The organism is Tenacibaculum sp. TB-56 (assembly GCF_059716275.2).
In genome coordinates, this window is sequence record NZ_CM201367.1 from 1,958,186 (window position 1) to 2,188,871 (window position 230,686).

A 230,686-nucleotide genomic window follows, 5' to 3' on the forward strand; every position below is an offset into this window, starting at 1 on the left:
GTATAAAAAACAAAACCTAAAGAAATCATTAAAATACCAAAAACGATTGCATCGTTTGTAAAAAGAGGTGCTTCCATCTAAAAAAAAATTTGCCGCTAAAGTATGAAATAATAGTTAGTTCTATTTTCTGTGATCTGTGGTAATTGCAATTCCTAGTTGAATTCTATTAAAATTACCAACATTGTTAACATTGATTAGCTGATATCCTGCTTGAAGTTTTATAATATCAGAAACTTTGTACTTAAAACCTGTTCCGAACCAATTTTGGTTGTATGCTTCACCTTCAAAATCTAAAAAAGTTTCATTGTATATGTAAGTAGACCATTTTTGATCTATAGGATGACTCAAAGCTAGTTGATATCGAAAGAAATTATCAGTAGTTGATTTTAAAAAACGTTGTTCACCTCTAAAGCGATGTGCTATATTTAAACTAGCTATTTTATGATAAACATTCAAATCTTCATAAATGCGATGTTCGCTAAAGTCACCAGCAGTAATATTAAAAGTTTCATCAGTGTTTAAGAAAGCATACCCTACGGTAGCATTTATATTTTTATTGAATTTATAATTAGCTCCTAAACGCCCGATGAATTGTTGCATGTCGTCTCCAACTTCAAAGAAACGAAAATGTGCCATAGATTTTAACCCGAACTTATCTGAGATTTGGTGAGATCCGTTGTACATATACCATACACCTAGTTCTTTGGTTGGGTCAGGTTGAATTTGAGAAAAACTGTTTAATGAAAATAAGGTGATAATTAACAAGAATAATTTTCGCATAGTAGTAATTGTGGTTCTTTGTGATATTAAAAATCTCCCACATAAATAGATATGTGGGAGATTTTATGTTATACTGACAAAAATATAAACTCGATAATTTTTTGGAAAAGTTATACTGTTAAAGTTCTTTGAATTTGTTTATAAATCATCGTTTTTAATTGGCTCTTCCTTCTTTAAATAGGTGTCTAAGAACTGTAAGATTTTACTATTTGCTTCTATTTGATTTTCTTTTTTCACAAAACCGTGCCCTTCATCGTCAAAAAGAACATATTCCACAGGAACTCCGTTTTTCTTAACTCCAGCCACAATTTCATCAGACTCTACTTGTAAAACTCTTGGGTCTTTAGCTCCTTGTAAAACCATTAAAGGTTTGGTTACTTTATCGGTGTGGAATAAAGGAGAAATTCTTTTAAGTCTAACTGAATCGGCAGAATAAGGATTTCCTAACTCTTTGTATAGGGCTTCTCTAAACGATTCCCACCACGACGGAATACTTTTTAAAGTTCGCATCCAGTTGGTTACTCCGTAAATATTTACCCCAACAGCAAATTCTTCAGGGGTATAGGTTAATGCAGCCATGGTCATATAACCACCATAAGACCCTCCAATAATTCCTATTTTTTCAGCGTCAATTTCTGGTTGGTTAGCTAACCAATTCTTACCTTCTACACAATCTTGTAAATCTTTTTCACCGTGATTTAAGTCATCCATAGTAAAAAAGGTTTTACCATAACCACTACTTCCACGATTATTTACAGCTAAAACAGCATATCCGTGGTTTACTAAGTATTGGATTCTGGAATTGAAATTTTGACGTGATTGTCCTCCTGGTCCTCCATGTACCCAAACTAAAGCAGGAACTTTATTGTCTTCTGAAGCTTGATGAGGTAAGTAATAAATTGCAGGAATCGTAACTCCATCAAAAGAAGGGTAACGTATTACTTTCGCTTTTACTAAATCATCAGGATTAATTTCTTTGTTTAATACGTCAGTTAGTTGTGTTTGTTTTTGAGTTGCTAAATCGTAAACGTATAAGTTAGATGGTGCATCAGAACCTCCAGCATAAAAACGCATCATGTTTTCATCTCTAGAAAAACCAACGCTAGTTATACTTTTTCCGTTAACATTAGGTAAGGTTATATTTCTACCTTCGGCAACATCAAAAACTTCAATTACATTTTTTGCATCCTCGTTAATATAAGTGACTCTATATTTTCCATTGTTGGTAAAATAGCTTCCAGAAATATCCCAATCTTTTGCTAACACTTTTTCTGTTTCATTAGTGCTAATGGTATATTTCATTAAGGTAGCGAACTCACCTTCTGCATCTGTTGTGTAGTAGAAATCAGTATCATCAATAGAAAAATCAGCGGCTGAATTACCACTCAGCGTAAGATTAATTTTTGTGATTACTTTGGTGGTTCTATCAAACAAAAACAAATCGCTGTCATTTGTATTAACCGTTTTGCTTAGCGCTAGAATGTTTTTATTATTTGATATTGCTGCTACGTTATAACTGTCTTTATTTTCATAAATCATGGTAGGTGTAAAAGTTTCAAGATCCATTTCATAAAGGTCCATAAAGCGCTTGTCTCTTTTATTAGAAGTAAAAAAGAAACTTTTCTCATCTTTTGCCCAACCAAAAAATCCAGCTCTAGCACCTTTAGTTGGTGTTAAATCTTTAATATTGCCATCAAGTTCTCTTAAAAATATATGATAAATTTCATCTCCATTATTATCCATTCTGAATAACATTCTCTCATCTTTTGGAAAATATGAGGTAGCAAAAACAGAAGAGCTGTCTGATTTTGTTATTTGTTCAAATTCTCCGTTAGTTGTAGAAACTGTGTACATGTTATAAATTCCCGAACGATTACTGGTTACGAGTAATTTTGAGTTGTCTGGAGAAAAACTTCCTCCTGAAACACTCTCGTTATCCATCATTTGTTCGATAGAGTATTCTTTAAGTGTTTCAGCAACTTCTGTTGGCTTTTTTTGCTCTTTTTTACAAGCACTAGCTATAATAGTAATAGCGAGTAGTACGATTATTCTTTTCATTATGTAAGGTTTTTTAATTTAAAATTATTCTACAGAAAATTTTTCGGTTTCTTTAAACGGAGATAAATCTATTTTTTCTACCTCAACTTTATATTCTTTCCAGTCTTTATCGAAAAAAGCATTGGTTTTTTCAATAGCTTCTTTAAAAGCTCCTTTAAATTGATTGATTAATTGTTTTTCAGTAGCGGTTTGCTCACCAAATCTACTGTTTACGTACCAATTTGCTGTACCTAATCTTTGTGTAACTGTCGGATCTGGATTACGGATAATTCCTTGGCGTTTATCAACTTTACCAAAGTAAATATCAAGTAAGCTATCAATTTTTTTAATAGTTTCGGTTGAATTTTTTATTTGCTCTTTGTAGGCCTTTTTATCCTTTTTTGTGAGTTCGGTTTTGTAATTATTAGCGATGTCTTTGCTTTCAACTAACTGTTTAACTGCATCTGCAATAATATTTTGATACTTTTCAAGTTCTTTGCTTGTATCATATTTTTGATTGATAGCCGTTTGAGAAATAGTTAATCTAGGGTCGAATTTTACCGTGATGTTTTGTTCAGAAGTTTGATCTCCAAACGTAGTTTTAATTCTGTAAGTACCTGGTTTTACTCTTACACCACTAGGTTCACTTTTTTGTTTTCTAATGGTTCTTGAAGGTCTAGAAACTCCTTTTTCATCCATAAACCAAACACCTTTGTGAATTCCATTTTCTTTTGGAGTTTTTTGTTTGATGGTTCTTATCAATCGATTTCCATCAAAAATTTCAAACTTGATGGAATCCCATTTTATCTTGTTTTCAGTTTCTTTTGAGTTCTCGACTGTGCTCGAACTGACATCATCGGTTTTTTTATCTTTTGGTTTTTCGTCAGTTTTTGGTTTATTAATATAGAATTGTACCAAAGCACCGCGACTTCTATTTTCTCCGTTATACAAAGCATCAGCACCAAATCGGCTGCCTGTTGGTTGTTGGTAGGCAGCTTGATAAGCCACAGGAGGTTCAAACAATTCGATTTTTTTTGTAAGGATGTTTTTGTTTGTAGCCAAAGCTCTTAATGGACGAATATCATCTAAAACCCAAGCAGATCTTCCAAAAGTTCCGATAACCAAATCATGCTCTCTTGGATGAATTACTAAATCTTTTACAGGAACAGTAGGAAAACCTTCTGTCCATTTTGTCCATTTTTCACCAGCATTTAATGAAATGTATAGTCCATCATCTGTCCCTAAAAAAAGTAAATTAGGTTCGATAGGGTCTTCAATAATACTTAACGCAAAACTTTCTACATCATTTTCATCAACAATACGTTGCCATGTTTTTCCGTAATCTTTTGTTCTGTAAGCATAAGGTTTATAGTTAAAACGACGATAATCGTTAGCAACTAGTAAAGCTTCTCCTTTATTTTTGTTAGATGCTTTTATTTGTGTAATCCAACTATTTTCTGGTAACCCTTTTAGGTTTTTAGCAACATTTGTCCAAGTTGCACCACCATTTTGAGTGACATGTACCTGACCATCATCCGTAGCTGCCCATAACATGTCTTTTTCTATAGGAGAAGGTTCGATAACTAAAACAGTACAATGGTTTTCTGCTCCTGTAGCATCCATAGTTAAGCCTCCACTTTCTTGTTGATTGAGTTTGGTTTTGTCATTGGTGCTTAAGTCTGGAGAAATAACTTTCCATGTTAATCCTTTATCGGTTGATTTATGCACGAATTGACTTCCGAAGTATAAAGTTGAATTATCAAATGGATCAATATTAATAGCAGAGTTCCAGTTAAAACGTAACTTTACATCAGGGTCTGGATGCGTAGGACGAACTGTGTAATTGTTCCCTGTTTCGTAGTCATAACGAGATACAAAACCTTGTTGACTCATTGTCCAACCATAACGAGCATCGTCTTTATCTGGTACTACGTCAAAACCATCACCAAAACTAATTTCTTGCCAATACGAATTTCGGATACCTTGTGATTTCCAAACATAGGCAGGTTCGTCGCCAAGAACCGTTGTCTTGCATTCCTCCGTATACATTATAAGGAAATTCATTGTCAACATTAATATGGTAATACTGGGCGATAGGAAGGTTGGCAATAAAACGCCATGTTTTACCACCATCTCTAGTTATATTTAATCCTCCGTCATTACCATCAATCATAAAGCTTCCATCTTTAGGATGTATCCACCATGCATGGTGATCTGGGTGAATTCCGTTGTCAACTCCATAAGCAGGCATTAGTTGATTGAAACTTTTTCCACCATCAATAGAAACATTTACATAGGTGAAAATAGAATACAACTTGTGCTCGTTTTGAGGATCGACATAAATTTCTGAATAATAGAATGGGCGGTCACCAATTCCTTTTTTATCGTTGATTTTCGTCCATTTCTCACCACCATCTTCACTTTTATATAGTGCATTCTTTTTTGCTTCAACTAAGGCGTACACAATATTTGGGTTTGATGGAGCAATGGCAACACCAATTCTACCCAATTCTCCCTTAGGAAAACCTTCTTTATCGGTAATTTTTTTCCAGTTCTCACCTCCATCATGTGTTATGTATAAACCACTTCCTTCACCACCAGATTTAAAAAACCAAGGATCACGTTTGTGTTCCCACATAGCAGCGATTAATTTATTTGGATTTGATGGATCCATAATTAAATCGGCAGCACCCGTTTTTATATTGTTGAATAAGATTTGTTTCCAAGTTTTACCTCCATCAGTAGTTTTGTATACACCACGTTCTTTGTGTTCACCCCATGGAGAACCTATAGCACCTACATATACAATATCAGGATTATCAGGATGAATAACTACACGATGTATGTGTCGTGTTTTTTCTAATCCCATGGATTTCCATGATTTTCCGGCATCTAAGGATTTAAAAATTCCGTAACCACCATTTAAGCTGTTACGCGGATTTCCTTCACCAGTTCCTACCCAAATAACACTTGGATTTGATTGTTGAATAGCTACCGCTCCGATAGAGGCAGTTACCTCTTTATCGAAAATAGGTTGCCATTTAATACCACCGGAAGTAGATTTCCAAACCCCACCAGAAGCAGTACCAACGTACATAATATCAGGATTTGACTCAACTACATCGATAGCGGTTACACGACCACTCATACCACCCGGACCGATGTTTCGTGGTTTCATGTTTTTAACCAGATCCATTGAGAATTCTTGTGAAAACAATATAGATGTTGCGAGCAATAAAATGAAAGAAAAAAGCTTGTTCATAATTGTTAGTTGATTGAAGTTTAGTTGTGTACAATTTACAAAATAGAAAACGCCTAATTAAAAATTAGGCGTTTTTTTTACAAGGAGTTAAGATTTTGAGGTTAATCTTCTTTCTTTTTGGGTTCTCTTTTTGCTTCTTTAAGTGCTTGCATAAGCATCCATTCAATCTGCCCATTAGTAGATCGAAACTCGTCAGAAGCCCATTTTTCAATAGCTTTTAACATGTCTTCGTTTATGCGGAGTGCAAATGCTTTCTTTTTTGCCATGTTTGTTATTATGTAAGAAACAGTTGTGTTTAAGAGTTAAATTACGGGTCAAAAATACGACTTCCTCATATTTAGTTATATCAAAGAGAGAATGAAACTAAAAAGATATATGATGGTAAATAATATTATACGTATCATAATTGTTGTACTTTATGTTCATAGGTTTCTAAAACACGTTTTGCTTCTTGTTCTTTTTTGGTTCCTATAAGTAATTTTTTACCATTTTTTAGTTCTAGTTGAATACCTATATCTCCTGAAATATTTAAAGCAGTTCCTCTTTTTTTATTCCAAAGTAATCCGCCTTTTAAGCCCCATCCTCCATATTCACCAATTGGGTCATAATTTCTGACATAGGCTTTTTTAATTTCAGACCAAGCTATTTTTCTTAAGGATAGATGAAAAGGAAAGAACTGATAATGAATTCCATATTCATCAATTCTTGTGGTTAACTTGAAAATGAAAATAAAAGCAAATGAAGCTAAAACCCCAAGAAGAGTAAGTGTTAACTCTGTAGAACTCATTGTAGAGTTTTCTTGTGCGTATTCTTTAATGATAAGAGTAAGAGGTACAATTAAACTTACAGCTAATATTACTAATAACCAAAGTTGTGTAAATCGTTGCTCTTCTTTAAAAATTTTCATTTTATCGGTTTTTATCCTTTTCAAGTACAGCTAATAAAATACTATTTCTTTCTAGAACGTTAATAACACGCCATCCTTGTTTGGCAAAATTATTTAATTGGTCCTCAAAGTTTTGTTGGGAGTTTGTCCAGCTAAACTCTTGTTTAATTATTTTATATTCCTTCATCTTTTCATCTTTTAATTCTTTAATCTTTCAATTTATTAATGATTTAACGTTCCTGCATTAACTACTGGCGATGCTTCTTTATCTCCACATAAAATCACTAATAAATTACTTACCATTGCAGCCTTACGTTCTTCGTCTAACTGAACAATTTCTTTTTTATTCAGTTCTTCTAAAGCCATATCAACCATATCAACAGCTCCTTGTACTATTTTATGACGAGCTGCAACAATAGCTGTAGCTTGTTGACGCTTTAACATGGCACTTGCTATTTCTTGTGCATAGGCCAAATAACCAATACGTGCTTCTAAAACTTTAATACCAGCAATAGCTAAACGCTCTTCTAATTCTTTTTCTAAAGCTTCACTTACTTCATTAACACTAGAACGTAACGTAATGTCTTCTTCATGACCTTCATCAGCAAAATTATCATACGGATACATGCTAGCTAGTTTGCGTACAGCAGCATCTGTTTGCACACGAACAAAATTTTCATAATTGTCTACATCAAAAGCAGCTTTATAAGTTTCGGTAACGCGCCATACCAAAATGGTGCTAATCATTACTGGATTTCCAAGTTTGTCATTCACTTTTAAACGCTCACTATCAAAATTACTCGCTCTTAAAGAAATAGTTTTCTTTTTGTATAAAGGGTTAGCCCAATACAATCCATTTTGCTTTACGGTACCAACATATTTTCCAAAGAATAATAAAACTTTAGAAGAATTAGGATTCACTAAAATGAAACCTAATGCTAAAATAAATGCTAATACAGACATTATTATGAATATTGGGTTTTCTGTTTTAATAGCTAATGTAATTCCACTTATAAAAAGTGCAAGAACAATAAAGAACATTAAATATCCATTAGCTGGTTTGATGATTTTTTCTGCTTTCATTTTTTGTTTTTAGTTAAAGTGGTATTAAAATGATATCATAAAGATATAATTTAATTTTTGTTAAATCCAAATTTTTGAGGAATTATTTTTATAATTTAGCTTCCGATTATAATTTAAACTATACATGAAGACAAAATTTTTAATAGTATTCGCTGCGTTTTTGGTAAGTGTTTCGTCAATAGCTAATAATGAAGATGTATGGGGACCAACTGGTCATAGAGCTACGGGAAAGATCGCAGAAAAACACCTGACAAAAAAAGCTAAAAAGAAAATAGAAAAGCTATTACAAGGAGAAAGTTTAGCGTTTGTATCTACGTATGCAGATGAAATAAAATCTGATAGAAAGAAATATGGTAAATTTTATACTTGGCATTATGTAAATATGCCATTAGATGCTCGTTATGAAGATACCGAAAAGAACCCAGAAGGAGATATGGTTACAGGTATTGAGAAATGTATGAAAGTACTAAAGAATGAAAATAGCTCTACAGAAGATAAACGTTTTTACTTAAAGATGTTAGTGCATTTAGTAGGAGATTTACATCAACCTATGCACATAGGTCTAAAAGAGGATTTAGGAGGAAATAAGATACAAGTTCAGTGGCATGGTAAAGGATCAAATTTACATAGGGTTTGGGATGATGATTTACTAGATAAGTGGGATATGAGTTATATTGAATTAGCAAGTAATGCTAAAGATTTATCGAAAGAACAAATAAAAGTAATTCAACAAGGAACTGTGGTAGATTGGTTACACGATACACATAAAATTACTAAAGAGGTATATAAATCTGTTGAGGTAGGAGAGAATTTACGCTACCGCTATTCATATATTTATTTTCCTGTAGTAAGAGAACAATTACAAAAAGGAGGTTTACGATTAGCTAAATTATTGAATGAAATTTATAGCTAAGCAATAAAAGTATTACTGATAGTAAAAGCCCGAAAAAGTATTTTTTCGGGCTTTTTTCTTGTTAATGTTTCGTTAATTCTACTGTTTAACTAACACAATCAGTTAATTTTGAGAGGAAACAAATATCAAATGCATAAAATTCTAATACTTTTTTTAGGGAGTTTCATGTTGTTTTCTTGTAAAGAAAAACCAAGAGAAACAGATGAGGTTACAGAGTCTTCTATTAAAATAGCTACGCTAAATTACGAAGCGTTAAAACCGCTGCTGCATAAAAATGATGATAAGACTTATGTTGTCAATTTTTGGGCAACTTGGTGTATGCCTTGTGTAAAAGAACTACCTGCTTTTGAAAAGTTAAACGCAGCGTATAAAGATAAAAATGTAGAGGTGGTTTTGGTGAGTTTAGATTTTCCTAAACAGAAGGAAAGTAACTTAATTCCATTTGTTAAAAATAGAAAATTAGAATCTAAAGTACTTCATTTTGATGATGCAAATGAACAGTTTTGGATACCAGATATTGCTGAAAACTGGTCGGGTTCTATACCAGCAACGTTAATTTACAATAAAGAAAAAAGAAAGTTTTACGAGCAATCATTTAGCTATGAAGAGTTACAAAATGAATTACAAACCTTTTTAAACTAAATAATTATGAAAACATTTAAAGTAACATTGTTATTGTTAGTAGTTGCAACTATATCTGCATTTACGATTAATCCATCAAAAGGATATAAGGTAGGAGATGAAGCGGCTGATTTTTCACTAAAAAATATAGACGACACCATGGTTTCTTTAGCTGATTATTCAGAGGCAAAAGGATTTATTGTAGTGTTTACGTGTAATATGTGTCCGTATTCAGTAGCAAATGAAGACAGAATTATTGCGTTGGATAAAAAATACAAAAAGAAAGGATTTCCTGTAATTGCTATTAATCCAAATGATCCAGAGGTTTCAAAAGGAGATAGTTTTGAAGCGATGAAAGTACGTGCAAAAGAAAAAGGTTTTACGTTTCCTTATTTGTTTGACGAAGGTCAAGAGGTGTATCCAAAATACGGAGCAACTAAAACACCACATGTTTACATATTGAATAAAAAGAAAGGTAAATTAATTGTTGAATATATTGGTGCTATTGATGATAGCTCTCGCAACGAGAATAATGTGAAAGAACGTTTTGTTGAAAATGCGGTTGATGCTTTGTTGAAAGGAAAAAAGCCAGCAAAAACAGATATTAGAGCAATAGGATGTTCTATAAAAGATAAAAGAAACAGTTAATAAATACCAATAGGATATAAGAATCCCACTTTTATGTGGGATTTTTATTGTTTAAACAGAATTAATACACAATTTCAAACGTAGTTATAACAATCAACTTAAAATTAAATAATGAAGAAACTATTACTATCACTACTATTTGTTAGTACAGCATTAACAGCACAAACAGTCGATTTAAATTATTACTTACCACAAGATGTATCCTATAATCAAAACATACCAACACCAAAATCAGTTTTAGGACACGAAGTAGGAGAGTGGCATGTAACTCATGATAAATTGGTAGAGTACATGAAAACATTGGCAACATCTTCAGATAGGGTAACGTTTGAAAACAGAGGAAAAACTTATGAAGGAAGACCGTTAGTATTGTTAACAATTACTTCTCCAAAAAATCATCAGAATTTAGAAGCAATACGAGAAAACCATATCAAAGCAACAAATGATGCTTCTGTAGATGTGTCTAAAAATCCAATTGTGGTATACCAAGGATTTTCAATTCATGGAAATGAGGCGAGTGGAACGAATGCAGCGTTAGCAGCTGCTTATTATTTAGCAGCGGGAGAAGGGCAAAAAATTGAAGAATTATTAGATAATTCGGTAATTCTTTTTGATCCAGCGATGAATCCAGATGGTTTACAGCGTTTTGCGTATTGGGCAAATACAAATAAGGCAAATAATATAAATCCAGATCCAAATGATAGAGAATATCATGAGGTTTGGCCAGGTGGAAGAACGAATCATTATTGGTTTGATATGAATCGTGATTGGTTACCAGTTCAGTTGCCTGAGAGTAGAGCAAGAATTCAAACTTTTCACAAATGGTTGCCGAATATTTTAACCGATCATCATGAAATGGGAACAAATTCTACCTTCTTTTTCCAACCAGGAATTCCGAGTAGAACAAATCCGTTGACTCCAAAAATGAATCAGGAATTAACCAAAGAAATTGCTACGTATCATGCAAAAGCATTCGATAAAATAGGTTCAACCTATTATTCAGAGGAAAGTTTTGATGATTTTTACTACGGAAAAGGGTCAACTTTTCCAGATATTAATGGAAGTATCGGAATTTTATTTGAACAAGGAAGTTCTCGCGGGCATGCGCAAGAAAGTGAAAACGGAATATTAACGTTTCCATTTACAATTCGTAACCAGTTTACAGCAGCATTATCAACGTTAGAGGCTGCAAAAAGTATGCGAACTAAAATCTTACAATACCAACAAAACTTTTATAAAAACTCAAGAAGTTCAGAAAAGAACAATGCTATTGTATTTGGAGATGAAAAGGATGCAACGAAAACAAATCATTTAGCAGAAGTTTTACAACGTCATCAGGTAAAATTCCATGAGTTAAAAGAAGATTTTACATCCAACGGAAAAGATTTTAAGAAAGGATACAGCTACGTAATTCCTATGAACCAAAAAAATCATAGGTTGGTAAAAGCGATGTTTGCTGTACAAACGAAATTTAAAGATAGTTTGTTTTATGATGTGTCTGCATGGACATTTAATCATGCTTTTGGAGTTGATTTTGCTGATAATGTTTCGTTGTCAAAAGCAGGAGCTGAGGTAACTAAATTACAACCAAAACAAGGGAGAATTCAACAAAAAAGTAGTGTAGGATATTTATTTCCATGGAACGAATACAATACACCAAAAGCGTTGAATACAATTTTAGAAAAAGGATTACGAGCTAAAGTAGCGATGAAAAAATTTACAAATGATGGTAATTCGTATGATTATGGAACCATTTTTATCCCTGCTCAAAATCAAAAATTAAATGGAAGCGAGTTGTTTAATTTCTTAGGTACAATAGCCAACGATAATCATATAGAAATCAAAGGAGTTTCTACAGGATTGAATGAGGGAATTGATTTAGGAAGTAGAAATTTTGAAACCGTAAAACAGCAGAAAGTAGCGATGCTAGTTGGTAATGGAATTACAAGTTACGATGCAGGTGAAATTTGGCATTTGTTAGATCAGCGTTACGATATAAAATTAACGAAGTTAGATACTGATTATGCTACGAGGGTTAACCTTGATAGGTACACAACGATTATTGTTCCTAATAGTCGTTCACTTGACAAGAACTTAGAAGAAAAATTGAAGGTTTGGGTACGTAATGGAGGTGTGTTAATTGGATACCGAAACGCAGTAAACTGGTTATCGAATAAAGGATTTATTGATGTAAAGTTTAATAAAACTAAAATAGACTCTGTGAATGATGTATCGTTTGAAAATCGTTCGTTACAATCAGGAGCACAAGTAATTGGAGGTGCTATTTTTGAAGCAAAGGTTGACCGCTCACATCCAATCAATTTTGGATATAAGAATGATAAAATAGCATTATTTAGAAATACAAAACAGTTTATTCAACCTGATGCAAAGAGTTATAACAATCCAATTCAGTACACAAATAACCCGTTATTGAGTGGTTATATTTCAAAAGAGAACTTAAAAGAGTTGAAAAACACCGTTCCGTTTAAAGTTCAACGATTAGGGAGTGGTAGAGTAATCGTTTTTACAGACAATACCAATTTTAGAGCGTTTTGGTTTGGAACTAATAAACTATTGATGAACGCTATTTTCTTTGGAAAGTTGATGTAACAGAATTAGAGGTGTAACAAAATTCTAAATAACTCGTCTTTTAAGTACTTTAATCAATAAAGAACTATGAGTTTATTTAGAGTTTTATTAGCAATTTTTTTCCCACCATTAGCAGTGATAGGTAAAGGCTGCGGATCTATTATTATAGTGTTTTTACTAACACTTTGTGGATGGGTTCCTGGAGTTATTGCAGCACTAATCATATTAAATAATCCAAATTAGTTTTGTGTAATGTAACAATTTGGTAATTTGAAAATGTATCAATGAAAAAACTCCAATTTGAAGAAATCAAATTGGAGTTTTTTTTTACGGTCTATTCTCTAGTCTCTCTTTTCTCATTTCTAAGTTTCCTATTCAAGAACTTCTTCTATAATTTTTCCAGAACATCCGTTAGGGAATTCTATTTGTAATAAATTAGAAATGGTTGGAGCGATATCTACAATTTCATATTTCTTTTTAGAAACACCTTGTTTAATTCCGTTTCCGTAGAAAATCATAGGAATGTGAGTGTCGTACGAGTAACCTGAACCGTGTGTAGTTCCTTTTCTTGAACTACTAGCAATAGTTGACGGATTTGGAATTAAAATAACATCACCCGAAAATTTTTGGTTATAACCGTTTTGTAACACATGTAAAATACCGTTAGTGAACGTAGTAGTTTGCATGGTTCTAGCAGTTACAGCTTTGTAAATTCTGTCATGGTTAATAGATTCATCAACAATAGTTTGTGCTACCGTTTCATAATCTAATTTTAACTCTTTGATTTTATCTTTGTTCAAGAAAACTTGAAAATTAGAAACATTTTCAATGATTTCATCCGATTTAAAATGCTTTACAGTAATCTCATTTAAAAAGTTTTTAAAAGCTACAGGTTTTACATATCCCGCAGGTATTTTTAACGATTCTAAGTATGAAGGAACTTGCACAGCAGCATGATCAGCAGTTAAGAATAAAGTATAATTGTCTTTTCCAACTTGTGTATCTAAAAATCGAAATAAATCCGCTAAATCTTGATCTAAACGTAAATACGTATCTTCAATTTCTTTAGAAGCAACTCCAAATTGATGTCCAACATAATCAGGAGAAGAATAACTGATTGTTATAAAATCAACAAATTCAGATTTTCCTAAGTTTTCACCTATAATAGTAGCTTTGGCAAAATCGGTAGTAATAGAATTACCAGCAGGAATTCCTTTTATAATACTGTAATTGTTGTTACTTTTTCTTAGAGTAGGAATATCATGAGGGAATACAGGTCTCTCTTGTCCTTTAAAAGTAACTTCAAAATCGTTATCGTCTTCAATACTTTGAGTGTACGTACTGATGTCATATAAAGTTTCCCAAGGCTTACATAAATATTCATCAGCTTTTCCTGAAGCGTTAAATTCTTTTACCCAAGTTGGTAGTTCATCTAAGTAAAAAGAAGAAGAAATCCATTGTCCTTTATCACCACCATCAAACCAATAAGCAGCATCAGCAGTATGACCTGCAGGTAAAATAGCTGATCGGTCTTTAATAGCAATTCCAATAGTTTTTCCTCTCATATTTTGAGCCAGTTTTAACTGGTCGGTTACGGTAGTCGTTAACATTCTGTAAGGAGATTTTTTTCCTCCTTCACCGTCATTACCAATTGTATTGTAGTTGTCATCATCTACACAATAAATAGTCTTCTTTAAGTATTTATCATACCAATGGTTACTTATAATACCGTGATTTGTAGGGGTAGTTCCTGTATAAATAGAAGTGTGTCCTACAGCAGTATAGGTAGGGATGTAGTTGTAATGAGCGTTTTCTAAAGAAAACCCTTCTCTTTGTAAACGTTTAAAACCATCATTTCCATATCGACTAGCGAAACGAGTAAGATAATCATATCGCATCTGATCAATAACAACCCCTACAACCAGTTTAGGTTTTTGGGTACTTTTTTGAGGAGCGGTAGCACAACCTGTAATACATACAACGGCTAGTAAAAAAGCTAATTTTTTCATTTTATTCTTTAAAAATTAAAACTCAAAGGTACATAAAAAGAAAGCTAAAACTCTTAAATAAGGCGAGGAGTTAATGGTTTTTTAATACTTTAGCAGAAAGAAAAAATAGATTTCGTTTAATGAATTACATTGAGCATATAGGCAAATACGTTGTAATGCTAAAGCAGGTTTTTACAAAGCCACAAAAAGCAAGAGTGTTTCGTGAAGCTTTATTTAGAGAAATAGATGAACTAGGGCATAAATCGATAGGGATTATAGCTTTTATATCCTTTTTTATTGGGGGAGTTATTGCCTTACAAACAGCGTTGAACTTAGAAAGTCCGTTTATACCAAAATCATTAATTGGTTTTGCAGCGAAACGATCAGTAATTTTAGAGTTTGCACCTACATTTTGTTCTATTATTTTAGCAGGAAAAGTAGGGTCTTATATTACTTCAAGTATAGGAACGATGCGTGTAACCGAGCAAATTGATGCGCTAGAAGTAATGGGGATTAACTCACTTAACTATTTGGTTTTACCTAAAATAATAGCTACAGTTTTCTTTTATCCTTTTTTAATTGTTTTAGGAATGTTCTTAGGAATTTTTGGAGGATGGGTAGCAGGAGTTTTATCAGGATTGTTTTCTGGGGCAGATTACATAGCAGGAGTTCAAATGGATTTTGATCCGTTTTTAATTACGTATGCATTGATAAAAACGGTGGTTTTTGCTTTTTTAATAGCTACCGTACCTTCGTATCACGGATATTATGTAAAAGGAGGATCGTTAGAGGTTGGTAAAGCAAGTACCCAATCGGTAGTGTGGACAACTGTACTTATCGTAATCGCAAACTATTTCTTAACTCAAATGTTATTAACCTAATGATAGAAGTAAATAATTTACATAAAGGATTTAATGGTGTTGAGATTTTAAAAGGTATATCAACATCTTTTAAACCAGGAGAAACAAGTTTAATAATTGGTCAGAGTGGTTCGGGTAAAACAGTTTTTTTAAAATCCTTAATTGGGTTGCACACACCAGAACAAGGAACAATCGTGTATGACGGTTTAGCAAATATTGATATGACGTTAGAAGATAAACGTCAATTTCGACAAGAATTAGGAATGGTATTTCAAGGAAGTGCATTGTTTGATTCGCAAACAGTAGAAGAAAATGTGATGTTTCCTTTAAAGATGTTTACGAATAAACCTGAAGATGAAATGTTAGATAGGGTAAACTTCGTATTGAAACGTGTAAACCTTGAAAATTCAAATAAAAAGTTTCCAGCACAATTATCGGGAGGAATGCAAAAACGTGTAGCAATTGCCCGTGCTATTGTAATGAATCCTAAATACCTATTTTGTGATGAGCCTAATTCAGGGTTAGATCCGCAAACATCTATTGTAATAGACAACCTAATTCAAGAAATTACTGACGAATATCAAATCACTACAGTAATAAATACACACGACATGAATTCGGTGATGGAAATTGGAGATAAGATTGTTTTTCTAAAAAATGGAGTTAAAGCATGGGAAGGATCACACAAAGAAATCTTCAAAACAGATAATGAAGCAGTGGTAGATTTTGTGTATTCATCAAATTTATTTAAAAAAGTAAGAAAAGCATACTTAAATGACCTTTAGGTAACTTTCTGTTAATTAATAGGTAACAAAAAACATTAAAAATTTTTCAAAAAAACTTCTAAAAAATGTTTGCGGGAACAATAAAAGCTTCTATATTTGCACCCGCAAACGCAGAAAAGCAAAAGCAAAAAATGACCGGGTAGCTCAGTTGGTAGAGCATCTCCCTTTTAAGGAGAGGGCCTGGGTTCGAGCCCCAGCCCGGTCACTAGTAAAGCTTCTCGATTTTACGGAGAAGCTTTTTTTTAAAGCTTTGGGGAGATTCCAGAGCGGCCAAATGGGACGGACTGTAACTCCGTTGTCTTACGACTTCGCAGGTTCGAATCCTGCTCTCCCCACAAAAAACCTCAATCAGAAATGATTGAGGTTTTTTTGTTATTACAATAATTTTGTTTAATGTTTTTTGTTTTTAATTAAACAAAATATGTATTTTTGTTAGATACTAAATATTTTAATATGAGAAAAGTGTTGATACTCTTGGTTTTACTTCAGTCGTTTACTGGAATGTCTCAAAATGAAGGAGTAATTTCAGGAAAAGTTGTTGATTCTAAAACAAGAGAAGTGCTTCCTTTTGTTAATGTTTTGGTATATGGAACAAAAATAGGAGCAGTTTCAAATGAAAAAGGAGAGTTTGTATTGAAAAATGTTCCTTTGGGGTATAATAAAATACAGGCTTCGTTTATAGGCTATAAGACGTTAATTTCTGATGAGTATTTAGTTACTAAAGATAATTCGCCATATATAACCTTAGAGTTGATTGAAGATGCAACACAGTTAAAAGAAGTTCAAATACAAGCACCATTATTTAAAGAATCTGTAGATAGCCCATTATCGCTTCAAAGTTTAGGAATAGCTGAAATAGAAAAGAATCCAGGAGGGAATAGAGATGTCTTAAAGGTTATTCAATCTTTTCCTGGAGTAGCCTCCAATCCTGGATTTAGAAATGATATTATTATTAGAGGAGGAGCAACTTCTGAGAATAAGTTTTACTTAGATGGAATTGAAGTTCCTGTAATAAATCACTTTCAAACCCAAGGGGCAACTGGTGGGCCAGTAGGAATTATGAATGCAGATTTAATTCGTAAGGTAGATTTTTATTCAAGTGCATTTCCAGCAAACAGAGGTAACTCTTTGAGTTCTGTTATAGAGTTTACTCAAAAAAGAGGAAATCCAAATTCACTAAACACAAGAGCAACTATTGGAACTTCAGACGCAGGAATAACCTTAGATGGTCCATTAGGAAAGAATACGACTTTTATGTTTTCTGCACGTCAATCGTATTTACAGTTTTTATTTAAGTTGATAAAACTTCCTTTTTTACCAACATACAGCGATTTTCAAGTAAATGTTAAATCGCAATTATCAAAAAATAGTGAATTATCAATAGTTGCTTTGGGAGCCATTGATGATTTTGAAATTAATAAAGAGGTAAACGATGGAGAAACAGATTTTGAAACGATAAAGAGAAATAAAGTTATTTTAAATTCTGTTCCCGTAAACAGTCAATGGAATTATACAGTAGGAACCAGTTATAAGTATTTTGCACCAAACTCAACACATTTAGTTGTGCTTAGTCGAAATGAGTGGAAAAACAAGGCGGTAAAATATTTTTTAAATGAAGAAATACCAGCAAACTTATTGTTAGATTATTCATCAAAAGAAATAGAGAATAAATTGCGATATGAAAACAGCTTTGAAAGTGACAATAAGATTGATTTTAACTTAGGTTTTAACTTAGAAACAGCAAGATATACGAATAACAATTATCAGAAAAATGCTAATTCAGATGGAGTAATTATCTACGATTTTAATTCAGTAATAGATTTTGTTAAGTATGGAGTTTTCGGACAAGTATCAAAAAGATATTTAGATGAAAAATTAGGAGTTTCTTTTGGTTTTAGAATCGATGGAATTGATTACAATTCAACAATGAAAAATCCATTCAATCAATTTTCACCACGATTGTCGTTGAGTTATAATCTGTCTGAAAAATGGATGATAAGTTCTTCCGTAGGACGCTATTATCAATTACCTTCTTATACAGTATTAGGCTATAAAAATGATGTAGGTGAATTTGAGAATAAAAAAGGATTGAAGTATATACAATCAGATCATTTTGTAAGTGGATTAAGTTATAAGCCTAATACAAGCTCAAAAGTAACTTTTGAAGGGTTCTATAAAGGACATAAAAACTATCCATTTTCGCTAAGAAATCAAATAAGCTTAGCAAACCTAGGAGCTGATTTAGGTATTATAGGTAATGAAGCTGTTAGTTCTACATCTGAAGGTCGAGCGTATGGATTTGAGTTATTGACACAGAAAAAGTCGTATAGCGGACTGTACGGAATAGCATCGTATACTTTTGTAAGAAGTGAATTTAAAAACACATTAGGAGAGTATATTCCTTCTACATGGGATAATAAACACTTACTAACGGTTACCGCAGGAAAAAAGTTTAATAAGAATTGGGAGGTAGGTTCTAAGTTCCGATTGGTAGGAGGTAAGCCTTACACTCCTTATGATTTAGCAGCGTCATCTTTAAAAGATAATTATGATGTTCAAAACGGTGGAATTTTAGACTATAGCAAATTAAATACTCAAAGGCTTGATACGTATACACAACTAGATATTCGTGTAGATAAAACGTGGTTTTTAAAGAAAGCGGCCATAAACTTATATTTAGATGTTCAAAATATATATGCTAGTAGCTCTAAACAGCAACCATTTTTATTGCCTATTGAAGACGAAAACGGAAGAGTAACTGATCCAAATGATAATTCTAGATATGTATTAGAAGAAATAGAAAGTACTTCTGGTAGGGCGTTACCACGTATAGGAGTTATAGTAGATTTTTAACAGTATCAAGCTTTAGAAGTTTTATTGAAAACAGTAAATTGCTCGTTTAAAAAATTATAATACGATTTTTCAAGTATAGAATCTTCTATGATTATTTTAATTGTTGAGTTGTATTTGAATACTAAAACCAATAATATACAAACAGATGAAAAAAATTTTATTTGGAGCAGCATTTACTTTTTTGAGTATAACATCAGTTTCAGCACAAAAATATCAGTTCACAACAGTAAAAGATATTGAAGATACAGAAGTAAAAAGTCAAGGTAGAACAGGAACTTGCTGGAGCTTTTCTACTACTTCATTTTTAGAGTCAGAAATTATCAGACTAACAGGAAAAAAAATTGATTTATCTGAAATGTACACAGTACGTAATACATATTCTGATAAAGCAAATAATTACTTATATCGCCAAGGAAAAGCACAGTTTAGTGAAGGCGGTTTAGCACACGATGTAATGAATTCTGTAGCAAAATATGGATTAGTGCCTGAACAAGTTTTTACAGGGTTAGATTTGGGACAAGACAAGCACAACCATGCAGAAATGATTGCGGTGTTAAAAGCAATGTTAGATGCGTACATTAAAAATCCTGCTGGTGAATTAAGTCCTAAATGGAAGCAATCTGTAGAAAGTGTGTTGGATGTTTATTTAGGAAAAAATGAAGACAAGTTTACTTTTGAAGGAAAAGAGTACACTCCTAAAACTTTTGCAGAACATGTTAAAATAAACCCTTCAAATTATGTGACGATTAGTTCGTTTGAACACGCGAACAAATACGATCAATTTATTTTAAACATTCCAGATAACTTTTCTAACGGAGCATTTTATAATGTTTCTTTAGATGAATTAGTTGCAGTAACAGAAAACGCAATAAAAAAAGGATATACAGTAGAGTTAGATTGTGATGTTTCAGAAAAAACATTTTCATCAAAAAACGGAGTTGCTGTAATACCTGCAAGTAGTACAGAAAATAAAAAATCATTAACAGAAATAGTTGAAGAAAGAACTATTACACCAAGTTTACGTCAAGCAGAATTTGAAAATTTTAATACTACTGACGATCATTTAATGCATATTGTAGGTTTAGTAAAAGACCAAAAAGGAAACACCTATTTTAAAGTAAAAAATTCTTGGGGGACAAAACAAGGGAATGATGGATATGTGTATATGTCAGTTCCTTATTTTAAACTAAAAACTATTTCAGTTTTAGTGCACAAAGATGCAGTTTCAACAAACTTGAAAAATATATTACGTATAAACTAAACAACGGTTTTTAACCAAAATTCATAAACGCTTGTAGGTTCTATGCTTGCAAGCGTTTTTTTAGATCTTTTCTAATTCGGAATTTTGTATCTTTCCCGAAGTTAACAAAAATGAAAATTATGGAAGAAAATAAGCAAGAGGAAGCTGTAGAGCAATCATCAAAGCAAGCAATACAGCAAGATGCAAAAGGCTTATGGGAAAAGATAAAGAAGTTTATATTAGAACTTCTAGATTTTAGAGATGACACCGATCAAGAAGCTACAATTGAAGCGATAAAAAGTGATATTTCTTTTAAAGGAGCAACTGCATGGATTTTAATTTGCTCAATCTTTGTCGCATCTATAGGGTTGAATGCAAACTCAACAGCTGTGGTAATTGGTGCCATGTTAATTTCTCCACTAATGGGGCCAATCTTAGGAGTGGGAATGTCGATTGCAATCAATGATATTGATACGTTACGAAAATCGTTGACCAACTTAGCAACGATGATTGTATTGAGTTTGTTAACCGCTTTTTTATTCTTCTTTTTATTTCCACTTCGTGAAGAAACTTCAGAGTTATTAGGTAGGGTTCGTCCAGATATTCGAGATGTATTAATTGCATTTTTTGGTGGTTTAGCCTTGATTATTGCTCGAACTAAAAAAGGAACCATTGCTTCAGTAATTTTTGGAGTGGCAATTGCAACTGCTTTAATGCCTCCATTGTGTACTGCTGGATATGGTTTAGCAATAGGAAATTTCGATTATTTCTTAGGGGCCATGTATTTATTTACCATTAATACAATCTTTATTGCGTTGGCAACTTTCTTAGTATTAAAGTTGTTAGGGTTTACAATGATTCGTTATGTAAACTCAGCAAAACGTAAAAGAATAGCTCAAATGGCATCTTTCGTTGCTTTTTTAGTAATGGTTCCAGCGGTGTTTACTTTCGTAGGTGTATATAACGAAAGTGTAGTTGATGCGAGTTATAAAAAGTTTCTAAAAGCAAAGGTATACGAGAATCCGAACTTATGGTTGCAGCGTGAAAAGTTAGAGGTTAAAGAGAAAACCATAAAATTATTTTTTAACGGTGATGTAAGTGATGCAACGGAGTCTTTTTTACGAAATGAGTTGAAAACCTTCCCTAAAATAGATGCTTACTCTTTAATTATTAATGAAAATAAAGCTAAAAGTGTTGACAGGGTAGTAGATGCTTATGATAGAGCGGTAAAAGAGTTAGATGAAAAAGACAATATCATCACAGGTTTACACATGGAAATTGATGACTTGAAAAAAACAATTTCTAGTTTAAACCAAAGAATAGAGCAAGATGCTTTGTATAGAGATAAAAACTCAATTCCGTTTAGCAAAATTAGTACAGAGGCAAAAATCAGGTTTAATGATATAAAAGAAATGAGTTTGGCTAAAGTATTATCGTCAAGCGATTTTATAAAGGTAGATACTACTACAGTTGTATCAATAAAATGGAATGATAAACTGAAAGATTCTATTAAAGTAAAAAATGAACTAGAGTTAAGAACTTGGATACAAAAAGAATTGAAAACTGATAAAATTCAAATAAGAAGAAACTAAATTTGAAAATGAAAAAACCTCGCAATAGCGAGGTTTTTGTTTTTTGATTTTTTGTTAAGCAATACACAAAGTGTGATTTTTTAACTCATTAGTAAGACACTATATTTTTTAATTAGTCACATTTGTTTAATAATAAATGGTATTATTTTTGTTAATTTGAACCATATGATATTATATATGAGGAATTTATTTTTATTTGTAGCGGTATTATTTTTTGGAATCACATCTTGGTCTCAGGAAATAGAGAAGGATACTATAGTTGATGAAATCTGGTCAGATTCTTATAAAGAAGCTTTAAAACAAGCAAAAAAAGAAAAGAAACCTTTGTTGGTTTATTTTAAGGGGTCAGATTGGTGTAGTCCTTGTAAAAAATTAGATAGAGAGCTTTTCAGTACAGAAAAGTTTAAGAATATATCAAAAGAAAACTTCGTTTTGTATGAAGCGGATATTCCTTTTAATCAAGATTTAGTTGAAAAGGAAAAATTAAAATTAAATAAGGAATTGGCGGAGAAATATAAAGTATCATCTTATCCAACAATACTTTTTTTGAACCACAAACAAAAAGTCATAGCATATAAAAAAGGATTGATATTAACGGAATATTATTACCCGTTTTTCGATTCTGTTATAAAGAAAAAAGAGGGTAATTAACCCTCTTTTTTATTTATTCTTAGTAGAATTATTTTTGATTGATAACTCTAAATTCAGTTCTTCTGTTTGCTCTGTGTTCAGCTTCAGTACAAGCTACACCATCAGAACATCTATTCTTTAATCTAGACTCTCCGTAACCTTTAGCTACTAACTGACTTGGGTTAACTCCTTTTGAAATTAAGTAGTTAGCAACAGCTTGAGCTCTTCTGTCTGATAAATCTTGATTAGATTCTCTTGAACCTCTTGAATCTGTGTGAGAAGCTAATTCAACTTGTACACCGTCTTTTAAAACAGGTAATAATCTAGAATCGATAAGTTGTTTAGCAGATGAAGTTAATGTAGCACTACCTAAGTTCCAGTTAATTGGTAATGGATTGTAAGTTAATAATTCGCACTCAACTTCTTTCCAAGTAGTTAGCCCTCCTTTGCTTACTAAAACTTCTTTAGTAACTGTTTTGTATTTAGCAGGAACTGTTACTTCTTCTTGCCAAGCATCTTTTGCTAAAACAGTTTTAGTAATTTCTTTATAAACAGCAGGGATTTCGATAGTTCTTGTGGTTGGTGGTGTAACCATTACCTTCTTAGTATATGTTTTGTTAAAACCTGGTACAGAAGTTTTTTGTGTTGAAGCATCGTTATCTAACTTTGTTAAAGGTATAGTAACAAACTGAGCAGGAATTGGTTTGTAACACCAATATCTACAGTCGTTAGGGTCACTTGATTCACAATCTGGAGCTTTTTCGCTCATTTCCCAAACTGCAGAAGCAGCTTTCGTTTCAATAACTTGTTCGTCAGATTTAAATGTAGCTTTAATAACGCTTAGTTTACTTGCGTCTTCTTTTGCTGTATAGGTAACAACTTTGTCTTCCCAAACAGCAGGTACAATTTCTAAACGCTGTCCTGCTTCTTTAACAATAACTCTTTCTGTTACTGTTTTGTATTCAGCTGGATGTGTGACAATTCTTTTATAAGCTGGGGCAACTTCGATAGTTACATCTTCGTTTTTCCAAACTTCTGGCGTTTTACAACGAACGTAACATTTTCCTGGTTCAGGGTTTTGTGGTAAGTCTTGAGAGTAACTAGCAAAACTAGTTGAGGCTATTACCCCTAATAACAATAGTTTTTTCATAATTGATAAATTTACTTGTGTTTATTTAGCTTTTTTTATGTGACACATTTAGGGGGAGAAAGTCACATATAACAAATATAGTAAATTTTATTTTATGTTAAAGACTGTTAAAAATAAGTTATAACTTATTGAAGTATAAACTTCTAATTATTCCGTCTGAAAGTCCAATTTTAGGGACATAAATTTTTCTAGCCCCGCTCCATTTCATGGCAGAAAGGTATATTTTTGTAGCAGGAACAATTACATCGGCTCTATCAGGGTTTAAACTTAATTCAGAAATACGCTCTTGGTAGCTCATTTTTTTTAAGAATTGGTATTGAGCATTCAGGTAAATGTATGAGATAGGTTTACCAATATCTCTTCCAGACATTTTAAATATTTTGTTGATGTTCCCTCCCGATCCAATTAAAGAAATTCGTCTGTAATCACGGGTGTTTTCTTCAATCCAACTTTGTACTTTGCCAAAAAGAACCTTGTTTTCAGATTTTTTATTGTTCAGTAAACGTACGGTACCTATTTTAAAAGATTTCGATCGAATAATTTTTCCTTTAGAAAATAAGGTGAATTCAGTACTACCACCACCTACATCTACATATAAATAGGTAGAATCAGACTCTATTAGTTGGTTTAAATCGGTAGAAGATATAATAGCGGCTTCTTTTTTACCGTCGATAATATCAATTTTAACTTCAGTATTTTTTAAAATTGAATTAGCAACTTCTTCACCATTTTCTGCTTCTCTCATTGCTGAGGTAGCACAAGCTTTATAGCGTTCAACTCCATGAATTTTCATGATGAGTTTAAAGGCTTGCATTGCATCAATCATGCGTTGCGTGTTTGCTTCAGAAATTCGTCCAGAAACAAAAGCATCAGCACCTAAACGAATAGGTACACGGACTAACGATGATTTTTTAAATTGGGGTTCTCTATCTCTTTCTTCAATAACGTTAGCTACTAATAACCTTACTGCATTAGATCCAATATCAATAGCGCCGTACTTCTTTATTTTCAAAATATATAGATTTATCTATGGTTTTTAGGAAACTCTACTAATATAGTGTTTCCTTTCTTAATGTCTTTCCAATGTTTGGTGTCAAACTGAATTCCTACAACACCACAAGTAGTTACATGGGCAATAGGTTTGTTACCAAATTTGTTTACAAAACTATTAATACCGTGGTCATGGCTAAATACAATGGCACTATCAAAACTGTCATCAAGTGCTTTCACTGTTTTTACTAAATAACCATCGCTAAAATTATATAACTGACGTTTTATTTTAAGATTTGACAACGGGTATCCAAAGTTTTCACAAAAAATAACCGCTGTATGCAGTGCTCTATTGGCGCTACTAGAAAGAAAAACATCAGGTTTGTTAATTTTCTTAGCTAGGTATTTTGACAAAAGATGGGCATCATTAATACCACGCTCTTTTAAAGGTCTATCAATATCTTTAACGCTATCATACTCCCATGATGATTTTGCGTGACGAACGATATATAGTGTTTTCATTCAAATATAAATACTATGTAAATATAAAACTAAGGAGCCAAACGTTCAAGTTTCCAAGAAAAATCTTTTTGTAACGTGTATCGAATGCGATCGTGCATACGATTTGGGCGCCCTTGCCAAAACTCAATAGAAACAGGTTTTACTAAAAAGCCTCCCCAGTGTTTAGGTCTTGAAATTTCTTGATTTTCAAATTGTTTTTCAAAAGAAACTAACCTTTGGTCTAGTTCTTCACGTGAGGTAACTACGTTACTTTGTTCAGAAGCCCAAGCTCCTAATTTGCTTCCATCGGGTCTCGATTCAAAATAACCATCAGATAGGTTTTCTGCCAATTTTTCGGCAGTACCTTTAATAATGATTTGTTGCTCTAAACCAGACCAAAAGAACGATAAACACACGTGATTGTTGTTTAAAATAGCTCTCCCTTTTTCTGAATTGTAATTGGTGTAAAAAATAAACCCTTCCCAAGTATATTTTTTTAATAAAACAATTCTACTTTTCGGAAAACCATCTAGCCCTATAGATGCTATAGTCATGGCATTGGCTTCGTCTACCAACTCAGATTCGTCGGCAACAAAAAACCAATCTCTAAATAACTCAATTGGATTTTCAGGACAGTTGCTTTCTAACAACTCTTTTTTCTCGTAAGATTTTCTGTAGTCACTTAAATCGTGTGCCATTACTGTTAATTTATACTATGTAAAAGTACAATTTTATCAGATGTTTTGCTGTTTTTACGTTTTAATATTTAACAAAATTAGCATTAAGAGGGGTTAGAAAGGCGTAGGAAGCAGAGCAAGTTATAAGGTGTTGAAGTATTGATAACTCTTCGGAAACATCAACAATTCAACACCCTAAAATTATTATTATGTAAGAATTAAAAATAAATATAGTAACTTTAAAAAACTGAACTAGTGCTTTTCATAGGAGCCATTCTTGTAAACAGTTTTTTATTCGGTTATATGTTTTGCAATGTCTTCTGGCCAAATAATAAATTGTCCATATTGTCCACCTTTTTCAACTCCGCCTAATTCCTTTCCGCGTTTGGTTGTAATCCAATCATCTTCTTTTTTATACATTAATTTATTGTCGGTTAACCAACTATTAACTTTCCGGCTACTAATTCCAGTCAGTTTAGAAAGCTCTTTTGTTGTCAATAATTTTGATTTGGAAAAGTCAGTGTTGTTTTGAACGTTTTTAATAGTTTGCTCCGACTTTTTTTCAACTTCTTTGTCAATTTTTTTGACTGTAATTCTAATTTCTTCGCTAATTGTCAAAAGTCTTTGAACTTCATTAAAAATATCGTTGTATAAATCAGGGTCTTTTTCTTTAGTTACGTGAATTCCCATTTCGTCATTATTTTGCTGCGAAAAAGAATATAAATTCATTGAAGTTACAATAGCTTCATTTTCATTTAAATAGCATTTTGCGTGAAGCGAATTGCAAAGGCTTGTTCTAATTCCGATTTGACTTTCTAACCAGTTGCTTTCCTCAACTTGTAGTTTATTTTCTCTGTAAATAATTCGGATGTCCCTTTTTTGAATGTTTAAGTTTTCTAAATGGTCTTTTACTCGCTTATGAAATTGAAGATAAGGACTTATTAATATCAGTCGGTCATTTGTGCTTTTTATAAGTTCTTCTAAATGATATGAAACACCTGTAGTGTTTAAAAATTTTGCCATTTTATATTAAATTTCTCAGTTTTTTGTCAAATTGTTTTACAACTTGTTATATGTCAACAAAAAGTTTGTTTGGTTTATATTTCGGGATAAAAGAAGTTTTAGCAATTTTATTCCTTTTCATTCTACGAACTAAATATAGTGAAAAAAAGAAATATAGCTTTTTGTAAAATAAAAAAGCCCTCTAAAAAGAGGGCTTGAAATATATGGTAGAAAAAATATTAAGCGAATAAACTGTCAATCTTTTCTTTTTCTTCTTGTGCTAAAGCGGCATCAACTAAGATACGTCCACTGTGCTCGTCAATTGTAATTTTCTTACGGTTAGCAATTTCTAACTGCACCTGCGGTGGAATGGTAAAGAAAGAACCTCCAGCAGCACCACGCTCAATAGCTACAACAGCTAATCCGTTACGAACTTTAGTTCTAATTCTTTTATAAGCAGATAATAAGTGATCGTCGATAGATTGAGCGAACTCTTCTGATTTTTCTTTTAATAACTGCTCTTCTTTTTCAGTTTCTTTTAAGATAGCATCTAATTCGCCTTTTTTGTGAGTTAAATGGTTTTCTTGTTGTGCTAATTTCTCTTTAGTATTGTCGATAACCTCGTTCTTTTGAGCGATTTTAGCTTTGAATTCTTTAATTCTTTTTTCTGATAATTGAATTTCTAATTCTTGATATTCAATTTCTTTTGTTAAAGAATCAAACTCACGGTTATTACGAACGTTTTTTTGCTGTTCTTCGTACTTCTTAATTAATGTTTTAGACTCATCAATAGCTAATTTTTTATTGCTAATATCAGTTTCTAAATTTTTAACATCTTCAGCTAAATTAGAAAGTCTCTTGTTTAATCCGGCAACTTCATCTTCTAAATCTTCAACTTCTAAAGGTAATTCACCGCGAACGTTTCTAATTTCGTCAATTCTAGAATCGATTAACTGTAAATCATATAACGCTCTTAATTTTTCTTCTACCGTTACTTCTTTTTTTGCCATCTGTTAAATATAGTATATTGGATTTGTACTCTTTTCGCTTAAAATAATTGCAAAAGTACTAAATTTTTTGTTAAGATAATCAACTAAAAGATTTTTTGTAAATTGTTCGCTTTCATAATGTCCAACATCGGTAAGTAAGATGTTTTTTTCAGCTTTAAAAAAATCATGGTACTTAAAATCAGAACTAATGTATGCATCGGCGCCAGCTCGTAAGGCATTTTTAATAGCAAAACTCCCTGAGCCTCCTAGTAAAGCTACTTTTTTAATAGGCTTGTCAAGCAATTCTGAATGTCGTACACAGCCAGTTTTAAAGGTTTCTTTTACAAATAGTAAAAAATCTTTTTCATTCATTTTTGATGAAAGTTCTCCAATAATTCCCATACCTACGTTTTGGTTTTGGTTATCTAAGGTAATGACTTCGTAAGCAACTTCTTCATACGGATGATTTTTAAAGAGAGCCGAAAGTATTTTTCCTTCTAAAAAAGCATCAAAAGTAACCGTAATACAGGTTTCTTCTTCAAACATCAATTCTCCTTTTTTACCAACAGTCGGATTTGAGTTTTCGTTACCTCTATAACTTCCTTTTCCATCTATATTGAAAGAACAGTTGTCATAATTACCAATATTTCCTGCGCCCGCTTCAAATAGTTTTTCGCGTAAATTAGTAGCTTCGGCAAACGGAACATAAGTGGTTAACTTTTTGATAATCCCTTTTTTAGGAATGAGCGTTTTCATGTTTTCTAATCCTAAAACTTCTCCCATTTTAGCTGAAACTCCATTATTAACATTATCTAATGCTGTATGTGTAGCATAAATAGCAATGTTATGTTGAATAGCCTTCAATACAACGCGTTCTACATAATTGTTACCATTGATTTTTTTCAATCCGCTGAACACAATAGGGTGAAAGCTTACGATAAGATTACAGTTGTTAGCAATTGCTTCATCTACAGTTTCTTCAAGCGTGTCTAATGTGACTAAAACTCCAGTAACTTCAGTAGTATAGTTCCCTATTAATAAGCCAACATTGTCAAAATCTTCAGCATATGAAAGCGGTGCTAATTGTTCAATATAGTTGGTAACGTCTTTTATTTGCATTTTTTTGAGTTTGAAAGTTGTAAAGTTACAAAGTTTAAAAGTTTTTGTGTTGTAAGTGTAAAAACTAATTTAGTACTTTTGAAGTAATGAAACTACTACGATTTTTATTATTTCCGTTTGCTATTTTGTATGATGTGATTACGAGAGTTCGTAATTGGTTTTTTAATATAGGTATTTTAAAAGCTACTTCTTTTGATATTCCTATAATTGCTGTTGGAAATTTGAGTGTTGGCGGAACAGGAAAATCTCCACAAATTGAATATTTGATACGATTATTGAAGGATAATTACAGAATTGCTGTTTTAAGTCGTGGATATAAGCGTAAAACAGAAGGGTTTCAATTAGTAAACGATACACATGTTGCAGAAGATGTAGGTGATGAACCACTACAGTTTTATAAGAAGTTTAAAACATATGTTACTGTAGCTGTGGATGCAGATAGAACGAACGGAATTCAGCAGTTGTTGCAGCTTAAAAACCCACCAGAAGTAGTGTTATTGGATGATGCTTATCAGCATAGAAAAGTAACAGCAAGTAGTTATATTTTACTTACAAAATACAATGATTTATTTGTAGATGATTTTTTATTGCCTACAGGGAATTTGCGAGAAAGTAGGAGAGGAGCTAAACGAGCAAAGATGATTGTGGTTACGAAATGTCCTGAGAATTTATCGAAGGCAGCGCAAGAAAAGATAGTAAGAAAGCTTAATCCGAAATCGTATCAAAAAGTATTTTTTACAACGATTGCTTACGACGAAAACTTAAAAGGAGCTGAGGAATTGACAATTGCTGATTTGCTGGATAAAGAAGTTTTGTTAGTGACGGGAATTGCGAATCCGACTCCTTTATTGAGTTTTTTAAAAGAAAAGAAAGTAAACTTCAAGCATCTAAACTTTCCTGATCATCATAATTTTACTCAACAGGATATTGAGAGCATTAAAAAATATTATGAAGCATTAGCTTCTCAACAAAAAATCATATTAACTACCGAAAAAGATTATATGCGTTTAGAAGGAAAGGTCGATTCTCTTAATTATATTTCTATAAAAAACGATTTTCTTAATGGAGGTGAGCAGTTTGATAAAGCTATTTTAGAAAGCTTAAAAAACTTTAAAAGGAATTAATTTTACACATACTTTTCTCCAAAAGTATCTTTAGCCTCTTCTCTAAGTTGTTTAATGTCTTGCTCGTCTTTACGTGGACAAATAACTAACACATCGTCTTTTTCTACAATAATAAAATCTTGTAACCCTTTAACTACTAATTTTTTACCATTTTGAGTACTAACCATGTTTCCATTAGTATCTTGAAAGATAGTTGTGGCTCCAACTGTTGCGTTTTGATGAGTGTCTTTACCTAGTTTGTTATATAAAGAACCCCAAGTGCCCAAATCATCCCAACCAAAATCTACAGGGAGTACATGTACTTTTTCAGAGCGTTCCATAATCCCGAAGTCGATAGAAATGTTTTCACACTTTTCATAATTACTTTTAATAAAATCGTCTTCAAAATCGGTATTATAAACATTCGTTCCATCATCTAAAATAGCAACCATTTCAGGAAGATGTTTTTTTAAGGAATCTAAAATACTAGCAACAGACCAAACAAAAATACCAGCATTCCATAAATAATCACCACTCGCTAAAAATTGAGTAGCTTTTTCAAGGTTTGGTTTTTCGGTAAAGGTTTTTACTTTTTTTATTTCAGAAGAGCTTTCTTCAAATTGAATATAACCATAACCTGTGTTAGGGTGGTTTGGTTGTATTCCTAAAGTCATTAATATGTCTTCCTTTGCGCAAGCGTTAAAAGAAGTCTCTATGTTTTTAATGAATTCGGTTTCGTTCTCTATCCAGTGATCAGATGGTGCTACCAACATCACAGCATTTTCATTTTGCTGACGAATTTTTAATGCAGTATACAAAATACAAGGAGCAGTATTACGCATTGTGGGTTCAAGTAGCACTTGTTTACTGCTGATTTTAGGAAGTTGCTCTAATACCAACTCTTCATAACGTTGATTCGTAGCAATTAAAATATTTTCAGAAGGAATTAACTGATTAATTCTACTAAAAGTTCTTTGCAGCAAAGATTCACCGGTTCCTAATAAATCGTGAAACTGTTTTGGGTACTTTTCGGTACTTACTGGCCAAAGACGTGAACCTACACCTCCCGCCATAATTACTGCATAATAATTACTGCTCATACTGTTTTATTTATTTTGAAACGACTAGTTCCACTTCTGCATTTTGATTGAATAAATACACGCGTTTGTTACTCAAATTTAAGCATTCATAGCGTGTTCTTCGTTTGCTTCCTCTTTTGTATAGCGTCTCTTTAAATTGAAAAATGCTTCCGTTAGGAATTTCAAAGATAAAATTCTTTCCGTCTTCAGATTTTCCTCTTCGTAAAGCTAGCGATAAATTCACATCAGTATCGGTACTTGCCTTTGGGTTTTTTAGGTAATTAGCTAAATAAGGTAATATATCTTTCGGATAAATTGCTGGTTGTAAAAAAGGCAGCATTAAATGTTGAAAAACCGTTTTCCACTCTTTACCATGAGGTTGTACCCTTCCAAATTTTTGATAAGTAACATGGTGTGCAATTTCATGAACTAAAGTCAACAAAAACTGATAAGGATTCAAGTTGTTATTCACTGTAATTTGCATGTGACCATTTGGTAAGCGACGAAAATCACCATGTTTGGTTTGACGTTCGCTTACTATTTTTAAGTTGATTTTATGCTCAATAATTAAATATTCAACTAAGGGAATAGCTTCTTCAGGTATGTATTTAATCAGTGTTTTTTTCAAAAGTCAGTTCGAGTGGTTTTTATTTTGAAATAAAATGGAAAAATAAAAATTGTATCGAGAACTAGCTACTACTTCACGATACAATTTTCTTTTCAGCTATGTTGAACGAAAATCACTCGAAGTGACAGTCGTTATTTTTCTATGGAGTAGAACTAGAAACTTGTAATACTTTTCCGTTATAGTATTTGTTGCCTGTTAAAGCGAAATCAAAAATATAATTTGCCATTTCTTTAGCTGATAAAGGAGCTTCATATCCAGGGAAAGCCTCTTCTAACATTTCTGTTTGTACAGCTCCTAAGGCTAATACATTAAAAGCTATTTGCTGTTCTTTATATTCTTCGGCTAATAATTCTGATAAAGTAATTACTGCACCTTTGGCAGAGCTATAAGCAGCTAGTCCAGGGAATTTCATGCTTCCTTGTATTCCGCCCATACTACTCACTGTTACTACATGACTCCCTTTTTGCATAAATGGTAAAAGGTTTTTAGTCAATTCAGCAACAGCAAAAACATTTACTTTATAAACTTCTTCAAAATCTTGTGTAGTTAATTGTTCAAAAGGTTTATTAATCAATTTCCCTGCATTATTGATAAGAATATCTACCTTTTTCCATTCCGTAGAAACAAATTCAGTCGCTTTTTTTACATCGTTTTCGTCAGATAAATCAACTGAAATAGTTGTAATATGAGGATGATTTATTTGTTCTAAAGGTTTTGTGTTTCTAGATAAAGCTAATACTTTATGCCCTTGATTAGCAAACTGCTGAGCTAATTCAAATCCAATACCTCTACTAGTTCCTGTGATAACAATATTCTTCATGTAATTGTCAAAATTTAAAAGGGCAAGCTACATAAAAATCACTACATTTAGTGTCTAATCATTCTTAAATTATCATGAAAAATGAAGTAGTTTATAAAAAATAAGAATGAATAAAAAATCCCGTTTCTTAATTATTTAGGAAACGGGATTTTTTTATTTTTAACGAAGAGGTTATTGTTTGATCAACTCAATTTCAAACAACTTTCCCCAATGTTTTCCGGTAACAAACAAACGATTATTTTCAGCATCGTAAGCAATTCCGTTTAAAACCTCGTCTTGATCTAAAGTTTGTTCTTTTAAAATAACATCACGTAAATCATCTAAACCTATTAAACCTTCAACCGCACCACTGTTAGGATCTATGATGGCAATGGTAGCTTTACCTTTTCCGTCAGTTTTCCAGTAATTAGAAAAGATTTTACCGTCTATATACTCTATTTCATTCAGCTTGTCTAATGCTCTATCGTGAGTGTACACCTGAATACTTCTTTTTTCTTGTAGGTTTTCAGGGTTTAAAAACCAAATTTTGTTAGTTCCGTCAGTTTTTATTAATTCAGAATCGTTGTGTGTTAATCCCCAACCTTCATTACTGTTGTTATAATCGAAAGAACCAAGTTGTTTAAAAGTTTCTAAATCATAGATGAAACCTTTGCGAGATTGCCATGTTAACCAATAGATTTTATTATTGAAAATGGTCATTCCTTCCCCAAAGTATTTCGCATCTAAATCAATTTTTTGTAAAACTTTTCCAGTTTTAATCTCCACTTTACGTAAAGTAGATTGACCTCTGCGTCCTGTACTTTCATATAAATATCCGTTTTTATACTCTAATCCTTGAGTATAAGCTTCTTTGTCGTGCGGATAGGTGTTAAGAAGTTTGTAAGAATAGACTTTTGGAGCTTTTTTTGCTAAAACTTCAATAGAATTGTTTAGTTTTTTAGATTTATTCGGATAAAAAGCCAAGGCTGTAACCGCATGTTTACCTACACCAAAATCGGCTGTGTTAATGATAACACTAGGTTCGTTTTTATTAACACGTTTGTTGTTTACATATAACTGAACAGAATCTATTTGATTACCTTCTAATTGTTCAAATTTTATCGCTGCTTTTTCACCTAAAGTAGTTTTCTTTGTTGTATCAAGTTTGAATTTGTAATTAGTATCACTACAAGAAGTTATCAATAAAGTAGTTAGTCCTAAAGTTAAAAATGTATAAAAACGCATATATTAAAAGTTGTTTTCTGTGATTTAAAATCTTGTTGTACAAATTAAAGCAAATTATTTGTTTGCAAATTAAAAAAAAGGGTTAAATTTGCACCCTCAAAGAGCCATTGCAGGTTTTTGAATTATGAAATGATTATAAAGATTTACCAACTTTATATTTTTCAACAAAAATAAAAGATTTAAATTTACAAGAGATGAAAAAAGGTATACATCCAGAAAATTATAGAATGGTAGCGTTTAAAGATATGTCTAACGGAGATGTTTTCTTAACGCGTTCAACTGCTAATACAAAAGAAACTTTAGAAGTAGATGGTGTTGAATATCCATTAATCAAATTAGAAATTTCAAGAACTTCACATCCTTTCTACACTGGTAAGTCTAAGTTAGTAGATACAGCAGGACGTATTGATAAGTTCAAAAATAAGTACGCAAAATTCAAAAAGTAATTTTACGTATTTAATATATACGAGAAGCTCTGGCTATGTGTCAGGGCTTTTTTTATAGTTTAAAATCGTATTTTTGTCTCTAAAAAAAATAAAGAAATGAGAGATACTATCTTATCTGTAGTTTTAGCCATTAATATTCTGTGCGGAGTATTAGTATACTTTATGCCAGATATGGGAAATGTAATATTGTTAACAATAGCAACAGCTGTTACTTCATTAGCAATATATGATGCTTTTATTCAGAAGAAACACTCGCTTATGAGAGCGTTTCCTGTCATTGCTCGTATGCGATGGGTCTTTGAAGAAGAACGTGAAAAAATTCAACAATACTTTATTGAAGATGATTTAAACGGAAAACCAATTAACCGTGAAAAGAGAAGTATTGTTTATCAACGTTCAAAGGAAGAGATAGAAACCGTGCCTTTTGGTACGCAACATAACGTATACGCAAAAGGGTATGAGTTTGTAAAACATTCATTATTTCCTAAAGATCACCACAATGTTGGTGGAGATCGAGTTTTAATAGGTTCTGATAAGTGTACACAAAAATACGATGCTTCTATAGTTAATATTTCTGCGATGTCTTTTGGTTCGTTAAGTAAAAATGCTATTATGGCATTGAATCAAGGAGCGAAAATGGGGAATTTTGCACACAATACAGGTGAAGGAGGAATCTCTCCGTATCACTTACAAGGAGGAGATCTTATTTTCCAAGTAGGAACAGGGTATTTCGGAGCAGGAAAAAGTGTAGACGGAAGACGTGTTTTTGATCCTGAAGTTTTTAAGCAGAATGCAGAAAGACCAGAAGTGAAAATGGTTGAAATAAAGCTTTCTCAAGGAGCGAAACCTGGTCATGGAGGAATTTTACCTGCAAAGAAAAACACGAAAGAAATTGCTGAAATTCGTTCTGTAGAGCCTTTTACACGAGTAGATTCGCCTCCAGGTCATGATGCGTTTTCTAGTTTTGAAGAAATGATTGAATTTATTCAACAAGTTAGAGAGCTATCGGGAGGAAAACCGGTAGGAATTAAGTTTTGTGTAGGAGATAATGAAGAGATAGAAGCCATGATTAAAGCATTCGCTGATGCTAATAATTACCCTGACTTTATAGCTGTTGATGGAGGAGAAGGTGGTACTGGTTCTGCACCATTAGAGTTTTCAAACTACATAGGAACTCCGTTGTTAGAAGGACTTTCTTTTGTGAACAAAACATTAAAAAAATACGGATTAAAAGGGCAAATAAAAATTATAGCAAGTGGAAAAGCTATTGATGCTTTTGATATTATTAAATACTTGGCTTTAGGTGCTGATGCTATTGGAATGGCGCGTAGTTTTATGTTAAGTTTAGGATGTATTCAAGCTCGTGAATGTAACATGGATACATGTCCGGTAGGAGTAGCAACTCAAGAGAAAGATTTGGTAAAAGCTTTGGTTGTTGAGTATAAGAATGTACGTGTAAGAAATTACCATAATAAAACCATTAAAGCCGTTAAAGAAATGACAGCGGCAATGGGTAAAGAGTCTATCACAGAAATTGAATCTAAACACATTTTTAGGAGAGATAGAGGAGGAGAAATTACGTCGTTAGATAAGATTTATTTCCCAGAAGAAGAAGATGTGTTAATGTATTAAAAACAGTTTGTTGGAGTTTAATTCTCAAACATATCAGTTAGAACGTTACCCAAAAACGTTCGATAAAAGTTTGCGAGCTTGGAGTAATGCTGAACTGTTGGTGTTAGATTATATTGCTGATAGAAGCCTCGAAACGGTACATGTTTTTAATGATCGTTTCGGAGTGTGGAATTGTGCTTTGCACTATAAAAAAGTCACTACAGTTTGGACCTATGCAAGCCAACAGAAAGCAATTCGTCAAAATCTAGAATTGAATAAATTAGCTGTTGAAGTTGATTATAAAACTCCGTTAGACGATTTACAAAGTGTTGAATTGGCGCTGATTAAAATTCCGAAGTCGATAGAATTGTTTGAGTTGTTCTTACAACAAATTCACAAAGCTTCACATGAAAATACTGAAGTAGTTTGCGGGTTTATGACCAAATATTTTTCAACTTCTTTTATAAAGGTTGCTGAGCAGTATTTTGAAGAGGTAACTCAGTCAAAAGCGTGGAAAAAAGCACGATTATTAGTGTTGAAATCGCCTAAAAAATCACTTCCGAAGAAAGAATTTATCAATACAATTTCATGGAAAGATAAAACTCTTCAACAATATTACGGAGTATTTTCTTCAGGAAGTATTGATATTGGTACCCAATTTTTTTTAGAGAATTTAGAGTTAAAATCTGACGAGTTAAAAGTACTAGATGTTGCTTCAGGGAATGGTATCATCGCTTATGAAGTAACGAATCAAAATTCTGATGTAGAAGTAACTTTAGTAGACGATTTTAACTTGGCTATTGAATCATCTAAAATAAACTTAGAAGGAAAAAAAGCACAGTTTGTATGTGATGATACTTTAGAAAAATTAGATAAAAACTCGTTCGATTTAGTGGTGTCAAATCCGCCTTTTCATTTTGAACATGAAAATAATATAGAAGTAGCACTCAATCTTTTTAGAGGTGTAGAAAATTGTTTAAAAGCAAACGGAAGATTTTTATTAGTTGCTAATTCGCATCTAAATTATAGTACACATCTAAGTTTATTATTTGAATCTGTAAGTATTGTAAAACAAAATAAAAAGTTTCAAATTATAGAATGTATAAAAAAACGCTAAGAGGAATTCTTAGCGTTTTTTGTTTTGTTAGGGCTCTAACTTAATGAAAAATCATAGGAAAACTCTTCTTCAATAATTTGTTCGGTGCAATTTTTTAAATCGCTTACAAATTCATCAATCTGTGCTTTTGTTACATTGGGCATACAAATTACATGAGAAATAGCTCCTTCGGTAGCTAATTGCCATTTGTCTTTTATACTTTTCGGAGTTTTTGGTAACACCACAGTAATCGCATTTGGGTTTCTCCAAGCATTTACTCCAATTTTTTGTAATTCAGCTTCGCAATATTCAGCAACAGCTAAACTACGCTCGTAACGTTGCTGTAAACCTTCAATTCCTAATTGCTTTAAGGCATACCATAAGAATAAAGGAGAATGGCCATTACGAGAACCTGTAATGGTAGTATCAAACGAACCGATATAAGAAATACCCTTGGCAATTCTATCTCTGTTAGATCGTTTAGCCATTAATACTCCAGTAGGAATAGGGGAGCCTATAAATTTATGTCCACTGATAGAAATACTATCTGCACCATCCATAAAGTCAAAAGGTAAACGAGGCTGCATAAACGGACCAAATGATCCAGCCAAAGCAGCATCACAGTGAATATAATGGTCTTGAATAGCGAGGTTGCTTAAAATTCCTTTAATTTTAGCTATATCGTCTTTTGCTTCTTTCATAGTTGTCCCAAAAGTTGCCAACACGATTACTGGCTTATGACGATTCATACGAACAGTATTTTCAAAATCTTCATAATCCATTTCACCATTTTCTTGCGATTTAATTACAATACTTGGGATGTTTAATAAATGGATATTCTTTCGAACACTGTAATGCGTAGACTCAGAATAGTATACCATGGCTTTAGGAAACAATTCGCGAGCGATATACAATCCGTATAAATTACTTTCAGAACCACCGTTGGTTACATATCCCCAAAAATCTTTCGGATTTGCTCTGAATAACTTAGCGAAAAAGGCGATAACCTCACGTTCCATTTCATGAGTTTGTACGCGGTAAGTACCTTGCTCAAAAGGATCACCAAGGTTGTTAATTGGATATTGAAAGAATTTATTTAGTTCAGAATAGTCAAAATCTTTAGATACAGGATACCCTAAAAAAGTATCACGAGCAGTACTTAGTTCTTGCTCTAGTTTATGTAATTTCTCTTGATTTTCTACTGATAATTTTTGCTCGTTTGCCATGAGTGAAATTTTAAGCGCGCAAAAGTATATTAAACAATAGTATTTGTCATTTAAAATATTAAAAGTTAGATTATTTTTCTAATAAAAATATTTTAACCGTTAAATAATCGGTTTTGAGCTCTTGATGCTAGTTTTTAATGAAGGATTTTAATCTGAGTTAATAGTTAAGTATAAAAAAAGCTCATCAATTTGATGAGCTTTTATAACTTGTAATTTAAATTTGGATAGACCTTAGTTTGCTGCTTTATCAACAACAAGTCGATTTTCACGGTTGGCAACTTCCCAAGCAGTATGAAAAACTAAACGAGTTCTTTTTTCTAACATTTCGTAGTTAATCTTGTCAGGAGTGTCGGTTGGTCTGTGATAGTCGTCATGTGTTCCGTTAAAGTAAAAAATAACAGGAATATTATGCTTTGCAAAGTTATAATGGTCTGAACGATAGTAAAAACGGTTAGGGTCATTATCATCGTTATATTTATAGTCTAAGTTAATATTAGTGTACTTTTTATTCATTGCTTCAGAAACGTTATGCAATTCAGTACTTAGCTTGTCTGCTCCAATTAAATATATATAGTTCGGATTTCCTTTATGGTGATCGTCAACTCTACCAATCATATCCATATTTAGGTTGGTAACTGTATTCGCTAATGGAAAAATTGGGTTTTCAGAATAGTATTTAGATCCTAATAATCCTTTTTCTTCTCCAGTAACGTGTAAAAATAAGATAGAACGTTTTGGGCAGCTTTACCAGCATCAGCAGCTTGTTTAAAAGCTTCAGCAATTTCTAAAATAGCGACTGTTCCAGAACCGTCGTCATCAGCACCGTTGTAGATTTCACCATTTTTAACTCCTTCATGGTCTAAGTGCGCTGAAATAACAATTATTTCTTCTGGTTTTTCAGAGCCTTTGATGTAAGCAAGAACGTTTTCAGAATCTTTTAAAATGATTCCTCTACGGTTATTACTTAAGTATTCAGAAGGTACTTCTTGATAATAATCATCGCCACCTAGCGGAGAAGCAATTCCTTGACTTACGTAGAAATCTTTTAAATATTTTACTGCTTTTTTTTGCCCAGGTTCACCAGTATTTCTTCCTTCAAATTCATCCGAAGCATAAATAAACAAGTGCTTACCTAAGTCTTTAGCAGTAATGGTTTTGGCGTATTTAGCAGCAAAATCAGTGGTAGTATCATTGTCAGTGCTAGCTGTGTCTTTGCTAGAACCACATGCTACCAATGCAATTGCACCTGCCATGTAAAGTAATTTTTTCATCAATAATTAAGGTTTGTTTAGTTTGATTAGTTTCCAAATGTAACAAATTGTTACAGGGATTCAAATTTAATTTTTCTTAATAACGAATTGTTCTAACGTTTTGTTAAAACTTATAAGTTCTTTCGGAAAAAGTTTTTCAAAAGCATTTTGCTCAATCAATTCCTGAGAAGTTCCAGTATATAATTGATCTTCCAAAAGTAAGATAAACTCATCAGCTAACTGAATAGCTAGGTTTATTTCGTGTGTAGAAATGATGATAGTTTTACCAGTGTTTTTTACTAGTTTTTTCAGCAATGAAAACACTTTAAAAGTATGGTGTATGTCTAGGTGAGCAGTAGGTTCGTCTAAGATAATAATTTCGGTGTCTTGAGCTAAAGCTCGAGCAATTAATACACGTTGCAGTTGACCGTCACTTAACTCATAAAATCGTTTGTCTTTTATATGGGTGATTTCAGTTTGCTCAATAGCCCAAAGTATTTTTTTTAGGTGCTCTTGAGTAAGTTTGTCAATCCAGTTAGTATAAGGTTGTCGTCCCAATGCAACCAATTCAAAAACGGTAAGTTGACTTAAAGGTAAACGCTCGGTAAGTACTAAGCTTAAACAAGTTGAAAGTTCTTGATTTGAATAAGAAGAAAGTTCTTTTTGGTTAATTTTTACGATGCCTTTCAGTGGTTTTTGAACTTTAGAAAGCGTACGTAGTAAAGTAGATTTTCCAATTCCGTTTTTACCCAATAATGCAACAAATTTTCCTTTTTCAATTGCAATATTTATGTCTGATGCAATAACTGTTTGTTGCTTTTTTGATTGATAACCAATGGTTAATTGTTCAGTTTGTAGTACGGTATGTTTTTCAGTATTTATCAAAACGACTTATACGTATATTTTCTTTTTTCTAACGAGTAACCAAATTACAATAGGAGCTCCAAATAATGAGGTTATAGCATTAATAGGTAAAGTGTACTCACTCGTTGGTAACTGTGCTATGCAGTCGCAAATTAGTAAAACAATTGCTCCAATCAAAGCAGCGGAAGGGAGTAGTATTTTGTGGTTAGAGGTTGAAAATAACATTTTAGCTATATGTGGAACTGCTAACCCAACAAAGGCTATAGGACCAGAAAAAGCGGTGATAACCCCAGTAAGAATACTTGTAATTAGTAAAATGATGTTTCTGCTTCTTTTAATGTTTATTCCCAGACTTTGTGCGTAATTTTCACCTAAAAGAAAACTGTTTAAAGGTTTTATAACCGAAAAAGTCCCAAGGATACCTACAAGATAAATAAGGCCAAAAATAGAAAGTTCTTCCCAAGTTAGGTTCCCTAAACTTCCAAAGCTCCAAAACAGGTATTGTTGTATTTGTTCAGCTTGACTAAAAAAGGCCAGTACACTAATTACTGCTGATGTTAAAGAGCCAAACATTAATCCAATAATAAGTATAGACATGGTGTTTCTAACCCTATTAGCAGCAATAATCACCGCAGAGAGTACAAAAAATGACCCGATACTAGCAGCAATTGCCAAAGCCCAATTAGAAAACATTGATGTTAAAAAGAAACCTCCAAAAAAGCTGGCTCCTAAAATAAGTAATGCAACACCTAAACTAGCACCAGAAGAAATACCTAAAACAAAAGGACCTGCTAGTGGGTTTCTAAATAAAGTTTGCATTAATAAACCACTTATAGATAAGCCAGATCCTACTAAAATTGCAGTAATAGCTTTTGGTAAGCGATAGCTTATAATAATGGTTTCCCAACTACTTTTTGATGCAACACCTCCTGATAATAAGTTGAAAATTTCTTTTATGGGGATAGAAACAGAACCTAAACTAATATTGGTAATAAATAAAATAACCAGTAGTACAAACAGGAGTGTAAAATGTGTTGTGTATGTTTTTGATACGTCCAACTAGCTCATCGATTTTAGAAATGAAACTAATTGCTGAATAGCTAATCCTCTATGGCTAATTTTGTTTTTTTCTTCTGCGGTCATTTCAGCAAAAGACTTCTTATAACTTTCAGGTTGAAAAATAGGGTCGTAGCCAAAACCTTGTTCACCTTGTTTTTCAGATAGAATTTTTCCCTTACATACGCCGTCAAATAAAAATTGTTCTCCGTTTAAGTTTAAACAAATCGAGGTTCTAAACTGAGCGTCTCTATTAGTTTGGTTGTGTAATTCGTTTAAGAGTTTTTGCATGTTGCTCTCTGCATTGGTAGGTTCACCTGCATATCGTGCAGAATATACTCCAGGAGCCCCGTTTAAAGCAGAAACTTCTAAACCTGTGTCATCAGCAAAACAGTTGTAACCGTATTTTTCGCTAATGTGATTGGCTTTAATTTGAGCATTTCCTTCTAAGGTTGTCGCTGTTTCTTCAATATCATCAAAACAGTTGATATCTTTTAAAGAAAGTAACTCGATAGTAGTAGGAAGCATTTTTTGTACTTCAGCAAGCTTATTTAGGTTGTTAGTAGCAAAAACTAATTTCATGTATTGGTAATTAACTAAAGCAAATGTATTCAATTTTTATCATCTTTACTGTTGTTTTTCTTATTTGTAGAAGGAATACAGTTGCATAAAGCGTTCACATAGAAAAAATAAAAAAGAGGCTTTAAAGCCTCTTTTTTTTATCCTTTAATTTTTGACAATTCAAGTTTTTTAGCGTCTATTTCGTTTTCTGTTTTAAGTAAACGAGTTTCGATTTGGCTGATGATAGCTTCTTTTCGTTCGATACTTTCTTTAGAAGTAGAAGCGTCTTTTTTAGCTTCTTCTAGTTTAGATTTCATTTTTGCTAAACCTTCTTTTCCACTAATCAAAATTTCTTCATTAATACTAATATCATCTTCAAGATCACTTATTAATGTGTTTTTCTCTTTGCTAATGTTTTGCTCCTTAGCCTTAATTTGATTGCTTAATTGTTTTAATTTCTCTTCTTCTAAACGTAAAGCTTCTTGTTCTTTTAAGTAAGCAAGTTCTCTAGCTTTTCTTTCTTCGTCTAATTTTTTACGAGCATCTTCTAATTGTTGCTTTTGTATAAGAATTTCTTTTTGCTCACTACTAATGTTGTCTTCGTATACAATACTTGTGTTTTGAGCAGGAGTTTCAGTCTTTTCTGTTGTAGGTTGCTCTTTTTTTAGTTTTCTAGCTAGTTTTTTTTCAAGAGAGGCTAAATCTTGTTTGTGTAAATCAATTTGAGAATTTAATTTGGTAAGTCTTCGTTGCATATTTGCAACAATTTTTTCTTTTCTCTCTACTTCTTCTTTTGTGGCTTTTTTACTTTTCTTAAAGTTTTCTAAGTTTGCTTTTACACGTTTTAAAGCGCTAACGCCACTCATTAAAATTTCTTCATTAGCACTAATTTGATTTTTCTTGTGTTTAACCTGAGTCTTTAACGTTTTAACGTCACTTTGCGCATAAATTTGTTGTGAGCAAATAAAGGTTATAAAGAAGATAGATGCTAATATTCTTAATGTTTTCATATTTAATAAGTTTAATTTTTTGGGGCGCAAAAGTACAGCTTATTACTAAAAGAACATTGCTTTATATGGCTTTTTTGAAAAAGGAAATAATTTACTCGTGATGATACGGTTCGTTACGAAGAATGGTAAATCCGCGATAAATTTGTTCCACAATAAATAAGCGGATCATTTGATGAGAAAAGGTCATTTTTGATAACGATAATTTTCCTTGTGCTTTAGTATACACAGCATCAGAAAAACCATAAGGACCGCCAATAACTAATACTAATTGTTTAATGCCAGAATTCATTTTCTTTTGTAGATATTCGGAAAACTCCATAGAAGTATGTTGTTTTCCTTTGTCGTCTAATAAAACTAGTTGGTCGGTAGCTTGTAGTTTAGATAGAATTAATTTTCCTTCTTTTTCTTTTTGCTGAGGCTCGCTTAAGTTTTTAACATTTTTAATATCAGGAATAATTTCCAACTCAAACTTTACATAATGTTTTAATCGGTTTTGATATTCGTCAATTAATTGCTGTAACTGCTTATTGTCAGTTTTACCTATGGCGAGTAGTTTTATTTTCATAATGTCACTTCGAGTGATTTTCGATTTTAAGAGAAAATTATATCGAGAAGTTTTGATATCGCAATGTTCTCGATACAAATTTATTCGTTTTTAACTCATAAATTCACTCGAACCGACAGAAAGTTTAAAATCATTAGTATTTTTACGTCAATAATTCAATACTATGATTTCACAAGAACAATTTAATAAAGAGCTAGATTTAATTATAGCAAATGCTATTAGAGAAGATATAGGCGATGGTGATCATACCTCATTATCATGCATACCTTCCGATGCAACAGGAAAAGCAAAATTATTAGTAAAAGACGAAGGTATAATAGCCGGAGTAGAATTTGCTAAAATGGTGTTTGCTTATGTGGATCCTGAGTTAGAAGTTGAAACATTAATAAATGATGGTGAAAAAGTGAAGTATGGAGATATTGTTTTTTATGTATCAGGAAAATCGCAGTCTATTTTAATGGCAGAACGTTTGGTGTTAAATGCAATGCAACGTATGAGTGCTATTGCAACCAAAACTAAGTTTTTTGCTGATTTGTTAGAAGGAACCAAAACCAAAGTGTTAGACACTCGTAAAACCACACCAGGAATCCGTGCTTTAGAAAAATGGGCGGTAAAAATAGGTGGTGGTGAAAACCATCGATTTGCTTTATACGATATGGTAATGATTAAAGACAATCACATCGATTTTGCTGGAGGCATTACTCAAGCAATTACGAAAACTAAGAAGTATTTAGCTGAAAAAGGGCTGGATATTAAAATAATTGTAGAAGCACGTAGCCTAGAAGAAATTGAAGAGATTTTACAAAACGAAGGTGTGTACAGAATTTTGATAGACAACTTTAACTATGAAGATACCCGTAAAGCAGTTGAGTTGATTGGTGATACATGTTTAACAGAATCTTCAGGAGGAATTAACGAAAAAACCATTCGTAAGTATGCAGAATGCGGAGTTGATTTTATCTCATCAGGAGCCTTAACACATTCGGTTTACAATATGGATTTAAGCTTAAAAGCAGTCGAATAATATAACTTAATTTATCATGAAAAAACAACTATTACTCATAGCAACGCTAGTAGTAGCTATGTCGTGTAAAACAGAAGGAACAAAAAAAGAAACCACTTCGAATATGGTAGAAAATCCATTATTAGTAAAAAGTTCTTTAGATTTTGGAGCACCAGATTTTACTAAAATAAAGAACGAACACTTTATGCCTGCAATTTTAAAAGGTATGGAAGTTCAAAATGAAGAGATTGCTAAAATTGTAGCAAACACTGAAGCGCCAACTTTTGAAAATACAATTGTAGCGTTAGAGGAAAGTAGTAAAACATTAGACAATGCTACATCGGTTTTTTATGCATTAGCAGGAGCTCATACAAACGACACGATTAAAGAAAATCAAAAAGAATTAGCGCCTAAGTTTTCTAAACACAACGATGAAATTTTATTAAACACTAAGTTGTTTGAAAAAATTAAAGCGATTCACGAAAATGTAGAAAATTTAGAGTTGGATGCTGAGTCTAAACACTTGGTAAAAGAGTATTACAAAAACTTTGTAAAAGCAGGAGCTAACTTATCTGAAGAAAAGAAAAACGAGTTAAAAAAAATCAATGCTGAGTTAGCAAGTTTATCTAACGACTTCGGAAAAAAGTTATTAGATGCTAGTAAAAAAGGAGGTTTAACAGTTACCGATAAAGAGCAGTTAAAAGGACTTTCAGAAGAAACAATTAAAGGTTTAGAAAAAGACGGAAAGTATGAAATCCAACTGATTAATACTACACAACAACCGTTATTACAAACTTTAGAAAATAGAGAAGTTCGTAAAGAATTGTTTGAAAAATCTATTCACAGAACTGACGCAGGTGAGTACAACACAAGCGACTTGGTAAAGAAAATGGCTTTGTTACGTGCTAAAAAGGCGCAAATTTTAGGTTTTGACAACTTTGCAAGTTGGAGTTTACAAGGAACAATGGCATCTACACCAGATAAAGTTTTTGAAATGTTCAACGGATTAATTCCGGGGTCGTTAGCAAAAGTAGCAGCTGAAACGAAAGAAATTCAAGCAGAAATCAACAAAGAAGGAAACGATTTTACTTTAGCACCATACGATTGGAATCATTTTGCTGAAAAAGTACGTAAGTCTAAATACAACTTAAACGAAGATGAGGTAAAACCATACTTTGAGTTAACCAACGTATTAGAAAAAGGAGTGTTTTATGCGGCTACAAAATTATACGGAATCACCTTTAAAAAACGTACCGATATTCCTACCTATCACCCAGATGTAGTAGTGTATGAAATCTTTGAAGAAGACGGAAGCAAGTTAGGATTATTCTACGGAGATTTCTTTGCAAGAGACAGTAAGCGCGGTGGCGCGTGGATGGGAGCTTTTGTAAAACAATCGAAATTAAGAGGACAAAAACCAGTAATTTACAATGTTTGTAACTACCCTAAACCAGCAGAAGGAGAACCAGCATTAATCAGCTTTGATAATGTAGAAACTACCTTCCATGAGTTCGGACACGCGTTACACGGTTTATTCGGAAATCAAAAATATGCATCAATTTCAGGAACAAGTACGGCAAGAGATTTTGTTGAGTTTCCATCGCAATTCAATGAAAACTGGTCAACACATCCAGAGGTGTTAAATAACTATGCTTTACATTATAAAACAGGAGAAGTGATTCCAGATGCGTTATTACAAAAAATTAAGAATGCAGGAACGTTCAATCAAGGGTATTCAATTATTGAAAACTTAGCATCTTCTAATTTAGATATGCAATGGCACACCATATCAGCAGATACGAACATTGAAGATGTAGCTAAATTTGAAGAAGAAGCATTAGCTAAAATGAAGTTGAAGATTGATGAGGTGCCACCAAGATATCGATCAACATATTTCGCGCATATTTTTAGCGGAGGATACGGTGCAGGGTACTACTCGTATTTATGGACAGAAATGTTAAGTCACGATGCGTACGATTGGTTTAAAAACAACGGATTGTTAACCAGAGAAAACGGTCAGAAGTTTAGAGAACAAATCTTATCGAAAGGAAATACGATGGACTATGCAGAAATGTATAAAGTTTTTGCAGGAAGAGATCCACAAGCTGAACCAATGTTAAAAGCGAGAGGATTACAATAAATGAATGATTTCTTTGACAACGAAACATTTACAAAAGTTGATTTCACACTAACAAAAATCAACAAAGGAGAATATGACAGCTGTACGTTCGAGAATTGCAATTTTGAGAACGTACATGCTTCAAATATTGAATTTTTAGAGTGTGAGTTTATCAACTGTAATTTTAGCAATACAGTGGTAGACCACACTTCTTTTAAAGATTGCACTTTTGAAAATTGTAAAATGGTTGGGGTAAAGTTTAATGAATGCAACAACTTTTTGCTAGAAATGAATTTTCATAACTGCCAACTAAACTTATCTTCTTTTTACCAATTAAAAATTCCCGCTACAAAATTTGTAAATTGTAATCTGCAAGAAGTAGATTTTACGGAAACTGATGTAAACAAAAGTCTTTTTGAAGAGTGTGATTTAAAAGGAGCAATTTTTGAGCAAACGAATTTAGAAAAAGCAGACTTTACAACTGCCACTAATTTTGCTATCGATCCTGAAAGCAATAGGGTTAAAAAAGCGAAATTTTCTAATGAGAATATTGCAGGATTATTGTATAAGTATGATATTGTGGTGGAGTAAAGTTTGAAAGTGAAAAAGAAAAATTAAAAGCTAATAGCATAGAGCCAAAAGCCAACAGCTAACGAAAATGACAAAACCAATAGAAGATAACCTTGAAAAGATTCCAGTAATAAACAGGTTGGTAGCCTTTGGAAAGAAAATTAAAATTCCGGGGTTAGAAGGAATGTCTTTGTATGATGTACTCGAAATGTATGTTATTGGTATTGTAAAAGGAGCGCTAACTACTAGAGCAGGAGGAATTGCTTTTAGTTTCTTTATGGCAATTTTTCCGTTTTTACTATTCATTTTAACACTCATTCCATACATCCCGATTGAAGGTTTTCAAGAAGGGCTACTTTCATTAATGCAAGAAGCATTGCCACCTAAAACCTTTGAAGCGGTAGATTTTGTGATTAAAGATATTATTAACAATCAATATGGCGGATTATTATCGTTTGGTTTCTTTGCTTCTATTTTTTTAATGACAAATGGTGTAAACGCCATTTTTGGCGGATTTGAATATTCGTACCATGTCAAAGAAATGAGAAGTGTTTTTAAAGCCTATTTTATTTCTTTAGGCGTATCGTTACTTATGTCTTTTTTCTTAATCGTTACCGTAACGTTGATTATTTTTTATCAAATAGCGTTGACAAGAATCCATAAGTTTGGGTGGTTAAATACAGGAGATTTAGATTTGTTTTACTACGGAAGAGGTTTCTTGTTTCTTGTAATGATTTTTACCATTGTATCGCTACTCTTTAGATACGGAACCAAACAGGGTAAAGATGTAAAATTCTTTTCTCCAGGAGCTATTTTAACGACTGTTGTTTCGATGTTTACATTCTACTTATTCGGAATTTATGTGGTGAAATTTGCTCAGTATAACCAATTATATGGTTCAATAGGAACCTTATTAATTTTGATGCTTTTTGTATGGTTAAACGCAATTATTCTGCTTCTAGGTTTTGAGTTAAATGCTACGATTTACCGTTTAAAGCGTAAAAATAAAGCGAGAGCTAAATAATATTTTTCTTCATATTTTTTCGGATATTTGCAGGCTAAAACGCAAATCAAATTAGGAATTAACAATTACAAATTGTCAATTAATTCATAATTATAAATATACTTTAGTACTTAGTGTAACTAACGACTAAGAGCTAACGACTAAAAACTAATAAAATGAAACCAGGAATCCCAAAAGGAACAAGAGATTTTTCATCAACAGAAGTAGCAAAAAGAAATTACATTTTTAATACGATTAAACATTCGTTTGAAAATTTCGGATTTCAACCTATTGAAACGCCAAGTTTTGAAAATTCTGAAACTTTAATGGGGAAATATGGTGAAGAAGGAGATCGTTTAATTTTTAAAATTTTAAATTCTGGTGATTATTTAAAGAAAGTAGATGAAAACTTATTGGCAGATAAAAACAGTCAAAAAGTTACTTCAAAAATTTCTGAAAAAGCATTACGTTACGATTTAACAGTACCGTTTGCACGTTACGTAGTTCAACACCAAAACGAAATTACATTCCCGTTTAAACGTTACCAAATTCAACCAGTTTGGAGGGCAGATAGACCACAAAAAGGGCGTTTCCGTGAGTTTTATCAATGTGATGCCGATGTGGTAGGAAGTACTTCATTATGGCAAGAAGTTGAATTTGTTCAATTATATGATACTGTTTTTAGTAAGTTAGGATTAAAAGGTACGACTATCAAAATCAATAACCGAAAAATCTTATCAGGAATTGCTGAGGTAATTGGTGCATCAGACAAATTAATAGATTTTACAGTAGCTTTAGATAAGTTAGATAAAATAGGAAAAGACGGTGTGGTTAAGGAGATGTTGGAGAAAGGAATTTCTGCTGAAGCCATTGAAAAAGTTGATCCGTTATTTAACTTTTCAGGAAGTAATCAAGATAAGTTAGCTTCTTTAGAGGCTATGTTACAAGGATCGGAAGAAGGTTTACAAGGAGTGGCTGATTTAAGAACTGTGGTTGATAGTGTTGAAAGCATTGGGTTAGATTCTGCAAGTTTAGAATTAGATGTAACCTTAGCTCGCGGATTGAACTATTACACAGGTGCTATTTACGAAGTAGCAGCGCCAGAAGGTGTAAAAATGGGATCTATCGGAGGTGGAGGTCGTTATGATGACTTAACAGGAATCTTCGGGTTAAAAGACGTTTCTGGAGTAGGAATTTCTTTCGGATTAGACAGAATCTACTTAGTAATGGAAGAATTAGGTCTGTTTGAAGCTGTAGAATTGCCAAAACCTAAAGTATTGTTTTTAAATTTTGATAAAAACGAGAGTTTAGAAAAGGTAAAAATCATAAAAACATTACGTAGTAATGACATAAAGGCAGAGATGTATCCTGATATTGCAACTAGTAATAATCAACAAAAAAAGCAGTGGAAATACGCTATAAATAGAGAAATTGAGTTTGTAGTAACAACTGTTGAAAACGGTACACTTGTTGTTAAAGATATGGTGGTTGGAGAGCAAACTACTTGTTCTTTAGACGAATTGATAAATAAAGTGCAGTAAATTACCAACAATGTTGTAAATTTGCGCCCTATTAATTTTTAGATAGAAATGTTTGAAGTGAACAGCAACAAAATGAATGACGATAGAATAGACGAAATAGGAGAGAACCACATCGGTACATCGGCAAAAACACCTTTACGTGCAGATGCTTTCGATATTTCTGACAAAGAAAAAATTGAAAAAATTCAAGAGAGTGTTAGAGAAATTCTTGAAACTTTAGGAATGGATTTAACAGACGATAGTATGAAAGGTACTCCTAAAAGAGTAGCTAAAGCTTTCGTGAATGAGTTGTTTATGGGATTAAATCCTGAAAACAAACCAGAGCCTTCTACATTTGACAATACCTATAAGTATGGTGAAATGTTAGTTGAAAAAAATATCATCGTGTACTCAACTTGTGAGCATCACTTATTGCCAATTATTGGTAGAGCTCACGTGGCGTACATTTCAAATGGTAAAGTAATCGGTTTATCTAAAATGAATCGTATTGTAGAGTATTATGCTAAGCGTCCGCAAGTACAAGAGCGTTTAACGATGCAAGTAGTACAAGCAATGCAAGAAGCATTAGGAACGCAAGATGTTGCTTGTGTTATTGATGCTAAACATTTATGTGTTAACTCACGTGGTATTAAAGATATTGAAAGTAGTACAGTAACTGCTGAGTTTGGTGGAGCATTTAAAAACAAAGAAACCAAACGTGAATTTTTAGATTACATAAAATTAAACACTGATTTTCAATAGAAAATAAGTTGTAAATAAACAACAAAGCGCATTCGAAAGAATGCGCTTTGTTGTTTTATGCTTTTGCTTTAAACCTCTTATATCCAGTAAAAAAGAAGAATAAACTAAAGATAATTTTTATACCTAAGTAAAAATATTTATCCGTCGTTGTCCAAGAGAAAAGCAACTTGTATATCTCTTTGTTTTCTAAAAATTGAGTAACACCATCAAATAGTATTACCAAACCAAAAACAAGATAAAAATAGGGCATTACTTTACTCATTATTGGACAGGGATTTTAATTTCGTATAATTTTCTACTCTTATTATTTAATTTGTTTTCTCTTAACCAAGAGTTGTGTAGTTTTAAATCTTTGTAAGTAGTACCAAACTTTTTAGCAAACAAAGCAATATCAGTAATCGCTGTGTCTACTTTTACAGTGTAGGTTTCAGGTAATGTGTATAAATCTTCTTTATCGAATGTGAAACCGTATTTTTCTGGATTTGAGATGATTTCTTTTAAGGCTAAAATTCTGAATACATATCGTTCAGTTTCGTCAGGTAATAAAGCATCGTAATAACTAGTTACTCCTTGCTCATCTAATCTTCTAGAAACACCGTAATTTCCTGCATTATAAGCTGCAGCAGCAAGTGTCCAAGAACCAAAACGTTCTTTTGATTTTTTTAAATACTCAGCCGCTACTTCTGTAGACTTTTCAATATGATAACGTTCGTCTACATTGTTGTTAATTTCTAATCCATATTCTCTACCTGTTTGCTTCATAAAGTGCCACATACCAGCAGCGCCCGCATGAGAAGTTTCATCGATAAAACCGCTTTCAGCTAAGGCTAAAAATTTAAAATCATCAGGTAAGCCATGTTTTTTTAACAATGGTTCTAAGATAGGAAAGTACTTATTGGCGCGTTTTATTAATAGTAATCCGTTTGATTGCCAATAGGTGTTTACTAATAATTCACGATCCATTCGTTCTTTAATGTCTGGTTTCTCTAACGGAACACGCTCACCTGCTAAATTTAAATTCTCAGGTAATTTTAAAGCTTTTACTTCGTAGGTTTCAGCTACACTTTTAATAGTTGGTTCGTTAGATTTACTAATAGTATTGGTAAATAAAATTCCTACGAATACTATAGTTATGATTGATAAAAAGCGGATTGACTTATTCATTTTTTTCTTTATTTTTTGTTGAAATTGGGTGTGGTATTTAATCTATCAAAAAACATTCCTTTTCTAAGATTTTAGAAATAGTTTTTGCTTTGTTCAGTATCATTACATGCGTACCATTCTCAATTTCAATAGAATTCTTAATATGTTTAATAGGAAAAACTTCGTCTTTTTTTCCGTGAATATGAGTTATATCTTTTAGTGGTTCTTTTTGCTGCCAATGTAACACGTTGTATATAGCCCATTGCAAATAATCTTTATCTCTTATCGATAAATATATTTTATAAAGCTCTGCTCGTTTTTTTAAATAATCATTGAAAAAATAGTGTTCGTAATTTTCAATATTAGCAATAACTTTTGAAGGGAAAAGTTTATAGGCTTTTGTTAGTTGAGCTAGTTTTAAACGTTTTGGAAGTTCTTTATTGCTTTTAATGCTAGAAATAATAATTACCTTTTTACAATCGATAATTTTACTCATTTCTTGCACCATAACTCCACCAAAAGAAACTCCCACTAAAATAGGGTTTTTATGTTGAATTTTAGCACACAAACGTTGCGCATATTCTTGAATAGTTTCATTAATAGAAGTTGGCATCAACCAATCTAAAAAATGCAATTCAAACTGTTCTTCTGGTAAAGAAATACGCTCAAATATTTTGGTGTTGGCAGCTAAACCAGGAACAAAATATAGGTGAGTTTTTGGCATTATTCTATGAATTTTTTGTCGAATAAAATGTCAGCTACGTATTCATTAATATCAATTAATTCGTCAGGAATGTTGTTCCATAAACGAATTTGAACTTGCTTTCCGTTATGAATAATATAAGTGCTGCCTAAATCTAAAACTTTAGGGTTATCGTACACTTCATTAAAACTTGCAAAATCTTTTTTATTGAGTTTTTCAGTAAGCTCTTGTAATTGATTATCGGTAAGAGTAAAACTTTGAGTTCCTTTTACGAGTACATAATCAATACCGTTATATACTACGTTTCCATCTTTATCAATCGAAACGCTATATGTAGGACACTCGCCAAAACACGGTGTTTTTCTAATTCTTAGTAATGAGTTTTTTTCTTCGGAAATGATCTTCGCTAACTTTTCTTCAGTATTGATGTCAACAGTTCTAAACTCTCCGCTCTCTTGTAATTTCCCTACCCAAAACTCACGTTTTCCTTCAGGAACTTTAACAATCCCAACTTTAGAAGCATCAGTTTCAAAAGCCATTTTGTTCCAAGTTAAACCGCTATTTTTCACAAGAGATTTAACATCGTCAATGCTTTTAGCATTGTTAAGAACAATGATTAGTTCGTTTTGAGGCGCAACAGGTTTTGTAGCTTTTTTTTCTTCTACGATTATTTCTTTTTCTGTTGGTTCTGTTAAGTTGGTTTCAGAACTTTTTTTAGGCATCCCACAAGAGATTCCTAAGGCTAAAAAAGAGTATAATACGTGTTTCATAGGTTGTTTTTGCTGATTTTGTAAACTAGTTGACAAGTTAAGCAATAACTTCAGCATCTACAAAATCAAAACGCACTAAACCATCTTCATCAATCTTAGTTAAAGTAACCTTATGTAGTGTGTTCACCAAGTCTGGATTCCAAGCGGCTTTTACTTTAACGTAGTTTTCGGTAAATCCGTGAATGTAGCCTTCTTTATTTTCACCTTCAAATAAAACAGTAAGTGTGTTTCCTATTTGACTTTCGTAGAAAGCTCTACGTTTTTTAACAGACAACCCGCGTAACATTTTACTACGTTTTGTACGTATATTTTTAGGTACGACACCATCCATTTCAACCGCTTCTGTATTCGGTCTTTCAGAATAGGTGAAAACGTGTAAATAAGAAATGTCCATTTCACTTAGGTAGTTGTAAGTTTCTAAGAAAAGTTCATCTGTTTCTCCTGGAAAACCAACAATAACATCAACACCAATACAAGCATTAGGCATTACTTCTTTAATTTTTGATACTCTATCTGTATAGACTTTGCGTAAATAACGACGCTTCATTTTCTTTAAAAGCGTGTCGCTTCCTGATTGTAATGGAATGTGAAAATGCGGAACAAAAGTATCTGAGTTAGAAACAAAATCAATCGTTTCATCTTTCAATAAGTTAGGTTCTATTGAAGAGATTCGTAAACGGTGAATTCCTTCAACTTTATCTAATGCTTGTACCAACTCTAAAAAGGTGTGCTCGTGTTTTTTATTTCCAAATTCACCTTTTCCATAGTCACCTATATTAACTCCAGTTAATACAATTTCTTTGATTCCTTTTTCTGAAATTTCTTTGGCATTTTTTAGTACATTTTCCAACGTATCACTACGAGAGATTCCACGAGCTAGAGGAATAGTACAATAGGTACATTTGTAATCGCAACCATCTTGTACTTTTAAAAAGGCACGGGTACGATCGCCAATAGAATACGAACCTACATAAAAATCAGCTTCTTCAATTTCACAAGAATGCACTTCACCAATTTCATTTTTGGTTAAGTCGTTAATGTAACTAGTTACATTAAATTTTTCAGTAGCTCCTAATACTAAATCAACACCATCAACCGCAGCTAACTCTTCTGGTTTCAATTGTGCATAACATCCAACGCCAATTACAAAAGCGTTTTCGTTTTGTTTTAAGGCAGACTTTACTATGGATTTAAAACGTTTATCAGCATTGTCAGTTACCGAGCACGTATTAATCACATATACATCTGCTTTTTCTTCAAATTCAACACGTTCAAAACCTTCGTTAACAAAGTTTCTAGCAATAGTTGAGGTTTCAGAAAAATTTAATTTACAACCTAACGTATAAAAAGCTACTTTTTTATCTGCATTCATCTTTTCTCTATCCTAAATAAAAAATAAAAGTCTTGTACAAGTCTTCAATTTTTTAGAAGTTCGTATAGTTTATTTAATCTGCTACTGTTTTTAACAGTTTAAGGTTTGCAAAAGTACGATAATATTCATGATTTTTGAAACTAAAAGACTATTAGTTAGAAAATTAAAACATTCTGATTTAGAGGCGTTTTATGAGTTGGAAAGCAATCCGAAAGTATTGCAATACGCTACAGGTGAGCCTAAAAATTTAGAAGAAAGTAAGGAAGATTTAGAACAGTTGATAAAAAGTTATGACGATCCAACGAATGATTTTTGGATTTATGCAATAGAAAGAAAAACAGATAATGAATTTGTAGGTACTGTTGCTTTGGTAAAAGATGAAGAAGGAAATGATGAAATAGGTTATCGATTTATTGAACGTTTTTGGGGTAACGGTTTCGCAACTGAACTTTGTGAAGGATTAATACAATATTGTAAATCCATAGGAATGAAGAAATTGATTGGATGCGTGGTAGATGAAAATGTAGCATCGGCAAAAATTTTACAGCGATTTAATTTTGTGGTAATAGAGAAATTTATCAGTGAAGATATTGGTTTGCCAGAAACAAAATATGAATTGATTTTATGATAGTAGACACAACAATTTTCATATTATACAGTAATTATTACCACAAAACGGAAAGAGACTATGGTTTTAAACAATAAATAGGTATGTACGCGACAATTTCTAATTTTTTAAAGAAGTACCTAAAACAGAGTACTATTTTTAAGTACGGATTCAATATTTCTCCCATGTATAGAAGATCTACTGGGAAAATAAATTATGTTTCTGAAGACTTGTTGAAAGCACAAGTGAAAATTCCCATTACATACAAGAATAAGAATTATGTAGGGTCTATTTTTGGAGGGAGTTTATTTTCTGCTACAGATCCTGTTTTTATGATTCAATTAATGAATATTCTTGGAAATGACTATGTAGTTTGGGATAAAGAAGCGAGCATAAAATTTAAAATACCTGTAAAACAAGATGCTTATGTTGATTTTATTTTTTCTGAAAATGAAATAAAGCAAATAAAAGAACAGGTTAAAAACGAACAAGAAATCGATCTGATTAAAGAGATTAAAATAACCAACAAAGACGAATCTGTTGTTTTTGCTGAAGTATCTAAAACCATTTACATTGCAGATAAAACCTACTATAAAAATAAACGTAAGAAGAAATAAAGTTGTCGTATTATTAAGTTTATTGATTCTTTTTTCATGTGCTAAAAGGAAATCAAAATATACAGACAAACAAGTTTTCCGTTACAACGAACATTCTAATATTACTTCTCTTGATCCTGCTTTTGCAAAAGACCAGCGAAATATATGGGGGGTAAATCAGCTGTATAATGGATTGGTGGAATTAGATGATAGTTTGCAAGTAAAACCGTCTATAGCTAAAAGTTGGACAATTTCTGAAGATGGAAAAATCTATCAGTTTAAATTAAGAAATGATGTGCAATTTCACAAGCATATATTATTTGGAAAAGACTCTACAAGAAACGTTGTAGCAAAGGATTTTGAATATTCTTTTAATCGATTACTTGATAAAAATGTAGCATCTCCGGGAGGTTGGGTATTACAAAATGTTGCCAATTTTAAAGCTGAAAATGATTCAACTTTTACGATTAATTTAAAGCAACCTTTTCCACCTTTTTTAGGGCTGCTGGCTATGAAATATTGCTCGGTTGTACCAAGAGAAGCTATTGATTATTTTGGGAATGAGTTTAGAGCAAATCCGATAGGTACAGGACCTTTTCATTTTAAACTTTGGGTTGAAAATACAAAGTTGGTATTGAGGAAAAATCCACTCTATTTTGAAAAGGATGAAAATGGAAAACAGCTCCCGTATTTAGAAGCAGTAGCAGTTACTTTTTTACCAGATAAACAAAGTGAGTTTTTACAGTTTATTCAAGGAAATATAGATTTTATGAAGAGTTTAGACGCTTCGTATAAAGATGATATTTTAAATACTGACGGAACCTTAAAAGAGAAATATGCGGATAAGGTACGCATGCAAACAGGAGCATATTTAAATACAGAATATTTAGGAATTTATCTGGATGGAGAAGAGGAACATCCAACAAAATCAAAACTGATACGACAAGCCATGAATTATGGCTTTGATAAGGAGAAGATGATCAAGTTTTTGCGAAATGGAATTGGTACACCTGCTACAAGTGGATTTATTCCGAAGGGATTACCGTCTTTTAATAATCAACAAGGATATTCATATCAACCAGAAAAGGCGAAGAGGTTAGTATCACAATACAAAGAAGAGACAGGAGATGAGAATCCACAAATTACAATTACCACCAATAGTAATTATTTGGATTTATGTGAGTTTATTCAGCGAGAACTGCAAAAAATAGGTTTGCAAACCAACGTAGATGTAATACCACCATCAACTTTACGTCAAGGTAAGGCGAGTGGTAAGCTTCCTGTTTTTAGAGCGAGTTGGATTGCCGATTATCCAGATGCAGAAAATTATGTATCCTTATTTTACAGTAAAAACTTTACTCCAAACGGACCTAATTATACACACTTTAAAAATGAATTTTTTGATGCTTTGTACGAACAATCTATCAAAGAAGTTGATGTGTTAAAGCGTCGAAAGCTCTATCAACAAATGGATAGCATCATTATTGAAGAAGCTCCTGTAGTTCCGTTATATTACGATGAGGTGATTCGATTTACGCAAAAAAATGTACACGGTTTAGGTATCAATCCTATTGATTTGTTGGATTTAAGGAGAGTAAAAAAGGGCTAAATATCACTTTTCTCTTCGTTCCAGTAATAGCTGTCAGGATACACTCGTTCTCCAAATACAGCTGTTCCAACTCGTACGATAGTAGCACCTTCTTCAATAACAATTTCTAAATCGCCACTCATTCCCATAGAAAGTTCATTCATTTCTACATTGGGGATTTGAAGCGCTTTAATTTCTTCTTGAAGTTGTTTTAACTCCTGAACCTTATTTTCCCCGATAAGAGTTTCTCCTTGAGTAAGAGCGAAGTTAATTCTCTCAGGGGTTACGGTTTTGGTCGCTAATAATAAACGAACATCTTTAGGATTTCTGTTAGCTTTTTCACAGGCAAATTGTATTCGCTGATGAATAATGGGTAGTTATTTTTGAATATTATCCATTTACTAGTTGGCTTTTTAATTCTTCTTTTTCTATAATTTTATTTTTCAAAGTTCTGTAGGTGATATCTTTGGCTTCAGCATAAGAAATTCCGTATACAGGATTTATATCTCTAAATTCTTCTGGAAATTCTTGTAACAAAGCTTGATAATAAATATCTAAATCAGCATCACTAGGAGCCTCAAATTGTAATCTTAATTGAAAACGTCTTAACAAAGCAGTGTCAATAACACCAGAGTGATTGGTAGCAGCAACCAATAAAACATCGTTAGGTAATTGATCTATTAATTGAATAACAGTGTTGACCAATCGTTTCATTTCAGAAGAATCTTTACTGTCGTAATCACGAGCTTTACCTATGTAGTCAAATTCATCTAAAAATAATACAGCACTTTCTCGCGTCGCTTTTTTAAAAACATCAAAAATATTTTTAGCAGTTTCACCAAGTTTAGAAGAAACAATACTACCTAAATTTAAGGTGATTATTTTCTTATTTAGCGTTTTAGCAATGGCTTTTGCAGTTGTTGTTTTTCCACATCCGGTATGTCCAAATAACAATAATTTGTTGTCTACAGGTAATTTGTATTGGTTTAAAACAGCAACATGTTTAAACTCTTTTAAAAGTTGATTTAAAGAACTTCTGTTTTCCTTACTTAAATGAATTTTATGTAAGTCAATAGTTGTTTCATTCGAATGAAGAATAAAGTCGTGTATAGCCATTTTTGTTGTTTGTTTTTTGGATCAACAAATATACTAAGAGCTATCAAGAACAAGAAAGAGAACGATAGATTTAAGACAATCTTAAGATGAAATAAAAAAAGAAAGTAGGTGTTTTTTGAAGGGAAATCTCAACAAGAAATTTATATCTTAATCAATGAGTTTGAAGCTAAAATTTTTCAAGAGTTTAAAGAGAAAAACCTTAAACTAGATGAAGCGGCTAAAATTTATGCTGAGAAGAAAGGGGTAAAGTTGAAGTTTGTTTAAAAAAAGCAACCCTTTTAAGGCTGCTTTTCATTTTTAAGAAACTAAATTTTTAATTCGTTTCGCAATAGTTTTTTTAATGTCTTTAGGATAACTTCTATCTCCGTGAAAAACATCAGCCATAGCTTCGCTAAACTGCTGGCCGTATTTTTTTAATACAATATTTCGAATACTTTTTTGTTCATAAAACCATTTAGAAAGCCATAAACCAGTTTTTATTTCAGGAAGTAAGTTTTCTGATATTTTTTCCAAGTATAACTTTTCAGCTAATTCAGACTTTTTATTACTCTCAATTATAGCTTCAGCAGCCAATTTACCACTGTAAATAGCGTTAGAAATTCCTTCAGCTGTAATAGGATCAGCAAAACCAGCAGCATCACCAATTAAAAACACATTGTTTTTAACAAATCCGTCTGTACGAGGAGCAACAGGGATTTGAAAACCATGTTGTGATTCGCTAACAATATTTGTAATCCCTAATGTTTTTAAATATTCTTGGTAATATTCTTTTAAATTAATTTTTGTTCTTCTTGCGGAAGCAACTCCGATAGATAAATGTTTTTTCTTCGGAAAATTCCAAGCATAACCATAAGGAATAGCATCAATGTCTAAACGAACTTCTTTAGATAAACGTTCAAAATCTTCATCAGAAACTTCTACTTCATATTCTAGAGCAGGAATTAATTTACGGGTATCTTCTTTCCATCCTGCCATTTTAGCTGTAGGACTCAACGCACCATCTGCAGCGATAACAAAATTAGCAGTAAAATTGCCTTGAGAAGTTTCTAGAGTAATAATATCATCAGAAAAAGTTAATCCTTTTAATTTGTGGTTTTCTAGTAAAGTAGCTCCAAATTCTTTTGCCTTTTGAGTAATTAGATTGTCAAAAGAATCACGCATAATCATTGAGATAGTAGGCTCTTCTCTATGCGTCTTAAAGTGAAGTTTTTCTCCTAAATAAATATCAACAGTATGGAACTCTTTTTCAACGACCTCTTTAATATCAAAAGGTAAGTTTTTACGACCTCTAAAAACAAAACCTCCACCGCACGTTTTATAACGGGGTAAAGTTTCTTTTTCAATAATAACTGTTGAAATTCCTTTTTGAGCTAAGTAAAAAGCTGTTGAAGCTCCTGATGGTCCGCTACCAATAACAGCAACATCGTAGTGTTCTTTCATAGATTTATTTTTAATTCGGATAAAAATACATTTTTATTCCGTACAAAATAATAAATCTACCAGTGTAAACGAGTCATAATAGGATGATGATCAGATAATTCTAAATCGGTATACGTTTTAAAATGGTTGATAGTCGTGTTTTTGTCAGCCAAAATAAAGTCGATACGCATAGGGTAGATATATCGAAAAGATTTACCCATACCCATACCAGCTTCAATAAAAGCATCTTTTTTATCGGTAGCCAGTTGGTTGTATGCCCATGAATAGGCAGTGTTGTTAAAATCTCCGCAAATTACTTTTTTACCTTTCCAAGTGGCTTCGTGTTGAGTTATCAAATCAACCTGATCAACTTGTTTCACAAAACCATTTTCTAAGCGTTTAAATAAACGTTCAGAACTTTTTTCGCCAAAATTCTCTTTTTTCGGATTAAGTTTTAACGATTCTAAATGTACATTGTATACACGAACGGTGTCTTTTTTTACAACAATATCAACAAAAATAGTGTTGTTAGCACTGCTTTTAAAATTAAGAGAACCAGAGTTTATGATAGGGTATTTTGAGTAAATAGCTAATCCAAACTTATTTGTTTTTGTCTTAGTTTTTATGTACTTGTAAGGAAGTTTTATGTCTAAAAGCTTTGAGTTGTAAAACTCTTGAAAAGCAATTACATCTGGAGTTTTGTCATTAATGAACTTGTATATTTTTTGTTCGGTAGTTGCATCATTTTCATGTTTGTAATGATTAAACAAACGAACATTATAACTCATGATTTTTAAATCATTATTAAGTATAATTTCCTTATTCGTAAACTTAATTAGGGGAGTAGAAATAAACCATCCTATAATTAAAACAAGAAATGATAATAAAGCATTTTTATGAATTTTAATTAACCAATAAATAAAAAAGCAAATATTAGTAACAACTAGTAATGGAACAGTTAAACTAAAAACGGAAAGAAAAGGAATTGTTTTAGGAGAAATATATGGAAGCGCATACGAAAGCAATAAAACAGTTGCAAAAACTGAATTAATGAAAAATAAAAATTTATGAGCTATCGAATACTTTCTCATTTAGTTTTTTCCTTGTTTGAATAAAAATTCTTTTTCACTTTTACTAAGTGTATCGTAACCAGACTTGCTAATTTTATCTAAAATAGCATCAATATCTTGTTGATTTTGTGTTTTATTAGCGCTTTTTTTAGGAGTTTTGTTACCCGATTTATATATTGTTTTAAGTTTTGGTTCTTTTTTAGCAAAGAATTTTTTAATCGATTCAAAAATATCCAACTCTTTATTGCTGGCACTACGAACGTAGAAAAAACCAAATAAAGCACCGCCAATGTGTGCTAAGTGTCCACCCGCATTTCCCGCAGGAATTTGAATAATATCAATAGCTACCCATATACATGCCAATACCCACAATTTTACAAAACCAATTAAAGGAAACTTTAATTCATAATTAGGCATGTAGGTAGCAATACCTATAAAAATAGCTGAGATACCAGCAGAGGCTCCTAACAAAACACTATTACGAGCAACATTTTGTAAAGCAGGGAAAAAGTTATAGCTAGCTATAAAAATAATCCCTCCAAATACAGTTCCTAACAAGTAAAAACTAAGTAGTTGTTTGGGCGTAAAATACTGTTGAAATAAATACCCAACATAAAACAAAGCAATTAAGTTTAATAAAATGTGTAAAAAGCTCGTGTGTAAAAAACCATAGGTAATAAGAGTCCATGGTTTGGTGATAAAATCGTTAAAATTGGCAGGCAAAGCAAACCATTCAACAATAAAGTTAGTTTTAGATTGGAATAAAAACCCAAAGGTATTAGTGATAAAAACCAATAAAAATACAGCAAGGTTTACATAAATAAGCTTTTCAACTACCCCTGCGTGTTTAAATCTATATTTTAAGTTATCTAGTATGTTCATTACACATAGCTTCTTTATAAAAATACTAAATTAATGAAATCTGAATTGATTTTTCTTCCAGTACCACGCTATAATAAAACCAATAATAGCTCCACCAACATGGGCAAAATGCGCAATATTACCAATCGAATAACTCGTCATTCCGAAGAATAAATCACTCAAAATAATTAACGGAATAAAGTATTTTGCTGCTATTGGAACAGGGAAGAAGATCAAAGCTAGTTTAGCGTTAGGATAGGTTAATCCGAAAGCTACCAAGACACCGTAAACTGCACCTGAGGCACCAACAGCTGGAGAATTGTATAAGCTGTAAAATTCACTCATTTCTTTGTTAGAAAGTGTGATTAAGCTATCGTTATACCTTCCCATATCTAAAATTTGTTGTATTTCAGCAGGCGATACTCCCATACCGATTAATTGCTCATAAATTCCGTTAAACTGATAGTAATTGGCAAGTGTATAAATTAATCCAGCTCCAATTCCTGCAGAAAAATAAAAGAATAAAAACTTATTTCTACCCCACATTTGTTCTAACGGAGTACCAAAAGCCCATAAACCATACATGTTAAAAAGTAAATGTGCAGGACCTCCATGCATAAACATATGCGTAATATATTGCCAAAAACCAAAATGCTCATTTGCAGGATAATGCAAAGCAAACAAATTGGTTAAATCCATATTTAATAACTGCGGAGCAAAAAATAGAATCACGTTAATGATTATTAAATGCTTTATGGCTTGTGTTAATCTAGGCATACAATTTTTTATTTATTGAAAATGGCATCAATTTCATTTAAAGACAAGGTCTTAAAAGTTGGTTTGCCAAATGGTGAAATAGTCGGTTCTTTACAAGAAAACAGATTGTTAACTAAATTTTCTTGCTCTTTCATATTTAAAGAAGTACCAGTTTTTATAGCTAATGATTTAGCAAAAGATTTAGCCATTACATCAAAGTGGCTAAAGCTAGTATCGGGCACTTCTAATTTTATATCGTCTAATAACTGTTCTAAAATTAGCGTTATTTGACTTTCAGTTATTGAAGTTGGAATTCCTGCAATAACCACACTTTCTTTTGTGAATTCATCAAACATAAAACCAGCACTTTCTAAATCAGATTTTATACTGTAAATCATTTCAATATCTGATGAAGAAAATGAAATATTTACAGGAAATAGTAATTGCTGACTGCTAGCTTCTTTAACGGTAATATTCTCTAAAAATTCTTCATACAAAACACGTTGATGTGCTAAAGATTGATGAATTAATACCACTCCTGATTTTATAGAGCTCAACAAATATTTCTTTTGAATTTGAAAAGTTTTTCCTGTCTCAGTTTCTTGTTGAGTTTCAAAAAGTTGTTCTTGTTGAATAGGTTCAACAGTATCTATATTTGTATATAAAGCTTCCCAACTACCTGTATCTTTTTTAAAGTTTGATTGATAGCTGTGTGTACTAACGCTTTTAGAAGAACCATTGGTAGGAGGTTCTTTGTAGCTAGTTTCCGTTTTAAACGGGTTAAAAGTAGGATCTACTGTTATCGGTGGAATAGAAGAACCGCTTTTTTTGCTATAGTCATATGGAGTATCTAAAGTAGCATCTCTATCGAAATCCAATACAGGAGCAACATTGTATTGCCCTAAACTATGTTTTACCGTAGCGCGTAAAATAGCATATAGAGCCTTTTCGTTGTCAAATTTAATCTCCGTTTTTGTTGGATGAATATTGATATCAATCGTATTTGGTGGTACTTCTAAATACAAGAAATACGACGGATGTGCTCCTCCTTCCAACAAACCTTCAAACGCATTCACAACTGCGTGATTCAAATACGAACTTTTGATAAAACGATTGTTGACAAAAAAGAATTGTTCACCACGTTTTTTCTTAGCGAATTCAGGTTTAGCTACAAATCCGTTTACGGTAATAATATCAGTTTGTTCATTAATTGGAACTAACTTTTCATTCATTTTAGTTCCAAAAATAGCTACGATACGTTGACGAAGATTACTCTTTTTTAAGTGGTAAACTTCGTTATTGTTATGGTGTAGTAAAAAAGTAATATTCGGATGTGCTAAAGCAACACGTTGAAATTCATCAATAATATGACGAGTTTCAATAGTATCTGACTTTAAAAAATTTCGACGGGCAGGAATGTTAAAAAATAAATTTTTAACAGCAATGCTTGTTCCTTTTGCTGTCGAAACTACTTCTTGAGAAACGATTTCACTACCTTCAATTTTTATTTGTGTACCTAATTCATCTTCTTCCTGTTTGGTTTTTAGCTCAACATGAGCAATAGCAGCTATTGAGGCTAAAGCTTCACCACGGAATCCTTTAGTGTTTAGGTTGAATAAATCTTGCGCATCTTTAATTTTAGAAGTTGCGTGACGTTCAAAACTCAAACGAGCATCAGTAGGACTCATTCCTTTACCATCATCAATTACCTGAATTAAAGTTTTTCCAGCATCTTTTAATAATAAAGTGATTGAAGTAGCGCCTGCATCAATAGCGTTTTCAATCAATTCTTTTACTACAGAAGCGGGGCGTTGTACCACTTCACCGGCAGCAATTTGATTTGCAACATGATCAGGAAGTAACTGTATGATATCTGACATTTAGTTATTTTTTAGGGAAAAAGATTGAAAGATCAAAATCGATAATGAACAAGAAAATAAGCGTTAAAATCAATGCGATAATTACGATTGTTTTATTAAATCGGTATCCTGACTCTTTAAGATCGTCTAAAGCAGCATTGAATTTTCCTTTTAAATTCTTCTTCTTTCCAATAGTAGTTCTATACTGATCAAACTTTTGTTTTATCTCATAAGGATTCCCTTCTCCTTGATAATAACGAGGTTTGTAATCGAACTTTTTATTTTCTCTTTTGATAAATCCCATAAAAATGTTGCTTCATTAATAGCTTATGTGTAACAAAAATCACACCAAATAAGTCCAAATTCAAAGTTACTGAATTATAGAGAGGTGGTCAAAAATTGTGGATAAATTAAAGTTAAAAAAGAAGCGAGAAACCTTTTTAAGATTTCTCGCTTTTTTATGCTGTTCTTTTTTAAGAAATTAAAATCCTAATGAGTTAGATGTGCGCTCTTGGTTTTTAATAGCAGCCATTTTAATAGCAGCTACAGCGCATTCAATTCCTTTGTTCCCTAATTTTCCGCCAGAACGATCAAGTGATTGTTGTTTAGTATTATCAGTCAACACACAGAAAATTACAGGAACATCGTACTTAATGTTTAAATCTACAATTCCTTGTGTTACCCCTTCGCATACAAAATCGAAATGCTTTGTTTCACCTTGAATAACGTTTCCAATTGCGATAATAGCATCTAATTTTTGAGTTTCAATCATTTTTTTGCATCCGTACACCAATTCAAAACTACCAGGAACGTCCCAAGAAATAATATTTTCTTGTTCAGCACCACAGTCTACTAAAGTTTCAATAGCACCTTTATGAAGGTTTTGAGTGATTTCAGGATTCCATTCTGAAACAACAATCCCAAATCGAAAAGATTTCGCATTTGGGATTGAAGCTTTATCGTAATAAGATAAATTTGTTGTTGCCATTACTGAGCGTATTTTGCGCTGTTGATATATTTTTCAATATCTCTTCCTTGATCAGAATCAGCGTATTTTTCTTTAATGGTTGTGTATAATTTTTCAGCTTTACTGTACTCTTTTAAATCCATAGCGATTTGAGCCGCTTTGAATAAGAATAAAGGAGTTGTAAATTGATTGTCTTTTTTGTTGGCTGCTTGTTGGTAGTAATCGAAAGCTTCTTTTGGTTGGTTGATGTCTGCAAAAGCATCACCAATAGCACCTAAAGCAGTAGGACCTAATAATTCGTCGTCAGATTTAAAGCTGCTTAAATAGTTGATAGCTTCTTCATACTTTTTCATTTTTAAGTAAGAAATACCAGCATAATAGTTTGCTAAGTTACCTGCATTTGTACCGCTAAATTGATCAGCAATATCAATAAAACCGTATTTTCCATCACCACCTTCTAAACCTAATGTGTATAAAGAATCTGCAATAGCACCTGCAGATGTATTTGCTTTATCGAAGAATGTACGAGGGTACGCTAATTCATTTGAAGCTTCTTGTTGTGTGGGTTCAGCAATAAATTTATTATAAGCTAAGTACACTAAAATTAAAGCTGCAATAGCTACCAATCCGTAAAATAATGGCTTGCTGTTTTTCTCAATCCATTCTTCTGATTTGTTTGCAGTTTCGTCTAAAGTATTAAATACTTCAGCGGTAGTACTTTGCGTTTCATCAAATGTTTCTTCTACTTCTTGTGTAACCTTTTCTTTCTTAGGTTTATAACCTCTTTTCTTGTATGTAGCCATAGTTGCTTAAAAAATTAGTGGCGACAAAAATAGTTTTTTTAATTGGATTTTAAAAGTCGTTTTTTCGTAAATTTTCGATAATTTGCGCATTCTTTTTTGAAACAACGCTTATTCATGTATTTGCAAAAAATATCATTGGTTAACTTTAAGAATATCGAATCGCAAACTTTTGATTTTCAAAAGAAAATAAATTGTTTTGTGGGGAATAATGGTATTGGTAAAACCAATATATTGGATGCAATTTATTACCTGTCTTTTGCTAAAAGTTACTTCAATTCTATAGCTGGACAGAATATTCGTCATGGTCAAGAATTTTTTATGATTGAAGGCGATTATTTACTGCATGATAGACAAGAGAAGATTATTTGTTCTTTAAAAAGAGGGCAAAAAAAGGTGTTGAAGCGTAACGGTAAAGCCTACGAAAAGTTTTCTGAACATATTGGGCAATTACCACTTGTAATTATTTCTCCTGCGGATAGAGATTTAATTGTTGAAGGAAGCGAAACGCGTCGTAAGTTTATTGATGGCGTAATTTCGCAACAAGACAAACAGTATTTACAAGCTTTAATCTCGTACACAAAGATTGTAAGTCAACGAAATGCCTTGTTAAAGTATTTCGCAGCAAACAGAACGTTTGATGCGTTGAACCTTAAAGTGTACGATGAACAGTTGATTGAATACGGAACGATTATTTATAATAAACGAAAAGTATTTTTAGAAGCATTTGTTCCTATTTTTAATGCAAAGCATCAAATTATTTCTGGAGCGAATGAAGAGGTGAATTTGCGTTATAAAAGTCAGTTGCATGATATGTCTTTAGAGTTGTTGTTGCAACAAAATTTAGAGAAAGATAAAATTTTGCAGTATACATCGGCAGGGATTCATAAAGATGATTTAAGTTTTGAAATAGGAGAGCATCCGATTAAGAAATTTGGATCCCAAGGACAGCAAAAATCATATTTAATAGCGTTAAAGTTAGCGCAATTTGAGTTTATTAAACAGCAATCTAACGTAACACCAATTTTGTTGTTAGATGATATTTTTGATAAGTTAGATGAAAATAGGGTAGCTCAAATTGTAGATTTGGTAAATAGTGATGAGTTTGGACAAATTTTTATTACTGACACCCATGCAGAACGCACAGAGGATGTGATTAAGCAGAGTAACCAAGAATATCAGATTTTTAAATTATAATGGCGTTGCTAGGAGCAAGGCGCAAAGTAAAGTAAATGGCTAAAAGAGAAAATGATAGTTTTTCGTTAAAAGACTTAATGGGAAGTTTTATTGAGGAGAATAATTTAAAAAAAGGGTTTCAAAAAATTCAAATAGATGAGGCTTGGGCGAAATTAATGGGTGCAGGAGTTGCTTCATATACAAGTGAGGTAAAGCTACAAAACGGAACCTTAATTGTTCGTTTGTCTTCTTCTGTGTTGCGTGAAGAGTTAAGTTATGGAAAAGACAAGATTGTTCGTATGATTAACGAAGAAATGGGAGAAGATCTTGTTAAAAAGTTGATGTTGGTGTAGATTTACTTTTTTAAGAGTTAAGTTGCTTGTGAGAGCCATCGCAGTTAGGCATTCTTTTAGAAAGTCCGCAAACGCAATCATTCAACCCTTTACCATTTAAAATTCTATTAGTACAGCTTTTAATTCTTGCTGTTCGTGTTTTAGCTTGCTTAGGTTTAGAGAAATGTAAGAGGTAACCTCTTTGTCTTCCCGGAGTTAAATTGTTAAAAGCATTTTTTAAAGTTACATCTTCAAAGGCCTCTGTTAGTTCTTTAGGAACCTCAAAGTCAGTAGTTTTTTTCATGGCAACTTCTAAGCCAGCTTTTTCAATTTCTATTGCTTCAAAAATATATTGTTTTATAATGGGTTTTTGATTTGCAATTTCTGTAAGGTTTGTAAATCTTATTTGACGAGCAGCTTGAACATTTTCTGTTATTTTCACCAGTACTTTATGAGAGTCTGATAATAAAGCGCCTTTAACAAAACCTAAAGCACAATAATTTTTAAAATCTTGTAGTAACACAATATTCTTTTTTTGAAAAGTATAGCAAGGGTGCATCCATTTATAATCTTCTATAAGGTTACATTCAAGAGCTATTTTTCTTAATAGTTTTATTTCTTTCTGCCATTTTTCAAGATTTTTTATATAATCATCAACTTTTGAATTCATCTTTTTCGGTTTTCTTTTTAAGAAACTATTGAAGACTAAGGTATAGCATTTTGAAGGAATTGTGTTGGGAATTAAGCGTAAAAAAAACTCGCTACATAAAAATGTAACGAGTTTTTAATATCTATAATTCTAAGAATCTAGCGATCTGAAAATCTAGTAATCTAAATAGATTAAAACATTTCTCTTCCTGAAAAATGGAAAGCACCTTCGATAGCTGCGTTCTCATCAGAATCAGAACCGTGTACTGCATTTTCACCGATAGAAGTAGCGTATAACTGACGGATAGTTCCTTCAGCAGCTTCAGCTGGGTTAGTAGCACCGATTAAAGTTCTAAAATCTTCAACAGCGTTATCTTTTTCTAAAATAGCAGCGATGATTGGTTCACGAGTCATAAACTCAACTAATTCACCAAAGAAAGGACGCTCGCTGTGTACTCCGTAAAAAGTTTCAGCATCACGCTTAGTCATTTGAGTTTTCTTCATAGCTACGATTCTAAATCCTGCAGCATTAATTTTTTCTAAAATTGCACCAGTGTGTCCGTTTTCAACAGCATCTGGTTTAATCATTGTAAAAGTTCTATTTGTTGCCATTATTAAATGTAATAATTATCAATAAAATGATAAATTCCTTAATTGTTGTTGTTTACACAAACTTTGTGTAAATCGGCGCAAAAATACACTTTTTAATGTTATCTACAAGTTAAGGGTATATTTCGTTGATTTCTTGTAAGATAGCTCCATCTTTACCGCGCATTTGTAAGGTAGCTTTTTTAGTTTTTAAGTCTAAAATTAACGTACCATAGCTTAAAGAGTTTACAACTCTTCCAATTCGGTAGCCATTTTTTTCAGAAGTAAAAGAAGAATACGCATGTGTTAAACCGCTTGAAGTGAAATCAATAACTGGGTATTTTAATCCTTCGACAGTTGTTTTAGAAAACTCTGAAATATGTCTATCTCCTGAAAGAAGAATAACATTTGTCTTTGTTGATTTTTTGATTAGGCCGAACAATTTATCCACTTCGTGTGGAAAGTTGCCCCATTTTTCAAAACCATGTTCTTTTGATAATATTTGAATACTGCTTACAACTACAGTGAAAGTAGCAGTAGAGTTGGTAAGCTCGTCTGTAAGCCATTTCCATTGTGTGTCCCCTAAAATAGTACCTTCGTTATAGTTGTTTGGTTGAAAACGTTGTCCGTTAGTTCCCTTAGTTAAAGCGGTTCTGAAGTAGCGTGTGTCAAGTACAATTACTTTAACATCTCCATTTTTGGTATTAAATGTTTTTGAGTGGTAAACACCTTTTTGTTTTCTTCTTGGAGAGTCATTCGGAACATCTAAAAAATCTAAAAATAACTGCTGACTTTCATCTTTCATCACAAATTCTACTCCAGCATCGTTTTTACCATAATCATGATCATCCCAGGTAGCAAGTATAGGAGTTGTAGAACTTAATTCTTTGTAACCTTTTATGTTTTTTTGAGTTTTATACATGCGTTTCATTTTACGCATATTGTTGGTGTCGGCATAAATATTGTCACCTCCCCAAATCCATACATCGGGTTGTAATGAAACGATATTTTGCCAAAAAGGATTGTCAAGTTTTTGGTTATTGCACGATCCAAAAGCAATGGTGAAATTTTCTTGTCCAAATGAAGTGATAGAAAAAGTAAGTAATAGTATAAATGAAATTACAGATTTCATAAATGTCATGATGTTTTAATTTTTATGCGAAGAAACAAAAAGAAAAGCTTAAAAAGGTTAATAAAGCATTAATTTGTATCTTCGCCACTTATGATTTTAAAGCACTTTACAGAACTAAAGCAATTTTTATCACAACCTAGAAATATTGTGATTATAGGACATAGAAATCCTGATGGAGATGCAATAGGCTCAACCTTAGGGTTAAAACATTATTTGGATAAAAAAGGGCATACTACTCAAGTGTTGATGCCAAATGAATATCCTGATTTTTTACATTGGGTTCCGGGTTCAGAAACAGTAAAGCGTTTTGATAGGCAAAACAAGCAATCTGTTAAAGCTTTAGCAAAATCAGAGATCGTTTTTTTATTAGATTTTAATGCTTTGCATAGGGTTGGAGATGATATGCAAAATACCTTAGAGCAATATGAAAATGAATTTGCATTGATAGATCATCATCAACAACCAGATGAATTTATGTACATGTATTCAGATACTTCAATGTCTTCTACTTGTCAAATGGTCTATAATTTCATAGAAATGATGGGTGATGTTGAGTTGATAGATAAAAATATTGCTACTTGTTTGTATACGGGTATTATGACGGATACTGGTTCTTTCCGTTTTCGTTCTACAACGAGTACAACCCACAGAATCATAGCTCATTTAATAGATAAAGGAGCTGAAAATGATAGAATTCACAGTAATGTGCATGATTCGAACTCGTACAATAGGTTGTTGTTGTTAGGGCAAGCTTTGAGTAATATGAAGGTGTTGCCAGAATATAAAACAGCATTTATAACACTAACGGAGGAGGAAAAGAGAAGGTTTAATTACGAAAAAGGAGATACAGAGGGAGTTGTTAATTATGCACTATCTTTGAAAGGAATTGTATTTGCTGCTATTTTTATTGAAGATGAAGAGCAAGGAATTATAAAAATATCTTTTAGGTCTAAAGGGAATTTTTCAGTAAATCAGTTTGCTCGTAACTATTTTAATGGAGGAGGGCATGACAATGCTGCAGGTGGAAGAAGTGATGAAAGTATGGAAGATACGATAGCAAGATTTAAAACGTTATTAACTTCGTATCAACAAGAACTACAAAATTCGTATGAAGCATAAAACAATACTTTTTATTCTTATAACTTTAGTGGTGGTGGTTGCGTGTGAAAAACCTGAAGCAAGAAGACCTAAGCAACACGGTACAACAAATTTTTATGATGAAGTTCTGAAAGAGAATAAAAAATTAAACGCTTTAGAAAAAGAGCGTTTAGAAAAATGGATTTCTCAAGATACAATTGCAGAGTATAAAACTTCACCTCATGGTTTTTGGTATACTTATGTTACAAAAGATACTTTAGGGTTAAGTAGTCCTGAACCAGAAGATGTAGTTTTGTTATCATATAGTATTTCAGATATGAGCAACGGACTTATTTATGAAAGAAGAGAAAAAACTTATAAAGTAGATAAAGAAGATTTTATTCCTGCATTACAAGAAGGAGTAAAGTTGATGAAAAAAGGAGAAACTATTACATTTGTAATTCCATCATATAGAGCTTTTGGAGTTACAGGTGATGGAAATAAAATCGCTGTTAATCAGCCAATACAAAGCACAGTAACACTAATCGATATTAAATCAAAAAAAGACAATGAAATTAACTAATATTTTAGCAGCTACGGTAGTAGGTTTATCAGTTGTATCTTGTAGCAACGGCCAATTCCAACAAAAAAGTTCATTAGCAACAGAGGTAGATTCTGTAAGCTATGCTTTAGGGTTAGATATGGCAAATAAAATTAAAGAAAACTTTGACGATATGGATCAAGGTTTATTCGTTCAAGGTTTTAAAAACGGAATGGATTCTACCAACTTATTAATAGAGTCAAAAGACATCAATAATATTTTAAGAATATTCTTTCAAAAGAAACAACATGAAAGAATGAAAGAAATGCAAGAAGAGCAAGCTAAAAAAGCAGAAGTTGAGTTTGGTGATAACAAAAAAGCAGGAGAAGAGTTTTTAGCAGAAAACAAAACTAAAGACGGAGTACAAACTACTGAAAGTGGTTTGCAATACATCGTTTTAAAAGAAGGTGAAGGAGAGGCTCCTACTGCAAGCTCTAGAGTTAAGGTTCATTATCACGGTACTTTAACTGACGGAACTGTTTTTGATAGTTCAGTTGAAAGAGGAGAGCCAAGTGAGTTTGGAGTAGGTCAGGTAATTAAAGGGTGGACAGAAGGTTTACAGTTAATGAAACCAGGAGCAAAATATAAGTTTTTTATTCCTCAAGAGTTAGCTTACGGAGCACAACAAAGAGGACAACATATCAAGCCTTTTTCAGCTTTAGTTTTTGAAGTTGAGTTATTAGAGTTAAAATAAAATAAAACTCAAAAGGTTGATAATTAATTAGGTTAGCACTAGTTGTTAACCTAATTAATTGTTTATAAAAGTAATTTTTTTAAAAACAAATTAATGAAACTATTTAAAATTCTACTATTAGCATCAGTATTGTTTACGTCATGTAAAACAACAAAATATTCTGATTTAGAAAATGGATTATATGCTGATATTCAAACCAATAAAGGTGATATTTTAGTGAAGTTATTTGATAAAGATGTGCCTATGACGGTGGCTAATTTTGTAGCTTTAAGTGAAGGAACGCACCCTAAAATGACCGATTCTTTAAAAGGAACTCCTTTTTATGATGGGGTTGTATTTCATAGGGTGATTAAAGATTTCATGATACAAGGAGGAGATAGAACTGGTAAAGGAAGTGGAGATGCAGGGTATACTTTTCCTGATGAATTTACTACAGATGAAGAAGGGGAGCTATTACATAAGCATGATGGACCAGGTGTTTTATCTATGGCTAACTACTCAAGGCCAGTAACAAACTCTAGTCAGTTTTTTATTACACATAAAGCGACTCCTTGGTTAGATAATGGACATTCTGTTTTCGGACGTGTTTTAAAAGGTCAAATGGTGGTAGATACTATCCAAAAAGGGGATGTTATTAATAAAGTAGAGATTCTAAGAATAGGAGAGAATGCAAAAAAATTCGATGCACCCTTAGTGTTTGAGCAAGAGTTAGCAAATGCAGAGAAGATGGAGGTAGAGCGTAAACAAAAATTAGAAGAGCTAAAAAAGAAATACCAAGAAGAGCAAGGAATTAACGATGCAATTACTACTAATTCAGGATTAAAAATTTTATCGTTACAAAAAGGAAATGGGAAAAAAGTAAATCCAGCTTTGCCTACCACTGCACATTATACATTATATTTAACAGACGGAAGAAAAATAGATTCTAGTTTAGATAAAGGTGAAGCTTTTGTTTTTACAGTTGACGATGAAAATTTTCCGTTAATAGCTGGTTGGAAAGAAGGAGTGAAAACGATGAGAGAAGGAGATAAAGTACGTTTGTTTATTCCTCATTATTTAGGATATGGAGACCAAAGAATGGGGCCAATTCCTCCTAAATCAGATTTAATTTTTGAAATAGAAGTTTTAAAAGTAGGAAAGTAGTTTTGATAGAAAATATTATACAAAAAGATAAAGAGCTTTTAATTTATCTTAATAATTTAGGAAGTGAGCAATGGGATGGTTTTTGGATAACAATAACCAATCAGTTTACTTGGACTCCTTTATTTGTTTTTGTGCTTTTTTTAGTGTTTAAGCAATTTGGATGGAAAAAAGGTTTGTTTACAGTCTTGTTTATAGCTGTTATCGTAGCTTTTTCTGATCAGTTTACGAACTTAATAAAAAACACTACCGAAAGAGTAAGGCCTTGCAATGCAGAGGGTATAAAAGAGTATTTACGCCAAATAAAATACAGATCTGGCGGGTATAGCTTTTGGTCAGGACACGCGTCATTGTCAACCACAGTAACAACGTTTATGATTTTATTGTTAAGAAAGCATTTTAAGATGATTTACTTAATGATTTTATTCCCTTTAATATTCGGTTATAGCCGTATTTATTTAGGAGTGCATTTCCCTGTAGATGTAACAACAGGGTATGTTACAGGAATCATATTAGGAACATTGTTTTACTTCGGGTATTCTGCCCTAGAAAAGAAATTAAGTTTAGTAAAAGAACAAGAGTAGTATAAGAATTTAAATACTTATTAAAATCAAAAAAAGCTTACGTAATTGTAAGCTTTTTTTCTTTAATCCCCTAAAAAAAAACCGAAGCTTTCACTTCGGTTTTGCGGAGAAAGAGGGATTCGAACCCCCGGACCTGTTACAGTCAACGGTTTTCAAGACCGCCGCATTCGACCACTCTGCCATTTCTCCTGAGCGTCTCATCAGATATTCCCTGATTGCGGGTGCAAATATATGACCTTTTTTCAATTCTAAAAAAGTTTTTACCTACTTTTTTTAAGTTTTTTTCAATCAAAAAGTAAAGGTAATTATAACGCTTTTGCAATCAGTAAGTTTGCTTTAATTTGAAGAAAGAAAAAATATAGTTTTTTTATTGAAGCTTATGATGAGCTACATAAAACAGTAGGTTTATTGAGAAATAATAGATTTTTAAATGTAGTTTTTCTTGTAAAATAACTCTACCTTCGTTCTTAAATTTATTAAGTATGTTTAATTCGTTTGGAAATATTTTAAAACTGACTACTTACGGAGAATCTCACGGAGTGGCAATAGGAGGTGTTATTGATGGATTCCCTGCGGGAATGAAAGTAGATTTTGAAGCAATTCAATATGAATTAGACCGTCGTAAACCAGGTCAGTCTAAAATTGTAACACAACGAAAAGAGCCAGATACAGTTGAGTTTTTATCGGGAATTTTTGAAGGTGTTACTACAGGAGCTTCTATTGGTTTTGTAATTAAGAATACAAACCAGAAGAGTAAAGATTACAATCATAATACTGACGTTTATCGTCCTTCACATGCTGATTATACCTACGACAAAAAATATGGTATTAGAGATCATAGAGGTGGAGGAAGAACCTCTGCGCGTGAAACTGCCAATTGGGTAGTAGCTGGAGCGTTGGCAAAACAGTTAATCAATCACATAAATATTAATGCATTTACCTCGTCTGTAGGTGATGTATTTATGATGAAACCGTACCAAGATTTAGATTTTTCAAAAACAGAAAGTAATATAGTTCGTTGTCCTGATGAACAATCTGCTGAAATCATGATTGATAAAATCAATGAAATACGTAAAGCTGGTGATACTATTGGAGGAACTATTACCTGTGTGGCACAAAATGTACCTGCGGGGTTAGGAGAGCCTATTTTTCATAAACTCCATGCTGAGTTAGGAAAGGCAATGTTATCTATAAATGCAGTAAAAGGATTTGAGTTTGGAAGTGGTTTCTGCGGAGCGAAAATGAAAGGTTCTGAACATAACGATATTTTTAATCCAGACGGAACAACTCAATCTAATTTGTCAGGAGGTATTCAGGGAGGAATTTCTAATGGAATGGATATTTACTTCCGTGTAGCATTCAAACCGGTGGCTACCATCATGCAAAATCAAGCAACAATAAACTCAAAAGGAGAAGCTACCGATATTCATGGAAAAGGACGCCACGATCCTTGTGTGGTGCCAAGAGCAGTGCCTATTGTAGAGGCGTTGACAGCTTTGGTACTAGCGGATTTTTGGTTGTTAGACAGAACTAGGAGAATATAAATTAAAGATGGGCATTGTTCAGTTTTTTTGTTTATCAAACCTTTTCTTTAATTACGATTAAATGTTTATGGATAATTTTAAGCTGAACTTCTAAAGTTGACAAATATCAAATCAATCTAACAAGCTTGTTTTAATAAAAAAGCTCACCATTAGGTGAGCTTTTTCTATATCTGTTTATTGAAAAACTATGCTAACATCGTAACAGGGTTTTCAATATACGTTTTTAAAGTTTGTAAAAACTGAGCCCCAACAGCACCGTCAACCGTTCTGTGGTCACATGCTAAGGTTAATTTCATTGTGTTACCTACAACGATTTCTCCGTTTTTAACTACTGGTTTTTGTACAATAGCACCTACCGACAAAATAGCAGAGTTAGGTTGGTTAATAATTGAAGTAAAACTTTCAATACCAAACATTCCTAAGTTAGAAACCGTAAATGTACTTCCTTGCATTTCTGCAGGAGTAATTTTCTTAGTTCTAGCTTTACCAGCTAAATCACGTACTGCAGCACCAATTTGTGTTAAACTTAAAGCGTCTGTATGTTTAACTACTGGTACTACTAGGCCTTCATCTACAGCGACTGCAACACCTACGTTAATATGACTGTGGAATAACGTATCGTTATCTGTCCAGCTAGTATTTACTTGTGGGTGCTTTTTTAATGCCATTGCACATGCCTTTACTACCATATCGTTGAAAGATATTTTAGTATCAGGAATTGCATTAATGGTTTTACGAGAAGCCATTGCGTTGTCCATATCTACTTCAATATTTAAGTAGAAGTGAGGAGCAGAGAATTTAGAATTACTTAATGCCTTCGCAATCGCTTTACGCATTTGAGAATTCTTAACTTCTGAAGTATTTTCTTCTTCAGCAATAGCAAAATTAGTTACAGCTGATGGAGTAGAAGCAGTACTTGTAGCTACAGGAGCTTCAACTTTTGCTGCTGGCGTGTAATTTTCTACATCTTTTTTAACGATACGACCGTTTTCTCCAGAACCTTTAACCTCTGCTAAATTGATTCCTTTGTCTTTTGCTATTTTCTTAGCTAAAGGAGATGCAAAAATTCTTCCTCCACTAGTATTTGATGCAGTTGCTACAGGAGTAGTTACTGTTTCTGTTTTATTTTCTGCTACGGCTTTAGGAGCTTCCTCTTGTGTTTCAGTAGAAGCAGCGCTTGTTAAAGTACCAGCTTTGTGTGCATCAACCAATGAAGAAACATCAGTTCCAGCTTCACCAATAATAGCTAATAAACTGTCTACAGGAGCGCTTTCACCTTCTTGAACACCGATATGTAATAAAGTTCCTTCGTTGAAAGACTCGAATTCCATGGTAGCTTTATCCGTTTCGATTTCAGCTAGAATATCACCTTCTTCAACTTTGTCTCCTACTTTTTTCAACCAAGAAGCAACAGTACCTTCAGTCATCGTATCACTTAAACGAGGCATCGTAACAACTTTTACTCCTTCAGGAATAGTTGTGTTTGAACTTGCTGCTTTAGGCTCTTCAACTTTAGGAGCTTCTTCTGTTTTTGCTTCTGCAGGAGCCGAAGTATTTCCTCCGTTTAATAATCCAGAAATATCTTCACCTTCTTCGCCAATAATAGCTAATAGGCTATCAACAGGGGCTGTTTCACCTTCTTGAACTCCGATATGTAATAAGGTACCTTCGTGAAAAGATTCAAACTCCATCGTAGCTTTATCGGTTTCGATTTCAGCTAAAATATCACCTTCTTCAACTTTGTCACCTACTTTTTTCAACCAAGAAGCTACCACTCCTTCTTCCATCGTATCGCTTAAGCGAGGCATGTTTATAATTGTAGCCATAGTTTACTTAGATTTTATAAATGGATAATCTTCTTGTTCGTATACCATATCGTATAATTGATTTAATTCTGGATATGGAGATTCTTCAGCGAATTTTTCACATTCCTTTACTAAATCTTTTACTTCTTTATCAATCGCTTTGATTTCATCTTCAGTAGCATAATTGTTTTCTTTGATGATATCTAAAACTTGAGTGATAGGATCTATTTTTTTGTACTCTTCAACTTCTTCTTTAGTACGGTAATGTTGCGCATCAGACATAGAGTGACCTCTATAACGATACGTTTTCATTTCTAAGAAAGTCTGGACCGTCACCACGACGAGCTCTTTGAATAGCTTCGTCAACTGCTTCAGCAACTTTGATAGGATTCATTCCGTCAACAGGTCCACAAGGCATTTCGTATCCTAAACCTAATTTCCAAATATCAGTGTGATTTGCAGTTCTTTCAACTGAAGTACCCATAGCGTATCCGTTGTTTTCAACAATAAATATTACAGGTAATTTCCAGTTCATTGCCATGTTAAAAGTTTCATGTAAAGAACCTTGACGAGCAGCTCCATCACCAAAATAACATAAAGTAACAGCATCGCTACCTTTGTATTTATCTCCAAAAGCAATACCAGCACCTAAAGGAATTTGTCCACCTACAATTCCGTGACCACCATAAAAACGGTACTCCTTAGAGAAAATATGCATTGAACCACCCATACCGTGTGAAGTACCAGTAGCTTTACCATATAACTCTGCCATAACACGTTTTGGATCTTCACCCATACCGATTGGTTGTACGTGGTTACGGTATGCAGTAATCATTTTATCCTTAGTCAAATCCATTGCATGTAATGAACCTGCTAAAACAGCCTCTTGACCGTTATATAAGTGTAAAAAACCTCTTACTTTTTGTTGAATGTAAACAGCTGCTAGTTTATCTTCAAACTTTCTCCAAAATAGCATATCTCTATACCAGTTGATATAGGTTTCTTTGGTGATTTTCTTCATTATATATTAGTTGTTTATTTTAAAGTTTGTTTATTAAAAAACGTAGCTACAAAAGTAAGTAGTTTTTAGTAATTTAAAAAAGGGTTATTCATAAAAGTTATGATAAGTTTTTTTGAACTTTTACGATTTATTTTTCTTTTGCAACAATGATTGTAGCTTTTGCTCCTGTAGCTAAGTTCCATTCATTTGATGAAATTAGCATACCTGAATCATTGTAAATTTTAAAAGCAGCAGTATTAGGACCGGAAGTTCCTTGGTTTAGGGCAACAATTTTTATGGTGTTAATACCTTCATCTAAAGGAAGGTTGAAAGACTGATAACGTTGTTGAAGTGTTAGGTTACTTACAACAGGTACGTCATTTATATAGATGGTTACTCTGTCTCCATCAGGATATTGGTAATCTCTACAAATAATATTTACACTACCACTTTTTGTTCTGAAACTTCCTAAATCTTGATCAATAACAGGGTATTGATACATTCCGTTTACTTGTTTAAAAGCTTTTAGGTGTCGTTCTTCGGCAATTTTAGCTCTTGTTAAAATTCCTTTATTCTCAAACTCACTTTTAGCTCGTTGTTTTTCAAGTTCTTTTTGTAGGTCGTTATGTGCAGTTTTAAAACCACTATCATTATTAAAATCTAAGCTCTTAGGTTTAGTAACTTCTTTTGCAGGCGCAGTAATAATTCCGAAGGAAGTATTTCCTTTTTCTTTACCGCCTATTGTACCATCCATTTGAGCAACAACATTAGATGTTATGCTGAATAAAAAAATGATAGCGAGTGTTGGTATAATTTTCATCATTGCAAAAAAACTAAACAAATATAATGCCGATTTTTAAGAGATTCTTTTAATAAAGAGTTAAAACTAATTATTTTACAGGGAAATCAAAAAAAGTTTTAGGGAAAGGTTCACCTCTAAGAGTAAAATGCCACCATTCTTTACTGTAAGACCTGAATCCATGTTTATTCATAACTTTTTGTAGTAATTGTCTGTTCTTTTTTTGTTGATCAGAAAGGTTTTCGTAGGTAATATGAGATGAAATTCCAAAGAAATCATACGGACTTCCCATGTCTAATTCTTCTCCAGTTTCTAAATTGATGATGGTAAGGTCAACAGTACTACCTCTAGAATGTCCTGATTTAGAAGAAATATATCCTTTTTTAAACAGATGACGCTTGTTTATTTTTGGGTAGTATTGTTGTTTCATTAAAGTATCGTTAACTACTCGAGCCCATCTTACAAAATGATTAACGGCTGTTTGTGGGCGATACGCATCGTAAATTTTTAATCCTAAGTTTTTGCTAGCTAACTCATCTTGTACTTTTTTCAAGGCTTCAGCAGTAGGAGTGGTAGCAATCAATATATTTTCTTCGTATCCATTAACTGGAACCCCCATAAAGTTGTTGTTGTAGCAATACCTTAATTCAGCTTGTATTGTGGGAGAAATATCATTAATATATGAAAAACCTTTAGGTAAATTTTGAGAGTGAACTCCTAAAGAAGTTAGTAGTACTAAAGTTAAAATCCATTTCATAGAGTGAGGGTAAAAGGGGAGTTATTCTGTGACTTTTAAACGTGCTTGAGCGGTTACTGAAATATCAGAATAATCATTGTTTAAGTATTTTAAATATCCAGCAATAGCAATCATAGCTGCATTGTCTGTGGTGTATTCGAATTTAGGGATATAGGTTGTCCATCCCCAATGTTTTTGAGCTGTAGTTAATCGTTTTCTAATTTCAGAATTAGCAGAAACACCACCAGCTATAGCTATGTGTTTTATGCCTGTTTGTTTTACAGTATTTTTTAGTTTATCTATTAAAATTTCAATAATGGTATGTTGAATAGACGCACAAACATCGTGTAGATTTTCTTTAATGAAATCAGGATTTTCTTTTGTGTTTTTTTGAATGAAGTATAAGATTCCTGTTTTCAATCCACTAAAACTAAATTCTAAATTCCCAACTTTCGGTTTGGTAAATTTGAAAGCTTTCGGGTTTCCTAATTGCGCGTATTTATCAATTAAAGGGCCACCAGGGTAAGGTAAGCCTAATATTTTTGCAGACTTATCAAAAGCTTCACCAACAGCATCATCAATCGTTTCTCCTAAAATTTCCATTTCAAAATGATTGGTGATTTTTACGATTTGAGTGTGGCCACCGCTAATAGTTAAGCAAACAAAAGGAAAAGGAGGAATTTGACTACCTTCTTCTTCAATAAAATGTGCTAAAATATGCGCTTGCATATGGTTTACATCTATTAAAGGAATGTTTAATCCTAAAGCTAAAGATTTAGCAAAAGAAGTTCCGACAAGTAATGAACCCATAAGCCCAGGGCCACGAGTAAAAGCAATAGCATTTAAGTCATGTTTTGTAATGCCTGCTTGCTCAATAGCCTGTTGAACTACAGGAACGATATTTTGTTGATGTGCTCTTGAAGCTAATTCAGGAACTACACCGCCGTATTTAGCGTGTACTTCTTGGTTAGCAACAACATTACTTAGTACTTTTCCGTTGCAAATTACTGAGGCGCTTGTATCGTCACAAGAGCTTTCAATTCCTAAAATATAAACAGTTTTGTTACTCAAATCATTTCGGATTTAGACTACAAAAATATTGATATTACGTTAGATTTTCGTTAAAATCAATATTTCTTTAAAATAAGGCAACATTTTTGCAGTTTGCTGATTACTTTTGTTTATTAAGATTATAAAAAGGGAAATCATTAAAAGAGTAGGTAACATAATAGGTAGAATACTAAAGTACACGCTGCTTTTTCTACTCTTGCTTTTTATTTTGTTATCGCTTCCTTTTGTGCAAAGTAAAATAGCCAAGCAAGCTACAAATTGGGTAAACAAAGAGTTTAATACGAATATTGTAGTAAAACGAATAGATTTATCTTGGTTAGGTAAAGTTCAATTAAAAGAAATTGAAATTAGAGACCATCATAAAGATACCCTCATTTTTGTTAATAAACTAAGTACTTCTCTGTCGAATGTAAAGCGGATATTAGATAATAAAGTAGACTTAGGTGAAGCGTCTTTAATGGGAGTTCATTTTTATATGAAAACCTATAAAGGAGAGGAAAATGATAACATGTCTATTTTTATTGAAAGCTTTGAAGATGGTAAGCCGAGAGACAGTTTAGCAACTCCTTTTATTCTTAAAAGTGAAAAAATCGCTTTAGAAGATTTGACTTTTAAACTGATGGATGAGAATAAAAGTGAATTACTTCAATTTGCAGCGTATGATGGAGGGGGAGAACTACAAGATTTTTCTATTATAGGACCAGATGTTTCTGCAAAAATTAGAAATCTACATTTTACAGAGAATAGAGGAATAAATATATCTAATCTATCCACGGATTTTACGTACACAAAATCATCAATGGATTTTGCAGAAACAGTACTTGAAACAGATAATAACACTAAGCTACAAGCAGGTATAAAATTCACTTATGACAGAAAAGACTTCGTGAACTTTAACGACAAGGTAAAAATTAAAGCGAAGTTTCAAGAAAGTACGATATCGGTTAAAGACTTGAATAAACTCTATAATGAAATTGGCGGGAATGATTTCTTATATGTAAGTGGAAGTATTAATGGAGTTCTAAATAATTTCAGTGCACATAATGTTCGAATACATTCTAAAGGAGGTATGAGAATTATTGGAGATATGGGTTTTGTTAATGCCTTTAATACTGATAGAGGTTTTGTTTTTGATGCAGATTTAGAAAACCTTACAGCAAATTATCATCAATTAAGAAATGTACTTCCGAATTTATTAGGTAAGACATTACCAACAGAATTTCAGCGATTAGGTACTTTTACAATGAATGGTTTGGTAAAAGTAACTCCAGATCAAATGGATGCTACTTTGTCGGTAAAATCTGAAATAGGAACTGCTATCTCAGACCTTCAATTAACCAATATAGATAATATAGACAATGCTGAATACACCGGTGAAATTGAGTTTAAGAACTTTGATTTAGGAGTTTTTGCAAACGATCCTGTACTAGGAACCGTATCATTAAAAGCAGATGTAAATGGAAGTGGATTTAATGTAGAGAATGTAAATACTATTATCATAGGAAAAGTAACTAGTTTGTATTTTAATAACTATGAATACAAGAATTTACTGGTGAACGGACAATTTCAAAATAAAAAGTTTGATGGATTATTAAATGCTGAAGACGATAATTTTAAATTGAATTTTGAAGGATTGGCAGATTTTTCATCAGAAATAAATAAGTTTGATTTTATAGCGAATGTCGATAGGGTTGACTTGAAAAAAACAAATCTGTTTACAAGGGATAGTATTGCTGTGTTAAAAGGAAATATCAATTTGAATATTTCAGGAAATACTTTTGATGATATTGTTGGTAAAGCAACGTTTAAAAACTTGGTGTATACAAATCAAAAGCAGAGTTATCCTTTTAAGAGTTTTGAAGTAAATTCATCCGTAAAAGATAGTATTAAAACGATAGAAGTAAATTCTGAAGATATTGTAAAAGGAGAATTAAGAGGTAAATTTTCTTTTGAAGAATTATTACCGATAACTCAAAATGCATTGGGTAGTGTGTATACGAACTATCGTCCGCACGAAGTAGCTCCAAATCAATTTTTAGATTTTGATTTTACTATTTACAATCAAATTATCGATATCTTTTTACCTAATATTTCAATAGGTAGTAATACGCGATTAAAAGGAAGAATCAATTCTGATAAAAACTCCTTAAAACTTACATTTGAATCGCCTGAAATTAACGCTTACAAGAATATAATTGAAGGAGTTGTTTTAAGGTTAGATAATAAAAATCCTTTATATAATACTCACCTAACAGCCAATAAAATTAATACAAAGTATTATAATATTGAAAAGCTCAACTTGTTAAACCGTACTCAAAACGATACACTGTTTTTTAAATCGGTTTTTAAAGGAGGTAAAGATTATGCAGAGAGTTTTAATTTAGATTTCTTTTACACGATTAATGAACTTCAAAAATCGGTTGTAGGAATTCAAAAATCGACCTTACACTACAGAGGGTTTGATTGGGTTGTGAATCCTAATGATGATAAAAATAACAAAGTAGCTTTTGATTTACGAAAAGACGATTTTAACATCAGTCCGTTTGTATTTAAATCAGGAGAACAACGAATAGATTTCAAAGGAGTAGTAAAGGATAGTACTTATAAAGATTTACATGCCAACTTTGATAAAGTAAAATTGGGGAGTTTTTTACAACCTATAGATAGTTTGAAGTTAAATGGAAAGTTAAACGGAAAACTAGAGTACAAACAAGATCAAGAAACGATAGCACCTAAAGGAAATCTATATATAGAAGACTTTTTTATCAATGATTACTCCCAAGGAAATCTAGCTTTAAATGTTTCAGGAAACAATTCGTATGAAAAATATAATGTTGATCTTACTTTAGAAAATGACAAGGCTAAAAGTATTTCAGCAACAGGTGGAGTAGATTTTTCTGAAGAAAGACCTACAATAGATTTAGAAATATATCTAAAAGAATATGATATAGCTGCTTTCAGTCCTTTAGGAGAAGATGTTTTGTCTAAATTAAGAGGAAAAGTAACAGGAGATTTTACAGCAAGAGGTTATTTAGGTAGTCCAGATTTACAAGGAGAACTTAATTTTGAAAATGCAGGATTGGCATTTCCTTATTTAAACGTAGATTTTGACTTAAAAGGAAATTCTAATGTTGTACTAGAAGGACAAGAATTTGTTTTCAAAGATATTATTCTTGAAGATACTAAATATCTAACACAAGGAGATTTATCAGGAAGTATAGCGCATCAAAATTTTAAAGAATGGTATTTGAATTTTGACATCAATACCAGAAATTTATTAGTGCTAGACACACAAGAAAAAGAAGAATCTCAATACTACGGAACAGGTTTTTTAGATGGAGAAGCTAAAATTAGAGGACTTACAAGCAATTTAAATATTGACGTAAATGGTAGAACCAACAAAGGAACCTTATTCGTAATACCTTTAAGTGATGTTAAAACGATAGATAATTATAAGCTAATTCGATTTAAAACAGGAGAAGAAGGAGAAGAAACCAAAGGAAGAATAATTAAAGATATTAAAGGGTTAGATTTAAACTTAAATTTAGCGGTAACGAAAGATGCTGTTGCGCAAGTAGTAATAGATAAAGTTTCTGGAAGTGAATTAAAAGGTAGTGGAGAAGGGAATTTATTTATAGATATAGATACCAGAGGTAAGTTTAATATGTTTGGAGATTTTACGGTAGATAATGGTTTTTATAACTTTAAGTATGCAGGAATTACCAAACCATTTATAGTACAAAAAGGAGGAACGATTTCATGGAATGGAGATCCTTACGATGCAGAATTAGATATTACTGCAGTATATCGAACTAAGGCGAATCCAGCACAATTGTTAGATAATATCAATTCCAACCGTAAAATTCCTATCGATTTATACACAAAAATTACTGGAGGTTTATTTAGCTCAACACAAGAGTTCGATATTAAAATACCTAATGCGAATTCAACGGTAACTTCAGAGTTAGAGTTTATTCTAAATGAAAATGACTTGAACACTAAAATGCAGCATTTTTCATTCTTACTAGCTTTTGGAACGTTCTATAATGCAGATGCAATTGGAAATAGTGCAAGTGCAGGAATAGCAGGAACAGCATCAGGAATTGCCTCGAGTATATTAACAAATATGTTAAATAGTGATGGGAATAAGTTCCAATTAGGAGTAGGGTATACACAAGGAGATAGAAGTGAGGTAGATAATCTTAACTCAGATGACCAAGTAGATGTTTCTGTTTCTACACAATTAAGCGATAGAGTGTTAGTGAATGGTAAGGTTGGTGTGCCTGTAGGAACAAATACACAAACCAGTGTTGTAGGTGAGGTAAAAGTAGAGGTGTTGTTAAATGAAGAAGGAAATTTAAGAGGTACGGTGTTTAACCGTCAAAATGAAGTGCAATATTCTACCGAAGAAGAAGGATATACACAAGGAGTAGGTATTTCTTATCAAGTTAATTTTAATAACTTGCGCCAGTTAGGAAGAAAACTAGGACTGAACAAAAAAAGAGAAAAGAAAGATACTTTAAAATTAAAAGACAGTATTCAACCAAAAAAGAAAAAAGGATTGATCAACTTTAAGTCTAAAGAAGAAAAATAACCAAACAATTTTATGAGTAGAACAGTAAAAGATTACATGGTAATCATGTTGAAAGGAATTGCCATGGGAGCTGCTGATGTTGTTCCTGGAGTTTCAGGAGGTACAATTGCGTTTATTTCGGGTATTTATGAAGAACTGCTGGGAACTATCAGTAACATCAATCTAAAATTATTAAAAACACTAAAAGGAGAAGGTGTAAAAGCGGCATGGAAACAAGCTAATGGAAATTTTTTAGCAGCACTTTTAACAGGGGTTTTTATTAGTATTGTTTCATTAGCGAAAGTATTATCTTGGTTATTAACGAACCATCCAATTTTAGTGTGGTCTTTTTTCTTCGGATTGGTATTAGCAAGTGTTATTTATATTGCAAAACAAGTAACACAATGGAACATTTTATCGGTGGGGTTGCTAATTATAGGAGCAATTGTGGCTTACTACATCACTACATTAAATCCATTAATTTCTGAACATTCTTCTATGCCGTTTATGTTCTTAGCAGGAGCAATAGCAATTTGTGCGATGATTTTACCAGGCATTTCAGGAGCCTTTATTTTAGTGCTTTTAGGAGCGTATAAACCTCTTTTAGCGGCAGTAAATAACCGTGATTTAATAACAATAGCAGTTGTAGGAGTAGGAGCAATTATTGGGTTGCTATCTTTTTCAAGAGTTTTAAAATACTTATTTGCAAACTACAAAAACTATACGTTAGTGGTGTTAACAGGCTTTATTATAGGATCACTAAATAAAATTTGGCCATGGAAAGAAGTTTTAACATATCGTACAAACTCACACGGAGAGCAAGTTCCGCTTAATGAATTGTCAATTTCGCCATTTTCTTTTGAAGGAGATCCGCAATTAATGTATTCAGTTTTATTAGCGATTATAGGTTTCGGATTGATTTTATTACTTGAAAAATTAGCAGTAGAAAAGCAATAGAAAATAAGTAACTTAGCGTTCTAATCAAACAATATGTATAAAGAGCGTACGCTACTACAAAAAATCCATCTTTTTTTAAAAGGCTTAATCATGGGAGGTGCCAACAAAGTACCGGGGGTTTCTGGTGGTATGGTAGCCTTTGTTATGGGGTTTTATGAAGAGCTTATTTATACATTTCAAAGAATAAACGGTAAAGCTTTTAAACTGCTTTTTAATGGTAGGTTTAAAAGTTTTTCAAATTATACCAACCTACAGTTTTTAGTCTGGGTAATGGCTGGAAGTATGTTTAGTTACTTTAGCGTTTCCTTGGTATTAGATTATTTTCTAAAAAATTACGAGTTATATGTTTGGTCATGGTTCTTCGGAATGATCATAGGCTCTATTTATTACATTTCAAAAGACTTTGGTGATTGGAAGCCTACAACAGTAATTGGTTTACTCGTTGGTGCTACAGTAGGTATGTCTATTAGTTTTATGACGCCAGCAACTGAAAACGATAACTTATGGTTTGTGTTTGTGTGCGGAATTATTGGAGTTTCAGGAATGACATTACCAGGGTTGTCAGGATCCTTTATTCTGATATTACTAGGGAATTATGTGTTGTTACTGGTGGATAGTGTAAACGTTTTAGGAAACGTAATTACAAACTTAATTTCGGGAAATTTTGAGGTGTTACAAGATGAGGTTAAAGTAAGATACTTAAAAATAATAGCAGTTTTTACTGCGGGTTCAGCATTCGGATTGGTTTCCATTTCGCATGTGTTAGGATACGTCTTAAAAAGATGGCACCAGATTGTAACAGCAATTATTATCGGATTTATAACAGGATCTCTAGGGGTTGTTTGGCCTTGGAAAAAAACAATATATAAAACGGAAGGAGCTTCTTTTTTATTAGATCAGAACGGGAATAAGATCATAGAAAACTACCAAAGATTTATTCCTAATTTTAACAATCAAGAAACATGGATTTCAATTGGATTCATTATTATTGGGATCTCATTAATCTTAATTATTGATTTTTATGACAGAAAAAGAAAATAAGCATTTGTATGCTTTAGTAGGAAGAAATATTTCTTACTCATTTTCTCGTGGATACTTTACTGAAAAATTTGAAAAATTAGACTTAGAAGATCATAAGTACATCAATTTTGATATTCAATCAATACATGAGCTTCCTCAAAAGATAAAAGAAAATAAAAAGAGGTTAAAAGGAATGAATGTTACTATTCCTTATAAGCTTGAAGTATTTAATTTTTTAGATAGGATTGACAAAAAAGCATTGAAGGTTGGAGCGGTAAATACTATAAAAATCTCCAAAAAAGGAAGGCTAAAAGGGTATAATACTGATGTATACGGATTTAAAAAATCACTAAAACCTTTACTGAAAAAAAATCATAAAAAAGCATTGATTCTAGGAACAGGAGGAGCAGCTAAAGCTGTTGCCTTTGTACTTGAAATGTTAGAAATTAAATACAAACAAGTTTCTAGAACACCTGAAGGTAAAAAGCAAATTTCTTATAGTGATATTACTGAAGAAATGATGAACTCATATCATCTAATTGTAAACTGTACACCATTAGGAACACATCCGAATGTAGAAAATTGTCCTGATATTCCTTACGAGTTTATTTCAGATAAGCATTTGCTATACGATTTAATATACAATCCGGCAGAAACTGCTTTTTTGAAGAAAGGAAAAGAAAGAGGAGCAATTATAAAAAACGGATTAGAAATGCTAGAGCTTCAAGCCGAAAAAGCTTGGAGAATATGGAATGAGGACTAATCCTTTAAAATCGAAAATAAAATTTGCTATTATATTAGAATCCGTATCTTTATAATCTAAATCAAAGGAACTTAAACATTGTAGATATGTTAGAAAATAACGAAGAGAAAGTAGAAAACCCAGTTACAGAAGAACAAAATAACACAAGTAAGGAAACTGAAAACGCAGTTAATGAAGTAGAAAATGAAGTGGCTAATGAATCTGAAAAAGCAGATGAAAAACACGAAATTCCAATGCTTGATTATGCTTCGATGGAATTAGAAAAATTGGTTGATGAATTAAAAAAGTTGTTAAAAGATCATCCAGTACAACAATTAAAATCAAATGTAGATGCTTTAAAAACAGCATTCAACTCAAAGTTTGGAGCTTTACTTGCTAGTAAAAAAGAAGCTTTTTTAGCAGAAGGGGGGAATTCTATTGATTTTCAGTTTTCTAGTCCTGTTAAAACAGAGTACAACAAATTACTTGGTGAATATAAAACCAAAAGAGACGCGTATTATTCTCAATTAGATAAGCAACTAAAAGAGAATTTAGAAAGAAGAAATAACTTAATTGAAGAGTTAAAGAATTTAATCGAAAACGCTGATCCTAAAACGATGTATAACGATTTTCAAGAAATTCAAAATCGTTGGAAGAGTATTGGCCCAGTTCCTAAAACAAAGTATAATGATACTTGGAGAACCTATCACCATCACGTAGAGCGTTTTTACGATTTATTACACCTAAATAAAGATTTTAGAGAGCTTGATTTTAAACATAATTTAGAAGAAAAGCTACGATTAATTGAAAGAGCAGAGGCTTTAAATGATATTGAAGATGTAAATGTAGCTTTTAAAGAGTTACAAGAATTACATCGTTTATGGAAGGAAGAAGTAGGGCCTGTAGCAAAAGAAAATAGAGAAGAAGTTTGGGGTAAGTTCAGCGAAGCTACCAAGAAAATACACGATAAGCGTCATCAGTATTTTAGAGAACTAAAATCAAAATATCAAGAAATGATTGATATTAAATTGGCAGTAGCAGCTGAAATTAAAGCTTATGATACTTCTAAAAATAAAACGCATAACGATTGGCAAAAGAGTATAGTAGAAATAGAAAAACTACGTAAGAAGTACTTCGATATAGGAAAACTTCCTTACAGTAAAAGTGAAGCTGTTTGGCAAGAGTTTAAAGCTGCGACGAAAAAGTTTAATACTGCGAAAAATGCTTTTTATAAAAATGAAAAAAGTGCGCAGAATGACAACTTAAAAAGAAAAATGGAATTGGTTGAACTTGCTGAAAGTTTAAAAGACAGTGAAGACTGGAATGAAACAACCAATACCATGAAGCGTATTCAATCAGATTGGAAAAAGATAGGACACGTGCCTAGAAAATTTTCTGATGATATCTGGAAACGTTTTAAAAATGCGTGTAATCATTATTTTGATAGGTTACATGCTTTAAAAAATGAGCAAAACAAAGAACAATTAGCTACTGTAGAAGCTAAGAAAGATTATATTGAGCAAGTAAAATCTCAAGACATTAAAACAGAAGAAGATGTTGAAAGAGTGTTAGGAGAGTGGAGAGGTTTAGGAGCTTTACCTAGAAACGCTCGTCATTTAGACGAGAAATTCAACAAGGCAATGGATGCTCATTTAGAAAAATTGGATCTGAATAGAGTAGATGTTGAAATGATGAAGTTTAAGAATGTAGTAGATTCATATTTATCACAAGAAGATTACAGAAAGTTAGATAGCGAGCAGTTCTTTATTCGTAAGAAGATTGATGAAACTGTAAGAGAAATGCAGCAGCTAGAAAATAATTTAAGCTTTATTTCTAACGCTACAGAAGATAATCCTTTAGTTCAAAATGTACGTAAAGGAATCCAAGAGTTTAAAGACCAATTAGATCTTTGGCAAGAAAAGCTAGATTACTTAAAAAGATTAGATTACTAATCAGATGTAATTTTACAAAACAAAAAAACTCGAATCAATTTGATTCGAGTTTTTTTGTTTTGTATAACTGTTGTTAAACAGGTTTAGAATACACATAAAAGTTTTCATCAACTTCAATGGAAGTTCCTTTAATCGTTTTTGTTTGCCAGTCTTCTGTCGGATATAATAATTCAGACTTTCCGTTAATAGTTATTCGTAAAGGCATGTTGAATCCTTTAACAACATTAGTCCAACGATATTTTAACTTGTTATTTTCAATATGATATTCAAATTCAGGAATATCAACCGTACGTAAGTATTGGTCAAAAATTTTACTTAAATCAATTCCTGATTTTTCAATCATATATTTTTCAATTTCTTGAGTGGTAACTGTTTGATGATAAAAATCAGAGTTTAATCCGCGTAAAATTTGTCGCCATTTTTCATCATTATTTACTAGTTGACGAATGGTGTGCAACATGTTAGCTCCTTTGTAATACATGTCGCCAGAACCTTCGTTATTAACATCATAATGACCTATAATTGGTTTGTCATTTTGAATAGCATCACGAGTTCCTATAACATATTCCGAAGCAGCTTTTTTTCCGTAGTAATAATCTAAAAATAAGTTTTCAGAATAGGCAGTAAAACTCTCATGAATCCACATGTCAGCAATGTCTACATTAGTAATATTGTTGGCAAACCATTCATGGCCTGCTTCATGGATGATGATGAAATCGAATTTTAGTCCCCAACCAGTTCCTGATAAATCTCTACCTAAATATCCATTTTTGTATTGGTTTCCGTAAGTTACAGAACTTTGATGTTCCATTCCTAAATACGGAACTTCTACAAGTTTAAATCCATCTTCATAAAAAGGATATTTACCAAACCAGTGTTCAAAAGCTTTCATCATTTTAGGAGCATCTTTAAATTGCTCTTTTGCTTTTTCTAAATTGTCTCTAAGTACATAGTAGTTCATATCTAATTCACCATCTTCTCCTTGATATTTTTCAGAAAAGTGAACATAATCTCCAATATTTACATTTACTCCGTAGTTGTTAATCGGATTATCAACAAACCAATGGTAGGTAGTTGTGTTGTCATTGTGTTGTTCAATATTACGTAAGCGCCCATTAGAAACATCCATTAAGTTTTTAGGTACACGAACACTAATCGCCATACTATCCACCTCGTCGTACATATGGTCTTTATTTGGCCACCAAACACTAGCACCTAAACCTTGGCAAGAAGTAGCAACAAAATGGTTTCCTTTATTGTCTTTTTTCCAAGAAAAACCGCCATCCCAAGGAGCTCTAATTGCTTCTTTAGGATTTCCTTCGTAATAAACATCAATTGATTGAATTTCTCCTGTCTTTTGAGAATCTTGTAATTGAATGAAATGGGCATTTCCTTCAGAGATAACTTTTAATTCTTTATTGTTTTGGGTAACTTTAGTGATTTTTAAAGGAGATTGTAAGTCTATCTGTAAAACTTGATGAGGTTTTAAAACTTTGTATTGTACGGTGTTTTTTCCTTCAATGAATTTTTTATCGGGATTAACAGTAACATTCAAATGATAGTAGGTTAAGTCCCACCAAGATCTTTCTGGTGTAATAGATCCTCGTAAAGAATCTTGACGTGTAAACGTTTCACTTTTTGAAAATAATGAAGTGCTTTTTTGAGCGGTTGTAGAAGAGCATCCAGTAATTAAAAAAGCCAAGGATGTCATAAAAACAGATAAAGAAAATGTTTTTTTATACATAGTATTTGTTCTTGAGAGATAAAACGCTAAGATAAGTTTTAAAGTTTTTTTATTGGAACTAACTTTAAGATATTTGCTTAAAATTACAAGCATGTCAAAAACAGTTTTCATTACAGGAGCTTCTTCAGGAATAGGGAAATCTATCGCTTTATATCTGCATGACAAAGGATATACGGTGTTTGGAACAAGCAGAAATCCCGATAAGGTTAATGTCCCATTTCAAATGGTAGCTTTAGATGTTACGAATGAAGAGTCGATTAAAAATGCGGTATTAGAAGTAGTAACGAAAGTAGGAAAAATTGATGTGTTGATTAATAATGCAGGAAAAGGAATTACTGGCCCTATTGAAGATACACCGACAGAAGAAATGAAAGAGAATTTTAATACGAATTTCTTCGGAGTTATTGATGTGATTAAAGCTATGTTGCCTTATATGCGCGAGCAGAAATCTGGAATGATTATTAACACTACATCGATTGCTGGTTATATGGGATTACCTTTTAGAGGAATTTATTCTTCGAGTAAAGGAGCTTTAGAATTGGTAACAGAAGCATTGAGTATGGAGGTTAAAAGCTTTGGAATTAAAGTCGTGAATGTAGCTCCAGGTGATTTTGCTACGAATATTGCGGCAGGAAGATATCATACGCCAGTTTTTGAAAACTCTGCATACAAAGAAAAATATGCTGAAAACTTAGCGTTGATGGATGCTCATGTTGATTCTGGCGCAGACCCAATACTAATGGCGAAAGCAATTCATCAAATTATAGAAAATAAAAATCCAAAGATTCATTATAAAGTGGGAGGGTTTATGGAGAAATTCTCGATAGTTTTAAAAAGAGTATTGCCTGATAAAGTTTACGAAAAACTCTTAATGAATCATTATAAGTTGTAAATTCGCAAAGGATTAAAGTAGGGTGTAAAGAATATTTGTAAAGATGTTTTTAGCCCTTGTTTCATAAAGGTTTAAGGCCTTTAATTATAAAATTTGAACACAACTAAATAAATATATACAAGATGAAATTTTTTATTGACACGGCTAACTTAGACCAAATTAGAGAAGCACAAGCTTTAGGTATTTTAGACGGAGTAACAACCAATCCTTCATTAATGGCTAAAGAAGGAATTACAGGTGAAGAAAACATTATCAACCATTACAAAGCTATTTGCGAAATTGTTGATGGAGATGTTTCTGCTGAAGTAATTTCTACTGATTTTGACGGAATGATAAAAGAAGGAGAAGCGTTAGCTGGCGTTACACCCACAAATCGTAGTGAAACTACCTATGATTGCAGATGGTGTTAAAGCATGTAAATATTTCTCTGATAAAGGAATTAAAACAAACGTAACTTTAGTGTTTTCTGCTGGTCAAGCATTGTTAGCGGCAAAAGCAGGAGCAACTTATGTGTCTCCATTTATTGGTCGTTTAGATGATATTTCTACAGATGGATTGAATTTAATTTCAGAAATCCGTCAAATTTATGATAACTATTTATTTGATACACAAATCTTAGCGGCATCTGTACGTCACACAATGCATATTATCGATTGTGCTAAATTAGGAGCCGATGTTATGACAGGTCCTTTAAGTGCAATTGAAGGATTATTAAAACATCCATTAACAGATATTGGTTTAGCTAAGTTTTTAGCAGATTATAAAAAAGGAAACTAACCAACAAAGTTGGTTTTAGTATTTTGTCATTCCCGCGAAAGCGGGAATCTCATTTTTTAAAAGATATGTACCCAAAAAAAGAACTCGCACAACTTGTTATTACTGCATGTCATGAATTTGATGTTGATACTGTAGTTATTTCTCCAGGTTCTCGTAACGCACCACTTACTGTCGGATTTTCAAATCATCCAAAAATAAATGCATTAAGTGTTGTAGATGAACGTTGTGCTGCTTTTTTTGCGTTAGGAATAGCGCAACAAACTCAAAAACCTGTGGTAATCACATGTTCTTCAGGTTCGGCTTTATTAAACTATTATCCAGCAATTGCTGAGGCGTATTATAGTCAAATTCCATTGATAGTAATTTCTGCGGATAGACCAAAGCATTTGATAGATATCGGTGATGGACAAACCATTCGTCAAGAGAATGTATTTGAAAATCATGTTTTGTTCTCAGCGAATTTGATTGAAGAAGATGAGCAGTTAAAAAATAATACTGACTTATTGACAAAAGCGATGCAAACTGCTATCACTCAAAAAGGTCCAGTACATATCAATGTTCCGTTTGATGAGCCTTTATATGAAACAGTAGAAGAACTAAAACCTTTTGATTTTCCTGATGTCATTTCTAACGCAGTCGAGAAATCTTTTGATTTAGAAAAACTAACTTCTATTTGGAATGCTTCAACTAGAAAAATGATTTTAGTAGGAAGTAGTTTTCCAGATGTTGAATTACAAAAGGTTTTATCGAGGTATGCAGAAGATGATTCCGTAATAATTTTAACTGAAACGACTTCTAATATATATCATCCGAAGTTTATTAATAGTATTGATAAGGTGATTTTTCCTCTGTCTTCTGAAGAGTTTGAGGAATTTAAACCTGAAATATTGGTAACTTTAGGAGGAATGGTGATTTCAAAGAAAATTAAACAGCTCTTACGAAAATCACCACCAAAACATCATTGGCATATAGATGAGCTTGGAGCAATGGATACTTATCATTGTTTGTCAGAATTTGTACAAACTAATTCCGCTGAATTTTTAACAAGCTTGTTTGAAACGAACGAAAATGTTGAAAGCGATTATCAGCAAAAATGGTTAGAAGAAAAGAGTAGAAGGGCTGAGAAACATGAAGCGTACATGCAAAACTGTGAGTATTCAGATTTAAAAGTCTTTGAAGCAATCTTAGAAAACCTTCCAAATGATTCACAGTTGCAAATTAGTAACAGTTCAACGATTCGATATTCTCAATTATTCGATGTGAATTCTACTTTAAGAGTATTTTGTAATAGAGGAACAAGTGGGATTGATGGAAGTACGAGTACTGCTGTTGGTGCAGCGTTTGCCGATGAGAAACCAACAACGTTTATTACAGGAGATTTAAGCTTCTTTTACGATAGTAATGCTTTGTGGAATACCAATATTCCGAAGAATTTTAGAATTATAATATTAAACAATGCAGGAGGTGGTATTTTTAGGTTTATTCCTGGACCACTGAAGACGAATGCGGCAGATTATTTTGAAACTCCTCATAACTTAACGGCAGAACATTTGGCAAAAATGTATGGATTTGAATATGTTCAGGTAGCAGATTTAAAAGAGTTGAATGCAGAGTTAAATGAGTTTTATTCAGAAACTGAGCAACCAAAAATAATGGAGATATTTACTCCAAAAGAAATAAATGATGTAGTTTTAAAGAACTATTTTAAAAACTTATAAGATGGAATTAAAAGAAGGTGATAAGGTAGATTTAGTTATTGGAGTTCAAACAGCTTTAGGTTATACGGTTTTAATTAATGAATCGTATGAAGGTTTGTTGTATAATAACGAGGTTTTTAGCGATGTAGAAGAAGGAATGCGTACCGTAGGTTACGTAAAAAAGATACGTGAAGATGAAAAGATAGATGTATCGTTACGTCCGCAAGGTTTTAAGAATGTAATTGATTCTGATGTAGATAAAGTGTTACAAAAGTTAGAAGAAAAAGGCTTTTTATTATTGACAGATAAAAGCTCTCCCGAATCAATTAAATTTCACTTACAAATGAGTAAAAAAGCATTCAAGAGAGCTATTGGCAGTTTATATAAAAGTAAAAAGATAGAATTAGAAGAGGATAGAATAGTGTTAAAATAACTTATTCTTGACCTTCTTCTTGTTGCTGTTCTATATTTTCGTTTTCGATTATTTCTTCAGTAGGATTTTCTTTCTTTTCCGTTTTCATTAAATCGTTTACACGTTTAATATTTTCATAAAAAGCATCAGCATTAGGGTTTGAAGGATCCATTTTTCCATAAGCAGCTTTATAGTAAAAATCTGCTTTTTCATATTCTTTTCCTAACTCATAATACTTACCAATGTAAAAATCTCCCATGTGTGAGTCTGGATATTTTATCATAACAAAGTCACCTAAAACTCTAAGATAATCTCCATCTTGTCTGTCAATAACAATATCTTCAATAACAAAAATATCATCCAAACGAACATTTAAGTTAGATCCGTATAAATATTGAATATCTAAGTATTTTTTCTCAACATATTTAATAGCATCTAGGGGAGCTAAGTCTTTAACATTAGCTTCAAATTCCTCTTTCGTAATTTTTGAATATAAGGCAAACATTTGATTGAATGCTCTTGGAATAGTTTCGGCAATTACAGCTAAGTGGTTAGGAGCATTAGGGAATTCATCAAAATTAACGTGTAAGTTTTTAGCCTCGTAAGAAGTTACTAATGTTTTGATTTCACTTAACAAATTGTATTGCTTAGAGTCTATATATTTCTTGTTATTACTAGTGTATAAAAAGTAAGTGTTATCTATAGAACCTAATCTGTTTAAAGAATAAGATTCTATAATAGCAGGAGCAAATTGAGGAAACTCTGGGGTAATGCAAATAAGTGAGTTAAAAACAGGTTGCTCATCTTTTAAGTAATGAGTTATAAAGTTAGCTGCTTTACCTTCACCAACAATTGTCATAAAAGGAGAAGTTCTAAAATTACCTTCCATAAAAGGAATTAACTCGTGTTTTATAAAGTTGAAAAAATGTGCCCCAGAAGTAGTTAAAGCATTGTTAGCAGGTATTATTGAAACATCCTTTCCGTAGGTTTCTTTCATGTCAATTCCAACAACAATTTGTCTAGGCGCTTTATCTACATTAGCATACAGTTTTGCGTTTCCTACATATAAATCAAAAAGGTACTCATCTCCTAATACAATTGCTAACGGATAATTAGTAGTTTCGTTGGCATCATAACCTTGAGGAAGATAAATTTTAACATTTCTGCTTCCAATTAACTCATCAGAATTAACTTTCTGAGAAATTATTTTTTGAGAGAAAAGAGTGGTACTAATTAAAAGGGCGAATAATAAATATAGTTGTCTCATATTAGGGGTAAATTAGATCGTTCAAATATAGAAAAGAAAAATAAAGTTATTATGTTATTTTTGTACATCTAAATAACGACAATATTTTAAAATTATGATACAACCAGATTGGAAAGTTGCCAAAGAATACGAAGATATTACCTATAAAAAATCACATAATGTTGCAAGAATAGCTTTTAATAGACCAAATGTGCGTAATGCATTTCGTCCTAAAACTACATCTGAATTATTAGATGCTTTCCAAGATGCGCATGAAGATACCAATATTGGAGTTGTATTATTATCAGCAGAAGGACCATCAACCAAAGACGGGGTTTGGAGTTTTTGTTCTGGAGGAGATCAAAATGCACGTGGACATCAAGGTTATGTAGGAGATGATGGTTACCACCGATTAAATATTTTAGAAGTACAACGTTTAATCCGTTTTATGCCTAAAGCAGTAATCTGTGTGGTTCCTGGTTGGGCAGTAGGTGGCGGACATAGTTTACACGTAACTTGTGATTTAACGTTAGCAAGTAAAGAGCATGCAATTTTTAAACAAACCGATGCCGATGTAACTTCGTTTGATGCAGGGTATGGATCAGCATATTTAGCTAAAATGGTAGGACAAAAGAAAGCGCGTGAAATCTTTTTCTTAGGAAGAAATTACTCAGCACAAGAAGCGTATGAAATGGGAATGGTAAATGCTGTTATTCCTCATGACGAATTAGAGCAAACAGCTTTTGATTGGGCACAGGAAATTTTAGCAAAGTCACCAACTTCAATAAAAATGTTAAAGTTTGCAATGAACTTAACGGATGACGGGATGGTTGGACAACAAGTATTCGCTGGAGAAGTAACACGTTTAGCTTATATGACCGATGAAGCTAAAGAAGGACGTGATGCGTTTTTAGAAAAACGCAAACCTAACTTCCCAAAAACTTGGATACCTTAAAAGCCAACCCTAACCCTCCCAAAGGGAGGGAGTTAGTTTGAGTAAATTATAAAAATAAAAGAGTATTATTTTTCCCTTTGGGGAAATTAAAAGGGGCTTATGAAAATAATTTGTATTGGTCGCAATTATGCAAAACATATAGAAGAATTAGCGAATGAAAAACCAGAAAACCCTGTAGTTTTCTTAAAACCAGATTCGGCTATTCTTCCAAAGAAAATGCCATTTTTTATCCCACCATTTTCAAATGATGTACATTATGAGGTAGAAGTATTGGTAAAAATAAACAAAGTAGGAAAACATATTTCTCCAAAATTTGCTCATAAATATTACGATACTGTCGGATTAGGAATCGACTTTACTGCACGAGATGTACAAGCAGAGTGTAAAGAAAAAGGGTTGCCATGGGAAAAGGCGAAAGCTTTTGATGGCAGTGCCATTGTTGGAGAGTTTTATCCGAAAGAAGAGTTTGATTTAGAAAATATTTCTTTTCAGTTGCTAAAGAATGATGAGGTGGTTCAAGATGGAAACACGTCTAGTATGTTATGGAAGATTGATGAGTTGGTAAGTTATGTATCGCAGTATTTCACCTTAAAAAAAGGAGATATTATTTTTACAGGTACCCCAGCAGGTGTTGGTAAAGTAGTAGAAAACGACATATTAACAGGAACTATTGAAGGAAAACAAGCTTTTCAAATTAAAGTAAAATAAAATATCCCGCTTCGGCGGGATTCTTTTTTAGAGATAACTAAATGAATGCAGAAATTATAACGATAGGAGATGAGATTCTTATCGGACAAATAGTGGATACTAATTCACAATGGATTGGTCAGGAACTCAATAAAATTGGAGTTTCGGTTTATCAAATATCTTCTATACAAGATGAAAAAAAGCACATACTCAATGCATTGAAAGAAGCAGAAAGTAGGGCAGATATTGTAATTATTACTGGAGGGTTATGACCTACCAAAGATGATATAACTAAAAAAACAATTGCTGAATATTTTCAAGATGAAAAGGTTGTTGAATATCCAGAGGTAATCAACCATATTAAACATTTATTCAAGAAGGTCAATCATCCATTTAATAAAGTTCAGCAATATCAAGCACAGCTTCCTTCTAAAGCCACTTTATTAATGAATCGTTTGGGAACTGCACCTGGGATGTGGTTTTATGAAAATAATACGGTTTTTGTATCGCTACCAGGAGTTCCGTACGAAATGAAAGGATTGATGAAAGAAGAAGTATTACCAAGACTTCAATCAACTTTTAAGTTACCTTTTATTTTGCATAGAACCATTATGACGGCAGGTACAGGTGAAACCATTATTGCTGAAAGAATTTCTGAATGGGAAGATAATTTACCTGATTTTATAAAACTAGCCTATTTACCATCTTTTGGTAGTGTTCGTTTGCGTTTGTCAGCAAAAGGAAATGATAAAGAATTACTAACCCAAGAGATGGAGAAGCAAGTTGCAACGCTGTATACTCTCATTCCAGAAATTATTGTTGGCGATGATAATGAAACTTCATTAGAAAAAGAAGTAGGGAAGTTGCTGCAACAATACGGAAAAACAGTTTCAACTGCTGAAAGTTTGACAGGAGGAAAAATTGCATCCACTATGGTTTCTGTTTCTGGAGCTTCCAATTATTTTATGGGCGGATTTGTAACCTATACTGCAGATTTAAAAGAGCAACTATTAGGTGTTTCAAAAGAAACAATTGATGAGTTTACTGTAGTAAGTAAAGAGGTTGCTGAAGCAATGGCAAAAGGATGTTTAGGTAAATTAAAAACGGATTATGCCATAGCAGTTACAGGAAATGCAGGACCAACTACCGATCATAATGATAAGAGTGTAGGCTTGGTGTATATTGCCATTGCTAGTAAAAACGGAGTAGAAGTGCAAGAGTTTAACTTTGGGCAACCTAGAGAAAAAGTAATCAATAGAACGGTAACTAAATCTTTAGAACTTTTACAGTCAATCATATTAAAATAATTAGTATTTTTGCCGCCGTTACGCTTCCAAATAGGTTAGATGCTGAACCTAAGTTTTGAATGGATTAAAATAATTTAAAATTTAATCGAGAATATTTTTGTGCAATAAATTAAATTGCATAAATTTGCACCTCGTTTAGAAATAACACTAAAAACTGTCAAGAAGATGTCTAGAGTTTGTGAATTAACAGGAAAAAAAGCGATGGTAGGTAACAATGTATCTCACGCTTTAAATAGAACTAAAAGAAGATTTAACGCTAATTTAATGACTAAGCGTTTTTATATTCCAGAAGAAGATAAATGGATTACTTTAAAAGTATCTGCTTCTGCATTAAAAAATATTAATAAAAAAGGAATCTCTGCGGTTATCAAAGAAGCAAGAGCTAACGGTTTCTTAACTAAATAATTCCTTACTTAGATAAAATTTTAGAGAGATGGCAAAAAAAGGAAACAGAGTTCAAGTAATTTTAGAATGTACTGAGCACAAAGCATCTGGGCAACCAGGAACTTCTCGTTATATTACAACAAAGAACAAAAAGAACACTCCTGATAGAATGGAAATAAAGAAATTTAATCCAATCTTAAAGAAGATGACAGTTCATAAAGAAATTAAATAATTAGCTACGGCGTAAACTTTAATTAAAATGGCAAAGAAATCAGTAGCAACGTTACAAACAGGTTCGAAAAGATTAACCAAAGCTATCAAAATGGTGAAGTCTCCAAAATCAGGAGCTTACACTTTTGTTGAAGCTATTATGGATCCAACACAAGTAAACGACTTTTTTGCAAAAAAGTAATTCTTGTATACAGTTTAAAGAAAAGCTACTTTCATTAGAGAGTAGCTTTTTTTATATTTACAAATTAGTACTCTGTGTGTAGTTAAAAATTTGGGCGTTACCCTAAAGGGTCGGGCTTTCGGCAGTCGCTTCCCGAAGCATCGGGAGAGCTCCAACAAATGCCTCAATCCCTAACGCAAGAGTAACCGTTTAATGACAATTTGACCGTATCAATAAAATGGTATAGTTTTTAACCTATAGTAGCGATTATAAAATTTAACAATGAGTTTTTTTAAGAAAATCTTCTCAAAAGAGAAAAAAGAAACCTTAGATAAGGGATTAGAAAAAACCAAATCAAGTTTTTTCTCTAAATTATCAAAAGCAGTTGCAGGAAAAACAAAGGTAGATGATGATGTGTTAGATAATTTAGAAGAAGTACTCGTGTCGTCTGATGTAGGAGTAGAAACAACTTTAAAAATTATTGATAGAATTGAAGAAAGAGTATCTCGTGATAAGTATTTGGGTACCGATGAGTTAAACCAAATTCTACGTGAAGAAATTGCAGGTTTATTATCAGAAACAAATACAGGTGATGAAACAGATTTTACGATTCCAGCAAACACGAAACCTTATGTGTTAATGGTGGTTGGAGTAAACGGAGTAGGAAAAACCACAACAATTGGTAAACTAGCGTCACAATTTAAAAAGAAAGGGTTAAAAGTGGTTTTAGGAGCTGCAGATACGTTTAGAGCTGCTGCGATTGATCAATTACAAGTTTGGGCAGATAGAACAGATGTGCCAATTGTACGTCAAGAAATGGGCTCTGATCCAGCTTCTGTAGCTTTCGATACGGTACAGTCTGGAGTTAATCAAGATGCAGATGTAATTATTATTGATACAGCTGGACGTTTACATAATAAAGTTAACTTAATGAATGAGTTGACAAAGATTAAGCGAGTTATGCAAAAAGTAGTACCAGATGCACCACATGATGTATTGCTTGTCTTAGATGGTTCAACAGGACAAAATGCTTTTGAACAAGCGAAACAATTTACGAAAGCAACAGAAGTAACTTCGTTAGCAGTAACTAAATTAGATGGTACCGCAAAAGGAGGAGTGGTAATTGGTATTTCAGATCAATTTCAAATTCCTGTAAAATATATTGGAGTAGGAGAAGGTATCGATGATTTACAGGTGTTCAATAAACACGAATTTGTAGATTCGTTTTTTAAATAGAAAGTGTCATTCCTACGTAGGTAGGAATCTTAGTGTAAAATATAACTCCCAAATTGGGAGTTTTTTTATGTTTATTTTTACAAGGTGGGTATAGTAGAGTATAGTTTTTATTTAAACTCAGGAGGGTTTTTAATAGCTTCTTTTACAACCGAAGCTACAGAATCTTTAGTAATTCCTTTGTTTTTACAATAATCACTATTCAGCCAATCTTCTAATAATTTAGCCCCTTTACTTGCATTACAAGACATACAACAGAGGGCAATATTGTTGGCCTTATTTATTCTAATGTCGTTTACTATATGTTCCCAAGATTGTTTTGTTTTTCTTGAGTTGTCGTTGTTAGAAAATGTTACTCCACAATAAACACAAGACTTATCTCTTGATAGTACTAAATTTTCTACTTCAATTGGAATTCCCCATTTATTCCCCATATCAATTTTTTATAAAATTTTTTTATTAACCTTCTACATTTAATTAGTTTCATACCTCTTATTAAGCACAATGTTTAAGATAGCTGTCACTTCAAATAATTAAATTGTATAATAACGAAGTTCAATAAAAATATGTTAAGAATCAAACTAATTTTAAGGATTTAAACTACCTAAAAACCTGAATTAAAGCGTATATTTGCACTCCGAATTTTTTTTACAATATGCGTACTAAAACAACAAAACAAAACAAAATCAATGTAGTTACTTTAGGTTGCTCAAAAAACGTTTACGATAGTGAAGTGTTAATGGGGCAGTTAAAAGCCAATGGTAAAGAGGTGGTTCATGAAGATGAAAATGACGAAGGAAATATTGTAGTAATCAATACTTGTGGTTTTATTGGTAAAGCTAAAGAAGAAAGTGTAGAGACTATTTTACACTACGCACAAAAGAAAGAAGAAGGTGAAGTTGATAAAGTATTTGTTACTGGTTGTTTAAGTGAGCGTTACAAACCAGATTTAGAAGCTGAAATTACCAATGTAGATCAGTATTTTGGCACACACGATTTACCAAACTTGTTAAAAGTTTTAGAAGCAGATTATAAGCATGAGTTAATAGGAGAACGTTTAACAACGACTCCAGACCATTATGCGTATTTAAAAATTGCGGAAGGTTGCGATCGACCATGTTCTTTTTGTGCGATTCCGTTAATGCGTGGTAAACATGTTTCTACTCCAATTGAAGATTTGGTTACTGAAGCAACCAAGTTGGCAGAAAAAGGGATTAAAGAAATCATGCTAATTGCGCAAGATTTAACTTATTACGGGTTAGATATCTATAAAAAACGTGCCTTAGCAGATTTACTAAAAGAATTGGTGAAAGTTGACGGAATTGAGTGGATTCGTTTGCATTATGCCTTTCCAACTGGTTTTCCGATGGATGTGCTAGAAGTGATGAAGAACGAACCAAAGGTTTGTAATTATTTAGATATTCCGTTACAGCATATCGATACCGAGATTTTAAAATCGATGAAGCGTGGTACGACACACGAAAAAACAACAGCATTGATTCATAAATTCCGGGAGGCGGTTCCTGATATGGCCATTCGTACAACGTTAATTGTTGGATATCCAGGAGAAACTGAAGAACAATTCCAAGAATTGAAAGATTGGGTAGAGGAGATGCGTTTCGAACGTTTAGGAGCTTTTGAATATTCACACGAAGAAAATACCGGAGCGTATGTTTTAGAAGACGATGTGCCTGCTGATGTAAAGTTCAGACGTGTGAACGAAATCATGGAAGTACAATCGCAAATTTCTTGGGAATTGAATCAAGAGAAAATAGGAAAGACTTTTAAATGCTTGTTTGATAGAAAAGATGGTGAGTATTACTACGGACGTACCGAATTTGACTCGCCAGATGTAGATAATGACGTAATTGTTGATGCTCGTGAGTATTATATAAAGCTTGGAGAATTTATTGATATCGAGATTTTTGATGCAGGAGACTTTGATTTACATGGAAAGCCTGTGGTAAAACAAGAAAGACCAGTTCCTTTAAATCAGAAGAGAAAATAGTTTGGGGTGTAGGCTTCAGGCGGTATGCTATAAGCTTTTGGTTTTTTTGAGTTTGAATAATGATAAAAATTTAACATTCCAATAATCTAAGTATCTAATCATCTAAGGTATAATGAAAAAAGCCTATTTTAACTGGAGTTCAGGAAAAGACTCATCATTAGCATTATATAAAATTGTACAACAAAATGAATACGATGTACAAAAGTTGATTACGAATGTAAATCAAGATTATCAGCGTGTTTCAATGCATGGTTTACATGAGGATTTACTGGATGCACAGGCAGAAAGTATTGGAATTCCATTAGAAAAAATATATTTTCCTGCTGAAGTTACGATGGATTTGTACAATCAAAAGATGAAGGAGAAAACTGCTGAGTTAAAAGAAGCTGGACTTGTAAATGGTATTTTTGGTGATATTTTTTTAGAAGATTTAAGAGCTTATCGTGATTCGAAGCTACAAGAGGTTGGAATTACTGGTGTTTACCCACTTTGGAAACAAGATACAAAAGAATTACTTAGTGAGTTTTTAGATTTAGACTTTAAAACGATTACTGTTTGTGTTAATGCTAAATTATTAGGTGAAGAGTTTGTAGGAAGAATTATTGATGAAGATTTTATCAATGAGCTACCTGATGGAGTTGATGTTTGTGGAGAGAATGGAGAGTTTCATACCTTTTGTTATGATGGTCCTATTTTTAAGAAACCTGTGCAGTTTGAAATAGGAGAGAAGGTATTGAAATCGTATACGTTACATAAAAACGATGATGACAATTGTTATCAAGATTCAAAGAAAACCAACAAATCAGAAGAAACTACTATTAAAAACTATGATAGAAGTTTTTGGTATTGTGATTTACAGTTAAAAAAATAAATTACTTACTGTTTTTAGTAATTCTTTAGCAGGCGCATTTTCTAAACAAGAATTACACGCATTGTACATAAACAAGCAATCGATAAAATCGGTTAACATATGTAGTAGTAGTCCTAAACCAATAATGTTATAGGGTCTTTTAAAAAAGAGCAATACAATATAGAAAACAATTGCATAGTAGGAGTGGAGTACATGAAAACCAAAACTACATCGATTGGGATCAAATATAGGGCTTGCTAATAAGTGATCTAGATCTACCAGCATAGTTGCTAGTAGTATTACAGTAACTTTTTTCCAATCTTTTCTAAAAAAGAAGAAAGCGATTAAAACAGGAAAACCGAAATGTAAAAAGTAATGAATAAATGTCTGCATTTACTTACAAAAGTAAACTACTTTCTTATTCTAAAATAAAAAAAGCACATGGATTATGTGCTTTTTTTGCTCGCTTAAAGAAACAAGTACTCCGTTTTGAAGATATTTATAAAATGGATATAAAATGTTAGTACTTGTTTTGGTTTTTAAGCCTGTGGTTGTAGAATAATTACCTTTTGTTTATTATCTACTTGTTTCTCATTCTCCTTTTCAATATTGTTTTTTAAAGACTTTATTGTTGTTGTTTGATATTTATAACCATTAAAGTTTTTTGTGATTTCTACTTTTTCTAACCAATAAAAATAGCCTTGGTGAATAATAGGTAAGAATAAAAATTTAACTTTTTTATTTCGCCTAACCCTTGTTGCTCTTTTTTTTAATTTTAACTTCATTATGTAGGGGGTGTAAAGATTATCTATAGCTTATAGACTAGTTTTAATTGAAAATCAATAGGTAAACCTGTAGTGGCAAACCAACCTGTACTTTCTACTGCTCTATACAAGTCTGGATAATCTTCTTCTAAATAATCTTCTTCGTAGTCATTAGTATAGTTAGGGCTAGAGTAAAAATGTAAGCCTAATAGAGTTTCAATACCTAATTTATCACTAAACATATACTTCCAACCATAAGCAGCACCTAAACCTATTGTAGACCATCTCGATGTAGAAGTTGAATATTCGTCTTCTTCCAAAACAGATAAATTACCATATCCTATTTTTCCTTGTAAAAAGAAACCTTCTTCTACATTACTTTTTTTGGAGTAAAGACGTCCAAAAACCTCTAATTTTGGTCCTGTCCAATTCACAAAATAATAGGTTAATTGCCCACCAACAGTAACACGGTCTTTAATTTGTTGTTCATATTGTAGTCTAGCTTTTGCGTTTATTGGACCAACTGTTCCAGATATACTTTTATAATCTTGTGCATTAATTGATACTACAAAAAGAAGTAGTATTGTTGAGAGGATAATTTTTTTCATTGTTAAAGTTTAAAAGTTTCAACAAAGAAAACACAACTATAAACATAATTTTTAGTTAATTATTTAACGTGTAAATTTTTAATGTAATCGTAACGATTGTTCCTTTTAAAGGAATTGAAACGGTTGAGAATGAATTAGAAGAAGAATGATCTAACAATTGTAATCGTTCTTCGATTAATTTGGTTCCTTTAGACTGTTTGTTAGAATTGTTATAGTCAACTCCTTTTCCGTTATCAATCACTTCACAAACTAAAGAACCATTATTTTGAGTAAAGTTTATAGTTAGTTTTGGGTTTTTAGAGTTGCTGTCAAAAGCATGTTTAAAAACATTTTCTATAATTGGTTGTAGTAGCATAGGAGGTACCCCAATCGTATCTATAGCCAAGTCATCAGCTGTTATTGTAGTGGTTACTTCGGTTTCCAAACGTAACTTTTCAAGCTCTATATAGGTTTTTAAGTAGCTTATTTCTTCAGCTAAGCTTATGTATTGTAAAGATGAATTATGAAGTGTTTTTCTTATTAGTTTTGAAAACTCTCCCATATATTTTAATGAATTATCAATATCATTATCTATAATAAAATTCTGAATTGAATTCATAGCATTGAAAATAAAATGAGGATTCATTTGACTTTGTAGCGCCTCCATCTTAGTTTCTGAAACTCGTTTTAAAATATCTTGTTTAAGTAATTCTTCTTTCTTTATACGATTAATTTTAAACCTATAAAGTATATAACCTCCTAAAAATAGTACAATAGGAATTAAGCTAATAAACCACCAAGTTTTCCAAAAAGGAGGAGTAATAGTTATGCTTAGTAATTTACTGCTGTAAGTTTTTCCGTTACTATAGTCTTTAATTTCTCCAGTAATATTATAATCACCATTGTTTAAGTGGTTTAATTGAACTGTGTTTTCACTACTCCACTGACTCCATTCATCACTAGCTATTTTATATCGATATTTTAATTTATTAGGGAGTGGATGGTTGTTAATGTTAAAGGAAAAAGAAACAGTATTTTGTTTATAAGGTAGTTTTATAGATTTTTTGGTGTATTGAAACCAATTATAGTTTGATGATGGTATGTCTTTGTAATTTACTTTAATGTTTGAAATACTAAAGTCATAAGGTTTTATATTAAAATTATTAATAATAGTTTTTAAATCAATTTTATAGTAACCTTTGTCAGTTCCTATTAATAAATTATCGTTGGAGATTATTGCTGAAGAAAAAAGCTTATTTGTTATTCCTTGTTCTTCATCTAAGAAAATAACTGAATTATCTCTGTATAAATTAATTCCTTTTTCAGTACCAATAATTAAATATTCTTTATACGATTTTAAGAAAAGTATGGTGTTTCCTATAATCTCACTATTTTCAATTTTATTTACAACTTCAAAATAATCATCCGTTTTAATAAAGAAAACTTCACCTTTTGAATTGCTGATAATTAATTGATTGTTGTTATTAACAGCTGAATAAATTAGCTCTTTCTCTTTCCAAATATTGTTTTTTAAGAGTGATTTAAATTCACCGTTATGATACTGATACAAGCCTGAAAGTCTAGAAAGGAAAAACAAGTTATTATTTACTTCAATGATTGAAGTAACATCTCTTGGATTATTACTATTTTCAAGTTCAAATTCAGAATGTTTGATATTATTTTCTATATCATTTAATAAGTAAACTTTAGAATAGGGAGTTTGAAAAAAAGCATTATTTTTTGAGGTAAAATAAAAAGTACTAGTATAAAAGGGGAAATAACTCTCTACGGTATTATTTTTAGCTATTTTAAATAACCCAATAGTTGTATTTACCCAAATAGTATTATCTATTTTTTTAAGGCTTTTAAATTCTAAATCTTCAAGATTGTTGTTTTTAAAACGAGCAAAACTAAAGCCTTCTTTTAGAGTTAATTTCTCATCATCAAAAAAAAGCTGATATTTTGAATAGAAGTCTTTAGAAGGGATATACATGTAAGTGTTCCCTTTAATATGTAATCCGTCTTCAGACAAATAGTACTCTGTGTTTTCTGTAACTTCAATATCAATAATATTTTTTATTTGATTATACAGCGTAACTTTTTTTGTTAAATCTACTTTAAAAAGTCCTTTATCTAAAGTTCCAATAAATAAAACATTGTTATTTGAGTCGTACTCTAAAGACCATTGTTTTGTGCTTTGCACATTGAATGTCGAATTGAGTATTTCAGCAGCATTATTATTTAAATTAAATAAACCACCTGAAGGGTAATTAATACCATCGGCAACTCCATAAATATTTTGATTTCTGTCAGAAACAAAATTCCAAAAAACGCTGTTACCAAATTCGTTTAAAGGCTTGCTATCATTGATGTAATTTCTAATATTATATTTTTTGATGGATTTATCTTTGTAAAAAAATCCATCAAAACTGACTAGTATTAAATCTTTGTTTTTAAATATTGAAAAAACAGAATCATAATTATGATGTAAAAAAACTAATTGATTTTTTTCTTCATTATACTTCCATAATCCGTCTCTGTAGGTTTGAATATAAACACTTTTTTCAAACTCAAAAAAACCCATAACTTGGAACTTCAAATCGTTGTTGATTACAGGATTAGTAATTTCTTTACTGTTAATATCTATAACCGATAATCCGCTTTTGGTTCCTATAAAAACCTTTTGATTGTGATAAAATATCTTACGGATATAATTGTTTACCAAACCCTTCGAGGTATTGTAAACAGAGAAGTTGTTTCCATCATAAAATGTTACACCACCACCGTAACTACCAAACCATAAATTATGATTAGCGTCTTCTTCAATAGCCCAACAATTATTATAAGCTAAACCATCTTCTTCATAAAAATTAGTAATCTTGTTATTCCTTATTTTTGAAACACCTGCACCAGTACCAACCCACAAAATGCCTCTGCTATCTTTTTTTATTGAAAAAACACTGTTATTAGGTAATCCGTTTAAAGTGCTAAAATTAGTAGACGAGAAGGTTTGAGAAAACGTTAATTGAATAGACAAAAAACAAATAAAAAGGAAAAGCTTATTTTTTAGGAAGTATCGCATTTAAAAAACTTTCTTTTTTTCTTGAAGCAAGAGGTAATTGTTCTCCATTATTTAATTCAACATATAAATCTACAGATTTATTAAATCGTACAACGTGGTTTAAATTTACTAAATAGGATTTATGAATTCGATGAAAACTTGTTTTAGGTAGTAATTCCTCAATATATTTTAGTGTTTTTGATAAAATTATTTTTTTACCATTTATAAAGGTTACTGAACTATAATTGCTATCAGCTTGACAATATAAAATTTGATTAGGGTTTATAATTTCATACCCAGATTCAGTAGGTAAAGCTATTTTATTAAAGTTGCTATCACCAGAGTCTATTTGGTTTAAAATTATTTTTAAATTATCTTGTTTAGTATTTTTTTCTAAACGTTGTTTATAGCGTTTTATGGTTTCTAATAAATCAATATAATTTATTGGTTTAAGAAGATAATCAAGCGCGTTTTCTTTTATAGCTTTTATGGCATATTCAGAATAAGCGGTGGTAAAAATAACATCAAAACTTCTACTTTTCATTTCTTTTAATAGCTCGAAACCATTTTTATTAGGCATTTCTACATCTAAAAAAATTAGTTCGGGTTCGTTTTTTTCAATAGAAACAATAGCTTTATCAACGCTTTCACATTTATCAAGTACTAAGAATTCATTAGGTAAATATCTATTTAATAATTTTTCTAAAAATTCTCTAGCATTATGTTCATCATCAATAATAATTGTCTTTATCATAACGGTAAATTTATTTTTATAATAAGTGAAAAAGAGTATGAATTAGTAAACGTATTAAAAAATTGTTTTAAAGTAGCATAATTGCTCTTTATTAACTCACTTAAAACTTTTCAAAAACTCCTAAACCAAATAAGGCAAAATCATATTTAACAGGGTCTTTAGCGTCAAAATCTCTTAAAGTAAGGTCTAGTTCTTGAATTGCTTTCCAATCATTTTGTTTTCGAGTAAGAATTCCAAGTTTTCGAGCAATATTTCCTGTGTGAACATCTAACGGACAATGTAAATGAGCTGGTGAGTGGGTTTTCCAAATTCCTAAGTCGACACCAGTTGTATTATCTCGAACCATCCAACGTAAAAACATATTTATTCGTTTTGAAGCTGATCCTTTTAACGGATCAGAAACATGCTTTAATGTTCTTGATTGATGTGGGATTTCAAAAAAGACTTGTTTAAAATTATGAATAGCATGTTGGTAATTATCAGCGTTGTTTTTTGGTTGTAAAACAGCTTCTAATCCACCATGATTTTGATAGATGTTTTTTAACGATTGAACAAAAAACTTAAAATCATCGGCATTAAATGTTCTGTGTACAAATCCGTCAAAATTAGCAAGATCTTCTTCTGAATGATTCATGATAAAATCGTACGGAGAATTCCCCATTAAATCCATCATTTTATGGGAGTTGTTAATAATCATTTTACGATTTCCCCAAGCAATGGTTGCTGCTAAAAAACCAGCAATTTCAATATCTTCTTTTACTGAAAATTGATGCGGAATTTGAATAGGATCACTATCAATAAAATCAGGATTATTATATTGTATAATCTTTTCGTCTAAAAATTCTTTGAGTTCCGTTTTGTTCATTTTACATTAAATCTCCTGCAAAACTAAGCAAAACGAAGAAAGCATTATAGCAAGCGTGTAATAAGATACTCCATGCTAAACCAAATCGAACTCTGATAAACCCAAGGTAACCTCCTAAAATAGTTTGAGGAGCCACCAATATGGGGGCTAATAACAACACGTTGGTAGTAATGTTGAAATTGGTTAAATGCACCAATCCGAAAAGTATAGCAAAAACATAAAAAGCTATTTTGAACGATTTTTTACTTTGGAATAAAGTGATTGGAGCTCTAAAAAATATTTCCTCTAATAAAGGAGCTAAGATTACAGCGATTCCAGCAATAAACCACTTAGAGTGCGTTTTTAGCAACTCTTCCATAGCATGATCATCCATGTTTACCCAACCCAATTCTTCAATAAGCACAAAAAGAGGTGATAAAAGTGCACCTGTGACAATACATATCGTGAGTAGATGTAAGAATTTTTGAAATCGATACGAAGCATTTTGATTTGCATCTTTTTCTAAAACAGGATTTTTTAAATAGGCAATAAGCTCGTAAAAAGTTTCTTTCATAGTTTGGTTGATTTTATAATAGGTAGGCAGAAACTTTAAAACGTTACACTATTCAACAATAATTCCGTCTTTCATGGTAAGTGTTCTATCGGCCATTTCTGCCAATTCTTTGTTGTGTGTAACTAACACAAAGGTTTGTCCAAACTCATCACGAAGTTTAAAAAATAATTCGTGTAAGTTTTTGGCTGAAGTAGAATCAAGGTTTCCTGATGGCTCATCAGCAAAAATAACGGAAGGTTCATTTATCAATGCTCTTGCAACAGCTACGCGTTGTTGTTCACCACCAGAAAGCTCATTAGGTTTGTGGTTTTCTCTGTGTGATAATCCTAAAAAAGCTAATAATTCTTTCGCTCTCTTTTCAGTTGAAGCTTTTGCTTTTCCTCCAATAAAAGCTGGGATACAAACATTTTCTAAGGCTGTAAATTCAGGTAGTAACTGATGAAATTGAAAAATAAATCCGATGTGTTTATTTCTGAAAGATGAAACTTCTTTATCGTTTAAACTTTTGATTGAAACTCCATTGACAAGTAATTCATAGTTTTTATCTTTTAAAGGTTTATCTAAGGTGCCTAAAATTTGAAGCAAGGTAGTTTTTCCAGCTCCTGACCTAACCAACAATAGCAACAATTTCTCCTTTTTTTATATGAAGATTTACTCCTTTTAAGATTTCAACATCTCCGTAGTGTCTATGAATATTTTTAGCAACAATCATGAGGTAATTTTCAAAGTAACGAATGTATAAAAAAGAAATCAGATAGACTTTATATAGACTCTAAGAAATAAGAGCCAAGAAACAAGACAAAAAAACATAAAATGAATGTTTTGGATTTACTTGTGTGATTTTATATAAGAGACTACCCAATTCAAATAATAAAGAAATTTCCTTTTTTTAAATATTAGCGTCCGATTAATTTATGTAAAATATACCTAAGCTCTATTTTTAAAGGGATTGAGGTGTTTAAGCTTTTAAATTATTTTTTGTCTGGTAATCGTATCAATGTCATTTGGTTATAAAATTCTTGTTTCTCTATTCTAACAGTGAAGCGGTCTATTTTCTTTTATCGGACAATAATGTTTTAAAATATGTTTTTAATGTTGTTGTAATCGATAAAATACACCAATCGAACAGAAAAAGTATGTTGATGTTTCTCATCAAAAAGACGATCTAAATTTTTAAAGAAACTGTGTTTTGCATGACTGTTTGAGCCAAAAATTGAGTTTCTGTAAAAAGCAATTAATTGACTGCCAGGAGCAAACTGCCATTGGTAATTAAGGTCTAAATTCCAGCTATTAAAGTTTTTGTCATGATCTCCTTGATAGCTACTTTGAATTAGTTCTCCGTTAGTTTGGTCTAAACTGTAAAATTGATTTTGATACGGAACTTTATTCCAGTTGTGTCTAAACGATAATGATACTGCCGATTTTGTGCTAAATGTGTATTTACCAGTTAAAGAATTGTTGTATGAAGTCCAGTCTCGTTGTCCGAAATAAATAGCATCGTCATCGCTATTTACATACCCAAATTGATTTTCATATTTATTATAGTTTAAACCATAAATTAAAGAAAATTGATTGTTGAATCGGTATCTTCATCTCAACAACCCAAGAATCATCATTCATACTAATATCGCTTACCCAAACAGCACTCCAATTAAAATCTTCGTTTCCGTTCGATACTTTCCAGTCTGCTTGCGCACCAGAACTAGTAACTAAGAACTCAAAAGGGTTTTGTCCGTCGTCATTAGGGTTAATCGTAATTAAAAAGAAATCACTATTACTAATATTATCTCTGTTAGTAAACTCAGCTGGTATTTTTGATGGCTCAGGATCGTACATTTTAGCACTGATGTAAATAGCATCATCATTGTACACTAATTTAACCTCTGTTTTATGCGTATCGGGTTCTGGTTTACCATTATCAGGGCGCATCATCACAAAATTGTTTGCTATAGGAATATTTTTCCATGCAGCATCATCTAGTTTTCCATCAATTTTTGGAGGTGATTCTACACGTATTACATCTAGTTTCTTTCTGTTTTGGTTTACGGTTTGAGCGGCAGTTGTTTCTATGAAAAAGAAAAAACAGCAATTAATGCTAAAATTGTACGCATAGTTGATTAGAGATAGAATTAGTTGTTTAGCTAAATTATTGTGATTTAGGTTGTAAAATCACAAAATCATGTTAATTACTATAAAGACCTGTTAAAAAAATGAACGTTACATTGTAAGTGTTAAAAAAATGTGAAAAAGAAAATTGATGTTAATCATAAATTAAAGTACAAATTATAAGGTATTATAAATTGAATTTGTATTTTTGTTCGACTTTAAAAATTCATATCTAATGAACTTACACGAATATCAAGGTAAAGAAATATTAAACAGTTTTGGCGTTCGTATTCAACGTGGAATTGTTGCAAATACTCCAGAAGAAGCTGTTGAAGCAGCGAAGAAATTAACAGAAGAAACAGGTACTGGTTGGCACGTAATTAAGGCTCAAGTACACGCAGGTGGTCGTGGAAAAGGTGGAGGTGTTAAGTTAGCTAAAAACTTAGATGAGGTAAAAAGTATCGCTGATGACATTTTAGGAATGATGTTAGTAACTCCTCAAACTTCAGCAGAAGGTAAGTTAGTTAACCAAGTGTTAATTGCTGAGGATGTATATTATCCAGGTGATAGTGAGCCAGATGAATTTTATATGTCAGTTTTATTAAACCGTGCTACAGGTAGAAACATGATCATGTACTCTACTGAAGGAGGTATGGATATTGAAACTGTGGCAGAAGAAACTCCACACTTAATTTTTACTGAAGAAGTAGATCCAGCAACAGGTTTGTTACCTTTCCAAGCTCGTAAAATTGCTTTTAACTTAGGGTTAAGCGGTGCAGCTTTTAAAGAAATGACAAAATTTGTTACTGCTTTATATACAGCATACGTAAAATCTGATTCATCTTTATTTGAAATTAACCCAGTATTAAAAACATCTGATGATAAAATCATGGCTGTTGATGCTAAGGTTACTTTAGATGATAATGCTTTATACCGTCACAAAGATTATGCAGAAATGCGTGATTTACGTGAAGAAAACCCAATTGAAGTTGAAGCTAATGCTGCAGGATTAAACTATGTAGACTTAGATGGTAACGTTGGATGTATGGTAAACGGAGCTGGTTTAGCAATGGGAACTATGGATTTAATTAAGCAAGCAGGTGGTGAGCCAGCTAACTTCTTAGATGTTGGTGGTACTGCTGATGCACAACGTGTTGAAACTGCTTTCGGAATTATTTTAAAAGATCCTAACGTAAAAGCTATCTTAGTAAACATTTTTGGAGGTATCGTTCGTTGTGACCGTGTGGCACAAGGTATTGTTGATGCTTATAAAAACATGGGGGACAAAATTAATGTGCCTATCATTGCTCGTTTACAAGGAACAAACGCTAAAGAAGCAAAAGAATTAATCGATAACAGCGGAATGGAAATTATCTCAGCAACTGAGTTTCAAGAAGCAGCTGATAAAGTACAAGAAGTTTTAAGCGCTTAAAACTTTTTAATTAATTCTTAGTAATATATTAAAAAACCTCACTGTTATAGTGGGGTTTTTTGTTTTATCTTGCTAAAATATAAATAGCATACAATGAAAAAATTATTAATCCTTTTTTTACTTCCTTTACAGTTAATAGCACAAGAAGAAACGAATTCCGAATTATTTTGGAATAAACTAAAAACTCATTGCGGAAAAGCTTTTGAAGGAACAATAATAGCAGGAGGAAAAGAAGGAGATGGTTTTACAGGAGAAAAATTAATAATGCATGTTCGCTCTTGTGAAGAGAATACGACTAGAATACCTTTTTTTGTAGGAGAAGATAAATCTCGTACTTAGGTTTTTTACTATCGGCACCGATAAATTAATAAAGCTAAAACATGATCATCGACATAAAGATGGTACTGAAGATAAAATTACGCAATATGGAGGAATCAACCCTAATATGGGATTACCTAATATTCAGTTTTTTCCTGCGGATAAATATACAGCCGATTTAATTTCGTATGCTTCTAATAATGTTTGGTGGGTTACAATTGATGAAACCAGTTTTACATATAATTTGCGTAGAATAGGAACAGATAGATTATTTTCTGTGAAGTTTGATTTAACTACGGAAATAGAGACTCCAACTGCTCCATGGGGAAGTGAGAATTAATTTTTCTTTAGAATCAAATCTGTTTTTTGGGATTAGAATTTATGGAATCAATCAAGCTAAATTATTTACAGTTTTTCTTTCAAAACTTCAATTTCATCACGCAATTGCGCAGCAACTAAAAAGTCTAAAGCTTTGGCAGCTTCTTCCATTTGTTTGCGTTTGTCGCGTATGCGTTTTTCTATTTCTTGTTTTGGTAGGTATTCTAAATCTTGCTCAGCAGCTTTTTGTGTAGCATTGTCGTAATGATACGAAGTAATCGCATTTTTAGATAAAGTATTGTCTATCTTTTTATTGATTTGCTTTGGTGTAATTCCGTGTGCTGTGTTGTAATTAATTTGTTTTTCGCGTCTACGGTTGGTTTCGTCAATGGTGAGTTGCATACTGTTGGTAATTTTGTCAGCATACATAATTGCTTTACCATTTACGTTACGAGCTGCACGTCCTACAGTTTGTGTTAACGAACGATGTGAACGTAAAAAACCTTCTTTGTCAGCGTCTAAAATAGCAACCAATGATACTTCTGGTAGGTCTAATCCTTCACGAAGTAAGTTTACTCCGATGAGTACATCAAACAAGCCTTTACGTAAATCTTGCATGATTTCTACACGTTCTAGGGTGTCGACATCGGAATGTATATAACGGCAACGTACTTGAATTCTAGTTAAGTATTTAGCTAACTCTTCAGCCATTCGTTTTGTTAAGGTGGTAACCAAAGTACGTTCGTCTTTTTCTACACGTACTTGAATTTCTTCAATTAAATCATCAATTTGATTTAAACTCGGGCGGATTTCAATTTCAGGATCTAATAGTCCTGTTGGTCGAATCACTTGCTCTACAAATAGCCCTTCTGTTTTTTGTAACTCATAATCTGCTGGAGTTGCTGAAACATAAATCACTTGATTTTGTAAAGCTTCAAATTCTTCAAACTTTAAAGGACGGTTATCCATGGCGGCAGGTAAACGGAATCCGTATTCCACCAAGTTTTCTTTTCGGCTTCTATCTCCACCGTACATCGCATGAACTTGCGGTACAGTTACGTGACTTTCATCAATCACCATTAAATAATCATCAGGAAAGTAATCTAACAAACAGAAAGGTCGTGTACCGGCTTCTCTTCCGTCTAAATAACGAGAGTAGTTTTCAATTCCTGAACAGTATCCTAACTCACGAATCATTTCTAAGTCGAATTCGGTACGTTCTTGCAAACGTTTCGCTTCTAAATGTTTCCCAATTTCTTTGAAGTAATCTACCTGTTTTACCATATCATCTTGAATTTGATGAATAGCATTTTGAAGTACATCAGGAGAGGTTACAAATAAGTTAGCAGGATAAATATTCAGTTTGTCTAATCGCGTAATAACTTCGTTAGTTTCAATATCGAAGGTCTCAATTTCTTCAATCTCATCCCCAAAAAAGTGAATTTTATATCCATTATCACCATAAGAAGGATAAATGGTAACGACATCACCTTTTACTTTGAAAGTTCCACTTTTTATTTCAACTTCGGTACGTGCATACAAACTTGTTACTAGACGATGTAAGAACTTAGTACGTGAAATTTGTTGGTCAACTTCAATAGTAATCACATTCTTTTTGAATTCCGTAGGATTCCCAATACCATACAAACAAGATACTGAAGCAACTACCAATACATCTCGACGCCCAGAAAGTAGGGAAGAAGAGGTGCTAATTCGCAAGCGTTCTATTTCATCGTTGATGGATAAATCTTTTTCAATATAGGTTCCTGTAACAGGAATATAAGCTTCGGGTTGATAGTAATCATAATACGAAACGAAATATTCCACAGCATTGTTTGGAAAGAACTGTTTAAACTCTGAATACAACTGAGCAGCTAAGGTTTTGTTGTGTGCTAAGACCAAAGTTGGTCGTTGTACTTCAGCAACAACATTAGCCACAGAAAATGTTTTTCCCGAACCCGTAACACCCAAAAGTGTTTGGTACTTTTCATCGGCTAAAATTCCGTTAGCTAACTGTTTAATTGCTTGTGGTTGATCACCAGTAGGTTTAAATTCTGAGTTTAATTCAAAGTTCATTCAACAAAAATACGGATAGTTTTACTGAAAATCTATCCGTATTAATTGTAATTTATTTAAGAGTTTTTACTTTCTAAGTAAAGAAAAATGTCCTGTCTTTTTTCTAACCTTACCGTTTTTATCTATTAATTCTGCATTGTACCAATAATCGTTTGTAGGTAGGGTAGTGCCATTGTAAACTCCGTCCCAACCAGGGTGATTTTTATCGGTAATTTCATTTACCAATTTTCCGAAACGATTAAAAATTTGAACTTTAACAACATCATAATAATCATTATCAACACCTAATACTTTCCATGTGTCAAAATGACCATCTCCATTTGGGGTAAAATGACGTTGAAAGTATATGGTTGAAATTTGATTAGAAGATACAACGCCACAACCATTTCGATCTCTAACAGAAATAAAATTCAACCCAGGAGGAATATTGGTAAAGGTATATGTTAGGTTTTCGTCTCCTTTGACAAAATCACCAAAATTAGTACTGTTAAGAGCATATTCATAATCTCCAATTCCGTCTACAGTAATTTTTATTTTATTACTATCTGGATTGTCTTGATCGTCTACAGATTTAATATTAACAATTAATGCTTGATTGGATTCTTTGACAAAAAAAGTGTTATATCCCATGGATGGGGTATTTATGTTAGGATACTTTCTGTATGCTTCAACTTTGTATTCACCTGCTGAATTAGCATTATAAATGGCTGATGTTTCGTTTGGAATTAAATTACCATTTAAGTACCATTTGTAGGTGTCTGTTGTATTTCCAGTATCAGCATTTAAGCCTATAGTGTGTGGCTGTGGTGTTCGTCTAGGGTTGTCTACGCATAAAATTTCTTCATTTAGATTTCCTTGTGGAATAGGTAGCTTTTCTACAAGTATTTTAAAATTCCCAACAGTTTCACAAGATGTTGTTCCTTTGTTAGAAATCCTTACATAGACATCAGAATTATTAGTGAATAAATGATCTTCATAAGGAGGGAGAATTTGATCTATTTGTAAAGAGGCGTCTTCTGCAGTTCTGTAATATTGAAAATCGTGAGAGGTTTGCGATAAAGCTCCTCCAGAATTATCGATTATTTGTTGAGTTTTAACAGAGAAATCAAAAAAGCCATTATCTGTACCAATACTAAATTTAGCATCTGTATTTGATGCATTTTGATCTAATTCACTAATATGTTCATCAGAGTAAATATTTAATCCAGTAGGATTTACCTGTAAATCGATAAACTGAGTTTGATAACACATAGTAGTGTTGTTTGTTACTTTTACTACTATTGAGTGATTTATAGCTACTGAATTAATATAGTTGTTTTTGTTAAGAGGTCTTGAAAAGTTATTGTCAGAGGTTTCAAAAAAATCTATTGAAATATTAGAAAAATCATCAACTAAAGAAGCTTCCAAAAGCTCAAGGTTAAAAGCAGCAAACCCATCATAAGGATTACTATCGAAGTCACATTGAATATAGGGTTGAATTGTATTAATAGTAGGTTTAGGTTCGAATGTAACTTGAACTTTACCTGTATATGTTTTTTTACAATATGAATTAGATTCTATTTTAACTTCGTATAAACCACTTCCAAAATTTGCGTTATCTACAGTTAGTGTTCTTGTGTTAGCTATTTCTGTTCCGTCTTTTGACCATGTGTAACTATCGTTTGGATTATTAATTTCAGGAACTATTTCATAGCTGTCTCCTATACAAAATACTTGATTTGTGTTACTTAATACAGCATTAGAGTCAGCATTCAATAACTTAACAGGAGCAAAAAATGATTGGATAAAAGGAGGTAAGCCCTGAGAGGTTCTTCCTCTTCCTAAATCAATAGCTACTGGTTTGTATGTAACGTTTTTTGCGCTTTCATCAGGGTTTTCAATAGCGCCTAAATATGACTTATCAGGAATAGAACTATATATTTTCCCATCTGAAGCTAGTTGTAAAGCGCCTCTATACCCAGATCCTCTCCATATTTGAGCTTTTGTTAGTGCTACATCTCTATCAAGTAAGTCGAATTGGAGAATACTAAAGGTAAATGGAGGAATAAATAATGAAGCATAAAGTTTAGATGATTGAGGAGAGAATTCAACACCATAAGGTACTCCATCAATAGAAGGAGTAGTTAATATTTCTCCTGATGAAGTAATTTTTCCAGTGACGTTATCAAAATCATACAATACCAAACGACCGTTTCCTGTATTTTGACCAGCTGTAAAGTCGGCCAAAGCAACTTTTGTACCATCAGGAGAAACTTTTAAATATCCTCTTTTATCTTGTAAGATATAAGAAGATTTAGAAATAACAGGATTCAAATGGTCTACACCGTTTTGATCAATTTTATAAGCATAAAAAGAGTCTTCTACAATAGATAAAACCCAAATTTCAGTACAGTCTTTTCCTTGAACAGCTGTAACTTTTTCAGACCATCCCCAATCTCTGTTGTCAGAAAGGTTGATAGGCCCCGCTATAATTTCACCTCCACTTCCTTTTGCTACATCAACGGTGTAAAAATTAAAACCTGGATTTCTAGGGTATCCAGAATTATTAGGGATATAATCGGTTCCTACAGTGAAAATATAGTATATGTTTTTATTTTCTGGAGCAGGGACAATCAATCCTGATTGAGAACTTGATGGATTTCCTTGTAAATTATTAGCAAGTTGCCCATTAGAATATTTCATTAATTCGTGGTTTTTTGTCCATACTTTAATTCCATCAGAATAAAATAAAAGATTTCCATCTTCATCTGAAATAGTTGAACAACCTTCTTCGGTATTTAATGCGCCATTTGTTAAAGCGATTGGAGTTCCGTTAAAATCAATTCCAGCGTTGTTTCCAAAATACCAAGCATTGGCTTCTTTTTGACTATAAATAGAGAGTGAGGCTATACACAGAAATACAAAAAGTAGTTGTTTTACCATTTAAATAAATTTTTATACAGATAAAACAGCTAAATTACATAAAACCCTCTATAAATCTCGTTTTTTTAACAAAGCGTATGATGAATAAATAAAAATAGCTGTCCAAATTAACACAATTGTTATGTTGAATAAGCTAACAGAATAGTCTTTAGTAAAGTTTTCTCCTATTTGACTTGCTACCGATTTTACAGCTCCTAATCTAGTAAAAGGTTCTTTAATTAAGTTAGCCATTGATTCTAAAGGAAAAAATTGCATGACACTGTTTACTGCTTCATCAGTTCCTGTTTTTACATCTCTAAAAGTCCAATACAAGTAGCCTTTAATTGAACTTTCAACAATTAACCAAACAATCATAGCTGCTACAGCAAATGCTGATCGTTTAATTAAAATTCCCAAGAATAAACCAAAAGAGAAAAAACCTAATAGTTTTATGAAAAAAGCAAATAAGTACCCTAAATCTGAAAAGATGATAGACATTTCATTAAAATCTGAATAAATAGCCCCAAGAATCAATGAAACAATAAATACAAATAGAGTAGAAATAAAAGCAAAAGCAATAACAGTGTAGAATTTAGAAAGCACAAACTCTTTTTTACTTAAACCATCAATTAAGTTTTGTTTTAGTGTTTTATAGCTATACTCATTAGCCATCATAGAAACAATAACTAATAGCAAGAAAAATTTAAAAGTTGCAGCTATATAGGTATTAAAGTGCCAGATGTAGGGAAAGTTAAAAATACCTTGTTCTGCTAAGTGAAACTTAATCGGACCTATATCAAATTTTATTGCAGCAATTAAAGCAATTGATGTTAATAGGGCGAAATAAATAATTGAAAGAACTTTACTAGCTCTGTTATATTTTAATTTATGTAATTCTATATTTAAAAGTCGTAGCATGATGTAAGTTTATTGGTTGTTGGTAAGGTCTAAGAATTGTTGCTCTAAACTAGGTTTACGTTTTACTAAATGCGAAAGAGAAATTCCGTTGTCAAATAGAAATTTATTAATTTCTGAGGCAGACAATTCAGAAGATAAATTCGCGATTAAAACTCCATTTTCACTATTAATAGTTCCTATTGAAGAGTGATTTTCTAAAAGTTGTTTAAGCTTGTTTTGATCTTCGGCTTGTAGCTCGAAAAATCCATTTGAAGCTGTCATTTCATCAACCCTACCACTGTATAGTTTTACACCATTTCTTATTACTACCACATGAGAACATACTTTTTCTACTTCATCAAGTAAGTGTGAGGCAAGTAAAATAGTCGTGCCGTTTTGAGCAATTTCTTTTATAATTTGACGAATCTCATGTATGCCTTGTGGATCTAATCCGTTTGTAGGTTCGTCTAAGATTAATATTTCAGGATCGTTTAATAGAGCAGAGGCAATTGCTAAACGTTGTTTCATTCCCAAAGAGTAAGTTCTGAACTTACTGTTTCTACGCTTGTAAAGGTTTACAACTTTTAATTTTTCGTCTATTTTATCATACGAAACCCCCTTTATTTTACAGATAAGCTGTAAGTTTTGAACTGCCGACATGTATGGATAAAAATTAGGACGCTCAATAATAGCACCTACTTTTTTTAAAGCCTCATGAGTAGATAGTTTACCATCAAACCAGCTAAAACTTCCTGAGGTTTTGTTAACTACATTTAAAATAATACCTAAAGTGGTTGATTTTCCACTTCCATTAGGTCCTAATATTCCGTAAACATTTCCTTTTTGAATGTCAAAAGAGAGGTTATTTACCGCATGAACTTTTCCGTATTTTTTATCGAGGTTTTGTATAGATAAAATTGTTTCCAAGCTTTTTTGATTTTGTTGATTATATGTATTTGACGATTCATTCAAATTATTGTTACAATGTATAAAAAAAGTAACAGAAAATAGTTTAAAAGGAAAACATGGCTTTTTAGAAAGAAATAAAACCTATTCAGAAATAAATTTAACTAGATGGTTTAAAACCAAGGTAGTTTTGCATGTCAAATTATATTATTATGAAAAAAATAAACTACTTATTAGCGATTATTTTAACTACTGTTTTTTACGTAAGCTGTTCATCTGATGATGTTCAAGAAACACCAAATCAATTTATAATTGAAGGAAAAAATTATCCGATGGAATCAATTTTCGTAGAAAAATTCACAAAACATAGTAGAACTACTATATTGTTACATTTATTAAATATTACTGAACAAGATATAGAAGCTGCCCAAAACTCAGGTGTAGCTTTAACTGAGGTAGATTTCTTTTCAATTGCTGTTCGTGATGAAAATTTAACCTCAAAAACTTATACAACAAATAGTTTATGGTATGAGTTTATGACTGATGGAGAATTTTTAGGAGAATACGATAATGAACAATTACTAATGGAGTATGAAAATGGAGATGAAGTTACTTTAACTATAAATTCAATTAACGAAACTAACATTTCATTAGACTTTAAAGTGAAAAGAGTTAACGGAAGTGTAGCAACAGGAAGTTATAAAGGAAAGTACAGTACTATTGAAGAATTATCAGGAGCAAGATAGAAAAATAAATAGATTAGATAATAAAAAAGCTTAGGGTTTACCTAAGCTTTTTTTATTTAAAATGATATTATTTGTTGTCTATCAATCTAAATCCTTCACCATGAATGTTTAAAATTTCTACATTTTCATCATTCTTCAAATACTTACGAAGCTTTGCAATGTATACATCCATACTACGAGAAGTGAAATAGTTGTCGTCTCTCCAAATTTTCGTCAACGCTAATTCACGTGGCATTAAATCATTTTTATGGATAGCTAACATACGTAATAATTTACTTTCTTTTGGTGATAATTTTTGAGGTTCACCACCTTTGTAAGTTAAGTGACGTAACTTAGAGTTAAAGTCAAACCCTCCAATTTTGAATTCGAACTCGTCACTGTCGTTTGTTTTTTCAGTTTCCTTACGTTGTAAAATAGCTTTGATTTTGTGTAATAAAACTTCTGAATCGAAAGGTTTATTCAAGTAATCGTCAGCTCCAACTTGGTAACCTTTTAAAACATCTTCTTTTAATGTTTTTGCAGTTAAAAATATAATTGGAATTTCTTTGTTTGTAGCACGAATGTCTTCAGCTAAAGAAAAACCATCTTTACGAGGCATCATAACATCTAAAATACATAAATCGTACTCAGCATTTTTAAACATGATTAAACCATCGATTCCATCTTTAGCATGTGTAACATTGTAATCGTTAAGTGCTAAATAATCTTTAAGAACTGTTCCAAAATTAGGATCGTCTTCTACTAATAATATTTTTTTACTTCCCATTCCTTAATCTTTTATATTAATGGTAATTTAACTGTAAACGTGCTTCCTTTGCCTTTTTCACTCTCAACATAAACGGTACCTTGGTGGTTGTCTATAATTTCTTTAACATAAGATAATCCTAAACCATGACCTTTTACGTTGTGAATGTTCCCCTTGTGTTCTCTGTAAAATTTATCGAACACATATTTTTGAGCATTTCTGCTCATTCCTATCCCTTCGTCTTTTATTTTAAAGATAAAGTATTTATTTGTGCTTTCAGTAAATACATCAATTTTTGGTGCGTTTTCTGAATATTTTAATGCGTTTTCTAACATGTTAACAACAACATTGGTTAAGTGAAACTGGTTTCCTAAAACCTCTGTTGAAATAGCTTCGAAGTGCGTTGTAACACTTCCTTTTTTGTCATCAGTCAATAATTGAATATGCTCAATAGCTTCTTCAATAATATCATGCATATCAACAGCATCTTTACTAATTTCAAGCTGATTTTTTTCTAGTCTTGAAATTCGCAATACATTTTCTACCTGCCCGTGCATACGCTTGTTTTCATCGCGAATCATTTGCACATAGCGCTTAATTTTTTCTTCGTCAGATATGATCTTTGGGTTTTTAATCGCGTCTAAAGCAAGATTAATGGTTGCAATAGGTGTTTTAAACTCGTGTGTCATATTGTTGATGAAATCTGTTTTTATTTCAGAAATCTTCTTTTGACGTATTACTTGGTATAATGATATTGAAAATGCAGCAATAATAATTCCTATAAAGAATAAGGAAAGCACTAATATTTCCATCATTCCTGATAACAAGTTTTTTCGTTTGTCAGGAAATTTTACATATAATTTATATTTACTATTTCCTTCTTCATCTTCAAGCAGAGGATAGTTAATATCTTCTGGCTGTATATTAAAATACCCCGATTTTAGTTGTGTTGCTAATCCGTCTTCATAAACAACATACTTAAAATCTTGAGTAATGTTCATTTTAGCGAATTCATCTTTCAGAATAAATTTTAATTCTTTATTACTTATTCTTTGGTGTATTGCGTAAATACTTTTACTTCTACGAAAAGCATGCTCCATTACATCATCATTCCAGCTTGGGTAGGTTTTGTAAACAGAATAACGGTTTTCACTTAAAAAGGGTTTAAAATCTTTGTTTTCTGATTTTATAACCTGAGAAAAGAAAATATCTTCTTTTCCTGAATATCGTTTAATAATGATAGAATCATTATCAACAAACTCACCAGGCATTTTAAAACTTTCTTCTAAAATAGAACTACCAAAAGAAAACTTAGTTTTGCTAACAGTATCAACTTGCTGAAAAAGAAACGTTGTTATTTCTGCTTCTGTTCTTAGTTTGTTGCTTTCAAAGTAATCTTTATAGTTTTGCTGAAACTCTAAGTACTCTCTCTCTTTTATATTTTCAGAGGTGCGAGCTAAAGCAATAGTTACATTATTTTTAAATTGTTGTTGTTTGTTCTTAATTGCATCTTTTATCCAATATACTTGAATAGAGATAATTCCTATTAGAGAAATACTCATTAAAACAACAATGAGAATAAAGATTTTCTTACCCATTATTCAAAAATAAATTAATATAAGTTAGAGATATAATGTTTTAACTTAGATTAACAAAGTTATTGTAAAATTAAGAAAGTTTTAACAGTTAGGGTTAGTAAAGCGTAAATTATACAGTCCTTTTTGTTAAAGAATTATGGATTCTTAACACTTGTTCTTTGGAGTAGTTAAGTGTTTTATTATCAATAATGTAATTGGATTGAAGTGTTTTTTTTGTGTCGCTCCATTGGTTTTTTATCCTGTTTTTTACTTCTTCAATCGTAGTGTTGTCTCTTTTTACAACTCGGTTAATCCTGACTTCTTCTGGAGCAGTAACAGTAATAATTTTATCGCAAAAAGCATCGCTACCGTTTTCAAAAAGTATGGCATTTTCATACAAAACGTAAGCTTTGTCAGAGTTTTGTTTGATAAAAGCTTGCAAATGCTCATTTACAACAGGATGAACAATAGAATTTAACAAATTTAATTTCTCTTTGTTTTTAAAAACGATGGAAGCTAAATATGGTCTGTTTAATTCGTTATTGATGTAGGTTTCTTTGCCAAATTCAGTAATTAAACGAGATTTAATTACTGGTGAAGTATGCATGAGCTTTTTGGCTTCATCATCTGCCATGTAAACAGCAATGTTTTTAAACTCAGAAAACATTTTTAAAATGGTCGATTTTCCACTACCAATTCCGCCTGTTAAACCTACTACCATATTATTCGTAAATTAAAAAGTCAATTTTATCGGGCACTATTCTTAGTACCGTAGCTAAATTAGGAGTATCCTTAAGTTCAGGGGTAAGGTAGTTTAACTCGTTATTTTCAGCGTCTAAATAATCACATTCTATTTTAAATAAATCGGGCGTAATTTCATTAAAATTTTTCAAGCCTACCTTGTAAATAACTTTTACTTTTTTTGGGAAAATATTAATTCCTTTTGGAGCATTTTTAACTAATACAGGTACTTCAATTTCCCCTTCTGTAAATTTATCTACCAACAATTCAATATCTACTGATTTATGACTCGCTTTGAGCTGAATATTTTCAGGAAATAGAATAGAAGTGGTAATATTTGTGTTTTTAGAGACATTCTCTAAAGTAGCACTATCAAGATTTAGAAACTCTATTTTGTTAACATCAGTTTCATCACCAGAAATTAAGATGCTATCAGGAGTGAGATTTAAAGGTTTTGAAAGACCGTATCCTAACTGAAAAGAGATATTTACATTAGGTTTTAACGGAACTTTTTTAGAACTCAATAATCCTATTTTTACTGGAATAGTATCTTGCGTGATGCTGTTTAACTCAATATTATATTTTAATTGATGTTGTATTTCAGAATGCAAGTTTTTTGATAAAAAATAATAGTTGCTTCCCTTTTTTTTAACCGCTTTGTCTAATTGTAGAGTGATTGGTTTGTGGTTAATGCTAGACATTAATAAATTATAACCACTACTTTTTACATTTAAGGTTAGTTTGTTAAAAGGAGCGTCAATCAACGTTTTTTGTTGAGGTAATTGAGTGTATTCAATGTCATACTCTACCTCTGCATTATATTCTTTTGAAAGGTTTATAAGTAACCAAAAAAATATAGAGGCGATTAAAAAACCAAAAAAGGTTTTAGGTATGTTAACGTTTTTTTTCAAGAAAATAAATATTGATGCAATCTACATAAAAAACAAAAAAGTGAGCTAATTAGCTCACTTTTTTATATCAGTGTATTACTGTTAGTTTTTACTTTCAGTACTGTATTTTTTGCTTAATTCCATTGAAATTGCAGAACGTTCAAATTTAATTTTACCAGCACCAGTTTCGATAGAAACCGTATTATCAGTATCATTAATTTCAACTATTTTTCCGTGAATACCACTTGTGGTAATAATTTTAGCTCCTTTTTTAATTTCTGTTTGAAACTGTTTTTCTTTTTTTTGACGACGCATTTGAGGGCGAATAATTAAAAAGTAAAAAACAGCAATCATTGCTACAAAAGGAAGCATGTTCATTAAACTTTCTTGAGAACTAGCTTGTAAAAAAATGGTTGTAAACATTATGCGTCTTTATTTTTAGGGGTTACCATACCAGAAATTTTGATAATTTCTCTACCTTTCTCAGTATTGGTAGTTAATGTAACAGATTTTGATTGTTTGTTAGTTCTTCCGCTTGTGTTAAAGCTAACTTTAATATTACCTGTTTCACCTGGTGCAATTGGGTCTTTTGTCCACTCAGGAACCGTACAACCACAAGATGCTTGGGCGTGTGTTATTACTAAATCACTTTTACCTGTATTGGTTACAACGAAAGTAGTTTCAACAACTTCACCTTCTTTAACTGTACCGAAATCAAATTCTTCTTTGTCAAAAGAGATTTCAGGAGCACCTTGGCTAATAGTGTTGTCTCTTTTTTCTGCGTTCTCAACGTTTTCTTTTTTTACTTTTGATGAGGCATTACCTTGTCCACAAGAAACTAACATTCCTGCTGAAACAACAAATGCTAATGCTACTGCTATTTTCTTCATTGTAAAATATTTTTGTTTGTTGTAAAAATACTAATTTTTATAATAATCCTCTACCTATTTTTACCATCTTGTTAGAGCTAAGATAGTCTTTAGCTAATTTATCTAAAACACCATTGATAAAGTAACCACTTTTATTGGTAGAATAGTCTTTAGCTAACTCAATATATTCGTTGATAGAAACTCTACTTGGAATAGAAGGGAAGTGTAAAAACTCTGTAATAGCCATTTTAATAATAATCATATCAATATCGGCAATTCTATCGGCTTCCCAGTTAGGTGTTTTTTCTTTGATATCTTCTTCGTATTTATGCTGATTTAACATGGTTTTGTTAAACAAGTTGGATACAAAAGCTTGGTCTTCGCTATCTTTATATAAACTACCTAAAACAAAAGGTTTGTTGGCTTTTTGTTTGTTAATAGTTTTTAATACCCAGGTGTTTACAAAAGGAATATCGTCAACCCAAGAAATCATTTTATCCTCAAAATAATCCGCTATTTTTTCGTTAGGAGCTACAATTTCTCTAAAAAAATCAATAACAAAAGCACGGTCTACATTAAAAGAATCTTCAACGGTGTCCATGTATTTTTTGTAGATGTCACTTTTCTGTAATTCATCTAACAAAATTTTTACATACTCATCGTCAAGATCCCAATAATTTAATTTATTAAGCTCAACATACCCTTCTAAGCTTACGCTTTCGTTAAGTTGGTTTAAAACCTTGTTGTCAATAAACTTTGTATTTGGATTAAGTTCTTCTTTAGTAGCAAGAATTTTCTTTTTTGAAAGCTCTATTCTCTTTCGAGCTAATTTTTGAACTTCAACTAATAATTGAAGATTTAAAACGTACAAGTCGTACATTTTTTGAATGCTGTGTTTTAAGAATTTTTCTTCCTTAACTAAATCATCGCTGTGCGATTGTTGCATCGCATATACCGACTGCATTACTTTAACACGAATATGTCTTCTGTTAATCATTCTAAAGAACTTTAAAAAAAAGAGCGATAGAAACTATTTCTAACGCTCTGCAAAAGTAAAACTTTTTTATTTTTTATCTAGCTATTTTGCTCTTTTTTGCGGGCATCAATTCTTGCTTGTGCAATATTGAAAGCAGCTTGATGTGTAGTGATATTTTCTTTTTCTGATAAATTGAAAATTTCTAATGTAGTGTTGTAGATGTTTTCAGTTCTCTTTAAGCTTTCTGCTTTGTCGTAACCTTCAACTTCTGCATATACATTAATAATACCACCAGCGTTGATTAAGAAATCAGGAGCATACGCAATACCTCTTTCTTTTAACATCGTACCGTGCTTTAATTCGTTTGCTAATTGGTTGTTAGCAGCACCAGCAACTACTTGAGCTTTTAATTGAGCAATGCTTTCATCGTTAAGGGTAGCACCTAAAGCACAAGGAGCATAAATATCAAGGTCTAAACCAAAAATATCGTTTCCTAATACTACTTTAGCACCGTATTTTTTGCTTAACTCTTCTAAACGAGCTTCGTTAATATCGTTTAAGATAACTTGAGCACCTTCGTCAGTAATGTGCTTTACTAAAGTTTCACCTACGTGACCAACACCTTGTACTAATACTTTTTTACCTTCTAAGTTGTCAGTTCCGAATTTATATTTAGCAGCAGCTTTCATCCCCATATATACTCCGTAAGCAGTTACAGGAGAAGGGTTTCCAGATCCACCAATTGCTTCAGAAACACCTGTTACGTGTGGAGTTACTTCACGGATAATGTCCATGTCACGAGTTTCCATCCCAACATCTTCCGCAGTAATATATTTTCCGCTTAAAGAGTTTACAAACTCACCAAACTTACGCATTAACGCGTCATTTTTTTGAGTTTTAGCATCACCAATAATAACTGCTTTACCACCACCAAGGTTTAAACCAGTAACAGCAGACTTATAAGTCATACCACGAGACAAACGTAATACATCGTTTAAAGCTTCCCATTCACTTTTATATTGCCACATTCTTGTACCTCCTAAAGCAGGGCCTAAAGTTGTGTTGTGAATACCAATAATTGCTTTTAAACCTGTATCTTCGTCGTTGCAAAAAACGATCTGCTCGTGATTGTCAAAAGATAATTGACCAAACACAGGGTCGTTCTTAAGATCTTTAGTATCAATGATTTCTGATGTCATTTGTTTTAGTTTTTTAATTTGAGATAATTTAAGCAATCTCAAAAATTCGAGCACAAAAGTAAGAAATCGTTAAAACAAAAGCAAAAAAAGAGAGCTCAATTATGGTATCTTTAACAAGAGCCCTTTTTAAAGTTAAATTTTTATAAAAAAGTAAGATTGAAAGCATTACAGCATTTAAATAAGTATTTCATAAAGTATAAGTGGAGGTTATTGTTAGGGGTTTTTATAACTGTTCTAGCAAAAATATTTACACTAAGAATCCCCGATTTTGTTGGTGATTCATTAAATGTAGTAGAAGACTATCAGTTAGGGAAAATAACAGAGCTATCTGAAGTAAAAAGCATTTTGTTAAATAATATTTTACTTATTATTGGAGTAACTTTATTAGGTGGTTTTTTCACTTTTTTAATGCGTCAAACTATAATAGTGATGTCTCGAATGATTGAATTTGATTTAAAAAACGAGATTTACCAACAATATCAGCGATTATCTCTTAATTTTTACAAGCAAAATAGGACAGGTGATTTAATGAACCGTATTAGTGAAGATGTGTCTAAGGTTCGTATGTATGTTGGTCCGTCTATCATGTATTCATTAAACATGTTAGTGTCTTTCGTAATTGGTTTTACTCAGATGTATGCAATTTCTCCAAAACTAACTCTATACACCATGATACCATTTCCAGTTTTATCGGTGTCGATTTTTGTGTTGAGTAAGCAGATAAATAAGAGAAGTACTATTGTTCAGCAATATTTATCGAAGTTAACAACCTTTAATCAAGAGTTTTTCTCGGGTATTAATGTGGTAAAATCATATGCTATTGAAGACGCAGTAATCAAAAACTTTGATGATTTAGCTGATGCTAATAAAGAAAAGAATATTGATTTATATAAAGTACAAGCACTGTTTTTTCCTCTAATGATACTATTGATAGGAATTAGTAATATTATTGTATTGTATGTAGGAGGTACATTATATATAAATGGAGAGATTCAAGTAGGAGCTATTGGAGCTTTTGTTATGTATGTAAATATTTTAACATGGCCGGTTGCTGTTGTAGGTTGGGTGACTTCTATGATTCAGCAAGCAGAAGCTTCTCAAGAAAGAATTAATGAGTTCTTACAGCATGTTCCTGAAATCCAAAATAACAATGAAGGTACGACGGATGTAGAAGGAGAGATTGAATTTAAACATGTTTCCCTTACGTATGAAGATACTGATATAACCGCATTAAAAGATGTGAGTTTTAAAGTTGATAAAGGAGAAACTTTAGCAATTTTGGGTAAAACAGGAAGTGGAAAATCGACCATTATCAACCTTATATCTAGATTGTATGATACTACTGAAGGAACAGTGTTTATGGATGGACAAGATATTACAACGTGTAATTTATATGATGTAAGAAATCAAATAGGATTTGTGCCACAAGAACCTTTCTTATTTTCTGATACAATTGAAAATAACATCAAATTTGGTAAAGAAGATGCTACGGAAGAAGAAATTATTGAAGCTGCTAAAAACGCTGTAATTCATGAGAATATCATCGATTTTAAAGAAGGATATAAAACCATTTTAGGAGAAAGAGGTGTTACACTTTCAGGTGGTCAAAAGCAACGAACCTCTATTGCAAGGGCAATCATTAAAGATCCGAAAATCTTAATCTTTGATGATTGTTTATCAGCAGTAGATACCGAGACAGAAGAGCAAATTTTATCTAATTTAGAGCGAGTTTCTAGCGATAAAACCACAATAATTATTAGTCACAGGGTGTCTTCAGCAAAAAATGCCGATAAAATTATCGTATTAGATAACGGAAAGATAATTCAACAAGGTGTTCATAATCAATTAATAAAGGAAAAAGGATATTATAAAGACCTGTATGAACAACAACTTTTAGAAAAAGAAATATAGCAATTCGTATTGCCAAGTCAAATATTTTGTTAGATTTGTTGAGAAATTTTAAGTAAACAACTATTATTTAAAGCGAATTATGAGCGAGAGAGTAGAACAAGAAGAAATCTTTTCACAGGTTTTAAGAGCAGGAAGAAGAACGTATTTTTTTGACGTTAGATCTACAAAGGCAGATGATTATTATTTAACAGTAACAGAAAGTAAAAAATTCACTCACGATGATGGGTCTTTCCATTATCAGAAACATAAAATTTACTTATACAAAGAAGACTTTACTGATTTTGCAGAAATGTTGAATAAAGCAACAGACTTTATTGTAAACGAAAAAGGCTCTGAAGTAATTAGTGAGCGTCACCAAAAAGACTATAAGAGAGAAGAGGGAATGGCTACAGAAGCCTCTTCTACAGAAAGTTTTACTGATGTTTCTTTTGACGATATTTAAAAACAGAAGATAACTGTTCGTATAAACCCTAAACACAAATTACAATTTGTGTTTAGAGCTTGGTTTGTGCATAAAAAAATCAATTCAAATTCAATTTACACTTAAAAACCGCCAGTTGTGCACAAGCATTTGGTGGTTTTTGCTTTTAAACAAGCGATTTTATTTTGTTTGGTAGTTTTGATGCGAATTCAACCAGCTGCTTATACGTTAAAGTTCTACCTACTCTACTATTAAGTTTATCTTCACGCTGGTTAATCCTAAGTAATTTTTGTTTCATAGGAAAGCGAGTTTTAAGTTTACCTAAATATAGTAAAAAAAGCTGTATTTCAGAGGGTTAATATTTCTGTTAGGTGAAAAGTTTTATAAAATAGGGGATTTTCCTATAAAACTTTTTTCATTGTAGTGGTCTTAGCTACGGTTTCTTGCCACTCTTTTATAGGGTTGCTATCTCGTGTAATTCCGCCGCCTACATATATATTTACCGTGTTATTTTCAACTTCCATACAACGTAAATTCACAAACAAATTACTTTCTTTAAAGTTGATGTTTAATTCTCCTAAAAAACCAGTATAAAAACTTCTGTGATAGTTTTCAGTATTTAAAATAAATTCTCTTGATGCTTCCAAAGGCAATCCACAAACAGCAGGAGTAGGGTGTAAGGTGTTTATTAAAGTAGCATTATCCGTTTTTAGCGTCCCATTAATAATAGTTTTTAAATGAAGTAAATTACCAGCTTTAATAGTTTCGGTGTCAGAAGTGGTTATTTCTGAACAGTAATTTGAAAGTTTGTCTGTAATATAATCAGTAACAAATTGTTGTTCTTCTGTTTCTTTAGGTTGCCAAGAAACATTGGTAGTGCCATTATAAACTTGAGTTCCAGCCAAAGACATAGTGGTAAAGTTGGTGCCTTGAATACTCACTAATGTTTCAGGAGTAGCGCCCAACCACAAACCAACTTTTGGATGATACCAAACATATACAAAAGCTGTAGGGTAACTATTTAAAAGTTTTTGAAAAGTCTCAATAAGGTTGAATTCTGGTAACTCAACTTTTTCTTTTCTGGAAAGAACTACTTTTTTAAATTGATTATTCTCAATGGCTTGTATTCCTTTTTCAACAAGTTGAATATGGTTTTCTTCGGAAGAAGTATCAGGTGTGTGATTAGTATTTTTGTTAGAAGAAATAGAATCAATACTTACTTCTTCTTCAAAATAAGTAGATTGATTTTCAGGAATTAGAATAGCTTTTTCTCTACTATCAAACGGAGCAAAAATAAATCCGCTTTCACTATAGTTTTCAGAAGTAATTAACGTAGCATTTTGCTGAAACCAACCTTTAAGTAAAGATGTATTTGGTTTTCTGTAAGCAACAAAAGGTAATTGTTGTTTTAAAGCTTCTTTTATATTTGAAAAAATACTCAATCTAGTTCTTGTATTAAAAGTTGTTTAATCGTGTCAAATTTACTCCAAATAAACCCATGACCTGCATTAGAAATGTTAATTAACTTAAACTGATTTTTAGGGAAGTGTTGTTCTAAAAATGTTGAGTTTTCATGAGGAACAATCCAATCATTTGTGCCATGAATACTTACTATTTGGTTTGGGGTTGATTTCCAATTGTTTTCAAACTTTTGTAAATCTTGTTTATGTGATAACTTTTCTCTGCTGGCTTCTTGCCATACGGGTGGAACAAGCCATCTAGTAAGTTTCCATTTATAAAAATTCAAAGTCCAAGGCATCGGTTCTACTTCGCTGTATACAGCAGGAGCCAATAATAGTACTTTATGAACTTTTTTTTGAAGAGCTAAAGCAATGGGACCTCCATAAGAATATCCAACAACAATTGTTTTTTTAGGATTTATGTCTTGCAAAATGTCTTGAAGCATATCACGCTCAAAAGAAATGCTTTCTTGAACCGAATTCTTGTCTTGATAATTGTAACCAATCCTATCGTACGAAATCATATTAGCTTTACTAAGTAGTAAACTATCTTTCATATACTTAATAAAATCGGTGGAAGAACCTATGGTTCCATGAACAAAAACTAGCGTAGGTAAGGTGGTGTCTTTTACAATAGAAAGTTTTCTGTATTCAAATCCTTTAAAATTCTCGTGAGAAAGTGTAGGTGTAATAGAGCTTTGGCTAAACCTTTCAATCACTTGTTGATCAGATTTTGGAGCAGAAAATTTCCAGAATAAGAAGTATAAAACAAGTAGAATTACAAAAAGACTAATTCCTGTAAATTTCAAGATTTTTTTCAATAATTTCACATGAATAAATTTTGAGTTAAAATATTGATTTTTAAGTTTTAGATCTATTTGTTGGTTGCTAAGCGTAGTCGAAGCATAAAGCTTTCGAGCCCTTTTTATTCATAACCTTGTTGTTTAGATGATTATCTAGGTATGCTTAATCCCTCTATTAGGGTTCATACTACTGTTTGTCTAAAACAATATTGGTTATCTTACAAAGCGAAATTAAGTTGTTGTCTTCATCTACAATTTTTACTTCCCATAAATGTGTAGTTCTACCTTTATGAATCGCTTTAGCAGTAGCAAAAACATGTCCTTCCTTTTTACTTTTTATATGGTTAATGCTTAGCTCAATTCCTTTTATAATTTTATTAGAATCTCTTAAAAAAAAAGCCGAAGCACAACTTCCAACCGATTCTGCTAAGGCGGCTGTGGCTCCACCGTGTAATATTCCATAGGGTTGATGCACTTTTGAAGTTACAGGCATTTTGGCAGTAATAAAATCATCCCCTAAATCAATAAACTCAATTTCTAAAGTTTCCATTAGGGTGTTTTTATTGTAATTGTTTAAGATTGTAAGAGATTCTTGCTTGTTCATTTTACTAAAAATTATCATTCAAAAATACGTATTTTTGTACTGACAAAAAATGATAGAATGTATAAAGTACGCGTAATTTTAGATACAAAAGAAGATGTAATTAGAACCCTAATGGTAAGTGAAAATAATTCGTTAGAAAATTTGCATTTTGACATAGCAAAATCATTTGGTTTTAACGGACAAGAAATGGCTTCTTTTTACCGTACCGACGAAGATTGGAATCAAGGAGAAGAAATTCCGTTATTTAATATGGCAGAAGCAGGTGAAGGAGTGTCAATGGCAACTTGTATATTGAATGAAACTTTACCTAATATGCACGATAAGTTAATTTACGTGTATGATTTCTTACAAATGTGGACCTTTTATGTAGAGGTAATAGAGCAGTCTGACGAAGCTGTTACCGAAACAAAAATGATATTATCAATCGGACAAATTCCAGAAGAAGCTCCAGAAAAGGAGTTTAAAGCAGATGATTTATCTACAGACTTAGATGATGAGTTTGGCGATGAATTTGACGATGAGTTTAATGATTTTGAAAGTTTAGACGATTTTGATTTTGACAATTACTAAGCCATGGCACAATTTATAAAGTTGTATAACGACAACCCGAACCCAAAAGAGATAGAGAAAATTGTAAAAGTTTTACAAAACGGAGGGGTAATAATTTATCCAACCGATACAGTTTACGGGTTGGGTTGCGATATTACAAATACCAAAGCTTTAGCTAGAGTTGCGAAAATTAAAGGAATAAAGCCAGAAAAGGCAGATTTCTCCTTTGTGTGTAATGACTTAAGCCATTTGTCAGATTATGTAAAGCAAATAGACACAGCTACGTATAAAATTTTAAAGAGAGCTTTACCCGGGCCGTATACTTTTGTGTTACCTGGTAGTAATACGTTGCCGAAAGCGTATAAAAAGCGTAAAACGGTAGGTATACGTGTGCCTGATAATAATATTGCAAGGGCAATTGTGGCAGCTTTAGGAAACCCAATAGTGTCTACTTCTATTTATGATGAAGACGAAGTATTAGAGTATACTACTGATCCTGAATTAATCTTCGAAAAGTGGCAAAATATTGTAGATGTTGTTGTTGATGGAGGCTATGGAGATAACCATGCATCTACCGTAATCGATTTAACAACCGATGAGCCAGAAGTGATTCGTGAAGGAAAAGGAAGTTTAGATATTTTATAAAAACTTTAATTTTTAATTAAAACATTAATCCTTATCTTGTTACATAATAGAAAAGGATATATGTTTTTACTGAAAAGATTCCCTAACGACAGCGGACCAATATATCAAGAAACCATCGCAGGTAGGTTACCTGTTGAACCTTTCAATACCTTTAGCAACCTTATTTTTATAGTGTTATTGATTTACTTTGGAAGAAAAGTGTATCAAAACCCTAAGCAGTATCCGTTTTTTCTGTTTGCCATTCCTGTAATATTCATCAGTTGGGTAGGAGGTACCATGTTTCACGGAACCCGAAGTCATGAATTTTGGTTGTTGTTAGACTGGGTACCTATTATGCTTGTATGTTTAGGTGCAATTATTTATTTCATCGGAAAAATAAAAAGAAATTGGTGGCAACGATTAGGAATATTACTTACAATACTTTTAGTGTCTATTTTACCTCGTTTTTTACCAGTACCAGTAGGGTATAGAACATCGTTCGGATATGCAGTAACAGCCTTGGCGGTATCAACTCCTTTAGTGTGGTACGCTTATAAAACACATTGGAAAAATGTAAAATATATAGCTTACGGAGTGTTAATATTCGGAATGGCGCTTTTGTTTAGAATGTTAGATAATAAAATTGAATTATTACCCATGGGAACACATTGGTTATGGCATACCTTTGGTGGTGTAGCAGTTTTCTTTTTGCTTTATTACATTTATAAAGACGAAAAAGAATTAACGTAAATCTTCAAACTTTTTTCTCCTTCTAGCATAATATTGCCAAACAACAGAAGTATGTAAAGCGTAGTTTGATTCCTTCGGAAGTTTTTTTCTCTTTTTTAAAAACGTTGGAAGATGGGCGTAAAAACTAAAATGTGCTTTAACAATAGCCCAAATATGTTTAAGTTTTCCTTCTAGTAAAAATTTAATACCCGCTAATCCGTCTAACACTAAACGAAAGAAAATAATCGGAAATACTTTTGATAAAGGCAAGTTTTTAACTAGGTTAAGTAAGCTATTCCTGAAATTTAAAAACGTTTTTCTAGGATTTAAAGTATCTAATGTTGCTCCACCTACATGGTATACGGTTGATGTTCCCACATATTTTATAGTATGCCCACTATTTTTAGCACGCCAGCATAAATCAATTTCTTCTTGATGCGCAAAAAAGTCTTCGTCAAAACCGTTGAGTTGATGAAACACTTTGGAACGGATAAAAAAACAAGCTCCTGAAGCCCAAAATATTTCTGTAGTATCGTTGAATTGTCCGTTATCTGTTTCCAAGTCGTTAAACAAACGACCGCGACAATATGGATACCCAAAAGCATCAATAAAACCACCAGCAGCACCAGCATATTCAAACTTTGTTTTGTCTTTAAAGTCTAAAATTTTCGGTTGAATAATTGCTGTATCCGGTTCTTTTTCAAAAGTATCAATAACGGGAGTTAACCAGTTTTCGGTAACTTCAATATCAGAATTTACTAAACAATAAATGTCGGCATCAATATGTTGTAAGGCATCATTGTAACCTTTTGCATACCCGCCATTTTCGGTGTTTGTAACAATTTTTACTGAAGAGAAATATTGTTTGATAAATGCAATAGAACCGTCTGTAGAAGCATTGTCAGCAACATATACTTGAGCATCTTCACAACTAAAATTCACGACAGAAGGTAAAAACTGCTCAAGCAATTTTTTCCCATTCCAGTTTAATATGACAATAGCTGTTTTCAAGACGGCAAATTTACAGTTTATAAATGAAATTCTTGTTAAAAAGCATGAGTCATTCTGTGTTTCGTCATTCCGAACCAGGTATGAGGAGGAATCTCATAAGTTAAGTAATTCTCATGTTTAAGACTTCGTCTTCCATTTTGATAGTGAAGCAATTTTTCGGTTTGAAATAAAGGTATTTACTTGTACTCAGGAATATCTCTTAAAAACACATAGGTTTCGTTCTCTTTATCGAGCATACAAAAAAAGTGTTGCAGTCCGTTGGTTACAATGAGGTAATTTGCATCGAGTTTTAAGTTATAACGCGCAATTTGATCAAAAGTATCTTGGGTAATTGGTATGTGTGGAGCTTTACATTCTACAATAATATTCGGATGTCCGTTCGAAGCAAAAACCACAATATCAGTACGCTTTTTTAGGTTGTTGATAATCAATTGTTTTTCAATAGCAATTAAAGAAATAGGATAGTTTTTTTCTTGAATTAGTAATTGAACAAAATGTTGGCGTACCCATTCTTCAGGAGTTAAAACCACATATTTTTTTCTCAAATTATCAAAAATAAGCGTCTTATTTTCGTTACTTTTGAGCTTGAATGTATAGCTAGGAAGGTTGAGCTTTTGCATAAACCAAAAGTAATTATTTAAGTTTATTAAAGTGCGATTTAACTTTTTCATTTTATTATTTTTAGTAGTAATTCAACTACAAGCTCAAGACTTTTATAAGACCCCATCAGGTAAAAAGTTTCATACAGCTACTTGTAGAATGGTAGAGAATGTGTCGAAAAAGGTTAATGAAGATGAAATTAACGCATATGGCTTAACTGCTTGTAAAATTTGTAAACCTTCTTATGTGGGAAGAACAGCTGGTTTTACGAATAAATCTGTAGGAAAATCTTATACGGTAAGATGTAAAGGGGTTACGAAAAAGGGAACACGGTGTAAGCATCAAACAAAGCTAGCAAACGGATTTTGTTATCAACATACCAAACAATCAAATACTACAAGTATAAAAAGTACAAAATCGTATAGTTCAACTTGTGGAGCAAGAACAAAATCAGGTGGTTCGTGTAAAAGAAAAGTAAAAGGAGGAGTACGATGTTATCAACATCGTTAAAAATAGAATAAATAACACTTCCTCTCCTTCGGAGAGGACAGAGGAGAGGCTTTATGAACGAAATTAAATCTATCATATCCGATATAAAAGGAGGTAACATCAAACCCATTTATTTTTTAATGGGAGAAGAACCATATTACATTGATAAAATTTCAGATTATATTGAAGACAACGTGCTTGATGAGTCTGAAAAAGGATTCAACCAAGTGGTAATGTACGGTCGTGATGTATCGATAGAAGAAATAGTGTCTTCGGCTAAGCGTTTTCCAATGATGGCAGAAAAGCAAGTGATTATTGTTAAAGAAGCACAAGATTTAAGCCGTTCTATTGAAAAAATTGAAAGCTATGCAGAGAACCCTCAACCGAGTACGGTGTTGGTGTTTAATTACAAATACAAAAAGCTTGATAAACGTAAAAAGGCGTACAAAGCCATTGCCAAAAGTGGACTTATTTACGAGAGTAAAAAACTATACGATAATCAAGTAGCCGATTGGATTCGTCAGGTTTTGGGAGGAAAGAAGTTTAATATCGAGCCAAAAGCTGCTCAAATGTTGGTAGAGTTTTTAGGAACTGATCTTAGTAAGATTAGCAACGAACTCGATAAACTAACCTCAGTATTGCCTGCAGAAACTATTATTAGTGATAAGCACATTGAAGAAAATATCGGTATTTCTAAAGATTTTAACAATTTTGAGTTGCGTAAAGCAGTAGGACAGCGAGATGTGGTAAAAGCGAACAGGATTATCAATTATTTTGCTCAAAACCCTAAGAATAATCCGTTAGTAATGACAATTTCCTTGCTAAATAGTTTTTTTACACAGTTATTGATGTACCACGGATTAAAAGACAAATCGAAAGCTTCGGTTGCTAAAAACTTAGGGGTAAACCCTTATTTTGTGGATGATTATGTAAACGCAGCACGTAACTACCCAATGAGAAAAGTATCACAAATTATAGCCTTATTGCGTGATGCCGATGTAAAAAGCAAAGGGGTTGGTGCTAACCAAACCCATGCTGATATTTTAAAAGAATTGTTGTTTAAGATTTTGCATTAACAAATTTAGTCGCTTTTTTAAAAAATAAGTATGAGAGAATAATTCGATTCTTCTTTAATGACTTTTAATAGTTGTTAGCTATAAGAATAAGACTTTATTTTTCAATTACATCTTTGAACATTTTTGTATTTAAGGCAACAAAAATATTTTGACTTGCTTTTTCGATTTCTTCTTTAGGTAACTTAGTTTTCTTTAAAAAATAATTTATCATTTTTCTTTTTGTCCTATTGTTTTTATAACCGATTCTTGGAGAAATAACTTCTTCTCCTTTTGTAAAAATGATTATTGGAAAATTATTATTTCTTAATTTATCTCCGATTAACTCCCACCACATATTGTCAGAGTCTCCAAAAGAAGTTCCAAAAATACAAATGAGGCTAGCTTCTTTAATTTTTGATTTGAATAGATTATCTATAGTGTGTCCGTAAGCTAAATTACATTTCTCTTTTACTATAGCTTCTAAAACATCAAGGTTTTGGTGAAATTTTTTGTTTTTAAGCTGAGAAACATCATTAACACCTAAAACCATTCTATTGTCTATAAAACCGTGAATATGTTCTACTCCTCGCAATGTAACAGGGACATTATCTCTAATATGATGCCCTATAGAAATATTTTTCTTTTCTTCAATTATTTTCTCAATAATGGTTGTGTAATTGAATGTAAAGATGTCAACTATCCAAGTGCTGTTTGAATAGCTATTTTTGAATGTTTTAATTTTATTATTGTCAGCAGTAGGAAGGTATACTTCTGGCTTGACTAGGTTTTCAAAGAATTTTTCTTTATTTATAGTTGAAAAGTCAAATTTTGATTCCTCTTTTTTTAAATATTCGGCAAGTTGTTCTCCAATATCTTCAAAAACTTCATCAAAATCATCAATAGTTTCAAATTCTTCTGTATACTGTCCTAAAGCCAATTCTAAATCAGACCAATTTTTATAATTATTAGAAATATTGTTTTTTAAATTATTAATATTGTCACTAGACGATTCGATGCTCTTGTAAAAGTCGTAAAAATCTTTATAACTTGTGTTTAAATCAAGATTCAAGTCAAATCCATTTCCTATTATATGTAGTATTTTCAATATATTTTCTACTTTGTTATATATTTTCGAGTTTGGTTTTTTCTTTCCATGAAATATACTTATTGGTGTATTTTTCTCCTAGTCTGTCTATTGTTCCAATATTATTTTCTAATAATAATTTTACAGTACTCCATTTATTTTTTTCTGCTGCCCAATAAACAGCTCTTTCTGAACCATTGTCGTAATCTTGAATGTCATTGTCAATTAAAAATTGTAATAATTCAATTTTACCTGTGCTAGCAGCACTACAAAAAATTCCATTAAAATCTTCAAAATAACCGAGTATTAATTCCATTATTTCTATGTTTCCTTTTGAAGCAGTCCATTGTATCGCAGATGTTTCATTCTTATATTCGTCAGAATTATTAATTAAATATTTGACTAAATTTAAATCTTCTGCATCACAAGTATAAGCTAGTAGCATTTTTTTTGCCGCTGATTTATGTGAAATTCCATTTTCGAGAAAATAGATAATAATTTCACTATAATTTTTTCTGCCCACTATATCAATACACCAATCATCTTGTATGTGGATATTAACTCCATATTTTATACAAGTTTTTATGTTTCTGAAGTTTCCTTCAAAACATGATTCTATAAAACTTTTTTCTTGATCTGTCATAATTAAATACAACTAGTTTATATACATCATAAAATCACTAAAACTTTCTTTTTAAGGACGGCTCATAGGAGATTTTAGCAATTTTTTGTTCTCTCAAATATAACAAAATTAACTACTGTATAAATGAAAGTTTTTGCCAACTTATTAACCGTTTTTGTTAATTTCGTCGCTTAAAATTATTTGTATGATTACGGTAGATCAATTAACGGTTGAGTTTAGTGGTAACACCTTGTTTAGCGACGTTTCGTTTGTAATTAACGAAAACGATAAAATTGCCTTAATGGGTAAAAACGGGGCAGGAAAATCCACCATGATGAAAATTATTGCAGGTGTTTCCAATCCTACCAAAGGAGGTGTTCGTAGTCCGAAAGATACTGTAATCGCTTATTTACCGCAGCATTTGTTAATGGAAGACAATTGCACGGTAAAAGAAGAGGCTTCTAAAGCTTTTGAATCGGTTTTTGCGATGAAAGCTGAAATGGAAGATCTCAACAAACAATTAGAAACCCGTACCGATTACGAATCGGATGATTATATGAAAATCATCGAGCGTGTATCAGATTTAGGCGAGAAATACTACGCGTTAGAGGAAGTAAATTACGAAGCTGAAGTAGAAAAAGCCTTAAAAGGGTTAGGATTTAAGCAAGAAGATTTTGAGAGAGCAACCTCTGAGTTTAGTGGAGGTTGGCGTATGCGTATTGAGTTGGCGAAAATCTTACTACAAAAACCCGATTTAATTTTATTAGACGAGCCTACCAACCACGTAGATATAGAGTCGGTAATTTGGTTAGAAAATTTCTTATTAAATAAAGCCAAAGCCGTAGTAGTAATATCGCACGACAAAGCGTTTATCGATAACATTACCAACCGAACTATTGAGGTTACGATGGGAACCATTCACGATTACAAAGCGAATTATTCACATTATTTAGAATTGCGTAAAGAGCGTCGTGCACATCAGTTAAAAGCGTATCAAGAACAACAAAAGTTTATTGCCGATACCAAAGCGTTTATCGAGCGTTTTAAAGGAACCTATTCAAAAACGAATCAGGTAGCTTCGCGTGAGCGTATGTTAGAAAAATTGGTTCCTGTAGAAATTGATGAGGTAGATACTTCAGCATTAAAACTGCGTTTTCCGCCTTCACCACGTTCGGGAGATTATCCTGTAAAGGTGGAGGGGTTGACCAAGAAATATGATGATTTAACCGTGTTTAAAGACGCGAGTTTCTCAATAGCTCGTGGTGAAAAAGTGTCGTTTGTAGGAAGAAACGGAGAAGGAAAATCAACCATGATCAAAGCGATTATGGGAGAAATAGATTTTGAAGGAACATGTGGTTTAGGGCACAATGCCAAAGTGGGCTACTTTGCACAAAACCAAGCTTCGTTGTTAGATCCTGAATTGACGATCTTCCAAACCGTAGATGAGGTTGCAGAAGGAGACATTAGAACGCAAATCAAAAATATATTAGGACGTTTTATGTTCTCGGGCGATGATTTAGAAAAGAAAGTAAAAGTACTTTCTGGAGGAGAGAAAACCCGTTTGGCAATGGTGAAATTGTTGTTGGAACCTGTAAACGTGTTGATATTAGATGAACCTACCAACCACTTAGATTTAAAATCAAAAGAAGTGATTAAAGAAGCCTTATTACACTTCGACGGAACATTAATCTTAGTATCGCATGACCGTGATTTCTTACAAGGTTTATCTCAAAAAGTATTTGAATTTAAAGATCAACGTGTCATCGAACACTTTGAAACGATTGATGCGTTTTTAGAGCGTAATAACATCAAAGCGTTAAAGGAAATAGACTTGTAGTCATTCCGAACGAATGTGAGGAATCTTATGAGATGAGTAACTCCTATCCTTGAGATTTCTCAGTGAAATGACTGAATATGTGTATAAAAAACAAAAACCTCATCAGATAAGATGAGGTTTTTGAATTTGTATGAATGTTATTTTAAGCTTCCGCTTCCATATAATCTTCAATAGGATTACAAGAACAAATTAAGTTACGGTCACCAAACGCATCGTCAACACGACGTACAGAAGGCCAAAACTTATTGTCTGCAATATATTCTAACGGAAAAGCTGCTTGCTTACGAGAATATGGTAAATCCCATTCGTCAGCAGTTAACATTTCTTGCGTGTGAGGTGCGTTTTTAAGCGGGTTGTTAGGGTTTTCCTTACTCGCTTCAGCAATCTCTTTTCTGATAGAGATTAACGCATCACAAAAACGATCTAATTCTGCTACACTTTCAGATTCTGTTGGTTCCACCATAATTGTTCCAGCTACAGGGAACGATACAGTAGGCGCGTGGAATCCGTAGTCCATTAAACGCTTTGCAATATCAGTTACTTCAATTCCGTTTTGTTTAAAATCACGACAATCTAAAATCATTTCGTGAGCTGCACGGTTCATTTCACCAGTATATAAAGTGCTAAAATGTCCGTTTAAACGCTCTTTAATATAGTTTGCGTTTAAAATAGCATTTTTAGTAGAGTTTGTTAATCCGTCAGCACCCAACATCGTTATGTATCCGTAAGAAATTAAACATACTAAAGCAGAACCCCAAGGAGCAGCTGAAATAGCAGTAATAGCGTTATCACCACCAGTAGTAACTACAGGGTTAGTAGGTAAAAATGGAACTAATTGTGGTGCCACACAAATTGGTCCAACACCTGGTTCACCACCACCGTGAGGAATCGCAAATGTTTTGTGTAAGTTTAAGTGACAAACATCAGCACCAATAGTTGCAGGATTGGTTAACCCTACCTGTGCGTTCATGTTAGCACCATCCATATATACTTGTCCGCCGTTATCGTGGATAATTTGCGTAATTTCTTTAATCGCTTTTTCGTAAACTCCGTGAGTAGATGGATACGTTACCATTAAAGCCGCTAAATTAGCTGCGTGCTTTTCAGCTTTCGCACGTAAATCTTCTACGTCGATGTTTCCTTTTTCATCAGTTTTGGTAACTACTACCTTCATACCTGCCATTACAGCAGATGCAGGGTTGGTTCCGTGAGCTGATGCAGGAATTAAACAGATGTTTCTGTGAGTATCTCCGTTAGCTTCATGATAAGCTCTAATAACCATTAAACCAGCAAATTCTCCTTGTGCACCTGAGTTAGGCTGTAAAGAAGTACCTGCAAATCCAGTAACCACGTTTAATTGGTTTTCAAGATTGTTTAGCATAACTTGGTATCCTTCAGCTTGATTTAAAGGTACGAATGGGTGGATATTTCCCCATTGTGGATTGCTTAACGGTAACATTTCAGAAGCAGCGTTTAGTTTCATAGTACATGACCCTAAAGAAATCATTGAGTGATTTAACGCTAAATCTTTACGCTCTAATTTTTTAATATAACGCATCATTTCAGTTTCTGATTGATACGTGTTGAATACTTCGTTATCTAAGAATGAAGTTGCTCTTTTTACATCCGCAGGAATAACATCTGCTGTAGTAAATTCAGTAACTAAAATATCTTTGATATTGAATGCTTGCTCGAAACAATCAACAATAGCATTGATTTCTTTTAAACCAACAGTTTCGTTTACAGAGATAGAAATGTGGTTTTCGTCAATGTAGTTAAAGTTAATTCCGTTTGCTTCAGCTACAGGACGCAATTTATCTGTTTCAACTTCTACTAAAATAGTATCGAAATACGAAGTATTTTGTTGTTTGAAACCTAAATCGGTTAAAGCTTTCGCTAATGTTGTAGTACTTGTATGTACACGATCAGCGATGTATTGTAATCCCTCTTTTCCGTGGAAAACTGCATACATACCAGCCATAACAGCTAACAATACTTGTGCAGTACAAATGTTAGAAGTCGCTTTTTCACGTTTAATATGTTGCTCACGTGTTTGTAAGGCCATACGTAATGCACGACCACCGTCAACATCTTTAGTAACCCCAATAATACGACCAGGCATGCTACGTTTGTATTCTTCTTTAGTAGCAAAGAATCCTGCGCGAGGACCTCCATATCCTAAAGGAATACCAAAACGTTGCGTAGTACCTACTACCACATCAGCACCAAACTGTGCAGGCGCTTTTAATTTTACTAATGATAAAATATCAGCAGCAACTGCTACTTTAATGTTTTTAGCATTACAGTTTGCAACAAAATCAGTATAGTCATAAACCTGACCGTGTTTTCCTGGATATTGTACAATTGCTCCGAAGAATTCTTCAGAGAAATCAAATTCTTGGTGATTACCAACCACTAATTCAATTCCGATAGGAATTGCGCGTGTTTGTAATACTGATAAAGTTTGTGGTAAAATTTCTTCAGAAACGAAGAACTTATTTACATCAGCTTTCTTTTGTGCTCTATCACGAACATCAAATAATAAAGCCATAGCTTCTGCAGCAGCTGTTCCTTCATCTAATAATGAAGCGTTGGCTAACTCCATTCCTGTTAAATCACAAATCATTGTTTGGTAATTTAACAAGGCCTCTAAACGTCCTTGTGCAATTTCTGCTTGATAAGGCGTGTAGGCAGTATACCATCCTGGGTTTTCTAAAATATTACGTTGAATTACACTTGGTATAATTGCTTCGTGATATCCTAAGCCGATATAACTCTTAAAAACTTTGTTTTTTGCACCTAACTCGTTAATGTGAGTTAAGTATTCATATTCACTCATTGCAGGAGCTAAATCTAACTCTTTTTGTAAACGAATATCGTCAGGAATAGTCTCGTAAATCAATTGGTCTAAACTCTCTACGCCAATAGTTTTAAGCATCTGGTCTTGGTCTTTAACACGAGGACCAATATGTCTTAATTGAAATGAATTTGTGTTCATTATTGTGTTGTTGTTTTAAGTGGCTCAAAAATAGTGAAATTGGTTGACTTGTGCGTACATATTTTTTTGTTAAAAAATGATATTTTATTAACCAATACTAAGGGTTATAAACATAAAAGCTATTTTTGTTAGGTGAAGTTTTTTAAAACAGTAATCGATTTTTATATCAATGCTAGTATTCATGTAGCACTGGCAGTTTATGCTTTGTTACGAATAACGGAGATTTATTTTGAAATTCCGCATAATGAATTGTTAGACTGGTTTGTCTTTTTTGCTACGATTACAGGGTATAATTTTGTGAAATATGCAGGAATAGCAAAGCTGCATCACAGAAGTTTAACAAAAAACTTACAAGTTACTCAGGTGTTTTCATTGATTTGCTTCTTGTTGATGTGTTATTTTGCATGGTTACTTCCTTTAAGAATTTTACTGTTTTTTGTGCCTTTCGGATTGTTAACTTTTTTATATGCGGTTCCTTTTTTAAGCGGATTTCAGAAAAATTTACGAAGTATTGGATATTTAAAAATTATAGTAGTAGCCATAGTTTGGGCAGGAACCACAGTTTTACTACCAATTTATGCCAATGAGTCTTCTTTTACATCAGAAATGTATTTAATGCTAATTCAGCGTTTTTTATTGGTGATTGTACTAATTCTTCCTTTTGATATTCGCGATGTGCAATACGATGCTATTTCTTTACAAACTATACCCAAAAAAATAGGGGTAGAAAATGCCAAAAAGTTAGGATATGTTCTATTGCTCTTATGTTTGGTGTTGGAATTTATGATAAGCCCTAATTCTCATTTTAGAACGGCTTTTTTAGGAATGTTTTTTTTGCTTCTTTTTCTATTGATGAGAGCACAAACAAATCAGTCTAAATATTACAGTTCTTTTTGGGTAGAAGCAGTTCCTATTTTATGGTTATTCTTATTGTTTTTACTTTAAAAGTGAAATTTTTTAGTGTTGAATGTTGTTAAAATGTAATTGAAGAAACGTTAAAAACAATATCGGTTTAAAATTTGAAACTTAACTAGCTTGGTATGGAAGTTTTTACGAAAAGCTTTGTACATTCGTTGGCTAACAACACAACAACAAAAACACAACAAGAGTAACATGAATTTAGCAAAACGAAATTTCGTTTTCGATTTCGATAGCACGTTAACACGTGTAGAAGCATTAGATGTTTTGGCAGAAATCACGCTGGCGGGAAATCCGAAGAAAGAAGAGATTGTTCAAGAAATAGTCCATATAACCAATCAAGGAATTGATGGCGATATTTCTTTTACAGAGTCTTTAGAAAAGCGTATTCAATTATTAAAAGCAACAAAGGCAGACTTGCCTTTGTTAATTGAGGAGTTAAAGCAAAAAGTGTCTCCTTCTATTGAAAGAAATAAAGAGTTTTTTGAAAATTTTTCGGATGCTATTTATGTGATTTCCGCAGGATTTAAAGAGTTTATCGATCCTATTGTAGCGGCATATAATATTCCTTCTGAAAGAGTATTTGCAAACACATTTGAGTTTGATAAAGCAGGAGTTATTGTAGGGTTTGATACTCAAAATCCATTATCTAAGCATAATGGTAAAATAGATTGTTTAAAATCCTTAAATTTAGAAGGTGAAGTACAAGTGATAGGGGATGGCTATAGTGATGCAGTGACCAAAGAAGCTGGTGTTGCAGATACCTTTTTTGCGTATACCGAAAATGTGTCTAGAGAAAAGACAATTGCCAACGCCGACCATATTACACCGAATTTAGATGAATTTTTATACGTTAACAAATTGCCTAGAAACTTATCATACCCAAAGAACAGAATCAAAATTTTATTATTAGAAAACGTACATCCTGATGCTTTTACAAAGTTGTCAGGTGATGGATTTTCTGTAGAAACTGTTTCAAGAAGTTTGTCGGAAGATGAATTGATTGAAAAACTAAAAGATGTTCATGTGTTAGGAATCCGTTCTAAAACACAAGTAACTCGCAAAGTAATTGAAGCTGCTGAAAAACTAATGGTGGTTTCTGCCTTTTGTATTGGAACCAAACAAATCGATTTAGAGGCTTGTAAAGAAAACGGAGTAGTAGTTTTCAATGCACCTTATAGCAATACGCGTTCGGTAGTCGAATTAGCGATTGGAGAAATTATTATGTTAATGCGTAGTGTTTTCCAAAGAAGCACTGAAATTCACAACGGTGAGTGGAACAAAACAGCTCAGGGATCGAGAGAGGTTCGTGGTAAAAAGCTAGGAATTGTAGGGTACGGGAATATTGGTAAACAACTATCTGTATTGGCTGAAGCGCTTGGAATGGATGTGTACTATTACGATGTAGAAGACAAATTAGCTTTAGGAAACGCTACAAAGTTGGATACTTTAAAAGAATTATTGAATATTTCTGATGTAGTTACCTTGCATGTGGATGATAATGCTGCCAACAAAAACTTTATAGGAAGAGAAGAAATAGCTGAAATGAAAGATGGAGTTCATTTAGTAAACCTTTCTCGTGGATTTGTAGTGGATATTGAAGCTTTAGTAGAAGGATTGAAGTCTGGTAAAATTGCTGGGGCTGCTGTAGATGTATATCCTGAAGAGCCAAGTAAAAATGGTGAGTTTTATACTGAATTAAAAGGGTTGGATAACGTGATTTTAACTCCGCACGTGGGAGGTAGTACAGAAGAAGCTCAAAAGGATATCGCTGATTTTGTTCCGAATAAAATTATGGCGTATATCAATTCAGGAAACACGGTAGATGCGGTTAATTTCCCAAATATTCGTTTGCCTAAACATAAAAATGCACACCGCTTTTTACATATTCATGAAAATGTACCTGGTGTAATGGCGAAAATCAATAAAGTATTAGCGAAATATGAGTTGAACATTACTGGTCAATACCTTTCTACCGATGAAAGAGTTGGGTATGTTATTACCGATGTGGATAAAGAATACAATCAAGAAGTAATAGCAAAACTGAAAAAAGTAGATGGTACTATTAAGTTTAGAGTATTGTATTAAGAAATATAAAATCCCGCTTAAGCGGGATTTTTCTTTTATAAGCGATCAAAGTCACTTAAATTTTGCTCTATAATATTGGCTCCTTTTTGTAAAATTTGAATATAGCTAGCAACATTCTCCATTTTAAATCTACTAGAAGGTCCAGAAGCACTGATTCCTGCAATTACTTTCCCTTTTTTATTATAAATAGGAATAGCAATGCAAACTAAACCTAATTCTGATTCCTCAATATCTAATGCAAATTGTTGCTGTTGAATTTGTGCTAATTCCTTTTTGAGTTTTGAAGTTGAAGTGATAGTGTTTTTGGTAAACGACTGTAATGTGGTTGAGCTTAGAAACACCTCTTGATTTTCTAACGAAGAAAAAGCTAAGAGTAATTTTCCAATGGCACTTCCATTGACAGGCGCGTAAGAGCCAATGGAGGTGCTTATTTTAAGTCCTTGTAAACTATCAGCTTTATTAATATGAAATACCTGCTGTTCTTTTAAAATACCCAATAAAACAGTTTCTTGAATTTCTAAAGCTACTTTCTGTATAGGTTCATTAGTTAAATTTCTTAGTGATTTATAGATTGAAACACGATTGCCTAATTCAAACAATTTACTTCCCAATTGATACTTTTCGTTGTCGTTTTGTTGTACAACATTCAACGAAACTAAAGTACTTAGTAATCGGTATACGGTACTTTTGTTGTAGCTAGTTTTAGCAGCTAATTCTCTAACGCCCCATTCTTTTTTATCATTGGTAAAAGCATCTAAAACAGCAAACGCTTTGATAATGGATTGATTTAAATTTTTAGAATCTGTATTCATTTTCTCAAAAAAAATATTGACTAATATAATAAAAATGTGTAGATTTATAAAACACCGTTTTATTAAGTGAAACGCTTTAGGTTTTATTTTGAGGCAAAAATGAAGTATCTTTAGTGTTTTAGAAATGGTTTTTAGAAATATAAATACCTATGTATAAACCAACACTCGATTACGCACAACAACTAGATAAAGAAGATAATTTAGCGCATTTAAGAGCGCAGTTTCATATTCCAAAAGATGCAGAAGGGAATGACTGGTTGTATTTTACAGGAAATTCTCTTGGATTACAACCTAAACAAACGCAACAATACATTCAACAAGAATTAGACGATTGGGCAAAATATGGAGTAGAAGGGCATTTTGAAGCTCGAAACCCATGGATGCCATATCACGAATTTTTAACGAATTCGATGGCAAAAATAGTGGGAGCTAAACCATTAGAAGTGGTAGTGATGAACACGCTAACGACCAATTTACACTTGTTAATGGTGTCGTTTTACCAACCAACTAAAACAAAGTATAAAATTGTTATAGAAAGTGACGCTTTTCCTTCGGATAGATACGCGGTACAATCGCAATTAAAATTCCATGGTTTTGATACGGAAGAAGGATTGATAGAATGGAAACCTCGTGAAGGAGAAGAGTTATTGCGTATTGAAGATTTAGAGAAAATAGTAGATGAACAAGGTGATGAAATAGCCTTGTTGTTGATTGGTGGTGTGAATTATTATACAGGACAGTATTTAGATATCAAACGTATTGCAGAAATTGGTCATGCTAAAAACTGTATCGTAGGTGTAGATTTAGCGCACGGTGCAGGAAATATTTCTCCAGAGTTACATGATAGCGGAGTAGATTTTGCAGCTTGGTGTACTTATAAATATTTGAATTCGGGTCCAGGAAGTTTAGCAGGGTTGTTTGTACATGAAAAACATGCGCATAATAAAGAATTACCTCGTTTTGCAGGTTGGTGGAATCATAACAAAGAAACTCGTTTTAACATGCGTCAACCATTTGATGTAATGCCAGGAGCAGAAGGGTGGCAGTTATCAAATCCACCGATTTTATCAATGGCAGCTATTAGAGCTTCGTTAGATATGTTTGAAGAAGTAGGAATGGAAGCGTTAAGAGCCAAATCGGAAAAATTAACGGGCTATTTTGAATATTTAATCAATCAGATTGATACGGCCAGCATTAAAATAATTACCCCATCGAATCCAAAAGAAAGAGGATGTCAATTGTCTATTCAAGTAAAGAATGCAGATAAAAGTTTACACAATAAACTAACTGAAAATAATATTATAACCGATTGGAGAGAACCTGATGTAATTCGTTGTGCACCAGTGCCAATGTATAACAGTTTTGAAGATGTATACAGAATGGTTGAAATTTTAAAAACATTGTTATAAAACAAATGAGCAAACAAGAAAACATAGTAATCATAGGTGCTGGTTTATGCGGAAGTTTATTAGCACTTCGTTTAGCACAAAGAGGCTATAAGGTAGCAATGTATGAAAGTCGTCCAGATTTACGAGTTACCGATATTTCAGCAGGACGTTCTATCAATTTAGCATTATCTGATCGTGGATTTAAAGCGTTACGTTTATGTGGAGTAGAAGAAAAAGCACGTGAAATTTGTATTCCGATGTACGGACGTTTAATGCACGATAGAGAAGGAAATACGTTTGCATCGAACTATTCGGGTAGAGAAGGAGAGTATATCAATTCTATTTCAAGAGGAGATTTAAACGGAATTTTATTAAACGAAGCGGAAGCACACGAAAATGTAACCATCTATTTTAACACCGAATGCACTTCGGTAGATATTGAAAACACAATAGCGTATTTCAAGAACCACGAAACTAACCAAGAGTTTTCAGTAGATGGAGATGTAATTTTTGGAACCGATGGTGCTGGATCTGCATTGAGAAAGAGTTACTATTTAGAAAGAAAATTCTTGTTTAGTTATTCACAGAATTTCTTAACGCATGGATATAAAGAATTGGAAATTCCTGCTGATAAGTTAGGAAACCATCAAATAAGTAAAGACCATTTACATATTTGGCCTCGTGGAGAGTATATGTTAATTGCGTTGCCGAATTTAGATGGAAGTTTTACAGTAACCTTGTTTTTGAGTTACGATGAAGGAGAATACAACTTCAACAACTTAACTTCCGAAGAAAAGATAACCGAGTTTTTTGAAAAAGAATTTTCAGATGCATTAGCGTTGATACCAAGTATAAAAGACGAATTCTTAAACAACCCAACAGGGGCTTTAGGAACGGTAAAATGTTCGCCTTGGCATTATCAAAATAAAACCTTGTTAATGGGAGATGCAGCACATGCAATTGTTCCGTTTTATGGACAAGGAATGAATGCTTCGTTTGAAGATGTAACTGTATTTGATACGATTCTTGATGCACACGAAGGAGATTGGCAAGCTACTTTTAAAGCTTATGAAAAAGCACGTAAAGAAGATACCGATGCAATTGCTGATTTAGCCATTGATAATTTTTATGAAATGCGAGATCATGTAGCAAATCCATTATTTAAACAAAAAAGAAAGTTAGAAATGGATTTAGAAAAGACCTTCCCAACAGAATATTTTTCAAAATACTCTATGGTAACCTTTAATGAAGAGATTCCGTATGCAGAAGCGATGAAAAAAGGACGTGCGCAAGATAAAGCCTTGTTAAATATGGTGGCACATCACGATTTAGATACCATCACCGATTTGAATGAGGTATTAAAAAAGGTGCAAGAAGAAACCAATGAGATTTTAGAAGAAGATAAAATAGCGGGACTGTAAGACCGCCCCGACGCTCCCAAAGGGAGGGAAAAGATAGGTAATGGAAGAAACTGATATACATAAAGTTGATAATTCCTCCCCTCAGGGGAGGTTAGGAGGGGCTTGTACTTATATAGTATTACTAAGAGGAATCAATGTTTCGGGAAAAAACAAGCTTCCGATGGCTGAATTACGAGAAATGTTGAATGAATTGGGGTTTCAAAATGTACAAACTTATGTTCAAAGTGGTAATATTATTTTAGATTCAGGAGAAACAAAAGAGATCGTTTGTCAGAAAATTAAAGAAGCGATTGCTGCTAAATTTGGGTATGATGTGCCTGTACTGGCTAGAACACCAGAGGAATGGAAAAGTAAACTAGAAAACTATCCATTTTCACAAGAAAATGAAAAAATAGTAGCTTTTACTTTTTTAGATAGAATAACTAAAGAATCAGTTATTGAAGTTAATGGAATTACCGAAGACAAATATGAAATAGTTGATGATGTGGTGTATTTGTATTGTCCGTCAGGTTTTGGAAAAACTAAACTGACAAACAGTGTAATCGAAAAGAAGTTGAAGGCAATAGCAACCACCCGCAATTTAAAAACAACGATAAAACTATTAGAATTGGCCCATCCCAACCTTCCCAAAGGGAAGGAGTAAGATGTGAAGATAAAAATAAAACAATAAAACTCAAGAACCCTATTTTTAGAGTTTCTCCCCTCAGGGGAGATAAAGAGGGGCTTAATATTATGGATAGTAAAGTAATCAAAGGAAAAGCGATACCAAGAGGAAAGTTTCCACATGTAAAACAAGTAGGCGATTTTATTTATGTATCTGGAACAAGTTCTCGTAGACCTGATAATTCTTTTGAAGGAGTTGAGGTAGATGAATTTGGAACAACCAACTTAGATATTAAAAAGCAAACCCGAGCGGTAATAGAAAACATTCGTGATATTTTACAAGAAGTTGGGGCTGATTTATCTGATATTATAGATGTAACTTCATTCTTGGTAAATATGAATGATTTTGGAGGCTATAATGAAGTATATGCTGAATACTTTGACTATAACGGACCAACCAGAACTACCGTAGCAGTACATCAATTACCACACCCACATTTATTGATTGAAATTAAAGTGGTAGCGTATAAGAAACAAGAGTAAAGACACTAGAACCAAGACAAAAGAAGTCTCTTTTCTTTTCTCTTTTTTCTTTAATCTGTGAATGAAATGAACATTAAAAACTACATAAACGGAGAACTGGTAGCACCAGTAGCAGGTAATTACATTGATAATTATAATCCATCTATTGGAGAAGTGTATGGACAAATTCCTAATTCAACTAAGGAAGATGTAGCGTTAGCATATGAAGCAGCAAAGGAAGCTTTTCCGTCTTGGTCAAATACTACCTTAAACGAACGTAGAGATATTCTTTCTAAAATAGCGAAGTTAATTCAACAGAGATTACCAGAATTAGCTAAAGCTGAAGCTAAAGATAATGGGAAGCCATTGCGTTTAGCTACAGCGATTGATATTCCGAGAGCCTCATCAAATTTTCAATATTTTGCAGATGCAATTACGCAATTTTCATCTGAAGCTCATGAAAGTGTTGGCTTAGGAGCTATGAATTTTACGTTACGTCAACCTATTGGTGTAGTTGCATGTATTTCTCCTTGGAATTTACCACTTTATTTATTTACGTGGAAGATTGCTCCGGCAATAGCCGCAGGAAACTGTGTTGTAGCAAAACCAAGTGAAGTAACGCCCATGACAGCCTATTTATTAGGTGAGATTTGTAATGAAGCAGGTTTACCTAAAGGGGTGTTAAACATAGTTCACGGATTAGGAACTACCACAGGACAAGCCATTATAGAGCATCCAGATATCAAAGCAATTTCATTTACGGGTGGTACTGCTACAGGAGCACATATAGCTCGTACAGCAGCACCTATGTTTAAGAAGTTATCGTTGGAGTTAGGAGGTAAAAATCCAAATATCATTTTTGCGGATTGTGATTATGAAAATATGTTGGCGACTACAGTTCGTTCTTCATTTGCAAATCAAGGTCAGATTTGTTTATGTGGAAGTAGGATTTTTGTTGAAGAAAGTATCTATGAACAATTCAAAAAAGATTTTGTTCAAAAAGTATCTCAATTAAAGGTAGGAAATCCTTTTTATAAAGATACAAATATTGGAGCTTTGGTATCGAAACCACATTTAGAAAAAGTAAAATCATATATAGACATTGCGGAACAAGAGGGAGGAAAAATTCTATACGGAGGAAATACAGTAACGGTAGAAGGTAGTGAAAATGGATACTATCTAGAACCTACTATTATAGAGGTTTCAAGTAATCAGTGTAGATTAAATCAAGAAGAAATTTTCGGACCTGTAGTAACCTTGATGTCTTTTAAAACAGAAGAAGAAGCTTTACAATTAGCGAATGATGTAGTATATGGATTATCATCAACATTATGGACAAATAATTTGACGAGAACCATGCGATTGTCTAAAGAATTACACACGGGAATTGTTTGGGTAAATACATGGTTGTTGCGTGACTTAAGAACGCCTTTTGGAGGTCAAAAAGCAAGTGGAGTAGGACGTGAAGGAGGTTTTGAAGCATTACGCTTTTTTACAGAACCAAAAAATGTATGTATAAAATATGAATAAGGAAATAAAAGAAAAAATAATAGCTATTTGTGAAGAGAAGATAGCTAAAAAAGGAGAAAATGTAGGGCTTTCGTTCTATGCATTTTTCAAAAATAAAAATGACAATCCAAAAGTACTGATGGAAGTGGCTACTTGGTGGATTCAAACACACCAATTAGATCATTTTGAGAAAGCAGTTAAGATTAAACAAATGATTCAGAATAACGAATAAAATGAATTTAGATATACAACATAAAAACGCCTTGGTATGTGGTAGTACTCAGGGAATAGGAAAAGCAGCAGCAATACAATTAGCTCAAGAAGGAGTAAATGTAACGTTGGTAGCTCGTAGCGAAGAAAAGCTTAAAGCTGTGTTAGCTGAATTACCAAATAATAACCAAAATCATGGATATTTAGTTGCTGATTTTATAAATCCAACAGATTTAAAAGAGAAGTTAGAGGCAACAAATTTACAGTTTCATATTTTGGTAAATAATACAGGAGGTCCAGCAGGAGGTCCAGTGTTTGATGCTACCCTAGAAGAGTTTGAGCGTGCTTTTACCATGCACTTAAAATGTAACCATGTATTGGTACAAGCTTTAGTACCGTTTATGAAAGAACAAAATTATGGTAGAATTATAAATGTAATTTCTACTTCAGTAAAACAACCTCTAGATGGTTTAGGAGTTTCGAATACTATTCGTGGTGCGGTTGCTAATTGGAGTAAAACCTTAGCGAATGAATTAGGTCAATTCGGAATTACAGTGAATAATGTATTACCAGGAGCTACAGCGACGGAACGTTTGACAGAAATTATCAATAATAAAGCTGCTAAAACAGGGAAAACTGTTGAAGAAGTTGCTGAAATGATGAAAAACGCATCACCAGCAAAGCGTTTTGCAAAACCAGAGGAGGTAGCCAATGCGATTGTGTTCTTAGCAAGTGAAAGAGCAAGTTTTATCAACGGAATTAATGTTCCTGTTGATGGAGGAAGAACAAAATCTTTATAAGAGATTAAGAATAAAGACTTTTAGAAGCGAGACTATTTAAGTATCTTTAAAAATGAATAAATAATAACTCCAATACGCCCAATTAAGAGTTCCTTCCCTTTGGGGAGGTTAGGAGGGGCTTATAAAAATGAGCAAGTTAGTACAACCTTTAAATTTCAAAAAGTGGATTGATGAAAACCGTCATTTATTAAAACCACCAGTAGGAAACAAACAAGTTTGGGATAATGGTGAGTATATCGTAATGGTTGTTGGAGGTCCTAACAATCGTAAGGATTATCACTACAACGAAACACCAGAGTTTTTCTATCAATTAGAAGGAGATATGGTGCTGAAAATTATTGACGACAAAGGGGAAATGATCGATGTTGAAATTAATGAAGGAGATATTTATTTATTACCAGGAAAGGTGCCGCACTCACCACAACGTAAAGCGAATACGGTAGGTTTGGTTATTGAATATCCACGTGATGAAGGAATGATGGATGCTTTAGAGTGGTATTGTGAAAATTGTGGACATCAATTATACCGAGAAGAATTTGCTTTAGATAATATTGAAACGGATATGCCAATAATTTTTGATAAGTATTATTCTGATAAAGAGAAGTGTACTTGTGATAAATGTGGTACCGTAATGGAGGCTCCTAATAAAATTTAAAAACAGGTTGTCATTCCTGCGAAGGCAGGAATCTCATAACAATCAAGAATAAAAAAATAAAAGATTCCCGTTTGCACGGGAATGACAATAAAAATGGAAAAACGCAAATTAAGAATAAACGGACATTCACATTTATTGCCTTATCCAGAACAAATTCCGAAGTTTATGAAAGACAAAGGAATTTTTTGGGTAGATAAGGACAGAAAGTTTATGCTGCAAAAAGATTGGAGTCGACCAGTAACCGATTCTAGTTTTTTTTTAGACGAAAAATTAGCATGGATGGAGCATTTTAAAATTGATCATGCTGTCGTATTAAATTTGTCTCAATTATATGGTAATGGACTTCGTTTAGAAGAGATGAAGCAAGCGTTACGTTTTCAAAATGATTTTAATGCGCGTGTACAACATGAAAATCCGTCGAAATTCACAACAGGTTTTGTAGTACATCCAGGGTTTGTTCGTGGTGCTTTATGGGAGATAGAGCGATGTGTTGAGGTGTTAGGAATGCGTTTGTTGTGTTTGCCAACACATTATATGGATACCATCGGTACTTGGCGATGTATTTTTGATGAAGAAAACGAACCTATTTTCGAGCTAGCAGATAAGTATAACTTAGCGGTTGAAATTCATCCGTATGACGGAGAGAAATTCATCAAACTACAAAATACAAGTTGGCGTTTCCACCTAATTTGGATGTTGGCGCAGTGTGCAGATGCATACCATTTTTTAACCTTAAATGGATATTATGAAAAATATCCTAATATGCGAGTGTGTTTTGCTCATGGAGGTCAGTTAGCACAAATGAACCTAGGACGTCGTATACAAGGTTTTGATGGAAGACCAGATTTGTTTGAAGGTAAAACTCACCCTAGAAAAGCGGTGGGGCACAAAAACATTTTCTTTGATACATTAGTCCATGATACCGGTTCGTTAGATTTACTGATTAAAAATCAAGGTTCTAAGCAAGTGTTAATAGGATTAGATGATCCATATCCATTAGGAGAGATGGAGAGTGAAATTCAATCGTCATATCCAGGGAAAATTTTAGATTTAGCAATTGATAGAAATATTATCACAGAAACAGAGCGTGATGAGATGTGGGAGGATAATGTATTACAGTGGTTATTCGGAGATGATGAAAAAGCGAAGAAAGATTTAGTATCTAAAATTCTTAAATAGAAGAAGTAGATATAAATAAACAAAAACCGAAGTATTAACTTCGGTTTTTGTTTTATAAACTATTTAATTTACCTAATAGCTTTATAAGTTTTCCTTTTGTCTTAGCGTATTCATACTCATTTTTAATTTCTTTCAATTTACTCTCAATTAGTTTTACTTCTCTATAATTAATTAGAAAAATAGAGCTCTCACCCAAAGTAAACTTACGTTCTTCACTTTTTACAAGTGTATGATAATCGTTTACAAGATTTTTTAAAATATCATTTTGTTTTTTATATGATGTAATTTCTTGCTCGGTAGCCGTTATTTTGTTTTGTAATGAGACTCTAGTTGACGCAATTTCAAAATCGATATCTTGTAGTTTTAGCTTAGCAAGTTTTAAATCTGCTCTAGATTTACGTAAGAATAGAGGAATGCTAACTTGAAGAGAATTCTTGTAGTTCGCAGTGCTAAAAGCATCAAAATTATCCACTTTTGAAGCAAGGAAGTTATACTGAAAATCTACTTTAGGTAATAGGTTGTTTACTTTTAGTTGCTTATTTATTTCTAGGTTTCTTTTCTTTAACTCCAGTAATTTTAACTTAGGATGGTTTTCAAATTCATTATCAAATAATGTAGTTATAGAAGTGTTTAGAATAGCATCAATATTAGAAAAAGTAGTAACGTCAGGAATTATTTCTTCTTTTATTTCCATAGGAATGTTGTTACCAATCCATAAATAATTAGAAAGTTCTAACTTAGATTTAATGTATTTAATATTCGCTTTTTCTAGGTCTAACTTTCTGTTTTTTAAATTGATATTTGCTTCTAAAGTATCTATAGCTGGTTTATCACCAGCTTTGAAGCTTTTCTTTACGTTTTTTAACCTGATATCTGCATTAGTGTAATAATCTTTATAAACATTATAACTCTGATAATATTGCAACCAGTTCAAGTACGTGTTTATGGCTTCAAATAAAATATCGTTAACGAGTAACTGTTGTTCTAGTTTACCTTGCTGTGTATAGAGTTTAGCTTGTTTTAAAGTAGCCATTCTTTTATTAATGAATAAGTTTTTTGCTAAAGAAACCGATACACCAACATTATATAGTCCTTTTTCTGGAGTATTGTGTTCAGGGTTTAAATATTGACCAGAATTATTCTCATAACTACCTTTTAGCTCTATTCCATACCAAGTAGGAATTTTAAAGGTTGAATTTAACTTTTTGTAATAATCTTTGCCTTTAAATTCTTTTCTGTCATAGTCTACTTCTATTTTAGGATCAAAAGTACCTCTAGCTTTTAATAATTTAGCCTCATTGGTACTTGTAATAAGTTCAGCTTGCTTTATAATGGGGTGGTATTTTTTTACATACCCTAAATATTCTTCTAAACTAAGTTGAGTACTTAAATTATCTTGTGCTGTAGCTATAAAGCTTAGTAACAAAAAAAGGATACTTAACCTTTTCATCTATTTGTTTTTTATTGTTCTACAAAGTGTTCTTAGTCTTCTTTTTTTGACTTTTTACCACTTTCTTTATTATTTGGTTGATAGAAGTTAGGAGGGAAACTGTTAATCTGTCTCCATAACTCAAACCATATAGGTACATTTTCTAACAAGGCAATGGTTTTTGCTCCAGAGCCTACTCTAATAGCTTTTGGCCAAGGTTCTTGATCATTATTAGGAACAATTAAAACACGATACTTCCCGTTACTACTAATAAAATTTTCGATAGCTACAATTTTAGCACCGTAAGTTCCGTATGATACATTAGGCCAACCACTAAATACCATAGCAGGCCAACCATCAAACTGAACGCGAACTTCTTCACCAATGTGTATCAATGGTAAATCGATAGGTTGTATGTACATTTCAACAGCTAAATCGTAGTCAGCAGGCATAATATTTACTAATTGTTCACCTTCTTTAAAAGATTCACCAATACCAGATTTTATAGCTTTATTAATATACCCATCTTGTGGAGCTGTAATAAATAATAAAGAGCTTCGTTTGCTATAATTAGCTAAGCTAGTTTCTAGTTTTGAAACTTGAACTTCTGCATCATAAGCACCAGATTGTGCACTATACAAGCTGCTTTCTGTTTTAGATAATTTATCAGCATAAGAAGCTTGTGTACTACTAATAGCTAATTGAGCATTGATGATATTATTTTTAGAAGTAAAGAATTTATTTTCTTGAGAAATCAATTTAGCAGATAACTCTTGAAGTTTTGCTCTTTTTTCTTCAACATCCTTTACAGCTTTTAAACCTTCTTTTTCTAAGGTAACAGTTCTATCAAATTGATTTTGAGCTATTTTTTGCTTAATTTTAATAGCTTCAAGATCAATACTATCACTTTTGGTCTTTAAATAAGCTTGTTTTAATTTATTTTTAGCTTGTTCTAGTTTTAGTTTACGCTCTTTTTTAATAGCAATAATCTGATTTTGTAGAGCACTAATTTTATTGTTATATGCTTTAGCAGATAGTGTTTTAGAGTTTAATTGTTTACCAGTTCTTTCAGCAAGTTTAGTGTCAAAATAGCCACTTTTTATTTCTGAAATTCTTAAAATAGTATCTCCTTTCTTTACAAAATCTCCCTCTTGTACAAACCATTCTTCTATACGCCCAGGTATTTGTGATTGTAATGTTTGTGGACGTTGATTAGGTTTAAGGGTGGTAACCTGTCCTTTGCTAGTTACATTTTGAGTCCAAGGTAAAAATAAGATGATTATTAAGATAACAGAAAATACTAGTAAAAACCTTTTAAATAACTTGTGGTACTCTTTTGTGAAAATGTCTTTTCCAGACTTGAACGTTGTTATGTCTATTTGGTCTGAAACGGTGTTTTTTGATATGTTTAACATGATTACCTAGGATTTAAAGTTAGTTATACTACCTTTTTCAAGGGTAATTTGTTTGTTGCACTTCTCTTTCCAATATTCATTACGGCTTACAATAATTAAACTCCATGGTTGAGAAACATCAGTAATGAAATCAATTATTTTTTCAGCTTCATTTTTTTCAAATAAATCAAGGGGATCCTCCAAAATGAGAAGTTTTGGTTTTTTAATGATTGCTCTAGAAAGAATAATTTTCTTAGCGACTGTATAAGCAATAAGTTTCCCTTCAGGTTTTAAATAAGTGTCTAAACCTTTAGGTTGCTGCTTTAGAAACTCTGTTAATCCTGTGATTTTAAAAGTATTATATATCTCGTCATCTGTTATAGAAGAATCTCCAAAAGTTATGTTTTCTCTAATAGTTCCTTTGAAAGGAGTTTCTTCTGAAAGAGATAAGCCTAGGTTAGCTCTGTAGTTGTTAGTTAATATACCTTTTAGTGATAAGTCATTCACAAAAATACCTCCAGATGTTGGTTCAATTAAACCAGAAATAAGTTGGATTAAACTAGATTTTCCAGAGTTACTACTTCCTTGAAGTAAAACTCTATCGTTAGAGTTTATTTCAAAAGAAACATTATTAATTACTGGTTTTGGTCTGTTGTTAACAACATAAGATACATCTTGAAATTCAATTTTAAAAGGTTTATCTCTATTAATATTACTACCTTTTTGTGGCTCTATGGGTTTATCTATAACTTCTCCGAGTTTTTCTAAAGATGTAAGTACATCGTAAAAAGATTCAAGTCCAAGTATTAATTTTTCAACAGAATTCATAATTAGTATGATAATAATTTCAGCAGCAACAAATTGACCAATATTCATTTGTTGTGTCAGTACTAAAAAACCACCTATAAGTAATAAACCAGCAGTAATAATTACTTTAAAACTAATCATTTGAATATATTGCATAACAAGTACTTTAAAGTGACTTTCTCTAGATTTTAAATAATCATCTACTAGAATATCACTTTTTTCAAGAGCTAGTTTTGTTTTTCCTGATAATTTAAAACTTATTATAGTTCTTGCAATCTCTTGAAGCCAGTGAGCCACTTTATATTTGTTTTTTGACTCTTTTAAACTCGTTTCCAATCCTTTTTCTGCGGTGTACTTAAAAACAACATAGATTAATAGTAAAACTAACAATCCGAAAATAATAAAAAACGGATGATAAAAGGAAAGTAGAAGTAAGGCAAAAATGATTTGTAACAGAGCAGAAGGAGCATCAATTAAAATTTTTGAAATACCTTTTTGAATGGTTAACGTATCAAAAAAGCGATTGGCAAGTTCAGGGGGGTAATAGTTTCTTAGTTCATTCATTTTAATCTTAGGAAATCGATAACTAAGTTCTATAGATGCTCTGGTAAATATTCTTTGTTGAATAGTTTCAATAATTCTAAACTGCATTAGTTTTAAAACTCCACTAAAAGCAACACCAGCAGTTACTAATATGACTAGTACAATCCAAGAAGCTGAAATTTGAGCTGCTTGTAATAAGTTAATAATAGCTTGTACTCCTAGAGGAAGTGAGAGGGCTACAATACCTTCAAAAATAGCGTAATAAGCGATTTGGGTTGTGTCTTTTTTTTCTAGTTTAATAAGCCCTAAAAATCGTTGCCACGGAGTTAGTTTATTTTTTTCCTTCATTTGAAAGTACGTTTAAAGTTAATTCTGTAAAAAAGGATGTGATAGTAGTGTTTTCATTACAGTTAGTAAGTGATTTAAAATGAGCTTTGACAAATTGCTGATGTAATATTCCCTCAATTATAGTACTTGCTAATGTTAAAGGATGTTTGTACGAATTGTCATAATTACTAATAATTTCTGCAAAACGTTTTATTACTTCTTTATACAGTTTAAAAAAACCGTTTTTATTTTCAGTATCTACCTCTTTTGTAGAGTATGATTTTGAATTTTCATTGATTATGATTAAGTTAAGTAAGGCTTCATTTATATGAGAAAAGTTATTGTCTTGTTTGGCTTTTCTAGTTAAAACTTCAATAGCTTTAATCAATTTTTCTTTTGGGTTGTTAATACTATAAGTTTCTATTACTAAAGAATACTGAATCCATCCCCAATACCAAGAAGTTAAGTAGATTAAAAGTCTATGCTTACTTTCAAAATAACGATAAATAGAACTTTCGTTCGAGCCTATTACTTTGCCTAATCTCTTGAAATTAAAGTTTTCAAAACCAATTTCTTCAATTAGTATAATACTGTTTTCTATTATTCTTTTACCTAAATCAGATGTTTCAGGATCTTTAATATAAATACCAGAAGGAATTTCTATTTTTAAATTTGATAGTAAATTTTTCATAATTAAAAATTAACTGTGCAAATATAATAGTAAAACTATTAATTATGAAAATAAAAGTATTAATAAGGTGTTAATTTTAATTACATAAAATACTTATGAAGACTTTTTAGAATATGACTAACTTTATAGAATAGTGTTAAATTAAGATTTATTTGGGGTAAAAATGAATATTTGAAGTACATTAAAAATAAAAAAGCCTCAGAGTAATTTCTGAGGCTTTAAAATATATTTTAATTTGTTTTTATTTAAACACAGAAGTAATGTTTAATGCTACATCATCCCAAGTTTTAGAAACTCCGTCAGCACCTTTGTGTAAATCTTTACAAGCAGTGTTTAAAGAATCTAAAGCATTTTGAGCTTGCCAATCAGAAATGTTCATTGTAGCATTTAAACTAAACTCTTTTCCGTTTAAAGTGTATTTAAAAGGAAGTTTTTTAGTAACACTGTTCATTGTTAAATCTGCATAACCAATAGAGTCATTTTCTAAAACTAATTTACCAGTAAGTAATTCAGTTTTATCCATAACTCCGAAGAAAAACTTCTTAATTTTAAAATCTCTACTAGTATCTTGTGTAAAAATACTACTTACAGGAATAGAAAACTCTGCGTTATTAATTGCTTCTTTTGCAGTATCTGCTTCACCACCAGCAGTAATATTTACTTTTTGAAATTGTCCTTTTACAGGTACTTTGTCGGTAGTTTTATAAGCTACCCAGTTTACAGTATTGGTTGCATCTTGTAAAACAAATGCTTTTTTAGCTGCTGTTACTTCTTCTTTTGTTGTTTCAGTTTCTTTTTTAGCTTCAGATTTACAAGAAACCATTTGAGCAATTGTAAAACAGAAAACTAGTGTATAAACGATTTTTTTCATGAGGTTTATTTTATGATTGAATTTACTAATTTAATATATTCTTCTTTAGCTTCATCTTCTCCCATCCCTCTAAGTTGCATCCATGCGTTGAACTTAAAAGCATTTCGTAGGTCGCTATTATCGTTAAATGTAAATCTGTCACCTTTTACGGCTTGTTTATAGTAAGCATATAGGCGTAGCATAACATCTGGAGGAAGTTTTTCCTCTAGCTTAGATGCTATTTTATAAGCTTCTTTAAATTTTAAATCTAAATCACTTTCCATGGGGTTGGATAATTAAAATGTACAGACAGTTTACATTATGTAATGAATATACAAATATACGAAGGGTGCAAGGAAAAACAAACTATCAAGTCTATCTAATAATCCACCATGACCAGGCATAATTGTACCACTATCTTTTATATTGGCTTGTCTTTTAAATTTAGATTCTACTAAATCACCTAAAGATCCAAAAACGGCAACGATAACCGCAATGATTATCCAGTTTAAGGTAGAAAATACACCTGAATATTGCCCAATGATAATACCTACAATTATAGAAAAAACGACACCACCTATAAAACCTTCAATAGTTTTTTTAGGAGATACTTTTTCAAACAATTTATGTTTTCCGAAGTTTTTACCTACCAAGAAAGCAAAGCTATCATTTGTCCAAATAAGCATCATAATATAAATTATGATGTAAGGATGATACACATTGTTAATGAACGGAAGATTCATTAAAAAGTAAAAAGGGAAAATTAAATAGATAGCTTGTAAAAATATTTTTTCACTAAAAGCTTCTGTTTTAATCGGCTTTGTGCTTATCAATAAATATAATAAGACAGATAAACCGAATAGGGTGGCAGCTAGTAAAAAATCAGTAAAATTAATAGTTGCCTTTACTGAAGAGAAAACCACGTAAGCTAAAAGTAAATAGGGAATAAAACTTTTTGATTTTAAAATTTTAGAAAATTCCCAAATGCAAAAAGTAGCAAACACAGCTAATAAACCTATATATGTTTCTGCAGAAAATAAAATAGCAGAAATAAATAGGATAGCGTAAACAAGTGCAGAAAGTGATCTTGTTAAAAGATTAGACATAGGTTAAAGGTCTTCAAAGAGCAGCAAATATAAATTTTTTGTGTTATTGTTGCCATAATTTAAGAAATTATCATCTTCCACTTCAAATTTATAATTTCTTATAGAGCTGATATTGGTAGGAATATTACCACTAAAATGTGTTTTAATTCCCATTAAACCTTCTCCTGTGTTTTTTACTAATTGGCTAGTTGTGGCATACACAATAAAATGCTTAGAGTGTGCAGCTAATTTATGACTACCTAATTGATTAGAAGAGAATAATATTTCTCCTTTGTCTGCAATTAAGTGTTCACAAGAGGTGAAAAAAGGAACTGATTCAGATGAATGTTGTTGAACATTTACATCAATTTTTTCAGTAATTTTTAATAAGTCATAATCTGTACAAGTAACTTTTCGCCAATTATTTTCTTGTAAGATATTTTTTAAATTATTAGTTACTTCGTTTATAGATGTACAGTATAAAAATTTACCTCCTTTATTTATAAAATGATGAACAAAAGAATCATCTAAAGATAAATGAACTACTTGCTCATTGGCAATCTTCTCTTTAGATGATTCTTTAAAGGTTTTAAATAATTTATTGAAAAAATTCATTCAAATAAAAAACTATTCTTCAGTTGTTGTTTCAGTTTTTTCTTCTTCCTTTCCAAACGGTCTATCTCCAAAGATTTTTACTAAATCGTCTTTGAAAATCACCTCTTTTTCAAGTAATAATTCAGCTAACTCAGTTAGTTTATCTCTGTTTTCATCTAGTATATCAATAGCTCTTTTGTATTGATTTTCGATAATTTCTGAAATTTCTTCATCAATTTTCTGAGCAGTAGCATCACTATACGGCTTAACAAAAGCATCGTTCCCAGATGAATCGTAATAGGTAATGTTACCTACTTTATCATTTAAACCGTAAACAGTAACCATAGCACGAGCTTGTTTCGTAACTTTTTCTAAGTCGCTTAACGCACCTGTAGAAATCTTATCAAACATTAACTTTTCAGCAGCTCTACCACCCATGGTAGCACACATTTCATCAAGCATTTGCTCTGTTTGAACAATTTTTCTTTCTTCTGGAAGATACCAAGCAGCTCCTAATGATTGACCACGAGGAACGATAGTAACTTTTACTAAAGGAGCGGCATGCTCTAACATCCAACTTACTGTTGCATGACCTGCTTCGTGGAAAGCAATAACTTTCTTTTCTTTCGGAGTAATTACTTTGTTTTTCTTTTCTAAACCACCTACAATTCTATCAACAGCATCTAAGAAATCTTGATGCTCGATTGCTTCTTTACCTTTTCTTGCAGCGATTAAAGCAGCTTCGTTACAAAGGTTGGCAATATCAGCTCCAGAGAAACCAGGAGTTTGTTGTGCTAAGAATTCTAAGTTTACGTTTTCAGCTAACTTTAGAGGTTTGATGTGTACATTAAAAATTTCTCTACGTTCGTGTAAGTCTGGTAAATCAACATAAATTTGACGATCAAAACGACCAGCACGCATTAAAGCTTTATCTAATACATCAGCACGGTTGGTAGCAGCTAATACAATTACATTAGTATCGGTACCAAAACCATCCATTTCTGTTAATAATTGGTTTAAAGTGTTTTCACGTTCGTCATTACCACCTGTCATACTGTTTTTACCTCTAGCACGCCCAATAGCATCAATTTCATCAATAAAAATGATTGAAGGCGATTTTTGTTGTGCCTGCTTAAATAAGTCACGAACACGAGATGCACCAACTCCTACAAACATTTCAACAAAATCAGAACCTGATAAAGAGAAGAAAGGTACGCCAGCTTCACCAGCAACAGCTTTAGCTAATAAAGTTTTACCAGTACCAGGAGGTTGCTACTAACAAGGCTCCTTTAGGAATTTTACCTCCTAGTTTAGTATATTTTTCAGGGCTCTTTAAGAAGTCAACAATTTCTTGAACCTCTTCTTTAGCACCTTCTAAACCAGCTACATTTTTAAAAGTAGTTTTAACTTTAGTATTCTCGTCAAAAAGTTTTGCTTTAGATTTTCCGATGTTGAAAATTTGACCTCCAGCACCACCGCCTCCAGCAGCTCCTGACATTCTTCTCATAAAGAACAACCAAATCGCAATTAATAAAATAAATGGAAGGAAGCTGATAAGGGTATCCATCATGCTCGTTCTTTCAATATTTACTTTATCAAAATCAAGGTTGTTTTCTTTTTTTTCTTTCTCGATCTCGTTTTCAAAATTTTGTAAATCACCAAAATTGTAGCTGTACAACGGAGAACCTTTTCTAAAGAAAGGAGATTCAACTAATTTTTTATGCTCTTCTTTTTTTTCTGCTTCAGGCTTTAAAAATATTTGAGCAACATTGTTGTTTTCAACAACTATTTTTTGAATATCGTTGGCTTCTAAAATTTTAGTGAACTCGTTTTTAGAAATATTACGAGACCCTAAGTTACCAGAGTTAAAAAAACTTAACCCTAATAATATAATTAGTATTGGTATGTATAGCCAAAACGAGCTAAACGTAAATTTTGGCGTGTTTTTTTTATTATCACTCATAAATAGGTGTATAAAATGTTAGCAATTAAGCAGGGTTGATTTCGGTAATTTTTGCATCTCCCCAAAGACTTTCAATGTCGTAAAATTCACGAACTTGTTTTTGAAAGATATGTACAACAACATTTACGTAATCCATAAGAACCCATTCAGCGTTACCAAGACCTTCAACGTGCCAAGGTTTGTCTTTAAGTTCTTTGCTTACTACTTTTTGTACAGAGCCAGAAATGGCATTAACTTGTGTGTTCGAGTTAGCAGAACAAACTACAAAATAATCACAAACAGTGTTTTCTATCTCCCTTAAATCTAGTAATTGGATGTCTTCTCCCTTTACATCATCTATCCCTTTAATAATCACAGCTAAAAGATCGTCTGTGTTTGTTTGTTTTATTGTCATTAAATAAAATTAAGTTTTAGCAAAGTTATTGTTTTTTTGTGAGTAATTTATGTAATATTGATACTTGTTTCACTCACTAAATTTACATGAAAATAATCAAACTTAATGCCATCGATTCAACCAACACTTTTTTGAAAGATATGGTGTCAAAAATGTCAATTGATGATTTTACAGTAGTGGTTGCTAAAACTCAAACAAAGGGTAGGGGGCAAATGAATTCAGAATGGGTAGTTGAAGAAGGTAAAAACTTGACTTTTAGTGTGTTTTGTAGGTTTGAAGCTTTGCGTATTGAAAATCATAAGTATTTAAATTTCTGTGTTTCGTTAAGTGTTTTGGAAGCGTTGAAAGGCATAGAAATACCCAATTTGGCGGTGAAATGGCCTAACGACATTCTGTCAGGAAATAAAAAAATAGTAGGGATTTTAATAGAGAACTCTTTAAAAGGTAGCAATATAAGTTCTTCTGTGATAGGTATAGGGATTAACGTAAACCAAAATACTTTTCCTGAAAAATTACCTAATGCTTCTTCAATCAAAATGATTTTAAATAAAGAAACAGATTTAGATGCTTTATTAGAAACCGTACTTTTTAAACTTAAGGAAAATTTAGAGCTTTTAAAAAACGAATATCAGTTATTAGAAGAGAATTATTTAAAAGTATTGTATAAAAAAAATGTTCCGACAATGTTTAAAAACAATCAGAACATTTTATTTATGGGTAAAATCATTGGAGTTTCAGAAAATGGAAATCTCCAAATTGAATTAGAAGACGAAACGATTCAAGAATTTGGGTTGAAAGAAGTTTCGTTTGCTAATTTATAATTTTGCTAAGTTTTCAGTTAAAGTACCAATAAACTTTGTTAACGGAGCTTTCACCATCATTGCCATCATAGCATTAAACTCACCGTCAAACTTTAAAGTTACCTCACTTTCGTTTTCAGAAACCTCATTAATGTCAGCAGCTAATGTAAAAGGTAATTTACTGCTTGCAGCACCTAAAGTAACATTAGAGTATTCGGTTTTATTTTTCATAACCAATCTAATTTCAGGCATTCCTTTTAAACCAAAAATAAAGCTATCACCATCTACCTCAAATTTTTGAGTATTCTCAGGCATTAATTGCTCAAAGTTTTCAAGTTTGGTTAAAAAATCAAATAAGTCTTTAGATGACTTTTTTACAGTTACTGTATTTCCTTCTATATTCATTGTGCTGTTAGTTTTCGTTTTGTTTCCATTTACTAGGTTCAATTCTCCAGTCTTCTAAAGTACGGAGTTCTTCGCTAGTTATATATTTACTGTCTAAAGCTTGTTCTAATAGGTATTCATAGTTACTTAATGTAGTTAGTTCTACACCGTCTGCTTTAAAATTTTCAGAAGCAATAGTAAATCCGTAAGAAAAAATAGCTACCATACCTTTAACATTAGCATGTGCTTCTTTTAAAGCTTTTACAGCATTTAAACTACTTTTACCTGTACTAATTAAATCTTCAATAACTACTACATTCTGACCGCTTTCTAAATGTCCTTCAATTTGGTTTTGTCTACCATGTTTTTTAGGTTCTGGTCTTACATATACAAAAGGCACTCCTAGTTCTTGAGCAACTAATATACCAATAGCAATAGCTCCGGTTGCTACACCTGCAATCACATCAGGTTTACCATGCTTTTCTTCAACCAGTTTAGCAATTTCTTGTTTCAGAAAATTCCTAACAGGAGGGTATGATAATGTAATTCTGTTATCGCAATAAATTGGAGATTTCCATCCAGAAGCCCATGTAAAAGGCTCTTTCGGGCTCAATTTTATCGCTTTAATTTGCAAAAGAAGCTCGGCAGTTTTTTTTGCTGTATCTTTGTTAAAATCCATGTCGCAAATGTATAAAGTTTTTGTTAATGATAAACCAATAATTTTTACAACTTCAATTAAAAATGAAGGGGATTTTCCTGTTTATATTTATAAAAATACAATAATTGAAGAACTTATTTACAAGTTAAAAGTAGGTAAAATTGAAGGTGTTTACTTGTATTCGAATAACTTAGATGAAGTTTGGCCAGTATTTAAAGAAAAGTTTAAGGTAATTGTTGCTGGGGGTGGATTGGTTTTAAATGACAACAATGAAGTGCTGTTTATATATAGAGGTAGCAAATGGGATTTACCCAAAGGAAGAATTGAAGAAGGAGAAGAAATAGAAGAAACAGCTATTAGAGAAGTGGAAGAAGAATGTGGTATTGAAAACCTAACAATACAAAGAAAACTTATTGATACTTACCATTTATTTGTAATGGATAATGAATACCGTTTAAAAGAGACTCATTGGTATTTAATGCACTCAGATTATGAAGGGGAGTTAATTCCACAATTAGAAGAAGGAATTACAGAAGTGGCTTTTAAAGATGAGAAAGCAACCCGAGAAACCTTAAAGAATAGCTACGCTAACATACAACTTGTCTACAATTCCTACGTAAAAGGATAAGTTTATGACACTCTGTCATAAAAAACAATTACTTTTTGTTCTTTTTCTGCCAAAATAATAGAGGAACTCTGTTGGCATACACTTTGACTAATACTACTCGTAAATTTGAATTAAAAACTTTAAAAAGATAAATTAAGATTATGAGTAAAATTATAGGTATAGATTTAGGTACTACAAACTCATGTGTGTCTGTAATGGAAGGAAATGAGCCAGTAGTTATTCCAAATGCTGAAGGAAAAAGAACTACACCATCTATTGTAGCATTCGTAGAAGGTGGTGAGCGTAAAGTAGGAGATCCTGCAAAACGTCAAGCAGTAACAAACCCAACAAAAACAGTTTATTCTGTTAAACGTTTTATGGGGAACAAGTATTCTGAGTCTGAAAAAGAAGCAGGTAGAGTACCTTATGAGGTAGTAAAAGGAGATAACGATACACCAAGAGTAAAAATTGATGATCGTTTATATACACCGCAAGAAATTTCTGCAATGATTTTACAGAAAATGAAGAAAACTGCTGAAGACTATTTAGGTCAAGGTGTTTCTGAAGCGGTAATTACAGTACCAGCATATTTTAACGATGCACAACGTCAAGCTACTAAAGAAGCAGGTGAAATTGCAGGATTAACAGTTCGTCGTATTATCAACGAGCCAACTGCAGCAGCATTAGCCTACGGATTAGATAAAGCAAATGATGATAAGAAAATTGTAGTATTCGATTTTGGTGGTGGTACGCATGATGTTTCTATCTTAGAATTAGGAGACGGAGTATTTGAAGTATTAGCTACAGATGGAGATACTCACTTAGGAGGTGATGATGTAGATGAAAAAATCATTAACTGGTTAGCAGACGAGTTTAATGCTGAAGAGAATATGGATTTACGTAAAGATCCTATGGCATTACAACGTTTAAAAGAAGCTGCTGAAAAAGCTAAGATTGAATTATCAAGTACAACTTCAACAGAAATTAACTTACCATATATCACTGCTACGGCTAGTGAACCAAAACACTTGGTAAGAACATTAACAAGAGCAAAGTTTGAGCAATTAATCCACGATTTAATTGATAGAACAATTGAGCCATGTAGAACAGCATTAAAAAATGCAGATTTATCTACATCTGATATTGATGAAGTAATTTTAGTAGGAGGTTCAACTCGTATTCCTGCAATTCAAGAAGCTGTTGAAAAGTTCTTCGGAAAGGCACCAAGTAAAGGTGTAAATCCAGATGAAGTTGTATCGTTAGGAGCAGCAATTCAAGGAGGAGTGTTAACAGGTGATGTTAAAGACGTATTATTATTAGACGTTACACCATTATCATTAGGAATTGAAACAATGGGGAATGTATTTACGAAGTTAATCGAAGCAAATACAACCATTCCAACTAAAAAATCGCAAGTGTTCTCTACAGCAGTAGACAACCAACCATCAGTAGATATTCACGTATTACAAGGTGAAAGAGCGATGGCAGCAGATAACAAAACAATTGGTCGTTTCCAATTAACAGATATTCCTCCAGCACAAAGAGGAGTGCCTCAAATTGAAGTAACTTTTGATATTGATGCAAACGGAATTATTAAAGTATCTGCAGTAGATAAAGCAACAGGTAAGTCACAAGATATTCGTATAGAGGCTTCTTCAGGATTATCTGATGAAGAAATCCAAAAGATGAAGCAAGAAGCAGAAGCTAATGCTGATGCCGATAAGAAAGCGAAAGAAACTGCTGAGAAAATTAACGGAGCAGATTCTATGATTTTCCAAACAGAAAAGCAATTAAAAGAGTTTGGTGATAAATTATCAGCTGATAAAAAAGAACCAATCGAAGCTGCTTTAGAAGAGTTAAAGAAAGCACACGAATCTAAAGATATTGCTGCTATCGATGCTGCAATGGAGAAGATCAACGAAGCTTGGAAAGTTGCTTCAGAAGAAATGTATAAAGCACAACAAGATGCACAAGCTAACGGAGCAGATGCACAAGGAAATGCAAATACAGGTTCTTCATCAGAAGGAGATAATGTAGAAGATGTAGACTTCGAAGAAGTAAAATAATTTTACATATATAAGTTTTTAAAAGCTCGCCTATTGGCGAGCTTTTTTGTTTTTTATAAAGTTGCAGGATTTCTTTTAGAAAGAAAAAGAAACGTTTTAGAAAAGAATAAACCCCTTTCAGCAAGTTTTTCAGTGTGTTAGTTACTGTGCTTATACTTTTATGCCCAAATAAGGGAAAAGCACTTTTATATAGAAGTGCAAAAAATAAAAATTAGAAAAAAAGACACACATGAGAAAAAAAATTACCATGTATGCAGGTGCTATTCTTTTTGTACTTGCAAGTATCACAAGTTGTGATAAAGATGAAGAAATTATTCCAGCAGTATTTTCTATAGATCAAATAGAAAAAGACTTCGGAACAGTAGAAGTAGAGCAGTCTGCTAGTTATTCATTTGAAGTAACAAATAAAGGAGAAGCAGACTTAGAAATTGATGAGTTTGTTATAAAAGGAACAGATGCAGCAGATTTTTCTACAAGCGCAGTGCCTAAAGTAATTAGAAAAGGAGAGGCTTATAGCTTCGAAATTACTTTTGCTCCTTTAACTGAAGGAAACAAAGAGGCTATTTTAGAAATTACTACTAACATAGGTAAAAAAGAAGTAACAGTAACAGGAGTTGCAGAGCCAAAACCACTACCAACTGTAGATTTAAATGTAACTACTTTATCTTTTGGAGAAGTAGAAATTAACCAAACAGATGATGCTACATTCACCATAACAAATAGCGGAGATGCCGACTTAGAAATTACTGCTTTTGAGGTAAAAGGAACAAATGCTTCTGAATTTACAACGGCTGCAACAGCAGAAACGTTAGCTGTAGGGGGCACAAAAACGGTTTCGGTAACGTTTGCTCCAACAACAGAAGGGAATAAAACGGCTAGTTTAGAGATAACAACAAACGTTGGTGTAAAAGTCATAACGTTAGATGGTAAAGGTACTGCGGTAGCACAACCAGTAATGACATTTAGCGAGTCGCCAATTGCTTTTGGTAACGTAGAAGTAGGTCAAGAATTATCTAAAAATATTACAGTTTCTAATACAGGAAATGCAGATTTAGAGATTACTAATGTAAATATAGTAGGAGGTAGTACCGCATCATCTTTTACAGTAATAGGAGGAACAGCTGCATTAATAAAGACTATTGCCCCAGGTGATACACATACTTTTGAAGTTAAGTTCATGCCAAGTTCACAAGGATTTGCTTCAGCATCTATTAGGTTTTTTAATAATTCTAGTGAAAATAAAGTGTCTTTACCTATGAATGGAACAGGAACAGCGCCAGCACAACCTGCAATTGCTTTTAGTGAAACAGGATTGGGTTTTGGTGATGTTACTGTAGGAAACTCTGGAAATGATTTAACTTTTGCTATTCAGAATAATGGTCAAGGAAATTTAGAGGTAAGTAATATTAGAATGAGCGGACTTAACGCAAGTGATTTTACCTTGGTAAATGTATCTGCACCACAAACGATTGCTCCTGGTAGTTTTTATGAGGTAACAGCGCGTTTTACACCACAATCTGAAGGACAAAAACAGGCAATGATAGTTGTAGAAAGTAATGATCCTACAAAACCTAGTTTAGCTATTTTGATTAATGGGACGGGGTTGCAAGCTGCAACAGGTAATATTGTAAACATACCAGATGCCAACTTTAAGTCAGCATTAGTTGGTAATTCTGCAATAAATACAAATGGAGATAGTGAAATTCAATTGTCAGAAGCTCAAGCTTTCACGGGTGTAATTAGAGTAGACCGATTAAATATTTCAAACGTAACAGGTTTGGAGGCTTTTGTGAATATTACAGAGTTTCATGCTATTGATAATTCGTTAACAAGTATAGATTTAAGTCAAAATACAGCAATAACAAAATTAACCTTAAAAGGAAATAGTTTAACAGCCTTAGATCTTTCAGCTAATACAGCTTTACAAACTATATTAATTATGCATAATAATATAAGCTCAATCGATTTATCTAATCACTCAAGTTTAGTTAACTTTCAATGTGGAAGCAACAATATTTCTACGTTAGTGTTACCTACTGTTGCAAACGGTTTACAAACTTTGTATTTAGAAGAGAATCAAATTAGTACGTTAGATGTTTCTATGTATCCAGATTTAAGAACACTTTTTGCGTTTAATAACAATTTAACAAGTGTAGATATTTCTAATAATTCAAAAGTTAGGGGTTTACAAGTTAGAGGTAACAATTTAACAAGTTTAAACGTAGCAAATGGTAATAATGTAAATTTCTTTTATATGATTGCAGATAGAAATGATGACTTAACGTGTATTCAACACGATGCTGGATTTGATCCTTTAAACCCACCAAATACGCAAGCAAACCAATGGGCTAAGCCATCTGGAGCTTCTTGGAGTACAACCGCATGTCAATAAAAAAATAGTCCCTTTAAATAGTAATTCAAGAAAGAAAGTTACCTGTGTAAAAGCAGGTAGCTTTTAATAACATAAAAACAGTAATAGAAATGAAAAAATATACAATATTAGTTTGTTTATTCTTCGCTAGTTTTTTGTTTCATCAAACAGCCAATGCTCAGTTTGGTAACATGTTAAAAAAAGCTAAGCAAAAAGTAACAAAAAAAATAGAAGAGAAAGCTTCTTCATCAATAGAAAAATCAACTACAAGTTCAGATACTAATTCAACGTCTAATACAAATGAATATTCAGATGAAGAGTTTAAAAAAGAGTTAGCTAAAAAGTATCCTAACGATAAAGAAAAGCAAGATTTTTATTTTAAAAAGTATAAAGAATATCAACAAAAGCAAGCAGCAGAAAAAGAGGCTTTGTTAGCTAAAGAAAATAGTAAAGGAACAGTTGTGAGCGAAATTCCTTCACCTATAGAAAGTAGTGAAAATGATAAATTTAAAGACAATCAAATTTATGTATTAAACAGAACAAAGTTTAAAAAGTTACCTGCTTACGATGGTGGTTTTTCTGATAAGATGGAACTGTCTGGTTACTACCATTTATCACAATACTTTGTTAGAAATCCTTCAAGTCATTTTGATAGCAATCCAGGTGATATTTATGAAGGTTTTTCTATTGAATATGATCCGACAACGTATCAATTAAACGCTTATTTCACTCCAGAACAAAAACGTTATGGTGTAGTTCCAGAGCAATATAGAAAATCTGCCGATAAAGGTAATATTCAGTTCCAATTTGGAATGGGAGGTGAGCAGGAGCTGACCAATGCTAATGTGCTTTTATTAGAACCAGGGGTGTTGTTAATAGGGGCTGAAGTATATCATAAAAATGATAATGAAGGCCATAAATGGATGAATAATGCTCAACCAAAACAGTTTGTAATTGCAGCAAAAGATCCTGAAAAAATTAAGAAGTATTATAAAAATCCTGAATTAACATCTCAAACAACTTTTGCTAAGTTTGATAACTTACGTAAAGATTGGTTAGGAGCAAAGTTAAATAGTGTAACAATGCCAGCAAAAGGTAGTTTAAACAGTAGTTTGATAGGAATTGCTACCAAAGGGTTAAATGCTTATTACGGTAAAACAAGTATGAAGAACTTAAAGCAATATGTTACTTCAAACAAGTGGTCAACAGTAAAGCATAAAGTAACAGGAGTTCCTTTGTATCAATGGGTAGTTGGAGCCGTAGTTCAGGAAAACTCTGATGGGCAGTGTATGTTACAACAATTTATTTTACGAAGAGATTATACAGGAGGAGGAAAATACGGAGAAGTTTATTTTAATGGAATTAGCCGAACTGGAGGAGCACCTTACGGAGGATATTGTAAGTGTGACGCAAAGCCTTAAAAATAACAATGAAACTTCATGTTAAAAAAAGAAGAGTAAAAAAAAGATACACGCATACAGTTCATAAATTCCTGATTATACCATTAATTTTTAGAGGTAAATTTTATTGGTAAAAAAAAGTTAGGATTGAAAAGTCATTCAATGGTTATAAATTGACTATCATAGGATTTAATTAATTTTAAACTAAGAACAGTTGTGAATAAAGGTGGTGTTTTGCGTATTATTGCATAGCCACCTTTTTTATAGTGATATTAAATTTGTGAAAAAAACTTTTTACATACTTGTTTTCGTATTTCTTTTCTTTGAAAATGTTTTTTCACAAGAGCCTTTTTATACGCAATTTACATCGGATGATGGTCTAGCTTCTCTGGCTAATTTTAATATTATTCAAGATAAAGATAATCTTGTTTGGGTTGGTGCAGAACAAGGATTGTTTTACTACAATGGTAAAAAATTTATTAAGGTAAAAAATACGATTGCTACCACTAAAAGTATCTTCAATTTACAAATTGATGATGAGGGGCAAATATGGTGTTCTACAATTTCAGGACATATTTATAAAGTTGTAAATAAAGAGTTACAGCTTTTTAAAGACTTTTCTAATGAGTTAAAAGGAACCTTTGCCCATTTAATGGTTTTTAAAAATGATATTTTCTTTATTTCTCAGAGAAAGAGTTTTCAGATAGACAAAAAAACAGGGGCGGTAAAAAAAGACCTAAACGCTGAAGTTTCTAAAATAGCAAAATCTGAAAACGGTTTTTTTTATTACAATTTAAAAGAAACAAATACCATTACTCATGTTTATGAAGAAGAGGGAATACCAGTTTTCAAAAAAGTAAAATGTGATAAAAAAAGATTTTCTTTAGATAAAGAGAATTTTCAGATGTTTCAGTGGTTTGATGAGATTGTTGTTAAACTTGATAGTGATGTTTTAAAAGCGTTTTCAATTAATATTCATACAAGAGAAATTAGTTTTATAAAACTTCCGAATAATTTTCAAAAAGCTCAGGTATACAATACAAAGAAGTTTCAGAAAAACTGGTTGTTAACATCAAATGGAATTTATAAAACTTTAGAAAAAACAAAAGTTAATGATACCGAACAAATTTTTAAAGATTATCATATAACGGATGTTTTAAAAGATAATGAAAATAATTATTGGTTAACTACACTTCAGAATGGTGTTTTTGTAGTACCAAGTTTAGGAATAACAAAGAAGAGTTTTTTAGAGATAAAAGAAGATATTATCTCAATAGAAGCTGTAGCAGAAAATCGTTTGTTACTAGGTACCCAAAATGGTAATTTAATAGATTATAATACACAAAATAACAATTATACAATTTCGAATTTACCGAACCAGCGACCGGTAAATAGAATCAAATATGATGAAATACTCGATAGGGCATATATAAGTACCAACGGAACAAGTAGTTATATTTATGATTTAAAGAGTAAAAAAATGACGAATGTAGGGAATCTGTTTACAACAGCTAAAGGTTTTGCTCAAATAAGTAAGGATTCGCTGGTGTATTTATCGTATCGACATGCTATTATTTACACCAATTTGTCAAAAAATAAAGAGCATATAGTTTTAGAGAGTAAAAGACCTATTAGTACTCATTACGATTCAAAAAATAAACTTATTTACGTAACTTATATTGACGGAACGGTAGTTTATAATAAAAAACTACAAACCATTCCCGTAAGTTATCAAAACAAGCCTATTATTTTTTCTGAATACACTCAAACTGCTAATGGTAAAATATGGGCAACCACAAGAGATAAAATCTTAGGGTTAGAAGCTGGAAAAGTTACCGACAGCATTACGTATTCAACGGGGTTGTTGCAATCTCAAATAAAAGGAATTTTAGGAAAAGATAATTTTCTGTGGATTGTTACTGAAAAAGGGATACAGCGATATGATACAGATAAAAAATCGATAAAAACAATCAATTTAACTGATAAAAGTGCTATCAAGTTCAAACATCCGGTTGTTCAAAACGATTATTTATGGGTGCCTGGAAACAATTTTTTATGTAGAGTAGATATATCTATTCCAGATTTAATGCTACCTAAAACAGCCCCATTAGCTTATATAAGCAATGTTAAAATTGGAGGTAAAGAGCAAGAAATAAAAACAAAGTATGAGTTGCCTTATAAAACCAATGATATTACATTTAATTTTAATGCAAACGGATTTAAAGCTAGTAGTAAAAATGTCTTTCAATATAAGCTTTTAGGTTTCAATACCGAATGGCAAACATCAGAACTGAATGATGATGTTGTTAGGTATATTGGAATTCCATCTGGAAAATATGAGTTTTTACTTAGAACCAAAAGTTTAGATGGAAGTATTGGGGAAGAAAGTAAAGGCGTTAAAATTATTGTTCAAAAACCTTTTTGGGAGAATTGGTGGTTCATAGCTGCTGTATTTTTTACATCAGTTTTAGCGGTAGTAATATATTACAGAATTAAGTTACAGTGGAAAGAGAAAGAAGGAGAGCGAGAATTAGAAAAAGTGATTTTAGCTAGCAGAATAAGTAAGTTACGATTAGAGAACTTACGCTCACAAATGAATCCTCATTTTATTTTTAATTCTTTAGGAGCAATTCAAGATTATGTAATGAAGAACGAGAAATATTTAGCGAGTGATTATCTGGTCAAATTTTCCCGTTTGATTAGAATGTATTTAAATCATAGTAGGGTTAATGTAATATCGCTAAAAGAAGAACTCAGTTCACTTGAAATTTATATAGCATTAGAACAATTACGATTTGAGAATAAATTTAAAGTTCATTTCTTCGTAGAAAAGAATGTAAATAAAGATCAATTTGAAGTTCCGCCGTTGTTTTTACAACCGTTTGTAGAAAATGCCATAAAACATGGACTTGTTCATAAAAAGGAACAAGGAAACTTATGGATAACAATTAAAAATAAAACTGCTAATTTGTTAATTGTAACTATAGAGGATGATGGTATTGGAAGAGAAAAATCATCAGAAATCAATAAGAAAAGACAAGGGCATAAATCTTTTGCTGTGAACGCAACTCAAGAGCGAGTTTCACTATATAAGAAAGAAAAGTTATTTGATATTTCAGTAGAGTTTACAGATAAAGTTGATGAAAATAATAAGGCTACAGGAACGGTAGTAACACTAAAAATAAAAAGAATTTAAAAATGAAAGCGTTAATAATTGATGATGAGGCAAAAGCACGTAGCGTAATGGAAACGATGCTTACAGAATTCTTCCCTGAAATAAAAAGTATTATTACAGCTGACAACTTGTTAAATGGAGTAAAAGAAATAAACAAACATGCGCCTGATATTGTTTTTCTAGATATTGAAATGCCAGAGTATTCAGGGTTAGAAATTTTAGACTTTATTACTGAGCCTATCGAATTTCAATTAATTTTTACAACAGCCTATCAACAATATGCGCTAGATGCATTAAAGTTATCGGCAATAGATTATTTGGTAAAACCTATTGATAGAGAAGAATTACGAGTAGCTATAAATAAGGCCAAAGTAAACATAGAGCAAAAAAAGGTTTCAGCGCAATTTTCAGAGCTAAAAAAAGCAATTCAATCTTTATCGTCACATAAAATAGCTTTAGAAGTTCCTGGAGAAATCATTTTTGTATCTCATGAAGATATCTTGTATTTAGAAGCAGATGGTATGTATACAAAGGTGCATCTGGCAAATAAAGAAAATCAGCTTATTTGTAAACCGTTATCATATTTCGAAAATCAACTTCAAAGCAATAACTTATTTTTCAGGTGCCACAGGTCTTTCTTAATTAATCTTCATTATTTAGAGAAGTTTATAAAAAAAGATGGAGATTTTTTGTTGATGCAAAATCAAACAACAATACCTATTTCTAAAACAAAAAAGCAAGAATTTCTAAAGATTATAAAAGAAGTGTTTTAGATTTGCGGTATGCAATTTTATCAAAAAGAAATTCAATTACCAGCATTTAACAGAGGTTATCATTTAATTACAGATATTTTATTAGAAGCATTTCCAGAGCTTAAAAATATTAAGGTAGGACAGTTTCAGGTATTTATAAAACACACATCAGCAAGTTTAACGATTAACGAAAATGCTGACCCGACTGTTCGAATGGACTTTGAGTCGCATATCAACAAAATGATTCCTGAAAATATGCCATACTACAAGCATGATTATGAAGGAGCAGATGATATGCCTGCACATATTAAAAGCTCGATGTTAGGGTGTCAGGTACAGATTCCGATTACCAATGGAAAACTTAATTTAGGAACTTGGCAAGGAGTGTATTTAGGAGAGCACAGAAATTATGGAGGTAGAAGGAAAGTAGTACTAACAGCTTTTGGAAATTAAATGAAGTATCATAAATTTAACTTTTACAGAAGTACCTATTGTGAGTTTGAAATGCAAAACATCAATTTTTTTGATGATATGAAAGCTCATTTTCAAAGTAAATCAGGGAGTTATTACTATTACACTGAAGAAGGTGTTTTTCGTTACTCAAACCACTGGGGTAGGGTTGCAAATTGCAGATGGAAAATTCAAGGGATAGACCATTATAAAAATCAGAAATATTATGTAGGCTATGCAAATTGGTCTGACTTTTATCCGCTGAATAGTACAGATAAAGTGTTTTACCTAGAGGTAGACTATCAAGAGCGTAAAGCAAACATCAAAAGAATACGAACTGACGAAGAGCGTAAGGAATTCTTAATGACCTCAGAATTTGCACATCAACGCTTAAAACAAATACAAACCTTGTTTAAAGAGTATAAGTGGGCACGATACTATGAAGAAGATGTGGATATTTTAAGAAAAATAATCATCGACAAACTCATAACAACAAACAAAACGCTACAACAACTAAAGCTAGAGTTATAAATCTTTGTAATCTCTATTAACACCAAGACTAAAGCCAAAGCGCGTGTCACTTTCTCTACCTAGTCTGTGAATAGCAACTTTACCTAACGGAATTTTACCGAACTCGTTGTTGGTAATTTCCTCATTATTTAAAATAAGCTTTCCTTTAAATTGCTTTTTGGTGTTGTATTCGCTGCGGTCTATTTTATTCTGATAAACGTTTATAGATAAAATATTATCCTTATCCGTATAACCACAAAAAATACCATGCTTATCCCAAATCATGTACTCGTTACTCTTTTTTAATTCTCTACTAGGCTTACCCAATACTTGAATTAAAGTACTGTAATTTGTAGGAAAAGTAAGCGGTTTACTATTTACATGAATCACATCTGTATCGCATTCAATAACTAAATTTTTTACCTTTTTTTTCTTGAAGAAATTAAGCATAGTAGTTGTTTTATTAGGTTAATGAATTTAAGGGATGAAATGTAAAACTAAAAAATAATTTTTAAGAAACTCCTTTCTCTTTTAGTTAAATTTGCTAATTAGTTATAAAACCCTAATTAATAATGAACATACCTCAAACGAGTTTTCCTCGAGTTATTATTGTAGGAGGTGGATTCGCAGGATTGGCAGCTGCAAGAGCATTAGAAAATCAAGAATTACAAGTTGTTTTAATCGATAAACACAATTACCATACATTTCAGCCTTTATTGTATCAAGTAGCTACAGGCGGATTAGAGCCAGATAGTATAGCATTTCCATTAAGGAAAAGGTTTAACGATATAGAAAATTTTTATTTTCGGTTAGCTAAAGTTACGGGTATAAATGCAGAGAAACGAATTGTAGAAACTACGATAGGTAATTTGGAGTATGACGAGTTAATTCTTGCCACAGGATCTACTACAAATTTCTTCGGAAATACCAATATTCAAAAATATGCGATGGAAATGAAATCGGTTCCGCAGGCATTGAATATTCGTAGTTTGGTTTTAGAAAACTTTGAAGAGGCATTATTAGTTACCGATTTAGAAAAACGAAGAGCGTTAATGAACTTTGTTATTGTAGGAGGAAGGGCCAACAGGAGTAGAGTTAGCAGGGGCATTAGCCGAAATGAAAAAAGGAATTCTTCCTAAAGATTACCCTGATTTGGATATTCGAGAAATGAAAATTAATCTCATTCAAAGTTCAGGAGAGTTATTAAAAGGGATGAGCGAAGCTTCTTCAGAAAAATCAGAAGATTTTTTAATAAAACTAGGAGTTGATGTTTGGAAAAATTTACGGGTATTAGATTATGACGGAGAAACGGTAACAACCAATAGTGAAGACCATTTTAAAGCGCAAACTGTTATTTGGGCAGCAGGAGTAAAAGGAGCCGCTGTTAATGGTTTAGCTGAAGAATGTGTAGTGGAAAGAGCCAATCGATTTAAAGTAGATGAATACAACAAAATAATCGGTTATGATAACATATACGCTATTGGAGATGTAGCGTGTATGGAAACTAAAGATTATGAAAGAGGGCATCCTATGATGGCACAACCTGCAATTCAACAAGGAAGGTTGTTGGGGAAAAATATCATAGCAAAATTAAAGAAGAAAAAACAAAAACCTTTTAAATATAAAGACAAAGGATCAATGGCGACTATTGGAAGAAACAAAGCCGTTGTTGATTTACCTAAATGGAAGTTTCAAGGAGTTTTTGCTTGGTTTGTATGGATGTTTGTGCACTTGTTTTCACTTATTGGATTTAGAAATAAAGTAATTGTGTTTATGAATTGGGTGTATAATTACATCCGTTTTGATCGAGAAACAAGATTGATTATCCGTCCGTATAAAAAGAAAAATAAATACAGCTTTAAAGAACAAGAAAATGGCAATTACTAGAAACGTTAAATGTCCAAACTGCGGAGTTTTCAATAAGAACAGCGATTACTGTAAAAATTGTAATACGTTAATTTCTTTTGAAAAGAAACAAGAGCAAAAAGTAGCGGCATATAAAGAAGAAGAGCTTCAAAAAGTGAAGTATGAAATAGAAAACCCAAACTTGGCAGAACGCTTAAAAAAGCATTCGTTTTGGTTGTATCGTATTGTTGGTTGGATTTTATACTCGGCGTATTTATTGGTAAGTGCTATAGGAGCGTTAATTGCATGGTTTATAGCAATGGTAGCAGCAGGATAGGAGCGTATGCAAAAAAGGATACTTTCATATTACTTCTATATTTCAGTTGCTGTAGGAAGCTTTATTTATCTCGCTCAGCAATTTGAAATTACACTACCCAAAATCGTTAATAATTATGTAAATGACTTTTTAATACTACCGATTGTACTGACGGTTTGTCTTTTTATTTTACGGTGGAGTAGGAGAGATAAAAGTTATACAATACCAATTGGCGTAATTATTTACATCTGTACTTTTTATGGAGTTTTTTTTGAGTATTTACTACCTAAGTTTCATTCAAGATACACTGCTGATTTTATAGATGTATTTCTGTATCTTTTAGGTGGCGCAGTTTTTTATTTTCTTCAGAAAAAGGAATAAATATTTTGAAAAACTGGACTAGTGCTTTTCATAGGAGCCATTGTTGTAGCTAGTTATTCTTCCTCTTCATATACTGATCGACTCGCGAAATAAATTAGAATTATCACCAGATAACTAATACCAAAAGCATATAAACTATTAGTGAAAGACATTTCAAAAATGTTTTCTTTCCTCTTTTTGATGTTGTACTTTAAGCATTCAAAGTTGCCATCAAAATCGCATTCTATGCTAGGTCTTAAAGGTGGAGAATAATCATCTATGGGAAGATTATAAGATACTCTTTCTCCTAATGTTACTTTGCTGTAGTCATAATTATCAAATTTATTGACATCATATATTAAGAAAGCGGATAGTAGAAAAAAAACAATTGTAATTATTAAGCTTATAAATGATAATTTGAATAAAGATTCAAATATTTTGGAATAATCGATTTTTTTCTTTTTTCTATTTTTCACCTCTTTGGCTATTACTACTTGTATTGGTTCTTTAGATACCTTTTTTGGGACTGGTGGAGGAGTTTTTTGAAAAAAGGATTTGAATTCATTAAGGTTCTGAATTTCGAACCAATCCTCATAATTTTCATTCCAAATCAAGGTATCACGTTGAACATTTTTGTTCTTTATTTCTTCAATTGTGAAGGAACCTTGTTGTTCTTCATTAAGAACAATGTAGAATTTTTGCATATTAATTACTGTTTTATTTTTAAAAACAAACCTAGAGAATTCTGATTGATTGTGCTCGGCCATAATTTGCCGTACTGTTCAAAACCATTTTTGAATAATATTCTTACCATAGCGGGATTTTCTTCAACCTCTGTTGTAGCCATTAGGTTGATATTGTTAGATTCTTTTAATAACAATCGTACTATTTCACTGGAGATACCTTTTCCAGCATAGGATGGAGTAGTATAAAAATATCCTAGTTCCCATTCTATTTTTTTTGAAAACTCAGGTAAATTAGCTTTTTGAGGTGAAAATACACTTTCACTTTTAGGTTTTATTCCTCCAATAGCAATCGGTTGATTATCATGATGCGCAATGCATATTAATTTACATCGTTCAGCTTTTTTAGATAATTTTCCTTTTACTTTCCCTTGGGCGCTCAATTTTTCTTCAAAAATAATTTTATGGGATTCGAGTAAATCTTCTTGTTTAATTATATTATAAGTAAAGTTCATTGTTCTAATAATTGGCTACAACTCGTTATATGTCAAACTTTAGTTCTCTTATCCCGACAATAGCATGGGATATAATGAAGTTTAGCAATTTTATTGTTTTCTCAAATATATACAAAAAATCCCGAGTTAATTAACTCAGGATTTTTTTGATTTTATGTTGTTTGCGATTAGTAGCTTACGTAATCAACAATTTCTAATCCGTAACCAATCATACCTACACGTTTGGTTTGTTTAGTGTTAGAAACTAAACGTAGTTTATGTATGTGTAAATCGTGTAAAATTTGAGCACCAATACCAAAATCTTTGTTATCCATTACCACATTCGGAGCTTTCATTTCTCCTTTCGCTTGGTTTTCTTTCAACACACGAAGTCTGTTTAATAAGTTTAACGCTTGCATTTGTTGGTTAATGAATAAGATAGCACCTCTACCTTCATCATTAATAACTTTAAACATTTGGTCTAACTTTTTATCAGCATTATTGGTAAGTGTTCCTAAAATATCGTTGTTAACTAAAGTAGAATTTACACGAGTTAAAATAGGTTCGTTTTTACTCCAAGTACCTTTGGTTAACGCAATATGAACTTGGTTGTTAGTTGTTTGTTGGTAAGCACGTAAACGGAAGTCACCAAAACGAGTTTGAATATTAAAATCTTCTTTCTTTTCAATTAAAGAATCATGTTCCATTCTATAAGCCACTAAATCTTCAATAGAAACAATTTTCAAATCGAATTTTTTAGCAACTTCTAATAGTTGAGGTAAGCGTGCCATGGTACCGTCTTCATTCATAATTTCAACGATAACTCCAGCAGGTTGTAAACCAGCCAAACGAGCAAAATCGATAGCAGCTTCGGTATGTCCTGTTCTACGTAAAACACCACCATTTTTAGCTTTTAACGGGAAAATATGCCCAGGTCTAGCTAAATCGAAAGGTTTTGTCTCAGGATTTATTAAGGCTTCGATAGTTTTAGCTCTATCAGAAGCAGAGATACCAGTTGTAACTCCATTTCCGCGTAAATCTACAGAAACGGTAAAAGCAGTTTCCATAGGGTCGGTATTGTTGCTAACCATCATACCTAATTCTAATTCTTTACAGCGAGTTTCGGTAAGTGGCGTACAAATAAGTCCACGACCATGGGTTGCCATAAAGTTGATCATTTCTGGAGTAATTTTTTCAGCAGCGGCTAAAAAGTCACCTTCATTTTCACGATCTTCATCATCAACAACGATAATAACTTTACCGTTTTTGATGTCTTCTATAGCTTCTTCAATTGTATTTAATTGAATATTTGTTGATGCTTGTGTTGTCATTATTTTGTTGTTTTCTCTTTTTTAGAGAATATGTTTTTAAAAGAGTTTCGTATTGGAGCCAAAAAGCTGTTAATATCGAACAATCCTTTGTCTTTAGTTGCTCTAAGTGTTAAAGTTACCGCCAAAGGTAGCATTAAAAATACACTTAGCCAAGAACCGACAATCGCTGTTAGCGAGCTTTCTTCTGCTAAATTTCTACCAAAGGTATTCGAGAAAAAGTACAGTACATAAATAGCAATGGCTAAAATCATAGGTAGCCCCATACCACCTTTTCTAATGATAGATCCTAGTGGAGCTCCGATAAAGAAAAGTAGTAAACACGAAAGAGAAAAAGCAACCCTATTGTAAAATTCAATATCGTATAGGTTTAAATATTTACGTCTGTTTTTTAAGGTTTCTTTGTAATCTTTATTGTTGTTTATTGTACGTTCTAACTTTGAAGTTGCTGTGATAAGCACATTTTGCTTTTCTCTTAAATCAAAATTATCAAGAATATCTGACGATAGTTTTTTTTTCATTAACGAATCAGGATATTGATGTAAATCTTCTACATCAACGCCTAAAAATAGGTTTTTAGCTCTACTGGCAACATAGTCATGGTAATTTTGTTTCATCGTTGGCAACGTGTCTTTTAACTGAGCCAAACTTAACATGTTATACTGCGTTTTGTACTTTTCTTCTTCAAGATCGTCATCACTAAAAGAAGAAATATCGATATTGATGGTATATTCATCAAAATCGGCATAAGATGCAGGCATTTTTTCTCGTTCTTTAAAAGAAGCTCCGTTTTTTATATGGTGTTCAAAAAAATGACCATCATATAAAACCAGCGTCATATAACGACTTCCTTCTTCCGAAAGAATTTCACCTTTTTTTGCTGTAATAATTTTATTATTTCCTCTTTTAGAAGATAAATCGTAAATCATTACCTCTTTTAACAGGTTGTCTTCTTCTCCGTATTTTTCTTTAAACTTTATTTGAAAGTTAGGAAGTTCTGTGTTAAAACCTCCTGCAACTAGTGCAATGGCAGGTTGCTTTTTCTTGATATTTACCTTCATGTTTAGCTGTTTTAGCATGGCATAAGGGTATACGTAATTAAGAAATAAGAAGTTAATTCCGCTTAAAAAAATGGCAAGAAAAACAACTGGACGCACCATTCGCTGTAAAGAAACACCAGCAGATTTTGCCGCAGCAAATTCATAGTTTTCTGATAAACTACCTAGTGTCATAATAGAAGAAAGTAACACTCCAATAGGTAGGGCTTGTGGGGTAACAATTAGCGTGGTATACCAAAGAAATTTTAAAATGATATCAACGCTAAGACCTTTTCCTGCAAAGTTGTCAAAAACTAACCACAACGCTTGCATTACCAGTACAAATAAGATGATAAAGAAGGTTGCTAAAAAAGGTATTAAAAATCTTTTTAAGATATATCTGTCTAATGTTTTCACAGATGCAAAGGTAGTAGGTTAGTGGCATATAAACACAAAAGTTTTGTTAATGATTTTATGAGTAAATCGGTAACAAAACTTTTGTATATTTTTTTTAGTCGATATAGTAGCCTTGTTTAGCGTACTTAGTTCTATCGAAAGAGAAAAGTTTTTCTGAAATTGGTTGGTTGCTCTTAAATTTGGTAATTGTAAACGTAGTTTCAGCACCGTTAGCACCTATTTGAGTAAGTTTGTAAATGTGCTTTGTTTTTGCGTCAATTCCTAACTCTACTTTTACGATATCAGAATTGCTGTCAATAGGAGTTAAGTTGATGTATTGAACATTTCTTCCATTACTATTTTTTAAAGCGCCCATAGTGTAGTTATATCCTTCTTTGTAAAAAGTCAATAATTTAGAAGGATAGATGAATCCGTCTTCTTCTTCAATATTACCATTAGTAATTGTAACTTCTTTTTCATCTTGATTGATAACCACTAACTTTTTTCCGTCAAAAATAAACGTGTTTCCTAAGTAATCTAAGTTGTATTTTTCGCCAGATAGGGTTATTTCTCCTCTAATTGGCGGGTCGTTGGTAATACCTGCAGCTTTGTTTACTAATGATGAGTTAAAGCCTATCACCATGTTTTTATAAGCTCCCATTTTAGAAGATACTTCATCAAGCAGTTTTTTTGCTTCTGAAGATTTTGATTGTCCCATAGCACTAACGCTAATACATAATCCAATAAATAATAATCCTATTTTTTTCATCGTCTTTCTAATTTCCACTTTCGGAATAGTTTATAATTATTAATTCTTTTCGTTTTCTAATAATTGCTCTAAGGCAATTAAATCTGGTACAAGTACTTGTCGTGCTTTACTACCTTCAAAAGGACCCACAATACCTGCGGCTTCTAATTGATCAATCAATCTACCAGCGCGGTTGTATCCTAACTTTAATTTACGTTGCAATAAGGATGCCGAACCTTGTTGCGCAGTTACAATTATTTCAGCAGCGTCGTTAAATAATTTGTCTCTGTCTGAAATATCAATATCAAGATTTGTGCCACCTTCTTCACCTACATATTCAGGTAATAAATACGCTTCAGGATAAGCACGCTGAGAACCAATGAAATCGGTTATTTTTTCTACTTCAGGAGTGTCAACAAAAGCACATTGAATACGAGTGATGTCATTTCCTGCGGAATATAATAAATCTCCACGACCAATTAATTGATCAGCCCCAGGAGCATCTAAAATTGTTCTGGAATCAATTTTTGAAGTTACTCTAAAGGCAATTCTTGAAGGGAAATTCGCTTTGATAATACCTGTAATTACATTTACCGACGGACGCTGAGTAGCTACAATTAAGTGAATACCAATCGCACGGGCTAATTGTGCTAAACGAGCAATAGGAGTTTCTACTTCTTTACCCGCAGTCATAATTAAATCAGCAAATTCATCGATTACTAACACGATATAAGGTAAAAATCGATGTCCGTTTTCAGGATTCAATTTACGAGCCTTGAATTTTGCATTGTATTCTTTGATGTTACGAACCATTGCTTCTTTTAACAAGTCGTAACGGTTATCCATTTCAATACATAACGAATTTAAAGTGTTAACAACCTTTGTAGTGTCAGTAATAATAGCATCAGATTCATCAGGTAACTTTGCTAAATAATGACGCTCTATTTTGTTGAATAATGTTAATTCTACTTTTTTAGGATCGACCAATACAAATTTTACTTCCGCAGGATGTTTTTTGTATAAAAGGGAAGTTAAAATAGCGTTCAATCCAACCGATTTACCTTGTCCCGTAGCACCTGCCATTAGTAAGTGAGGCATTTTAGCTAAATCGACAATAAAGGTTTCGTTAGAAATCGTTTTTCCTAAAGCAATAGGAAGTTGCATAGGTGATTCTTGGAATTTCTTAGAGGCAATTACCGAATGCATAGAAACGATGGTTGCCTTTTTATTAGGAACTTCAATACCAATAGTTCCTTTTCCTGGAATTGGTGCAACGATACGAATTCCTAAAGCAGAAAGCGATAGGGCGATATCGTCCTCTAAATTCTTAATTTTTGAAATACGTACACCTGCTTCTGGTACGATTTCGTATAAAGTAATTGTTGGCCCAACCGTAGCTTTAATTTGAGCAATACCAATTTTGTAGTTTTTTAGGGTTTCTACAATTTGGTTTTTATTGGCTTCTAATTCGGTAGGATCAACAGAAATACTTTCGTTATATTCTTTAAGTAAGTTGAAGGTTGGAAACTTGAAGTTTCCTAGTTCTAGCGTAGGATCAAATTCACCAAAATCTTTTATTAATTGATCCGATAAATTTTCAGTAACACTTTTTTCTTCTGCAATTTTTTCAATAGCAACTTCAACTTCGTTTTTACTGTCTTCTGCAATATTAAGACTAGGGTCTTTGGTTTGGTGAACGTTTAAAGGAGTATCTTCTGTTTCCTTTGTGTTATTTACATCAGAATAGTTAGAAATAGTAGGTTGTAAGTTCTCTACTGATAATTCAAAGTCTGATTTATTGGCTGTTTTAGGTTTTTCAACTTCAGAAGTAGTCTCTTCAATAATTGTTGAATCCTCTATAATTGTAGTATCATCTTGAGTTACGGTAGCTCTTTCGTTAAAAATAGCTTTACTTTTCTCTTTTTGGCTTTTTACTTTTTCGCTAATTGCTTCAGGTGTAATGCTAAAACGAATGATTAAATAAGCTACTAAAAAGAATAATAATAAAATGGTTAAACCAGTTTTACCTAAAAATGTTTGTAAGTATTCATTCAATTCAAAACCGATAACTCCAGATAATAAGGCATTTTCTTTTTCTACAAATCCTAGTGAAGTAGAAATCCAAAGCATGATTAAAACTCCCCAGTTCCAAGAGGTAATAATACGTTTTAAATTAGATTGAAGTAAAATACGAGCACCAGTTAAAAATAAGGTTATAGGAATTAGAAAAGCTCCTAAACCAAAACCTTTATACACAAAAAAGTTACTCAATTTAGCACCTATTTTACCTAACAGATTTTTTGTTTGAACAGTTCTGTCAGCAAACTGGGTTAAAGTACTTTGATCTTCTTGCCACGAAAAGAAAAAAGAAATAAAAGCAACAGTTAAAAAGATAGAAAACAGTAATAGAAAAAAACCAAGAATTGTTTGGTTTTGTCTATTTGAAAAAAAGGTACCTATTCTTTTAAAAATAGATTTTCTAGGTTGTTTTTTTTGAACAGTTGTCTTTTTTTTTGCCATGTATTTTTGTTAGAAATAAATTGAACGCTACAATATAGCTATTATTTTAGGAAGGTAAATTATACCCGCGATAATTAATGAAGTTATAGCAGCAAAGGTAGGAGCACCAGCAGCTATGTCTTTTATAAAGCCTATTTTTTCATGATAATCGGGGTGTATAAAATCAGCGACCTCTTCAATAGCAGTGTTTAAAGCTTCTGCAACCAAAACGAGTCCAATAACCAAGCATTGAATCATCCATTCTGTTGCAGAAATATGAAAATAAAAACCCAAGAGAGTAGCAATCACAGCAAATGTAAGCTGTGTTTTAATACTATCTTCTGTGGTAATTAATAACCACATTCCTTTTACAGCAAATTTAATACTACGCAGGCGTCCTTTTAAAAAGCCGTCATTGGGGTTTTTCATAGTAAATTACAATGCTTTTAAAGCGGCTTCGTAATTAGGCTCGTCAACAGTTTCGTTTACTTGTTCTGTATAGGTTACATTACCATTTTCATCAATAATAACAATGCTACGAGAATGCAAACCAGCTAAAGGACCTGTAGTAATTTCTAAACCATAATCTTTACCAAATTGACCATCGGCAAAATCAGATAACATAATTACGTTTTCAATGCCTTCAGCACCACAAAAACGACCTTGAGCAAAAGGTAAATCTCTAGAAATACATAAAACTTTGGTGTTTTCTAAGTTAGCAGCCTTTTTATTAAACTCTCTTACAGATGTTGCACAAGTACCTGTGTCGACGCTAGGGAAAATATTTAAAATTAATTTAGAACCATTAAAGTCACCTAAGTTCTTAACAGATAAATCAGTTGCAACTAATGAAAAATCAGTAGCTTTAGTTCCGTTTTTAGGTAGGTTTCCTATTGTTTCAATTGGATTTCCTTTTAGTGTTATTGAAGCCATTTTATTTGAGTTTTAATGAAAATCAAAGGTAGTTAAATAAATTAAAAAATGAAGAAGATAAAGTTAGAGCGCTTTTAAAAAACTTATCTTCGCAGCTTGAAAAAAGGATAGAAATTGAATTTACAACAATATACTTCGGAGTTTAAATATAACTTGAAACTTGCAGCACCTGTAATGCTAGGAATGCTAGGGCATACATTTGTAAGTTTTATAGATAATATTATGGTGGGGCAACTAGGAACAGCTGAATTAGCAGCGGTTTCATTAGGGAACAGTTTTATGTTTATTGCCATGTCGTTAGGTATTGGGTTTTCTACCGCTATAACACCTTTAATTGCTGAAGCTGATTCGTCAAACAATTTTGATCAGGCAAAATCGGCTTTTAAGCATGGACTTTTTCTGTGTACTATGATGGGAATTATGCTGTTTTTAGCAGTATTCTTTTCAAAACCTTTAATGTATTTAATGAAACAACCAATAGAGGTGGTTGAGTTGGCGATACCATATTTAGATTTGGTGGCTTTTTCATTAATACCCATGATTGTTTTTCAGGCATTTAAACAATTCAGTGATGGAATGTCGATGACGCGTTATCCGATGTATGCGACATTAATAGCCAACGTGTTAAATGTATTGTTGAACTATTTATTAATCTACGGAAAGTTTGGTTTCCCAGAATTAGGAATTGTAGGTGCTGCTTATGGAACCTTATTATCAAGATTTGTAATGGTAACCTATTTATGGTGGTTGTTAAGTAAAAAGGAACGTTCAAAACGTTTGGTAACGAATATTAAGTTTTTTGTATTGGATACGTTAATGCTTCGAAAAATCATCAACTTAGGTACACCTAGTGCTATGCAAATGTTTTTTGAAGTAGCTATTTTTACTGCTGCTGTTTGGTTAAGTGGGTTGTTAGGAAAGAATCCGCAAGCAGCGAATCAAATTGCATTGAACTTATCTTCAATGACCTTTATGGTAGCAACAGGATTAAGTGTAGCCTCAATGATTCGAGTAGGAAATCAGAAAGGATTACAAGATTATAAAGAGTTGAGAAGAATAGCGTTTTCTATATTTTTCTTAGGAACGATTTTAGCAGTTATTTTTGCAACCTTCTTCTTTGTTTTTCACAAGTCATTACCAAATTTATACATGGATTTAAGCGATGCTGAAAATTATGTAGATAATATGGAGGTGATGAATATTGCAGCTAATTTATTAATTGCGGCAGCTATTTTTCAAATTAGCGATAGTATACAAGTAATGGTGTTAGGAGCTTTACGTGGTTTACAAGACGTTAAAATGCCAACATTAATTACATTTATATCGTATTGGGTAGTTGGTTTTCCAATCAGCTTTTATTTTGGCTCAAAAGAAATGTATGGTAGTTTCGGAATTTGGCTTGGACTATTGGCAGGATTAACAACCGCTTCAATTTTACTTTTTATACGATTTAATAAATTAACTTTACAATTGATTAAAACCAAACATAATGAACTTACCTAAATTTTTATTAGCAGATAATAGCAATCATCCAGAAGATATTTTTGTGTTACATACTGAGTATCCACGTTTTTTAATCAATTTAAAAGATGATGAAATAGAGTGGTTTGAAGACTTGTCTGATGAAAACGAACAAGATTTAGCCAATGAACTTGAAGGACTTATTGAAGCAGCAGGTTTATTTTATGATGCAGAAATGGAAGGATTAGAATAAACTTTATTAAGAATAATAGAAAACGCCATAGTGATTAACCAAACATTATGGCGTTTTTGTTTATTTAGTTATTTCATGTGTCCAAAAAGCACCGCTAATATCTGTTATTTTTACGGTATATGTTCCGTTCGAAAGCTGTGAAAAAACTTGATTACTAAAAGTCATTTTTGCTTTGGCTCCTAAAGGAACTACCAAGCTATGTTTGCCTGGTTTTATTTTAGCAACATAATAGTTTGATATGTTTTGATCAGCTAACGAAGCTAACTCTTTTTGAGAATACTGAATAATAGTGTTATTGTTTTGATCTAATACTTCAATAGCGATAATCCACGACCCGTATACATCAACACCTTCTGTTCTAAAAACGTCAAAAGAAAGCGTATCGTTGTTAATTTTACCTTCTGTTATTTCTAATTTAGGTTTAACCGATTTGTTATGCAGTGTTCCCCAAACTCCACCATGAAATACTTGATTGGTAAATAACGTCATTCCTAAAATGGCTAAGGAACCTATTAAAACAAACCTAGGAAAAATATTGTTTTTAATTGGTAAAATTCCTGACCCTAACCATGCAAACCATTTTTTATTAGTGAAGGAAAAATTGTTCTTCATAAAGTAATTATCTAACGAGTATTTACCACTTCCTGTTAAAAAGAGTACATATCCTGTTGCGATTCCAAGTACACCAATTTGCCATTCGTCAAGGCAGGTTGTTCCAATCCAACCAGAACCCAAAAGAATTCCCATAGCAAGACCGAATACACCAATACTCATTATTCGGGTAAATAAACCAAAGATGATGAAGAGTCCTACAATTCCTTCAATAATGGTAAATATTACCATATTTAACCAGAGTATATCTGGATTTTCAACTAAGTATTGAATAATAGGTTTAATTCCTAATGCATTTGGAAGAAAATGGTTGAATTTTTCTCCGATATATCCTGCTACTTCAGGGTCGAGTTTGTTAGCTAAAATTGTTCTTCTCCAAAAAGCAGAGAAGTAAGTCCATCCAATAACCAATCGTATTGCCAGAACTAAAAGTCCTGAGTCGTTTTTTATATTGTTGTTAATCATAATATTTTATTTTGATATGAAGACCGATGCTATTTTAAAGTTTTAAGCACAGCCGATGAACTACATAAGTTAGTATTATGTAGATTGTATTTTATTTGTGAATGTTAATAGGAAGGAAGGCTTAAAGGTAAACCTTGAAATTTTTGAATAAAATATAAAGAGGGATAGAAGATGTTATAAATCCCTTTTCTTGATAATAAGTAGTAATTTTATTAGGAAAGCTTTCAAAAAAGTAAAGAGAGAAGTTAAAAGCTCTAGTTGGAAAAAATGGTGAAATTTTGGTAGAAGCAGCTACTTGTATTAGAGAAGCATCTGTAATTTCAATATCATAACAAGTTATATAGCTATGAGTTGTTTGGCTTTTGTTTGAAACCTCTGTTTGCGGAACGTTAAGTTCTGCTTGTACAAAGTTTCTAACTTTACAAGGAGAAAATAGCAATAAAAAAATCAACCCTATTATAGGAAATAGAGTTGATTTTCGGGTTATTTTATTAAGCTTTCTCACATGGTAAACTTATAAAATAAACTAAGTAGTAATTGTTATAATTTTCTTAATTAAATTATAGTTTTTTATTGGCTTTCATGAGTTCTAGCTCATGCTCAAAATTAACTTTCTTTTTTACGGTGTAAGGCATTTTTTCAATAGCAATAGCTTTAAGAGCAATTGCCTTTTTTGTTTTTCCTGCTTTATACAACATATCTGCTTTTAAGTTATCTACTGAATATTTTTCAGGAATTAATTTATAGCAGTATTTAACCCATTTCTCTAAATTTCTTTTTTCTTTTCTCGTTTGTGCTAAGTCAAAGTAATAATGAGCTGTTTCAATAATAGGTTTTACAATATTGTTAGCATCTCTACCTTCTTTATATTTTTGTAGCATGAGATCAGTAAACGAATCTTTTCCAAACTCTTTGTTTTTAGAATACAACTGATAATACTTGCTATCTTCTTCTTTAATTTCTTTAAGAGTTTTTTGGTTCATTAAACTATCAATGTATTGTTCAGCTAAACGTTTAAAAGCTTCGTAGTTTTTAGAATAACGATAATAATCCATAGTGTAGACAGTTAAATTATCATCCGATTTTGAGCGATAATCACCAGTCTTATAGCGCTCAATTACTATTTTCATAAGTTCAGCATCTTGACTTTTTCGAGCGTGTCCTACCGATCTTGAAAAGGTTGCGCTTTTAAATCGATTTAACGATTTTTTTGTCTGTCAGTAGCAAGAGTTAAAAAGTGCTCATAATTATAGTTAAAAATTTCTTCAGCTTTTGACCCTACATATATTTCTTGTTTGCTTAACAAGAAATCTTTATAAATGAATAGTTGATTCGGATTCATATATAAGACGAAAAAATCTTAGAACAGGGTGACACGTAGTGTGAAATAATATTTTAAGAAATAAGAGTAGGCTTTATTTGTAAGTGCTCCATTCCTTTTCCTGTAAGTGTCTTTTCACCAGTAATTTCAAACCCTAGTTTTAAATACAATCTTTTTGCATTCGGATTATCTTTATCAACTAATAAACCTAAGGTTTCTTTTCTTTTAGAAACGTATTCATCAATTAAAAAGTGCAACATTTTAGATCCAAGACCTTTACCTTGATAATTAGGGTTTACACCGATACAGTCAATGTAAAACTCACCTTTTTCAGTTTCGTCTTCACATTGAAACTCTCGATTGAACATGGTTTTTACCAAAGAAGCTACGGGAGTTCTTAGTTTTTCTAAATCAGCTCCGTTATAAACGTTTGCTACAGCGATAGCATTGCCATTATCGTCAATCACCCAACAGTTTTCGTAAGAATATTGATTTTCTTTTTGAAGAATTAACTTTTCTAAAAAAGAAAGTGCTTTTTCTTTGGAATTTTCTCCTATGAATTCATACACGATATCCTCCATTGCTAACATCATATAAGTAGCAATTTCTTTGGTGTCTTGTGGAGTAGCTTTTCTAATAATCATGTTAGTTTTTCATGTTGTTATAAGAAAGATAAAATTAAAACTACTTTTTAGCTCTTTCTACCAATTCTAATTGTTCTATTTTGGCTTCGGTTGTAAATAAACCGTAATTGATAAAGGCTTTTTTCTTTTCTATTTTGTCAATGGTACCTACAGCATTTCCATCTACTAAACGAACCCTGTCATTAACTTTAAAAACATAAGCAGCTTTTTCTTGGGCGATTTTTTCAGCTTCTTTTTTCTTCTCTTCTCGAACTTTTACTACTTTTTGAAGCACTTCTTTCTCTACTTTTTTAATAGCTTCTTTTTGTTTTTGTGCTGCTACTTTTTCTTCCTGCTTTTCTACTTTCGTTTTCTTTTTAGGAGGATTCTTCTTTAAGTGTTTTGTTTTTTCAGTAGTAACCCATTTAAAAAAGTTAGTAGATAATTCCTTTTTATTGTTAGTTTGAAAATACTTATTTAATAACTCGTTAATCTTTCTTCCTAGAGTAAGCATACGTTGGTTATTGTCGTATAGTTCTTGGAAACCTTCTAGTTTTTCGCGAATTCTTAATTCTTTTTCTTGTAAGTTTTCAATATGCTCTTGTCCTTTAGATTTTTGTTTGTTTAAGCTTTCAGAAGTTTTTTGTAAGCGATTTCGCTCCTTTTGAAGTTTGGAAATCGTCTTATCTAAACGAACTTTTTCGGTTTCAACACGCCTTTTTGCGCGATTGATCAAGCTATATGGAATTCCGTTTTTCTGCGCTACCTCAAAGGTAAAAGAGCTCCCTGCTTGCCCAATATATAGTTTATACAAAGGTTCTAAAGTACGTTCGTCAAACTGCATATTGGCATTGGTAACATTATCCAATTCATCTGCTAATACTTTTAAGTTTGCATAGTGCGTGGTTATAATTCCGAAGGCTTTCTTCTCATAGAATTCCTCCAGGAAAATCTCAGCCAAAGCCCCTCCTAACTCAGGATCAGAACCTGTACCAAATTCATCAATTAAAAACAAGGTGTTGTCATTACACTTCCTTAAAAAGTAGCGCATGTTTTTCAATCGATAGCTATAGGTACTCAATTGATTTTCGATAGATTGATTATCACCAATGTCAGTCAAGATAGTATTGAAAAGTGTAGTTTCACTACGTTCATGTACAGGGATTAATAATCCGCTTTGTAGCATGACTTGTAATAAGCCAATCGTTTTTAATGTGATACTTTTTCCTCCCGCATTAGGTCCTGAAATAACAATTATTTGTTGCTCTTCACTTAACTGAATAGTCTGTGGGATAGTTTCAATATTTTTAGCGTTATTTTTTTGCCATAAAATAGGGTGAAACGCATTTTTTAAAAAAACCTTTTTTTCCTTCGTAATTTTAGGAAGTAGTCCGTTGATGCTTTTAGCATATTTTGCTTTGGCACCCACCATATCTAAATGTGTTAAAAAAGTAATATATTCAGTTAGTAATGGAGTAAAAGGTCTTATTTCAGTAGCTAAAGCTCGTAATATACGTACAACTTCTTGTTTTTCCTCATACAGCAAGTTTTGCAACTCTCTACTATAAGCCAATGTAGCTTGCGGAGCGATGTATACAATGTTCCCTGATTTTGATGATCCTAATAAACTTCCTTTAACCTTACGTCTGTGCATCGCTAAAACTGCTAAGACACGCTGATTATCAATTACCGTTTCTTTAATATCATCTAAATATCCACTCGACATGTTTTTACTTAACGCACGAGAAAAACTTTCAGAAATTTTACCTCGTACAGAGCCAATTTCTTTTCGTATCTGTTTTAAGGCTGCGGATGCATTGTCAGCAACCTCACCGTATGGAGTAATTATTTTCTTTATACTATCTACAATTATTGTTGTAAACTCAACTTCATCACTTAAGGAAAATAATGTAGGGTAGTAGGTTTGAAACTTTTTTAAAAATTTCTTTTGCTCATTCACAGTTTCTGAAACAGCTGAAACTTTTAAGAAAGCGTCTGTTTCTAAAAAACTGTTTTCTATAGTAAGTCGCTTAATTTCTTCAGAAATGTCTTCAAAATAATGATTCGGAATTCGGTTTTCATTTTCAAAAGAAGACAGATATTCATTCACCATATTCAACTCAAAAAATAACTTTTTTTTGTTTGAAATAGGTTGAACTAGCATTGTTTTCTCTTTTCCTAAATTAGAGATACAGTGCGTTGCAACTTGTTCTAAAACCGTTGTAAATTCTAAATCTTGAAGTGTTTTTTCTGTAATGTTTTTAGTCAAAATAGTATATTTGAAACCACGACAAAAATAACAAACAATGCAAGTAAAAATTAATGATAGCTGGAAAAATATTTTACAATCTGAATTTGAAAAACCCTATTTTGAAAATCTTACCAGTTTTGTTAAAAATGAATACTCAAAGCATACGTGTTATCCAAAAGGGTCAGATATTTTCGTAGCGTTTGATTTTTGTTCGTTAGATGATTTAAAAGTAGTGATTTTGGGTCAAGATCCATACCACGGGGTAGGGCAGGCTAATGGATTGTGTTTTTCGGTACATGACGGTGTTGCACATCCTCCATCATTGATTAATATTTTTAAAGAAATAGAAAAAGATGTAAACATTCCATACCCTAAAAGTGGCGATTTGTCTCGTTGGGCAAAACAGGGAGTGTTGTTGTTAAATGCTACTTTAACGGTTAGAGCGGGTGAAGCGGGAAGCCATCAAAAACAAGGTTGGGAACAATTTACTGATGCTGTAATTGAGAAAATATCTGAAGAAAAAGAGGATGTCGTGTTTTTACTTTGGGGTGGTTTTGCTAAGAAAAAAGCAAAGCTTATTGATAAAAAGAAGCATCATATTTTAACCTCAGGTCATCCATCACCGTTAAGTGCCAATCGTGGGTATTGGTTTGGCAACAAACATTTTTCTAAAACCAACGATTTTTTACAAAGCATTGGTTCACCAACTATTCAATGGTAATTTCTGGTAAAATGGTTTTGTTGTAATAGGGTAAAATAATTGCATCTAACATATCTTCGGTAACATCAGGGTAGTGGACTTCAACAATTTTATTTGAGTTAATCCACTTTTCAATTTTTGGTAATTGTTTTTTACTTAGTTTTTTTACGACTGTAACTCCCATTTCTTTTAAAGTAACAGCGTTGCATTGTTGTTCGTACTGATTTTTCATTGGAATAACCAATAGTTTTTTACGTAAGTATAAAGCCTCTGCAGGTGTTGCAAAACCTGCACCACAAATTATTCCTTTAGCAGAAGCCATACTACGAATAAAAGCATCGTCGTTTATTGGTAGGATGGTAATATTATGAAAGAATTGATGCTCTTTTGTTTTTTTAGAAAACACCTGCCATTTTATGTCTTTTATGCTTGAAAGTACTTTGATTATTTTTTCATCACTATAAGAAGGTAAATACACTGTGTAATGTCCTTTGTTTGTAATATTTCTATAGCGAATTTCCTTACGGATAATAGGTAAGAAGGTTGAAGAGGAATGAGTTTTAAAGTGAAATCCGAATTTATTTTTAGCTGGAGCGTAATATTTGATTATTAATCGCTCTAGTCTAAATTTTTGATAGGCTGAATTTTTTTCGTTTAACAATGCATTTTGATTGCTTAAAGAAATAATAGGTACATTTCTAAATAAGCAAGCCCAGGCTGAAATAGGTTCAAAATCATTGATTACTAAATCGTATTCTCTTACAGGAAGTGTTTTAATTTCTTGGTATATTTTTTTAAGGTTTAAGTCTTTCAAAGTGCTAATCAGGTCAATTCCTCCCTTTTTACCAAAAACGAATCCTAAACCATGTAATTTATATTTTATATCAAAAGGAAGTCCTATTTCGTATTGTGATCCACTTACAAGTATATCTACCTCACCACGTCTTTGTAAATGAGGGATAATTTCTAAAGCTCTACTTGCATGTCCGTTTCCTGTTCCTTGAAAAGCGTATAGTATTTTCATTTGCTTGTTTTTTAATTGTTTGTTTTTAGAAATTTAACAAGACCAATAGATGTTGACCGTTTTCTAACTAAATGCCCATTATGGGCTTCATAATTATTGAGTTTTAATATTAAACTCTTTAAGTAACTCTGTAAAAAGTTCGCTACTATTTTGACCTGAGCTTACAAACTCTAGATCTTTTACAGTATAATTCAAATGGATATTTTTAGCTATTTCGTCTTTTTCGTATTCGTACAAAGACCAATTGTTGTTTTTGTATTCTAAAGCAGTTAAGTTTTCTATCCAATCGCCAGAATTTAGGTAAGTGGTAGTTCCTTTATCAGTTTCAATAATTCTTATTTCTGGATGATGAATATGACCGCATACTACATAATCATAACCTTCATCTATAGCGATATCTGCTGCAGTAGTTTCAAAATCATTAATAAATTTTATAGCGCTTTTTATGCTGTTTTTTATCTTTTTAGAGAAGGACAATCTTCCATACCCTATTTTATGACTAATCCAATTAACAATGGTGTTGATAAGAATTAAAAAGTCATAGCCCATTCCGCCTAGTTTGGCAAGCCATTTCGAATGTTGCATGGTAACATCAAAAACATCTCCGTGAAAAAACCATCCTTTTTTACCATCGATATCTAATACAACTTTATTTACAATTTCAAAGCTTCCTAAACGGAATCCTCTAAATTTACGTAGTATTTCATCATGATTTCCAGTAATGTAGTATACCTTTGTTCCAGAGGTGATAAAATTCATCAATTGTTTGATGACTTTCATGTGTGGTTTAGGAAAGTAACGCTTGTTAAACTGCCAAATATCTATAATATCTCCGTTTAGAATTAGAATTTTCGGATTGATAGTTTTTAGATAATTGTGAAGTTCTGTAGCTCTACAACCAAAGGTTCCTAAATGGACATCTGATATTACAGCAATATCTAATTTACGTTTTTTGTGTTTTTTCATTCTGAGTATACTTCGATGTTTCTCAAAGTTATCTCTCGAATGTTTTTAAAAGATGAAGTAATTATAAATTCTTGGTAATGAAACCTTTATTAAAAAGTATTGAAAAGGTTATGTGAAGGTTTCGTGGGTTAGAAAATAGAGAAGAGACTATAAAAAAACTCCAATTTGATTTTATCAAATTGGAGTTTTTAATTGTTATATGTTGTTTACTGTATAAGATGTTAGAAATTTTAATTCACTAATCTAATAATCCGACGATTTAACAGTCCAACACTCTAAAAAAGATTATTTATTGTGTAATACCCAAGTTCCTTGTTCTAATAATGGAATAGCTTGCTTGAACTTAACATCTTTTTCTTCACCAGTCATTACATTTTTGATGGTTACTTTTTCGTTACGACCAATTTTAGGCTGTTCACGTACAACTGTTTCAACTATTTGTTGTTCTTGTGTTTGTTGATTACGTGCGCTATTAATAGCTTGCTGAGTAGAGTTTTGAACCTCGTCTTTACGTAGATCTAATTGCTCACGTTGTTGTTCACGAGCCTCAGATACTTGTGAAGCTTCTTGACTAGGTAATTTTCCTTTAAATAAGAATGATAACACCTCTTTGTTAATCTTATCAATTGTTTCTTGGAATAACTCGAAAGCTTCAAACTTATAAACTAATAACGGATCTTTTTGTTCGTACGTAGCATTTTGAACGGTTTGTTTTAACTCGTCCATTTTACGTAAGTGATCCTTCCAGTTTTCATCAATAATTGCTAAGGTGATGTTTTTCTCAAAATCGTTTACTAATGATTTACCTTCAGTTTCGTAAGCTTCTTTTAAGTTAGTAACTACTTGTAACGTTTTAGTTCCGTCAGTAAAAGGAACTACGATACGCTCGTAACGATCACCTTCGTTTTCAAAAACATTTTTAATTACTGGGAATGCATTTTCAGCATTTCTTTCCGCATCGTTTTTGTAGTGTTCCGTTACTATTTTGTATAGCTTGTCAATTAAATCTTGCTCTGATGTTTTATTGAATTCTTCTTCAGAAAAAGGAGAAGTCATTGCAGAGAAACGAATTAATTCGAATTCAAAGTTTTGGAAGTCTTTAGCACCCTTATTTTGTCTTACAATTGAATCACAGGTATCGTAAATCATGTTTGCAATATCAATCTGTAAACGCTTTCCGTCTAAAGCATGACGACGACGTTTGTATACAAACTCACGCTGTGCGTTCATAATATCATCATACTCTAATAAACGCTTACGAATACCAAAGTTGTTTTCTTCTACTTTTTTCTGAGCTCTTTCAATAGATTTAGAAATCATAGAATGCTGAATTACTTCACCTTCTTTTAACCCCATTCTATCCATCATCTTCGCAATTCTTTCAGAACCAAATAAACGCATTAAGTTATCGTCTAAAGCTACATAGAATTGAGAAGAACCTACATCTCCTTGACGTCCTGCACGACCACGTAACTGACGGTCTACACGACGAGAATCATGGCGTTCTGTACCAATAATAGCTAAACCACCTGCTGCTTTAACTTCGTCAGATAATTTAATATCGGTACCACGACCAGCCATGTTTGTTGCAATGGTTACCACTCCTGGTTTACCAGCTTCAGCAACTACATCAGCTTCTCTTTTGTGTAATTTTGCATTTAATATATTGTGAGGAATTTTACGAATTTGTAACATTCTTCCTAATAATTCAGAGATTTCAACCGAAGTAGTACCTACTAATACAGGTCTTCCTTCTCCAACTAATTTTACAATGTCTTCAATTACTGCGTTGTATTTTTCACGCGTAGTTTTATAAACTAAATCTTGTTTATCGTCTCTTTGAATTGGTTTATTTGTAGGAATTTCAACAACATCTAGTTTATAAATTTCCCAGAATTCACCTGCTTCTGTAATCGCCGTACCTGTCATACCAGATAACTTACGGTACATTCTAAAGTAGTTTTGTAAAGTAACGGTAGCAAACGTTTGCGTAGCGTCTTCAATTTTTACATTCTCTTTAGCTTCAATGGCTTGGTGTAACCCATCAGAGTAACGACGACCGTCCATAATACGACCTGTTTGCTCATCTACAATCATTACCTTATTGTCCATAACCACATACTCTACATCTTTTTCAAAAACCGTGTAGGCTTTTAAAAGTTGGTTCATGGTATGAATACGCTCACTCTTTATGCTAAACTCGCGGTATAGTTCTTCTTTTTGATCAGCTTTCTCTTCTGGAGTAGCATCGCTTTTATCTATTTGACCAACTTTTACACTGATGTCTGGTAAAACGAAGAACGTTTCGTTTTTCGTAATTTCAGAAAGGTGAGCGATACCTTTATCAGTTAAATCAATTTGGTTGTTTTTTTCTTCAATAGTAAACCATAATTCAGCATCAACTTCAGGCATTAGCTTATTGTTGTCTTGCATGTAAAAGTTTTCAGTTTTTTGAAGAATTTGTTTAACTCCTTCTTGAGATAAAAACTTAATTAAGGCTTTGTTTTTAGGAAGACCTCTGTAAACTCTTAATAATAAGAAACCACCTTCTTTAGTGTCTCCTTCTTTAATTAAACGTTTAGCTTCAGCTAAAACACCTACTAAGTATTTATTTTGAAGCGAAACTAAATCGGCTACTAAAGGTTTTAATTCGTTAAACTCATGGTGGTCACCTTGTGGTACTGGTCCAGAAATAATTAATGGCGTACGAGCATCATCAATTAAAACAGAATCCACCTCGTCAATTATAGCATAGTTAGGTGCACGTTGTACTAAATCTTTTTTAGAGTTAGCCATGTTATCACGTAAGTAGTCGAATCCAAATTCATTATTGGTTCCGTAAGTAATATCAGCGTTGTAAGCTGCTCTACGTGCTTCTGAATTTGGTTGATGGAAATCAATACAGTCAGTACTTAATCCGTGAAATTCAAAAATAGGAGCCATCCACGCACGGTCACGTTTTGCTAAGTAGTCGTTTACTGTAACAACGTGAACTCCATTACCAGTTAAGGCATTTAAGTATACAGGAAGTGTAGAAACTAAGGTTTTACCTTCACCAGTCATCATTTCGGCAATTTTACCTTGGTGCAATACAGATCCACCAATTAACTGCACGTCGTAATGAACCATATCCCAAGTAACATCTTTACCAGCAGCATCCCATGAGTTCGCCCAATAAGCTTTGTCATCTTCAAGAGTAATATGCTCTCTAGTGGCTGATAATTCTCTATCGAAAGGAGTGGCGGTTACTTCTAATTCAGTATTGTTAGTAAAACGTTTAGCAGTTTCTTTTACAGTAGCGAAAGCTTCAGGCATGATGTCTAATAAAACAGCTTCTGATGCTTCGTAAGCTTCATCTTTTAATTTGTCAATTTCAGTATAAATTTCTTCTTGACGATCGATATCTGCACTTTTAGCTTCTTCTTCAAGCTCAGTTATTCTATCGGTAAAAGATTGCGTAGCTTCTTTAATTTTAGCTTTAAATTCGATGGTTTTAGCCCGTAATTCATCATTAGATAAATTGCTTAATGAATTTTCAAAAGATCGTACTTTTTCAACGATCGGTTGTAGTGATTTTAGGTCTTTTTCTTGTTTGTCTCCAACAAATAGTTTTATAATCGAATTTAAAACGCTCATTTGTAAAATATTGTTTTTTAGTTGGTTAAATTGTTTTAACTAACGTTTTTTTGTTTTTATTTTAAGTGCTTAAAAGTAAGCAAAAAAAAAGCCTCTGTAAAAGAGACTTTTTGTTATTTATTTTTTCTAGTATTCATCTTCGTTCCAAAGATAATCTTCTTCTGTAGGGTAATCTGGCCAGATTTCAACAATAGAATCGTACGCATCACCTTCATCTTCGATATCTTGTAAGTTTTCAACCACTTCTAGGGGTGCTCCAGTACGAATTGCGTAATCGATTAATTCGTCTTTAGTTGCAGGCCAAGGTGCATCTGCTAAATAAGATGCTAATTCAAGTGTCCAATACATTTCTTTATCGGTTTAATAAGATTTTCCGCAAAAATAATTTTTTTTTGTAAAAAGTCAAGTTTTTTTTAAAAAATGTGAATCAATAAAAAAAGAACTTCGTTAAAGCTTTTCAGGAATCCATTTAATTTCCTCAGCTTGTAAGTCTTGGGTCAACTTTCGTGCCAACACAAAAAGGTAGTCAGAAAGTCGGTTTAAATACTTCAAAATGGTGTCGCTAATCGTTTCTTCTTCGTTTAAAGCAACAGTTAATCGTTCCGAACGACGGCATACACAGCGGGCTATGTGACAAAATGACACGGTTTGATGTCCGCCTGGTAAAATAAAATGCGTCATTTGCGGTAAGTCGTTATTCATCAAATCAATTTCATCTTCTAAAAATTGAATAGAGCTCTCGTTAATTTTAGGAATGTTTAAACGCTCCTTACCACTTTTTAAAACTTCTTTTTCTGGTGGAGTGGCCAACATGGCTCCAAGAGTGAACAAATCGCTTTGAATCTTTGCTAGGGCTTTTTTTAAAGAGCCGTCTATTTCTTGGTCTCTGATTAAACCAATGTAAGAGTTCAATTCGTCAACAGTTCCGTAGCTTTCTATTCGTAAATGGTATTTTGGTACTCGAGTGCCGCCAAATAGAGCAGTAGTTCCTTTATCGCCAGTTTTCGTATATATTTTCATTAATTTTTTTGTTTAGTTATTTTGAAGCAGCTAATTTATCTAAAATATAATCAGGACAACGCATAGGTTTTTTGGTTTCAATGTTAATAAAAGCCAAAACGGTGTTGCCTGTACAAATTAGTTCGTTGTTTTGATTGGTGATTTCATAATCAAATTCAATTTTAACTGAAGGTGTTTTTTTTAGAATAGTGCTAACCGTTAATTCATCGTCGTATAAAGCTGATTTTTTAAAATTACAAGATAAAGAAACTACCGGTAGCATGGTACCTGTTTTTTCCATATCTTTGTATGTAACGCCCAAAGAACGTAGCCATTCGGTGCGACCAATCTCAAAAAATTGCGCGTAGTTTCCGTGGTAAACTACTCCCATTTGATCAGTTTCAGCATACCGAACACGTATAGATGTAAGATGTTTTTGCAAAAGAATTTTTTATTTAATGTGCTTTAACATTACGCAAAAAAAAAATAAAAGTCAATGGCGATTTGATTTTTTTATACTAAAATTTATTCACACTTTTGTTCGCCCAGACGTTGGTGTTTGGTGTCCCCTAAATCTGAATAAAAATTAACAACTAAAATTGATTTTTTACCGAATATGACTAAAACAGCCGATTCAGTTTGGATGGAATGCTTGTCTTTTATAAAAGACAATATTAAACCTCAGGCATACAAAACTTGGTTCGAGCCAATTAAGCCTATTAAATTAGCGGGGGAAGCTTTAACTGTACAAGTGCCTAGTAAGTTTTTTTACGAATGGTTAGAAGAGCATTATATTAAATTGCTAAGAGTTGCTTTAGTTCGTCAGTTAGGAAGTGATGCAAAATTAATCTATGATGTACGTATGGAAAATACGTATAGTAGTAATAGTCCGCAAACGGTAAAAATACCAAGTTCCAACCGTAATCCTTTAAAACCTCAAAAGGTAACAGTTCCGTTAGAGTCGAAACGAGAGTTGAAGAATCCTTTTATTATTCCAGGTTTACAAAAGGTAAAGATTGAATCTCAGTTAAATCCGAACTACAATTTTGTGAATTTTGTAGAAGGAGATTCAAACCGATTAGCACGTTCTGCAGGTATGGCAGTTGCGAATAAACCAGGAGGTACCTCATTTAATCCATTATTAATTTATGGTGGGGTTGGTTTAGGAAAAACGCATTTAGCACATGCTATTGGTGTTGAAATAAAAGATAAATATCCAGATAAGACCGTTTTATATATTTCTTCGGAAAAATTTACACAACAATTTATCGATTCGGTAAAGTCAAATACAAGAAATGATTTTATTCATTTCTATCAAATGATTGATGTGTTGATTATTGATGATGTTCAGTTCTTATCAGGAAAAGCAGGAACACAAGACGTGTTCTTCCATATATTTAATCATTTACATCAAAATGGAAAGCAGGTGATTTTAACTTCGGATAAAGCACCTGTTGATATGCAAGATATTGAGCAACGATTATTGTCTCGTTTTAAATGGGGATTGTCAGCTGAATTGCAAGTGCCAGATTATGAAACAAGAATTTCTATCTTACAAAACAAATTGTATAGAGATGGTGTTGAAATGCCAGAAGAAATTGTAGAGTATATTGCTAAAAATATAAAATCGAATGTTCGTGAGTTAGAAGGAGTAATTATTTCGATGATTGCACAAGCTTCTTTCAATAGAAAAGAGTTTACAATTGAGTTGGCAAAACAAATTGTAGATAAGTTTGTAAAGAACACGAAAAAAGAGTTGTCGGTTGATTATATTCAAAAAGTGGTATCGAAGTATTTTGATATGGATGTAGCAACTTTACAATCAAAAACACGTAAACGTCATATTGTACAAGCACGTCAATTGGCTATGTATTTTGCTAAACGTATGACAAAATCGTCATTAGCAAGTATTGGAAGCCAAATTGGTAAAAGAGACCACGCTACTGTATTGCATGCTTGTAAAACTGTAGATAATTTAACGGAGACTGATAAGCAGTTTAAAAAGTACGTTGAAGATTTAACGAAGAAATTAACGCTTTAAAAAATAGCCTCACTAAGTGAGGTTTTTTTATTTTATAGAGATGAAAAAAATATTAATGGTTTGTTTGGGGAATATTTGTCGATCTCCTCTTGCTGAGGGGATTTTAAAATCTAAATTATCATCTGAAAGTTTTATAGTTGATTCTGCAGGAACTGCTGGCTATCACGTAGGCGAATTACCAGATAAACGTTCTGTTCAAGTAGCAAAAAAATACGGGATAGATATTACAAATCAACGTTCAAGAAAGTTTGAAAAAGCTGATTTTGATAAGTTTGACATGATTTTTGCTATGGATAAAAGTAATTACGATGATATTGTAGCAATGTCTGAAAACAGTATGCAACGAGAAAAAGTAAAAATGATTTTGAACGAATTGTATCCTAATGAAGATATGAGTGTTCCTGATCCGTATTATGGAGGAGATCAAGGTTTTGAAAATGTGTATAAAATGTTAGATGAAGTGTGTACAATTATCGCTTCAAAATTAGAGATAAATAATGAAAGGTAAATTATACTTGATTCCTACGACTTTAGGAGATACTGAACCTTTAGAGGTAATGCCTTTGTCGGTTAAAAAAGTGGTAGAGCAGTTAGATTATTTTATTGTTGAAAATGAGAAGTCGGCTAGAAGGTTTATAAAAAGAATTACACCTACTAAATCTCAACCTTCTTTACAATTGATGTTGTTAGATAAGTATTCAGATGATTTAGAAACTAAGAATTACCTAGATATTTGCGAAACCGGAGTGTCTGTAGGTTTACTTTCAGAAGCAGGAGTGCCTGCGGTGGCTGATCCAGGAGCAAGTATTGTCAAGTTAGCACATCAAAAAGGAATTCAAGTAGTGCCATTGGTCGGTTCATCATCAATTTTGTTGGCAATTATGGCATCGGGAATGAATGGGCAGAGTTTTGCTTTTAACGGATATTTACCAATTGATAAAGCGGAAAGAAAAAAAGCAATCAAAGACTTAGAGAAGCTATCAAAAGAAAAAAATCAATCACAATTATTCATTGAAACTCCTTATAGAAATGAGAAAATGTTAGACGATTTGCGAGCTACTTTATCTCCTGAAACAAGGGTTTGTGTTGCATGTGATATTACACTTCCAACAGAGTATATTAAAACACTAACAATAAAAGAGTGGAAAAGCGTTAAACCAGATTTACACAAGCGTCCCGCTATTTTCATCATTCATAAATAACAAAAAAAGCTCACTGAAAAGTGAGCTTTTGTATCAATAAGCGATTAGCTGTAGCAATTCTTCTTTAAAACGCTCTTTGGGTAAGTATTCCTTTTCTAAATTTCCAGCGAACGGAATAGGAGTTTCAATACTTGCCACTCTTTTTACAGGAGCGTCTAAATACTCAAAACAGTTTTCCATAATAAGAGAAGAAATATCACTAGAAACACTTCCAAATAAAGAATCTTCTTGTAAAATAATTACTTTTCCTGTTTTTTTAACCGAGTTGTAAATAGTTTCGATATCTAAAGGTTGTAAGCTTCGTAAATCAATTACATCAGCTGATACGGCTACCTGTTCTAAGGTTTCTAAAGTCCAATGTACCGCAGCACCAAAACTAATAATTGTAACCTCATTTCCTTCCTTTAAAACAACCGCTTTACCTAAAGGTAGCGTGTAATATTCTGTAGGAACATCTTGATACGTACTTCTGTACAATCCTTTATGTTCAAAGAATAAGACAGGATTCGGGTCGTTAATGGCAGCAGTTAATAATCCTTTTGCATCGTACGGAAAAGCAGGATATACTACTTTTAATCCTGGAGTTTTGGTAAACCAAGCCTCATTGGTTTGAGAATGAAAAGCGACCTGCACCCACACCAGCGCCACAAGGCATTCGTATTACAACATCGGCTTTTTGATTCCAACGATAATGCGACTTGGCTAATAGATTGACAATAGGATTGAAGCCTGTAGAAACAAAATCGGCAAATTGCATTTCCATTACAGCTTTCATTCCGTTGACCACCAATCCGTAAGCTAAAGAAACAATTGCGGATTCACAGATTGGTGTATTGCGAACTCTTTCCTTCCCAAAAGCTTCAACGAATCCTTCAGTAATCTTAAATACACCACCATATTCAGCAACATCTTGACCCATAATAACTAAATCGTCGTAACGCTCCATAGATTGCTTCAAACCTTCTGAAACGGCGTCTATTAAACGAATGTTTTTTGTTACCGAATTAGGAGTTACAGTCTCTAGAGAAGATGTTTTATAAACATCATTCAATTCATTTTCAATAGAGGAAGTAATGGTTGGTTCTTCAAAAGTCGTATTCAAATGTTCTTGGATGATGTCCTTAAACTCGTTTTTAAATTTCTCGTCCTCTTCTGGTGTGAGTATTTTCTCTTCAATAAGGAAATTTCTATAATTTTCAATAGGGTCTTTTAAAGCCCATTCTTCCATCAATTCTTCAGGTACGTACTTAGTTCCACTAGCTTCTTCATGTCCACGCATTCTAAAGGTTTTAAACTCCAATAAAATAGGTCTCGGATTTTCACGAATGCTCTCAGCTAGTTCAGAAACTTTGGTGTACACTTCTAAAATATTATTTCCATTAATGATATGAGCTTCCATTCCGTAGCCAATTCCTCTATCGGCAATATGTTCACAGTTATATTGTTCTGAAGTAGGAGTGGAAAGTCCATATCCGTTATTTTCAACACAGAATAAAACGGGTAAATTCCATACCGAAGCTACATTTAATGCTTCGTGGAAATCACCTTCGCTGGTACCACCATCGCCTGTAAAAACAGCGCAGGCTTTTTTATCACCTCTAAGTTTATTGGCAAGAGCGATTCCGTCAGCGATTCCTAATTGAGGACCTAAATGAGAAATCATTCCTACAAGCTTATATTCTTGGGTTCCGAAATGAAAGCTACGATCTCTTCCTTTGGTAAAGCCGTTAGCTTTTCCTTGCCATTGAGAAAATAATCGATATAAAGGAATTCCTCGAGTAGTAAAAACACCTAAATTTCGGTGCATTGGCAAAATATATTCATCGCTTGTTAGTGCAGCAGTAACTCCAACAGATACTGCTTCTTGACCAATACCGCTAAACCATTTTGATATTTTTCCTTGCCGTAATAGAATAAGCATTTTCTCTTCTATGAGTCTTGGTAAAAGTAGTTGTTTGTATAGTTTAATTAGCGTTTCATTGGTAAGGTTTTCTTTATTATAAAGCATTGAAACATCGTTGTTTGTGTTAAAAGTTGTTTTCATGGTTAAGTTATAGTTCTTCAAATGTGGCTAAAAAAAAAATAGAATCAAAATATACATTCGAGTAAAAATTAAAATCTGATAAAAAATGACTAAAAAGATTATAGCCTTGTTATTACTCGTTTCAACAATAACATTAGCTCAAGAAAAGGTATTACTTCGTTTAAACTATGAAAAAGGAGATTCATACACAATGACTATGAAAATGGCTCAAGAAATGGGTATGGGAGAGATGACTAATAATATGGATATTCAAATGGAATATGATGTAACAGGAGTTTCAGATGATACTTATGTACCAATAGCAGGAGCAAAAATGTTGGCCCCATCAGATAAAGAGATGATATGGCTGGTTGTAAAAGGTCATTTTGCTTTTCCTGAAGATGGTTCCAAAAAAGAGTTTGATGCTCTTAGTAAAGAATATCTTGATAATGTGATTAATAAAAATGAATATATAAAAGGTTATTATCAACATGGACATGCTTGGGGAGCGGATAGAACAGAATATGTAAGAGCATTCGTAATAGAATCAATGGGGGATTTAGATAAAATGGGAAAAAGAAGTACCGAATTTTTTAAAGAATATTGGTCAGATGAAGCTAAAAGGAAAGAGTTTGGTAAGAAAATGGGGAAATATTTTACAGGTAAACACGGAGATTATATTTATACCTCTGTGCCAGAACTAACCAAATAATAGGTAAAAGTTCAGAAGAAATTCTGAGCTTTTACTTTTTATGATAGTACCACCAATTCATATCACGAGTAAGTTGATAGCCTAACTTTTCATAAAGTCCAATGGCAGGATTTCCTTTGGTGGTATGTAACATAGGATGTTTTCCATCTTTGATAATTTCTTGGCTAACAAAATGAGTAAGCTGTTTAGCTAATCCTCTTCTAGTGAAGCTAGGGTGAGTAACTACGGCACTTACTTCGACAAAATCATCTGTTTGCATACGTTGCCCTGTAATAGCTACAAGTTGATTGTCTTTAAAAACACCAAAGTATTTTCCCATATCAAAAGTTCTTTTTTTGTAATATCCAGGCATTACTAACCAAATCAAATTATATATTTCATCGATATGATTTTCGGTTAGTTGAATAATTTCTTCTGAAATTTCTAGCTCAACCAAATTATCAAGAACCATTTGGCAACCGTCAATTTTTTTATCTAATTTAATATAGTTGCTGTCGAAGGTAGGAGCCTCATTTTCAGAAACTAAAAAGAATTTATCAGTTAGTTTAGCATATTCATTAAGAGCCGCTGCAGTTTTAGAACTATTTGTAAAAGCTCCAAAAGGACAAATTTTTGGATCGTAAAATTTTACTTCATCATAATCAATTACAAACTTTTGATGTGTTTCACATAGTGAGTGCCAAACAGGGTTCTTAAGCTTATTTTCCATTATAAATATTGTTTAAAGCTGATTGTAAATCAGGAAAATTAAACGAATAGGATTTACTTACTTTTTTAGCAGAAACTCTACTGCCGTTTAACAAAACATAAGCCATTTCACCTAATACAGTTTTTAAAACAAAAGAGGGAACGTTGAAGGGAAATAGAGGTTTTTTTAACGTTGTAGCCAATGTTTTAGTAAAGTTTTCATTGGTTTGATGTTCTGGTGCAACAGCATTAAAAATTCCTGTAAACTTTTTGTCTTCCACAGCTTTTATATACAAAGAACATAAATCATCTATGTGAATCCAAGGCATGTATTGTTTTCCACGACCAAGTGAAGATAAAAATAAAGGAGTATTCATTTTTTGCAAAGCACCATCGCTTTTAGTAAGCACAATACCTGTTCTTAAAATAGTTACAGAAACATCTAAATGTTCAAATTTATGAGCTTCATTTTCCCATTTTACACAAACTTTTGAAATAAAGTCATTTTCAGGATCGTCTTCTTCAGTAAAAATTTCATCTGATGTAATAGCTCCGTAGTAACCAATAGCCGATGCTGAAATAAATGCTTTTAGAGGTGTTTTATATTCTTGTATTTTATTAAAAAGTAAACTGGCAGTTTTTACTCTACTGTCAATTAGCTCTTGCTTTCGTTCGTTTGTCCAGCGTTTATCAGCAATTCCAGCTCCAGCTAAATGAATAATGTGGCTCACATTAGTAAAAGCATCTTTATCAATAAAATTTTCTTTAAGACTCCAACGAAACTCATTGTTTTTTTTAGGATTCCTACTAAGAATGTTTACAACATGTCCTCTGTTGGTTAATTTTTTAGTTAACTCTTTACCTATTAAACCGGTTCCGCCTGTAATTAAAATAGTAGCCATAGAACTCAAAAATAAACAATTCATTTTTAATAAAAGAAAAGAGTTTAGTGAAGTTTTTCTTAAAAAGAAGAAGGTAGAAATTGATTGTTTTAGGAGGTGTGAAATTTTATTTTTTGAAAAAAATGAAAAAATAAAAAACCGTGATTGTGTTTTTCTCGTAAGTAAGGTTGAAAGAGTAATTAACTATTAAAATTCTTAACAATGAAAAAACTAACTTAAAACCTTCGACAATGAAAACTTTTAAAATAATTATATATACTATTTTAACTAGTGTTATAGTAAGTTGTTCAACTTCAAAAAAAACATAAATAGCAGATAAAAGGGATTATAATAAGTATATCCAAAACATAGAAACTGCATCAACATCTTTAGCTCAAACTGAACTTAACTTTTGGCAAGAAAAGTTAAAAAATCAACCAACACAGTATCCGTATTTAAGTAAGCTAGCAAAGGCAAACACATTATTGTTCTCAGAAAAAGGAGATATTTCTTATTTGATAGAAGCAGAGCAAAAGTTGCTAGAAATCAATCAAAAAACTAACTATAATAAAGCATCTTATGTAAGATCTTTAGCAAGGAATTTTATTTCTCAGCATCGATTTAAAGAATCGTTAGAGCTATTAAAAAAAGCAGAAATAAACGGAGAAAACCTTAATGCTACTCAGAAAATGTTGTTTGATGTTTATTTAGAGTTGGGAGATATTCAAAATGCTTCAGAATACTTAGCAAAAATTGAAGATTATTCTGATTTTGATTATTTAATAAGAGTTTCAAAAAGGTATGATCATAAAGGATATTTGTCTTCTGCAATTCGTTTTATGGAAAAAGCAATGAAGAAAGCAGAAGAAGCAAATGACAAAGATTTAAAAGTTTGGAGCTATACTAATTTAGCTGATTTTTATGGGCATAATGGGCAAATACAAGATTCTTATAAATTATATTTAAAAGCATTAGAACTAGATAACAGTAACGCGTATGCAAAAAAAGGTATTGCTTGGATAGTATATTCTCATGATAAAAATCCAGATGAAGCGTTACGTATTTTGAACGTAATAAGTAAAGAACATTCAGCCCCAGATTATTTTTTGTTAAAGGCAGAAATAGCCGAGTTTAAGAATAATTTAACAATAAAAGAAAGTAATATAGAGGTATATTTATCGGCTGTAAAAAATAGTTCATATGGTGTAATGTATAATCAGCATTTAGCTAAATTATATTTAGAAGAATTTAATGACACATCTAGTGCGTTATCATACATCGAAAAAGAAATTGAGAGTAGGTCTACGCCACAATCTTACGATTTACTAGCCTGGTATTATTACAAAAATAAAGACTTTAAAAAAGCTTTAGAAGTAATTAATACATATGTAGTAGATAAAACTTTCGAGCCCGAAATACAGTATCATATAGCTGAAATTTACAAAGCAAATGGAATTAATGATAAAGCTATGACTTTAAAAGAAGAGTTATTAGACAGCTCTTTTGAGTTAGGTCCGTTGATGACAGAAAAAATTTTAAATATATAACCAAACTTCAATATTTTGAAAACAAAGATTTTATTTTTAGCATTATTGTTAGGTAGTTACCATGTATTTTCACAACAATTTAAAGGAAAGGTATTAAATACCAACAAAAAGCCTTTAGAGAATGTATATGTATATAATACTACTAGTAACAGCCATACACACACAAAAGTTAATGGAGAATTTATCTTAGATAATTCAAAAGTAGGAGATATTATTGAATTTGGAATTCTAGGATACAAAAAAATCAACTTAGAATTAGGTAGTGACGATCTAAGCTCTCCAAAAACAATTATTTTAGAAATGAAAAGTTTTTTGTTAGATGAGATGGTATTATCTAACAAGAGAGATCCATTACAAACAATTGTAAGAGTTGATTTAGATAAAAAACCAGTAAGTTCATCTCAACAAATATTACAACGAGTACCAGGACTTTTTATAGGTCAACATGCTGGTGGAGGAAAAGCGGAACAAATATTTTTAAGAGGTTTTGATATTGATCACGGTACAGATATAGCGTTGTCGGTAGACGGAACACCAGTAAATATGGTTTCTCATGCACACGGACAAGGGTACAGTGATTTACACTTTATAATTCCAGAAACCATCGAAAAAATTAACTTCGGAAAAGGGCCTTATTACGCAAGCAAAGGAGACTTTAATACAGCAGGATATGTAGATTTTAAAACAAAAACATATTTAGAAAATAGTCAAGTAGAAGTAGGTATAGGTCAGTTCAATACATTTAGAACTTTAGGAATGTTTAATTTGTTAGATAAAAACAATACAGATAATGCTTATGTTGCTATTGAATATTTAGAAACAGATGGTTTTGTAGAATCTCCACAGAACTTTAGCAGAATCAACCTGTTTACAAAGTACAGAACTTTTTTAAAAGATAATAGCAGTTTAGCAATATCAGCATCGCATTTTACCAGTAAATGGGATGCATCGGGTCAAATACCACAACGTGAGGTAGACAACGGTAATATTACTCGTTTTGGCGCTATTGATGATACTGAAGGAGGAACAACATCAAGAACAAATATCAATTTAGAGCACACTAAAGTTTTAAAGAATGATGTTAGTGTAACCTCAAATGTTTTCTACTCAAATTATAATTTCAACTTGTTTTCAAACTTTACCTTCTTTTTAGAAGATCCTGTAAATGGAGATCAAATAAAACAGACGGAAAACAGAGATGTTTTTGGTTTCAATACCCAGTTTAAAAAGAAAACATATTTATCAAATACTCCTGTAGAACTTACTTTTGGAACAGGTTTAAGAGCTGATATTGTTGATAATTTAGAGCTATCGCATACACTTCAAAGAAAAGAAGTATTAGAGCAGTTACAGTTGGGTAAGGTGAATCAAACAAATTATTATGCTTTTGTAAATAGTGAGTTTGAGCTTGGAAAATTTATGATAGCACCAGCAGTACGATTGGATTATCTAAAATTCAATTACAACGATTACTTATTAGATGAATATGAAACATTTTCAAAGTCGCAAGTAGTTGTAAACCCTAAAATTAACGTAACCTACACTCCAAGCACTAAAATACAATGGTTTTTAAAATCAGGAATTGGGTTTCATTCAAACGATACAAGGGTAGTGGCTACCCAACCTAATAAAAAAACATTACCAAGAGCTTACGGTATTGATTTAGGAACTGTTTGGAAACCTACACAAAAGTTAGTTTTTAATACAGCGTTATGGTATTTATTGTCAGAAGATGAATTAGTTTATGTTGGAGATGCTGGGATAGTAGAACCTTCAGGAGAGGCTCAACGTTATGGTATCGATTTAGGACTTAGGTATCAATTAACAGATTGGTTATATTTTGATAGTGATGCAACTTTTACAAAAGCGGAAAGCGTTAACGATCCTTCAGGAGAAAATAATATTCCTTTAGCACCTAAAGTAACGGTGACAGGAGGAATATCCTTAAATGATTATAAGAATTTTTCAGGAGGAATACATTACAGATATATAGGCGATAGACCTGCAAATGAAGATAACTCAATAGTTGCTGAAGGATATTTTATTACTGATGCAAATCTTAGTTATAAAATAAACAATATAACATTAGGAGTTGTATTAGAAAATATTTTTGATGTAGCTTGGAATGAAACACAGTTTGCTACTGAATCAAGATTAGAAAATGAGCCAAATCCAGTAGAAGAAATTCACTTTACACCAGGAACGCCTTTTTTAGCAAAAGCTACAATACGATATACTTTTTAACAATAATGTTGCCCGGGGGGACTTCTAGTAACGTTGTCATTTTTGAAGGTTAAATAGCAACAAAGATATAGCCGCTTTATGCGGCTATATTGATTTATAAAGTTTAAGGTAAATAATATTATACTGCTCCTAAAGTGTATAATTGTTCTAAGGTTGGAGTTTTACTACCACCAGCAGGTTCTAATGTTATTCCAAACGCTTGAGATTCGTTAGGGTTATTAATAGTGAATATTTTACTATCGTTTGCTGTAAAGTTATCTATGGTACCTAAACTAGTAGGAGAAAGCGGATCATCAAGTTTTAAAGTCGGTTTTTGTATCTAAAATATCGTGATTCTCTAATATATCTACGAAAAATTCGGCATCAAGGTTTTTAGTATTGTTCTTAAAATTTTTAGATCTTATTTTATCTATAGCTGCATTTCGAGCAATATTGATAATCCAAGTAAAAAAACGTCCTTTTTTTTCTGAATAAGATTCGACATTGTTCCAAGCTTTTATAAAAACGTCTTGGGTTACTTCTTCGGCAATGGATTGTTCTCTAACAATGTTAAAAACGACACCTTGCACACTTTCGTTGTAAAGATCATACAGCTTTTCAAAAGCTTTAACGTCTTTAGCTTTAAATTTTTTGACGAGGGATTCTAGTTGCATATAGTTAATTGATTGTACAAAAATATACTAAGAATCACCTAGACTTTTGATTGATGACACATAAACGTATGATTTCATAAATTCGCTTTGTTCTTGTAGCCTCTCTTTTAGCTTGACTTAACCAATATAAATAGCCTTTACGGTAAGAAGGTGCAAAGTTTTGATAGTTGTTAAAAGCAGTAGGGTTTTTGTCAAATTCAATTTGTAAGTCTAATAATCATTCTCGCCATTCAGCGTCTGTTTTAAAATAAAGATGAGGTTTGTTATTCATGTTTACAATTTACAAAACAAAAAAGAGAATGAAGTTGTATTCATTCTCTTTTGTTGATGCTAATAGCTTGTTTTGTTATTATTTTATTAACTCGTAGCTACGCTTGATAAAGTTGGTTAACTCTTCACCATGTAATAGGTTTTGAGATAATTTAGCTAAATCAAATGCTTGTGTAACTAATTGTTTTTGTTTGTCTTCATCAGCATTTAAAATTTCTGATACTAACTCATGATTAGTATTTACTACCAAGTTATACATTTCAGGTAAATTACCCATTCCCATCATTCCGCCACCGCCAGTAGCACTCATTTCTTTCATACGACGCATAAATTCTGGTACAGTAATTATGAAAGGAGAGGCGTTAGAATCCATTGCTTCTAATTGTACTGTATAACTAGAGTTATTTACAGCTCCTTCAATAACAGGCTTTAACTTCTCTTTTTCTTCGTCAGAAAGTTTAGAAATTACTGTGTCGTCTTTCTTAATTAAATTGTCAATATGGTCAGCATCTACACGTTTGAATTGTACTTTAGCATCACCAGATTCCATTTCTAATTTTTGCATTAAATGCGAAACGATAGGAGAGTCTAATAATAATACTTCATACCCTTTTGCTTTTGCATCTTCAATATAACTGTGTTGCGCATCTTTGTTTGCAGCGTATAAAATGATATGATTTCCGTCTTTATCGGTTTGGGCATCTTTAGTTTTTTCAACTAATTCGTCAAACGTAAAGAACTTGTTATCAACAGTAGGGTATAAGGCAAACTTCTTCGCTTTGTCAAAGAATTTTTCTTCCGATAACATTCCGTATTCAATAATAACCTTGATGTCGTTCCATTTTTGTTCAAAATCTTCACGATTATTTTTGAATAAAGAAGAAAGTTTGTCGGCTACTTTTTTAGTAATGTATCCAGAGATTTTTTTAACGGCTCCGTCAGCTTGCAAATAAGAACGAGAAACGTTTAAAGGAATGTCTGGAGAATCAATTACCCCTTTTAGCATTTGTAAGAAATCAGGAACGATTCCTTCTACATTATCCGTTACAAATACTTGGTTTTGGTACAATTGGATTTTATCCTTTTGCATATCCAAGTTCTGCGTTAACTTAGGGAAATATAAGATTCCTGTTAAGTTAAATGGATAATCTACATTTAAGTGAATGTGGAATAAAGACTCTTCAAATTGCATTGGATACAATTCACGGTAGAAGTTTTTATAATCTTCATCTTCTAAATCCGCAGGTTTTTTTGTCCAAGCAGGATCTGTGTTGTTGATAATATTATCAACAGTTATTGTTTCTGGTTTTGCATCTTCAGCAGCACCTTCTGGTAAAGGTAAAGTTTCCTCTTTAGTTCCAAACTTAATTGGTACTTGGTTAAAACGGTTGTATTTAGTTAACAATCCGCTAATTTTACCTTCTTCTAAAAATTCAGTTGAATCTTCAGCAATATGTAATACGATTTCTGTACCTCTGTCAGCTTTGTCGTGTTCTACTAAAGTATATTCAGGAGAACCATCACATGTCCAGTGAGCAGCTGGCTCGTCTTTGAACGATTTGGTGAAAATTTCTACTTTATCAGCCACCATAAAAGCTGAATAGAAACCTAATCCGAAGTGACCAATAACACCTGTTTCGTTTTTATCGTCTTTGTATTTTTCTAAGAACTCTTCAGCACCAGAAAAAGCAATTTGGTTGATGTATTTTTCAACCTCTTCCATGGTCATACCAAGACCTTGGTCTTTAATAGTTAAGGTTTTTGCATCTTTATCAATGCTTATTTCAATTTTAGCGTCGCCTAATTCTGTTTTAGCTTCACCAATTGAGATAAGGTGTTTTAATTTAGTAGTAGCGTCAGTTCCGTTCGAAATCAACTCACGTAAAAAGATTTCGTGGTCAGAATACAAGAATTTTTTAATCAGTGGAAATATATTTTCAACCGATACATTAATGTTTCCTTTACTCATAAGTATATATTTTGTTTGATATTATTTTCTGTGGATTGAATAGACAAAAAAAATACCAAAGGAAACTTAATGACAAGATGACAGATATACTTCGTTTATATAGGAATTTATTTCATGTTGCTGCCCTCGAATTTTTTCTACCAAAGTAAATTGATTAATAGCTCTATCTAAATTATGTTCAGAATGTTTAGTTTTATAGTAAATATCATTATTTAAGTAATCAGTTAAAAATTCTTCTGGAATATTGGTTACTTCTTGACAAACAAACGCTACCTTAATTTTGTTTTGAAGTTTAGGTAAGTACAAGGCTTTTATGGTCGCTAAAAAATCTTGTCGAACCACAAAAACCACTTTTTTAAAACCGTGTTTAATAGCATCATAAATAGAAAAATCGATAATCGCTTCGTTTTCATTACTAATAGCGTCCAATTGCTTTAATCCGCCATATCTAGTTCCCATACCAGCAGCAAGAATAACTAAAGTCATAATATTTATTTAAAAAGCCCAATATAATTTAATATGATTGATTATTTTGGTCGACATTAAATTTTATTTCATGAATCTAACTACGATTGACTATACTTTTATCTTTATTTTTTTCAGTATCACATTAGGAATAGGTATTTGGGTTTCGAAAAAATCAAAACAAAGTACTTCTGAGTATTTTTTATCGGGTAGAAATATGCCTTGGTGGTTATTGGGAGTTTCAATGGTAGCCACAACTTTTTCGACTGATACTCCTAATTTAGTTACAGATATTGTTAGAACCAATGGTGTTTCTGGAAACTGGGTTTGGTGGGCTTTCTTGCTAACAGGAATGTTAACGGTTTTTATTTATGCGAAATTATGGAGAAAGAGTCAATCAACGACAGATTTAGAGTTTTATGAGCTTAGATATGGAGGAAAACCAGCTAAGTTTTTAAGAGGGTTTCGTGCACTATACCTTGGAATATTTTTTAATGTTTTAGCAATGGCTGGTGTAACCTTAGCCGCTATAAAAATTGGAGAGGTGATGTTAGGTTTAACACCAATTCAAACAATTGGTATTGCTTCGGTAGTTACGGTTATTTTTAGTGCTATTGGTGGATTCAAAGGGGTGGTGTACACCGATTTTTTATTGTTTTTTGTTGCGATGATTGGTGCTGTTGGAGCTGCTGTGGTTGCTGTAAACCATCCTGAAGTAGATGGTCTAGAGAATTTGTTAACACATCCTAATGTAGTAGACAAATTATCAATTTTACCAGATTTTAACAATAAGGAACTACTTATATCAATTTTTATTATTCCGTTAGCAGTGCAGTGGTGGAGCGCATGGTATCCTGGAGCAGAACCAGGTGGAGGAGGGTATATAGCTCAAAGAATGCTGGCTTCTAAAGATGAAAACCACGCTATTGGAGCAACTTTTTTCTTTAATATTTTACATTATGCTTTACGTCCGTGGCCATGGATTATTGTAGCATTAGCTTCATTAGTGGTATTTCCAGATTTGGCTAGTATAAAAGAGACTTTTCCAAATGTGTCAGATGACAAATTGGGGCATGATTTAGCATATCCAGCTATGTTAACATTCTTACCTAGCGGATTGGCAGGTGTTGTACTAACATCGTTAGTAGCTGCATACATGAGTACAATTTCTACCCACTTAAATTGGGGAGCATCTTATATAGTAAATGATTTTTATAAACAAAATATAAACCCAAATGCTAATGAAAAAACATTGGTAAATGTTGGGAAATTAGCAACCGTAGTTTTAATGATTTTTAGCGCAATATTAGCGTTACTATTTACCAATGCGTTAGAGATTTTTAAATTTATATTAATGTTTGGTGCAGGTACTGGACTTATATTTTTATTGCGTTGGTTTTGGTGGCGTATCAATGCGTGGAGTGAGATTTCGGCAATGGTAGCATCAGGGGTTTTTTCATTAATTTTTTATTTTAATGCTGAATATTTATTTGGAACAGAAGGAGTGTTTGAAAGCTATTGGCAATTTCCATTAGTGGTGTTGTGTACTACTATTGTTTGGCTGTTGGTAACTCTGCTAACGAAACCAGAAGATGATGAAGTACTGATTAATTTTTATAAGAGAATTCAACCTAAAAAGGCAGGATGGTTGTATGTGTTAGCTAAAGCAAAAGAGAAAAATATTGTAATAGATGAGCAGAAAGAAACGGTTAATTTAGGTAATGGTTTATTAGCTGCTTTTACGGGTTGTATTTTAGTTTTTAGTAGTTTGTTTGCAACTGGAAATTGGATTTACGGAAATTATACAATTGCTATGGTGTTAACAGGAATTGCATTCGTAACAGTATATATTTTACTGGGGTTGTGGAAGAGGATTAAAGTGAATTTTCTATAAAACAGATAAAAATAAATACTAAAAAACACTAACTCGTTACAAGTTAGTGTTTTTTGATTGTAGATTAAATATCTCTTAACATTTCTGATTTGTTGTTGTTTTTCCAGGTTCCACCTGTAAAGTCAGGAACTTTAATAGAGCAACTGTTCTGGGCTACAGATAATTCTGAAAGAGGCGTAATAGCACTCCATAAAACGCTATCATATACATTAATATCTAATGGTAAACCTTCATTTAAACACCTAATTAAACGGTAAATCATTACAAAATCCATCCCTCCGTGACCTACAGAATTGTCTGAGATTTGTGTTTTTAGTTTATCCCAAAGCGGGTGGTTGTATTTTTCTCTGTATTCATTATATTTTTCAGGTTTCAACCATTCATGTCCCTACCAAGCTAATTCTTCTTCATTATTATAGCAACAATTTTCTAGCATTATACAATGCTTTTGTGTGCGTTCTGTGGTTTCTATCAACTTCCAACAAACCTCTAAGGTATAAGCTACAGGAACCTCGTAGGCTACATGCTAGCCTTGTTCCATTCCATATAAAGCCATTGGCGTATGCCATTCCCAAGGAGTAGCAATTATTAATAAATCGATATCATCACGTTCAACAACCTTTTTCCATTCTTCAGGACTTCCATAATAAGCATCAGTAGTTTTATTGTATGTTTTTTTGAAGATGTTCGTTTGGTTTGTCTGTTTTCTCTTTGCGTAAATCAGAAACAGCTACAATTTCAGCATTTCCATTTTTTACCAACTAATCAAACATTTGTACTAGTACTTGCCCTCTGTTTCCACAGCCAATAATTCCAACATTAACTTTGTCTATTTTAGGAGCAGCTCAACTAAAAAACACTTCCTTTTGCAGTTTTATTTAATAGAGGAATGGTTTTGTCACTAGCTTCTTCTTTACACGAAATAGCAGTTGATAAACCAAAAAACATAGCGGCTTTGGTTGATAATGAGAGGAAATCTTTTTCTGTTCATAAATAATTAGTTAATATTTGTAGTTTTATGTCTTTTTGTAAAGGTATTAATTAATTACTATTTTTACAGGCTGCAATTGACAACAACAAAATAATCAACTTTAAAAAATATGTATAATTCAAAAATTACAGGATTAGGTTATTATGTTCCTGAGAACGTAGTGACTAACGATGACTTGACTCAGTTCATGGAGACGAGTGATGAATGGATACAAGAAAGAACTGGTATCAAAGAGCGTCGTTGGATCGACCCAAAAACTTCTGATGATTCTACATCGGTAATGGGAGCTAAAGCCGCTAAAATAGCCATAGAGCGTGCTGGATTGACTAAAGATGATATTGATTTTATCATTTTTGCTACGTTGAGTCCTGAATTATATTTTCCAGGAGGCGGTGTGCAAATTCAAGATTTGTTAGATATGCCAACTGTTGGAGCATTAGATGTTCGTAATCAATGTTCTGGATTTATTTATTCACTTTCTGTGGCTGATCAGTTTATTAAAACAGGAATGTATAAAAATGTTTTAGTAATTGGTTCTGAAAATCACTCAGGTGGTTTAGAAAAATCAACTAGAGGGAGAGGAGTCACTGTAATTTTTGGAGATGGAGCAGGAGCAGCTGTTTTATCACGTTCAGAAGAAGAAGGAAAAGGAATTTTATCTTCTCACTTACATTCTGAAGGAAAATATGCGAAAGAATTAATGTTAGAAGGTCCTTCTACAGGACGTTGGGTTCCTGAAATTATGGAAGCAAATGATCCAGATGATACTTCGTATTATCCATATATGAACGGTCAATTTGTATTTAAACATGCAGTTGTTCGTTTTTCAGAAGCAATCGTTGAAGGTTTACAAGCAAATGGATTGCAAAAAGAGGATATTGATATGTTAATTCCGCATCAAGCGAACTTACGTATTGCGCAGTTTATTCAAAAGAAATTCCAGTTGTCTGATGACAAGGTGTATAACAATATTATGAAGTATGGTAATACGACTGCAGCTTCTGTTATTATAGCACTTACTGAAGCTTGGGAAGAAGGAAAAATCAACGATGGTGATTTGGTAGTATTAGCTGCCTTTGGTAGTGGATTTACTTGGGGATCGGTAGTGATTCGCTGGTAATTTTAGTCTGCATATAAAATAGAAAAACCGAAGTATTAACTTCGGTTTTTCTTTTCAAATAATTCTACAATTGTAGGCTTATATAAATCCTCCACCTCCTTGGGTTTCGTTATTATCACGTTGTTTTCTAGCGCGGGCTTTATTTTTTCCTCCACCAAATCTGTAGTTAAATCCGATATAAGCAGTTCTGCTTTCCCATTTAAAGCGTCCGTTTTGAACAAAAGGTCTTTCAGAATTAAACTTAAACCTCATGTCATTAAAAATGTCGTTAACTCTCAAATTGATGTTTCCTTTTCCTTTAAGAATAGTGTAGTTAGCACCTATGTTAACCATTTTCATTGGCTCTACATCCCACTGAATATCTTCTCTTGGTCCTCTATACATAGCAAATAATTGTAAACGTAATTTTTTAGATACTGTAAAACTATTGCTTATACGTGCATTAAAAATGTCTGTTTTAACTTCAAGAGTAGGAGCATTAGGATTACTGAAATCAGTAGTTCCAAATTGTTTTTGAGAATAATAATCCATACTAGCATTAGCTCTCCACCATTTTGCAATTTTATAATTTACAGAGAATTCTAAACCATAAGCATCGGTATCGTCAAAATTGGCAAAAGTTAATATCTGTTTAGTATTTGTTTCATCTAAAGAATCCATGTAGGTAGCTCTATTGATTACATCGGTAATATTTCTGTAAAAACTACCTAATGTTATCGACCCTCCTTTTACTTTTCTGGTGTAGTTAAATTCAAGTGAATTTGTAAACTGAGGAACAAGATCAGGGTTACCAACCGATGTAATTAAAGGTGTACTCCATTCTCTAATAGGGTTAACTTGTTGTATTCCTGGTCTGTCTACTCTTTTGCTATAGCTTAACTGAAATTGATCTGCCTCATTAGGATTATAAGTGAAAAAAGCTGACGGATATACGCTGAAAATATCATCAGTAACTTTATCATTTTTCACATCACCATTTTCATCTAGTCCTGTAAAGTTACCTTCAATTTCATATTGCTCAAAACGCGCTCCTAATTGCATAGATAGTTTACCAAACTGGTGACCATAGTTTACATAAGCTGAATAGATATCTCTGTCATAAGTAAAATAAGAATCTCCTACATCTCTAAATGTAGTATTTTCTTCAATTTGTTGGTTTGTAAGGTTGATATTATCAGTATTATTTACTCGATACTCTAAACCTAGTTCAAGTTTACCATTTTTAGAAATAGGATTTGTATAATCTAAATTTATTAATGTACTTTTTCTATTGTTGTTTATATCATTAAAGTAATCAGGTTGCGAACCTTCAAGGAAATAGTTATTTAAATAGTTTGGTGCATTGTTTTTAGAATAGTTAGCTTCAAACTCAATAGTGTGTCCTTCTTTAGTAAAATCGTGTTTGTAGTTTACGTTGTAAGCTTGATTATGGCTTTCGTTATTTTGAGTGTTAGGAGAATGTTCAATTAAATTACCATTATTATCGGTAATAATAGCACGTCCGCTTGCATCACTCGAAAACCAATTTTGAGTAGTGTATAATGATAAAGTATTTTTATCATCTAAATAAATATCGGCTCCAATTTTAAACAAGTGAGATTCATTATCGTTAGTGAAAACAAAATCTTGATAGTTAATTCCAGGTCTACTAATGTACCCAAAGTTATAGCGTTCACCACCATTATATCCGTAGTTGCCAAAGAAGTTTACTTTACCTGTTTTGTAATTCATATTGGTAGAAGCATTGTAACGAACAAAATGACCAGCTTCAACACCTGTGTTTACAGAACCGTTAAAACCTATGTTAGCATTTTTGTTAAGGATGATGTTAATAATACCGCTCATTCCTTCAGGGCTGTATTTAGCAGAAGGGTTGGTAATTAACTCAACGCTTTTAATAGATGAAGAAGGAATTTGTTTTAACAACTCAGAAGCAGGTATGTTTGTAGGTTTTCCGTCTACAAGTACACGCACATTTTCATTACCACGTAAGCTAATATTTCCTGATTGACTATCAACACTTACCGATTGTACGTTGTTTAATAATTCTGAAGCTGTAGCTCCTGCTGAGGTTAAATCCTTCCCAACGTTAATTACTTTTCTATCTACTTTTTGGGTTACAGAAGAAGTTTCAGCTCTAACTTCTACTTCATCTAAAGTAGTGCTGTCTTCTTCTAAAGAAATAGTTCCTAAGTCTATTTTATTTGATTTGTTACTAACTGAAACAGGTTTAGAGAAGGTTTTATATCCAATAAATTGAACTTCTACAATACTATTTCCTTCAGGGATATTTTTTATAGAGAATAAACCGTTGTCATCAGTAATTCCACCAGTCACAATTTTTTTGGTAGCATCTTTGATTATAATATTAACATAAGGTAACGGTTGTTTAGTTGTTTGGTCGACTACTTTACCAGATACGATTCCCGGTTTAGGAAGATTACTCTTAGGCATTTGGGCAAACATGCTCGTACTTAATACAGTTAAGAGTATTATGAATATGTTTTTCATTTGGTTGTTTTTAGATTTAGATTGTTTTGATGCTTAATAGACAGTCTAAATAGTATCTTTGTTACTCTAATTAACAGGTTTTAACGTAATATTAACACAAAATGAAAAAACGTACTTTGGTTCTTGGTGCCTCTTTAAATCCGACAAGATATTCTAATATTGCGATTAAAAGATTGATAAGTAATGGTGTAGAAACACTAGCATTAGGCGCCCGAGAAGGCAGAGTGGGTGATGTTGTAGTTGAAACAGAAAAGAAACTTTTTTCTGAAATAGATACGGTCACTCTCTACCTGAATCCTGAACGTCAGAAGGAATATTATGATTACATCGTAAGTTTACAACCACGAAGGATTATTTTTAATCCAGGAACTGAAAATGTTGAGTTTATTGAAATTTTAAAAGATAACGGAATTGAAGTTGAAATAGCTTGTACTTTAGTACTTTTATCTACAAAGCAGTATTAAATAGATTGTTGGATAATTGGATAATTGGATAATTGGATTGTTGATTAATACTGAACTTCTTAAATTCTAAACACCTTAACACCTCAAACTTTCTATTCTTTAAAATCTTCAATTTTTGAATCTTTTAATATTTTAATAGGAAAATTGTCTCTGCTGTATAATTTTCCTGCTTCAGCAAGTTCTACATTTTTAAAAATAGTTTGAGCCTCAGCTTTAAAATCTTCTAAATTATTATACCTGCTAGAATAATGCCCGATAATTAATTTTTTTGCATTCGCCTGATTAGCAATAGAGGCAGCTTGTTCGGCTGTTGAGTGTTTTGTTTTCTCACACAAATCTTCTCTATCTTTTAAAAAGGTAGCTTCATGATAGAGTAAATCAACATCTTTAATGATAGGTACTATAGCTGGTTTGTAAGCAGTGTCACTACAAAAAGCGTAGCTTAATGGTTTAGGCGGATCAAGGGTAAGTTCTTCGTTAAGAACTACTTCTCCTGTAGAAAGAACAAAATCTTTACCAGCTTTTATATTATGGAAATCACAAGTTTCAATCTCTTCATATTGCTGTATATTTTCAATATGTAACTTTCTAGGTTTAGGTTTTTCCGTGAACAAAAAACCATTTGTATATATTCTATGATCTAACGGAATGGTTCTTACAGAAACCTTATCGTCTTCAAAAATAAGTTCACTTTCTTTAGAATCTAATTCATGAAAGATGATAGGATACTTAGTCCATGATTTTGAAACTTTTAATTGAAGTACTGTAACTTCTTTTATTCCTTTAGGACCGTAAATATGCAACTCTCTTTCACGGTTTAAAATACCGAAAGTTGAAATTAAACCGACTAAACCAAAGAAATGATCGCCATGTAAATGAGAAATGAAAATATGGTTGATTTTAGAAAAACCAACCTTGTATTTACGCATTTGTCGTTGAGTACCCTCACCACAATCAATTAAAAAATGTCGATTGTTAATTTCTAAATATTGAGCAGTAGGGTAGGCATTAACTCTAGGGGTTGCAGAATGGCAACCTAAAATAGTCAAATGTAAACTCATTCATTTATTTTATTACAAAGCGTTTAGAAATAATTTCTTTATTGCTTTGTATTGCGTAAATGTACATTCCAGATTTTAAATCGTTACGTTGAAACGGAAAAGAATTACGTCCTTTTAAAGCTTTTAATTCTTTATTATAAACTGTTTTACCTAGCACATTTCTAACAGTTAAAATAACTGTTTGATCGTGTTTAGCATTAAAGTAAATAGTAGTGCTGTTTGTAAAAGGGTTAGGGGATGCCACTAGCTTTTCAACCGATTTTTCTTGAGAAAAACCAACTGAGATAGCTAAGAAAAAAGTTATAAAAAGTATTTTTTTTACCATAAATTATCACTTAGGGGGGAATGAATAATTATTTAATAATATAAGGTTAAAAACCTAAATCGCGTTGAATTTCTTCCATTTCAATCACATCTTCTGCTTCAATTAAAGTAGGAACGATGTTAAAAGTTTCAGGAAAATCATCAATATCTAC

215 protein-coding genes, 3 tRNA genes and 10 pseudogenes (2 of these 228 cut by a window edge) are annotated in these 230,686 nt (G+C 32.3%); 99 read left to right on the top strand and 129 right to left on the bottom strand.

Annotation, left to right across the window (positions count from 1 at the left end):
• The 8 genes and pseudogenes from AC3VI6_RS09490 to AC3VI6_RS09525 form a co-directional block, all read right to left on the bottom strand.
• Positions 1 to 77, bottom strand: partial view of a DUF819 family protein gene (locus AC3VI6_RS09490; RefSeq protein ID WP_497705984.1) — the 5' end (the start) only. The gene continues 1,231 nt to the left of window position 1, outside the view; only the first 77 of its 1,308 coding nucleotides appear in the window; its start codon is at positions 75 to 77; its stop codon lies off the left edge, out of view.
• A 43-nt stretch (positions 78 to 120) separates the two neighbouring features.
• On the bottom strand, positions 121 to 780 hold the full coding sequence (locus AC3VI6_RS09495; protein WP_497705985.1) for a DUF2490 domain-containing protein: 660 nt from the start codon (positions 778 to 780) through the stop codon (positions 121 to 123).
• Between the two features lie 138 nt (positions 781 to 918).
• Entirely contained in the window at positions 919 to 2,838 is a 1,920-nt protein-coding gene (locus AC3VI6_RS09500; protein WP_497705986.1) for a S9 family peptidase, read from the bottom strand.
• A 24-nt stretch (positions 2,839 to 2,862) separates the two neighbouring features.
• A pseudogene (locus AC3VI6_RS09505) lies at positions 2,863 to 6,079 on the bottom strand (WD40/YVTN/BNR-like repeat-containing protein).
• A gap of 101 nt (positions 6,080 to 6,180) precedes the next feature.
• Positions 6,181 to 6,345, bottom strand: coding sequence for a type II toxin-antitoxin system antitoxin (locus AC3VI6_RS09510; RefSeq protein WP_299034599.1), 165 nt, complete (start codon positions 6,343 to 6,345; stop codon positions 6,181 to 6,183).
• A 134-nt stretch (positions 6,346 to 6,479) separates the two neighbouring features.
• Positions 6,480 to 6,986: a hypothetical protein gene (locus AC3VI6_RS09515; RefSeq protein ID WP_497705987.1), complete on the bottom strand. Its 507-nt coding sequence runs from the start codon at positions 6,984 to 6,986 to the stop codon at positions 6,480 to 6,482.
• A 1-nt stretch (position 6,987) separates the two neighbouring features.
• A complete protein-coding gene (locus AC3VI6_RS09520) occupies positions 6,988 to 7,152 on the bottom strand; it encodes a DUF4177 domain-containing protein (RefSeq protein WP_274635153.1) in 165 nt (54 codons plus the stop codon).
• 35 nt (positions 7,153 to 7,187) lie between these two features.
• Entirely contained in the window at positions 7,188 to 8,048 is an 861-nt protein-coding gene (locus AC3VI6_RS09525; protein WP_497705988.1) for an SPFH domain-containing protein, read from the bottom strand.
• Between the two features lie 124 nt (positions 8,049 to 8,172).
• Between AC3VI6_RS09525 and AC3VI6_RS09530 the strand changes: the two genes are divergently transcribed.
• From AC3VI6_RS09530 to AC3VI6_RS09550, 5 genes are all read left to right on the top strand, one after another.
• Positions 8,173 to 8,961 (top strand): S1/P1 nuclease, encoded by a 789-nt coding sequence (locus tag AC3VI6_RS09530; RefSeq protein WP_497705989.1) that lies wholly within the window; start codon positions 8,173 to 8,175, stop codon positions 8,959 to 8,961.
• A gap of 129 nt (positions 8,962 to 9,090) precedes the next feature.
• Positions 9,091 to 9,603, top strand: a complete 513-nt coding sequence (locus AC3VI6_RS09535; protein ID WP_497705990.1) for a TlpA disulfide reductase family protein — start codon at positions 9,091 to 9,093, stop codon at positions 9,601 to 9,603.
• A gap of 6 nt (positions 9,604 to 9,609) precedes the next feature.
• Positions 9,610 to 10,230 carry a thioredoxin family protein gene (locus tag AC3VI6_RS09540; RefSeq protein ID WP_497705991.1) on the top strand — a complete coding sequence of 207 codons (621 nt, stop codon included), beginning with the start codon at positions 9,610 to 9,612 and terminating at the stop codon, positions 10,228 to 10,230.
• A gap of 111 nt (positions 10,231 to 10,341) precedes the next feature.
• The gene (locus AC3VI6_RS09545; protein WP_497705992.1) at positions 10,342 to 12,840 is read left to right on the top strand and encodes a M14 family metallopeptidase; all 2,499 of its coding nucleotides are present in this window, start codon (positions 10,342 to 10,344) and stop codon (positions 12,838 to 12,840) included.
• A 66-nt stretch (positions 12,841 to 12,906) separates the two neighbouring features.
• Positions 12,907 to 13,062: a YqaE/Pmp3 family membrane protein gene (locus AC3VI6_RS09550; RefSeq protein WP_299000549.1), complete on the top strand. Its 156-nt coding sequence runs from the start codon at positions 12,907 to 12,909 to the stop codon at positions 13,060 to 13,062.
• A gap of 128 nt (positions 13,063 to 13,190) precedes the next feature.
• On the opposite strand, the gene pafA is transcribed toward AC3VI6_RS09550, so the two are convergent.
• Positions 13,191 to 14,828, bottom strand: coding sequence for an alkaline phosphatase PafA (pafA, locus tag AC3VI6_RS09555; RefSeq protein ID WP_497705993.1), 1,638 nt, complete (start codon positions 14,826 to 14,828; stop codon positions 13,191 to 13,193).
• Positions 14,829 to 14,947: 119 nt separating this feature from the next.
• Here pafA and AC3VI6_RS09560 point away from each other — a divergent pair, with 119 nt between their 5' ends.
• From AC3VI6_RS09560 to AC3VI6_RS09595, 8 genes are all read left to right on the top strand, one after another.
• On the top strand, positions 14,948 to 15,688 hold the full coding sequence (locus AC3VI6_RS09560) for an MlaE family ABC transporter permease (protein WP_497705994.1): 741 nt from the start codon (positions 14,948 to 14,950) through the stop codon (positions 15,686 to 15,688).
• Positions 15,688 to 16,452, top strand: a complete 765-nt coding sequence (locus tag AC3VI6_RS09565; protein WP_497705995.1) for an ABC transporter ATP-binding protein — start codon at positions 15,688 to 15,690, stop codon at positions 16,450 to 16,452. Before AC3VI6_RS09560 ends, AC3VI6_RS09565 begins: the two co-directional genes overlap by 1 nt.
• Before the next feature lie 133 nt (positions 16,453 to 16,585).
• Positions 16,586 to 16,657: transfer RNA gene (locus AC3VI6_RS09570), tRNA-Lys, on the top strand.
• Positions 16,658 to 16,704: 47 nt separating this feature from the next.
• A tRNA-Tyr gene (locus AC3VI6_RS09575) sits at positions 16,705 to 16,787 on the top strand.
• Positions 16,788 to 16,905: 118 nt separating this feature from the next.
• On the top strand, positions 16,906 to 19,305 hold the full coding sequence (locus tag AC3VI6_RS09580) for a TonB-dependent receptor (protein ID WP_497705996.1): 2,400 nt from the start codon (positions 16,906 to 16,908) through the stop codon (positions 19,303 to 19,305).
• 145 nt (positions 19,306 to 19,450) lie between these two features.
• Entirely contained in the window at positions 19,451 to 20,566 is a 1,116-nt protein-coding gene (locus AC3VI6_RS09585; RefSeq protein ID WP_497705997.1) for a C1 family peptidase, read from the top strand.
• Positions 20,567 to 20,685: 119 nt separating this feature from the next.
• The gene (locus AC3VI6_RS09590; RefSeq protein ID WP_497705998.1) at positions 20,686 to 22,137 is read left to right on the top strand and encodes a DUF389 domain-containing protein; all 1,452 of its coding nucleotides are present in this window, start codon (positions 20,686 to 20,688) and stop codon (positions 22,135 to 22,137) included.
• 177 nt (positions 22,138 to 22,314) lie between these two features.
• On the top strand, positions 22,315 to 22,788 hold the full coding sequence (locus AC3VI6_RS09595; protein WP_274635289.1) for a thioredoxin family protein: 474 nt from the start codon (positions 22,315 to 22,317) through the stop codon (positions 22,786 to 22,788).
• Between the two features lie 28 nt (positions 22,789 to 22,816).
• Here the strand turns inward: AC3VI6_RS09595 and AC3VI6_RS09600 are convergent, their stop codons facing one another.
• From AC3VI6_RS09600 to AC3VI6_RS09630, 7 genes are all read right to left on the bottom strand, one after another.
• Complete coding sequence (locus AC3VI6_RS09600) at positions 22,817 to 23,917, bottom strand: OmpA family protein (protein WP_497705999.1); 1,101 nt, start codon at positions 23,915 to 23,917, stop codon at positions 22,817 to 22,819.
• 118 nt (positions 23,918 to 24,035) lie between these two features.
• Positions 24,036 to 24,932 (bottom strand): Ppx/GppA phosphatase family protein, encoded by an 897-nt coding sequence (locus tag AC3VI6_RS09605; protein ID WP_497706585.1) that lies wholly within the window; start codon positions 24,930 to 24,932, stop codon positions 24,036 to 24,038.
• A gap of 8 nt (positions 24,933 to 24,940) precedes the next feature.
• Positions 24,941 to 25,429, bottom strand: coding sequence for a SixA phosphatase family protein (locus tag AC3VI6_RS09610; protein ID WP_299000569.1), 489 nt, complete (start codon positions 25,427 to 25,429; stop codon positions 24,941 to 24,943).
• A 29-nt stretch (positions 25,430 to 25,458) separates the two neighbouring features.
• Entirely contained in the window at positions 25,459 to 26,106 is a 648-nt protein-coding gene (gene pdxH, locus AC3VI6_RS09615) for a pyridoxamine 5'-phosphate oxidase (RefSeq protein ID WP_497706000.1), read from the bottom strand.
• A gap of 270 nt (positions 26,107 to 26,376) precedes the next feature.
• On the bottom strand, positions 26,377 to 27,108 hold the full coding sequence (locus tag AC3VI6_RS09620) for a phospholipase D family protein (protein WP_497706001.1): 732 nt from the start codon (positions 27,106 to 27,108) through the stop codon (positions 26,377 to 26,379).
• 218 nt (positions 27,109 to 27,326) lie between these two features.
• Positions 27,327 to 28,097: a zinc ribbon domain-containing protein gene (locus AC3VI6_RS09625; RefSeq protein WP_497706002.1), complete on the bottom strand. Its 771-nt coding sequence runs from the start codon at positions 28,095 to 28,097 to the stop codon at positions 27,327 to 27,329.
• A gap of 3 nt (positions 28,098 to 28,100) precedes the next feature.
• Entirely contained in the window at positions 28,101 to 29,195 is a 1,095-nt protein-coding gene (locus AC3VI6_RS09630) for a Nif3-like dinuclear metal center hexameric protein (protein ID WP_497706003.1), read from the bottom strand.
• Between the two features lie 86 nt (positions 29,196 to 29,281).
• Between AC3VI6_RS09630 and lpxK the strand changes: the two genes are divergently transcribed.
• Positions 29,282 to 30,319, top strand: coding sequence for a tetraacyldisaccharide 4'-kinase (gene lpxK, locus AC3VI6_RS09635; protein ID WP_497706004.1), 1,038 nt, complete (start codon positions 29,282 to 29,284; stop codon positions 30,317 to 30,319).
• A gap of 2 nt (positions 30,320 to 30,321) precedes the next feature.
• Here lpxK and AC3VI6_RS09640 read toward each other — a convergent pair whose 3' ends face one another.
• The 4 genes from AC3VI6_RS09640 to AC3VI6_RS09655 all read right to left on the bottom strand — a co-directional run bounded on the left by AC3VI6_RS09640 (position 30,322) and on the right by AC3VI6_RS09655 (position 34,049).
• Complete coding sequence (locus AC3VI6_RS09640) at positions 30,322 to 31,398, bottom strand: mannose-1-phosphate guanylyltransferase (protein ID WP_497706005.1); 1,077 nt, start codon at positions 31,396 to 31,398, stop codon at positions 30,322 to 30,324.
• Between the two features lie 10 nt (positions 31,399 to 31,408).
• A complete protein-coding gene (locus AC3VI6_RS09645) occupies positions 31,409 to 32,005 on the bottom strand; it encodes a SprT-like domain-containing protein (RefSeq protein WP_497706006.1) in 597 nt (198 codons plus the stop codon).
• 139 nt (positions 32,006 to 32,144) lie between these two features.
• The gene (locus AC3VI6_RS09650) at positions 32,145 to 32,825 is read right to left on the bottom strand and encodes an SDR family NAD(P)-dependent oxidoreductase (protein ID WP_497706007.1); all 681 of its coding nucleotides are present in this window, start codon (positions 32,823 to 32,825) and stop codon (positions 32,145 to 32,147) included.
• 171 nt (positions 32,826 to 32,996) lie between these two features.
• On the bottom strand, positions 32,997 to 34,049 hold the full coding sequence (locus AC3VI6_RS09655; protein WP_497706008.1) for a glutaminyl-peptide cyclotransferase: 1,053 nt from the start codon (positions 34,047 to 34,049) through the stop codon (positions 32,997 to 32,999).
• Between the two features lie 194 nt (positions 34,050 to 34,243).
• On the opposite strand from AC3VI6_RS09655, the gene AC3VI6_RS09660 reads away from it, so the two are divergent.
• The 3 genes from AC3VI6_RS09660 to AC3VI6_RS09670 all read left to right on the top strand — a co-directional run bounded on the left by AC3VI6_RS09660 (position 34,244) and on the right by AC3VI6_RS09670 (position 37,223).
• The gene (locus AC3VI6_RS09660) at positions 34,244 to 34,495 is read left to right on the top strand and encodes a type B 50S ribosomal protein L31 (protein WP_133537019.1); all 252 of its coding nucleotides are present in this window, start codon (positions 34,244 to 34,246) and stop codon (positions 34,493 to 34,495) included.
• A 96-nt stretch (positions 34,496 to 34,591) separates the two neighbouring features.
• Positions 34,592 to 36,127 (top strand): FMN-binding glutamate synthase family protein, encoded by a 1,536-nt coding sequence (locus AC3VI6_RS09665; protein WP_497706009.1) that lies wholly within the window; start codon positions 34,592 to 34,594, stop codon positions 36,125 to 36,127.
• A gap of 10 nt (positions 36,128 to 36,137) precedes the next feature.
• Positions 36,138 to 37,223 carry a methyltransferase gene (locus tag AC3VI6_RS09670; protein WP_497706010.1) on the top strand — a complete coding sequence of 362 codons (1,086 nt, stop codon included), beginning with the start codon at positions 36,138 to 36,140 and terminating at the stop codon, positions 37,221 to 37,223.
• 35 nt (positions 37,224 to 37,258) lie between these two features.
• Here the strand turns inward: AC3VI6_RS09670 and AC3VI6_RS09675 are convergent, their stop codons facing one another.
• From AC3VI6_RS09675 to rlmH, 7 genes and pseudogenes are all read right to left on the bottom strand, one after another.
• Positions 37,259 to 38,428 carry a histidine decarboxylase gene (locus tag AC3VI6_RS09675; protein ID WP_497706011.1) on the bottom strand — a complete coding sequence of 390 codons (1,170 nt, stop codon included), beginning with the start codon at positions 38,426 to 38,428 and terminating at the stop codon, positions 37,259 to 37,261.
• A gap of 231 nt (positions 38,429 to 38,659) precedes the next feature.
• Positions 38,660 to 39,699 (bottom strand): annotated as a pseudogene (locus tag AC3VI6_RS09680) (M28 family metallopeptidase).
• A 66-nt stretch (positions 39,700 to 39,765) separates the two neighbouring features.
• Positions 39,766 to 40,563, bottom strand: a complete 798-nt coding sequence (locus tag AC3VI6_RS09685) for an ABC transporter ATP-binding protein (RefSeq protein ID WP_497706012.1) — start codon at positions 40,561 to 40,563, stop codon at positions 39,766 to 39,768.
• Between the two features lie 6 nt (positions 40,564 to 40,569).
• A complete protein-coding gene (locus tag AC3VI6_RS09690; RefSeq protein ID WP_497706013.1) occupies positions 40,570 to 41,601 on the bottom strand; it encodes a FecCD family ABC transporter permease in 1,032 nt (343 codons plus the stop codon).
• Positions 41,602 to 42,180: a non-canonical purine NTP diphosphatase gene (locus AC3VI6_RS09695; protein WP_497706014.1), complete on the bottom strand. Its 579-nt coding sequence runs from the start codon at positions 42,178 to 42,180 to the stop codon at positions 41,602 to 41,604. It lies immediately after the preceding gene.
• A 137-nt stretch (positions 42,181 to 42,317) separates the two neighbouring features.
• On the bottom strand, positions 42,318 to 43,169 hold the full coding sequence (locus AC3VI6_RS09700; protein ID WP_497706015.1) for a hypothetical protein: 852 nt from the start codon (positions 43,167 to 43,169) through the stop codon (positions 42,318 to 42,320).
• 91 nt (positions 43,170 to 43,260) lie between these two features.
• Positions 43,261 to 43,734 (bottom strand): 23S rRNA (pseudouridine(1915)-N(3))-methyltransferase RlmH, encoded by a 474-nt coding sequence (gene rlmH / locus AC3VI6_RS09705; RefSeq protein WP_497706016.1) that lies wholly within the window; start codon positions 43,732 to 43,734, stop codon positions 43,261 to 43,263.
• 163 nt (positions 43,735 to 43,897) lie between these two features.
• Here rlmH and nadC point away from each other — a divergent pair, with 163 nt between their 5' ends.
• The 6 genes from nadC to folE all read left to right on the top strand — a co-directional run bounded on the left by nadC (position 43,898) and on the right by folE (position 50,711).
• Positions 43,898 to 44,758, top strand: coding sequence for a carboxylating nicotinate-nucleotide diphosphorylase (gene nadC / locus AC3VI6_RS09710; protein WP_497706017.1), 861 nt, complete (start codon positions 43,898 to 43,900; stop codon positions 44,756 to 44,758).
• A gap of 16 nt (positions 44,759 to 44,774) precedes the next feature.
• On the top strand, positions 44,775 to 46,877 hold the full coding sequence (locus AC3VI6_RS09715; protein ID WP_497706018.1) for a M3 family metallopeptidase: 2,103 nt from the start codon (positions 44,775 to 44,777) through the stop codon (positions 46,875 to 46,877).
• Positions 46,878 to 47,447 (top strand): pentapeptide repeat-containing protein, encoded by a 570-nt coding sequence (locus AC3VI6_RS09720; protein WP_497706019.1) that lies wholly within the window; start codon positions 46,878 to 46,880, stop codon positions 47,445 to 47,447.
• Positions 47,448 to 47,514: 67 nt separating this feature from the next.
• A complete protein-coding gene (locus AC3VI6_RS09725; protein WP_274634850.1) occupies positions 47,515 to 48,450 on the top strand; it encodes a YihY/virulence factor BrkB family protein in 936 nt (311 codons plus the stop codon).
• A 155-nt stretch (positions 48,451 to 48,605) separates the two neighbouring features.
• Positions 48,606 to 49,970, top strand: a complete 1,365-nt coding sequence (gene hisS / locus AC3VI6_RS09730; RefSeq protein WP_497706020.1) for a histidine--tRNA ligase — start codon at positions 48,606 to 48,608, stop codon at positions 49,968 to 49,970.
• Between the two features lie 72 nt (positions 49,971 to 50,042).
• Positions 50,043 to 50,711 (top strand): GTP cyclohydrolase I FolE, encoded by a 669-nt coding sequence (gene folE / locus AC3VI6_RS09735; RefSeq protein WP_408035055.1) that lies wholly within the window; start codon positions 50,043 to 50,045, stop codon positions 50,709 to 50,711.
• A 261-nt stretch (positions 50,712 to 50,972) separates the two neighbouring features.
• On the opposite strand, the gene AC3VI6_RS09740 is transcribed toward folE, so the two are convergent.
• From AC3VI6_RS09740 to mtaB, 4 genes are read right to left on the bottom strand one after another with little or no spacing between them, the layout of a single operon-like run.
• Positions 50,973 to 51,875 (bottom strand): lytic transglycosylase domain-containing protein, encoded by a 903-nt coding sequence (locus tag AC3VI6_RS09740; protein ID WP_497706022.1) that lies wholly within the window; start codon positions 51,873 to 51,875, stop codon positions 50,973 to 50,975.
• Between the two features lie 37 nt (positions 51,876 to 51,912).
• Complete coding sequence (locus AC3VI6_RS09745; RefSeq protein WP_435254459.1) at positions 51,913 to 52,578, bottom strand: alpha/beta hydrolase family protein; 666 nt, start codon at positions 52,576 to 52,578, stop codon at positions 51,913 to 51,915.
• On the bottom strand, positions 52,578 to 53,327 hold the full coding sequence (locus tag AC3VI6_RS09750) for a DUF6438 domain-containing protein (protein ID WP_497706023.1): 750 nt from the start codon (positions 53,325 to 53,327) through the stop codon (positions 52,578 to 52,580). Before AC3VI6_RS09750 ends, AC3VI6_RS09745 begins: the two co-directional genes overlap by 1 nt.
• A gap of 37 nt (positions 53,328 to 53,364) precedes the next feature.
• Positions 53,365 to 54,699, bottom strand: a complete 1,335-nt coding sequence (mtaB, locus tag AC3VI6_RS09755) for a tRNA (N(6)-L-threonylcarbamoyladenosine(37)-C(2))-methylthiotransferase MtaB (RefSeq protein ID WP_497706024.1) — start codon at positions 54,697 to 54,699, stop codon at positions 53,365 to 53,367.
• A gap of 127 nt (positions 54,700 to 54,826) precedes the next feature.
• On the opposite strand from mtaB, the gene AC3VI6_RS09760 reads away from it, so the two are divergent.
• From AC3VI6_RS09760 to AC3VI6_RS09770, 3 genes are all read left to right on the top strand, one after another.
• Positions 54,827 to 55,327, top strand: a complete 501-nt coding sequence (locus AC3VI6_RS09760) for a GNAT family N-acetyltransferase (RefSeq protein WP_497706025.1) — start codon at positions 54,827 to 54,829, stop codon at positions 55,325 to 55,327.
• Positions 55,328 to 55,410: 83 nt separating this feature from the next.
• Positions 55,411 to 55,923, top strand: a complete 513-nt coding sequence (locus AC3VI6_RS09765) for a DUF4442 domain-containing protein (protein WP_497706026.1) — start codon at positions 55,411 to 55,413, stop codon at positions 55,921 to 55,923.
• A complete protein-coding gene (locus AC3VI6_RS09770; protein ID WP_497706027.1) occupies positions 55,880 to 57,511 on the top strand; it encodes an ABC transporter substrate-binding protein in 1,632 nt (543 codons plus the stop codon). The genes AC3VI6_RS09765 and AC3VI6_RS09770 overlap by 44 nt, the downstream gene beginning before the upstream one ends.
• On the opposite strand, the gene AC3VI6_RS09775 is transcribed toward AC3VI6_RS09770, so the two are convergent.
• Together AC3VI6_RS09775 and AC3VI6_RS09780 are read right to left on the bottom strand one after the other, a co-directional pair.
• On the bottom strand, positions 57,508 to 57,861 hold the full coding sequence (locus AC3VI6_RS09775; RefSeq protein ID WP_497706586.1) for a hypothetical protein: 354 nt from the start codon (positions 57,859 to 57,861) through the stop codon (positions 57,508 to 57,510). The genes AC3VI6_RS09770 and AC3VI6_RS09775 overlap by 4 nt on opposite strands.
• 19 nt (positions 57,862 to 57,880) lie before the next feature.
• Positions 57,881 to 58,606, bottom strand: coding sequence for an AAA family ATPase (locus AC3VI6_RS09780; RefSeq protein WP_497706028.1), 726 nt, complete (start codon positions 58,604 to 58,606; stop codon positions 57,881 to 57,883).
• Positions 58,607 to 58,714: 108 nt separating this feature from the next.
• Between AC3VI6_RS09780 and AC3VI6_RS09785 the strand changes: the two genes are divergently transcribed.
• Positions 58,715 to 58,870 carry a hypothetical protein gene (locus tag AC3VI6_RS09785; RefSeq protein WP_497706029.1) on the top strand — a complete coding sequence of 52 codons (156 nt, stop codon included), beginning with the start codon at positions 58,715 to 58,717 and terminating at the stop codon, positions 58,868 to 58,870.
• Between the two features lie 33 nt (positions 58,871 to 58,903).
• Here the strand turns inward: AC3VI6_RS09785 and AC3VI6_RS09790 are convergent, their stop codons facing one another.
• The 8 genes from AC3VI6_RS09790 to AC3VI6_RS09825 form a co-directional block, all read right to left on the bottom strand.
• The gene (locus tag AC3VI6_RS09790) at positions 58,904 to 60,046 is read right to left on the bottom strand and encodes a geranylgeranyl reductase family protein (protein ID WP_497706030.1); all 1,143 of its coding nucleotides are present in this window, start codon (positions 60,044 to 60,046) and stop codon (positions 58,904 to 58,906) included.
• A 56-nt stretch (positions 60,047 to 60,102) separates the two neighbouring features.
• The gene (locus tag AC3VI6_RS09795) at positions 60,103 to 61,116 is read right to left on the bottom strand and encodes an endonuclease/exonuclease/phosphatase family protein (protein ID WP_497706031.1); all 1,014 of its coding nucleotides are present in this window, start codon (positions 61,114 to 61,116) and stop codon (positions 60,103 to 60,105) included.
• Positions 61,117 to 61,977, bottom strand: coding sequence for a rhomboid family intramembrane serine protease (locus AC3VI6_RS09800; RefSeq protein WP_497706032.1), 861 nt, complete (start codon positions 61,975 to 61,977; stop codon positions 61,117 to 61,119).
• A 30-nt stretch (positions 61,978 to 62,007) separates the two neighbouring features.
• Positions 62,008 to 62,733, bottom strand: coding sequence for a rhomboid family intramembrane serine protease (locus tag AC3VI6_RS09805; protein WP_435254463.1), 726 nt, complete (start codon positions 62,731 to 62,733; stop codon positions 62,008 to 62,010).
• 8 nt (positions 62,734 to 62,741) lie between these two features.
• Complete coding sequence (gene mutL, locus AC3VI6_RS09810) at positions 62,742 to 64,592, bottom strand: DNA mismatch repair endonuclease MutL (RefSeq protein ID WP_497706033.1); 1,851 nt, start codon at positions 64,590 to 64,592, stop codon at positions 62,742 to 62,744.
• A 4-nt stretch (positions 64,593 to 64,596) separates the two neighbouring features.
• Positions 64,597 to 64,875, bottom strand: coding sequence for a riboflavin synthase subunit beta (locus tag AC3VI6_RS09815; RefSeq protein WP_274633535.1), 279 nt, complete (start codon positions 64,873 to 64,875; stop codon positions 64,597 to 64,599).
• A 177-nt stretch (positions 64,876 to 65,052) separates the two neighbouring features.
• Positions 65,053 to 65,559: a 6,7-dimethyl-8-ribityllumazine synthase gene (ribH, locus tag AC3VI6_RS09820; protein ID WP_274633536.1), complete on the bottom strand. Its 507-nt coding sequence runs from the start codon at positions 65,557 to 65,559 to the stop codon at positions 65,053 to 65,055.
• Complete coding sequence (locus tag AC3VI6_RS09825; RefSeq protein WP_497706034.1) at positions 65,559 to 66,341, bottom strand: tetratricopeptide repeat protein; 783 nt, start codon at positions 66,339 to 66,341, stop codon at positions 65,559 to 65,561. Before AC3VI6_RS09825 ends, ribH begins: the two co-directional genes overlap by 1 nt.
• A 114-nt stretch (positions 66,342 to 66,455) precedes the next feature.
• Here AC3VI6_RS09825 and recF point away from each other — a divergent pair, with 114 nt between their 5' ends.
• The gene (recF, locus tag AC3VI6_RS09830; RefSeq protein WP_497706035.1) at positions 66,456 to 67,535 is read left to right on the top strand and encodes a DNA replication/repair protein RecF; all 1,080 of its coding nucleotides are present in this window, start codon (positions 66,456 to 66,458) and stop codon (positions 67,533 to 67,535) included.
• Positions 67,536 to 67,570: 35 nt separating this feature from the next.
• Complete coding sequence (locus AC3VI6_RS09835; RefSeq protein WP_497706036.1) at positions 67,571 to 67,867, top strand: DciA family protein; 297 nt, start codon at positions 67,571 to 67,573, stop codon at positions 67,865 to 67,867.
• A 10-nt stretch (positions 67,868 to 67,877) separates the two neighbouring features.
• On the opposite strand, the gene AC3VI6_RS09840 is transcribed toward AC3VI6_RS09835, so the two are convergent.
• The 3 genes from AC3VI6_RS09840 to AC3VI6_RS09850 form a co-directional block, all read right to left on the bottom strand.
• Positions 67,878 to 68,516 (bottom strand): YdeI/OmpD-associated family protein, encoded by a 639-nt coding sequence (locus AC3VI6_RS09840; protein ID WP_497706037.1) that lies wholly within the window; start codon positions 68,514 to 68,516, stop codon positions 67,878 to 67,880.
• 170 nt (positions 68,517 to 68,686) lie between these two features.
• A complete protein-coding gene (locus tag AC3VI6_RS09845) occupies positions 68,687 to 69,106 on the bottom strand; it encodes a nucleoside-diphosphate kinase (RefSeq protein WP_440069483.1) in 420 nt (139 codons plus the stop codon).
• Between the two features lie 109 nt (positions 69,107 to 69,215).
• Complete coding sequence (locus AC3VI6_RS09850; protein WP_497706038.1) at positions 69,216 to 70,223, bottom strand: alkaline phosphatase D family protein; 1,008 nt, start codon at positions 70,221 to 70,223, stop codon at positions 69,216 to 69,218.
• A gap of 81 nt (positions 70,224 to 70,304) precedes the next feature.
• On the opposite strand from AC3VI6_RS09850, the gene AC3VI6_RS09855 reads away from it, so the two are divergent.
• The 5 genes from AC3VI6_RS09855 to AC3VI6_RS09875 all read left to right on the top strand — a co-directional run bounded on the left by AC3VI6_RS09855 (position 70,305) and on the right by AC3VI6_RS09875 (position 74,310).
• Complete coding sequence (locus tag AC3VI6_RS09855; protein ID WP_497706039.1) at positions 70,305 to 71,333, top strand: DHH family phosphoesterase; 1,029 nt, start codon at positions 70,305 to 70,307, stop codon at positions 71,331 to 71,333.
• Positions 71,323 to 71,874: a gliding motility-associated peptidyl-prolyl isomerase GldI gene (gene gldI / locus AC3VI6_RS09860; protein ID WP_497706040.1), complete on the top strand. Its 552-nt coding sequence runs from the start codon at positions 71,323 to 71,325 to the stop codon at positions 71,872 to 71,874. The genes AC3VI6_RS09855 and gldI overlap by 11 nt, the downstream gene beginning before the upstream one ends.
• Positions 71,861 to 72,586, top strand: coding sequence for a BamJ family beta-barrel-assembly machinery protein (gene bamJ, locus AC3VI6_RS09865; protein ID WP_497706041.1), 726 nt, complete (start codon positions 71,861 to 71,863; stop codon positions 72,584 to 72,586). Before gldI ends, bamJ begins: the two co-directional genes overlap by 14 nt.
• A 93-nt stretch (positions 72,587 to 72,679) precedes the next feature.
• Positions 72,680 to 73,729 (top strand): peptidylprolyl isomerase, encoded by a 1,050-nt coding sequence (locus tag AC3VI6_RS09870; RefSeq protein ID WP_497706042.1) that lies wholly within the window; start codon positions 72,680 to 72,682, stop codon positions 73,727 to 73,729.
• 2 nt (positions 73,730 to 73,731) lie between these two features.
• On the top strand, positions 73,732 to 74,310 hold the full coding sequence (locus tag AC3VI6_RS09875; RefSeq protein WP_299007126.1) for a phosphatase PAP2 family protein: 579 nt from the start codon (positions 73,732 to 73,734) through the stop codon (positions 74,308 to 74,310).
• Between the two features lie 104 nt (positions 74,311 to 74,414).
• On the opposite strand, the gene AC3VI6_RS09880 is transcribed toward AC3VI6_RS09875, so the two are convergent.
• Positions 74,415 to 74,499: transfer RNA gene (locus tag AC3VI6_RS09880), tRNA-Ser, on the bottom strand.
• Between the two features lie 293 nt (positions 74,500 to 74,792).
• Here AC3VI6_RS09880 and aroC point away from each other — a divergent pair.
• Positions 74,793 to 75,854: a chorismate synthase gene (gene aroC / locus AC3VI6_RS09885; protein ID WP_497706043.1), complete on the top strand. Its 1,062-nt coding sequence runs from the start codon at positions 74,793 to 74,795 to the stop codon at positions 75,852 to 75,854.
• Positions 75,855 to 76,039: 185 nt separating this feature from the next.
• Here aroC and AC3VI6_RS09890 read toward each other — a convergent pair whose 3' ends face one another.
• The 5 genes and pseudogenes from AC3VI6_RS09890 to tsaD all read right to left on the bottom strand — a co-directional run bounded on the left by AC3VI6_RS09890 (position 76,040) and on the right by tsaD (position 81,265).
• Positions 76,040 to 77,680, bottom strand: coding sequence for a pyruvate dehydrogenase complex dihydrolipoamide acetyltransferase (locus AC3VI6_RS09890; protein ID WP_497706044.1), 1,641 nt, complete (start codon positions 77,678 to 77,680; stop codon positions 76,040 to 76,042).
• A 3-nt stretch (positions 77,681 to 77,683) separates the two neighbouring features.
• A pseudogene (gene pdhA, locus AC3VI6_RS09895) lies at positions 77,684 to 78,680 on the bottom strand (pyruvate dehydrogenase (acetyl-transferring) E1 component subunit alpha).
• A gap of 127 nt (positions 78,681 to 78,807) precedes the next feature.
• Positions 78,808 to 79,482 carry a hypothetical protein gene (locus tag AC3VI6_RS09900; RefSeq protein ID WP_497706045.1) on the bottom strand — a complete coding sequence of 225 codons (675 nt, stop codon included), beginning with the start codon at positions 79,480 to 79,482 and terminating at the stop codon, positions 78,808 to 78,810.
• A 67-nt stretch (positions 79,483 to 79,549) separates the two neighbouring features.
• A complete protein-coding gene (locus AC3VI6_RS09905) occupies positions 79,550 to 80,215 on the bottom strand; it encodes a M15 family metallopeptidase (protein WP_497706046.1) in 666 nt (221 codons plus the stop codon).
• Between the two features lie 21 nt (positions 80,216 to 80,236).
• Entirely contained in the window at positions 80,237 to 81,265 is a 1,029-nt protein-coding gene (tsaD, locus tag AC3VI6_RS09910) for a tRNA (adenosine(37)-N6)-threonylcarbamoyltransferase complex transferase subunit TsaD (protein WP_497706047.1), read from the bottom strand.
• A 226-nt stretch (positions 81,266 to 81,491) separates the two neighbouring features.
• Here tsaD and AC3VI6_RS09915 point away from each other — a divergent pair, with 226 nt between their 5' ends.
• From AC3VI6_RS09915 to AC3VI6_RS09935, 5 genes are all read left to right on the top strand, one after another.
• Positions 81,492 to 85,859 carry a translocation/assembly module TamB domain-containing protein gene (locus tag AC3VI6_RS09915; protein WP_497706048.1) on the top strand — a complete coding sequence of 1,456 codons (4,368 nt, stop codon included), beginning with the start codon at positions 81,492 to 81,494 and terminating at the stop codon, positions 85,857 to 85,859.
• Positions 85,860 to 85,871: 12 nt separating this feature from the next.
• A complete protein-coding gene (locus tag AC3VI6_RS09920; protein WP_497706049.1) occupies positions 85,872 to 86,795 on the top strand; it encodes a polyprenyl-phosphate transporter in 924 nt (307 codons plus the stop codon).
• Between the two features lie 33 nt (positions 86,796 to 86,828).
• Positions 86,829 to 87,836 (top strand): DUF368 domain-containing protein, encoded by a 1,008-nt coding sequence (locus tag AC3VI6_RS09925; RefSeq protein ID WP_497706050.1) that lies wholly within the window; start codon positions 86,829 to 86,831, stop codon positions 87,834 to 87,836.
• Positions 87,817 to 88,578: a shikimate dehydrogenase family protein gene (locus AC3VI6_RS09930; RefSeq protein WP_497706051.1), complete on the top strand. Its 762-nt coding sequence runs from the start codon at positions 87,817 to 87,819 to the stop codon at positions 88,576 to 88,578. Before AC3VI6_RS09925 ends, AC3VI6_RS09930 begins: the two co-directional genes overlap by 20 nt.
• Before the next feature lie 86 nt (positions 88,579 to 88,664).
• Positions 88,665 to 90,509 (top strand): DUF349 domain-containing protein, encoded by a 1,845-nt coding sequence (locus AC3VI6_RS09935; protein ID WP_497706052.1) that lies wholly within the window; start codon positions 88,665 to 88,667, stop codon positions 90,507 to 90,509.
• 73 nt (positions 90,510 to 90,582) lie between these two features.
• On the opposite strand, the gene AC3VI6_RS09940 is transcribed toward AC3VI6_RS09935, so the two are convergent.
• The gene (locus tag AC3VI6_RS09940; RefSeq protein ID WP_497706053.1) at positions 90,583 to 92,253 is read right to left on the bottom strand and encodes a M1 family metallopeptidase; all 1,671 of its coding nucleotides are present in this window, start codon (positions 92,251 to 92,253) and stop codon (positions 90,583 to 90,585) included.
• A gap of 91 nt (positions 92,254 to 92,344) precedes the next feature.
• Here AC3VI6_RS09940 and AC3VI6_RS09945 point away from each other — a divergent pair, with 91 nt between their 5' ends.
• From AC3VI6_RS09945 to AC3VI6_RS09960, 4 genes and pseudogenes are all read left to right on the top strand, one after another.
• On the top strand, positions 92,345 to 93,145 hold the full coding sequence (locus AC3VI6_RS09945; RefSeq protein ID WP_497706054.1) for an SDR family oxidoreductase: 801 nt from the start codon (positions 92,345 to 92,347) through the stop codon (positions 93,143 to 93,145).
• Between the two features lie 122 nt (positions 93,146 to 93,267).
• Positions 93,268 to 93,922 (top strand): annotated as a pseudogene (fsa, locus tag AC3VI6_RS09950) (fructose-6-phosphate aldolase).
• Positions 93,923 to 93,987: 65 nt separating this feature from the next.
• Complete coding sequence (gene menD / locus AC3VI6_RS09955; RefSeq protein WP_497706055.1) at positions 93,988 to 95,640, top strand: 2-succinyl-5-enolpyruvyl-6-hydroxy-3-cyclohexene-1-carboxylic-acid synthase; 1,653 nt, start codon at positions 93,988 to 93,990, stop codon at positions 95,638 to 95,640.
• A gap of 1 nt (position 95,641) precedes the next feature.
• Positions 95,642 to 96,052, top strand: coding sequence for a S1 RNA-binding domain-containing protein (locus AC3VI6_RS09960; RefSeq protein ID WP_497706056.1), 411 nt, complete (start codon positions 95,642 to 95,644; stop codon positions 96,050 to 96,052).
• 1 nt (position 96,053) lies between these two features.
• On the opposite strand, the gene AC3VI6_RS09965 is transcribed toward AC3VI6_RS09960, so the two are convergent.
• The gene (locus tag AC3VI6_RS09965; RefSeq protein ID WP_497706057.1) at positions 96,054 to 97,298 is read right to left on the bottom strand and encodes an alpha/beta hydrolase-fold protein; all 1,245 of its coding nucleotides are present in this window, start codon (positions 97,296 to 97,298) and stop codon (positions 96,054 to 96,056) included.
• A 94-nt stretch (positions 97,299 to 97,392) separates the two neighbouring features.
• Here AC3VI6_RS09965 and AC3VI6_RS09970 point away from each other — a divergent pair, with 94 nt between their 5' ends.
• From AC3VI6_RS09970 to ftsY, 7 genes and pseudogenes are all read left to right on the top strand, one after another.
• Positions 97,393 to 98,232, top strand: coding sequence for a 1,4-dihydroxy-2-naphthoyl-CoA synthase (locus tag AC3VI6_RS09970; protein ID WP_274633563.1), 840 nt, complete (start codon positions 97,393 to 97,395; stop codon positions 98,230 to 98,232).
• 99 nt (positions 98,233 to 98,331) lie between these two features.
• Positions 98,332 to 98,940: a fumarylacetoacetate hydrolase family protein gene (locus AC3VI6_RS09975; protein ID WP_497706058.1), complete on the top strand. Its 609-nt coding sequence runs from the start codon at positions 98,332 to 98,334 to the stop codon at positions 98,938 to 98,940.
• Positions 98,941 to 98,981: 41 nt separating this feature from the next.
• Positions 98,982 to 100,226: pseudogene (locus tag AC3VI6_RS09980) on the top strand (competence/damage-inducible protein A).
• 165 nt (positions 100,227 to 100,391) lie between these two features.
• Positions 100,392 to 100,631, top strand: a complete 240-nt coding sequence (rpmB, locus tag AC3VI6_RS09985; RefSeq protein ID WP_028893013.1) for a 50S ribosomal protein L28 — start codon at positions 100,392 to 100,394, stop codon at positions 100,629 to 100,631.
• Between the two features lie 28 nt (positions 100,632 to 100,659).
• Positions 100,660 to 100,842 (top strand): 50S ribosomal protein L33, encoded by a 183-nt coding sequence (gene rpmG / locus AC3VI6_RS09990; RefSeq protein ID WP_013868805.1) that lies wholly within the window; start codon positions 100,660 to 100,662, stop codon positions 100,840 to 100,842.
• Positions 100,843 to 100,869: 27 nt separating this feature from the next.
• Entirely contained in the window at positions 100,870 to 101,022 is a 153-nt protein-coding gene (locus AC3VI6_RS09995; protein ID WP_081728324.1) for a DUF4295 domain-containing protein, read from the top strand.
• A gap of 261 nt (positions 101,023 to 101,283) precedes the next feature.
• Positions 101,284 to 102,237, top strand: coding sequence for a signal recognition particle-docking protein FtsY (ftsY, locus tag AC3VI6_RS10000; protein ID WP_497706059.1), 954 nt, complete (start codon positions 101,284 to 101,286; stop codon positions 102,235 to 102,237).
• A 107-nt stretch (positions 102,238 to 102,344) separates the two neighbouring features.
• On the opposite strand, the gene AC3VI6_RS10005 is transcribed toward ftsY, so the two are convergent.
• Complete coding sequence (locus tag AC3VI6_RS10005) at positions 102,345 to 102,668, bottom strand: HNH endonuclease (RefSeq protein WP_435254487.1); 324 nt, start codon at positions 102,666 to 102,668, stop codon at positions 102,345 to 102,347.
• Between the two features lie 221 nt (positions 102,669 to 102,889).
• On the opposite strand from AC3VI6_RS10005, the gene rimO reads away from it, so the two are divergent.
• Both rimO and AC3VI6_RS10015 read left to right on the top strand, forming a co-directional pair.
• Positions 102,890 to 104,242 (top strand): 30S ribosomal protein S12 methylthiotransferase RimO, encoded by a 1,353-nt coding sequence (rimO, locus tag AC3VI6_RS10010; RefSeq protein ID WP_497706060.1) that lies wholly within the window; start codon positions 102,890 to 102,892, stop codon positions 104,240 to 104,242.
• A gap of 112 nt (positions 104,243 to 104,354) precedes the next feature.
• Complete coding sequence (locus AC3VI6_RS10015; protein ID WP_497706061.1) at positions 104,355 to 105,113, top strand: Dph6-related ATP pyrophosphatase; 759 nt, start codon at positions 104,355 to 104,357, stop codon at positions 105,111 to 105,113.
• On the opposite strand, the gene AC3VI6_RS10020 is transcribed toward AC3VI6_RS10015, so the two are convergent.
• The 10 genes and pseudogenes from AC3VI6_RS10020 to AC3VI6_RS10065 all read right to left on the bottom strand — a co-directional run bounded on the left by AC3VI6_RS10020 (position 105,102) and on the right by AC3VI6_RS10065 (position 113,608).
• Positions 105,102 to 105,485 (bottom strand): DUF6122 family protein, encoded by a 384-nt coding sequence (locus AC3VI6_RS10020; protein ID WP_497706062.1) that lies wholly within the window; start codon positions 105,483 to 105,485, stop codon positions 105,102 to 105,104. The genes AC3VI6_RS10015 and AC3VI6_RS10020 overlap by 12 nt on opposite strands.
• Positions 105,486 to 105,631: 146 nt before the next feature.
• Positions 105,632 to 105,877 (bottom strand): hypothetical protein, encoded by a 246-nt coding sequence (locus AC3VI6_RS10025; RefSeq protein WP_497706063.1) that lies wholly within the window; start codon positions 105,875 to 105,877, stop codon positions 105,632 to 105,634.
• Positions 105,878 to 105,900: 23 nt separating this feature from the next.
• Positions 105,901 to 106,464: a hypothetical protein gene (locus AC3VI6_RS10030; protein WP_497706064.1), complete on the bottom strand. Its 564-nt coding sequence runs from the start codon at positions 106,462 to 106,464 to the stop codon at positions 105,901 to 105,903.
• A gap of 55 nt (positions 106,465 to 106,519) precedes the next feature.
• The gene (locus AC3VI6_RS10035; RefSeq protein WP_497706065.1) at positions 106,520 to 109,480 is read right to left on the bottom strand and encodes a sensor histidine kinase; all 2,961 of its coding nucleotides are present in this window, start codon (positions 109,478 to 109,480) and stop codon (positions 106,520 to 106,522) included.
• A gap of 22 nt (positions 109,481 to 109,502) precedes the next feature.
• Entirely contained in the window at positions 109,503 to 110,258 is a 756-nt protein-coding gene (locus AC3VI6_RS10040) for a LytR/AlgR family response regulator transcription factor (RefSeq protein ID WP_497706066.1), read from the bottom strand.
• Positions 110,259 to 110,358: 100 nt separating this feature from the next.
• Complete coding sequence (locus AC3VI6_RS10045) at positions 110,359 to 111,123, bottom strand: TIGR02757 family protein (RefSeq protein WP_497706067.1); 765 nt, start codon at positions 111,121 to 111,123, stop codon at positions 110,359 to 110,361.
• Position 111,124: 1 nt separating this feature from the next.
• Entirely contained in the window at positions 111,125 to 111,676 is a 552-nt protein-coding gene (locus AC3VI6_RS10050) for a CPBP family intramembrane glutamic endopeptidase (RefSeq protein ID WP_435254495.1), read from the bottom strand.
• A 48-nt stretch (positions 111,677 to 111,724) separates the two neighbouring features.
• Positions 111,725 to 112,388 (bottom strand): annotated as a pseudogene (locus tag AC3VI6_RS10055) (ABC transporter ATP-binding protein).
• A gap of 364 nt (positions 112,389 to 112,752) precedes the next feature.
• Entirely contained in the window at positions 112,753 to 113,235 is a 483-nt protein-coding gene (locus AC3VI6_RS10060) for a DUF5916 domain-containing protein (RefSeq protein ID WP_497706587.1), read from the bottom strand.
• Complete coding sequence (locus AC3VI6_RS10065) at positions 113,216 to 113,608, bottom strand: carbohydrate binding family 9 domain-containing protein (protein ID WP_497706068.1); 393 nt, start codon at positions 113,606 to 113,608, stop codon at positions 113,216 to 113,218. The genes AC3VI6_RS10060 and AC3VI6_RS10065 overlap by 20 nt, the downstream gene beginning before the upstream one ends.
• Positions 113,609 to 114,017: 409 nt before the next feature.
• On the opposite strand from AC3VI6_RS10065, the gene sucC reads away from it, so the two are divergent.
• The 3 genes from sucC (at position 114,018) to AC3VI6_RS10080 (ending at position 115,872) form a co-directional block, all read left to right on the top strand.
• Positions 114,018 to 115,214, top strand: coding sequence for an ADP-forming succinate--CoA ligase subunit beta (gene sucC / locus AC3VI6_RS10070; protein WP_274633576.1), 1,197 nt, complete (start codon positions 114,018 to 114,020; stop codon positions 115,212 to 115,214).
• Positions 115,215 to 115,307: 93 nt separating this feature from the next.
• A complete protein-coding gene (locus tag AC3VI6_RS10075) occupies positions 115,308 to 115,553 on the top strand; it encodes a hypothetical protein (RefSeq protein ID WP_497706069.1) in 246 nt (81 codons plus the stop codon).
• A gap of 106 nt (positions 115,554 to 115,659) precedes the next feature.
• Entirely contained in the window at positions 115,660 to 115,872 is a 213-nt protein-coding gene (locus AC3VI6_RS10080) for a hypothetical protein (protein WP_497706070.1), read from the top strand.
• Between the two features lie 65 nt (positions 115,873 to 115,937).
• On the opposite strand, the gene uvrB is transcribed toward AC3VI6_RS10080, so the two are convergent.
• The 4 genes from uvrB to AC3VI6_RS10100 all read right to left on the bottom strand — a co-directional run bounded on the left by uvrB (position 115,938) and on the right by AC3VI6_RS10100 (position 122,651).
• A complete protein-coding gene (gene uvrB, locus AC3VI6_RS10085) occupies positions 115,938 to 117,926 on the bottom strand; it encodes an excinuclease ABC subunit UvrB (RefSeq protein WP_497706071.1) in 1,989 nt (662 codons plus the stop codon).
• Positions 117,927 to 117,992: 66 nt separating this feature from the next.
• On the bottom strand, positions 117,993 to 120,848 hold the full coding sequence (locus tag AC3VI6_RS10090; RefSeq protein WP_497706072.1) for a T9SS type B sorting domain-containing protein: 2,856 nt from the start codon (positions 120,846 to 120,848) through the stop codon (positions 117,993 to 117,995).
• Between the two features lie 48 nt (positions 120,849 to 120,896).
• Complete coding sequence (locus AC3VI6_RS10095) at positions 120,897 to 121,745, bottom strand: ABC transporter permease (protein ID WP_497706073.1); 849 nt, start codon at positions 121,743 to 121,745, stop codon at positions 120,897 to 120,899.
• Between the two features lie 9 nt (positions 121,746 to 121,754).
• Positions 121,755 to 122,651, bottom strand: coding sequence for an ABC transporter ATP-binding protein (locus tag AC3VI6_RS10100; RefSeq protein ID WP_497706074.1), 897 nt, complete (start codon positions 122,649 to 122,651; stop codon positions 121,755 to 121,757).
• Between the two features lie 191 nt (positions 122,652 to 122,842).
• On the opposite strand from AC3VI6_RS10100, the gene AC3VI6_RS10105 reads away from it, so the two are divergent.
• On the top strand, positions 122,843 to 123,376 hold the full coding sequence (locus tag AC3VI6_RS10105; RefSeq protein WP_497706075.1) for a hypothetical protein: 534 nt from the start codon (positions 122,843 to 122,845) through the stop codon (positions 123,374 to 123,376).
• A gap of 67 nt (positions 123,377 to 123,443) precedes the next feature.
• Here AC3VI6_RS10105 and AC3VI6_RS10110 read toward each other — a convergent pair whose 3' ends face one another.
• From AC3VI6_RS10110 to AC3VI6_RS10145, 8 genes are all read right to left on the bottom strand, one after another.
• Positions 123,444 to 124,142: a response regulator transcription factor gene (locus AC3VI6_RS10110; protein WP_274634651.1), complete on the bottom strand. Its 699-nt coding sequence runs from the start codon at positions 124,140 to 124,142 to the stop codon at positions 123,444 to 123,446.
• Between the two features lie 11 nt (positions 124,143 to 124,153).
• The gene (locus AC3VI6_RS10115; protein WP_274634650.1) at positions 124,154 to 125,719 is read right to left on the bottom strand and encodes a sensor histidine kinase; all 1,566 of its coding nucleotides are present in this window, start codon (positions 125,717 to 125,719) and stop codon (positions 124,154 to 124,156) included.
• 109 nt (positions 125,720 to 125,828) lie between these two features.
• Positions 125,829 to 126,419, bottom strand: a complete 591-nt coding sequence (coaE, locus tag AC3VI6_RS10120) for a dephospho-CoA kinase (protein WP_497706076.1) — start codon at positions 126,417 to 126,419, stop codon at positions 125,829 to 125,831.
• 1 nt (position 126,420) lies between these two features.
• Positions 126,421 to 127,350, bottom strand: coding sequence for a YbbR-like domain-containing protein (locus AC3VI6_RS10125; RefSeq protein WP_299002833.1), 930 nt, complete (start codon positions 127,348 to 127,350; stop codon positions 126,421 to 126,423).
• 81 nt (positions 127,351 to 127,431) lie between these two features.
• Positions 127,432 to 127,752 (bottom strand): preprotein translocase subunit YajC, encoded by a 321-nt coding sequence (yajC, locus tag AC3VI6_RS10130; RefSeq protein ID WP_497706077.1) that lies wholly within the window; start codon positions 127,750 to 127,752, stop codon positions 127,432 to 127,434.
• On the bottom strand, positions 127,752 to 128,219 hold the full coding sequence (locus AC3VI6_RS10135) for a DUF1573 domain-containing protein (RefSeq protein WP_435254510.1): 468 nt from the start codon (positions 128,217 to 128,219) through the stop codon (positions 127,752 to 127,754). Before AC3VI6_RS10135 ends, yajC begins: the two co-directional genes overlap by 1 nt.
• Before the next feature lie 37 nt (positions 128,220 to 128,256).
• The gene (gene nusB / locus AC3VI6_RS10140) at positions 128,257 to 129,195 is read right to left on the bottom strand and encodes a transcription antitermination factor NusB (RefSeq protein WP_299002840.1); all 939 of its coding nucleotides are present in this window, start codon (positions 129,193 to 129,195) and stop codon (positions 128,257 to 128,259) included.
• 77 nt (positions 129,196 to 129,272) lie between these two features.
• On the bottom strand, positions 129,273 to 130,373 hold the full coding sequence (locus tag AC3VI6_RS10145; RefSeq protein WP_497706078.1) for a Glu/Leu/Phe/Val family dehydrogenase: 1,101 nt from the start codon (positions 130,371 to 130,373) through the stop codon (positions 129,273 to 129,275).
• A gap of 156 nt (positions 130,374 to 130,529) precedes the next feature.
• On the opposite strand from AC3VI6_RS10145, the gene AC3VI6_RS10150 reads away from it, so the two are divergent.
• On the top strand, positions 130,530 to 132,284 hold the full coding sequence (locus AC3VI6_RS10150; RefSeq protein WP_497706079.1) for an ABC transporter ATP-binding protein: 1,755 nt from the start codon (positions 130,530 to 130,532) through the stop codon (positions 132,282 to 132,284).
• A gap of 79 nt (positions 132,285 to 132,363) precedes the next feature.
• Positions 132,364 to 132,726 (top strand): PUR family DNA/RNA-binding protein, encoded by a 363-nt coding sequence (locus tag AC3VI6_RS10155; protein ID WP_435254513.1) that lies wholly within the window; start codon positions 132,364 to 132,366, stop codon positions 132,724 to 132,726.
• 380 nt (positions 132,727 to 133,106) lie between these two features.
• Here the strand turns inward: AC3VI6_RS10155 and AC3VI6_RS10160 are convergent, their stop codons facing one another.
• The 3 genes from AC3VI6_RS10160 to AC3VI6_RS10170 all read right to left on the bottom strand — a co-directional run bounded on the left by AC3VI6_RS10160 (position 133,107) and on the right by AC3VI6_RS10170 (position 135,572).
• Complete coding sequence (locus tag AC3VI6_RS10160) at positions 133,107 to 134,147, bottom strand: chorismate-binding protein (protein WP_497706080.1); 1,041 nt, start codon at positions 134,145 to 134,147, stop codon at positions 133,107 to 133,109.
• Positions 134,144 to 134,995, bottom strand: coding sequence for an alpha/beta fold hydrolase (locus AC3VI6_RS10165; RefSeq protein ID WP_497706081.1), 852 nt, complete (start codon positions 134,993 to 134,995; stop codon positions 134,144 to 134,146). The genes AC3VI6_RS10160 and AC3VI6_RS10165 overlap by 4 nt, the downstream gene beginning before the upstream one ends.
• Before the next feature lie 160 nt (positions 134,996 to 135,155).
• Positions 135,156 to 135,572, bottom strand: a complete 417-nt coding sequence (locus AC3VI6_RS10170) for a PaaI family thioesterase (RefSeq protein ID WP_274634639.1) — start codon at positions 135,570 to 135,572, stop codon at positions 135,156 to 135,158.
• A gap of 57 nt (positions 135,573 to 135,629) precedes the next feature.
• Here AC3VI6_RS10170 and AC3VI6_RS10175 point away from each other — a divergent pair, with 57 nt between their 5' ends.
• Genes AC3VI6_RS10175 through AC3VI6_RS10185 form a run of 3 tightly spaced genes read left to right on the top strand, consistent with a single transcriptional unit; the run spans position 135,630 to position 137,495 of the window.
• On the top strand, positions 135,630 to 136,142 hold the full coding sequence (locus AC3VI6_RS10175) for an IS1096 element passenger TnpR family protein (RefSeq protein WP_299002861.1): 513 nt from the start codon (positions 135,630 to 135,632) through the stop codon (positions 136,140 to 136,142).
• A 3-nt stretch (positions 136,143 to 136,145) separates the two neighbouring features.
• A complete protein-coding gene (locus tag AC3VI6_RS10180) occupies positions 136,146 to 136,766 on the top strand; it encodes an L-threonylcarbamoyladenylate synthase (RefSeq protein WP_299002864.1) in 621 nt (206 codons plus the stop codon).
• Positions 136,767 to 136,826: 60 nt separating this feature from the next.
• Complete coding sequence (locus AC3VI6_RS10185; protein WP_520436198.1) at positions 136,827 to 137,495, top strand: ceramidase domain-containing protein; 669 nt, start codon at positions 136,827 to 136,829, stop codon at positions 137,493 to 137,495.
• Here AC3VI6_RS10185 and AC3VI6_RS10190 read toward each other — a convergent pair.
• Both AC3VI6_RS10190 and AC3VI6_RS10195 read right to left on the bottom strand, forming a co-directional pair.
• Entirely contained in the window at positions 137,487 to 138,485 is a 999-nt protein-coding gene (locus tag AC3VI6_RS10190) for a glycosyltransferase family 2 protein (RefSeq protein ID WP_497706083.1), read from the bottom strand. The two genes, AC3VI6_RS10185 and AC3VI6_RS10190, sit on opposite strands and share 9 nt — an antisense overlap.
• A gap of 176 nt (positions 138,486 to 138,661) precedes the next feature.
• Positions 138,662 to 139,105, bottom strand: coding sequence for a type I restriction enzyme HsdR N-terminal domain-containing protein (locus AC3VI6_RS10195; RefSeq protein WP_497706588.1), 444 nt, complete (start codon positions 139,103 to 139,105; stop codon positions 138,662 to 138,664).
• A gap of 31 nt (positions 139,106 to 139,136) precedes the next feature.
• Between AC3VI6_RS10195 and AC3VI6_RS10200 the strand changes: the two genes are divergently transcribed.
• Both AC3VI6_RS10200 and holA read left to right on the top strand, forming a co-directional pair.
• On the top strand, positions 139,137 to 139,595 hold the full coding sequence (locus tag AC3VI6_RS10200; protein ID WP_497706084.1) for a DUF5763 domain-containing protein: 459 nt from the start codon (positions 139,137 to 139,139) through the stop codon (positions 139,593 to 139,595).
• A gap of 53 nt (positions 139,596 to 139,648) precedes the next feature.
• A complete protein-coding gene (gene holA, locus AC3VI6_RS10205) occupies positions 139,649 to 140,650 on the top strand; it encodes a DNA polymerase III subunit delta (RefSeq protein ID WP_274634632.1) in 1,002 nt (333 codons plus the stop codon).
• A 94-nt stretch (positions 140,651 to 140,744) separates the two neighbouring features.
• Here the strand turns inward: holA and AC3VI6_RS10210 are convergent, their stop codons facing one another.
• Positions 140,745 to 141,734, bottom strand: a complete 990-nt coding sequence (locus AC3VI6_RS10210; RefSeq protein ID WP_299007375.1) for an AbiH family protein — start codon at positions 141,732 to 141,734, stop codon at positions 140,745 to 140,747.
• Between the two features lie 16 nt (positions 141,735 to 141,750).
• A complete protein-coding gene (locus AC3VI6_RS10215) occupies positions 141,751 to 142,356 on the bottom strand; it encodes an ankyrin repeat domain-containing protein (RefSeq protein ID WP_299007378.1) in 606 nt (201 codons plus the stop codon).
• 184 nt (positions 142,357 to 142,540) lie between these two features.
• Between AC3VI6_RS10215 and AC3VI6_RS10220 the strand changes: the two genes are divergently transcribed.
• Positions 142,541 to 144,172 (top strand): ABC-F family ATP-binding cassette domain-containing protein, encoded by a 1,632-nt coding sequence (locus AC3VI6_RS10220; RefSeq protein WP_408035169.1) that lies wholly within the window; start codon positions 142,541 to 142,543, stop codon positions 144,170 to 144,172.
• A 142-nt stretch (positions 144,173 to 144,314) separates the two neighbouring features.
• Here AC3VI6_RS10220 and gcvP read toward each other — a convergent pair whose 3' ends face one another.
• Complete coding sequence (gene gcvP / locus AC3VI6_RS10225) at positions 144,315 to 147,170, bottom strand: aminomethyl-transferring glycine dehydrogenase (protein ID WP_497706085.1); 2,856 nt, start codon at positions 147,168 to 147,170, stop codon at positions 144,315 to 144,317.
• A gap of 132 nt (positions 147,171 to 147,302) precedes the next feature.
• Between gcvP and AC3VI6_RS10230 the strand changes: the two genes are divergently transcribed.
• Positions 147,303 to 148,115, top strand: coding sequence for a UbiA prenyltransferase family protein (locus tag AC3VI6_RS10230; RefSeq protein ID WP_497706086.1), 813 nt, complete (start codon positions 147,303 to 147,305; stop codon positions 148,113 to 148,115).
• 168 nt (positions 148,116 to 148,283) lie between these two features.
• Positions 148,284 to 150,176 carry a phosphoglycerate dehydrogenase gene (gene serA, locus AC3VI6_RS10235; protein ID WP_497706087.1) on the top strand — a complete coding sequence of 631 codons (1,893 nt, stop codon included), beginning with the start codon at positions 148,284 to 148,286 and terminating at the stop codon, positions 150,174 to 150,176.
• Between the two features lie 35 nt (positions 150,177 to 150,211).
• Here serA and AC3VI6_RS10240 read toward each other — a convergent pair whose 3' ends face one another.
• Positions 150,212 to 150,988: an IclR family transcriptional regulator gene (locus AC3VI6_RS10240; RefSeq protein WP_497706088.1), complete on the bottom strand. Its 777-nt coding sequence runs from the start codon at positions 150,986 to 150,988 to the stop codon at positions 150,212 to 150,214.
• Positions 150,989 to 151,137: 149 nt separating this feature from the next.
• Here AC3VI6_RS10240 and kynU point away from each other — a divergent pair, with 149 nt between their 5' ends.
• The 9 genes from kynU to AC3VI6_RS10285 all read left to right on the top strand — a co-directional run bounded on the left by kynU (position 151,138) and on the right by AC3VI6_RS10285 (position 159,275).
• Entirely contained in the window at positions 151,138 to 152,397 is a 1,260-nt protein-coding gene (gene kynU / locus AC3VI6_RS10245; RefSeq protein ID WP_497706089.1) for a kynureninase, read from the top strand.
• Positions 152,398 to 152,402: 5 nt separating this feature from the next.
• On the top strand, positions 152,403 to 153,797 hold the full coding sequence (locus AC3VI6_RS10250) for an FAD-dependent oxidoreductase (RefSeq protein WP_497706090.1): 1,395 nt from the start codon (positions 152,403 to 152,405) through the stop codon (positions 153,795 to 153,797).
• 40 nt (positions 153,798 to 153,837) lie between these two features.
• Positions 153,838 to 154,440, top strand: a complete 603-nt coding sequence (locus AC3VI6_RS10255; protein ID WP_497706091.1) for a DUF1697 domain-containing protein — start codon at positions 153,838 to 153,840, stop codon at positions 154,438 to 154,440.
• 89 nt (positions 154,441 to 154,529) lie between these two features.
• The gene (locus AC3VI6_RS10260; RefSeq protein ID WP_274634715.1) at positions 154,530 to 154,943 is read left to right on the top strand and encodes a RidA family protein; all 414 of its coding nucleotides are present in this window, start codon (positions 154,530 to 154,532) and stop codon (positions 154,941 to 154,943) included.
• Between the two features lie 66 nt (positions 154,944 to 155,009).
• Positions 155,010 to 156,452 (top strand): aldehyde dehydrogenase, encoded by a 1,443-nt coding sequence (locus AC3VI6_RS10265; RefSeq protein ID WP_497706092.1) that lies wholly within the window; start codon positions 155,010 to 155,012, stop codon positions 156,450 to 156,452.
• Complete coding sequence (locus AC3VI6_RS10270) at positions 156,445 to 156,663, top strand: DUF6500 family protein (protein ID WP_047789338.1); 219 nt, start codon at positions 156,445 to 156,447, stop codon at positions 156,661 to 156,663. Before AC3VI6_RS10265 ends, AC3VI6_RS10270 begins: the two co-directional genes overlap by 8 nt.
• Position 156,664: 1 nt before the next feature.
• On the top strand, positions 156,665 to 157,441 hold the full coding sequence (locus AC3VI6_RS10275) for an SDR family oxidoreductase (protein ID WP_497706093.1): 777 nt from the start codon (positions 156,665 to 156,667) through the stop codon (positions 157,439 to 157,441).
• Positions 157,442 to 157,568: 127 nt separating this feature from the next.
• A complete protein-coding gene (locus AC3VI6_RS10280; protein WP_497706094.1) occupies positions 157,569 to 158,096 on the top strand; it encodes a 3-hydroxyanthranilate 3,4-dioxygenase in 528 nt (175 codons plus the stop codon).
• Positions 158,097 to 158,189: 93 nt separating this feature from the next.
• Complete coding sequence (locus tag AC3VI6_RS10285; RefSeq protein ID WP_497706095.1) at positions 158,190 to 159,275, top strand: amidohydrolase family protein; 1,086 nt, start codon at positions 158,190 to 158,192, stop codon at positions 159,273 to 159,275.
• A gap of 52 nt (positions 159,276 to 159,327) precedes the next feature.
• Here AC3VI6_RS10285 and AC3VI6_RS10290 read toward each other — a convergent pair whose 3' ends face one another.
• From AC3VI6_RS10290 to rsfS, 10 genes and pseudogenes are all read right to left on the bottom strand, one after another.
• Positions 159,328 to 160,725, bottom strand: a complete 1,398-nt coding sequence (locus AC3VI6_RS10290) for a TolC family protein (RefSeq protein WP_497706096.1) — start codon at positions 160,723 to 160,725, stop codon at positions 159,328 to 159,330.
• 32 nt (positions 160,726 to 160,757) lie between these two features.
• Positions 160,758 to 162,119, bottom strand: a complete 1,362-nt coding sequence (locus AC3VI6_RS10295) for an HlyD family secretion protein (protein ID WP_497706097.1) — start codon at positions 162,117 to 162,119, stop codon at positions 160,758 to 160,760.
• Positions 162,120 to 162,125: 6 nt separating this feature from the next.
• On the bottom strand, positions 162,126 to 163,796 hold the full coding sequence (locus AC3VI6_RS10300) for a peptidase domain-containing ABC transporter (RefSeq protein WP_497706098.1): 1,671 nt from the start codon (positions 163,794 to 163,796) through the stop codon (positions 162,126 to 162,128).
• On the bottom strand, positions 163,780 to 164,466 hold the full coding sequence (locus AC3VI6_RS10305; protein ID WP_497706099.1) for a TetR/AcrR family transcriptional regulator: 687 nt from the start codon (positions 164,464 to 164,466) through the stop codon (positions 163,780 to 163,782). The genes AC3VI6_RS10300 and AC3VI6_RS10305 overlap by 17 nt, the downstream gene beginning before the upstream one ends.
• A 241-nt stretch (positions 164,467 to 164,707) precedes the next feature.
• Positions 164,708 to 165,337, bottom strand: coding sequence for a YceI family protein (locus AC3VI6_RS10310; RefSeq protein ID WP_497706100.1), 630 nt, complete (start codon positions 165,335 to 165,337; stop codon positions 164,708 to 164,710).
• Between the two features lie 5 nt (positions 165,338 to 165,342).
• A complete protein-coding gene (locus AC3VI6_RS10315; RefSeq protein WP_274634705.1) occupies positions 165,343 to 165,600 on the bottom strand; it encodes an acyl-CoA-binding protein in 258 nt (85 codons plus the stop codon).
• 30 nt (positions 165,601 to 165,630) lie between these two features.
• Positions 165,631 to 166,422: a phosphatidate cytidylyltransferase gene (locus AC3VI6_RS10320; RefSeq protein WP_497706101.1), complete on the bottom strand. Its 792-nt coding sequence runs from the start codon at positions 166,420 to 166,422 to the stop codon at positions 165,631 to 165,633.
• Positions 166,423 to 166,425: 3 nt separating this feature from the next.
• Entirely contained in the window at positions 166,426 to 167,016 is a 591-nt protein-coding gene (locus AC3VI6_RS10325) for a hypothetical protein (RefSeq protein WP_497706102.1), read from the bottom strand.
• A gap of 12 nt (positions 167,017 to 167,028) precedes the next feature.
• Positions 167,029 to 168,958 (bottom strand): annotated as a pseudogene (gene ftsH / locus AC3VI6_RS10330) (ATP-dependent zinc metalloprotease FtsH).
• Positions 168,959 to 168,983: 25 nt separating this feature from the next.
• The gene (rsfS, locus tag AC3VI6_RS10335) at positions 168,984 to 169,352 is read right to left on the bottom strand and encodes a ribosome silencing factor (protein WP_028893075.1); all 369 of its coding nucleotides are present in this window, start codon (positions 169,350 to 169,352) and stop codon (positions 168,984 to 168,986) included.
• A gap of 86 nt (positions 169,353 to 169,438) precedes the next feature.
• Between rsfS and AC3VI6_RS10340 the strand changes: the two genes are divergently transcribed.
• Positions 169,439 to 170,173 (top strand): biotin--[acetyl-CoA-carboxylase] ligase, encoded by a 735-nt coding sequence (locus AC3VI6_RS10340; protein ID WP_497706103.1) that lies wholly within the window; start codon positions 169,439 to 169,441, stop codon positions 170,171 to 170,173.
• On the opposite strand, the gene AC3VI6_RS10345 is transcribed toward AC3VI6_RS10340, so the two are convergent.
• Together AC3VI6_RS10345 and pyrE are read right to left on the bottom strand one after the other, a co-directional pair.
• The gene (locus tag AC3VI6_RS10345; protein ID WP_497706104.1) at positions 170,168 to 170,557 is read right to left on the bottom strand and encodes an SRPBCC family protein; all 390 of its coding nucleotides are present in this window, start codon (positions 170,555 to 170,557) and stop codon (positions 170,168 to 170,170) included. The genes AC3VI6_RS10340 and AC3VI6_RS10345 overlap by 6 nt on opposite strands.
• Positions 170,558 to 170,564: 7 nt before the next feature.
• Positions 170,565 to 171,215 (bottom strand): orotate phosphoribosyltransferase, encoded by a 651-nt coding sequence (pyrE, locus tag AC3VI6_RS10350; RefSeq protein WP_497706105.1) that lies wholly within the window; start codon positions 171,213 to 171,215, stop codon positions 170,565 to 170,567.
• 7 nt (positions 171,216 to 171,222) lie between these two features.
• Here pyrE and AC3VI6_RS10355 point away from each other — a divergent pair, with 7 nt between their 5' ends.
• From AC3VI6_RS10355 to AC3VI6_RS10390, 8 genes are all read left to right on the top strand, one after another.
• On the top strand, positions 171,223 to 171,822 hold the full coding sequence (locus AC3VI6_RS10355; protein WP_497706106.1) for an NUDIX hydrolase: 600 nt from the start codon (positions 171,223 to 171,225) through the stop codon (positions 171,820 to 171,822).
• A gap of 140 nt (positions 171,823 to 171,962) precedes the next feature.
• Positions 171,963 to 173,867: a molecular chaperone DnaK gene (gene dnaK, locus AC3VI6_RS10360; RefSeq protein ID WP_497706107.1), complete on the top strand. Its 1,905-nt coding sequence runs from the start codon at positions 171,963 to 171,965 to the stop codon at positions 173,865 to 173,867.
• Positions 173,868 to 174,096: 229 nt separating this feature from the next.
• Positions 174,097 to 176,259, top strand: coding sequence for a choice-of-anchor D domain-containing protein (locus AC3VI6_RS10365; protein ID WP_497706108.1), 2,163 nt, complete (start codon positions 174,097 to 174,099; stop codon positions 176,257 to 176,259).
• Between the two features lie 89 nt (positions 176,260 to 176,348).
• Complete coding sequence (locus tag AC3VI6_RS10370; protein WP_497706109.1) at positions 176,349 to 177,659, top strand: hypothetical protein; 1,311 nt, start codon at positions 176,349 to 176,351, stop codon at positions 177,657 to 177,659.
• Between the two features lie 259 nt (positions 177,660 to 177,918).
• Positions 177,919 to 180,834, top strand: a complete 2,916-nt coding sequence (locus AC3VI6_RS10375) for a sensor histidine kinase (RefSeq protein ID WP_497706110.1) — start codon at positions 177,919 to 177,921, stop codon at positions 180,832 to 180,834.
• A gap of 2 nt (positions 180,835 to 180,836) precedes the next feature.
• Complete coding sequence (locus AC3VI6_RS10380; RefSeq protein ID WP_497706111.1) at positions 180,837 to 181,586, top strand: LytR/AlgR family response regulator transcription factor; 750 nt, start codon at positions 180,837 to 180,839, stop codon at positions 181,584 to 181,586.
• A gap of 9 nt (positions 181,587 to 181,595) precedes the next feature.
• Complete coding sequence (locus AC3VI6_RS10385; protein WP_274635140.1) at positions 181,596 to 182,018, top strand: secondary thiamine-phosphate synthase enzyme YjbQ; 423 nt, start codon at positions 181,596 to 181,598, stop codon at positions 182,016 to 182,018.
• Positions 182,019 to 182,546 carry a hypothetical protein gene (locus tag AC3VI6_RS10390; RefSeq protein ID WP_497706112.1) on the top strand — a complete coding sequence of 176 codons (528 nt, stop codon included), beginning with the start codon at positions 182,019 to 182,021 and terminating at the stop codon, positions 182,544 to 182,546. It abuts the gene before it with no gap.
• On the opposite strand, the gene AC3VI6_RS10395 is transcribed toward AC3VI6_RS10390, so the two are convergent.
• Complete coding sequence (locus tag AC3VI6_RS10395; protein ID WP_497706113.1) at positions 182,541 to 182,975, bottom strand: DUF7738 domain-containing protein; 435 nt, start codon at positions 182,973 to 182,975, stop codon at positions 182,541 to 182,543. The genes AC3VI6_RS10390 and AC3VI6_RS10395 overlap by 6 nt on opposite strands.
• Positions 182,976 to 183,097: 122 nt before the next feature.
• On the opposite strand from AC3VI6_RS10395, the pseudogene AC3VI6_RS10400 reads away from it, so the two are divergent.
• Positions 183,098 to 184,412 (top strand): annotated as a pseudogene (locus AC3VI6_RS10400) (NAD(P)/FAD-dependent oxidoreductase).
• Complete coding sequence (locus tag AC3VI6_RS10405; protein ID WP_408035210.1) at positions 184,399 to 184,707, top strand: hypothetical protein; 309 nt, start codon at positions 184,399 to 184,401, stop codon at positions 184,705 to 184,707. Before AC3VI6_RS10400 ends, AC3VI6_RS10405 begins: the two are co-directional and overlap by 14 nt.
• A gap of 413 nt (positions 184,708 to 185,120) precedes the next feature.
• Here AC3VI6_RS10405 and AC3VI6_RS10410 read toward each other — a convergent pair whose 3' ends face one another.
• The 8 genes from AC3VI6_RS10410 to tpx all read right to left on the bottom strand — a co-directional run bounded on the left by AC3VI6_RS10410 (position 185,121) and on the right by tpx (position 193,164).
• Positions 185,121 to 185,750, bottom strand: a complete 630-nt coding sequence (locus tag AC3VI6_RS10410; protein WP_497706114.1) for a DUF4339 domain-containing protein — start codon at positions 185,748 to 185,750, stop codon at positions 185,121 to 185,123.
• Between the two features lie 5 nt (positions 185,751 to 185,755).
• Complete coding sequence (locus AC3VI6_RS10415; protein ID WP_497706115.1) at positions 185,756 to 186,244, bottom strand: GNAT family N-acetyltransferase; 489 nt, start codon at positions 186,242 to 186,244, stop codon at positions 185,756 to 185,758.
• A 167-nt stretch (positions 186,245 to 186,411) separates the two neighbouring features.
• Complete coding sequence (gene ribB / locus AC3VI6_RS10420; RefSeq protein ID WP_497706116.1) at positions 186,412 to 187,554, bottom strand: 3,4-dihydroxy-2-butanone-4-phosphate synthase; 1,143 nt, start codon at positions 187,552 to 187,554, stop codon at positions 186,412 to 186,414.
• Positions 187,554 to 189,005, bottom strand: coding sequence for an LptF/LptG family permease (locus tag AC3VI6_RS10425; RefSeq protein ID WP_497706117.1), 1,452 nt, complete (start codon positions 189,003 to 189,005; stop codon positions 187,554 to 187,556). The genes ribB and AC3VI6_RS10425 overlap by 1 nt, the downstream gene beginning before the upstream one ends.
• A gap of 94 nt (positions 189,006 to 189,099) precedes the next feature.
• Entirely contained in the window at positions 189,100 to 189,753 is a 654-nt protein-coding gene (lolA1, locus tag AC3VI6_RS10430; RefSeq protein ID WP_274635259.1) for an outer membrane lipoprotein periplasmic chaperone LolA1, read from the bottom strand.
• Between the two features lie 39 nt (positions 189,754 to 189,792).
• Positions 189,793 to 192,252 (bottom strand): DNA translocase FtsK, encoded by a 2,460-nt coding sequence (locus AC3VI6_RS10435; protein ID WP_497706118.1) that lies wholly within the window; start codon positions 192,250 to 192,252, stop codon positions 189,793 to 189,795.
• 27 nt (positions 192,253 to 192,279) lie between these two features.
• Positions 192,280 to 192,660, bottom strand: coding sequence for a diacylglycerol kinase family protein (locus tag AC3VI6_RS10440; protein ID WP_497706119.1), 381 nt, complete (start codon positions 192,658 to 192,660; stop codon positions 192,280 to 192,282).
• Positions 192,661 to 192,666: 6 nt separating this feature from the next.
• Positions 192,667 to 193,164: a thiol peroxidase gene (gene tpx / locus AC3VI6_RS10445; RefSeq protein ID WP_435254560.1), complete on the bottom strand. Its 498-nt coding sequence runs from the start codon at positions 193,162 to 193,164 to the stop codon at positions 192,667 to 192,669.
• A 114-nt stretch (positions 193,165 to 193,278) separates the two neighbouring features.
• Between tpx and AC3VI6_RS10450 the strand changes: the two genes are divergently transcribed.
• Positions 193,279 to 194,667, top strand: coding sequence for an MATE family efflux transporter (locus AC3VI6_RS10450; protein ID WP_497706120.1), 1,389 nt, complete (start codon positions 193,279 to 193,281; stop codon positions 194,665 to 194,667).
• Positions 194,654 to 194,878 carry a DUF8828 family protein gene (locus AC3VI6_RS10455; protein ID WP_028892684.1) on the top strand — a complete coding sequence of 75 codons (225 nt, stop codon included), beginning with the start codon at positions 194,654 to 194,656 and terminating at the stop codon, positions 194,876 to 194,878. Before AC3VI6_RS10450 ends, AC3VI6_RS10455 begins: the two co-directional genes overlap by 14 nt.
• A 60-nt stretch (positions 194,879 to 194,938) precedes the next feature.
• Here the strand turns inward: AC3VI6_RS10455 and AC3VI6_RS10460 are convergent, their stop codons facing one another.
• The 5 genes from AC3VI6_RS10460 to AC3VI6_RS10480 all read right to left on the bottom strand — a co-directional run bounded on the left by AC3VI6_RS10460 (position 194,939) and on the right by AC3VI6_RS10480 (position 200,168).
• Entirely contained in the window at positions 194,939 to 195,955 is a 1,017-nt protein-coding gene (locus AC3VI6_RS10460; RefSeq protein ID WP_497706121.1) for a TQO small subunit DoxD, read from the bottom strand.
• A 121-nt stretch (positions 195,956 to 196,076) separates the two neighbouring features.
• Positions 196,077 to 196,460, bottom strand: a complete 384-nt coding sequence (locus AC3VI6_RS10465) for a hypothetical protein (protein WP_497706122.1) — start codon at positions 196,458 to 196,460, stop codon at positions 196,077 to 196,079.
• 55 nt (positions 196,461 to 196,515) lie between these two features.
• Positions 196,516 to 197,085: a hypothetical protein gene (locus tag AC3VI6_RS10470; protein ID WP_497706123.1), complete on the bottom strand. Its 570-nt coding sequence runs from the start codon at positions 197,083 to 197,085 to the stop codon at positions 196,516 to 196,518.
• 265 nt (positions 197,086 to 197,350) lie between these two features.
• Positions 197,351 to 197,920 carry a GNAT family N-acetyltransferase gene (locus AC3VI6_RS10475; RefSeq protein WP_497706124.1) on the bottom strand — a complete coding sequence of 190 codons (570 nt, stop codon included), beginning with the start codon at positions 197,918 to 197,920 and terminating at the stop codon, positions 197,351 to 197,353.
• A 40-nt stretch (positions 197,921 to 197,960) separates the two neighbouring features.
• A complete protein-coding gene (locus AC3VI6_RS10480; protein WP_497706125.1) occupies positions 197,961 to 200,168 on the bottom strand; it encodes an endonuclease MutS2 in 2,208 nt (735 codons plus the stop codon).
• 37 nt (positions 200,169 to 200,205) lie between these two features.
• Between AC3VI6_RS10480 and AC3VI6_RS10485 the strand changes: the two genes are divergently transcribed.
• On the top strand, positions 200,206 to 200,871 hold the full coding sequence (locus AC3VI6_RS10485) for a uracil-DNA glycosylase (RefSeq protein WP_497706126.1): 666 nt from the start codon (positions 200,206 to 200,208) through the stop codon (positions 200,869 to 200,871).
• On the opposite strand, the gene AC3VI6_RS10490 is transcribed toward AC3VI6_RS10485, so the two are convergent.
• The 6 genes from AC3VI6_RS10490 to AC3VI6_RS10515 form a co-directional block, all read right to left on the bottom strand.
• Complete coding sequence (locus AC3VI6_RS10490; RefSeq protein ID WP_497706127.1) at positions 200,858 to 201,874, bottom strand: glycosyltransferase family protein; 1,017 nt, start codon at positions 201,872 to 201,874, stop codon at positions 200,858 to 200,860. The genes AC3VI6_RS10485 and AC3VI6_RS10490 overlap by 14 nt on opposite strands.
• A 93-nt stretch (positions 201,875 to 201,967) precedes the next feature.
• Positions 201,968 to 202,840, bottom strand: coding sequence for a UDP-2,3-diacylglucosamine diphosphatase (locus tag AC3VI6_RS10495; RefSeq protein ID WP_497706128.1), 873 nt, complete (start codon positions 202,838 to 202,840; stop codon positions 201,968 to 201,970).
• A gap of 285 nt (positions 202,841 to 203,125) precedes the next feature.
• The gene (gene secA, locus AC3VI6_RS10500; protein ID WP_497706129.1) at positions 203,126 to 206,476 is read right to left on the bottom strand and encodes a preprotein translocase subunit SecA; all 3,351 of its coding nucleotides are present in this window, start codon (positions 206,474 to 206,476) and stop codon (positions 203,126 to 203,128) included.
• 126 nt (positions 206,477 to 206,602) lie between these two features.
• Positions 206,603 to 206,824: a DUF2795 domain-containing protein gene (locus AC3VI6_RS10505; protein WP_274635479.1), complete on the bottom strand. Its 222-nt coding sequence runs from the start codon at positions 206,822 to 206,824 to the stop codon at positions 206,603 to 206,605.
• Positions 206,825 to 206,923: 99 nt separating this feature from the next.
• Positions 206,924 to 207,496 (bottom strand): cob(I)yrinic acid a,c-diamide adenosyltransferase, encoded by a 573-nt coding sequence (locus tag AC3VI6_RS10510; protein ID WP_497706130.1) that lies wholly within the window; start codon positions 207,494 to 207,496, stop codon positions 206,924 to 206,926.
• Positions 207,497 to 207,512: 16 nt separating this feature from the next.
• Positions 207,513 to 207,917, bottom strand: a complete 405-nt coding sequence (locus tag AC3VI6_RS10515; protein WP_435254572.1) for an acyl-CoA thioesterase — start codon at positions 207,915 to 207,917, stop codon at positions 207,513 to 207,515.
• A 174-nt stretch (positions 207,918 to 208,091) separates the two neighbouring features.
• On the opposite strand from AC3VI6_RS10515, the gene dnaA reads away from it, so the two are divergent.
• From dnaA to AC3VI6_RS10530, 3 genes are read left to right on the top strand one after another with little or no spacing between them, the layout of a single operon-like run.
• Complete coding sequence (gene dnaA / locus AC3VI6_RS10520; RefSeq protein ID WP_274634360.1) at positions 208,092 to 209,516, top strand: chromosomal replication initiator protein DnaA; 1,425 nt, start codon at positions 208,092 to 208,094, stop codon at positions 209,514 to 209,516.
• A 40-nt stretch (positions 209,517 to 209,556) separates the two neighbouring features.
• The gene (locus AC3VI6_RS10525; RefSeq protein WP_497706131.1) at positions 209,557 to 210,024 is read left to right on the top strand and encodes a low molecular weight protein-tyrosine-phosphatase; all 468 of its coding nucleotides are present in this window, start codon (positions 209,557 to 209,559) and stop codon (positions 210,022 to 210,024) included.
• Entirely contained in the window at positions 210,014 to 210,718 is a 705-nt protein-coding gene (locus AC3VI6_RS10530) for an SAM-dependent methyltransferase (RefSeq protein ID WP_497706132.1), read from the top strand. Before AC3VI6_RS10525 ends, AC3VI6_RS10530 begins: the two co-directional genes overlap by 11 nt.
• A gap of 33 nt (positions 210,719 to 210,751) precedes the next feature.
• Here the strand turns inward: AC3VI6_RS10530 and AC3VI6_RS10535 are convergent.
• Positions 210,752 to 212,726 (bottom strand): annotated as a pseudogene (locus tag AC3VI6_RS10535) (alpha-ketoacid dehydrogenase subunit alpha/beta).
• A gap of 121 nt (positions 212,727 to 212,847) precedes the next feature.
• On the opposite strand from AC3VI6_RS10535, the gene AC3VI6_RS10540 reads away from it, so the two are divergent.
• Complete coding sequence (locus AC3VI6_RS10540; protein ID WP_497706133.1) at positions 212,848 to 213,453, top strand: hypothetical protein; 606 nt, start codon at positions 212,848 to 212,850, stop codon at positions 213,451 to 213,453.
• A gap of 31 nt (positions 213,454 to 213,484) precedes the next feature.
• Here AC3VI6_RS10540 and AC3VI6_RS10545 read toward each other — a convergent pair whose 3' ends face one another.
• Positions 213,485 to 214,162, bottom strand: coding sequence for a GNAT family N-acetyltransferase (locus AC3VI6_RS10545; RefSeq protein ID WP_497706134.1), 678 nt, complete (start codon positions 214,160 to 214,162; stop codon positions 213,485 to 213,487).
• Positions 214,152 to 215,066 carry a TIGR01777 family oxidoreductase gene (locus AC3VI6_RS10550; RefSeq protein WP_497706135.1) on the bottom strand — a complete coding sequence of 305 codons (915 nt, stop codon included), beginning with the start codon at positions 215,064 to 215,066 and terminating at the stop codon, positions 214,152 to 214,154. Before AC3VI6_RS10550 ends, AC3VI6_RS10545 begins: the two co-directional genes overlap by 11 nt.
• 440 nt (positions 215,067 to 215,506) lie before the next feature.
• Between AC3VI6_RS10550 and AC3VI6_RS10555 the strand changes: the two genes are divergently transcribed.
• Positions 215,507 to 216,568: a tetratricopeptide repeat protein gene (locus AC3VI6_RS10555; protein WP_497706136.1), complete on the top strand. Its 1,062-nt coding sequence runs from the start codon at positions 215,507 to 215,509 to the stop codon at positions 216,566 to 216,568.
• A 15-nt stretch (positions 216,569 to 216,583) separates the two neighbouring features.
• On the top strand, positions 216,584 to 218,812 hold the full coding sequence (locus AC3VI6_RS10560; RefSeq protein WP_497706137.1) for a TonB-dependent receptor: 2,229 nt from the start codon (positions 216,584 to 216,586) through the stop codon (positions 218,810 to 218,812).
• Between the two features lie 118 nt (positions 218,813 to 218,930).
• On the opposite strand, the pseudogene AC3VI6_RS10565 reads toward AC3VI6_RS10560, so the two are convergent.
• The 5 genes and pseudogenes from AC3VI6_RS10565 to AC3VI6_RS10585 all read right to left on the bottom strand — a co-directional run.
• Positions 218,931 to 219,119 (bottom strand): annotated as a pseudogene (locus tag AC3VI6_RS10565) (anti-sigma factor domain-containing protein); the annotation flags it as partial.
• Positions 219,106 to 219,465 (bottom strand): RNA polymerase sigma factor, encoded by a 360-nt coding sequence (locus AC3VI6_RS10570; protein WP_497706138.1) that lies wholly within the window; start codon positions 219,463 to 219,465, stop codon positions 219,106 to 219,108. The pseudogene AC3VI6_RS10565 and the gene AC3VI6_RS10570, both read right to left, overlap by 14 nt.
• Positions 219,466 to 219,499: 34 nt before the next feature.
• Entirely contained in the window at positions 219,500 to 219,667 is a 168-nt protein-coding gene (locus AC3VI6_RS10575; RefSeq protein WP_497706589.1) for a YdeI/OmpD-associated family protein, read from the bottom strand.
• A 147-nt stretch (positions 219,668 to 219,814) separates the two neighbouring features.
• The gene (htpG, locus tag AC3VI6_RS10580) at positions 219,815 to 221,704 is read right to left on the bottom strand and encodes a molecular chaperone HtpG (protein ID WP_299002001.1); all 1,890 of its coding nucleotides are present in this window, start codon (positions 221,702 to 221,704) and stop codon (positions 219,815 to 219,817) included.
• Between the two features lie 66 nt (positions 221,705 to 221,770).
• Complete coding sequence (locus AC3VI6_RS10585; RefSeq protein WP_497706139.1) at positions 221,771 to 222,190, bottom strand: glycosyltransferase family protein; 420 nt, start codon at positions 222,188 to 222,190, stop codon at positions 221,771 to 221,773.
• A gap of 70 nt (positions 222,191 to 222,260) precedes the next feature.
• On the opposite strand from AC3VI6_RS10585, the gene AC3VI6_RS10590 reads away from it, so the two are divergent.
• Complete coding sequence (locus tag AC3VI6_RS10590; RefSeq protein ID WP_497706140.1) at positions 222,261 to 224,063, top strand: sodium:solute symporter family protein; 1,803 nt, start codon at positions 222,261 to 222,263, stop codon at positions 224,061 to 224,063.
• A 64-nt stretch (positions 224,064 to 224,127) separates the two neighbouring features.
• Here the strand turns inward: AC3VI6_RS10590 and AC3VI6_RS10595 are convergent, their stop codons facing one another.
• Positions 224,128 to 224,439: a hypothetical protein gene (locus tag AC3VI6_RS10595; protein ID WP_497706141.1), complete on the bottom strand. Its 312-nt coding sequence runs from the start codon at positions 224,437 to 224,439 to the stop codon at positions 224,128 to 224,130.
• 724 nt (positions 224,440 to 225,163) lie between these two features.
• On the opposite strand from AC3VI6_RS10595, the gene AC3VI6_RS10600 reads away from it, so the two are divergent.
• Positions 225,164 to 226,174, top strand: coding sequence for a 3-oxoacyl-ACP synthase III family protein (locus AC3VI6_RS10600; RefSeq protein WP_497706142.1), 1,011 nt, complete (start codon positions 225,164 to 225,166; stop codon positions 226,172 to 226,174).
• 78 nt (positions 226,175 to 226,252) lie between these two features.
• Here AC3VI6_RS10600 and AC3VI6_RS10605 read toward each other — a convergent pair whose 3' ends face one another.
• On the bottom strand, positions 226,253 to 228,685 hold the full coding sequence (locus AC3VI6_RS10605) for a TonB-dependent receptor domain-containing protein (RefSeq protein WP_497706143.1): 2,433 nt from the start codon (positions 228,683 to 228,685) through the stop codon (positions 226,253 to 226,255).
• A gap of 101 nt (positions 228,686 to 228,786) precedes the next feature.
• On the opposite strand from AC3VI6_RS10605, the gene AC3VI6_RS10610 reads away from it, so the two are divergent.
• On the top strand, positions 228,787 to 229,149 hold the full coding sequence (locus AC3VI6_RS10610; RefSeq protein ID WP_497706144.1) for a CoA-binding protein: 363 nt from the start codon (positions 228,787 to 228,789) through the stop codon (positions 229,147 to 229,149).
• A 92-nt stretch (positions 229,150 to 229,241) separates the two neighbouring features.
• Here the strand turns inward: AC3VI6_RS10610 and AC3VI6_RS10615 are convergent, their stop codons facing one another.
• The 3 genes in view from AC3VI6_RS10615 to AC3VI6_RS10625 are tightly spaced (at most 46 nt apart) and all read right to left on the bottom strand, a layout consistent with a single transcriptional unit that may run on beyond the window.
• Positions 229,242 to 230,210 carry a ribonuclease Z gene (locus AC3VI6_RS10615; protein WP_497706145.1) on the bottom strand — a complete coding sequence of 323 codons (969 nt, stop codon included), beginning with the start codon at positions 230,208 to 230,210 and terminating at the stop codon, positions 229,242 to 229,244.
• A gap of 4 nt (positions 230,211 to 230,214) precedes the next feature.
• Complete coding sequence (locus AC3VI6_RS10620) at positions 230,215 to 230,535, bottom strand: T9SS type A sorting domain-containing protein (RefSeq protein ID WP_274634342.1); 321 nt, start codon at positions 230,533 to 230,535, stop codon at positions 230,215 to 230,217.
• Between the two features lie 46 nt (positions 230,536 to 230,581).
• Positions 230,582 to 230,686, bottom strand: partial view of a hypothetical protein gene (locus tag AC3VI6_RS10625; protein WP_299002019.1) — the final stretch only. Its footprint extends 228 nt past the window's final position; only the last 105 of its 333 coding nucleotides appear in the window; its start codon lies beyond the right edge, outside the window; it ends in the stop codon at positions 230,582 to 230,584.

Excerpts from the sequence above, each read along its gene's own strand:
- AC3VI6_RS09495 (WP_497705985.1), bottom strand. The coding sequence starts at position 780 with ATGCGAAAATTATTCTTGTTAATTATCACCTTATTTTCATTAAACAGT.
- AC3VI6_RS09500 (WP_497705986.1), bottom strand. The coding sequence starts at position 2,838 with ATGAAAAGAATAATCGTACTACTCGCTATTACTATTATAGCTAGTGCT.
- AC3VI6_RS09510 (WP_299034599.1), bottom strand. The coding sequence starts at position 6,345 with ATGGCAAAAAAGAAAGCATTTGCACTCCGCATAAACGAAGACATGTTA.
- AC3VI6_RS09515 (WP_497705987.1), bottom strand. The coding sequence starts at position 6,986 with ATGAAAATTTTTAAAGAAGAGCAACGATTTACACAACTTTGGTTATTA.
- AC3VI6_RS09520 (WP_274635153.1), bottom strand. The coding sequence starts at position 7,152 with ATGAAGGAATATAAAATAATTAAACAAGAGTTTAGCTGGACAAACTCC.
- AC3VI6_RS09525 (WP_497705988.1), bottom strand. The coding sequence starts at position 8,048 with ATGAAAGCAGAAAAAATCATCAAACCAGCTAATGGATATTTAATGTTC.
- AC3VI6_RS09530 (WP_497705989.1), top strand. The coding sequence starts at position 8,173 with ATGAAGACAAAATTTTTAATAGTATTCGCTGCGTTTTTGGTAAGTGTT.
- AC3VI6_RS09535 (WP_497705990.1), top strand. The coding sequence starts at position 9,091 with ATGCATAAAATTCTAATACTTTTTTTAGGGAGTTTCATGTTGTTTTCT.
- AC3VI6_RS09540 (WP_497705991.1), top strand. The coding sequence starts at position 9,610 with ATGAAAACATTTAAAGTAACATTGTTATTGTTAGTAGTTGCAACTATA.
- AC3VI6_RS09545 (WP_497705992.1), top strand. The coding sequence starts at position 10,342 with ATGAAGAAACTATTACTATCACTACTATTTGTTAGTACAGCATTAACA.
- AC3VI6_RS09550 (WP_299000549.1), top strand. The coding sequence starts at position 12,907 with ATGAGTTTATTTAGAGTTTTATTAGCAATTTTTTTCCCACCATTAGCA.
- pafA (WP_497705993.1), bottom strand. The coding sequence starts at position 14,828 with ATGAAAAAATTAGCTTTTTTACTAGCCGTTGTATGTATTACAGGTTGT.
- AC3VI6_RS09560 (WP_497705994.1), top strand. The coding sequence starts at position 14,948 with ATGAATTACATTGAGCATATAGGCAAATACGTTGTAATGCTAAAGCAG.
- AC3VI6_RS09565 (WP_497705995.1), top strand. The coding sequence starts at position 15,688 with ATGATAGAAGTAAATAATTTACATAAAGGATTTAATGGTGTTGAGATT.
- AC3VI6_RS09580 (WP_497705996.1), top strand. The coding sequence starts at position 16,906 with ATGAGAAAAGTGTTGATACTCTTGGTTTTACTTCAGTCGTTTACTGGA.
- AC3VI6_RS09585 (WP_497705997.1), top strand. The coding sequence starts at position 19,451 with ATGAAAAAAATTTTATTTGGAGCAGCATTTACTTTTTTGAGTATAACA.
- AC3VI6_RS09590 (WP_497705998.1), top strand. The coding sequence starts at position 20,686 with ATGGAAGAAAATAAGCAAGAGGAAGCTGTAGAGCAATCATCAAAGCAA.
- AC3VI6_RS09595 (WP_274635289.1), top strand. The coding sequence starts at position 22,315 with ATGAGGAATTTATTTTTATTTGTAGCGGTATTATTTTTTGGAATCACA.
- AC3VI6_RS09600 (WP_497705999.1), bottom strand. The coding sequence starts at position 23,917 with ATGAAAAAACTATTGTTATTAGGGGTAATAGCCTCAACTAGTTTTGCT.
- AC3VI6_RS09610 (WP_299000569.1), bottom strand. The coding sequence starts at position 25,429 with ATGAAAACACTATATATCGTTCGTCACGCAAAATCATCATGGGAGTAT.
- pdxH (WP_497706000.1), bottom strand. The coding sequence starts at position 26,106 with ATGGCACACGATTTAAGTGACTACAGAAAATCTTACGAGAAAAAAGAG.
- AC3VI6_RS09620 (WP_497706001.1), bottom strand. The coding sequence starts at position 27,108 with ATGGCAAAATTTTTAAACACTACAGGTGTTTCATATCATTTAGAAGAA.
- AC3VI6_RS09625 (WP_497706002.1), bottom strand. The coding sequence starts at position 28,097 with ATGGCAAAAAAAGAAGTAACGGTAGAAGAAAAATTAAGAGCGTTATAT.
- AC3VI6_RS09630 (WP_497706003.1), bottom strand. The coding sequence starts at position 29,195 with ATGCAAATAAAAGACGTTACCAACTATATTGAACAATTAGCACCGCTT.
- lpxK (WP_497706004.1), top strand. The coding sequence starts at position 29,282 with ATGAAACTACTACGATTTTTATTATTTCCGTTTGCTATTTTGTATGAT.
- AC3VI6_RS09640 (WP_497706005.1), bottom strand. The coding sequence starts at position 31,398 with ATGAGCAGTAATTATTATGCAGTAATTATGGCGGGAGGTGTAGGTTCA.
- AC3VI6_RS09650 (WP_497706007.1), bottom strand. The coding sequence starts at position 32,825 with ATGAAGAATATTGTTATCACAGGAACTAGTAGAGGTATTGGATTTGAA.
- AC3VI6_RS09655 (WP_497706008.1), bottom strand. The coding sequence starts at position 34,049 with ATGCGTTTTTATACATTTTTAACTTTAGGACTAACTACTTTATTGATA.
- AC3VI6_RS09660 (WP_133537019.1), top strand. The coding sequence starts at position 34,244 with ATGAAAAAAGGTATACATCCAGAAAATTATAGAATGGTAGCGTTTAAA.
- AC3VI6_RS09665 (WP_497706009.1), top strand. The coding sequence starts at position 34,592 with ATGAGAGATACTATCTTATCTGTAGTTTTAGCCATTAATATTCTGTGC.
- AC3VI6_RS09675 (WP_497706011.1), bottom strand. The coding sequence starts at position 38,428 with ATGGCAAACGAGCAAAAATTATCAGTAGAAAATCAAGAGAAATTACAT.
- AC3VI6_RS09695 (WP_497706014.1), bottom strand. The coding sequence starts at position 42,180 with ATGAAATTAGTTTTTGCTACTAACAACCTAAATAAGCTTGCTGAAGTA.
- AC3VI6_RS09700 (WP_497706015.1), bottom strand. The coding sequence starts at position 43,169 with ATGAAAACATTAAGAATATTAGCATCTATCTTCTTTATAACCTTTATT.
- rlmH (WP_497706016.1), bottom strand. The coding sequence starts at position 43,734 with ATGAAAATAAAACTACTCGCCATAGGTAAAACTGACAATAAGCAGTTA.
- nadC (WP_497706017.1), top strand. The coding sequence starts at position 43,898 with ATGATTTCACAAGAACAATTTAATAAAGAGCTAGATTTAATTATAGCA.
- AC3VI6_RS09715 (WP_497706018.1), top strand. The coding sequence starts at position 44,775 with ATGAAAAAACAACTATTACTCATAGCAACGCTAGTAGTAGCTATGTCG.
- AC3VI6_RS09720 (WP_497706019.1), top strand. The coding sequence starts at position 46,878 with ATGAATGATTTCTTTGACAACGAAACATTTACAAAAGTTGATTTCACA.
- AC3VI6_RS09725 (WP_274634850.1), top strand. The coding sequence starts at position 47,515 with ATGACAAAACCAATAGAAGATAACCTTGAAAAGATTCCAGTAATAAAC.
- hisS (WP_497706020.1), top strand. The coding sequence starts at position 48,606 with ATGAAACCAGGAATCCCAAAAGGAACAAGAGATTTTTCATCAACAGAA.
- folE (WP_408035055.1), top strand. The coding sequence starts at position 50,043 with ATGAATGACGATAGAATAGACGAAATAGGAGAGAACCACATCGGTACA.
- AC3VI6_RS09740 (WP_497706022.1), bottom strand. The coding sequence starts at position 51,875 with ATGAATAAGTCAATCCGCTTTTTATCAATCATAACTATAGTATTCGTA.
- AC3VI6_RS09745 (WP_435254459.1), bottom strand. The coding sequence starts at position 52,578 with ATGCCAAAAACTCACCTATATTTTGTTCCTGGTTTAGCTGCCAACACC.
- AC3VI6_RS09750 (WP_497706023.1), bottom strand. The coding sequence starts at position 53,327 with ATGAAACACGTATTATACTCTTTTTTAGCCTTAGGAATCTCTTGTGGG.
- mtaB (WP_497706024.1), bottom strand. The coding sequence starts at position 54,699 with ATGAATGCAGATAAAAAAGTAGCTTTTTATACGTTAGGTTGTAAATTA.
- AC3VI6_RS09760 (WP_497706025.1), top strand. The coding sequence starts at position 54,827 with ATGATTTTTGAAACTAAAAGACTATTAGTTAGAAAATTAAAACATTCT.
- AC3VI6_RS09765 (WP_497706026.1), top strand. The coding sequence starts at position 55,411 with ATGTACGCGACAATTTCTAATTTTTTAAAGAAGTACCTAAAACAGAGT.
- AC3VI6_RS09780 (WP_497706028.1), bottom strand. The coding sequence starts at position 58,606 with ATGGCTATACACGACTTTATTCTTCATTCGAATGAAACAACTATTGAC.
- AC3VI6_RS09790 (WP_497706030.1), bottom strand. The coding sequence starts at position 60,046 with ATGAAAGAACACTACGATGTTGCTGTTATTGGTAGCGGACCATCAGGA.
- AC3VI6_RS09795 (WP_497706031.1), bottom strand. The coding sequence starts at position 61,116 with ATGAGAAAGTATTCGATAGCTCATAAATTTTTATTTTTCATTAATTCA.
- AC3VI6_RS09800 (WP_497706032.1), bottom strand. The coding sequence starts at position 61,977 with ATGAACATACTAGATAACTTAAAATATAGATTTAAACACGCAGGGGTA.
- AC3VI6_RS09805 (WP_435254463.1), bottom strand. The coding sequence starts at position 62,733 with ATGCCTAGATTAACACAAGCCATAAAGCATTTAATAATCATTAACGTG.
- mutL (WP_497706033.1), bottom strand. The coding sequence starts at position 64,592 with ATGTCAGATATCATACAGTTACTTCCTGATCATGTTGCAAATCAAATT.
- AC3VI6_RS09815 (WP_274633535.1), bottom strand. The coding sequence starts at position 64,875 with ATGGGATTTATCAAAAGAGAAAATAAAAAGTTCGATTACAAACCTCGT.
- ribH (WP_274633536.1), bottom strand. The coding sequence starts at position 65,559 with ATGGCAACAACAAATTTATCTTATTACGATAAAGCTTCAATCCCAAAT.
- AC3VI6_RS09825 (WP_497706034.1), bottom strand. The coding sequence starts at position 66,341 with ATGGCTACATACAAGAAAAGAGGTTATAAACCTAAGAAAGAAAAGGTT.
- recF (WP_497706035.1), top strand. The coding sequence starts at position 66,456 with ATGTATTTGCAAAAAATATCATTGGTTAACTTTAAGAATATCGAATCG.
- AC3VI6_RS09835 (WP_497706036.1), top strand. The coding sequence starts at position 67,571 with ATGGCTAAAAGAGAAAATGATAGTTTTTCGTTAAAAGACTTAATGGGA.
- AC3VI6_RS09840 (WP_497706037.1), bottom strand. The coding sequence starts at position 68,516 with ATGAATTCAAAAGTTGATGATTATATAAAAAATCTTGAAAAATGGCAG.
- AC3VI6_RS09845 (WP_440069483.1), bottom strand. The coding sequence starts at position 69,106 with ATGGCAACAAATAGAACTTTTACAATGATTAAACCAGATGCTGTTGAA.
- AC3VI6_RS09850 (WP_497706038.1), bottom strand. The coding sequence starts at position 70,223 with ATGACATTTATGAAATCTGTAATTTCATTTATACTATTACTTACTTTT.
- AC3VI6_RS09855 (WP_497706039.1), top strand. The coding sequence starts at position 70,305 with ATGATTTTAAAGCACTTTACAGAACTAAAGCAATTTTTATCACAACCT.
- gldI (WP_497706040.1), top strand. The coding sequence starts at position 71,323 with ATGAAGCATAAAACAATACTTTTTATTCTTATAACTTTAGTGGTGGTG.
- bamJ (WP_497706041.1), top strand. The coding sequence starts at position 71,861 with ATGAAATTAACTAATATTTTAGCAGCTACGGTAGTAGGTTTATCAGTT.
- AC3VI6_RS09870 (WP_497706042.1), top strand. The coding sequence starts at position 72,680 with ATGAAACTATTTAAAATTCTACTATTAGCATCAGTATTGTTTACGTCA.
- aroC (WP_497706043.1), top strand. The coding sequence starts at position 74,793 with ATGTTTAATTCGTTTGGAAATATTTTAAAACTGACTACTTACGGAGAA.
- AC3VI6_RS09890 (WP_497706044.1), bottom strand. The coding sequence starts at position 77,680 with ATGGCTACAATTATAAACATGCCTCGCTTAAGCGATACGATGGAAGAA.
- AC3VI6_RS09900 (WP_497706045.1), bottom strand. The coding sequence starts at position 79,482 with ATGATGAAAATTATACCAACACTCGCTATCATTTTTTTATTCAGCATA.
- AC3VI6_RS09905 (WP_497706046.1), bottom strand. The coding sequence starts at position 80,215 with ATGAAATGGATTTTAACTTTAGTACTACTAACTTCTTTAGGAGTTCAC.
- AC3VI6_RS09920 (WP_497706049.1), top strand. The coding sequence starts at position 85,872 with ATGAGTAGAACAGTAAAAGATTACATGGTAATCATGTTGAAAGGAATT.
- AC3VI6_RS09925 (WP_497706050.1), top strand. The coding sequence starts at position 86,829 with ATGTATAAAGAGCGTACGCTACTACAAAAAATCCATCTTTTTTTAAAA.
- AC3VI6_RS09930 (WP_497706051.1), top strand. The coding sequence starts at position 87,817 with ATGACAGAAAAAGAAAATAAGCATTTGTATGCTTTAGTAGGAAGAAAT.
- AC3VI6_RS09935 (WP_497706052.1), top strand. The coding sequence starts at position 88,665 with ATGTTAGAAAATAACGAAGAGAAAGTAGAAAACCCAGTTACAGAAGAA.
- AC3VI6_RS09940 (WP_497706053.1), bottom strand. The coding sequence starts at position 92,253 with ATGTATAAAAAAACATTTTCTTTATCTGTTTTTATGACATCCTTGGCT.
- AC3VI6_RS09945 (WP_497706054.1), top strand. The coding sequence starts at position 92,345 with ATGTCAAAAACAGTTTTCATTACAGGAGCTTCTTCAGGAATAGGGAAA.
- menD (WP_497706055.1), top strand. The coding sequence starts at position 93,988 with ATGTACCCAAAAAAAGAACTCGCACAACTTGTTATTACTGCATGTCAT.
- AC3VI6_RS09960 (WP_497706056.1), top strand. The coding sequence starts at position 95,642 with ATGGAATTAAAAGAAGGTGATAAGGTAGATTTAGTTATTGGAGTTCAA.
- AC3VI6_RS09965 (WP_497706057.1), bottom strand. The coding sequence starts at position 97,298 with ATGAGACAACTATATTTATTATTCGCCCTTTTAATTAGTACCACTCTT.
- AC3VI6_RS09970 (WP_274633563.1), top strand. The coding sequence starts at position 97,393 with ATGATACAACCAGATTGGAAAGTTGCCAAAGAATACGAAGATATTACC.
- AC3VI6_RS09975 (WP_497706058.1), top strand. The coding sequence starts at position 98,332 with ATGAAAATAATTTGTATTGGTCGCAATTATGCAAAACATATAGAAGAA.
- rpmB (WP_028893013.1), top strand. The coding sequence starts at position 100,392 with ATGTCTAGAGTTTGTGAATTAACAGGAAAAAAAGCGATGGTAGGTAAC.
- rpmG (WP_013868805.1), top strand. The coding sequence starts at position 100,660 with ATGGCAAAAAAAGGAAACAGAGTTCAAGTAATTTTAGAATGTACTGAG.
- AC3VI6_RS09995 (WP_081728324.1), top strand. The coding sequence starts at position 100,870 with ATGGCAAAGAAATCAGTAGCAACGTTACAAACAGGTTCGAAAAGATTA.
- ftsY (WP_497706059.1), top strand. The coding sequence starts at position 101,284 with ATGAGTTTTTTTAAGAAAATCTTCTCAAAAGAGAAAAAAGAAACCTTA.
- AC3VI6_RS10005 (WP_435254487.1), bottom strand. The coding sequence starts at position 102,668 with ATGGGGAATAAATGGGGAATTCCAATTGAAGTAGAAAATTTAGTACTA.
- rimO (WP_497706060.1), top strand. The coding sequence starts at position 102,890 with ATGCGTACTAAAACAACAAAACAAAACAAAATCAATGTAGTTACTTTA.
- AC3VI6_RS10015 (WP_497706061.1), top strand. The coding sequence starts at position 104,355 with ATGAAAAAAGCCTATTTTAACTGGAGTTCAGGAAAAGACTCATCATTA.
- AC3VI6_RS10020 (WP_497706062.1), bottom strand. The coding sequence starts at position 105,485 with ATGCAGACATTTATTCATTACTTTTTACATTTCGGTTTTCCTGTTTTA.
- AC3VI6_RS10025 (WP_497706063.1), bottom strand. The coding sequence starts at position 105,877 with ATGAAGTTAAAATTAAAAAAAAGAGCAACAAGGGTTAGGCGAAATAAA.
- AC3VI6_RS10030 (WP_497706064.1), bottom strand. The coding sequence starts at position 106,464 with ATGAAAAAAATTATCCTCTCAACAATACTACTTCTTTTTGTAGTATCA.
- AC3VI6_RS10040 (WP_497706066.1), bottom strand. The coding sequence starts at position 110,258 with ATGATAAAGACAATTATTATTGATGATGAACATAATGCTAGAGAATTT.
- AC3VI6_RS10045 (WP_497706067.1), bottom strand. The coding sequence starts at position 111,123 with ATGAACAAAACGGAACTCAAAGAATTTTTAGACGAAAAGATTATACAA.
- AC3VI6_RS10050 (WP_435254495.1), bottom strand. The coding sequence starts at position 111,676 with ATGAAAGAAACTTTTTACGAGCTTATTGCCTATTTAAAAAATCCTGTT.
- AC3VI6_RS10065 (WP_497706068.1), bottom strand. The coding sequence starts at position 113,608 with ATGATGCGCCCTGATAATGGTAAACCAGAACCCGATACGCATAAAACA.
- sucC (WP_274633576.1), top strand. The coding sequence starts at position 114,018 with ATGAACTTACACGAATATCAAGGTAAAGAAATATTAAACAGTTTTGGC.
- AC3VI6_RS10075 (WP_497706069.1), top strand. The coding sequence starts at position 115,308 with ATGAAAAAATTATTAATCCTTTTTTTACTTCCTTTACAGTTAATAGCA.
- AC3VI6_RS10080 (WP_497706070.1), top strand. The coding sequence starts at position 115,660 with ATGGGATTACCTAATATTCAGTTTTTTCCTGCGGATAAATATACAGCC.
- uvrB (WP_497706071.1), bottom strand. The coding sequence starts at position 117,926 with ATGAACTTTGAATTAAACTCAGAATTTAAACCTACTGGTGATCAACCA.
- AC3VI6_RS10090 (WP_497706072.1), bottom strand. The coding sequence starts at position 120,848 with ATGGTAAAACAACTACTTTTTGTATTTCTGTGTATAGCCTCACTCTCT.
- AC3VI6_RS10095 (WP_497706073.1), bottom strand. The coding sequence starts at position 121,745 with ATGCTACGACTTTTAAATATAGAATTACATAAATTAAAATATAACAGA.
- AC3VI6_RS10105 (WP_497706075.1), top strand. The coding sequence starts at position 122,843 with ATGAAAAAAATAAACTACTTATTAGCGATTATTTTAACTACTGTTTTT.
- AC3VI6_RS10110 (WP_274634651.1), bottom strand. The coding sequence starts at position 124,142 with ATGGGAAGTAAAAAAATATTATTAGTAGAAGACGATCCTAATTTTGGA.
- AC3VI6_RS10115 (WP_274634650.1), bottom strand. The coding sequence starts at position 125,719 with ATGGGTAAGAAAATCTTTATTCTCATTGTTGTTTTAATGAGTATTTCT.
- coaE (WP_497706076.1), bottom strand. The coding sequence starts at position 126,419 with ATGGTAGTAGGTTTAACAGGCGGAATTGGTAGTGGAAAATCGACCATT.
- yajC (WP_497706077.1), bottom strand. The coding sequence starts at position 127,752 with ATGTTTACAACCATTTTTTTACAAGCTAGTTCTCAAGAAAGTTTAATG.
- AC3VI6_RS10135 (WP_435254510.1), bottom strand. The coding sequence starts at position 128,219 with ATGAAGAAAATAGCAGTAGCATTAGCATTTGTTGTTTCAGCAGGAATG.
- nusB (WP_299002840.1), bottom strand. The coding sequence starts at position 129,195 with ATGATTAACAGAAGACATATTCGTGTTAAAGTAATGCAGTCGGTATAT.
- AC3VI6_RS10145 (WP_497706078.1), bottom strand. The coding sequence starts at position 130,373 with ATGACATCAGAAATCATTGATACTAAAGATCTTAAGAACGACCCTGTG.
- AC3VI6_RS10155 (WP_435254513.1), top strand. The coding sequence starts at position 132,364 with ATGAGCGAGAGAGTAGAACAAGAAGAAATCTTTTCACAGGTTTTAAGA.
- AC3VI6_RS10170 (WP_274634639.1), bottom strand. The coding sequence starts at position 135,572 with ATGAACAAGCAAGAATCTCTTACAATCTTAAACAATTACAATAAAAAC.
- AC3VI6_RS10175 (WP_299002861.1), top strand. The coding sequence starts at position 135,630 with ATGTATAAAGTACGCGTAATTTTAGATACAAAAGAAGATGTAATTAGA.
- AC3VI6_RS10180 (WP_299002864.1), top strand. The coding sequence starts at position 136,146 with ATGGCACAATTTATAAAGTTGTATAACGACAACCCGAACCCAAAAGAG.
- AC3VI6_RS10185 (WP_520436198.1), top strand. The coding sequence starts at position 136,827 with ATGTTTTTACTGAAAAGATTCCCTAACGACAGCGGACCAATATATCAA.
- AC3VI6_RS10195 (WP_497706588.1), bottom strand. The coding sequence starts at position 139,105 with ATGCAAAAGCTCAACCTTCCTAGCTATACATTCAAGCTCAAAAGTAAC.
- holA (WP_274634632.1), top strand. The coding sequence starts at position 139,649 with ATGAACGAAATTAAATCTATCATATCCGATATAAAAGGAGGTAACATC.
- AC3VI6_RS10215 (WP_299007378.1), bottom strand. The coding sequence starts at position 142,356 with ATGACAGATCAAGAAAAAAGTTTTATAGAATCATGTTTTGAAGGAAAC.
- AC3VI6_RS10220 (WP_408035169.1), top strand. The coding sequence starts at position 142,541 with ATGATTACGGTAGATCAATTAACGGTTGAGTTTAGTGGTAACACCTTG.
- gcvP (WP_497706085.1), bottom strand. The coding sequence starts at position 147,170 with ATGAACACAAATTCATTTCAATTAAGACATATTGGTCCTCGTGTTAAA.
- serA (WP_497706087.1), top strand. The coding sequence starts at position 148,284 with ATGAATTTAGCAAAACGAAATTTCGTTTTCGATTTCGATAGCACGTTA.
- AC3VI6_RS10240 (WP_497706088.1), bottom strand. The coding sequence starts at position 150,988 with ATGAATACAGATTCTAAAAATTTAAATCAATCCATTATCAAAGCGTTT.
- kynU (WP_497706089.1), top strand. The coding sequence starts at position 151,138 with ATGTATAAACCAACACTCGATTACGCACAACAACTAGATAAAGAAGAT.
- AC3VI6_RS10250 (WP_497706090.1), top strand. The coding sequence starts at position 152,403 with ATGAGCAAACAAGAAAACATAGTAATCATAGGTGCTGGTTTATGCGGA.
- AC3VI6_RS10255 (WP_497706091.1), top strand. The coding sequence starts at position 153,838 with ATGGAAGAAACTGATATACATAAAGTTGATAATTCCTCCCCTCAGGGG.
- AC3VI6_RS10260 (WP_274634715.1), top strand. The coding sequence starts at position 154,530 with ATGGATAGTAAAGTAATCAAAGGAAAAGCGATACCAAGAGGAAAGTTT.
- AC3VI6_RS10265 (WP_497706092.1), top strand. The coding sequence starts at position 155,010 with ATGAACATTAAAAACTACATAAACGGAGAACTGGTAGCACCAGTAGCA.
- AC3VI6_RS10270 (WP_047789338.1), top strand. The coding sequence starts at position 156,445 with ATGAATAAGGAAATAAAAGAAAAAATAATAGCTATTTGTGAAGAGAAG.
- AC3VI6_RS10275 (WP_497706093.1), top strand. The coding sequence starts at position 156,665 with ATGAATTTAGATATACAACATAAAAACGCCTTGGTATGTGGTAGTACT.
- AC3VI6_RS10280 (WP_497706094.1), top strand. The coding sequence starts at position 157,569 with ATGAGCAAGTTAGTACAACCTTTAAATTTCAAAAAGTGGATTGATGAA.
- AC3VI6_RS10285 (WP_497706095.1), top strand. The coding sequence starts at position 158,190 with ATGGAAAAACGCAAATTAAGAATAAACGGACATTCACATTTATTGCCT.
- AC3VI6_RS10290 (WP_497706096.1), bottom strand. The coding sequence starts at position 160,725 with ATGAAAAGGTTAAGTATCCTTTTTTTGTTACTAAGCTTTATAGCTACA.
- AC3VI6_RS10295 (WP_497706097.1), bottom strand. The coding sequence starts at position 162,119 with ATGTTAAACATATCAAAAAACACCGTTTCAGACCAAATAGACATAACA.
- AC3VI6_RS10300 (WP_497706098.1), bottom strand. The coding sequence starts at position 163,796 with ATGAAGGAAAAAAATAAACTAACTCCGTGGCAACGATTTTTAGGGCTT.
- AC3VI6_RS10305 (WP_497706099.1), bottom strand. The coding sequence starts at position 164,466 with ATGAAAAATTTACTATCAAATTTAAAAATAGAAATTCCTTCTGGTATT.
- AC3VI6_RS10310 (WP_497706100.1), bottom strand. The coding sequence starts at position 165,337 with ATGAAAAAAATCGTTTATACACTAGTTTTCTGTTTTACAATTGCTCAA.
- AC3VI6_RS10315 (WP_274634705.1), bottom strand. The coding sequence starts at position 165,600 with ATGGAAAGTGATTTAGATTTAAAATTTAAAGAAGCTTATAAAATAGCA.
- AC3VI6_RS10320 (WP_497706101.1), bottom strand. The coding sequence starts at position 166,422 with ATGTCTAATCTTTTAACAAGATCACTTTCTGCACTTGTTTACGCTATC.
- AC3VI6_RS10325 (WP_497706102.1), bottom strand. The coding sequence starts at position 167,016 with ATGAATTTTTTCAATAAATTATTTAAAACCTTTAAAGAATCATCTAAA.
- rsfS (WP_028893075.1), bottom strand. The coding sequence starts at position 169,352 with ATGACAATAAAACAAACAAACACAGACGATCTTTTAGCTGTGATTATT.
- AC3VI6_RS10340 (WP_497706103.1), top strand. The coding sequence starts at position 169,439 with ATGAAAATAATCAAACTTAATGCCATCGATTCAACCAACACTTTTTTG.
- AC3VI6_RS10345 (WP_497706104.1), bottom strand. The coding sequence starts at position 170,557 with ATGAATATAGAAGGAAATACAGTAACTGTAAAAAAGTCATCTAAAGAC.
- pyrE (WP_497706105.1), bottom strand. The coding sequence starts at position 171,215 with ATGGATTTTAACAAAGATACAGCAAAAAAAACTGCCGAGCTTCTTTTG.
- AC3VI6_RS10355 (WP_497706106.1), top strand. The coding sequence starts at position 171,223 with ATGTATAAAGTTTTTGTTAATGATAAACCAATAATTTTTACAACTTCA.
- dnaK (WP_497706107.1), top strand. The coding sequence starts at position 171,963 with ATGAGTAAAATTATAGGTATAGATTTAGGTACTACAAACTCATGTGTG.
- AC3VI6_RS10365 (WP_497706108.1), top strand. The coding sequence starts at position 174,097 with ATGAGAAAAAAAATTACCATGTATGCAGGTGCTATTCTTTTTGTACTT.
- AC3VI6_RS10370 (WP_497706109.1), top strand. The coding sequence starts at position 176,349 with ATGAAAAAATATACAATATTAGTTTGTTTATTCTTCGCTAGTTTTTTG.
- AC3VI6_RS10380 (WP_497706111.1), top strand. The coding sequence starts at position 180,837 with ATGAAAGCGTTAATAATTGATGATGAGGCAAAAGCACGTAGCGTAATG.
- AC3VI6_RS10385 (WP_274635140.1), top strand. The coding sequence starts at position 181,596 with ATGCAATTTTATCAAAAAGAAATTCAATTACCAGCATTTAACAGAGGT.
- AC3VI6_RS10390 (WP_497706112.1), top strand. The coding sequence starts at position 182,019 with ATGAAGTATCATAAATTTAACTTTTACAGAAGTACCTATTGTGAGTTT.
- AC3VI6_RS10395 (WP_497706113.1), bottom strand. The coding sequence starts at position 182,975 with ATGCTTAATTTCTTCAAGAAAAAAAAGGTAAAAAATTTAGTTATTGAA.
- AC3VI6_RS10405 (WP_408035210.1), top strand. The coding sequence starts at position 184,399 with ATGGCAATTACTAGAAACGTTAAATGTCCAAACTGCGGAGTTTTCAAT.
- AC3VI6_RS10410 (WP_497706114.1), bottom strand. The coding sequence starts at position 185,750 with ATGCAAAAATTCTACATTGTTCTTAATGAAGAACAACAAGGTTCCTTC.
- AC3VI6_RS10415 (WP_497706115.1), bottom strand. The coding sequence starts at position 186,244 with ATGAACTTTACTTATAATATAATTAAACAAGAAGATTTACTCGAATCC.
- ribB (WP_497706116.1), bottom strand. The coding sequence starts at position 187,554 with ATGACAACACAAGCATCAACAAATATTCAATTAAATACAATTGAAGAA.
- lolA1 (WP_274635259.1), bottom strand. The coding sequence starts at position 189,753 with ATGAAAAAAATAGGATTATTATTTATTGGATTATGTATTAGCGTTAGT.
- AC3VI6_RS10435 (WP_497706118.1), bottom strand. The coding sequence starts at position 192,252 with ATGGCAAAAAAAAAGACAACTGTTCAAAAAAAACAACCTAGAAAATCT.
- AC3VI6_RS10440 (WP_497706119.1), bottom strand. The coding sequence starts at position 192,660 with ATGAAAAACCCCAATGACGGCTTTTTAAAAGGACGCCTGCGTAGTATT.
- tpx (WP_435254560.1), bottom strand. The coding sequence starts at position 193,164 with ATGGCTTCAATAACACTAAAAGGAAATCCAATTGAAACAATAGGAAAC.
- AC3VI6_RS10455 (WP_028892684.1), top strand. The coding sequence starts at position 194,654 with ATGAACTTACCTAAATTTTTATTAGCAGATAATAGCAATCATCCAGAA.
- AC3VI6_RS10460 (WP_497706121.1), bottom strand. The coding sequence starts at position 195,955 with ATGATTAACAACAATATAAAAAACGACTCAGGACTTTTAGTTCTGGCA.
- AC3VI6_RS10470 (WP_497706123.1), bottom strand. The coding sequence starts at position 197,085 with ATGAAAATAGTAATTGAGCGCTATAAGACTGGTGATTATCGCTCAAAA.
- AC3VI6_RS10475 (WP_497706124.1), bottom strand. The coding sequence starts at position 197,920 with ATGATTATTAGAAAAGCTACTCCACAAGACACCAAAGAAATTGCTACT.
- AC3VI6_RS10485 (WP_497706126.1), top strand. The coding sequence starts at position 200,206 with ATGCAAGTAAAAATTAATGATAGCTGGAAAAATATTTTACAATCTGAA.
- AC3VI6_RS10490 (WP_497706127.1), bottom strand. The coding sequence starts at position 201,874 with ATGAAAATACTATACGCTTTTCAAGGAACAGGAAACGGACATGCAAGT.
- AC3VI6_RS10495 (WP_497706128.1), bottom strand. The coding sequence starts at position 202,840 with ATGAAAAAACACAAAAAACGTAAATTAGATATTGCTGTAATATCAGAT.
- secA (WP_497706129.1), bottom strand. The coding sequence starts at position 206,476 with ATGAGCGTTTTAAATTCGATTATAAAACTATTTGTTGGAGACAAACAA.
- AC3VI6_RS10505 (WP_274635479.1), bottom strand. The coding sequence starts at position 206,824 with ATGTATTGGACACTTGAATTAGCATCTTATTTAGCAGATGCACCTTGG.
- AC3VI6_RS10510 (WP_497706130.1), bottom strand. The coding sequence starts at position 207,496 with ATGAAAATATATACGAAAACTGGCGATAAAGGAACTACTGCTCTATTT.
- dnaA (WP_274634360.1), top strand. The coding sequence starts at position 208,092 with ATGACTAAAACAGCCGATTCAGTTTGGATGGAATGCTTGTCTTTTATA.
- AC3VI6_RS10525 (WP_497706131.1), top strand. The coding sequence starts at position 209,557 with ATGAAAAAAATATTAATGGTTTGTTTGGGGAATATTTGTCGATCTCCT.
- AC3VI6_RS10530 (WP_497706132.1), top strand. The coding sequence starts at position 210,014 with ATGAAAGGTAAATTATACTTGATTCCTACGACTTTAGGAGATACTGAA.
- AC3VI6_RS10540 (WP_497706133.1), top strand. The coding sequence starts at position 212,848 with ATGACTAAAAAGATTATAGCCTTGTTATTACTCGTTTCAACAATAACA.
- AC3VI6_RS10545 (WP_497706134.1), bottom strand. The coding sequence starts at position 214,162 with ATGGAAAATAAGCTTAAGAACCCTGTTTGGCACTCACTATGTGAAACA.
- AC3VI6_RS10550 (WP_497706135.1), bottom strand. The coding sequence starts at position 215,066 with ATGAATTGTTTATTTTTGAGTTCTATGGCTACTATTTTAATTACAGGC.
- AC3VI6_RS10570 (WP_497706138.1), bottom strand. The coding sequence starts at position 219,465 with ATGCAACTAGAATCCCTCGTCAAAAAATTTAAAGCTAAAGACGTTAAA.
- htpG (WP_299002001.1), bottom strand. The coding sequence starts at position 221,704 with ATGAGTAAAGGAAACATTAATGTATCGGTTGAAAATATATTTCCACTG.
- AC3VI6_RS10585 (WP_497706139.1), bottom strand. The coding sequence starts at position 222,190 with ATGACTTTAGTTATTCTTGCTGCTGGTATGGGAACTAGATATGGCGGA.
- AC3VI6_RS10590 (WP_497706140.1), top strand. The coding sequence starts at position 222,261 with ATGAATCTAACTACGATTGACTATACTTTTATCTTTATTTTTTTCAGT.
- AC3VI6_RS10600 (WP_497706142.1), top strand. The coding sequence starts at position 225,164 with ATGTATAATTCAAAAATTACAGGATTAGGTTATTATGTTCCTGAGAAC.
- AC3VI6_RS10605 (WP_497706143.1), bottom strand. The coding sequence starts at position 228,685 with ATGAAAAACATATTCATAATACTCTTAACTGTATTAAGTACGAGCATG.
- AC3VI6_RS10610 (WP_497706144.1), top strand. The coding sequence starts at position 228,787 with ATGAAAAAACGTACTTTGGTTCTTGGTGCCTCTTTAAATCCGACAAGA.
- AC3VI6_RS10615 (WP_497706145.1), bottom strand. The coding sequence starts at position 230,210 with ATGAGTTTACATTTGACTATTTTAGGTTGCCATTCTGCAACCCCTAGA.
- AC3VI6_RS10620 (WP_274634342.1), bottom strand. The coding sequence starts at position 230,535 with ATGGTAAAAAAAATACTTTTTATAACTTTTTTCTTAGCTATCTCAGTT.